Source organism: Pseudomonas sp. GL-B-19, from assembly GCF_019956415.1.
Lineage (GTDB): Bacteria > Pseudomonadota > Gammaproteobacteria > Pseudomonadales > Pseudomonadaceae > Aquipseudomonas.
Genome location: NZ_JAHBDK010000053.1, coordinates 56724 through 246161, shown reverse-complemented (window position 1 = coordinate 246161; position 189438 = coordinate 56724). Strand labels below are relative to the sequence as shown.

General features: G+C 57.9%; 171 protein-coding genes and 2 pseudogenes (1 of these 173 cut by a window edge). 81 read left to right on the top strand and 92 right to left on the bottom strand.

Translation table 11 applies throughout. From position 1 onward, the window contains the following. Positions 1–624: 624 nt before the first annotated feature. Together rhtA and KGB06_RS21550 are read left to right on the top strand one after the other, a co-directional pair. Positions 625–1512 carry a threonine/homoserine exporter RhtA gene (gene rhtA, locus KGB06_RS21555; protein WP_223519349.1) on the top strand — a complete coding sequence of 296 codons (888 nt, stop codon included), beginning with the start codon at positions 625–627 and terminating at the stop codon, positions 1510–1512. Positions 1513–1680: 168 nt separating this feature from the next. Then, complete coding sequence (locus KGB06_RS21550; protein ID WP_223519347.1) at positions 1681–1962, top strand: hypothetical protein; 282 nt, start codon at positions 1681–1683, stop codon at positions 1960–1962. Here the strand turns inward: KGB06_RS21550 and KGB06_RS21545 are convergent. Then, positions 1949–2521 carry a TetR/AcrR family transcriptional regulator gene (locus tag KGB06_RS21545; protein ID WP_223519345.1) on the bottom strand — a complete coding sequence of 191 codons (573 nt, stop codon included), beginning with the start codon at positions 2519–2521 and terminating at the stop codon, positions 1949–1951. The two genes, KGB06_RS21550 and KGB06_RS21545, sit on opposite strands and share 14 nt — an antisense overlap. A gap of 92 nt (positions 2522–2613) precedes the next feature. Here KGB06_RS21545 and KGB06_RS21540 point away from each other — a divergent pair, with 92 nt between their 5' ends. Together KGB06_RS21540 and KGB06_RS21535 are read left to right on the top strand one after the other, a co-directional pair. Beyond that, on the top strand, positions 2614–3342 hold the full coding sequence (locus tag KGB06_RS21540; protein ID WP_223519343.1) for an SDR family oxidoreductase: 729 nt from the start codon (positions 2614–2616) through the stop codon (positions 3340–3342). Between the two features lie 33 nt (positions 3343–3375). Further along, positions 3376–3966, top strand: a complete 591-nt coding sequence (locus tag KGB06_RS21535; protein WP_223519341.1) for a 2-hydroxychromene-2-carboxylate isomerase — start codon at positions 3376–3378, stop codon at positions 3964–3966. On the opposite strand, the gene KGB06_RS21530 is transcribed toward KGB06_RS21535, so the two are convergent. After that, positions 3963–4961, bottom strand: coding sequence for a zinc-dependent alcohol dehydrogenase family protein (locus tag KGB06_RS21530; protein WP_223519339.1), 999 nt, complete (start codon positions 4959–4961; stop codon positions 3963–3965). The genes KGB06_RS21535 and KGB06_RS21530 overlap by 4 nt on opposite strands. Before the next feature lie 104 nt (positions 4962–5065). Between KGB06_RS21530 and KGB06_RS21525 the strand changes: the two genes are divergently transcribed. Beyond that, positions 5066–5986 carry a LysR family transcriptional regulator gene (locus tag KGB06_RS21525; protein ID WP_223519337.1) on the top strand — a complete coding sequence of 307 codons (921 nt, stop codon included), beginning with the start codon at positions 5066–5068 and terminating at the stop codon, positions 5984–5986. On the opposite strand, the gene KGB06_RS21520 is transcribed toward KGB06_RS21525, so the two are convergent. The 4 genes from KGB06_RS21520 to KGB06_RS21505 form a co-directional block, all read right to left on the bottom strand. Next, complete coding sequence (locus tag KGB06_RS21520; RefSeq protein ID WP_223519335.1) at positions 5979–7787, bottom strand: aminopeptidase P family protein; 1809 nt, start codon at positions 7785–7787, stop codon at positions 5979–5981. The genes KGB06_RS21525 and KGB06_RS21520 overlap by 8 nt on opposite strands. Before the next feature lie 65 nt (positions 7788–7852). Then, positions 7853–9010 (bottom strand): cysteine desulfurase family protein, encoded by a 1158-nt coding sequence (locus KGB06_RS21515; protein ID WP_223519334.1) that lies wholly within the window; start codon positions 9008–9010, stop codon positions 7853–7855. Between the two features lie 204 nt (positions 9011–9214). Beyond that, entirely contained in the window at positions 9215–9829 is a 615-nt protein-coding gene (locus KGB06_RS21510) for a LysE family translocator (protein ID WP_223519332.1), read from the bottom strand. Positions 9830–9932: 103 nt separating this feature from the next. Beyond that, the gene (locus tag KGB06_RS21505; RefSeq protein ID WP_223519330.1) at positions 9933–10202 is read right to left on the bottom strand and encodes a YgdI/YgdR family lipoprotein; all 270 of its coding nucleotides are present in this window, start codon (positions 10200–10202) and stop codon (positions 9933–9935) included. 397 nt (positions 10203–10599) lie between these two features. On the opposite strand from KGB06_RS21505, the gene msuE reads away from it, so the two are divergent. The 4 genes from msuE (at position 10600) to KGB06_RS21485 (ending at position 14770) form a co-directional block, all read left to right on the top strand. Beyond that, positions 10600–11163, top strand: coding sequence for an FMN reductase (gene msuE, locus KGB06_RS21500; protein WP_223519328.1), 564 nt, complete (start codon positions 10600–10602; stop codon positions 11161–11163). 10 nt (positions 11164–11173) lie between these two features. Further along, positions 11174–12319, top strand: coding sequence for an FMNH2-dependent alkanesulfonate monooxygenase (ssuD, locus tag KGB06_RS21495; protein ID WP_223519326.1), 1146 nt, complete (start codon positions 11174–11176; stop codon positions 12317–12319). A 135-nt stretch (positions 12320–12454) separates the two neighbouring features. Then, the gene (locus tag KGB06_RS21490; RefSeq protein ID WP_223519324.1) at positions 12455–13642 is read left to right on the top strand and encodes an acyl-CoA dehydrogenase family protein; all 1188 of its coding nucleotides are present in this window, start codon (positions 12455–12457) and stop codon (positions 13640–13642) included. 24 nt (positions 13643–13666) lie between these two features. After that, positions 13667–14770, top strand: coding sequence for a sigma-54 interaction domain-containing protein (locus KGB06_RS21485; protein ID WP_223519322.1), 1104 nt, complete (start codon positions 13667–13669; stop codon positions 14768–14770). Between the two features lie 145 nt (positions 14771–14915). Here the strand turns inward: KGB06_RS21485 and KGB06_RS21480 are convergent, their stop codons facing one another. The 3 genes from KGB06_RS21480 to KGB06_RS21470 all read right to left on the bottom strand — a co-directional run bounded on the left by KGB06_RS21480 (position 14916) and on the right by KGB06_RS21470 (position 17658). Next, a complete protein-coding gene (locus tag KGB06_RS21480) occupies positions 14916–15686 on the bottom strand; it encodes a MetQ/NlpA family ABC transporter substrate-binding protein (protein ID WP_223519320.1) in 771 nt (256 codons plus the stop codon). Between the two features lie 88 nt (positions 15687–15774). Further along, positions 15775–16440, bottom strand: a complete 666-nt coding sequence (locus KGB06_RS21475; protein WP_123432572.1) for a methionine ABC transporter permease — start codon at positions 16438–16440, stop codon at positions 15775–15777. 3 nt (positions 16441–16443) lie between these two features. After that, complete coding sequence (locus tag KGB06_RS21470; protein WP_223519318.1) at positions 16444–17658, bottom strand: SfnB family sulfur acquisition oxidoreductase; 1215 nt, start codon at positions 17656–17658, stop codon at positions 16444–16446. A gap of 264 nt (positions 17659–17922) precedes the next feature. Here KGB06_RS21470 and KGB06_RS21465 point away from each other — a divergent pair, with 264 nt between their 5' ends. The 9 genes from KGB06_RS21465 to KGB06_RS21425 all read left to right on the top strand — a co-directional run bounded on the left by KGB06_RS21465 (position 17923) and on the right by KGB06_RS21425 (position 24898). After that, entirely contained in the window at positions 17923–18381 is a 459-nt protein-coding gene (locus tag KGB06_RS21465; protein WP_223519316.1) for a VOC family protein, read from the top strand. A 316-nt stretch (positions 18382–18697) separates the two neighbouring features. After that, positions 18698–19876 (top strand): PepSY-associated TM helix domain-containing protein, encoded by a 1179-nt coding sequence (locus KGB06_RS21460; RefSeq protein WP_223519315.1) that lies wholly within the window; start codon positions 18698–18700, stop codon positions 19874–19876. Beyond that, a complete protein-coding gene (locus KGB06_RS21455; RefSeq protein WP_223519313.1) occupies positions 19873–20415 on the top strand; it encodes a thiamine pyrophosphate-binding protein in 543 nt (180 codons plus the stop codon). The genes KGB06_RS21460 and KGB06_RS21455 overlap by 4 nt, the downstream gene beginning before the upstream one ends. Further along, a complete protein-coding gene (locus tag KGB06_RS21450; RefSeq protein ID WP_223519311.1) occupies positions 20412–20741 on the top strand; it encodes a hypothetical protein in 330 nt (109 codons plus the stop codon). The genes KGB06_RS21455 and KGB06_RS21450 overlap by 4 nt, the downstream gene beginning before the upstream one ends. Beyond that, complete coding sequence (locus KGB06_RS21445) at positions 20738–21310, top strand: DUF6162 family protein (protein WP_223519309.1); 573 nt, start codon at positions 20738–20740, stop codon at positions 21308–21310. The genes KGB06_RS21450 and KGB06_RS21445 overlap by 4 nt, the downstream gene beginning before the upstream one ends. 35 nt (positions 21311–21345) lie before the next feature. Further along, positions 21346–22263: a metal ABC transporter substrate-binding protein gene (locus KGB06_RS21440; RefSeq protein WP_223519307.1), complete on the top strand. Its 918-nt coding sequence runs from the start codon at positions 21346–21348 to the stop codon at positions 22261–22263. Beyond that, positions 22260–23096 carry a metal ABC transporter ATP-binding protein gene (locus KGB06_RS21435; RefSeq protein ID WP_223519306.1) on the top strand — a complete coding sequence of 279 codons (837 nt, stop codon included), beginning with the start codon at positions 22260–22262 and terminating at the stop codon, positions 23094–23096. The genes KGB06_RS21440 and KGB06_RS21435 overlap by 4 nt, the downstream gene beginning before the upstream one ends. Further along, the gene (locus tag KGB06_RS21430) at positions 23096–23995 is read left to right on the top strand and encodes a metal ABC transporter permease (protein WP_223519304.1); all 900 of its coding nucleotides are present in this window, start codon (positions 23096–23098) and stop codon (positions 23993–23995) included. Before KGB06_RS21435 ends, KGB06_RS21430 begins: the two co-directional genes overlap by 1 nt. Continuing rightward, a complete protein-coding gene (locus tag KGB06_RS21425; RefSeq protein ID WP_223519302.1) occupies positions 23996–24898 on the top strand; it encodes a metal ABC transporter substrate-binding protein in 903 nt (300 codons plus the stop codon). A 185-nt stretch (positions 24899–25083) separates the two neighbouring features. Here KGB06_RS21425 and KGB06_RS21420 read toward each other — a convergent pair whose 3' ends face one another. The 4 genes from KGB06_RS21420 to KGB06_RS21405 form a co-directional block, all read right to left on the bottom strand. Further along, positions 25084–25311: an MbtH family protein gene (locus KGB06_RS21420; protein WP_223519300.1), complete on the bottom strand. Its 228-nt coding sequence runs from the start codon at positions 25309–25311 to the stop codon at positions 25084–25086. 80 nt (positions 25312–25391) lie between these two features. Beyond that, positions 25392–26804 carry an aspartate aminotransferase family protein gene (locus KGB06_RS21415; RefSeq protein WP_223519298.1) on the bottom strand — a complete coding sequence of 471 codons (1413 nt, stop codon included), beginning with the start codon at positions 26802–26804 and terminating at the stop codon, positions 25392–25394. Between the two features lie 130 nt (positions 26805–26934). Beyond that, positions 26935–28260: an ATP-binding protein gene (locus KGB06_RS21410; protein ID WP_223519296.1), complete on the bottom strand. Its 1326-nt coding sequence runs from the start codon at positions 28258–28260 to the stop codon at positions 26935–26937. Then, positions 28257–28937 (bottom strand): response regulator, encoded by a 681-nt coding sequence (locus tag KGB06_RS21405; protein ID WP_223519294.1) that lies wholly within the window; start codon positions 28935–28937, stop codon positions 28257–28259. The genes KGB06_RS21410 and KGB06_RS21405 overlap by 4 nt, the downstream gene beginning before the upstream one ends. A gap of 293 nt (positions 28938–29230) precedes the next feature. Between KGB06_RS21405 and KGB06_RS21400 the strand changes: the two genes are divergently transcribed. The 4 genes from KGB06_RS21400 to dsbG all read left to right on the top strand — a co-directional run bounded on the left by KGB06_RS21400 (position 29231) and on the right by dsbG (position 33357). Continuing rightward, the gene (locus KGB06_RS21400) at positions 29231–29929 is read left to right on the top strand and encodes a hypothetical protein (RefSeq protein WP_223519292.1); all 699 of its coding nucleotides are present in this window, start codon (positions 29231–29233) and stop codon (positions 29927–29929) included. Between the two features lie 82 nt (positions 29930–30011). Beyond that, positions 30012–31745 (top strand): protein-disulfide reductase DsbD, encoded by a 1734-nt coding sequence (dsbD, locus tag KGB06_RS21395; RefSeq protein WP_223519290.1) that lies wholly within the window; start codon positions 30012–30014, stop codon positions 31743–31745. Beyond that, entirely contained in the window at positions 31745–32611 is an 867-nt protein-coding gene (locus KGB06_RS21390; protein ID WP_223519288.1) for a TlpA disulfide reductase family protein, read from the top strand. The genes dsbD and KGB06_RS21390 overlap by 1 nt, the downstream gene beginning before the upstream one ends. Next, the gene (gene dsbG / locus KGB06_RS21385) at positions 32587–33357 is read left to right on the top strand and encodes a thiol:disulfide interchange protein DsbG (RefSeq protein WP_223519286.1); all 771 of its coding nucleotides are present in this window, start codon (positions 32587–32589) and stop codon (positions 33355–33357) included. Before KGB06_RS21390 ends, dsbG begins: the two co-directional genes overlap by 25 nt. A gap of 59 nt (positions 33358–33416) precedes the next feature. Here the strand turns inward: dsbG and KGB06_RS21380 are convergent, their stop codons facing one another. Then, a complete protein-coding gene (locus KGB06_RS21380) occupies positions 33417–46400 on the bottom strand; it encodes a non-ribosomal peptide synthetase (RefSeq protein ID WP_223519284.1) in 12984 nt (4327 codons plus the stop codon). A gap of 381 nt (positions 46401–46781) precedes the next feature. On the opposite strand from KGB06_RS21380, the gene KGB06_RS21375 reads away from it, so the two are divergent. After that, on the top strand, positions 46782–47330 hold the full coding sequence (locus KGB06_RS21375) for an RNA polymerase factor sigma-70 (protein ID WP_223519282.1): 549 nt from the start codon (positions 46782–46784) through the stop codon (positions 47328–47330). A 160-nt stretch (positions 47331–47490) separates the two neighbouring features. Here KGB06_RS21375 and KGB06_RS21370 read toward each other — a convergent pair whose 3' ends face one another. From KGB06_RS21370 to KGB06_RS21360, 3 genes are all read right to left on the bottom strand, one after another. Continuing rightward, a complete protein-coding gene (locus tag KGB06_RS21370; protein ID WP_223519280.1) occupies positions 47491–48504 on the bottom strand; it encodes a GNAT family N-acetyltransferase in 1014 nt (337 codons plus the stop codon). Positions 48505–48604: 100 nt separating this feature from the next. Further along, the gene (locus KGB06_RS21365; protein WP_223519279.1) at positions 48605–49399 is read right to left on the bottom strand and encodes a substrate-binding periplasmic protein; all 795 of its coding nucleotides are present in this window, start codon (positions 49397–49399) and stop codon (positions 48605–48607) included. A 92-nt stretch (positions 49400–49491) separates the two neighbouring features. After that, on the bottom strand, positions 49492–50118 hold the full coding sequence (locus KGB06_RS21360) for a TetR/AcrR family transcriptional regulator (RefSeq protein ID WP_223519277.1): 627 nt from the start codon (positions 50116–50118) through the stop codon (positions 49492–49494). A gap of 190 nt (positions 50119–50308) precedes the next feature. Between KGB06_RS21360 and KGB06_RS21355 the strand changes: the two genes are divergently transcribed. The 8 genes from KGB06_RS21355 to KGB06_RS21320 all read left to right on the top strand — a co-directional run bounded on the left by KGB06_RS21355 (position 50309) and on the right by KGB06_RS21320 (position 59672). After that, positions 50309–52099: an acyclic terpene utilization AtuA family protein gene (locus tag KGB06_RS21355; protein ID WP_223519275.1), complete on the top strand. Its 1791-nt coding sequence runs from the start codon at positions 50309–50311 to the stop codon at positions 52097–52099. A 12-nt stretch (positions 52100–52111) separates the two neighbouring features. Then, entirely contained in the window at positions 52112–52996 is an 885-nt protein-coding gene (locus tag KGB06_RS21350; protein ID WP_223519273.1) for an SDR family oxidoreductase, read from the top strand. 3 nt (positions 52997–52999) lie between these two features. Next, positions 53000–54616 carry a geranyl-CoA carboxylase subunit beta gene (gene atuC, locus KGB06_RS21345; RefSeq protein WP_223519272.1) on the top strand — a complete coding sequence of 539 codons (1617 nt, stop codon included), beginning with the start codon at positions 53000–53002 and terminating at the stop codon, positions 54614–54616. Between the two features lie 66 nt (positions 54617–54682). Further along, a complete protein-coding gene (gene atuD, locus KGB06_RS21340; RefSeq protein WP_223519270.1) occupies positions 54683–55840 on the top strand; it encodes a citronellyl-CoA dehydrogenase in 1158 nt (385 codons plus the stop codon). Continuing rightward, positions 55837–56634: an enoyl-CoA hydratase-related protein gene (locus KGB06_RS21335; protein ID WP_223519268.1), complete on the top strand. Its 798-nt coding sequence runs from the start codon at positions 55837–55839 to the stop codon at positions 56632–56634. Before atuD ends, KGB06_RS21335 begins: the two co-directional genes overlap by 4 nt. 109 nt (positions 56635–56743) lie before the next feature. Beyond that, positions 56744–58705 (top strand): acetyl/propionyl/methylcrotonyl-CoA carboxylase subunit alpha, encoded by a 1962-nt coding sequence (locus KGB06_RS21330; RefSeq protein WP_223519266.1) that lies wholly within the window; start codon positions 56744–56746, stop codon positions 58703–58705. Positions 58706–58776: 71 nt separating this feature from the next. Continuing rightward, positions 58777–59319, top strand: a complete 543-nt coding sequence (locus KGB06_RS21325; protein WP_223519264.1) for an exonuclease domain-containing protein — start codon at positions 58777–58779, stop codon at positions 59317–59319. Between the two features lie 68 nt (positions 59320–59387). After that, a complete protein-coding gene (locus KGB06_RS21320) occupies positions 59388–59672 on the top strand; it encodes a pyrimidine/purine nucleoside phosphorylase (protein ID WP_007940055.1) in 285 nt (94 codons plus the stop codon). Positions 59673–59741: 69 nt separating this feature from the next. On the opposite strand, the gene KGB06_RS21315 is transcribed toward KGB06_RS21320, so the two are convergent. Then, positions 59742–60548, bottom strand: a complete 807-nt coding sequence (locus KGB06_RS21315) for an MOSC domain-containing protein (RefSeq protein WP_223519263.1) — start codon at positions 60546–60548, stop codon at positions 59742–59744. A gap of 92 nt (positions 60549–60640) precedes the next feature. Next, entirely contained in the window at positions 60641–61576 is a 936-nt protein-coding gene (locus KGB06_RS21310) for a chemotaxis protein CheV (RefSeq protein ID WP_223519261.1), read from the bottom strand. A gap of 463 nt (positions 61577–62039) precedes the next feature. On the opposite strand from KGB06_RS21310, the gene KGB06_RS21305 reads away from it, so the two are divergent. The 3 genes from KGB06_RS21305 (at position 62040) to KGB06_RS21295 (ending at position 64471) form a co-directional block, all read left to right on the top strand. Further along, complete coding sequence (locus KGB06_RS21305; protein WP_223519259.1) at positions 62040–62510, top strand: hypothetical protein; 471 nt, start codon at positions 62040–62042, stop codon at positions 62508–62510. A 411-nt stretch (positions 62511–62921) separates the two neighbouring features. After that, entirely contained in the window at positions 62922–63815 is an 894-nt protein-coding gene (locus tag KGB06_RS21300; protein ID WP_223519360.1) for a sensor histidine kinase, read from the top strand. Next, on the top strand, positions 63812–64471 hold the full coding sequence (locus KGB06_RS21295) for a response regulator transcription factor (RefSeq protein WP_223519257.1): 660 nt from the start codon (positions 63812–63814) through the stop codon (positions 64469–64471). The genes KGB06_RS21300 and KGB06_RS21295 overlap by 4 nt, the downstream gene beginning before the upstream one ends. Here the strand turns inward: KGB06_RS21295 and yegS are convergent. Next, on the bottom strand, positions 64455–65372 hold the full coding sequence (gene yegS / locus KGB06_RS21290) for a lipid kinase YegS (RefSeq protein WP_223519255.1): 918 nt from the start codon (positions 65370–65372) through the stop codon (positions 64455–64457). The genes KGB06_RS21295 and yegS overlap by 17 nt on opposite strands. A 322-nt stretch (positions 65373–65694) precedes the next feature. On the opposite strand from yegS, the gene KGB06_RS21285 reads away from it, so the two are divergent. Then, positions 65695–66003, top strand: coding sequence for a hypothetical protein (locus tag KGB06_RS21285; RefSeq protein WP_223519253.1), 309 nt, complete (start codon positions 65695–65697; stop codon positions 66001–66003). Between the two features lie 63 nt (positions 66004–66066). Here KGB06_RS21285 and glp read toward each other — a convergent pair whose 3' ends face one another. Both glp and moaB read right to left on the bottom strand, forming a co-directional pair. After that, on the bottom strand, positions 66067–67293 hold the full coding sequence (glp, locus tag KGB06_RS21280; RefSeq protein WP_223519251.1) for a gephyrin-like molybdotransferase Glp: 1227 nt from the start codon (positions 67291–67293) through the stop codon (positions 66067–66069). Further along, positions 67277–67816, bottom strand: a complete 540-nt coding sequence (moaB, locus tag KGB06_RS21275; RefSeq protein ID WP_223519249.1) for a molybdenum cofactor biosynthesis protein B — start codon at positions 67814–67816, stop codon at positions 67277–67279. Before moaB ends, glp begins: the two co-directional genes overlap by 17 nt. An 81-nt stretch (positions 67817–67897) precedes the next feature. On the opposite strand from moaB, the gene mobA reads away from it, so the two are divergent. Together mobA and KGB06_RS21265 are read left to right on the top strand one after the other, a co-directional pair. Then, positions 67898–68503 (top strand): molybdenum cofactor guanylyltransferase MobA, encoded by a 606-nt coding sequence (gene mobA / locus KGB06_RS21270; RefSeq protein ID WP_223519247.1) that lies wholly within the window; start codon positions 67898–67900, stop codon positions 68501–68503. 71 nt (positions 68504–68574) lie between these two features. After that, positions 68575–68796 carry a YgdI/YgdR family lipoprotein gene (locus KGB06_RS21265; RefSeq protein ID WP_223519245.1) on the top strand — a complete coding sequence of 74 codons (222 nt, stop codon included), beginning with the start codon at positions 68575–68577 and terminating at the stop codon, positions 68794–68796. Positions 68797–68862: 66 nt separating this feature from the next. On the opposite strand, the gene KGB06_RS21260 is transcribed toward KGB06_RS21265, so the two are convergent. From KGB06_RS21260 to KGB06_RS21250, 3 genes are all read right to left on the bottom strand, one after another. After that, on the bottom strand, positions 68863–69753 hold the full coding sequence (locus KGB06_RS21260) for a pseudouridine synthase (RefSeq protein ID WP_223519243.1): 891 nt from the start codon (positions 69751–69753) through the stop codon (positions 68863–68865). Between the two features lie 71 nt (positions 69754–69824). Next, positions 69825–70142: a transcriptional regulator gene (locus tag KGB06_RS21255; protein WP_223519241.1), complete on the bottom strand. Its 318-nt coding sequence runs from the start codon at positions 70140–70142 to the stop codon at positions 69825–69827. A gap of 169 nt (positions 70143–70311) precedes the next feature. Further along, a complete protein-coding gene (locus KGB06_RS21250) occupies positions 70312–70548 on the bottom strand; it encodes a glutaredoxin family protein (RefSeq protein ID WP_223519239.1) in 237 nt (78 codons plus the stop codon). A 208-nt stretch (positions 70549–70756) separates the two neighbouring features. On the opposite strand from KGB06_RS21250, the gene KGB06_RS21245 reads away from it, so the two are divergent. Next, entirely contained in the window at positions 70757–72469 is a 1713-nt protein-coding gene (locus KGB06_RS21245) for a cation:proton antiporter (RefSeq protein WP_223519237.1), read from the top strand. A gap of 1 nt (position 72470) precedes the next feature. Here the strand turns inward: KGB06_RS21245 and KGB06_RS21240 are convergent, their stop codons facing one another. Then, entirely contained in the window at positions 72471–73679 is a 1209-nt protein-coding gene (locus KGB06_RS21240; protein WP_223519235.1) for an ammonium transporter, read from the bottom strand. 303 nt (positions 73680–73982) lie between these two features. Between KGB06_RS21240 and KGB06_RS21235 the strand changes: the two genes are divergently transcribed. The 8 genes from KGB06_RS21235 (at position 73983) to KGB06_RS21200 (ending at position 84670) form a co-directional block, all read left to right on the top strand. Next, positions 73983–74297: a YqjD family protein gene (locus tag KGB06_RS21235; RefSeq protein WP_140670943.1), complete on the top strand. Its 315-nt coding sequence runs from the start codon at positions 73983–73985 to the stop codon at positions 74295–74297. Between the two features lies 1 nt (position 74298). Then, positions 74299–74688, top strand: coding sequence for a phage holin family protein (locus KGB06_RS21230; protein ID WP_223519233.1), 390 nt, complete (start codon positions 74299–74301; stop codon positions 74686–74688). After that, entirely contained in the window at positions 74685–75026 is a 342-nt protein-coding gene (locus KGB06_RS21225; RefSeq protein ID WP_223519231.1) for a hypothetical protein, read from the top strand. Before KGB06_RS21230 ends, KGB06_RS21225 begins: the two co-directional genes overlap by 4 nt. Positions 75027–75249: 223 nt before the next feature. Next, a complete protein-coding gene (locus KGB06_RS21220; protein WP_223519229.1) occupies positions 75250–76581 on the top strand; it encodes a deoxyguanosinetriphosphate triphosphohydrolase in 1332 nt (443 codons plus the stop codon). A gap of 161 nt (positions 76582–76742) precedes the next feature. Next, positions 76743–77147 carry a response regulator gene (locus KGB06_RS21215; RefSeq protein ID WP_223519228.1) on the top strand — a complete coding sequence of 135 codons (405 nt, stop codon included), beginning with the start codon at positions 76743–76745 and terminating at the stop codon, positions 77145–77147. 245 nt (positions 77148–77392) lie between these two features. Then, complete coding sequence (locus KGB06_RS21210) at positions 77393–78019, top strand: response regulator transcription factor (protein ID WP_223519226.1); 627 nt, start codon at positions 77393–77395, stop codon at positions 78017–78019. 8 nt (positions 78020–78027) lie between these two features. Further along, positions 78028–81672, top strand: a complete 3645-nt coding sequence (locus KGB06_RS21205; protein WP_223519224.1) for a transporter substrate-binding domain-containing protein — start codon at positions 78028–78030, stop codon at positions 81670–81672. Between the two features lie 49 nt (positions 81673–81721). Beyond that, a complete protein-coding gene (locus tag KGB06_RS21200; RefSeq protein WP_223519222.1) occupies positions 81722–84670 on the top strand; it encodes an HD domain-containing phosphohydrolase in 2949 nt (982 codons plus the stop codon). Here KGB06_RS21200 and KGB06_RS21195 read toward each other — a convergent pair whose 3' ends face one another. Further along, positions 84671–85153 carry a GAF domain-containing protein gene (locus tag KGB06_RS21195; RefSeq protein WP_223519220.1) on the bottom strand — a complete coding sequence of 161 codons (483 nt, stop codon included), beginning with the start codon at positions 85151–85153 and terminating at the stop codon, positions 84671–84673. Further along, positions 85150–86040, bottom strand: coding sequence for an ATP-binding protein (locus KGB06_RS21190; protein ID WP_223519359.1), 891 nt, complete (start codon positions 86038–86040; stop codon positions 85150–85152). Before KGB06_RS21190 ends, KGB06_RS21195 begins: the two co-directional genes overlap by 4 nt. Before the next feature lie 166 nt (positions 86041–86206). On the opposite strand from KGB06_RS21190, the gene KGB06_RS21185 reads away from it, so the two are divergent. Then, on the top strand, positions 86207–88528 hold the full coding sequence (locus KGB06_RS21185) for a response regulator (protein WP_223519219.1): 2322 nt from the start codon (positions 86207–86209) through the stop codon (positions 88526–88528). Here KGB06_RS21185 and KGB06_RS21180 read toward each other — a convergent pair. The 3 genes from KGB06_RS21180 to msrB form a co-directional block, all read right to left on the bottom strand. Continuing rightward, positions 88512–88973 carry a MarR family winged helix-turn-helix transcriptional regulator gene (locus tag KGB06_RS21180; RefSeq protein WP_223519217.1) on the bottom strand — a complete coding sequence of 154 codons (462 nt, stop codon included), beginning with the start codon at positions 88971–88973 and terminating at the stop codon, positions 88512–88514. The two genes, KGB06_RS21185 and KGB06_RS21180, sit on opposite strands and share 17 nt — an antisense overlap. Further along, positions 88970–89455 (bottom strand): glutathione peroxidase, encoded by a 486-nt coding sequence (locus KGB06_RS21175; RefSeq protein ID WP_223519214.1) that lies wholly within the window; start codon positions 89453–89455, stop codon positions 88970–88972. The genes KGB06_RS21180 and KGB06_RS21175 overlap by 4 nt, the downstream gene beginning before the upstream one ends. A 179-nt stretch (positions 89456–89634) precedes the next feature. Then, positions 89635–90030, bottom strand: coding sequence for a peptide-methionine (R)-S-oxide reductase MsrB (msrB, locus tag KGB06_RS21170; RefSeq protein WP_223519212.1), 396 nt, complete (start codon positions 90028–90030; stop codon positions 89635–89637). A 226-nt stretch (positions 90031–90256) separates the two neighbouring features. On the opposite strand from msrB, the gene KGB06_RS21165 reads away from it, so the two are divergent. Beyond that, positions 90257–91468: a pyridoxal phosphate-dependent aminotransferase gene (locus tag KGB06_RS21165; protein WP_007943708.1), complete on the top strand. Its 1212-nt coding sequence runs from the start codon at positions 90257–90259 to the stop codon at positions 91466–91468. Between the two features lie 318 nt (positions 91469–91786). After that, positions 91787–92677 (top strand): protease HtpX, encoded by an 891-nt coding sequence (gene htpX / locus KGB06_RS21160; RefSeq protein ID WP_027925729.1) that lies wholly within the window; start codon positions 91787–91789, stop codon positions 92675–92677. A 184-nt stretch (positions 92678–92861) separates the two neighbouring features. Here the strand turns inward: htpX and KGB06_RS21155 are convergent, their stop codons facing one another. Then, positions 92862–93518: a thiopurine S-methyltransferase gene (locus tag KGB06_RS21155; protein ID WP_223519210.1), complete on the bottom strand. Its 657-nt coding sequence runs from the start codon at positions 93516–93518 to the stop codon at positions 92862–92864. A gap of 103 nt (positions 93519–93621) precedes the next feature. Here KGB06_RS21155 and KGB06_RS21150 point away from each other — a divergent pair, with 103 nt between their 5' ends. Next, entirely contained in the window at positions 93622–94389 is a 768-nt protein-coding gene (locus KGB06_RS21150; protein ID WP_223519208.1) for a DODA-type extradiol aromatic ring-opening family dioxygenase, read from the top strand. Between the two features lie 187 nt (positions 94390–94576). Here the strand turns inward: KGB06_RS21150 and KGB06_RS21145 are convergent, their stop codons facing one another. After that, complete coding sequence (locus KGB06_RS21145; RefSeq protein ID WP_223519206.1) at positions 94577–96250, bottom strand: DEAD/DEAH box helicase; 1674 nt, start codon at positions 96248–96250, stop codon at positions 94577–94579. Between the two features lie 421 nt (positions 96251–96671). Between KGB06_RS21145 and KGB06_RS21140 the strand changes: the two genes are divergently transcribed. Then, positions 96672–97463, top strand: coding sequence for a crotonase/enoyl-CoA hydratase family protein (locus KGB06_RS21140; protein ID WP_223519204.1), 792 nt, complete (start codon positions 96672–96674; stop codon positions 97461–97463). A gap of 111 nt (positions 97464–97574) precedes the next feature. Here KGB06_RS21140 and KGB06_RS21135 read toward each other — a convergent pair whose 3' ends face one another. Beyond that, on the bottom strand, positions 97575–98330 hold the full coding sequence (locus tag KGB06_RS21135) for a spermidine synthase (RefSeq protein WP_223519202.1): 756 nt from the start codon (positions 98328–98330) through the stop codon (positions 97575–97577). Positions 98331–98496: 166 nt separating this feature from the next. Between KGB06_RS21135 and KGB06_RS21130 the strand changes: the two genes are divergently transcribed. Beyond that, the gene (locus tag KGB06_RS21130; protein ID WP_223519200.1) at positions 98497–99843 is read left to right on the top strand and encodes a class II 3-deoxy-7-phosphoheptulonate synthase; all 1347 of its coding nucleotides are present in this window, start codon (positions 98497–98499) and stop codon (positions 99841–99843) included. A gap of 106 nt (positions 99844–99949) precedes the next feature. Here the strand turns inward: KGB06_RS21130 and KGB06_RS21125 are convergent, their stop codons facing one another. Then, positions 99950–101179, bottom strand: a complete 1230-nt coding sequence (locus tag KGB06_RS21125) for a winged helix-turn-helix domain-containing protein (RefSeq protein WP_223519198.1) — start codon at positions 101177–101179, stop codon at positions 99950–99952. 64 nt (positions 101180–101243) lie between these two features. Next, on the bottom strand, positions 101244–101459 hold the full coding sequence (locus KGB06_RS21120) for a DUF1127 domain-containing protein (protein WP_223519196.1): 216 nt from the start codon (positions 101457–101459) through the stop codon (positions 101244–101246). A gap of 96 nt (positions 101460–101555) precedes the next feature. Here KGB06_RS21120 and KGB06_RS21115 point away from each other — a divergent pair, with 96 nt between their 5' ends. After that, a complete protein-coding gene (locus tag KGB06_RS21115) occupies positions 101556–102410 on the top strand; it encodes a LysR substrate-binding domain-containing protein (protein ID WP_223519194.1) in 855 nt (284 codons plus the stop codon). On the opposite strand, the gene KGB06_RS21110 is transcribed toward KGB06_RS21115, so the two are convergent. After that, entirely contained in the window at positions 102400–103149 is a 750-nt protein-coding gene (locus KGB06_RS21110; protein ID WP_223519192.1) for a sulfite exporter TauE/SafE family protein, read from the bottom strand. The genes KGB06_RS21115 and KGB06_RS21110 overlap by 11 nt on opposite strands. A gap of 61 nt (positions 103150–103210) precedes the next feature. On the opposite strand from KGB06_RS21110, the pseudogene KGB06_RS21105 reads away from it, so the two are divergent. The 3 genes and pseudogenes from KGB06_RS21105 to KGB06_RS21095 all read left to right on the top strand — a co-directional run. Further along, positions 103211–103660: pseudogene (locus KGB06_RS21105) on the top strand (LysR substrate-binding domain-containing protein); the annotation flags it as partial. Between the two features lie 69 nt (positions 103661–103729). Beyond that, on the top strand, positions 103730–104191 hold the full coding sequence (locus KGB06_RS21100; RefSeq protein ID WP_223519190.1) for a MarR family winged helix-turn-helix transcriptional regulator: 462 nt from the start codon (positions 103730–103732) through the stop codon (positions 104189–104191). Positions 104192–104541: 350 nt separating this feature from the next. Next, a complete protein-coding gene (locus tag KGB06_RS21095) occupies positions 104542–104961 on the top strand; it encodes an organic hydroperoxide resistance protein (protein ID WP_223519188.1) in 420 nt (139 codons plus the stop codon). Positions 104962–105084: 123 nt separating this feature from the next. Here KGB06_RS21095 and KGB06_RS21090 read toward each other — a convergent pair whose 3' ends face one another. Then, positions 105085–105654 carry an elongation factor P gene (locus tag KGB06_RS21090; protein WP_007943632.1) on the bottom strand — a complete coding sequence of 190 codons (570 nt, stop codon included), beginning with the start codon at positions 105652–105654 and terminating at the stop codon, positions 105085–105087. 48 nt (positions 105655–105702) lie between these two features. Further along, complete coding sequence (gene earP / locus KGB06_RS21085; protein WP_223519186.1) at positions 105703–106845, bottom strand: elongation factor P maturation arginine rhamnosyltransferase EarP; 1143 nt, start codon at positions 106843–106845, stop codon at positions 105703–105705. A gap of 124 nt (positions 106846–106969) precedes the next feature. On the opposite strand from earP, the gene KGB06_RS21080 reads away from it, so the two are divergent. Both KGB06_RS21080 and KGB06_RS21075 read left to right on the top strand, forming a co-directional pair. Then, the gene (locus KGB06_RS21080; RefSeq protein ID WP_223519184.1) at positions 106970–107383 is read left to right on the top strand and encodes a hypothetical protein; all 414 of its coding nucleotides are present in this window, start codon (positions 106970–106972) and stop codon (positions 107381–107383) included. Positions 107384–107385: 2 nt separating this feature from the next. After that, positions 107386–107868, top strand: a complete 483-nt coding sequence (locus tag KGB06_RS21075) for a transcription elongation factor GreAB (RefSeq protein WP_223519182.1) — start codon at positions 107386–107388, stop codon at positions 107866–107868. Between the two features lie 15 nt (positions 107869–107883). Here KGB06_RS21075 and cysB read toward each other — a convergent pair whose 3' ends face one another. The 5 genes from cysB to KGB06_RS21050 all read right to left on the bottom strand — a co-directional run bounded on the left by cysB (position 107884) and on the right by KGB06_RS21050 (position 111841). Beyond that, positions 107884–108858 carry an HTH-type transcriptional regulator CysB gene (cysB, locus tag KGB06_RS21070; RefSeq protein ID WP_007943628.1) on the bottom strand — a complete coding sequence of 325 codons (975 nt, stop codon included), beginning with the start codon at positions 108856–108858 and terminating at the stop codon, positions 107884–107886. A gap of 113 nt (positions 108859–108971) precedes the next feature. Then, entirely contained in the window at positions 108972–109475 is a 504-nt protein-coding gene (locus tag KGB06_RS21065) for a universal stress protein (RefSeq protein ID WP_223519180.1), read from the bottom strand. A 95-nt stretch (positions 109476–109570) separates the two neighbouring features. Next, positions 109571–110476, bottom strand: coding sequence for a 5'-nucleotidase (locus KGB06_RS21060; RefSeq protein WP_223519178.1), 906 nt, complete (start codon positions 110474–110476; stop codon positions 109571–109573). Between the two features lie 25 nt (positions 110477–110501). Next, positions 110502–111458, bottom strand: a complete 957-nt coding sequence (locus KGB06_RS21055; RefSeq protein WP_223519176.1) for a putative 2-dehydropantoate 2-reductase — start codon at positions 111456–111458, stop codon at positions 110502–110504. Next, positions 111455–111841: a thioredoxin family protein gene (locus KGB06_RS21050; RefSeq protein WP_223519174.1), complete on the bottom strand. Its 387-nt coding sequence runs from the start codon at positions 111839–111841 to the stop codon at positions 111455–111457. The genes KGB06_RS21055 and KGB06_RS21050 overlap by 4 nt, the downstream gene beginning before the upstream one ends. On the opposite strand from KGB06_RS21050, the gene KGB06_RS21045 reads away from it, so the two are divergent. Next, positions 111840–112283, top strand: coding sequence for a PilZ domain-containing protein (locus tag KGB06_RS21045; RefSeq protein WP_223519172.1), 444 nt, complete (start codon positions 111840–111842; stop codon positions 112281–112283). The genes KGB06_RS21050 and KGB06_RS21045 overlap by 2 nt on opposite strands. Positions 112284–112401: 118 nt before the next feature. After that, on the top strand, positions 112402–113478 hold the full coding sequence (locus tag KGB06_RS21040; RefSeq protein WP_223519170.1) for a 3-deoxy-7-phosphoheptulonate synthase: 1077 nt from the start codon (positions 112402–112404) through the stop codon (positions 113476–113478). A 65-nt stretch (positions 113479–113543) separates the two neighbouring features. Here KGB06_RS21040 and KGB06_RS21035 read toward each other — a convergent pair whose 3' ends face one another. After that, positions 113544–113825, bottom strand: a complete 282-nt coding sequence (locus KGB06_RS21035; RefSeq protein WP_223519168.1) for a GNAT family N-acetyltransferase — start codon at positions 113823–113825, stop codon at positions 113544–113546. 641 nt (positions 113826–114466) lie between these two features. Here KGB06_RS21035 and oprI point away from each other — a divergent pair. Continuing rightward, on the top strand, positions 114467–114718 hold the full coding sequence (gene oprI, locus KGB06_RS21030) for an outer membrane lipoprotei OprI (RefSeq protein WP_007943620.1): 252 nt from the start codon (positions 114467–114469) through the stop codon (positions 114716–114718). A gap of 123 nt (positions 114719–114841) precedes the next feature. Here the strand turns inward: oprI and KGB06_RS21025 are convergent, their stop codons facing one another. From KGB06_RS21025 to KGB06_RS21015, 3 genes are all read right to left on the bottom strand, one after another. Then, positions 114842–115813: a L,D-transpeptidase family protein gene (locus KGB06_RS21025; RefSeq protein WP_223519166.1), complete on the bottom strand. Its 972-nt coding sequence runs from the start codon at positions 115811–115813 to the stop codon at positions 114842–114844. Between the two features lie 99 nt (positions 115814–115912). Further along, positions 115913–116206: a hypothetical protein gene (locus KGB06_RS21020; protein ID WP_003226812.1), complete on the bottom strand. Its 294-nt coding sequence runs from the start codon at positions 116204–116206 to the stop codon at positions 115913–115915. A 56-nt stretch (positions 116207–116262) separates the two neighbouring features. After that, entirely contained in the window at positions 116263–116868 is a 606-nt protein-coding gene (locus KGB06_RS21015) for an arylesterase (RefSeq protein WP_223519164.1), read from the bottom strand. 10 nt (positions 116869–116878) lie between these two features. Here KGB06_RS21015 and KGB06_RS21010 point away from each other — a divergent pair, with 10 nt between their 5' ends. From KGB06_RS21010 to greB, 3 genes are read left to right on the top strand one after another with little or no spacing between them, the layout of a single operon-like run. Next, positions 116879–117562 carry an ABC transporter ATP-binding protein gene (locus KGB06_RS21010; RefSeq protein WP_223519162.1) on the top strand — a complete coding sequence of 228 codons (684 nt, stop codon included), beginning with the start codon at positions 116879–116881 and terminating at the stop codon, positions 117560–117562. Continuing rightward, complete coding sequence (locus KGB06_RS21005; protein WP_223519160.1) at positions 117562–120066, top strand: ABC transporter permease; 2505 nt, start codon at positions 117562–117564, stop codon at positions 120064–120066. Before KGB06_RS21010 ends, KGB06_RS21005 begins: the two co-directional genes overlap by 1 nt. Before the next feature lie 34 nt (positions 120067–120100). Next, positions 120101–120598, top strand: coding sequence for a transcription elongation factor GreB (greB, locus tag KGB06_RS21000; RefSeq protein ID WP_033057207.1), 498 nt, complete (start codon positions 120101–120103; stop codon positions 120596–120598). Between the two features lie 3 nt (positions 120599–120601). On the opposite strand, the gene KGB06_RS20995 is transcribed toward greB, so the two are convergent. The 3 genes from KGB06_RS20995 to KGB06_RS20985 all read right to left on the bottom strand — a co-directional run bounded on the left by KGB06_RS20995 (position 120602) and on the right by KGB06_RS20985 (position 123117). Beyond that, complete coding sequence (locus tag KGB06_RS20995; RefSeq protein ID WP_007943613.1) at positions 120602–120910, bottom strand: hypothetical protein; 309 nt, start codon at positions 120908–120910, stop codon at positions 120602–120604. 247 nt (positions 120911–121157) lie between these two features. After that, on the bottom strand, positions 121158–121592 hold the full coding sequence (locus KGB06_RS20990) for a DoxX family protein (RefSeq protein WP_223519158.1): 435 nt from the start codon (positions 121590–121592) through the stop codon (positions 121158–121160). Between the two features lie 103 nt (positions 121593–121695). Further along, entirely contained in the window at positions 121696–123117 is a 1422-nt protein-coding gene (locus tag KGB06_RS20985; RefSeq protein ID WP_223519156.1) for a transglycosylase SLT domain-containing protein, read from the bottom strand. Positions 123118–123351: 234 nt separating this feature from the next. Between KGB06_RS20985 and KGB06_RS20980 the strand changes: the two genes are divergently transcribed. The 3 genes from KGB06_RS20980 to KGB06_RS20970 all read left to right on the top strand — a co-directional run bounded on the left by KGB06_RS20980 (position 123352) and on the right by KGB06_RS20970 (position 126526). Further along, positions 123352–124161, top strand: a complete 810-nt coding sequence (locus KGB06_RS20980) for a TatD family hydrolase (protein WP_223519154.1) — start codon at positions 123352–123354, stop codon at positions 124159–124161. A 205-nt stretch (positions 124162–124366) separates the two neighbouring features. Further along, positions 124367–125848: a methyl-accepting chemotaxis protein gene (locus tag KGB06_RS20975; RefSeq protein ID WP_223519152.1), complete on the top strand. Its 1482-nt coding sequence runs from the start codon at positions 124367–124369 to the stop codon at positions 125846–125848. 312 nt (positions 125849–126160) lie between these two features. Next, on the top strand, positions 126161–126526 hold the full coding sequence (locus KGB06_RS20970) for an Mpo1-like protein (protein WP_223519150.1): 366 nt from the start codon (positions 126161–126163) through the stop codon (positions 126524–126526). Here the strand turns inward: KGB06_RS20970 and KGB06_RS20965 are convergent, their stop codons facing one another. The 3 genes from KGB06_RS20965 to KGB06_RS20955 form a co-directional block, all read right to left on the bottom strand. Further along, positions 126527–127324 carry an acyl-CoA thioesterase gene (locus KGB06_RS20965; RefSeq protein WP_223519148.1) on the bottom strand — a complete coding sequence of 266 codons (798 nt, stop codon included), beginning with the start codon at positions 127322–127324 and terminating at the stop codon, positions 126527–126529. Positions 127325–127573: 249 nt separating this feature from the next. Beyond that, positions 127574–128341, bottom strand: a complete 768-nt coding sequence (locus KGB06_RS20960) for a CHAD domain-containing protein (protein WP_223519146.1) — start codon at positions 128339–128341, stop codon at positions 127574–127576. Between the two features lie 45 nt (positions 128342–128386). Beyond that, positions 128387–128665 (bottom strand): hypothetical protein, encoded by a 279-nt coding sequence (locus KGB06_RS20955; RefSeq protein WP_223519144.1) that lies wholly within the window; start codon positions 128663–128665, stop codon positions 128387–128389. 225 nt (positions 128666–128890) lie between these two features. Between KGB06_RS20955 and KGB06_RS20950 the strand changes: the two genes are divergently transcribed. After that, positions 128891–129931 carry a patatin-like phospholipase family protein gene (locus tag KGB06_RS20950; RefSeq protein ID WP_223519142.1) on the top strand — a complete coding sequence of 347 codons (1041 nt, stop codon included), beginning with the start codon at positions 128891–128893 and terminating at the stop codon, positions 129929–129931. Between the two features lie 121 nt (positions 129932–130052). On the opposite strand, the gene KGB06_RS20945 is transcribed toward KGB06_RS20950, so the two are convergent. From KGB06_RS20945 to kdpF, 6 genes are all read right to left on the bottom strand, one after another. Next, positions 130053–130751: a response regulator gene (locus tag KGB06_RS20945; RefSeq protein ID WP_223519357.1), complete on the bottom strand. Its 699-nt coding sequence runs from the start codon at positions 130749–130751 to the stop codon at positions 130053–130055. 36 nt (positions 130752–130787) lie between these two features. Beyond that, entirely contained in the window at positions 130788–133439 is a 2652-nt protein-coding gene (locus KGB06_RS20940) for a sensor histidine kinase (RefSeq protein ID WP_223519140.1), read from the bottom strand. A 131-nt stretch (positions 133440–133570) separates the two neighbouring features. After that, the gene (gene kdpC, locus KGB06_RS20935) at positions 133571–134116 is read right to left on the bottom strand and encodes a potassium-transporting ATPase subunit KdpC (RefSeq protein ID WP_223519138.1); all 546 of its coding nucleotides are present in this window, start codon (positions 134114–134116) and stop codon (positions 133571–133573) included. Positions 134117–134290: 174 nt separating this feature from the next. Further along, positions 134291–136348 (bottom strand): potassium-transporting ATPase subunit KdpB, encoded by a 2058-nt coding sequence (gene kdpB / locus KGB06_RS20930; protein ID WP_223519136.1) that lies wholly within the window; start codon positions 136346–136348, stop codon positions 134291–134293. A gap of 10 nt (positions 136349–136358) precedes the next feature. After that, entirely contained in the window at positions 136359–138053 is a 1695-nt protein-coding gene (gene kdpA / locus KGB06_RS20925) for a potassium-transporting ATPase subunit KdpA (protein WP_223519134.1), read from the bottom strand. A gap of 8 nt (positions 138054–138061) precedes the next feature. Then, a complete protein-coding gene (gene kdpF / locus KGB06_RS20920; protein WP_007899818.1) occupies positions 138062–138151 on the bottom strand; it encodes a K(+)-transporting ATPase subunit F in 90 nt (29 codons plus the stop codon). A gap of 352 nt (positions 138152–138503) precedes the next feature. On the opposite strand from kdpF, the gene eat reads away from it, so the two are divergent. From eat to KGB06_RS20905, 3 genes are all read left to right on the top strand, one after another. Next, on the top strand, positions 138504–139868 hold the full coding sequence (eat, locus tag KGB06_RS20915) for an ethanolamine permease (RefSeq protein ID WP_223519132.1): 1365 nt from the start codon (positions 138504–138506) through the stop codon (positions 139866–139868). A 124-nt stretch (positions 139869–139992) separates the two neighbouring features. Then, on the top strand, positions 139993–140160 hold the full coding sequence (locus KGB06_RS20910) for a DUF2897 family protein (RefSeq protein ID WP_008017828.1): 168 nt from the start codon (positions 139993–139995) through the stop codon (positions 140158–140160). Positions 140161–140452: 292 nt separating this feature from the next. Beyond that, positions 140453–141025 carry a TetR/AcrR family transcriptional regulator gene (locus KGB06_RS20905; protein ID WP_223519130.1) on the top strand — a complete coding sequence of 191 codons (573 nt, stop codon included), beginning with the start codon at positions 140453–140455 and terminating at the stop codon, positions 141023–141025. Here KGB06_RS20905 and fabF read toward each other — a convergent pair. From fabF to KGB06_RS20890, 3 genes are all read right to left on the bottom strand, one after another. Next, positions 141006–142280, bottom strand: coding sequence for a beta-ketoacyl-ACP synthase II (gene fabF / locus KGB06_RS20900; RefSeq protein WP_223519128.1), 1275 nt, complete (start codon positions 142278–142280; stop codon positions 141006–141008). The two genes, KGB06_RS20905 and fabF, sit on opposite strands and share 20 nt — an antisense overlap. Positions 142281–142312: 32 nt before the next feature. After that, on the bottom strand, positions 142313–143107 hold the full coding sequence (locus KGB06_RS20895) for an SDR family NAD(P)-dependent oxidoreductase (RefSeq protein WP_223519126.1): 795 nt from the start codon (positions 143105–143107) through the stop codon (positions 142313–142315). A 205-nt stretch (positions 143108–143312) separates the two neighbouring features. Then, positions 143313–143648, bottom strand: coding sequence for a ComEA family DNA-binding protein (locus tag KGB06_RS20890; RefSeq protein ID WP_223519124.1), 336 nt, complete (start codon positions 143646–143648; stop codon positions 143313–143315). 181 nt (positions 143649–143829) lie between these two features. Between KGB06_RS20890 and KGB06_RS20885 the strand changes: the two are divergent. From KGB06_RS20885 to KGB06_RS20870, 4 genes and pseudogenes are all read left to right on the top strand, one after another. Continuing rightward, positions 143830–143975 (top strand): annotated as a pseudogene (locus KGB06_RS20885) (transposase); the annotation flags it as partial. 141 nt (positions 143976–144116) lie between these two features. Then, on the top strand, positions 144117–145532 hold the full coding sequence (locus tag KGB06_RS20880) for a lipopolysaccharide biosynthesis protein (RefSeq protein WP_223519122.1): 1416 nt from the start codon (positions 144117–144119) through the stop codon (positions 145530–145532). After that, entirely contained in the window at positions 145522–146433 is a 912-nt protein-coding gene (locus KGB06_RS20875) for a glycosyltransferase (protein ID WP_223519120.1), read from the top strand. Before KGB06_RS20880 ends, KGB06_RS20875 begins: the two co-directional genes overlap by 11 nt. Continuing rightward, entirely contained in the window at positions 146430–148073 is a 1644-nt protein-coding gene (locus KGB06_RS20870) for a hypothetical protein (protein ID WP_223519118.1), read from the top strand. Before KGB06_RS20875 ends, KGB06_RS20870 begins: the two co-directional genes overlap by 4 nt. Here the strand turns inward: KGB06_RS20870 and KGB06_RS20865 are convergent. The 21 genes from KGB06_RS20865 to mtnA form a co-directional block, all read right to left on the bottom strand. After that, positions 148060–149202, bottom strand: a complete 1143-nt coding sequence (locus KGB06_RS20865) for a glycosyltransferase (protein ID WP_223519116.1) — start codon at positions 149200–149202, stop codon at positions 148060–148062. The genes KGB06_RS20870 and KGB06_RS20865 overlap by 14 nt on opposite strands. Then, a complete protein-coding gene (locus KGB06_RS20860) occupies positions 149199–150173 on the bottom strand; it encodes an NAD-dependent epimerase/dehydratase family protein (protein WP_223519114.1) in 975 nt (324 codons plus the stop codon). The genes KGB06_RS20865 and KGB06_RS20860 overlap by 4 nt, the downstream gene beginning before the upstream one ends. Before the next feature lie 2 nt (positions 150174–150175). Further along, positions 150176–151267 (bottom strand): acyltransferase family protein, encoded by a 1092-nt coding sequence (locus KGB06_RS20855; protein ID WP_223519112.1) that lies wholly within the window; start codon positions 151265–151267, stop codon positions 150176–150178. 240 nt (positions 151268–151507) lie between these two features. Then, a complete protein-coding gene (locus KGB06_RS20850) occupies positions 151508–153502 on the bottom strand; it encodes a polysaccharide biosynthesis protein (protein WP_223519110.1) in 1995 nt (664 codons plus the stop codon). A gap of 90 nt (positions 153503–153592) precedes the next feature. Beyond that, positions 153593–154624 (bottom strand): MraY family glycosyltransferase, encoded by a 1032-nt coding sequence (locus KGB06_RS20845; RefSeq protein WP_223519108.1) that lies wholly within the window; start codon positions 154622–154624, stop codon positions 153593–153595. Then, positions 154621–155583, bottom strand: a complete 963-nt coding sequence (locus KGB06_RS20840) for a UDP-glucose 4-epimerase family protein (protein WP_223519106.1) — start codon at positions 155581–155583, stop codon at positions 154621–154623. The genes KGB06_RS20845 and KGB06_RS20840 overlap by 4 nt, the downstream gene beginning before the upstream one ends. Positions 155584–155595: 12 nt before the next feature. Next, positions 155596–156723 (bottom strand): non-hydrolyzing UDP-N-acetylglucosamine 2-epimerase, encoded by a 1128-nt coding sequence (wecB, locus tag KGB06_RS20835; protein ID WP_223519104.1) that lies wholly within the window; start codon positions 156721–156723, stop codon positions 155596–155598. Continuing rightward, a complete protein-coding gene (locus KGB06_RS20830; RefSeq protein ID WP_223519102.1) occupies positions 156716–157726 on the bottom strand; it encodes a nucleoside-diphosphate sugar epimerase/dehydratase in 1011 nt (336 codons plus the stop codon). Before KGB06_RS20830 ends, wecB begins: the two co-directional genes overlap by 8 nt. Before the next feature lie 30 nt (positions 157727–157756). Continuing rightward, positions 157757–158614: a dTDP-4-dehydrorhamnose reductase family protein gene (locus KGB06_RS20825; RefSeq protein ID WP_223519100.1), complete on the bottom strand. Its 858-nt coding sequence runs from the start codon at positions 158612–158614 to the stop codon at positions 157757–157759. A gap of 8 nt (positions 158615–158622) precedes the next feature. Continuing rightward, entirely contained in the window at positions 158623–159852 is a 1230-nt protein-coding gene (locus tag KGB06_RS20820; RefSeq protein ID WP_223519098.1) for a glycosyltransferase family 4 protein, read from the bottom strand. A 635-nt stretch (positions 159853–160487) separates the two neighbouring features. After that, positions 160488–160727 carry a lipopolysaccharide assembly protein LapA domain-containing protein gene (locus KGB06_RS20815; protein WP_223519096.1) on the bottom strand — a complete coding sequence of 80 codons (240 nt, stop codon included), beginning with the start codon at positions 160725–160727 and terminating at the stop codon, positions 160488–160490. 27 nt (positions 160728–160754) lie between these two features. Next, entirely contained in the window at positions 160755–161051 is a 297-nt protein-coding gene (ihfB, locus tag KGB06_RS20810; RefSeq protein ID WP_003369729.1) for an integration host factor subunit beta, read from the bottom strand. 141 nt (positions 161052–161192) lie between these two features. Further along, positions 161193–161471, bottom strand: coding sequence for a hypothetical protein (locus KGB06_RS20805; RefSeq protein ID WP_223519094.1), 279 nt, complete (start codon positions 161469–161471; stop codon positions 161193–161195). Positions 161472–161689: 218 nt separating this feature from the next. Continuing rightward, positions 161690–163381: a 30S ribosomal protein S1 gene (gene rpsA / locus KGB06_RS20800; RefSeq protein ID WP_046031753.1), complete on the bottom strand. Its 1692-nt coding sequence runs from the start codon at positions 163379–163381 to the stop codon at positions 161690–161692. Positions 163382–163502: 121 nt separating this feature from the next. Then, positions 163503–164192 (bottom strand): (d)CMP kinase, encoded by a 690-nt coding sequence (gene cmk / locus KGB06_RS20795; protein ID WP_223519092.1) that lies wholly within the window; start codon positions 164190–164192, stop codon positions 163503–163505. Beyond that, positions 164189–166396, bottom strand: coding sequence for a bifunctional prephenate dehydrogenase/3-phosphoshikimate 1-carboxyvinyltransferase (locus KGB06_RS20790; RefSeq protein WP_263288353.1), 2208 nt, complete (start codon positions 166394–166396; stop codon positions 164189–164191). The genes cmk and KGB06_RS20790 overlap by 4 nt, the downstream gene beginning before the upstream one ends. A 28-nt stretch (positions 166397–166424) precedes the next feature. Then, positions 166425–167537 carry a histidinol-phosphate transaminase gene (hisC, locus tag KGB06_RS20785; protein WP_223519088.1) on the bottom strand — a complete coding sequence of 371 codons (1113 nt, stop codon included), beginning with the start codon at positions 167535–167537 and terminating at the stop codon, positions 166425–166427. A gap of 10 nt (positions 167538–167547) precedes the next feature. Next, positions 167548–168642, bottom strand: a complete 1095-nt coding sequence (gene pheA / locus KGB06_RS20780; RefSeq protein ID WP_033055815.1) for a prephenate dehydratase — start codon at positions 168640–168642, stop codon at positions 167548–167550. Continuing rightward, positions 168642–169727, bottom strand: coding sequence for a 3-phosphoserine/phosphohydroxythreonine transaminase (gene serC / locus KGB06_RS20775; protein WP_223519086.1), 1086 nt, complete (start codon positions 169725–169727; stop codon positions 168642–168644). The genes pheA and serC overlap by 1 nt, the downstream gene beginning before the upstream one ends. Positions 169728–169996: 269 nt before the next feature. After that, complete coding sequence (gene gyrA, locus KGB06_RS20770; protein ID WP_007945812.1) at positions 169997–172651, bottom strand: DNA gyrase subunit A; 2655 nt, start codon at positions 172649–172651, stop codon at positions 169997–169999. A 417-nt stretch (positions 172652–173068) separates the two neighbouring features. Next, positions 173069–174145 carry an S-methyl-5-thioribose-1-phosphate isomerase gene (gene mtnA, locus KGB06_RS20765; RefSeq protein WP_223519084.1) on the bottom strand — a complete coding sequence of 359 codons (1077 nt, stop codon included), beginning with the start codon at positions 174143–174145 and terminating at the stop codon, positions 173069–173071. Positions 174146–174254: 109 nt separating this feature from the next. On the opposite strand from mtnA, the gene KGB06_RS20760 reads away from it, so the two are divergent. The 5 genes from KGB06_RS20760 (at position 174255) to KGB06_RS20740 (ending at position 179162) form a co-directional block, all read left to right on the top strand. Beyond that, complete coding sequence (locus KGB06_RS20760) at positions 174255–175589, top strand: TRZ/ATZ family hydrolase (protein WP_223519082.1); 1335 nt, start codon at positions 174255–174257, stop codon at positions 175587–175589. Between the two features lie 57 nt (positions 175590–175646). Next, a complete protein-coding gene (gene ubiG, locus KGB06_RS20755; RefSeq protein WP_007945809.1) occupies positions 175647–176345 on the top strand; it encodes a bifunctional 2-polyprenyl-6-hydroxyphenol methylase/3-demethylubiquinol 3-O-methyltransferase UbiG in 699 nt (232 codons plus the stop codon). Between the two features lie 4 nt (positions 176346–176349). Then, positions 176350–177021 (top strand): N-acetylmuramic acid 6-phosphate phosphatase MupP, encoded by a 672-nt coding sequence (gene mupP, locus KGB06_RS20750; protein ID WP_223519080.1) that lies wholly within the window; start codon positions 176350–176352, stop codon positions 177019–177021. A gap of 100 nt (positions 177022–177121) precedes the next feature. Continuing rightward, the gene (locus KGB06_RS20745) at positions 177122–177862 is read left to right on the top strand and encodes a YciK family oxidoreductase (RefSeq protein ID WP_223519078.1); all 741 of its coding nucleotides are present in this window, start codon (positions 177122–177124) and stop codon (positions 177860–177862) included. A 373-nt stretch (positions 177863–178235) separates the two neighbouring features. Then, a complete protein-coding gene (locus tag KGB06_RS20740; RefSeq protein ID WP_223519076.1) occupies positions 178236–179162 on the top strand; it encodes a GGDEF domain-containing protein in 927 nt (308 codons plus the stop codon). A gap of 73 nt (positions 179163–179235) precedes the next feature. On the opposite strand, the gene KGB06_RS20735 is transcribed toward KGB06_RS20740, so the two are convergent. From KGB06_RS20735 to KGB06_RS20705, 7 genes are all read right to left on the bottom strand, one after another. Beyond that, on the bottom strand, positions 179236–179997 hold the full coding sequence (locus tag KGB06_RS20735; RefSeq protein WP_263288352.1) for an iron-containing redox enzyme family protein: 762 nt from the start codon (positions 179995–179997) through the stop codon (positions 179236–179238). A 78-nt stretch (positions 179998–180075) separates the two neighbouring features. Further along, the gene (locus KGB06_RS20730; protein ID WP_223519072.1) at positions 180076–182535 is read right to left on the bottom strand and encodes an EAL domain-containing protein; all 2460 of its coding nucleotides are present in this window, start codon (positions 182533–182535) and stop codon (positions 180076–180078) included. 140 nt (positions 182536–182675) lie between these two features. Further along, positions 182676–184493, bottom strand: coding sequence for an ABC transporter ATP-binding protein (locus KGB06_RS20725; protein ID WP_223519070.1), 1818 nt, complete (start codon positions 184491–184493; stop codon positions 182676–182678). Further along, entirely contained in the window at positions 184486–185088 is a 603-nt protein-coding gene (locus KGB06_RS20720; protein ID WP_223519355.1) for a DsbA family protein, read from the bottom strand. The genes KGB06_RS20725 and KGB06_RS20720 overlap by 8 nt, the downstream gene beginning before the upstream one ends. 39 nt (positions 185089–185127) lie before the next feature. Then, the gene (locus KGB06_RS20715; RefSeq protein ID WP_223519068.1) at positions 185128–186069 is read right to left on the bottom strand and encodes a rhodanese-related sulfurtransferase; all 942 of its coding nucleotides are present in this window, start codon (positions 186067–186069) and stop codon (positions 185128–185130) included. Positions 186070–186250: 181 nt separating this feature from the next. Continuing rightward, the gene (locus KGB06_RS20710; protein ID WP_008151216.1) at positions 186251–186550 is read right to left on the bottom strand and encodes a BolA family protein; all 300 of its coding nucleotides are present in this window, start codon (positions 186548–186550) and stop codon (positions 186251–186253) included. A gap of 12 nt (positions 186551–186562) precedes the next feature. Then, complete coding sequence (locus KGB06_RS20705; RefSeq protein WP_223519066.1) at positions 186563–187087, bottom strand: DUF2059 domain-containing protein; 525 nt, start codon at positions 187085–187087, stop codon at positions 186563–186565. A gap of 192 nt (positions 187088–187279) precedes the next feature. On the opposite strand from KGB06_RS20705, the gene KGB06_RS20700 reads away from it, so the two are divergent. Beyond that, positions 187280–188674: a class II fumarate hydratase gene (locus tag KGB06_RS20700; RefSeq protein WP_223519353.1), complete on the top strand. Its 1395-nt coding sequence runs from the start codon at positions 187280–187282 to the stop codon at positions 188672–188674. A 112-nt stretch (positions 188675–188786) separates the two neighbouring features. Here the strand turns inward: KGB06_RS20700 and KGB06_RS20695 are convergent, their stop codons facing one another. Then, positions 188787–189438, bottom strand: partial view of a DMT family transporter gene (locus KGB06_RS20695; RefSeq protein ID WP_223519064.1) — the 3' portion only. Its footprint extends 308 nt past the window's final position; 652 of the gene's 960 nt are visible here — the last part of the coding sequence; its start codon lies off the right edge, out of view — the gene reads right to left on this strand; the stop codon is at positions 188787–188789.

Here is a 189438-nt window from a genome sequence, read left to right as displayed (position 1 = left end):
CTCTTCAGTTCAAACATCTTTGGGTTTTTAAGAAACCCTAAACTTGGCTCAGCAATCGTTGGTTACATCTTTGATTTCTCGCGGAGTAACTTGTGATGCTGATAATCTTGTTGACTATCAGTCTGACTCCACAAGCACCCACACGAATTGCTTGATTCAGTTGTTAAAGAGCGGTTGGTTAAGATCTTTCGTCTCAACCGAGGCGCGCATTCTACAGCAGCCTCTGTTGCTGTCAAGCGGTTATTTTCAGAAGTTTTCAAAGTTTCCTTTGTAACTTCAACCACTTGCGCTTTCGATCTCTCGTCAGCGGGAGGCGAATTCTACAGCGTTACACGCTGCTGTCAACACCTCTTTTTCAACTCCTTTCGGGCTTCGATGAACTGAAACCGCTTGCTGCCGAAAACTGCGTAACTCTTTGTTTACCAAGGAGTTTTCCGTTTCGACTGCGCCGGAAGTGGGGCGAATTATAGACATCCAGAATCTGCCGTCAAGCACTGATTTGGATTTTCTATCAGCTAATTCAAAATCACAGCTATATATAGACGTGCTCGCCACGAATGCGCACTATATTGCTCAAATGCAATGAGCAATACTCTTGCTTCCCACCTCGGACGATGCCTCTCAATGAATGATCAGCCTCGCAGTCTTGCCTCGACCCTGTTCTCGGTAGGCCTGCTACTAATAGCCATGGCGTCGATCCAGTCCGGAGCGTCTTTGGCTAAAAGCATGTTCCCTGTTATTGGTGCTCAAGGAACCACCACCCTACGCCTGATTGTCGCCAGTGTGATCATGCTGCTTCTGCTGCGCCCATGGCGGGCTAAGCTCACTGCAAAATCCCTACGCACCGTGATCATTTACGGTATGGCACTGGGCGGCATGAACCTCCTCTTCTATATGTCTTTACGCACCGTCCCGTTGGGCATTGCCGTAGCCCTGGAGTTCACCGGGCCGTTGGCGGTGGCAATCTATGCCTCGCGCCGCGCGATCGACTTTTTGTGGATAGCACTGGCCGTTGCAGGATTGCTGCTGCTGGTTCCAACAGGAGCCACATCTGCGGGGATTGACCTGACAGGTGCAAGTTATGCTTTAGGCGCCGGCGTCTGCTGGGCGCTGTATATTCTATTCGGCCAGAGGGCTGGCGCCGACAATGGCGTACAAACAGCCGCATTGGGCGTGATGATTGCCGCATTGTTCGTGGCCCCTATCGGCATCGTCCATGCTGGCGCTGCGCTGTTGAGTCCGGCGCTGATCCCCGTGGCCATCGGTGTTGCCATTCTGTCCACCGCCCTGCCCTACACGCTCGAAATGGTAGCGCTCACCCGCATGCCAGCCCGCACATTCGGCACATTAATGAGCATTGAACCTGCGTTCGGCGCATTGTCAGGCCTGTTGTTCCTCAATGAATACCTATCACTGTCACAGTGGATGGCCATCTTGTGCATCATTCTCGCTTCCGTGGGCGCAACCATGACCATGGGCAGTGCTGCCAAGCCAGCGGCTGCGGCAGATTGATACAGGGTTTTACGCGGGTCTGGTAATTACCGTTCAATTAGGCCATGTTTAGACCCGTAACCTAGTGTCAGGCAAGGATTTTTCAGAGCAGGGATATCACGAAGCTTTAAGCGAGTGCGAATGCAGCGAGACCCGGGCACAAGATCCGGGAACGCTATAAGGACAGCAATGAAACGAATTTTGATATTGGTCGCCGTACTTGCAATTGCGGGATGTGCGGCGACCTCGAAAACACAAGTCAAACACGGCAAAAAAGGGCTGCATATCAACTGTTCAGGACTCACATCTTCGTGGGACAAGTGCTACACCAGCGCCGCCAACTCGTGCGCACCCAAGGGGTACAAGGTTCTCGCCAAGTCGGGGGACGCGGTGGAAGAACCTGGAGACTATCCGTTCGGGCTCAATCCTGCCGGCTACACCAGCCGCAGCATGATCGTCATTTGCAAATAGTTTGATTCCGTCCGGCAATCTGGCGGCCAATCTCATCGTAGCTGGACTTCAACACATTACGCTGGATGTCTGGCGTCGCCAGCATCCGGGCGACAACCAAAGCACCGATACATTGCGACAGAATGGCCCAAGCCAGGCTGTCGCTCTCTAGAATGCGCGCCCAATTCTCCTGTAGCTGACAAATCCAGCGTTCCGCCTGTTGGCGAACCAGCACATCCGAACGAGCGATCTCTGCGCCTAACGCTGGCAATGCGCATCCGGACTCTGGATGCTCGACATGCGCCATGCTCAGGTAATGCTTAAGGCAACGCTCAAGCTTTTCACCCCCCTGGTCGGCGCCTAATCGTTCCACGCTTTGACATAACTCACGTTCGACGATTGAAGCGAACAGTTCGTCCTTCGACGAAAAATGACTATAGAAAGCCCCGCCGCTCAAGCCAATCGCCTTCATCAAACCGTCGACACCAACCGTAGAAAAACCTGACTTCTTGGCTGACACCGCGCTGCTTTCCAGCAGCTTCTCTTTGGTTTCCAACTTGTGACTGGCCGAGTAGCGCATTGCCCTTTCCCCAGGATTGATCTTCTTGACGCCTGCCGAATCGTAGCATAACGTTCGTTTAGTTAACGATCGTTTAGCAAAGGGATTAACCGATGAATAACAAGAAGGTCGTACTGGTTGTCGGCGCAGGTGATGCTACCGGCGGCGCCATTGCCAAACGTTTTGCACAGGAAGGCTACGTCGCCTGCGTCACCCGACGTAGCGCAGACAAACTTCAGCCGCTGGTCGACGCCATCAAAGCCAACGGCGGTGACGCCCACGGTTTTGCCTGCGATGCGCGCAAGGAAGAAGAGGTGATTGCATTAGTCGAACAGATCGAAAGCGAGATCGGGCCTATCGAAGCGTTTGTCTTCAACATTGGAGCCAATGTGCCCTGCAGCATTCTTGAAGAAACGGCCCGCAAGTATTTCAAGATTTGGGAAATGGCCTGTTTTTCAGGTTTTCTTAATGCTCGTGAAGTTGCCAAGCGCATGGCCAAGCGTCAACGGGGCACTATCCTTTTCACCGGGGCTACAGCTGGCATGCGCGGTGCCGCAGGATTTGCAGCGTTCGCCGGCGCCAAGCACGGAATTCGTGCGTTGGCCCAAAGCATGGCGCGTGAACTCGGCCCCATGAACATTCACGTTGCACACGTCGTCGTCGACGGGGCTATCGATACCGACTTCATCCGCGAGAGTTTCCCGGAGAAATACGCGACCAAAGATGAAGACGGCATCCTCAATCCCGAGCACATCGCCGAGAACTATTGGTACCTGCACAGCCAGCCACGGGACGCCTGGACTTTCGAACTGGATTTACGGCCCTGGAGCGAACGCTGGTAAGCCCCCTACAACAATAAACAGAGCGCACCGACCATGAGCAAAACCGTGGAGTTCTTTTTCGACCTCGGCAGCCCGGCCACCTACCTGGCCTATACCCAGCTACCAAAAATCTGTGAGCAAACCGGCAGCCAACTGATTTACACGCCAATGCTGCTGGGTGGCGTCTTCAAAGCCACCGGCAACGCTTCGCCGGCGATGATCCCGGCCAAAGGCCGTTACATGTTTCAAGACCTCGACCGCTATGCAAAACGCTATGGCGTGCCACTGAAATTCAATCCACATTTCCCCATCAACACCCTGATGCTCATGCGCGCCGTGACCGGGATTCAGTTGCGTCACCCCGAGCGCTTCCTTGCGTTTATCGACTGCCTGTTCACAGCTCTCTGGGTCGAAGGTCGCAGCCTTGATGACCCCGCCACCGTCGCCGCCGTGTTGACACAAAACGGTTTTGACCCCAATGAAGTACTGGCCTTGACTGCCGATGAGGAAGTCAAAGCCGCACTCAAGGACAATACCGAGAAAGCGGTACAGCGCGGTGTATTCGGGGCGCCGAGCATGTTCGTCGACAATCAGCTGTTCTTCGGCCAGGATCGGTTGGAGTTCGTTGTTGAAGCCCTGAGTTAAATCTCGACTACTAACCGCCCCTGCGAAGATCCCGAAACGAGCAACTCATGAGCGGCCTCGGCAGTTTCCAGCGTGAACTGCCGAGGATTGAGCAACGGTTTCAACTGACCTGCTTCAATCAACCGCGTCGCGTCCTGAAGAATCTGGCCATGATGCTCACGCCCTTTACCGGTCAACAGCGGCAACAGCGTAAACACCCCGGAATAAGTCGCCCCACGAAACGACAGCGGCGCAAGGCTGTGCTGCCCCCAGCCCAGACAGCTCACTACATGCCCTTCATAAACCCGAACTGCCTTGAATGAATCATCCAACACCCCACCGCCCACTGTGTCATAGACGACATCGAAGCCCTCCCCCGAAGTAAACTCAGCTACATAGTCCTCCACCGAAGACGCGCGATAATCGATAAACGTTGCACCGAAGCTTTCAATAATCCCCTTATGACCCGCTGAACCCGTGGCAAACACTTCAGCACCGCAAGACCGGGCAATTTGCACAGCCACGTGCCCGACGCCACCCGCGCCACCGTGAATCAGCACCTTCTGACCGGCTCGTACCCGAGCCCTATCAACCAGTCCTTCCCACGCAGTGATCAATACCAATGGCAACCCTGCGGCCTCGCGCATGCTCAGATTTTTCGGTTTGTGCGCCAGAAGCCGCGAATCAACCACCGCGAACTCCGCAAGAGAGCCCTGCGCACCGCCGATTCCGGTCGCCATCGCGTAGACCTCATCACCCGGCAGCCACTCGCTGACGCCCTCTCCCAACGCCTCAACGGTCCCCGCGAGATCCATGCCCAACACGGCCGGTAGTGGCTGACGTGCATGAGCCGCCTCTCCCGAACGAATCTTCGCATCCAACGGGTTCACCCCGCTGGCCTTGATCCTCACCAACACTTGACCCGCCCTCAGCACCGGCCGCGGCAGGGAAACCAAGCGTAAAGGTCCATTGGCCGAGTCAACAATCAGAGCGCGCATTTCAAGTGAGTCAGACATTTCGCCAAATTCCGTCAGAAGTGAGTGTGGGATTAATCTTCGTCCAGTTCACTCATACCGATAAGACGCTATATAGCTATAGTAATCATGCCCATATGGCATCAATGAGAGACTTCGTGGACACACTCAACGCAATGGCCACCTTCGTCCGGGTCGTCGAACGTGGCAGCTTCTCGGCCGTTGCCCGGGAGATGCAGACCAGCCAGCCGACTATCAGCAAACTATTAAGGGCGCTGGAAACCAGACTGGGCGCAAAGCTGATTAGCCGCAGCACTCGACAACTGTCACTGACCGATGAAGGTCAGCGCTACTACAACGAATGCCGGCAAATCCTGGCCGCCGTGGACGCAGCAGAACAGCGTTTTCGATCGGGACGCGAATCCGTGGCCGGCAACCTGAAAATCGGTTCATCCGTGAGTTTCGGGCGCTTGCAGATTGCACCGCGACTCCCTGAGTTCCTCAAAGCGTACCCTCAGGTTCAGATCGACCTGCAACTCAGCGATCAAAATCAGGACCTGGTCAGTGAAGGGCTCGACGTGACGTTCAGAATCGGTGAGTTGACCGACAGTGGCCTGCTCGCGCGCCGCATCGGTACCACCCACCGGATCACCGTTGCGGCACCGGACTACCTCAAGCAACACGGCCTGCCGCAAACCCCGGAAGAACTCGACGCGCACAATTGCCTGCAATTCAATTTGCTCAACAGTCAGAACCTATGGAATTACGAAAGAGGCAACCAACGCCACGAAGTGCGCATCAGGGGTAATGTGCAAAGCAACAACTCCGAGGCGATTCGCGAGATGGTGCTGGGGGGATTGGGGATTGCGCTGTCGCCGGTGTGGCTTTTCAGCGAGGATCTGAAAGCCGGCCGAGTGCAGGCCATTTTGCAAGACTACACGGCTCAGTCTCTGCCGATTCATGCGGTGTCCCCGGCGAATCGTCGCCAATCCGCCAGGGTCAGAGCTTTTGTCGACTACATGAGTCAGGCGCTCGAACAAGCGCCTGAACTCCAACCCGTCAAATAGCCGCGGTGCGGGTATTCAACCACTCAAGGGCCGCGCCATCGAGCAACGGGCTCAAGCGCTCGCGCACTTCGGCATGGTAGGCGTTGAACCACTGTTTCTCTTCCAGCGTCAGCAGCGACGGCTCCAGACAGCGGGTGTCGATCGGGCACAGCGTCAGGGTTTCGAACTTGAGGAACTCACCAAATTCGCTGGTGCCCGCCTCACGGTTCAGCGCCAGGTTCTCGATCCGCACCCCCCAACGCCCCGGCCGGTAAGTGCCTGGCTCGATGGAGGTGATCATGCCCGGTTGCATCGCAGTCTGCGGAGTAGCAGCGGCCTGATAGGCGATGACCTGCGGACCTTCGTGAACGTTGAGGAAGTAGCCAACGCCATGGCCGGTACCGTGACCGTAGTCGACGCCTTCAGCCCAGATCGGCGCGCGCGCGATGGCATCGAGCAACGGCGACAAAATCCCCCGAGGGAATTGCGCACGGGACAGTGCGATCACGCCTTTGAGGACGCGTGTGCAGTCGCGTTTCTGTTCGTCCGTCGGTGTACCCACCGGCACCATCCGCGTGATGTCGGTGGTGCCACCCAGGTACTGACCGCCGGAGTCGATCAGTAACAAACCGTCCCCCTCGATCACCGCATGCTCTTCTTCGGTCGCGTGGTAGTGCGGCATCGCGCCATTGGCGTTGAACGCGGCAATGGTGTTAAAGCTCAGCGACACGTAGCCAGGACGTCGGGTACGTGCGGCGGTCAGATGTTCGTCGATGGTCAGCTCGGTGATGCGCTCACTACCCAAGGCCGAGTCCAGCCAAGTGAAGAATTCGCACAGCGCAGCGCCGTCCTGCTCCATGGCCTGACGAATGTGCTCGGCATCGGCCAGGCTTTTCTGCGACTTGGCAAGCGTGGTCGGGTTCAGGCCTTCAACCAGTTTTACGCCGCTGCCCAGGTTGTCCAGCAAACCAGCGGTGACGCGCGCCGGGTCAAGCAGCAGACTCGCGCCGCTCGGCACGGCACGCAAGGCAGCGGCCACTTCACTGTAATCGCGCAGGGTCACGCCATCTTGTTCAAGCACCGCACGCAGTTCGGCATCGACTTTGCTCAGGGCCACGAACAGGGTTGCCTGCTCCTGGCTGATCAAGGCGAAGGAAACGAACACCGGGTTGAACGACACGTCGCCGCCGCGCAGATTGAACAGCCAGGCGATGTCATCCAGGGTGGCGACAAAATGCCAGTCAGCGCCACGGTCTTTCAAAACCTCGCGCAGCTTCGCGAGTTTTTCACCACGGCTGACCGTCGCCTGTGGTGGCAGATGCTGATAGATCGGCTCATTCGGCAGTGTCGGGCGGTCGCTCCAGACTTCGCTCAACAGATCGATGTCGGTACGCAGGCGTGCGCCACGTTCTTCGAGCTTGCCACCCAACGTCCGCGCCGAGGCCACTGCCATCACCGCACCGTCCACCGCGACGACGCCCCCTTCAGGGGTTTGCTCGGCCAGCCAGTCCAGCGGGCCGGGTTGACCCGGTTGCAGCTTGACCAGTTCGATACCGCTGCCCTTGAGTTCCTTGGTCGCTTGCTCCCAATAACGGCTATCGGCCCAGACGCCGGCAAAATCCGGCGTAACGATCAGTGTGCCGACCGAGCCATGGAAGCCCGATAACCACTGCCGCCCCTGCCAGTAGCCTGGCAAGTATTCCGACAGGTGCGGATCGGCCGACGGCACCAGCAAGGCATGAATGCCTTCGCGGCTCATCAGTTCGCGGGTTTGCGCCAGGCGCTGGGGCACCGATCCATTGATCGAAGGCTGCGTACTCATCGTGTCTCCTGCTAATCACTTCAGCTTTATTGTTGAGTGCCGATCTGAGTCGGCGCTTTAAGGCGCTACTGCCAGAATGCCGGGGCACTGGCGCAGGCCGCTTTGATCAGGTGCACCGCTTGGTCGATGTCTTGCTCGGTGGTGAACCGGCCGAGACTCAAACGAATAGTACGACTCGCCGAGCGGGCGTCATGCCCCAGGGCCAGCAGCACATGGGATGGAACATTGCTGGCGGAGTTACAGGCCGACGTCGCAGAAAAGGCGATCGAATGGCTCAACGCCGCAGAATTGAACTCACCTTCGCTGAAGGTCAGGCTCAAGGTATGAGGAATGCGTTGGGTCGGGCTGCCATTGAGGCGAACGCCGGGAAGGCTGAGCAATGGCTCCAGCAAACGTTCACGCAAGCGCACGATCGTGGCTTTCTCTTCATCGAACGAAGCAGCGGCCAATGCGAAGGCCACGCCCATGGCTGCAATCTGATGAGTCGCCAGGGTGCCGGAACGCAATCCACCCTCGTGACCACCGCCGTGAATCTGTGCCTGCAAGCGTTGCTGCGCACGCGGACCGACGTACAGCGCACCAATGCCTTTGGGGCCGTAGATCTTGTGCGCGGAGAACGACATCAGGTCCACCGGCAAACGAGCCAGATCGATGGCCACTTTGCCGGCACCTTGAGCGGCGTCGACATGGAACAACGCGTCGCGTGCCCGCACGACTTCGCCGATGACGGCGATATCGTTGACCGTGCCCAGTTCGTTGTTGACCAGCATCAGCGACACCAGAAAGGTGTCGTCGCGCATCGCTTCGCTGACCGCTTGCGCCGTGATCAAACCATCGGCGTCAGGCACCAGATACGTCACCGCAACACCGGCGTCCTGCAATTGTTTCGCCGTGTCGAGAATCGCCTTGTGTTCGATCTGGCTGGTAATGATGTGCCCACCGCCGACACCGCGCGCCTGGGCCACGCCTTTGAGCGCGAGGTTGTTGGATTCAGTGGCGCCGGAGGTCCAGACGATCTGCGCAGCCTGTGCGCCGACCAGTTCGGCGACCTGCTGCCGGGCGTGCTCGACCGACTGTCGGGCCTGCTGGCCAAAGGCATGGGAGCTGGACGCCGGATTGCCGAAATTGCCGGTAAAACCCAGACACTCGACCATGACCTTGATGACCCGCTCATCCACCGGAGTGGTGGCGGCGTAATCGAAATACAACGGACGTTTATTCATAAAAGACTCGCAGAGCGTGTTCCGGGATCAGGAAGCTCGTAACGGAAACGTCAAAGCGCAGCCTTGTGAGCTGCGCCGATATCTCAGTACGTTAGAAATACCTGATCGGAGGCCGTTAAAGAAGAACAACTTCATTTAAAAGTGCGTAGGAACGCTCCTGAAGTCGAGCTTAACAGGCATCGGGCAAGCGGTTGAAGCAATGCGTCAGCTAATGCTTTCAAGAAGTAACGGATACAGCGAAGCCACCAACAGCGCCGCCATGCCCCAATTGAACACACGCAACCAGCGACGATCCTTCAACACATTGCGTAACAGCGTGCCGCAGCCGGCCCAGACACTGACGCTAGGCAAGTTGATCAACGCGAACACCGCCGCAATCACGAGCACGTTAGTGAAGTAGCCCTGCATCGGCGTATAGGTGCTGATGGCACCGATGGCCATGATCCACGCCTTGGGATTGACCCATTGAAACGCCGCTGCGCCCAGGTAGCTGATGGGCTTGCTATCGCCCTTCTCGCTTTCGGAGACCGGACCTGAATGGGCAATTTTCCACGCCAGGTACAGCAAATACGCCGCGCCGACATAGCGCAGCACGGTGTAGAGCAAGGGATAGGTTTTAAACACAGCACCGAGGCCGAACCCGACAGCGACCACCAAGACAAAGAAACCACAGGTGATGCCCAACATGTGCGGGATGGTGCGGTTAAAGCCAAAGTTCACACCCGATGCCAGCAACATGGTGTTGTTGGGGCCGGGAGTGATTGAGGTAACGAGCGCAAACAGGGCGAAGCCCATCAGCAGATCGAGTGAGAGCGTCATGTGCGGCAGTCCATTAGGGTCAGTCGGGTGTTAAGACCCTATCGCACGCCTTGCGGGAAACCCACGGACAGTTACGTAAAACTTCGAGCGGTACAGTTTTCGCTCAGCTTGGACGACCGTGAAGCTGTACAGCACGTTCAGCGTTCATCTCGCCTTGTTTATCGAAACCAAACGATTTTTGCGGTTGACCGAGCAATGCCGCTTTCTTCGCGTGGTACTCCTCGAAGGACAGGCCACGACGGTTCAACTCCTCAAGCGCCAATTCCCTGGATTCTTCGGCGGTGTAGGGCCGTAGTTCCGGTGAAACATGGCTGGCACATCCGGCAAGAACGGCCATCGCTAGCAGCAAGGAAGTGGCGATTAGAGGTTTCATTTTTGGCGTCCTGCAACTGGGTTCGGGGGAATGAACACAGGCTACTCGCGCTACTTCACGGGCAGAAATCAACGCTCTCAATAGTGGCTATCGACTTTGGTAAACACTCTCCCGTTGCATCCACATATATTCCCAAACGATCTATAAATATTTATTTAATGTCTTTTGCGGAATATAAAACAGCCTTTATAACAACCCCATCGCTTCACGAACTGTTGCCTGAACAACTGTTTGCCGGGCAACAGTCATCCAGCAAACAGCTCTGAAAACAGCACAGCGCCCACCGACAAACATGCTCAAAGCCCCATAAACACGGGCCCGAAGGATTGGTACAGCACTTGCTCTAGCCAAGGACTACTCACTGCCCCCTGAGCAACTGTTGAAAAAGGAACTGATCATGTCCCATGCACTGAAAGTCGTTGCCCTCTCCGGCGGAACCTGGCGTCCGTCTCGCACCTTGGTGCTGACTCAGGCGCTTCTGAGCGAACTGTCGGCACAATTGCCAATCGAGAGCAGGCTGATCGAACTCGGCGACATCGCCCGCCCCTTGGGTGCGGCACTCTCGCGACAGGAGTTGAGCGCCGAGATTGAAGCCGAGCTGCAAGCGATCGAGAACGCCGACCTGCTGATCGTCGCCGCGCCGGTTTATCGCGGTTCCTATCCGGGATTGCTCAAGCACCTGTTCGACCTGATTGACCTCAATGCCCTGATCGACACGCCGGTGTTGCTTGCCGCCACCGGTGGCAGCGAACGTCACGCGCTGGTCCTCGATCATCAGTTGCGCCCGCTGCTCAGTTTCTTCCAGGCCCTGACGTTGCCGATTGGTGTCTACGCCACCGAAGCCGATTTCTCCAACTACCAAATAACCAGTGAGCCCTTGAAGGCCCGCATCCGTCTTGCTGCAGAACGCGCCGCGCAGTTGTTCGGCGTGCACCCCAAAAATCTGCTGAAAATCGCTTAAGGAATTCTTCATGGATGTTTTCTGGTTCCTGCCGACCCACGGTGACGGCCATTACCTGGGCACTACTCAGGGCGCACGCCCGGTAACGCTCAACTACCTGAAACAAGTGGCCCAGGCCGCGGACAGCCTTGGCTTTCACGGCGTGCTGATTCCCACCGGGCGTTCTTGCGAGGACTCGTGGGTGATTGCTTCGGCATTGGTGCCACTGACCGAACGCCTGCGCTATCTGGTGGCCATCCGTCCGGGGATCATCTCGCCGACGGTCTCGGCGCGCATGGCGGCCACGCTGGATCGTTTGTCCAATGGCCGTTTGCTTATCAACGTGGTGACCGGCGGTGACCCGGACGAAAACCGAGGCGACGGTATTTTTCTCGATCACAGCGAGCGCTACGAAGTCACCGACGAGTTTCTGCAGATCTGGCGCCGGGTGTTGCAAGGCGAAGCGGTGGATTTCGAAGGCAAACACCTTCAAGTGCAGAACGCCAAGGCGCTATATCCGCCTGTGCAAAAACCCTATCCGCCGCTGTATTTCGGCGGCTCGTCCGAAGCAGCCCATGAACTGGCTGCCGAACAGGTCGATGTCTACCTGACCTGGGGCGAACCACCGGCCGCCGTGGCGCAAAAGCTTGCCGATGTACGTGAGCGCGCGGCGCGAAACGGTCGCACGGTGAAGTTCGGTATTCGTTTGCACGTGATCGTGCGTGAGACCGCCGACGAGGCCTGGAAAGCTGCCGACAAACTCATCGAGCACATCAGCGACGAAACCATCGCGGCGGCGCAGAAGTCGTTTTCGCGCTTCGACTCCGAAGGTCAGCGACGCATGGCGGCGCTGCATGACGGACGTCGGGATAACCTGGAAATTGCCCCCAATCTCTGGGCCGGTGTCGGTCTGGTGCGTGGCGGGGCCGGGACCGCGCTGGTGGGCGATCCACAGCAAGTGGCTGCGCGGATCAAGGAGTACGCGGACCTGGGGATCGAGAGTTTCATCTTTTCCGGTTATCCGCACCTTGAAGAGGCTTATCGCTTTGCCGAGTTGGTGTTTCCGCTGTTGCCGGAGCCCTACGCGAGTCTGGCCGGGCGCGGCGTTACCAACCTCACCGGGCCGTTTGGCGAAATGATTGCCAATGATGTGCTGCCCGCCAAAGCCACGGCCTGACGAACAACCCTTGTGGGAGCGAGCCTCCTCGCGAAGGCGTCCAGACAGTCGACATTGATGTTGAATGTTCCGCCCCCTTCGCGAGCAGGCTCGCTCCCACAGGGGATTTGTGTCGATTTTATGAGGAGCCCCCGCGTGACCGCCAAGCCACACAGCACTCTGTTATCCCCTTTGCAAACCGCCCGCCAACTGGCCGCCGGGTTTGCCCTGACCGCCGTCGAGCGCGACGAGCGCGGCGGTACGCCCAAGGTTGAACGTGACGCCTTGCGCCACAGCGGGCTGCTGGGCTTAAGCATTCCCGTTCAGTACGGCGGCCTCGGCGCCAGCTGGACTGAAACCCTGACCATCGTGCGTGAGTTCGCCAAGGTCGACAGCTCGATTGCGCATGTCTTCGGCTTTCATCACTTGATGCTCGCCACCGTGCGTCTGTTCGCCAAACCTGAACAATGGCAGCCCTGGTTCGAACAGACTGCGCGCAAGAACTGGTTCTGGGGCAACGCCCTCAACCCGCTGGACACCCGCACGGTAGTGAAAAACCTCGGTGGCTGGCGTGAGTTTTCCGGCAAGAAAAGCTTCTGCTCCGGCGCCAGCGATTCGCAGATGCTGATCGCCTCCGCCGTCGATGAAAGCGCCGGCGGCAAGCTGTTGATCGCCGCGATTCCCAGCGGTCGCAGTGGCATCACCTTGCACAACGACTGGAACAACATGGGCCAGCGCCAGACCGACAGCGGCAGCGCCACGTTCGAACGGGTGCGGGTCGAAGAGTCGGAATTGCTGCTCGATCCAGGCCCGTTGAGCACACCATTTGCTTGCCTGCGGCCGTTGATTGCGCAATTGACGTTCACCCACATGTTCCTCGGCATCGCCGAAGGCGCCTTCGAAGAAGCGCGGCAGTACACGCTCACCGAAACCCGGCCATGGCACAAATCCACTGTTCAGGATGTGCGTCAGGACCCTTATTTACTCGGCCATTACGGCGAATTCTGGGTCGCTCTCGAAGGCGTTCGATTGCTGGTGGAACGCGCCGCCGAACTGCTCGACAAGGCTTGGGCGAAAGGCCCGAATCTCAGCGCCGAAGAACGTGGGCATCTGGCCACGGCCATCGCGACCGCGAAGGTCGCCGCCACGCGCAACGGCCTGGATCTGTGTAGCCGGCTGTTCGAAGTGACCGGCGCGCGCTCGACTCACGCCTCCCTGCGACTGGACCGCCACTGGCGGAACTTGCGCACGCAAACCCTGCACGACCCGGTGGATTACAAACTCCATGAACTGGGTGACTGGGCGCTGAACCAGGCCCTGCCGATTCCGACTTTCTATTCATAGCCTTCTCTTCATGGAGCGATTCCCATGCAACTGCTGACCTTACCGCCCTCGCCCGCGCTGGCCACTTCGATCCGCGCCACGGCGCAGGTATTCGAGGACCCGAAATCCCAGGCCTTGCTCGCCCATCTGCAACAAGTCGCGCCCAGTGAAGCCAGCGTGCTGATCATCGGCGAAACCGGCACCGGCAAGGAGTTGGTGGCGCGGCACATCCACAACCTCAGCGGCAGGCGCAATCGGCCGTTCGTAGCAGTGAACTGCGGCGCGTTCTCCGAATCGCTGGTCGAGGCTGAACTGTTCGGCCACGAAAAAGGCGCCTTCACCGGCGCGTTGAGCGCCAAGGCCGGCTGGTTTGAGGAAGCCGATGGCGGCACGCTGTTCCTCGATGAAATCGGTGATCTGCCGATGGCGATTCAGGTCAAGTTACTGCGCGTGTTGCAGGAGCGAGAAGTGGTCCGGCTCGGCTCGCGCAAGAGCATTCCCATCGACGTGCGCGTACTGGCCGCGACCAATGTGCAATTGGAAAAAGCCATCAACGCCGGGCATTTTCGCGAAGACCTTTATTACCGTCTCGACGTGGTCAGCCTGGAGCTGAGCCCCTTGCGCGAGCGTCCCGGCGACATCCTGCCACTGACCCGTCATTTCGTCGAAACCTACAGTCAGCGCCTGGGTTACGGCAGCATCACCATTAGCAAAGACGCCGAACTGAAACTGCGCAGCTACAGTTGGCCGGGCAACATCCGCGAACTGGAAAACGTCATTCACCACACGCTGCTGATCTGCCGTAACGGCGTGATCGAACGCGATGACCTGCGCCTGTCCAACATGCGCATCGAGCGCCAGGACGATTACCACGCCAACATCGACGATTCACCGGAAGCCCTGCTGGATCGAGCCTTTCAGAAACTCTTCGCAGAACAGGCCGGTGCGCTGCATGAAAAAGTCGAAGACGCATTGTTGCGCGCGGCCTATCGCTTCTGCCATTACAACCAGGTCCACACCGCCGCCCTGTTGGGCCTGAGCCGTAACGTGACCCGCACGCGGCTGATCAAAATCGGCGAGCTGGCCGTGAACAAGCGCCGGGTGATGGAAAATGTTCAGGGCGAGCGCGTGATGCATTTGTCGATTTAGCCCACGGCGGGGCGTAGCTGCTGGAATCAAATGCAGATCAGAAATAGCGGTACGACCTTCGCGAGCAGGCTCGCTCCCACAGGTACAGCGGTGACCTTGTGGGAGCGAGCCTGCTCGCGAAAGCGTACTGACAACCAATGAAGTTTTAGAACCCCGGCGCGATCTGCCCCTTATAGCGGGTCAAGATGAACTGCCGAACCTCATCCGAATTCAACGCCTTGGCCAGTTTCTGCAAACCGGGATCATTGATGTTGTCCGGTCGCGCCACCAGAAACTCGATGTACAGGCTCTTGCCCTTCTCGACGATCAATGCGCTGTTGGTGTCGATCCCCGCTTCCAGGGCGTAGTTGGCGAAGACAAACGCCAGGTCGACCTGACTCACCGAGCGCGCCAGTAACGCACCTTCCAGTTCACGAATTTTCAGGTGTTTGGGGTTGTCGATGATGTCCCGTTGAGTCGCCAGGGTGTTGCTCGGGTCCTTGAGTTTGATCAGTCCGGCTTCGTGCAACAGCACCAGCGCGCGGCCGGTGTTCACCGGGTCGTTGGGGATCGACACGGTGGCGCCGTCTTTCAGCTCGGCGATGTTTTTGATCTTGGTCGAGTAGGCTCCAAACGGTTCAATGTGCACGCCGACTACCGGTACCAGGTCGGTGTGGCGGGTTTTGTTGTAGTCCTTGAGGAACGGCCGGTACTGGTAATAGTTGGCGTCGAGGTTCTTCAACGCCAACTGCTGATTGGGCTGGATAAAGTCGGTGAAGACTTTGATGTCCAGGTCCACGCCTTCCTTGGCCAGGGTCGGTTTGACGAATTCGAGGATTTCCGCGTGCGGCACCGGGGTCGCGCCGACGATGAGTTTTTCGTTGGCGTGAACGCTCAACGACACTAAGGCAGCCAGAATGGCCAGGGTCTTTTTCATGTGGTGCTCCTAGGCAGATTGAGTGGCCGTCGTAAGGTGGACGTGAGGCCTGATGGTGTTCTTTTGAATAAAAAACGGGATCGAATTTTTATCGTCGGCTGTAACGCGCCACCAGCCGGTCGCCGGTCATTTGCAGGGCCTGAACCAGGATCAGCAACAGCACCACCGTGACCACCATGACGTCCGTCTGAAAACGCTGGTAGCCGTAGCGGATCGCCAGGTCGCCCAGTCCGCCGCCGCCGATCACACCGGCCATCGCCGTGTAATCGACCAGCACAATCGCGGTCACCGTGACCGCCGCCAACAACCCTCCCCGCGCCTCGGGCAACAAGGTGTGGCGGATGATCTGCCACGTATTCGCGCCCATGGCCTGGGTCGCTTCCACGACCCCGCGATCCACTTCGCGCAACGCGGTTTCCACCAGCCGCGCGAAGAACGGCGTACAGCCAACCACCAGCGGTGGAATGGTCCCCGGCACGCCAAGCGAGGTGCCGACCAGCAGCGTGGTCAGAGGAATCAGCACGATCAGCAAAATGATGAACGGCAGCGAGCGCAGCATGTTTACGATCACCGACAGCACGCGGTAAACGCCGACCGCCTCATGCAACTGGCGCTTGCCGGTGAGGAACAACACCACGCCCAGCGGCAGCCCCAGCAGCACGGTAAACCCCAGTGCAGCGCCGAGCATGCTCAGCGTGTCGAGACAGGCCTGGGCGATGTCGGCCCAATAGATATGTTTCAGCAACTCGGCCATGGATCACGACCAGTCGTGGCGTGGCGGTTTCACGCCGTTGAGCAGCCAGTTGCCGATAACGTGGTATTTCCAGCGCACCGGGTCGTGCAGCGTATGAACCCGGGCGTTGCGCCAGTGGCGGTCGAAGTTGTGCTTCCTCAGGGTTGAGCGGGTGCCGCCGAGTTCGAACAGTTTGTTACTGGCTTCGATCGCAATTTCAGTGGTCAGCACTTTGGCCTTGGCCACTGCGAGGGAGGCTTGGGCGACATTGTCTTCATCGGGTGCCGGACGCGCCGCATCCAGCGCTCGTCCTGCCCGTTCCAGCAAGGCTTCGGCGGCTTCCAGGCGAATCTCCAGGCCACCAATCTGGATGATGGTCAGCGGATCTTCACTGGCCTTTTCCACGCCGGCATCGATCCACGGCCGAGCGAATTGCTGGACGAAGGCGATGGTGTCGCGCAGCGCCGCACGGGCGATGCCGGCGTCGATGGCCGCAGTGGTCAATTGCGCGAAGGGGCCGGCCAGCGTTGGCGTTTCATAGGAACGGTAAGTCGGGAACAGATTGAACGCCGAGACGTGCAAGTCCTCGGCGAGCACGGTGCCACTGGACGTGGTGCGCTGGCCGATGCTGTCCCAGTCGTCGACGATCACCAGCCCTTGGGTCCCGCGCTCAACGAATGCCAATTGGCCCTTTTGTTCCTCATCCAGCGCCAACACCGCGAGCCAGTGGGCGTAGAGCGAACCGGTGCAGTAACCCTTGCGCCCGTTGATCACATGGCCGTCGCCATAGCGGCGAATCGTCGCCTGGATGTCCTGCACATTTTTGCCGCCGGTTTCTGACAAGGCATTGGCAAAGCGATGGCCTTGCAGTGCCAGTTCGAAGAAGTGTGCCTGTTGTTCGGGCGTGCCTTGCAGGCGGATGTCTTCGAGCAGGCAATGGTGGTTTTGCGGGATCTGCCCCAACGACGGATCGGCGGCCGAGATGATCGCGATGACCTGCGCCAGCACGGCGTAAGACACCTGCGCCCCCCCAAGTTCTCGAGGCACGCTAATGCCCCATAACCCACTGTTGGAATACAGATCGACGATCTCGGCGGGCACCTGGCGCGTGCGGTCGCGTTCGGCGTCCTGCTCCAGCAATACAGCAGCGACACGCTCGGCAACGCGCAAGGCTTCGGCTTCGTCGGCAATTCGATGGGCGGCCGGTGGGTTGATCGGATAAACGGCAGATTCAGGCATGTGAGGTTCCGGGCAGCAGTGTTTAGCAGAGCCATTGCAGCTTCTGTGCCGAGGTCCAGCGCTAATGTTTTCGGGCAGTTGAAGGGAGTTTTTCAGGTTCTGGCATGACGCAGCAGAGCAATTTGTTGCTGCGCTGTTGTTGGCTGAACAGCGTTGCAGCTCGTCGGGCGTTCGGTAGCCAACAAAACGCTGACCTATATTTATCCGGCCGGAAATCGGCACAGGACACCTATTCACCCACAACAACAAACAGGGAGATTCATCATGAGCGTCAAACCCATTCCAGAGGGTTATCACAGCATCACCCCGTATCTGGGCATTCAAAAAGCGGCTGAAGCGATCGAGTTCTACAAGAAGGCCTTTGGCGCCATCGAAGTCATGCGCCTGGCCATGCCGGACGGCGGTATCGGGCATGCCGAACTGAGGATCGGCGACTGCCCGATCATGCTCGGCACGCCGTGTGATCAGGGGCCGTTGAGCAATCCTGACAAGTCACCGTCGGTGGGCCTGCATCTGTATGTGACGGATGTGGACAAGTCTTATAAACAAGCGATTGCGGCGGGCGGCACGATAGTGTCCGAGGTCAAGGATCAGTTTTACGGTGATCGTTCCGGAACGTTGAAGGATCCGTATGGGCACTTGTGGTTTCTGGCCACGCGCAAGGAGGATTTGACTCAAGCGCAGATTGAGCAGCGGGCCATGGAGATGTTTCAGCAGGGTTGACATCTTTGTCGCCTGATCGGGCCTCATCGCGAGCAGGCTCACTCCTACAGGGGATCTATGCCACACCAAAGATCCATTGTGGGAGCGAGCCTGCTCGCGAAGGGGCCATCCCCAACACCGCAAATCCCCTCCTGTAACAACTACCCGCCAATAAGAAACATTTACTTTCATCTCCCCCTTCGGGATTTCCGATCCTCATCCGTCTTATAGAGATGCAGTCGGCGTGCGCACGCACAGCCATCGCCGGCCTTTTCATGGACCTCAACGCTGGGAAGCCCGCAGCAGAGGCCCTCTCATCGATACAAGACCTTCAATCATGTCGAAGAAATCCCGCTCAAAACTCTGGTTTCTGGTCCATAGCTGGCTGGCGTTACCGATCTGGTTTTTCGTGCTGATTGTCTGCGTTACCGGCACGCTGGCGGTGATCAGTCAGGAAATCGTCTGGCTGGCCAACCCGCAAATGCGCGCCAGCCAGCCATCGGACGATGCGCCGCTGCTCAGCTATGACCAGATCATCGCGGCGATCAAACAGGCCGAACCCGATACGCTGGTCGAGTCCATCAGCCGCCCCGACGAATCCCACTTCGCCCTCGACGTTAGCGTCAGCTACCCCGACGGTCGCTCGGTGACGGTGTACGTCAACCCGTACAGCGGCGTCATTCAGGGCACCGCCCCGGCCTTCGATTTCAAGGCCTTTACCCGCGCGCTGCACGGCTGGTGGCTGGTGCCGTTCACCAACGGTTACAGCTGGGGCTGGTATTTGGTGTCCTTCCTGAGCCTGCCGTTGCTGGCCTCGTTGGTCACCGGACTGGTGGTCTACAAAAAATTCTGGAAAGGCTTCTTCCGACCGACCCTGCGCATTCGTCACGGCGCACGGATTTTCTGGGGCGACTTTCATCGCCTCAGTGGCATCTGGTCGATCTGGTTCATTGCGGTGATTTCCATCACCAGCACCTGGTTCCTGATACAGGCGTTCATGTTCGATAACCAGGTCTCGATTTCCACCGCGCCGGTGGCACAGGTGGTTCCGCGTGAAAGTGTGCCGGTGACCACCGATGGCTCACCAGCACCGACGATCAGCCTCGAAACCGCGATTGCCCAGGCCAAGGAACGCATTCCCGGCCTGGAAGACAGCTTCGTCAGCCTGCCCGCCAATGCCTACAGCTACCTCTCGGTAGGCGGGCGCAGTTGGTATCCGCTGATGTACCAGACGGCCGACATCAACCCGTACACCGGCGATGTCGCTGCCACGCGCCTGCTGTCGGACCGCTCCGGCCTGGAGCTGGTGACCGAGTCCATGCGTCCATTGCACACCGGTGATTTCGGCGGGATCTGGATCAAGCTGATCTGGTTCTTCTTCGGATTGATCCTGAGCATGATGGTCCTCAGCGGCTTGCTGATCTGGACCAAACGCACCGCCCTCGCCACGGCCAATGCCCTCAAACGCAGCCATAAACAGCCACGGGTGCAAGCCACCACGGAGGTCAGCCAATGAGCCCGCGCGCCAAACAAACACCGGGCTCGACACTGCGCCGCTTCTGGCTCAAATGGCGCTTCCACCTCAACGTGCTGCTGTTGTTGGTGCCGCTGGGGTTCATGCCCAAGTACTTCGCTGATGCGGCGCTGTTTCGCGGCGACACCGGGCTGGGTGAGCGAGAAATCGGAGAGGTTCAGGTCGGTCCGTGGAGCCTGCGTCTGGCCGAGCTGCGCAATGAGGCACCCACGCTCGACGGGCCGGCCGGCCACATGAAGAGCTTCACCGCCGCGCTGTGCGAGCGCTGTCGTGAACAGGTCAAGGCAACTTACCTGCACATCGGTAAACCGCGCAGCCTGCGTGCCGCCGGGGTGATTTTCTTCGGCACGCCGCACCGCATGGGCGCCATGGTGCCGATCCCGGAAAAGACCAAGGCTGACGCTGAACTGTGGATCACCATGGAAGGCTGGGATGGCGCGATGCACCAAGCCTCCCTGCCCCTGAGTCAGGCATCGCCTGCCACCCTCGCGTGGCTGAACCAACAAGGAGGCAAACCATGATCAACGTTTTTCGCCCGCTCCACTCCTTATTGCTGCTGCTCTGCGCCGGCTTCAGCGCCAGCACGCTGGCGCACAACCCGATGTGCGAGTGCAAAGCCATCGATGCCGAACAGATCAAATGCACCGGCGGATTCTCCGACGGCAGCGGTGCGCCGGGCGTGACCCTGGACGTGATCGGTTACGACGAAACCATTCTGGTGCCGGGCAAGCTCGGCGCCGATTCCACACTGATTTTCAAGAAACCCGGCGCTGAGTTTTACGTGCTGTTCGACGCAGGCCCCGGCCACGTTGTCGAGATCGACCAAGCGGACATCGAAACTCCATGAGTACGCCAACCACTCAAATCGTCCGCCCGGCCGGTGCCGGCCATGAAACCCTTTATGTGCTGCTGTTGTGCCTGATGATTCTCGCGGTGGCCGGCTCAGTGGTCGCCTGGCGCCACGAGTCTCAAGCAGTGAGCAACGTGGGCAGCCATCAACTGGATGCCCGCCGCGACTTGAGCGCCTCCGAGCAAGGTATCTACGCCGACCTGCGGGTGACGCTGGACGAGATTCACCTGCTGCGCCAGGAACAGCAAACCCTGCCAACTCCTGCAACCCTCGCCGATGAAGGTTTTGCACCGTTCGCCCAGGACGCCAGCTCCATCAGACGTGGCGCCCATAAATGGCAATTGCTCGACGCCAAGGCGTACTTCGGCCAGAGCCAGACGCCCGCTGTAACCGGTTCTTTTTTGATGCGCCTTACCGCTGGCGACGAGGCACCGGACATCTGGCTCAACCGCGCCGCCGACCTCAAAGCCCCGACTGATCTGGCGGACGCTGCACTCGAAAGCGCCGGCTGGCAGCAGATCGTCGCGCAATTCGATGCCGGCGTGACCCGCCAGCACCCGCACTGAACCCTCGCCTTCACCCGAGAGAAGAACGCTTTCCCATGCCTATTTCATCTTTCTTGCGCCCGCTGTTGGTCGGTTTGTTGGCCTGCCTGCTGACCCCACTGGCCAATGCCGACGACGCCAAGCGCCTGCGCATCGGCATCACCCTCCATCCTTATTACAGCTACGTGGCCAACATCGTCGGCGACAAGGCCGACGTCGTGCCACTGATTCCGGTCGGTTTCAACCCACACGCCTATGAGCCCCGAGCCGAAGACATCAAGCGTATCAGTGGGCTGGATGTGATTGTGCTCAACGGCGTCGGCCACGACGACTTCGCCGACCGTATGATCGCCGCCAGCGAAACGCCGAACATCCCGGTGATCGAAGCCAACAAAAACGTGCCGCTGCTCGCCGCCACCGGGGTTGCCGCACGCGGTGCCGGCAAGGTGGTGAACCCGCATACGTTCCTGTCGATCAGCGCCTCGATTGCCCAGGTCAACAACATCGCCCGGGAACTGGGCAAGCTCGATCCGGCCAACGCCAAGACCTATACGCAGAACGCCCGCGCCTACGGCAAGCGTCTGCGTCAGATGCGCGCCGACGCCCTGGCGAAGCTGACTCAGGCGCCAAACGCCGAACTGCGAGTGGCCACGGTTCATGCGGCTTACGATTATCTGCTGCGCGAATTCGGCCTCGAAGTCACGGCCGTGGTCGAACCGGCCCACGGCATCGAACCGAGCCCGAGCCAGCTGAAAAAAACCATCGACCAACTGCGCGAGCTGGACGTGAGAGTGATTTTCTCAGAGATGGATTTCCCCTCCACCTATGTCGACACCATCCAGCGTGAATCCGGGGTGAAGTTGTATCCGCTGTCGCACATTTCCTACGGCGAATACACCGCCGACAAGTACGAAAAAGAAATGACCGGCAACCTCAACACCGTGGTCCGGGCGATACAGGAGTCGGGCCAATGACCGCCAAAGAAACACTCAGCGAATCCCCTGTGGGAGCGAGCCTGCTCGCGAAGGCGTCCAGTCAGTCAACATCATCGTTAAATGACACACCGCATTCGCGAGCAGGCTCGCTCCCACAAGTATCGGGGCCGACGCTGGATTTCGCCGACGTCAGCCTGACCCTCGGCCGCACAACGATCCTCGACAACGTCACTTTTCAGGTCCAGCCCGGCAGCGTGCATGCGCTGGTCGGCCCCAACGGTGGCGGCAAAAGTTCGCTGATCAAAACCTTGCTGGGACAAATGCCGCATCAGGGTCGCCTGAGCCTGCAATGGCCGGGCGATCCCGGAACCATCGGCTACGTGCCGCAAGCCCTGGAGTTTGATCGCGGCCTGCCAATGACCGTCGACGATTTCATGGCCGCCATGTGTCAGCGACGACCGGCATTTCTCGGTTTGAGCAAGCACTACGCCGCCGCGATAGGCGAAGCGCTGGAACGGGTCGGCATGCAGGACAAACGCAAACGGCGAATGGGGGCGCTGTCCGGCGGCGAGCGTCAACGGGTGTTGCTGGCTCAAGGGCTGATCCCGGCACCGCAACTGCTGGTACTCGACGAACCGATGTCGGCACTGGATGAAGCCGGTATTCAGGTGTTCGAACGGCTGCTCGGCGACTGGCGCCGCAGCGGCATCACGGTGCTGTGGATCGAGCACGATCTGGAAGCCGTGGGGCGTCTGGCGGATCGGGTCACCGGGCTCAATCGCCGGGTGTTGTTCGATGCCACGCCGAAACAGGCGTTGACGCCAGAACGCTTGCTGACCCTGTTCTCCACCCATCCACGGAGCGCTGCGTGATGAGTTACGAAGCCTTTCGTTTGATGGTTCAGGGGTGGGCGTCTTCGGGCTACTTGCCCGAGGCACTGGCCTATGGATTTGTGGTCAACGCGTTGCTCGCCGGCTTGTTGATCGGCCCGGTACTGGGCGGGTTGGGCACGTTGGTGGTGGTCAAGCGCTTCGCGTTTTTCTCCGAAGCGGTGGGTCACGCGGCACTGACCGGCGTGGCCATCGGCATTCTGCTCGGCGAACCCTACACCGGGCCTTACGGCAGCCTGTTCGGTTACTGCCTGTTGTTCGGCATCCTGCTCAATTACCTGCGCAACCGCACCGGCCTGGCGCCGGATACGTTGATCGGCGTGTTCCTGTCGGTGTCCTTGGCATTGGGCGCGAGCCTGCTGCTGATTCTGGCGGGCAAGATCAACGTGCATATTCTGGAAAACGTGTTGTTCGGTTCGGTGTTGACCGTCAACGGCAATGACTTGGCGGTATTGGCCATTGTCGGTTCGCTGGTCATGGCGCTGGCCTTGCCGCTGTACAACCGCATTGTGCTGGCCAGTTTCAACCCGCAACTGGCGGCGGTGCGTGGGGTGGCGGTGAAGACCCTGGATTATCTGTTTGTGATTCTGGTGACGCTGATCACCGTGGCGGCGGTGAAAGTCATCGGTGCGATTCTGGTCGGCGCGCTTTTGGTGATACCAGCGGCAGCCGCGCGGTTGCTCAGTCAGTCACTGAAAGGCTTTTTCTGGTGCTCGGTGCTGATCGCCACGGTCAGCACGCTTTGCGGGATTCTGGCGCCGATTGTCTTTGATCTGCCGATTCCGTCCGGTGCCGCGATCATTCTGGTGGCCGGTATCGCCTTCGCCCTGTCCGCCATCGCGCGCGGTGTCGTCCCCAGCCTGAAAGGGAATCTCGGATAAATGTCTTTTTCTCTGCGTCAACTGACCCTGGCCGTTGCCCTGTGTGGGCTGGTCAACACTTCCTTTGCGGCAGACAACGCCAAACCGCTGCGAGTGCTGGCGTCCTTGCCGATCACTTACGGGCTGGGCGAAGTCTTGCTCAAAGGCACCGACGTCAACCTCGAACGTGCCGCACCGGCGAACCTGCCCGGCAGCCGTCAAACCGCCTACTTCACCGGCCGTGGTGCCCCGGCGCTGGCCAAACTGGCGACCGACGCCGATGCCGTGATCGGCCTGCGTTCGCTGTGGCCGGATGATCCGCTGTACCCGATCTCCCGTCGCAGTAACATTCGCATTATAGAGGTCGACGCCGCCCGCCCGGTGGACGGAGCCCTGCCTGGCATCGCCGTGCAGCCGGATAACAAGGTCGACGGGTTGAACAGTCAGCCGTGGTTCTCCAGCAACAACATGGGGCGGATGGCCGATGTGATGGCCGCTGATCTGGTGCGCTTGGCGCCGGAGGCCAAACCCAAAATCGAGGCCAACCTCGCTGCATTGAAGCAACGACTACTCAAGTTCAGCGCTGACAGCGAAGCGCGACTGGCCAGTGCTGACAACCTCAGTGTGATGAGCCTCAGCGATCACTTTGGCTATTTGATTGGCGGGCTCAATCTGGAGCTGATCGGGATCGACGCGCGCCCGGATGCCGAATGGACGCCCGACGCGCTCAAGCAATTGGGCGCGATGTTGAAGGAGAACGATGTAGCGGTGGTGTTGCATCATCGGCAGCCTTCGGACGCCGTGAAAGCGGTGATTGCCGAGGCAGGTAGCCGGTTGGTGGTGTTGAGTGTGGATGCGGCGGATCCGGTGGAGGAGCTGGAAGGGAATGTGGATTTGGTGATCAAGGGGTTGAGCGGAGCGTAAATCCATTGGACCGCGTTATCGTTCTTCGCTGGCAAGCCAGCTCCTACAGGGGATTTGTGCCACATCCTGAATCCGATGTGGGAGCTGGCTTGCCAGCGAAGGCGACCTGATAGGCAACACAAAGTCTGGACACGAAAAAGCCCGCTGGCCTTCTCGGTCCAGCGGGCTTCTTTTTGCGCGGTCAATCAGTGAGCCAATGCCGCCTGCTCTTCCATCTTGCGACGCAAACTCAGTGGACGCATGTCCGTCCAGGTCTCTTCGATGTATGCCAGGCATTCCTTTTTCAAACCGCTCTTGCCCACCGTGTGCCAGCCGGCCGGTACGGCTTTGTAATCAGGCCAGATCGAGTATTGCTCTTCGTGGTTGACCACGACCTGAAAGAGGATGTCCTCGCGGTCGAATACTGAAGTCATGTATTTCTCCATCGCTGTAGGGTGGGCTGCGCGGCGTGCGCAGCCGTTATGTAGAAAGAACGTTCAGGGGACTAAAAAATTTAGAGAATGGCGGTGGCGGCCGCCATGGCCCGGCCGAAAATCTCGGCCACTTGATCGATTTCCGTAGCAGTGATCACCAGCGGCGGCAGGAACCGCACCACGCCGCCGTGACGCCCGCCCAGCTCAAGAATCAACCCGCGCATGAGGCATTCGCGCTGCACCAGCGGCGCCAGACGCGCAAATATCGGTGGATGGCCCTGAGCGTCCGGCGCGCCGGTCGGGTCGACCAGTTCAACGCCAAGCATCAAGCCGCGCCCCCGGATGTCGCCCAATTGCGGGAAGTCCCGCTGCAGGATGCGCAGGTGTTCGCTCAAGCGTTCGCCCATGGCAGTTGCGTGTTCACACACCTTGTGTTCGACCAGATAACGCATCACCGCGGAACCTGCGGCCATGGCCATCTGATTGCCACGGAAGGTCCCGGCATGCGCGCCCGGCAGCCAAGTGTCGAGCCAGTCGCGGTAAACCACCACCGCCAGCGGCAAGCTGCCACCGATGGCTTTGGACATCACCACCACGTCCGGGATGATGCCGGCGTGCTCGAAGGCGAACATCTTGCCGGTGCGGGCAAACCCGCTCTGGATTTCATCGACGATCAGCGCCACGCCAGCCTTTTCGGTGATACGACGCACGCCACGCAGCCAGTCCAGATCAGCCGGGATCACCCCGCCTTCGCCCTGCACCACTTCAACAATCACAGCGGCAGGCAATTGCACGCCGGCCTCAGGGTCATTCAGCAGGTTTTCCAGATAACTGAGGTTGACCTTCACGCCTTGCGCACCACCAAGGCCGAACGGGCAGCGGTAATCGTAGGGGTACGGCATGAACTGCACGCCGCCGCTGAGCAAGGCGCCCAGCGGCTTTTTCGGCCCCAGGCTGCCCATCAGGCTCAATGCGCCCTGGCTCATGCCGTGATAACCGCCCTGGAACGACAACACGGTGCTGCGTCCGGTGGCGGTGCGCACCAGTTTCAGCGCGGCTTCCACCGCGTCGGTGCCGGTGGGGCCACAGAACTGGATCTTCGCCTCGGCAGCCAAGGCTGCCGGCAGCAAGCCAAACAGGTCCTGCACAAATTGGTCTTTGACCGGCGTGGTCAGGTCGAGGGTGTGCAGCGGCAGTTCATCGCTCAACACTTGCTGGATCGCTTCGATCACCACCGGGTGGTTATGCCCTAGCGCCAGCGTGCCGGCACCGGCCAGGCAATCGATGAAATGGCGACCTTCGACGTCTTCGACATAAATGCCCTTGGCGCGTTTCAGTGCCAGGGGAATGCGCCGCGGGTAGCTGCGGGCATTGGATTCCTGCTGGTTTTGACGGGCCAGCAGCGGCGATTCGTTGAATTGATAAAGCGACTCGGCAGGCGCCGGGACAATCCGGGCCGGCTGATCTTCGATAAGGCTGGTAGCGACTGACATCTCTCGACCCCTCAATAAGGTTTCCTGTTCTGGAAACGCATCAGGGGCTCAAGGATTTACACTTTCGACAACGCTTTGTGCATGGGAAAGGCATGAAGCCCCGCCACTGCATAGCTCCTACAGGTGCGGGTCAGAGGGTTTGCAATGGCATGGTCAGCTCAACCCGCAACCCGTCTGGCTGACTGTCAAAACGCAACGTGCAGCCGCAACGCTGGACAATCGCCTGAACAATCGCCAGTCCCAACCCGCAACCGGTGCTCTGGCCATTGCGCCAGAAGCGTTGGGTCAGGTTTTGCAAATCTTCTTCGGCAATCCCCGGCCCATGGTCGCGCACCAGAAAACGCGCACGATTGCCGGTGGTTTCCAGGCTCAATTCCACGGCCCCATCGCCCGGCGTGTGGCGCAGGGCGTTGTCGAGCAGGTTGCGTAATGCTGCAATCGACAACACGGCGGGCATTTGCACCGGCGCATTGGAGAATTTGCTCGGCATTTGCAGTTTGATTCGCTGTCGATCCCCGCTGGCGGCGTCCTGAATTGCCAGTTTCGCCACTTGCTCAGCGCTGCACTGTACGCCGTCATCGAACGACAGGCTGCCCTCGACCCGCGCCAGCAACAGCAGTTGTTCAAGGGTCCGGTGCATACGGTCGGCGCCCTCTTCGGCCCGGGCCAGGGACTGATCCCGTGCCGCGCCGTCGGTCATTCGCGCCACTTGCAGGTGGGTCTTGATCGCGGTCAGCGGGCTGCGCAGTTCGTGCGCCGCATCACCGGTCAGACGCCGCTCACGCTCGATGGTCTTGCCGATCCGCTGGAGCAGCTGGTTCTGGGTGTCCAGCAACGGTTGCAGCTCGCTGGGCAGCGGCTGGATCTGCAACGGTTCGAGGGAATCGGCGCTGCGCCGCATCAGCGCATCGCGCATTCGGTTGAGTGGTGCCAAGCCTTGGCCGATGCCCAGCCACAGCAGGCACAGGCAACCGAGCAACGCCACGCCGACCGGCACCGACGCCGCCAGCAGGATCGACATGTTCAGCGCCTCGCGCTCGATTTGCCGGTCGGCGGTGGTGATGCGTAGATCGCCCCGCGCCAGCGTAAAGCTGCGCCATGGCGCGCCGTCGATCATCTGATCGTGGAAGCCCATTTTCTCGGCTTCCAGTTTTTGCTCGGGGTCACTGTGACTGCGGGCGAGAATTTCCCCACGCAACGAACTGACCTGACAGGCCATGCCGCCGGGAATGTTCAATTGCTCCGCGCTGAAATGCGTGCCCTCGCCTTTGCTCGGCAGTGCCGGCAATTGCTCCAGCAATCCGGCGACCATCCGCGCTGACGCCACCAGCCGCTGGTCGAGGGAAAACATCATTTGATTACGCAGGTCGCTGAGCATCCAGGCCGCCGCCAGAGCCCAGATCAAGGCAAAAGCGGCGCCCAGGGTCAGGCTCAGGCGCAAACGCAGGCTCATCACTTTGAGTGTTCTCCGCCATCAGCAGGGCCCAGGCGATAGCCCAGGCCGCGCACGGTTTCGACGATGCCGTTACCGAGTTTACGCCGCAGGTGATGGATGTGAACGTTGAGGGCGTTGCTTTCCAGTTCGTCGTTGAAACCGTAGACGCTGTCCTTGAGTTGTTCGGTGGAGAGCACGCGACCGCGGTTATGCAGCAACGCCTGCAACAACGCCTGCTCACGCCGCGACAGGTCCACCGGTTGTCCACCGAGCAGGGTTTCGCGGCTGCTTGGGTCGTACGTCAGGGCACCATGTTCGATCAGGTTGACGCTGCGCCCGGCTACCCGGCGCAGCAACGTGTGCAGGCGTGCGGCAAGCTCACGCAGATCGAACGGTTTGAGCAGGTAATCATCCGCGCCGGCTTGCAAGCCATCGACGCGATCCGTCACGGAATCGCGCGCGGTGAGAATCAACACCGGAATCTCCAGACCGTTGTGACGCAGCTGCTGCAACAGCTTCAGGCCGTCCTCGTCAGGAAGGCCGAGGTCGAGCACCATGACGTCAAATTCAGCGACCTTAAGCATCGCTCGTGCCGACGACGCGGTCGCGACGTGCTCGACCGTCAGACCCTGGGCGGTGAGGCCGGCAACAATGCCGCTGGCGATCAGCTCATCGTCTTCACAAACCAGTACGTGCATGGGAGCTCCATGAGCAAAAACGCGATTCAAGCAGGTGAGGATTAAGGCGCAATTATGGCAAGCGTAACGACTGACGAACAGTATTGATTTCTCATATCGACTTCCTTGAAAGTATTTTTAATATCGCTTAGTTGCAAAGCGAAACAAACGACTTGAAAAAAACATACTAACAAATACTCGTTAAACGATAAGCTTCATCCCGCAACAAACCTTCAACAACCAAAACTTTAAACAATGAAGACTTTCCATTTAGAAAATCAAAAAGTCTTCCACCCACTGAAAGGAATCAGCACATGCCAACTTTAAAAAACTTCGTCACAGTCGACTGGCGCTCCGGAGCAGACGCAATCCACTTCTTTTTTAAAGATACCAATCAATACTCTCGATTTAACACCGGCGATAATGAGGTCCCGGAAGGATATCCTCGCGAAATAACGATAGACCAATGGGATAGCTTTCACCGCTACGCAAAAAAACTGTGCTTTGGCTTCACCACGACCAACATGCCCGGTGAAATCACAGGATTCGACTCGGACGTTTCGTGGTTGTTCTTTTATGAAGACGATATGCCTGCCGTCTGCAAATATGATCAGGATGCCGATGAAGCCAGTTATACAAAATTTGTAAAAGACACCGTATGGGCGCCATTACTTCCTTACTTCGATCGTATCGTCGCCGGGACATGGCTGGACTTGACTGGCAAGTCGTTCGTATTTAAATTCATCATGAGCGACGGAAACCACTTTATCTTTGATTACAAAAAGAGTCTTCTAAACTACCCAGCGATCTCCCCCACCTCCTGGAATGGCCTGGAACGTTTCAACAATCGAGTTATTACAGGTGTACAAAAAGACCGAACCTTTGCCGACAACTACTTTTATATCTTTTTGACTGACAACCAATACCTCATCTATAACCTGCAACTTAACAGCGTGCAGTCCGGTCCGCACGCGGTCAATGATGTGAATTGGCCGGGATTGCTAAACGGCTGAGAATCCGCCGGCGCGCGGTTAATCATCGGTTAATCGCCGCCTCCCATTGTGCACCTCACCTGCACAGGGATAAGGCTCACCCATGCGTCGTCTGTTTCTATTTTTTGTCCTCTTGATCTCGGGTCTGGCCCAGGCAGGGACCAATCCGTTCGATACCAAACCTGAATTTTTGCCGGTGGAAAAGGCGTTCGTGTTTACCTCTGAACGCCTTGAATCCGGTGAAACACAGCTCTATTGGCAGATTACCGACGGTTATTACCTTTATCAGAAGCGCCTGAAATTCGATGGATTGCCTGCTGAACAGCATCCCGCCTTGCCAGAAGGCGAAGCACACAGCGACGAGTTTTTCGGCGAACAACAGGTTTACCGCCAGGGCCTGGAACTGAAGATCCCGGCGGGTGCGACCGGTCAGATAAAGGTGGGTTTCCAGGGCTGCGCCGATGCCGGCTTGTGCTACCCGCCGCAAACGCAGGTGGTGGATTTGGGCGGCGACGTCACGGTCGCCGCCAACGAAGCACCGGATCAAACCCTGGCCAGCGACCTGCAACAACGGGCGCTGGGCTGGAGTTTGCTGGTGTTTTTCGGTTTGGGTCTGCTGCTGGCGTTCACGCCTTGTTCGTTGCCAATGCTGCCAATTCTGGCCGGCTTGGTTGTTGGCAGCGGCGCCACGCCTAAACGTGGGTTTGCCCTGGCGGGCAGCTACGTGGTGAGCATGGCGCTGGTGTATGCGGCGATGGGCGTGTTGGCCGCGTTGCTGGGTGCGAACCTGCAAGCGCTGCTGCAAAACCCGTGGCTGCTAGGCAGTTTCGCGGCAGTGTTTGTGCTGTTGGCGTTGCCGATGTTCGGTTTCTTCGAGCTGCAATTGCCGGTGGCCGTGCGCGACCGCCTGGAAAACGTGTCGCGCAATCAGCGTGGCGGCAGCCTGGTTGGCGCTGGTGCGCTGGGCGCATTGTCCGGTTTGCTGGTGGGTCCGTGCATGACCGCGCCGTTGGCCGGTGCCCTGCTCTACATCGCGCAAAGCGGTAATGCGCTGCATGGCGGGTTGATTCTGTTCGCCATGGGCATCGGCATCGGTGTGCCGTTGTTGCTGCTGGTAACCATCGGCAACCGCTTCTTGCCCAAACCCGGTGCGTGGATGAATCTGCTCAAAGGAATCTTCGGTTTCCTGTTCCTCGCCACGGCGTTACTGATGTTGCGCCCGGTGTTTAATGAATCGCTGTGGATCGGTTTGTGCGGCGCATTGCTGTTGATGGCGGCTTACAGCGCCTGGCTGCAGTCCAGCGGTTTTGGTCGTACGGCGCACGTGTTCGGCGCCAGCTCATGGCTGTTGGGTTTGTGGGGCAGTCTGTTGGTAATCGGTGCAGCGGGCGGTAGCGACGATTTGTTTCAACCACTGCAGGTCTATCGCGGTACAAACACGGCCAGTGCCGCCGCACCTGTCGGCCACGAAGCCTTCACCACGATCAAAGACCCGCAAGCGCTACAACGGGAACTGGACGCGGCCAAGGCTCAGGGCCAGTGGGTGCTGCTGGATTACTACGCCGACTGGTGCGTCTCGTGCAAAGTCATGGAAAAACAGGTCTTCGGCAAAGCCAACGTGATGCAAGCGTTGAGCGATGTGCGCTTGCTCCGGCTGGATGTCACCGCCGACAATGCCGCCAGCCGCGACCTGCTCGGCCGTTATAAAGTGCCGGGGCCACCGAGTTTTCTGTGGATCGGCGCCGACGGCGAAGAGCGTCGCAGCCAGCGCATCACCGGCGAGGTCGATGCCGACACCTTCCTGCAACGCTGGACCACTACCCGAGACGCCCGTTAATGCTGACTTTCACCCTCGGCACCTTTGCCATCGCGCTTAACCATCTGCTGCTGATCAGCGCCCTGGCGCTGGCGACGTTTGTCGGCTGGCGGGTGGCCAAGCGGGGTGGCGAGAACCCCGAGTCGGTGCTGTTCAGCCTGTTCCTGATGGGCATGCTGGCAGCCCGGGTCAGTTTCGTCGCCGTTTACTGGGCGCACTATCGCAACGATCCGTGGCAAATCATCGACCTGCGCGACGGTGGCTTTCTCGCCTGGCCGGGGGTGATCGTGTTGCTGCTCGCGGCGTTGTATCGCGGCTGGCGTCGTCCGGGTTTGCGCCGGCCACTAGGATTCGGCGTGGGCAGCGGTCTGGCGTTCTGGCTACTGGCGACCGTCTCCCTGGGCATTTACGAACAAGGCACGCGCCTGCCGGAAATCACCTTGCGCAATGCCGCCGGTGAAACCGTGCAACTGGCCGATTACCAGGGCGGTCCGCTGGTGATCAATCTCTGGGCCACCTGGTGCCCGCCGTGCCGTCGAGAAATGCCGGTACTGGAAAATGCCCAGCAACACCGGCCAGACCTGACGTTCCTGTTCGTCAATCAGGCCGAAAGCATGCAAAGCGTTGCCACCTTTCTCGAAACCCAGGGCCTGAGCCTGACCAACGTGCTGTTCGATGGCGGCGGTCGTTTGAGTCAGGCCGTGGGTTCGATGGCGTTGCCGACTACGCTGTTCTATAGCAATGACGGTCGCCTGCTGGGCAGCCATTTGGGCGAACTCTCGCAAGCCAGCCTGGCCCGCGCCCTGGAAAACTTCGACACCCCTACTTCTGCCACACCGTCCCCCTCTTCAAGGAAACTGCCATGCCCCGCCTCCGCCACCTGCTGACGCTGCCCCTGTGCGCAGCCCTGCTGCACCTGCCGTCGGTACAGGCCGCTGAAGAACTGCCTGAAGCGATCAAGAAGATCGAAGCCAAGGGCGCGAAAATCGTCGGCCAGTTCGATGCACCCGACGGCTTGCGCGGTTATGCAGCGCAATACCAGAACCGTGGCATGGCGCTGTACCTGACCCCGGATGGCAAACATGTGTTGCTCGGCAACCTCTACGATGCCGACGGCAAAGACCTGACCACCGCACCGTTGCAGAAACTGGTTTACGCGCCAATGTCCAAGGAAGTCTGGGGCAAGATGGAAGCCAGCAACTGGATCGGTGATGGCAAAAAAGATGCCCCGCGTGTGGTGTATCTGTTCAGCGATCCGAACTGCCCTTATTGCAACGTGTTCTGGGAACAGGCGCGGCCGTGGGTGAAGGCCGGCAAGGTGCAATTGCGGCACATCATGGTCGGGATCATTCGCGAAGACAGTCCAGGCAAATCGGCTGCGTTGCTGGCGGCCAAAGACCCGGGCAAAGCGCTGGAAGAACACGAAAAGGCTGGCAAGGAGAGTTCGCTCAAGGCCCTCAAGGAGGTGCCGCCGGCGATTCAGATGAAACTGGCGGCGAACATGCAGTTGATGGAAGACCTGGAGTTGCAGGCAACCCCGGCGATTTTCTACATGGATGACAAGGGCGAGCTGCAACAGCAGCAAGGCGCGCCTTCGCCGGACAAGTTGGCGAAGATTCTCGGGCCGAAGTAGGCCTTACCGGCCCCTTCGTCGGAACGCCGCCCGGAGGGGCCAGTACAGACGCTAGATATTTAGAGCCCCTCCAAAGCTGCCATCAGGTCATTCAGCCGATCCACCTTCTCCTCGGTGATGTCACTCGCCACCAACCCTTCGATGTACTCAGCCAGCTCCGCCACCGTGCTGCATTCAAACATCGCCCGCAGCGGCACATCACGTTGCAGCGCTTTCTGCACCCGCGATGCAATCTGCGTCGCCAGCAATGAATGCCCGCCCAGTTCGAAGAAATTGTCGCGCACACCGACCTTCTCGACCTTCAGAACCTGCGCCCAGATATCCGCCAACGTCTGCTCCAGCTCATTGCGTGGCGCCAGATAATCCTGACTTTGCAACTGGCCTATCCCCAGCGCTGGCAACGCCTTGCGATCGAGTTTGCCGTTGGCGTTGAGCGGCAGGCGATCCAGCCACAACCAGTGCAACGGCACCATGTATTCCGGCAGCTCGGCGCGCAGTTGTTGCTTGATCCGCTCCAGGCGTTCGGTCGGATTGAGCGCAGAATTGGCCGCTACCAAATAGCCGACCAGGTGCTTGCCGTTCACCCCGTCCTGCACACCCACCGCCGCTTCGCGGACTTCCGGCTGTTCGTGCAGGCGCGCTTCGATTTCCCCCAGTTCGATGCGGTAACCGCGAATCTTCACTTGATGGTCGATACGCCCGACGTATTCCAATACACCATCACTGCGCCGACGGGCCAGGTCGCCGGTGCGATACAGTCGATCCCCCGGCGCGCCAAACGGGTTCGGCACAAACACTTGCGCCGTGCGCAGCGGATCGCTGACATACCCGCGTCCGACCCCGGTGCCTGCCACGCACAACTCGCCCACCACGCCCAACGGCACCAGTTCCAGCGCGCCATCGAGCAGGTACAAACGGTTGTTGTCGGTCGGCGTACCAATCGGCAAATAGCTGCCGCGCGTCGAGGCCAGATCGACGCGGAAGAACGCCACATCATCCGAACATTCCGCCGGGCCATAGGCATTCACCAAGCCGATTTCCGGGTAACGCAGCAGCCATTGATGCGCGACTTCCGGCGGCATCGCTTCGCCAGTCGGCAGCATCCAGCACAGGCCGTCCAGACTCATGCGCTCCTGGGCGAGCATGCCTTGAATCAACGATGGCACGCTCTCCAGCACAGTAATGCCCTGCGCCGAAACGTGCGCCAACAGGCCTTGTGGATCATGGGCGATGGCGTTCGGCACGATGTCTACCCGCGCACCGAACAACGGCGCGGCAAGGAACTGCCAGACCGATATATCGAAGCTTTGCGAAGCCGTCTGAGCGATCACATCGTTATCACTCAGATTCAGGTACGGCACCTTGCTCAACTGGTTATTGAGCATGCCGCGCTGCTCGACCATCACGCCCTTGGGCAAACCGGTGGAGCCCGAGGTGTAGATCACGTAGGCGAGATTATCCGGCCCGCTGTAGATGCCTGGATTAGCCACCGAAACGGCGCTAGCCTGCACCTCTTCCCAGACCAATAACCTGGGCCGCTGGGCGCAAGCGAACTCGTCCAGCAACGCCAGCGCTTGTTCGCGGCAGGCCTGAGTGCACACCAGCAACGGCGTGCGGCTCAATTCGATGATCCGGCTCAGGCGCTGGCTCGGCAGGCCTGGGTCCAGCGGCAAATAACCCGCCCCCGCCTTGAAGCTGCCGATGATCATGCCCAGCAAATCGAGATTACGTTCGGCCAGCAACGCCACCGGTTGATCCAGCCCGACACCGGCGGCGATCAGGGCGTGACCAAGGCGGTTACTGCGCTGGTTCAGCTCAACGTAGCTGTATTGCTGATCCAGGCAACTAGCGGCTATCCGCTGCGGATGCTCAGTCACCTGAGCTTCAAACAACGCAACGTAGCTTTGCTCCAGCGGGTATTCGTGTTCGCTCTGATTGCAGTCATGGACCAGGAAGTCCTGCTCCTCGGCACCCAGCAGCGGCAAATCGGCCATGTCGCCATGGAACCCTTCGACCAGCGCCAGCAGCAAACGCTTGAACTCACCGAGCATTCGTTCGATGGTCGACTCATCGAAGTAGCGCTGGTCGTAAGACAGGTGCAAGCCGAGGTCATCGCCCGGATAGCACACCGCCGTTAGCGGGAAGTTGGTGTGGGTGCGGCCCGAATCAGAGGTCGCGTTGAGGCTTTGTGCCCGGTCCAGCACCGACACTTCCACCGGGGCGTTTTCAAAGACAAAGAGGCTGTCGAACAGCGGCAGCCCTTTAGGCAGTTCGCTGTTTTCCTGAATGCTCACCAGCGGCAGGTATTCGTACTCGCGCAGCTGCATGTTGCTGTCGAGCAAAGCGCTGAGCCATTGGCGGACGCTGCAACGCTGACCGTCCTCGGGCATTTTCACCCGCAGCGCAATGCTGTTGATGAACAGCCCGACCGTGCGCTGCATCTGCGGCATGTCCACCGGACGCCCGGCCACGGTGACGCCGAACAGCACGTCGCGATCACCGCTCAAGCGCCGCAGCACCAGCGCCCACGCCGCTTGGGCGAAGGTGTTGATGGTCAGTTGATGTGCCTGCGCCAGTTCACGCAGCTGCGCACCGTCACGGGCATCAAGCCTGGTGTAGCGGTCGCCGACGATCATGCCGCCGCTTTCGCCGGCGTGTTCGCGCAGGAACGGTCGATCGCTCGGAATCGGCGTGGTCCGTTCGAAGCCTTGCAGGTTGGTTTTCCACCACTGCCGTGCTTCGGCCAGGATCTGGCGTTGCAGCCAGCCGATGTAGTCGCGGTAACGCGGTGGCACGGCCAATTGCGCTTCGCGTCCCTCGCCGAGGGCAGTGTAGATGTCGAAGAAATCGTTCATCAGCAACGAGCGGCACCAGGCATCGATCAGGATGTGGTGGTTGCTCATCATGAACCAGTAACGCGCCGCGCCGACCTTAATCAGGCGCAAGTGGAACGGTGCTTGATTGAGCAGATCAAAGCCGGTTTCGCGTTCACTTTTCAGCAAGTCCTGCAAGGTCGGTTCTTGCTCGGATTCGGCCATCGCGCTCCAGTCGAGGTACTCGATTGGCGTGCTGCCCGGTTTGTGGATCACTTGCAGCATGTCTTCGCCGACGTTCCAGCAGAACGACGCGCGCAGGGCTTCGTGACGGGCGATCACTGCTTGCCAGGCCTGGGCGAAGCGCTGCGGATCGAGTTCGCTGTTGATGCGGTAACGGTCCTGCATGTAATAGAGCCCGGTGCCCGGCTCCAGCAAGGTGTGCAGCAGCATCCCTTCCTGCATCGGTGTCAGCGGGTAGATGTCTTCGATCACGGCTGCCGGAACCGGCAATGCATCGAGTTGCGCCTGGGTCAGGTTCGCCAGCGGGAAGTCCGACGGCGTCGGGCCGCCCGTATCGTCTTGCAGGCAATGCTCGATCAGGCCTTGCAGTTCGCACAGATAAGCATCGACCAAATCAGCGATGGCTTGCGGGGCGTGGCGTTCGGCGCTGAAGGTCCAGCGCAGCACCAGTTCACCGCCATAGACCTGACTGTCGATGCTCAGCTCATTGGGTAGCGGCGCGTGCGGATCGTGGGCCGCGCCGACCGGCTCATCGAGCGGTCGGAACAAGGCCTGCGCACCGAAGCTCTGGTCGAACTGACCGAGGTAGTTGAAGGTGATCGGTGCGACCGGCAACGCCGCCATGGTCTGGCGGCACAAGTCGTCGGCCAGATAACGCAGCACGCCATAACCCAAGCCTTTATGCGGCACGGCGCGCAGTTGTTCCTTGATCGCCTTGATCGAGGCGCCCTGCCCGTCCAACGGGGTCAGCCGCAGCGGGTAGGCGCTGGTGAACCAGCCCACGGTGCGGGTCAGGTCGATCTCGTCGAACAGGGCTTCGCGGCCGTGACCTTCCAGTTGAATCAGTGCCGATTCATCGCCGCTCCAGCGACACACCACGCGGGCCAGCGCCGTCAGCAACAGGTCGTTGACCTGCGTGCGGTAAGCACTCGGGGCCTGTTGCAGCAATTGCCGTGTGCGCTCTGCATCGAGGCGCACACTGACGGTTTGTGCATGGCGATTCTGCCGGCCGCCATCGGGACAATCGCACGGCAGCGCGACATCAGGCCCGGCCAGTTGCGACTGCCACCCGTTCAATTCTTCACGCAGGGACTCGCTGCCGGCGTACGCCTGCAAACGTGCCGCCCAGTCCTTGAAGGCACTGGTTTTGGCCGGCAGATTGACCGCTTGCCTGGCCTCCAGTTGACGGTAAACCGTTTGCAGATCGTCCAGCAGTACCCGCCACGAAACACCGTCGACCACCAAGTGGTGAATGGCGATCAACAGCCGTTGTTGCCCCTCGGGGCCATCGACCAGCAACGCACGCAGCAACGGCCCCGTTTCGAGGTCGAGGCTGCGCTGGGCATCGGCAAACAACGCTTCGCACTGGTCCATGGCCGGCACGCGCACTTGCCACAACAACTCGGTGTCGGACACCGGTTGGTGTTCGGCCCGCCATTGCCCGGCTACTTCGGTGAAACGCAGGCGCAAGGCGTCATGCTGCTCGATCACCGCCAGCAACGCTTGCTCCAGGCGATGGGGCTCCAGCGCCACGGTCGGTTCCAGCAGCAACGCCTGGTTCCAGTGTTGGCGCTCGGGGATGTCGGTATCGAAGAACCAATGCTGAATCGGCGTCAAACGCGACTCGCCGGCGAGCAAGCCTTGCTCGGCGCTGACCTGTTCAGTACGCGTCGCGACAGCGGCCAGGGTCTGCACGGTCTGGTGCTGGAACAAGTCACGCGGGCTGAAATGGATGCCCTGCTGCCGCGCCCGGCTAACCACCTGGATCGACAGAATCGAATCGCCGCCCAGCTCGAAGAAGTTGTCGTTAAGGCCGACCTGCGCGACGTTCAGCACTTCGCACCAGATCGCGGCCAGGGTCAGTTCAAGCGCATTGCTTGGCGCCACATAGTGCTGACGGTTCAGCTCCGGATCCGGCGCCGGCAATGCACGGCGGTCCAGTTTTCCGTTGGCGGTCAGCGGCATGCTGGCCAGCAGGATCAGGTGCGTCGGCACCATGTAATCCGGCAGTTGTGATTTGAGGTGCGTCTTGAGGGCTTCGCGCAGTGTGGCTTGTTGCGCTTCGTCCTGTTCCGCCACCTCGGTAACCAGATAGCCCACCAGTTGTTTGCCGCTCGGCGCATCAAGCGCCAGCACCACTGCTTCACGGATCGATGCATGTTCCAGCAGGCGGGTTTCGATCTCGCCCAATTCGATGCGGAAACCGCGAATCTTCACTTGATGGTCGATGCGTCCGAGGTATTCCACCAGCCCATCGGCCCGTTGGCGCACCAGGTCGCCGGTGCAGTAAATACGCCCGCCATCCACGGCGAAAGGGTCGGCGATGAAACGCTCGGCCGTCATGCCCGGACGCTGGTGATAACCTTGCGCCAGACCGGCGCCGCCGACGTACAACTCGCCGATCGCCCCTTGCGGTACGAGGGCCAGATCCGCATCGAGAATGTACGCCACCCGCGCGCCAATCACGCTGCCAATCGGCACGCTGCCCAAGCCTTCTTCCAGCTGTTCGGGCGCGAGACTGGCCAGTGGCATGACCACGGTTTCCGTCGGACCGTAAGCGTTGAAAAACAGGCCCGGCTTGAACGCGGCGCGGATGCGCGCCAGGTGTTCGCCGGTCAGGGCCTCGCCGCCGGTGATACACATGCGCACCGGCAGGGTTTCGCCCTGGGTCGCCAGCCATTGCGCCAATTGGCTGCCGTAGCTTGGGGTGAAGCCGAGGATGTTGATGTTGTGTCGACGAATCAAACCGCAGATTTCTTGCGCATCCCACTGCCCTTGCGCCCGCAAAACCACTTGCGCGCCGCTCAACAGGGGCACCAGCAAACGCTCGGTCGCGGCGTCGAAGTTGATCGAATAAAAATGCAGCTCGCAGTCGTCCGGGCGCATGCCGAAGCGTTGAATGACCGCTTGGCAATGCATGGCGATCTCGCCGTGAGACACCACCACACCTTTCGGTTTGCCGGTGGAGCCGGAGGTGTAAATCAGATAGGCCTGATGCTGCGGCAGGCTGATAAACGGCAGCTCGGTGGTCGGGTAATTGGCCAGCCCGACAGTGTCCTCTTCCAGGCACCAACGAGCGACCGTTGTCGGCAACTCACCAAGGGCTTCGAACATCGTCGCATCGCTGAGCAACACACCGATGCCGCTGTCTTCGATCATGTAATGCAAACGGTCCAGCGGATATTCCGGGTCCAGCGGCACATAGGCGCCGCCGGCCTTGAGGATTGCCAGCAGGCCGATGACCATTTCCAGCGACCGCTCAAGCGCCAGACCAACGCGCACCTGCGGACCGACGCCGCGCTCGCGGAGCATCCAGGCCAGTTGATTGGCGCGGCTGTCGAGTTCGGCGTAGCTCAGGGTTTGCCCGGTAAAGGTCAGGGCTGGCGCGTCTTTGCGCGCCAGCGCCTGCTCGCTGAACAGGTGATGAATGCACTGGTCGAGGCGATGCTCACCCGGCTCGATGCCGAGGCTATCGAGCAGTGTTTGCTGTTCGCTGGTGTCCAGCAAAGGCAGTTCACTGAGGCGCTGTTGCGGGTCGGCCAGCAGCGCTTCCAGCAAATTGCGCCAGTGCCCGGCCATACGCGCAATGCGTGGTTCATCGAACAGATCAGTGCTGTAGGTCAGGCAGCAACCGAGGCGATGATCGAGATCGGTGACTTCCAGATTGAGGTCAAACTTGGTTGCTCGCGCATCATTGGCCAGATACTCGACGGTCATGCCAGCCAGGGTGCGGCTCTGCTGAAACTCCCAGCGCTGCACATTGCACATCACCTGGAACAACGGGTTGTAAGCCGCGCTACGCGGTGGCTGCAACGCTTCCACCAGATGATCAAACGGCAGGTCCTGATGGGACTGGCCTTCGATCACCGTGTGGCGCACCTGCGCGAACAATTCACCGACGGACATCTGCCCGTCGAGCCGGCAACGCAGTACTTGGGTGTTGAGGAAGGCACCGATCAACCCTTCGCTTTCCGGGCGAATCCGGTTGGCCACTGGAGCACCGATGCGCAGGTCAGTCTGGCCGCTGTAGCGGTAAAGCAGCACGGCCAGCGCGGCAGTCATGGTCATGAACAGGGTCAGACCGTTTTGCGCATTGAAGGCGCGGATTCGTACAGCGAGGTCATCGCTCAGGTCAAAACGGAACAGTTCGCCCTGATGACTTTGCACGGGTGGACGCGGACGGTCCGCCGGCAATTCCAGTAGCGGGTGTTCACGGCCCAGTTGCGCGGTCCAGTAGTCAAGCTGGCGCTGACGTTCGCCGGACTCCAGCCATTGACGCTGCCAGACGCTGTAATCCAGATACTGCACTGGCAGCGGCGCCAGCGGTGATTCGCGGTCATCGACAAAGGCTTCGTAGAGCGCGCTCAGTTCGCGGGCGAAAATGTCCATCGCCCAGCCTTCGGTGACGATGTGGTGCAGGGTCAGCACCAGGTAATGTTCGTGCCCGGAGGTCTTGACCAGGCAGGCGCGCAGCAAAGGGCCGGTTTCCAGATCGAAAGGTGTATGCGCCTCGTCGTCAGCCAGTTGCTGGACTCGTTGCTCGCGGACTTCGCCAGCCAGTGCCGAAAAATCCTTCCACTCCATGCGCAGGCCTGTTTGCGCATGGACCTGTTGCCGGGCTACGCCATCGACGCTCGGGAACGTGGTGCGCAGGGTTTCGTGACGCATGATCAGCGCTTGCAACGCGGCCTCAAAACGCCCGACATCGAGCACCCCGCGCAGCCGCGCCATGCCTCCCACGTTGTACGCGGGGCTGTCCGGCTCCATCTGCCAGAGGAACCACATGCGCTGCTGGGAATAGGACAGCGGCACCGGCTGGCTGCGGTCGACTTTGTCTATCGGTGGCAGTTGGTTGGTCTTGCCGCTGACTTGAATCAGCCGAACCTGCTCGGCGAAGGCGCCCAGCTCACTGTTTTCGAACAGCGCACGCAGCGACAACTCGACGTCGCAGGCCTGGCGGGTGCGGGAGATGATTTGCGTGGCCAGCAACGAATGGCCGCCGAGGGCGAAGAAGTCATCGCGTAGACCGATTTGAGCCTGGCCCAACACTTCGCGCCAGATGCTGGCGATCTGTTGCTCCAGTGCAGTAACCGGTTCGACGTGTTCACGTACTTGCCATTGTGGCTCGGGCAACGCGCGGCGGTCGAGCTTGCCGCTCGGGCTCAGGGGCATTTGGGCCAATCGCATCAACTGCACCGGCACCATGTATTCGGGCAGCTCAGCCGCCAGCGTGGTGTTCAGGCGTGCGGTTTGAGCGTCCTCGGTTTCGCTGGTTTCAGTGGCGGTGTAGTAGCCGATCAACTGCCTGCCCACCACCGTCTCGTGCACCAGCACCACGGCTTGCGCGACGCCATGCTGCGCCAGCAACCGCGCTTCGATTTCTTGTGGCTCAACACGGAAACCGCGCAGTTTGACCTGCTGATCGAGGCGACCGAGGTATTCGATCACGCCATCAGCGGTCCAGCGCGCGCGGTCGCCGGTGCGGTACAGACGCGCGCCCTGCTCGCCCAGCGGATCGACGACAAAACGTTCGGCGGTCAGGCCCGGACGGCCCAGATAGCCGCGCGCCAAGCCGATACCGCTGATGCACAGCTCGCCGGGTACGCCCGCAGGTACAGGATTGAGGTCGCTGTCGAGAACGTGACAAATGACATTTCCCAACGGACGGCCAATTGGCGAGCGCTCGCCATCGGCCGTGGTGCAATGCCAATGGGTGACGTTGATCGCGGTTTCGGTCGGGCCATAACGGTTGTGCAGTTGCACAGCGGGCAACTGTTCCAGCACGCGGTTGCGCAGTTCCGCCGGTAAGGCTTCGCCACCGGAGAACACACGGCGCAGGCTGGTGCATTGCGCGGTGAGCGGTTCGTCGGTGAACAACGAAAGCAGCGGCGGTACAAAGTGCAGCGTGGTGACGCCGTGCTCTTGAACAAGCTGCGCAATGCGATGCGGATCACGGTGTTCGCCGGGGCCGGCAATCAGCAAACGTGCGCCGGTGATCAACGGCCAGAAGCATTCCCACACCGATACGTCGAAACTGATCGGCGCCTTTTGCATCAGCACATCGGTGTCGTTCAGGCGATAGGTGTTCTGCATCCATTGCAGCCGCTCGGCAAGCGCCGCGTGGGTGTTGCCGACACCCTTGGGTTGGCCGGTGGAGCCCGAGGTGTAAATCACGTAGGCGAGGTTGTCACCGTGCACATGCAGTCCCGGCGCATGGCTTGGCCAACGGTCGAGATTGAGCGCGTCCATGGCAATTACGCTGACGCCATTGGCGGCCGGCCAACGCTCGAGCAGTGCGGTTTGGGTCAGCAGCAATTCGACACCGCTATCGCTGAGCATGTAGGCCAGGCGGTCGGCCGGGTAGTCCGGGTCCAGCGGCACGTACGCGCCACCGGCCTTGATGATCGCCAGCAGGCCGATCAACAGTTGCGGCGAACGCTCGGCCGCGATGGCCACGCACACGTCCGGGCCGACGCCTTTGTCGCGCAGGTAATGAGCGAGGCGGTTGGCCTGGGTGTGCAGGTCGGCGAAGTCCATGGAGCCACCGTCCCACATCAGGGCGGTGCGTTCAGGCAACAGGCGTGCCTGTTCGTTGAGCAGTTGCGGCAGCCATTGGCCGGCTGGCATGCAAGGCGCCTCGCTCCAGGCTGTTTGCTGGTCGAGTTCCTTCGGGGTCAGCAGTGGCAGGTCACCGATGGCGGTGTCGGGTTGTTCGCAAATGGCGCGCAACAGGTTGCTGAAGTGTTCGGCCAGACGCTCGATGGTCGCCGCGTCAAACAGTTCGCTGGCGTAGTCGAAGGACAGGCTGAGGCGCCCAATCTGATCTTCTTCGCTGTGCAGTTGCAGGTCGAACTTGGCTTCGCGGCTGTGCCACGGCAGCTCTTCGGCAAGTAATCCCGGCAGACGGCGCAATGCGCTCAAATCCCGTTGCTGGTGGTTGAACATGACCTGGAACAGGCCTTGTTCACGGGCTTGCGGGAACGCTTCGACCAGTTGTTCAAAGGGCAGGTCTTGATGCGCCTGGGCGCCCAATGCGCTCTGACGGGCTTGCGCCAACAACTCAGCGAAAGGCTGCCGCGAATCCACCTCGGTGCGCATCACCTGAGTGTTGATGAAGAAACCGATCAACCCTTGTGTGTCCAGACGTGGACGGTTGGCATTCGGCACACCGATGCGGATGTCGCGCTGGCCACTGTAGCGGTGCAACAGACTCTGGAACGCGGCAAGCAACAGCATGAACGGTGTCGATTCATGAGCCTGCGCGGTCTGGCGAATGGCATCGCTCAAGGTCGCGTCCAGCTTGACGGAATGACGGGCAGCGCCATGCGTGTGCTGCGCCGAACGCGGATGGTCGGTGGCCAGGCTTAGGGTCGGGTGCTCATCGCCCAACCGGGCTTTCCAGTAAGCCAACTGACGCTCGCCCTCGCCTTGCGCCAGCCATTGGCGCTGCCAACTGCCGTAGTCGGCGTACCGGATCGGCAATGCCGCAGGCGCTGCTGTTTGTCCTTGGGATGCGGCGGAGTAGAAGCGCGAGAACTCATCGATCAGCACGTTCAACGACCAACCGTCGGCGATGATGTGGTGCATCGTTACCAGCAATTGATGCTCCTCGTCAGCGAGGCGCACCAGGGTCACCCACAGCAGCGGGCCTTTCTCCAGATCGAACTGAGTACGGGCTTCATCTTCACGGATTTGCTCTGCGCGGGTTTCACGCTCGGTAGCGGGCAGGTCGCTGATGTCGATCACTTGCAGGATGAACTCAGCGGCGGCATCCACCTGTTGCAGCGCCACGCCGTCGCGCTCGAAGAACCGCGTGCGCAGGGATTCGTGGCGCTCGATCAGCTGCTGGAAGCTGGCGCGCAGCGCGTGTTCATCCAGCTCGCCGCGCAAACGCAACGCACCCGGTATGTTGTAGGCGCTGCTGTGCGGGTCGAGTTGCCAGGTGATCCACAGGCGGTTTTGCGCCAGCGATTGCGGCATGGCTTCGGTGCGCGACAACGGGGTGATCGCCCCTTGGGCCACGCCGCCATCCTGTTGCTGCTGAGCCACAGCGACAGCAAATGCGCCCAGGGTCGGCGCTTCGAACAGCAGGCGCAGGTTCAGCTCCAGACCGAGGGCTTCGCGCAGACGCGCGACCACTTGGGTGGCGGCGATGGAGTTGCCGCCGAGCAGGAAGAAGTGGTCGTCTGCATTGATCTGCTTGACCTGCAATTGTTCGCACCAGATCTGGCCGATCAGTGTTTGCAATTCAGACGCCGACTCGGACTTTCCTTCACGTTCGGTGAGCGCTGACGGAAACAGTGCATAGCTGTCGAGACTACCGTCCGCCAGGCGATTGCGGCACGCCGAGCGTTGCAACTTGCCGCTGGAGGTCTTGGGCAACGCGCCTGGATTGAGCAGTACCACCACGCTCGGCGCTTCCTGAAAGGCCTCGGCCACAGCTTGGCGGATGGCGTTGATCAGCGCTTCGGGGGGCAGGATTTTCTGTACGCTGCGGCTGATTTCGGCGGCGATGCCAATGCCTTCCTGGCCGTCGTTGTGCACCGCGAAGACGGCGACACGACCTTTGCGCACCACGTCCACTTCACGCTCGATGGTCTGTTCGATGTCCTGCGGATAAAGGTTGTGTCCGCGAACGATCAGCATGTCTTTCAGGCGTCCGGTGATGAACAGTTCACCGTCGCGCATAAAGCCCAGGTCTCCGGTGCGCAGCCAGGTCTGGCCGTCGTGCTGCACGAAAGTCTTGGCGCTGGCCTCGGGGTTACGCCAATAGCCGAGGGCAATGCTCGGCCCGCTGGCCCAGACTTCACCGACGGCATTGTCGGCCCGTTCAGTGAGCGCGACAGGATCGACAATCAGCACCGCGTGGTCCGGCTGGCTAATGCCACAACTCATGACCGCGCGGCCCTCGCCCGACTCCGCCAGGTTTTGTGCCAAGGCTTGATCGTCCACGCGCAGGTTGCCAATGCCTTGCCCGCGAGGACTACCGGCAACGAACAACGTCGCTTCGGCCAGCCCGTAAGACGCCATGAAACTGTCCGGAGTAAAACCACACGGCGCGAATTTCTCGACGAAGCCTTCCAGGGTGTCGAGGCGAATCGGTTCGGAACCGGAATACGCCACACGCCAGCCTCTCAGGTCGAGCCGCTCCAGGGCCGACTCGCTGACGCGTTCGCTGCACAGACGATAGGCAAAATCCGGCCCGCCACTGATGGTGCCGCCGTACTCGCTGATCGCTTCCAGCCAGCGCAATGGCCGACCGAGGAAGTACGCTGGCGACATCAACACACATGGCACACCGCTGAAAATCGGTTGCAACAGACCACCGATCAGCCCCATGTCGTGGTACAGCGGCAGCCAGCTGACGATCACGTCATCGGGGTTCAGATCGATGCCAAAGCCGTGGCGAATCAACAGTTCATTGGCCACCAGGTTGCCGTGGCTGACTTGCACGCCTTTGGGCAGCGCGGTGGAACCGGAGGTGTATTGCAGGAAGGCAATGTGGTCGTCTTCGAGGTTCGGCTCGATCCAGCGATTCGCCCACTGCGCATCGAGGGTGTCGACGCAGAGCAGCAACGGCGCGTCTTCAATCTGCTTCAATGCGTCGCGCAGATCAACGCTGGTCAGCAGCACGCACGGCGCGGCATCGCTGATGATCGACAGCAGACGCTTCTGGTGGTGACGTTTGGCCGACTCCGGCGGATAGGCCGGCACTGCGATCACCCCCGCATACAAACAGCCAAAAAACGCGGCAACATAATCCGGGCCACTGGGAAACAGCAGCACCGCGCGATCGCCAAATTCCGCCTGGGCCTGCAACGCACCGGCAATGATTCGCGCGCGCTGATCCAGCTCGCGATAGCTGAGTACAACAGCCTGATCCGGGGTGTCGGCGAGAAAACGCAAGGCGACCCGATCCGGCGTCAGGGCCGCGCGGCGCTGGAGGGCTTGGACCAGAGTGCTTGGGAGTTCGAACGCGTCGGTCATGAGGTTTCCTGCCTGATTTCGGCTTGCAAGTGGAATCGGTTTTCTAACGTCACGCCCATGGGTAGGCGTGCAGGACGCGGTTTTCGCCGACCGCGCAAGGCAATGGGAATGCGGGTGTGGCCGGGATTTAGCCTGCGCCTTTCACCAATGAGAACGGATGACATCTTGAAATAATTAGTCGGCAGGCCCGATAGCCAGCGGGGATGGGTGCTGCATGCAAGGGCATCGACGTGCGGTAGTTCGCACTTTGCACCACGGAGGCGTATTGGTTCTGTTTCTCAATTGACAATAATTATCATTCGGAATAATTTGTCGCTCGACGCGCAGGGCGACTCAGGTTGCGAGTCGTCCCGCCAACCTTATTGCAGCAGGGTGATTTCCATGATGGAACCAGTATCCACAAGCAGGTGCGATTCACCGCTACTTCAAGCGTTCGTCGACAATCGACTGATTCTGGTCAAGATTGCAGCCCGCATCACCGGGTGCAGGTCACGTGCTGAAGACGTGGTACAGGATGCGTTTTTCCGGTTGCAATCCGCACCGCCGATCACGTCCTCGTTCAAGGCACAGCTCAGCTATCTGTTCCAAATCGTGCGCAACCTGGCAATCGACCACTACCGCAAGCAGGCGCTGGAGCAAAAGTATTCCGGCCCTGAAGAGGAAGGCTTGAACGTGGTGATTCAAGGTGCCTCTCCCGAAACCTCGCACATCAATTTCTCGACTCTTGAGCATATTGCCGATGCGCTGACAGAGCTGCCGAGCCGTACCCGCTACGCCTTCGAGATGTATCGCCTGCACGGGGTGCCGCAAAAGGACATTGCCAAGGAACTCGGTGTTTCGCCGACCCTGGTGAATTTCATGATTCGCGATGCGCTGGTGCACTGCCGCAAGGTATCGGGGAGTCGTGCGGATACTTTTGCTCGTCGTTAAGATCTGGATTCTGTGGTGCCCCCATCGCGAGCAGGCTCACTCCTACATTGGATCTCCAGTGTTCACAAATAGTGTGCTCACAGCAGATCCACTGTGGGAGCGAGACCGGCTTGCCGGCGATGGCTGACTCAAGACCGGTACAGGTCTTGAGCCTTAAACATCAAGCCAACCGGCACCGATCAAAAAACCGCTCCCGCCCCAACACCATCAACGCCGCGCGTTTATGCGGGAAGTCGAACTCTTTCTCGCAGTAAAAGCCCTGGCCCTGCATGTGCCCGATCATCCTGGCGTTGTCGGCGCGAGGTTCGGCCACCACCCGTTGCGTGCGCGGATCGTCGAGAAACAGGTAATGCACCAGCGCCGATAACCAGCTCGCCACTTTGTGTGGACCACGGTGGTTTTCTTCACCCACCAGCATGTGAATGCCACGGTCATAATCGCCGGCGTCATAGAACGGTGCGATGCGATCTTCCTTGGCCCAATACGCTTCAAAATAGGCAAACGGCTGATCATCGAAACAGCCGATCAGGGTCACCGTGTGCGGGCCCGCCGCCAGTTTGTTCAGGTAGTCGCGATGCTGTTCGAGACTGCCCTCCTCCTGCCAGAAACTCGCTACGCGCGGGTTGTTCTGCCAGCGATTGAAACGCTCCAGGTCCTGTTCAATGTCCACCGTGCGCAGGGAAATCCAGGCACCGAGACGCGCATCAAAACGTCGATAGACTTCACCGCACGGTTTGAGCGGGCGCAACGGATGGCGTTTGCCACCGCTGATGACCTTGTGTTGTGGATAAATGGAAGGAAGCAACTCGCCCAGCCATGGCTGAGGCAATTGCCAGAACAGTGTGCGTAAGCAGTCATACTGGCCGACGACTTCGCCGGGAATCAGCAAGCCGCTGAGCAGGGCCTGTGTGGGAATTTCATCGAGTTGCCAGGTCAGGCGCTGGCAGGCTGGATCACGGGCAAACAGCCAATAACAGGCCATCCGGATGGCCTGTTCGACGGGATGGCCAAAGTATTCTTCTACTTGCACCTGCAACTCGGGCTCACGGGTCAGGCGCAGCTGGATCAATGGCTGCCCTTCCAGATGCAAGTGCAGGCGACTTTCGGTTTCATCCGCGACAAGCATCCCTTCGGATGGCAAGGCCAGGTCAGTCAGAACATTCAAATCGGGCATGGGTCGGGCTCACGATAATCGTCGACAGTTCAACGAAGTGACGTGTGCAGGGGCAGGAAATTTAAGGAAAGTCGCTCAATACGCGACTTGTGGTGCGATTTCAGCTACCGGGCACCGGCACCACGGCAATTTTGTACGGATCGAAAATCTTCAGCAGCTGTCCGTTATCCCGCAACTCTTGCAGCAACTTGCCGAACGCCACACCACCGATGGGCGCAGCGGGACGAAGGATTGCGTAGTGGTGATAGACCTGATCGATACGCTGGGACACCAGCAGCTGATCGGCGACTTTGTCGTTGTGCAGCAAGTAATCACTAAAATACGAGCGTGTTACCAAGGCAATGTCCGCTCGACCGCGCAGCACCATCAGCAAGTTGCTGTCGTGGGAATAGGTCAGTGTAGCGTTGTAGTTTTGCGCGAGGAATTTCGAGTCGGCATTGAAGTTGGCGAATTCGTAGTGATAGCCGCTGAACAGGGCCAGCCGCTTGCCGCCAAGCTCGACAAAGTAGTTTTGCTGGCGGTCCGGCAGGCGTTGCGCGACAAAGATCTCGGCGTCTTCCAGGCCCATGTCGACAGTGGTATGCGGGATATCTTGCCAGCCCCAGTTCGGGTTCTCGAAAATCGCCATGTCGACCCGGCCCTGCTTCAAATCACCGAAGCGCCGGGGAATGGAAGTGGGCACCAGGACAAACTGATAATCGCTTTGCAGGCGATTCAAAGCCTCGACCAATTGCGGCAGCAGCCCCGTGGCGACACCGGATTCCGGGCGGATGGCATAGGGCGGAAAATGGGCGGCGCCCACCCGAACCGTTTGCGCAGCGTGGGACGGCAATACCCATAGCGTCGTAAGCGATGCCAGCAGTAACCGTGAAGCAGTCCGGATTGGCGAAGACATCAAAACAACGCACTCCCTGAAATAATACGCATCAATGCATTCAAGCTAGGCGGTTTCGGCCACTTAGCCAGTTCCCTTAGGCGGGCACAACCTTATTGCTTTTCTTCCAGTACGAGAATCAAGGCTTCATCGGCCAATTGATCGAGGCTCATGCTGCCGCCTGCGCGAAACCAGGTGGTGGTCCAGGACAACGCGCCCGTCAGGAAGCGACGCGTGATGAACACATCGCCGCGAATAAAACCCGCCTCCTTGGCTTCACCCAACACCTGCAGCCAAATGTCTTCATAAATGTCACGCAATGCCAACACCTGCGCCTGCCCGTCTTCGGACAACGAGCGCCATTCATAGACCAGCACCGCCATGGCTTCGCCGCGCCCCCCCATGATCGACTGCAATTCGCAGCGAATCAGCGCCAGCACACGTTCGCGCACAGTGTTGGCCTCATCGAGGGCTGCACGCATCAATGCCATGTTGTAGCGGATGGTCTCTTCCATCACGGCGCGCAAGATTTCGTCCTTGCTTTTGAAGTGATGAAAAATGCTGCCTGACTGAATGCCTACCGCACCCGCCAAATCGCGTACGGTGGTGCGTTCATAACCTTTATTGCGGAACAGGTGAGCCGCCACTTGCAGCAGTTTGCCGCGGGCGCTGTCCGGGTCGGTCAATTGGCCGTTGTCGACCAATTCACGCATGACCCTCAGGGCTTTTTGCTCGTCCACCCGTTCTCTCCTACAGTCGATCAATCAAATACACCGCTTGCCGCTAAAACTGCGGGGTTGCGCGGGCAATTTAAGCTGGCGACGACAACCTAGCAAGCGCTCGGGCAGAAGATATCTCAGGCATTTACAAACCAAGCGCTTGCTTGGTAGTCTCGATTCACTTCAGTGGGAGGTGGCTATGGAGTTGACTGTGCCTAAAACGATTCGCATCGGCTGCGCCAGCGCCTTTTGGGGCGACACCTCGACTGCCGCTGCGCAACTGGTGGGAGGTGGGCGTCTGGATTATCTGGTCTTCGACTATCTGGCCGAAATCACCATGTCGATCATGGCCGGCGCGAGGATGAAAGACCCACAGGCCGGCTATGCGGGCGACTTCATTGAGGTCCTCAGCCCGTTGTTGGGGCAACTCGCTGAACAGAAGATCCGCGTCATCAGCAACGCCGGAGGCGTCAACCCTTTGGCCTGCGCCGCCGCGCTGCAATCGGCCTGCGACAAGGCCGGGGTGGCGCTGAAAATCGCAGTGTTGCTGGGTGATGACCTGCAACCGCAGTTCAAACAGCTGAGCAGCCTTGGCCTCCATGAAATGTTCAGCGGCGCACCCTTACCGCCTATGTGCGTCTCGACCAACGCCTACCTAGGTGCGCCAGGCATCGTCGAAGCGTTGCGCCTGGGCGCGGACATCATCATCACCGGGCGCGTGGTCGACAGCGCCGTGGTCAGCGCTGCGCTGGTGCACGAATTCGGCTGGTCCTGGCACGACTACGACAAACTTGCACAGGCCGCGCTCGCCGGCCATATCATCGAATGCGGCGCTCAATGCACCGGCGGCAATTTCACCGACTGGCGCGAGGTGCCCGATTACGAACACATCGGTTTCCCCATCGTTGAGGTCAGCGCCGACAGCCAGTTCATCGTCAGTAAACCTGAAGGCTCCGGCGGCCTGGTCACGCCACTGACCGTCGGCGAGCAAATGCTGTATGAAATCGGCGATCCGCGAGCTTACTTGCTGCCCGATGTGGTCTGCGATTTCACTCAGGTCAAACTTCAGCAACAGGGCAAAAACGCAGTTCAGGTGCACGGCGCCAAAGGCCTGCCGCCGACCGATCAGTACAAGGTCAGCGCGACGTATCTGGACGGTTTTCGCTGCACCGCCAGTTGCCTGATCGCGGGCATCGATGCTGTCGACAAGGCGCGGCGGGTCAGCGAAGCGATCATCAACAAGACCTCGGAGATCTTCAGCCAGCGCGGCTGGGCGCCGTACAGCGAAGTGAACATTGAACTGCTGGGCAGCGAGGCCACGTATGGCCCCCATGGCCAGCGTCAGGACAGCCGCGAAGTGGTGATCAAACTTGCCGTGCGCCACCCGAGCAAACAAGCTTTGATCGTGTTCTCCCGGGAAATCGCCCAGGCCGCAACGGGCATGGCGCCAGGGCTGACCGGGATCGTCGGCGGGCGGCCAACGGTGTATCCGCTGATCCGGCTGTTCTCCTTCCTTATCGACAAAACCGCCTGCACGCTGGACATTAATTTCAACGGCCAGCGTCACGCTTGCGCCCTGCCCGCCGTCGATGTGCTCGACCCGGATGACTTGCCTGTCCCGTTCGACCCATCGCAGCCCACAGACCGCGCCGACGCCAGCGTGGCGCTGATCAAACTCGCGGTCGCCCGCTCTGGCGACAAGGGCAATCACAGCAACATCGGGGTCATGGCTCGCGAACCCGAATACCTGCCGTGGATCGCCGAAGCGCTGACGCCGGAGGTCATTGTCGACTGGATGAGTCACGTCCTCGATCCCGTTCACGGACGTGTCGGACGCTGGTATCTGCCCGGCACCCACAGCCTTAATTTTCTACTGGAAAACGCCCTCGGCGGCGGTGGCGTGGCCAGCCTGCGGATCGACCCGCAAGGCAAAGCCTTCGCCCAGCAGCTGCTGGAGATCCAGATTCCGGTGCCTCAGCGCATCGCCGACCAAGTCAACTAGAGGACTGTCGCCATGGCTTACGATTCGATTTTCAAAACCGATTTGTTTGCGGGCCAAACCATCATTGTCACCGGTGGCGGCAGCGGCATCGGCCGATGCACCGCCCATGAACTGGCGGCGCTCGGCGCGCATGTGCTGTTGGTTGGGCGCAAGGCCGACAAGTTGAAAAGCGTCGCTGTCGAGATTGCCGAAGACGGTGGCAAAGCTGATTGGGCGGTCTGCGATATTCGCGAGGAAGAAGCGGTCAAGCACCTGATCAGCGAGCTGATTCGCAAACACGGGCCGATACACGGGCTGGTCAACAACGCCGGCGGGCAATTTCCTGCGCCGCTGGCCTCTATCAATCAGAAAGGTTTCGAAACCGTGGTGCGCACCAATCTGGTGGGCGGTTTCCTGATGGCCCGGGAAGTGTTCAACCAATCCATGAGCAAGCATGGCGGCGCCATCGTCAACATGCTCGCGGACATGTGGGGTGGCATGCCCGGCATGGGGCATTCGGGCGCGGCGCGCTCGGGCATGGATAACCTGACCAAGACCGCTGCCTTTGAATGGGGTTACGCCGGAGTGCGGGTCAATGCGGTGGCGCCAGGTTGGGTCGCGTCCAGTGGCATGGACACTTATGAAGGCGCCTTCAAAGCGGTGATTCCAACCTTGCGCGAACACGTACCGCTCAAACGCATCGGTACCGAATCGGAAATCAGTGCGGCGATTGTGTTCCTGCTCAGCCCGGCAGCGGCGTTTGTCAGCGGCAGTACCTTGCGCATCGACGGCGCCGCCAGCCTTGGCGGACGCGCCTGGCCGATCCACAAGGCGCAGAACAGCGAATCGTATAACGGTTTTCACCGCGCGTACTTACCAGAAGTGCTCGGGCCAGACGTGCTTCAGGACAAGGAATAAGCCATGCCGGTGATTCAGTCGCAAGTGGACCCGTTCAGCGCGCAGTTCGCCCAGAACCGCGCAGCGATGCTGGCCGTGATCGAACACGTTCGCCAGCTCGAACAAAACCTGTTGAACAAGGCGGCCGAAGCCAAGCCAAAATTCGACAAGCGCGGGCAACTGCTGCCGCGCGAGCGCCTCAACCTGCTGCTTGACCCCGGCGCGCCGTTCCTCGAACTGGCGAGTCTGGCCGGCTACAAGCTGCACGACGATAAGGACGGCAGCGCGGCCGGTGGTGGTTTGATCGCCGGGATCGGTTACGTGTCCGGTGTACGGGTGCTGGTGGTGGCGAACAACAGCGCGATCAAGGGCGGCACCATTTCCCCCAGCGGGTTGAAAAAGTCCCTGCGCCTGCAACAGATCGCCATGGAAAACAAACTGCCGGTGATCACCCTCGCCGAAAGCGGCGGCGCCAACTTGAATTACGCCGCGGACATCTTCGTCGAAGGCGCGCGCAGTTTTGCCAATCAGGCGCGGATGTCGGCCATGGGCCTGCCGCAGATTACCGTGGTGCATGGCTCGGCCACTGCGGGCGGCGCTTATCAGCCAGGTTTATCGGATTACGTGGTGGTCGTGCGCGGCAAGGCCAAGCTGTTTCTCGCCGGCCCGCCACTGCTGAAAGCGGCGACCGGTGAAGTCGCGACCGACGAAGAACTCGGCGGCGCCGAGATGCACGCACAAACTGCCGGCACCGCCGAGTACCTGGCCGAGAACGATGCCGACGGCGTACGCAAGGTGCGCGAAATCGTCAGCCTGCTGCCGTGGAACGATCAGTTGCCCTGGCGCCCGGAACATCGCTGGGAAGAACCGCTCTACCCCATTGACGAGCTGCTGGGCCTGATCCCCGATGACCCGAAAAAACCCTATGACGTACGCGACATCATTGCCCGTATCGCCGACGGTTCGAACTTCCTCGAATTCAAAGGCGAGTTCGATCAGCAGACCGTTTGCGGCCAACTGAAAATTCAGGGACGTGCCTGCGGCTTCATCGGCAACAACGGCCCGATCACGCCCAAGGGCGCCAGCAAGGCCGCGCAGTTCATCCAGCTCTGCGACCAGAGCCAGACGCCGCTGCTGTTTTTCCACAACACCACCGGGTTCATGGTCGGCACCGAGTCGGAACAACAAGGCGTGATCAAGCACGGCGCGAAGATGATTCAAGCGGTGGCGAACGCGCGGGTGCCGAAACTGACGATTGTCGTCGGCGGTTCCTATGGCGCCGGCAACTACGCCATGTGCGGCCGCGGCCTAGACCCGCGTTTCATCTTCGCCTGGCCCAACAGTCGCACCGCTGTGATGGGCGGCGCTCAGGCCGGCAAGGTGCTGCGAATCGTCACCGAAGCCAAACAGCTCAAGGACGGTCTGGTGCCGGACCCGAAAATGCTCGACATGCTCGAACAGGTCACCGCGCAGAAACTCGACAGTCAGTCCACCGCCCTCTATGGCAGTGCCAATTTGTGGGACGACGGGCTGATCGATCCGCGGGACACCCGGACATTGCTCGGCTACTTGCTGGATATATGCCACGAGGCCGACGTGCGGCCGCTGCAAACCAACAGTTTTGGCGTCGCTAGATTTTGACGACGCAGAGCGTCTAAGACTGCATTCCCACGCAGAGCGTGGGAACGATCAAGGAGAACAATAAAAATGATCTTCACCCAGGAACACGAAGCACTGCGTCGCACCATCCGCCAATTCGTCGATCACGAGATCAACCCTCACGTCGAGGAGTGGGAAAAGGCCGGACGTTTTCCGATCCATGACATCTTCCGCAAGGCCGGTGATCTCGGTTTATTAGGAATCTCCAAACCGGAAAAATTCGGCGGCATGGGGCTCGACTACAGCTATTCGATCGTCGCGGCCGAAGAGTTCGGCACCATCCATTGCGGCGGCATTCCGATGTCCATCGGCGTGCAGACCGACATGTGCACCCCGGCGCTGGCGCGGTTCGGCTCCGATGAGTTGCGCGATGAGTTTCTGCGCCCGGCCATTACCGGTGAACAGGTCGGCTGCATTGGCGTCTCTGAAGTCGGTGCCGGCTCCGATGTCGCCGGGCTGAAAACCATCGCCCGCAAGGACGGCGACGACTATGTGATCAACGGCAGCAAGATGTGGATCACCAACTCGCCCAGCGCCGATTTCATCTGCCTGCTGGCCAACACGTCGGACGACAAACCGCACATCAACAAGTCACTGATCATGGTGCCGATGAACACGCCAGGCATCAGCCTCAGTTCGCACCTGGACAAGCTCGGCATGCGCAGCTCGGAAACCGCCCAGGTGTTTTTCGACAATGTGCGCGTGCCGCAGCGCAACCGCATTGGCCATGAAGGCGCCGGGTTCATGATGCAAATGCTGCAATTCCAGGAGGAACGCCTGTTCGGCGCGGCGAACATGATCAAGGGCCTGGAGTACTGCGTCGACAGCACCATTGAGTACTGCAAGGAACGCAAGACCTTCGGCAATGCGCTGATCGACAACCAGGTCATTCACTTCCGCCTGGCAGAGCTACAAACCGAAATCGAATGCCTGCGGGCGCTGGTCTATCAGGCCACCGAGCAATACATCAAAGGCCAGGACGTCACCCGCCTGGCCTCCATGGCCAAACTCAAGGCCGGGCGTCTGGGCCGTGAAGTCAGCGACAGCTGCCTGCAATATTGGGGTGGCATGGGTTTCATGTGGGACAACCCGGTCGCCCGTGCATATCGCGACGTGCGGCTGGTGTCGATTGGCGGCGGCGCCGACGAAATCATGCTGGGGATCATCTGCAAACTCATGGGCATCCTGCCGGGGAAAAAGAAATGAGCACCCTGCCTGATTGCCAGACGTTGCTGCTGGAGTCGCATAACGGCGTGTTGCACATCACCCTCAATCGCCCGGAAAGTCGCAATGCCATGAGCCTGCAAATGGTCGCCGAACTGCGTGCGGTATTCGCGGCGGTGCGCGATGATCGAGCGGTTCGGGCATTGGTGATCGGCGGTGCTGGCGGGCATTTCTGTGCCGGCGGCGACATCAAGGACATGGCCAGCGCACGCGCTCAAGGCCCCAGCGCCTATCGCGAGTTGAACCGGGCATTCGGCGCGCTGCTGCAAGAGGTGCAACACGCGCCCCAAGTCGTGATCACGGTGCTGCAAGGCGCAGTGTTGGGCGGCGGTCTGGGATTGGCCTGCGTCAGCGACGTCGCCTTGGCCGATCACTTGGCACAGTTCGGGTTGCCGGAAACCAGCCTCGGATTGCTGCCCGCGCAAATAGCGCCGTTTGTGGTCCAGCGCATTGGCCTGACCCAAGCCCGGCGCCTGGCGCTGACCGCCGCGCGTTTTGACGGTACACAGGCGCGGCGGATGGGCCTGGTGCATTTTGTCGAGCATGACGCGCAAGCGCTGGCCGAGCGCCTCGATGAAATCCTCGCCCATGTGCTGTGTTGCGCACCGGGTGCTAATGCGACGACCAAAAAACTCCTGCTGGCGAGTGCCGGACAACCGTCGGATGCGTTGCTGGATGACGCGGCGCAGTGGTTTAGCGAAGCGGTGACTGGGGCTGAAGGAGTCGAAGGGACTATGGCTTTTGTGCAAAAGCGTAAACCGGGGTGGGCTCTTTAAAAGCTTCGCGAGCAGGCTCGCTCCCACAAGGGATTGCATTCCAAATGTGGGAGCGAGCCTGCTCGCGATGAGGCCATCACATTCACCGCAAATCTCAAGGGAAGAACCCATGCCCGGACTCAGAAAAATCCTGATCGCCAACCGCGGTGAAATCGCCTGCCGCATCCAGCGCACCGCCCAGGCGCTGGGTTATCGCACCGTCGCCATTTTCAGCGATGCCGACGCCGACGCCCTTCACGTGCAAATGGCCGACGAAGCCGTCAACATCGGCCCGGCCCCGGTGCAGCAGTCTTATCTGAACATCCCGGCGATCATCGAAGCCGCCCGACGCACTGGTGCTGATGCGATCCACCCCGGCTACGGCTTCCTCTCGGAAAACGCCCGCTTCGCCCTTGCCTGCCGTGACGCTGGCATTACCTTCATCGGCCCCAGCCCCGAAGCCATTGAGCTGATGGGCAGCAAGCGTCTGTCGAAAATCGCCATGATCGACGCTGGCGTGCCCTGTGTTAAAGGCTATCAAGGCGCGGAACAGGACGACACAACCCTGAGCCGCGAAGCCGAACGTATCGGTTATCCATTGATGATCAAGGCCAGCGCTGGCGGGGGCGGACGTGGCATGCGCCTGGTGCGGGACGCCAGCGGGTTGTGTGAACAACTGCGCACCGCACGTTCCGAAGCGCAGCATGGTTTTGGTAGCGATGAACTGATCCTCGAACAAGCTTTGATCGACCCTCGCCATGTCGAAATTCAGCTGTTTGGCGATCAGCACGGCAACCTGATCTACCTCGGCGAACGCGACTGTTCGATCCAGCGGCGCCATCAAAAGGTCATCGAAGAAGCGCCCTGCCCGGTGATGACCCGCGAGCTGCGTCAGGCCATGGGCGAGGCCGCGCTCAAGGCGGGTCGGGCAGTGAATTACGTCGGCGCGGGCACGGTGGAGTTTCTGCTGGACGCGCGCGGACAGTTCTACTTTCTGGAGATGAACACCCGGCTGCAAGTGGAACACCCGGTGACCGAACTGATCACCGGGCTGGACCTGGTGGCCTGGCAATTACTCGTCGCCGAAGGACAACCGCTGCCATTACGACAGGAGCAGGTACAGCTCAACGGCCATGCCATGGAAGTGCGCCTGTATGCCGAAGACCCGACTCGCGACTTTCTGCCCCAGACCGGTCGAGTCACGGCGTGGGAACCGACATTACTGAGCGGCGTACGGATCGATCACGGCCTGATTGAAGGCCAGGACATCAGCCCGTTCTATGACCCGATGCTGGGCAAGATCATTGCCCACGGTGCAACCCGTGAAGAAGCCCGGCGCAAGTTGCTGCGGGCGGTGCAGGACAGCGTACTGCTGGGCGTGCAGAGCAATCAGCGCTTGCTCGCCAGTCTGTTGCAACATCCGCAGTTCATCAGCGGCGAGTTCAGCACCGGGTTCATCCCGACCTGCTTCGCTGACGATCCTTGCTTGCAGGCCCATGTCCCAAGTGCCGCCGAACTGGCCATCGCTGCGGCGCTGTTCTATCAAGTGTCGGCACAGACTCACCCGGCACCACTGGCCGGGTGGCGCAACAATGCCAGCGTGCCCTTGCACTATCGCATCGGTTTGAATGATCAGGATTGGCCGGTGGAACTGAACGCTACGCCGGACGGGTTATTTCGGATTCAGGTCGCCGGGCAAAGTCTTGAATTGAAGATCATCCGCTGCGACGGGCGCTGGGCAACACTGGACATCGACGGCATCCGCCAGCGTCATGCCTATCGCCTTGAGTCCGGGCAGCTGTGGTTGTTCGCCCGCCCCGGCAGCCTGCAACTGATCGACCGGACCCAGGCGCTGGTCAGCGGTCAGGCCAGCGTCAGTACCGGCACACTCAAGGCGCCAATGGACGGAGCCATCGTCGATGTGCTGGTCACCGAGGGCAGCCCGGTCAGCAAAGGCCAACTGTTGGTGGTGCTCGAAGCGATGAAAATGGAGCACCCGCTCAAGTCGGGCATCGACGGGGTGCTTAAACGGTTGCAGGTGCGGGTCGGTGATCAGGTTAAAAATCGTCAGATTTTGTTGGAGGTCGAATAAGCCGCTAGGCGGATCCGTCGGGTTTGGCTACGCTCAAGCCCTATCAGGACGCGGATACCAGGAACCCTGCAATGCATCACTGGCTGGTGATAGATCTGGAAGCCACCACCGATGAGGGTGGCTGGCCAGTAACGGAAATGGAAATCATCGAAATCGGTGCCACCCTGGTGGACCGCAAAGGTCGCGAACTGGACTATTTCCAGCGTTTCGTGCGGCCGTTGCGTCGGCCTTTGCTGACACCGTTTTGCCGGGAGCTGACTCACATCACCCAAGGCAATATCGATGCTGCGCAACCCCTGACCGAGGTTTGGCCGTCATTCGAGCGTTGGCTGGGCCACCATCATTCACGACTGGAAGGTTGGGCGAGTTGGGGGGACTACGACCGCAAACAGTTGGTTCAGGAATGGGAGCGCCTGCAACTCGACAGTGCCCTGAGCCGGGTGCCGCACATGAACCTCAAGCAGCGCTTTGCCAAGGCCAGACGACTGGAACGTCCGCTGGGGCTCAATGGCGCCTTGCAACTGGCGGGCATGCAGTTCACCGGTCAGCAACACCGGGCGCTGGAAGATGCGCGCAATACCGCGCGCTTGTTGCCACTGACTCTCCCCGTCTAGAGAGGTGACGGCGCACAAGGCCTTGTGCATACTGGCCGGCCTTTTTAGCCCTTTTCGAGGAATCGCCCATGTTTAAAGTCAACGAGTACTTCGACGGCACCGTCAAGTCGATCGCCTTTGGCACCGCTGAAGGTCCTGCGACCATCGGCGTCATGGCTCCGGGCGAATACGAATTCGGTACCAGCCAGCGTGAAATCATGCACGTGGTCAGCGGCGCCCTGACCGTCAAACTGCCTGACAGCAGCGACTGGGAAACCTTCGCGGCCGGTAGCCAGTTCAACGTGCCTGCCAACAGCAAGTTTCAGCTGAAAGTGGCCGTCGACACCGCTTACCTGTGTGAATACCGCGGCTAAAACCCTGGGTTCACCGCGACAAAAAAATGCCCGCGTCTTTGGACACGGGCATTTTTCATTCAGAGGCCTTCATTCGAGGATCGTCACCGCCATCCCGACTTCGAGACGACCGTTGCTGTCGTTGACCAGATTCTGGCCGAACATCGCGCCGTCGGCCTCGGCACGGTACTTCTGCAACGTGGCCAGCGGTTCCCGGTCATCGCTGCGCTCACCGGTTTGCGGATCGATGGTGGTCAGAATGCAACGTGAGCAGGACTTGACCACCCGGAACTCGACATCACCAATGCGGATACGCTTCCAGCCATCCTCGGCATAGGCTTCGCTGCCCTCAATCACCAGGTTCGGTCGAAAGCGCAGCATGTCCAATGAACGCCCGACCTTTTGCGACAAGTCCTCCAGGGATGCCTGGCCGATCAGCAACAACGGATAGCCATCGGCAAATGCCACCTGATCGTCGTCCTTGCCGTAACCCGCCTCCGTCATGCGCGCACGATCAAGGGGAACTTGCACCAGGCGCGTCGGCTTGCCAATGAACTCACTGACCCAGGCAGCCGCCTCGTCACCGGCATCCGGCACGCGCAAAGTGTCACGCCAGATGGTCACGCCACGGAGTTCAGCGTTGCTTGAGGGCAAGTCTATGTTGATCGGCGAGCGGCCCGGGGCACTCAGGGTCAAGCCGCCCTTGGCATTCCACAACGCCGACAGCTGGCTCATGGACGCCTCCGCGCGCTGGGTCAGAAAGCGCCCGCTGGCCTCGTCCACCAGCATCCAGCGTCGATCACCGTCCAGCCCCAGCTTGTCGAGCCCGACTTGCTGCAAGGTCTCGCCCTTGCCGGATTTCAACGGATAACGATAAAGCGCGCTCAGACGCAGCATGGCCAGCTCCCTGGTAGGCAAAAAAGGCCACCCTATACGAGCTTGATCACCGAATCAAAGGCTGACATGACTGCCAGCCTGCCGCCCCGTGATCAGGCTGGCACTTCGTCGAGCATCAGGCGCTGGCGCACCACGTCGACGAGTTTGTCCGGCTGGAATTTGGAGAGGAAGTTGTCGCAGCCGACTTTCTTCACCATCGAGTCGTTGAAGCTGCCCGACAGCGAGGTGTGCAGCACCACGTAAAGACCACGCAGACGCGGGTCATTACGGATTTCGGTGGTCAGTCGATAGCCGTCCATTTCCGGCATTTCTGCGTCGGTGAACACCATCAGCAGTTTGTCGGTCATGGACACGCCCGTATCCGCCCAGGCCTTGAGCATGTTCAGCGCCTTCAGGCCGTCGCTGGCAATGTGCATTTTCACGCCCAGTTGACCCAGGGTGTCACGCAGTTGCGACAAGGCTACGTTGGAGTCGTCGACCAGCAGCACTTCCCGGCCCCGGGCGCGTTCCAGTATGGGGTCGTCGAGTTTTTCGCGGGAGACCTTGGCACTGTACGGCACGATTTCGGCCAGGACTTTCTCGACGTCGATGATTTCCACCAACTGGTCATCGACCTTGCTGATCGCCGTGAGGTAATGCTGGCGACCGGCGCTGGTCGGTGGCGGCAGAATGGCTTCCCAGTTCATGTTGACGATGCGGTCCACACCCCCGACCAGAAACGCCTGCACCGAACGGTTGTACTCAGTGACGATGATCGTGCTGGTCGGACTCGGCACCAGCGGGCGCATGCCGATGGCCTGGGACAGGTCAATCACAGGCAACGTCTGGCCACGCAGATTGACCACGCCACAGACGAACGGATGGCGCTGGGGCATCAGCGTCAGCTTGGGCAGTTGCAGCACTTCCTGCACTTTAAAGACGTTGATCGCGAACAATTGCCGGCCGGCCAGGCGAAACATGAGAATTTCCAGGCGATTCTCACCCACCAGTTGCGTGCGTTGGTCTACCGTATCGAGAATGCCGGCCATTTTAATGACTCCTGAGCTTGTTCTGATGAATTCACTAAAGGGAGTTATCGGCTGTTATGACCAGATCTTGACCCTGAGACAAAATGCCACGACCGAGCATTGATGTCACATTAGCATCATGCTTTACTGCATCCGTGATTCATCTGCTTCACTCCTTGCGGCGCGACCACGATTCGCACGTTAGGTTCCCCTGTGTAAGGGATTCCCCTAGTAACAATCAGGCCCAACCTGATATTCGCGATATCCAATAGCCATTAATGTGACGCCATTCTCATTGCATGAACGGAGTCAGGTTTTTGTGTGCGATCGCAGGAAAGTGGTCTTCCACCCTATCAAGCTCCCCAGCCTGGGCTCAGTCCTGCTGGAGCGCGATCTCACGCCGGCATGACAGCGTCGGGACGTTGAACGTCCTCGTCGACATACGTGATATCCCCTCATTTGACATGACGTTGTGGAGGTAAGCATGCCGAACAAACCCAAGCAGTGGGCTCAGCGTTTACCGGAGTTTCTTGTCGAGGCAGAAACCCTTCTAGCCAAATCGGAGGAGTGCCTGAGCCACCTGCAATTGATCAGCAATGACAAAGACGCAATCGATTGCATGCTCAGCAGTCTGCTCAAATTGGCGAGCCGGGCCGATGCCTTGGCGCTGGAAGCCATGTCCGAGTTTTCTCTGCATATTCATGGTTTGCTGAACCACACCCACAACCAAATCGACCTGCACGATCAAGCACTGGGGGCGCTGAAAGAATGCTTCACGCTGATGGCCTGGCAACTTGAACTCATCGATCAAACCACCGGTCAACTCAGCCTGGATGACACTGAGCAGACTTCCTTGATCGAAGCCTTTGCGTTCCAGGTCGGACTCAGTCCATTTCAGTTACCGGTTAACTCCAAACCGTTTACGCTCGTTTCCTATTCGGAACGGCAGGCTTAAATAAGTTAGACAACTACGCTGTGCAAAGTCTTATTGCCATGACGGCGCTCTATAACTGAGCGCGTTCATGTCGCAATTGAACACCTCATATCTGTCAACGACAGTTCGATGCTAATCATTTCCCTCCGTAATGCTTTTCCATCATGGACTAGCGTCCAACCGCTTTATTTCCTGACTGCATGGTCCTATATACCAAACGCGACCAACGGTATCTTAAGTGGTATTATGCCGCCCATTAGTTGACGCCAATTATTGGCCAAGTGTGATCGGATGAAAGCAGACAGACAATGGCTGTAGTTTCACCACTGCACCGTACTCTGCTCAAGACGAGCCACTATAGATTTTCAGACAGAGACCCGTCAGCCCTATGGCCGGTCTGCCCGCAGCGAACATTCATTGGCTCCATCCGCTATGTACGCCAGCCTCAAGTCAGTCATCCTATGGCCACCTTCCCAGAAAAACGCGCGACGTTTCACGTTGTTGCTGTGCACCGTTTCAGCCCTTGGCAGCCTACTGGTCTTCTGTCTGTCCGCTCCCCTTCCGCTGAGCGTGCTGGTGCTCAATATCGCGGCGTTGGCCTGCGTCTGGGTGCAACATCGTCTCTCGAGTACGTCAATAAGATTTGAGCCGCAGGAGCTGGCGGACCGACTGTTGGAAGTTCAGGAAAATGAACGCCATCGGCTCAGTAGAGAATTGCACGACGATATTGGCCAGTTGCTGACAGCCGCAAAACTTCAAAGTGAATGGCTCAAACGGCGGATGCCTGAAGAAATGCAAGGCCAGTGCTCAGTGCTCTGCGACACACTGGAAGAAACCCTGACCAAGGTTCGTGACGTCTCGGCCATCCTTAATCCCAGGCAATTGGCGAGCCTCGGACTGGAAGCCAGTCTGCGTGCGCATCTGCTCAAGACCCTGGCCAATACATCAATGCACTGGAGCCTGGAATGCCATCAACGCTTGACCGGCATACCGGAGGAAATGGCGGTGGCAGCGTTTCGAATTACCCAGGAAGCAGTGACCAACATTCTGCGTCACGCCGAAGCGAAAAATCTGCTGGTCCGCCTGCAACGTACACCCCAAGGCCTGGAACTATCGATCAGCGACGACGGCCTGGGTTTCGCACCCGCGGCTGACCCCGGTCGAGAAGGACAGCGGGGGATGGCCGGGATGCGGGAACGGATCGATCAGTTGGGCGGGACCTTGGCCGTGACCAGCGAACCGGGCAAAGGCACTCAAATCGAAGCACTCTTCCCCTGGGCGCCCCGTGCGCTTGAGCGGGCCAGTACGAATAAGGTTTTACATTGACTTGTAACTTACTTCTGGTGGATGACCACTCACTGATTAGGGCAGGCGTGCGCGCTTTGGTGCTGGATATTCCCGGCTACGCGGTCATTGGCGAGGCCGATGACGGCTCGCATTTACTCGAGATGGTCGAGAAGCTTTCGCCTGACATTATTTTGCTGGATATCTCCATGAAGGTGACCGGCGGCCTTGAAGCCATGCAGCGACTCAAGCGGGTGCGCCCGCAAAGCAAGGTGCTGATCCTGTCGATGCACACCGATCCAGCACTCATCATGCAAGCGCTTGAGTCCGGCGCCCATGGTTATTTGCTCAAAGACACCACGGCCACCGAGCTGGAACATGCCCTGGATGCCTTGCGCAATAACGAACGCTACTTGAGCCCTGCCATCGCCCACACAGTCATCAATCAGGCATTGATCCGCAACCAGAAACAGCAACCGGAAACGTCCGACTCACATAACCTGACGGCACGGCAACTGGAAATCCTGCGACTGATTGTTCGTGGAAAATCCACCCGGGAAATCGCCAATGGCCTGGGCCTTAGCATCAAGACCGTTGAAACCCACCGCTCGCAGATCATGAAACGCCTGCAGATCTACGACGTGGCCGGTCTGGTCCTGTTTGCCGTACGCGAACAAATCATCAGTCTGGACGATTAACTGACAGCGCTGCACTCAACAGCGGTGAGTTCTCCGGCAAATGCACACGCAATGCCGCGGCACGCGCAGAAAAACGCAGGCTATCGCCCTCCAGAGGCTCGCCATCAAGGTTGATGTGCAGACCTTCCGAAACCTTGATTTCGACCCAGGGCAAACGGGCGCGCACAAACATGTTGTCGATGCCAAAACCATCGGCAAGCAGGGTTTTCAAGGTTCCGACCACTTCCTGAGGGGCCGGTAAAATACTGATGTCCAGCAGACCATCGTCAATCAGCGCCTCCGGGCATAGCACATGCCCACCTCCCGCCTGCCGACCATTGCCGATACCCAGTGCCAATAGCTCTCCGCGCCAATAAAAGTCCGGCCCATGCAACTCGCCATATGCCGCGTGCAACTCGCTGAAACGTGACAGACCAGTAAACAGATACGCGGCACCACCAAGGATTTTTTTCAAGTCTTCCGACGTATTGGCTGTGACCTGACTGCCGAAACCGCCAGTGGCCATATTCAGAAAGACCTGCCCTCCAACGTCCCCCAGATCGATAGCGTGCGGCGCAGCCTCCAGAAGGTCCAGGGCCAGAGCCGGTATTAGAGGCACACCCGCTGCGCGAGCAAAATCATTGGCAGTGCCCAATGGCATCAAGACCAGGCTGGCCTGATTCGGGTGCGCGGCTATGGCCTCGGCAACATCGCGTAATGTGCCATCACCGCCGCCGGCAATCAGTTGCGTATAGCCTGCGCTCAACGCTTCTTCCACCCACCGCTGCGCGTCCCCCGCCTCCCAAGTCAGTCGGACCGCCAGATCCCAACCCTGCTTGCGCTTACCTTCGATGGCCGCGCGGACCTCCTCGTTGAGTGCCTGCTTGCCATGCAGAATCAACAGCGCCTTGCGCTCACTCATTGTCGTAGCTCCTGATTGAAATTCATTCAGGAGATGTTGACCTCACTGCCCCCTATAAAGGTCGCAAGGCGTTGAGATTTTTCGAGGCGTGCAGGTTTGCGGTCCTACAGGGCGGGAAGTTTTCTTACGATATGTGAGGAATCGGCTCAATTGACCAACCGGGGCGATTGGTACACCTTGATGTCAGCGGTTATCTGTCATCAACAGCAAAGACACAGGGATGTGCAAGCAATGAGTAAACCCCGTTCAAGGGCTACAAAAAACGCACGCAATACGGGTTTCGGCTACCCAAACGGCATTGACGCAAGGAGCGGTTTTCTCCATGCAAACTCATGACATCAAGTTGCCGCTCAGCCCGGTAACGCCGTTCGCAGAAAGTCGCGCCAATCATCAGGCTGAATTCAACAACAACGCAAAACCCGCTTCAGGAGTTGATATGGAACCTCGCGTCATTGAACTGGAGACCCATCTGAAATACATCCGAAGAGACATGGATGAAGTGCGCAATGACGTCAAGTCCATCAAGCACAGACTGGCTTACTCGGCGGGCGGAACCGCTGTAGTCCTCGGGCTGTTGGGCTGGGTTGCCAATAGCCGCTTCGACCAGGTCGTGACACTTCTGCTTCGTTAGCGTTAGTCATACACGCAAGACCCGGCAAATTTACCGGGCTTGCGGCAAAGAGACATCGCGAGATCAGCTCAAGACTTCGCTCAGAGGAATGAAAACTACATATTCACCCTCGATCAACGTGCGATCTTCCAACACCTCAACCAGGCCATCAGCCCAGGCGGCACTGCGAAGTACACCTGAGCTCTGATTCTTGTAAATGATCGCCCGGCCATTCTCCAGACGACCACGCAAGTACTCTCGTCGGTTACCAGCCTTAGGCCAGACGAACCCGGCCGGCACCTGAAACTTCAGCGGCTCAACCTCTTTTACACCTTGACGGCGCAGGAGATAGGGCTTTGCCAACAAAGCAAAAGTGACCAGTGTCGACGCCGGGTTGCCGGGCAATCCAATCACAGGTACGCCACGAAAATGCCCGAATGTCAGCGGCTTGCCCGGTTTGATGGCGAGTTTCCACAGCGTGAGCTCGCCCTCTTCGCGCAAGGCCATGCCCAGGAAATCGGCTTCTCCTACAGACACCCCACCCGTGGAGAGGATCAGATCAACATCCTTCAACTCGCCGAGGCGGGCACGGGTGGTCACCAAATCATCAGGAAGAATACCGGCATCGATGACTTCACAGCCCAGGCGTTGCAACCAACTGCACAGCAATACGCGATTGCTGTTGTAGATCTGTCCTGGGCCGAGGGCCTGGCCCGGTTCAACCAATTCATCTCCGGTTGAGAGAACCGCAACACGAACCTTGCGAATCACGTCCAGCTCAGCGCATCCCAGCGATGCCGCCAAGCCCTGCTCGATAGGCCCAAGCCGTGTGCCGGCCGACAAGACAAGCTCGCCAACCGTGGTTTCCTGACCTTGTGGCCGGATGTTTTGACCCGGATTCATGGATTCGAGGAACCGTACTCGCTCATCCGCCTGAACCTCGGCATTTTCCTGCATCTCGACACAGTCGGCGCCTGCTGGCACAGGCGCACCGGTAAAGATTCGGGCGCAGGTACCGGGCTTTAACGGTTCGGGCGCCTGACCGGCAAATATCTTCTGACTGACCACCAACGGTTCTCCCGTCCAGTCAGCGACACGCAAGGCGTAGCCGTCCATGGCACTGTTCGGCCAAGGTGGCAGATCAAGGTTCGAAACCAAGTCATCGGCGAGCACGCGCCCCTGAACCTGCGCCACCGGCAAGCGTTCACGCTCGCGGATGGGCGAGGCTTCTGCCATGTCCAGCAGACGCGCCAGCGCCACCTCGACAGGCATCAGGCTTCCGGTTTTACCCGGCTTACCCGCGGGATTCACAGGGTGCCGCCTGCTTCAGATGAGCCACGAAATTGCAGGGGCGATGGCGCGCATCCAGCTGTTCGGCAAGAATGCCATCCCAGCCGGTGCGCACGGCGTTGGTCGAACCCGGCAAGCAACAGACCAGCGTACCGTTGGCCAAACCGGCCAGCGCCCGGGACTGCACGGTCGAAGTGCCGATATCGGCAACAGAAATCTGCCGGAACAACTCACCAAAACCATCAACTTGTTTGTCCAGCAGGCAACTTACCGCCTCTGGCGTGCTGTCCCGTCCGGTGAACCCGGTACCGCCAGTGATCAGCACCACCTGCACCACCTCATCGGCAATCCAGTTGGCGACTTGCGCGCGAATTTTGTAGAGATCATCTTTAAGCAAAACCCGAGCGGCCAGGTTATGACCGGCGGCGCTCAAACCGTCGACAAAAACCTGTCCTGACGTATCGGTTTCCAGGGTTCGGGTATCGCTGACCGTCAGCACCGCGATATTAAGCGGCGCGAAAGGTACATCAGCCTTGGCTTTCATAGGCTCGTCCAGTTGTAGGAAAAACAGCTCGGTGTTATATCACAGCGCTTCACTTTTTCAGCGCCCCCATGGAGACCTGCCATGCCCCCTGACTCACCATTGCCGCCTTGCTCCATTTTGCTCCTGGCTGGCGGTCGTGGCCAACGCATGGGCGGTCAGGACAAGGGTTTGCTGGAATGGCACGGCGAGCCGCTGATCGCGCACCTGTATCGCAAGACCCGCGATCTGAGCGATGACCTGATTATTTCGTGCAACAGGAACCTGGACAAATACGCGCCTTACGCCGATCAAATGGTCCATGACGACGAAGGCGATTTCCCTGGACCCTTGGCGGGTATTCGCGCCGGCCTCAAGGCGGCCCGCCATCCTCTTCTGCTGGTGCTGCCCTGCGACGTACCTCGCATCAATGCCGCCCTGCTCCACAGCATGCGCGAAACCGCCCGCCAGCATCCGGACAAACCGTTGATGCTGCGCCAGGGCGCACACTGGGAACCGTTGCTGTGCATTATCCCTGTCGCACTCTGCTCGGCGTTCGACACGGCATGGAATGAAGGTGAACGCAGCCCGGGACGCCTCATGCGCAAACTGGAGGCCACCGCACTACAATGTGTAGACAACGACCCGCGACTGGCCAACCTCAATACCCCGGAACTGTTAAGCGCACACTCCGAGTCAGAACGACACTAGGCAAGGAACTTGCGTGCGTTGTATACGTCTCAAGCCCAGCAACCAAAGAATTCTTATTCGGAGACACGCTCATGACTCAACGGACCCTCGCCACTTTTATGCTCGCAGTGGGCCTAGCGACCTTGGCGGGCTGTGCATCGCCGTCAGTGATCACCTTGAATGACGGTCGCGAAATCCAGGCCATCGACACGCCATCGTATGATGAAAAGTCGGGCTTCTACGAATTCGAACAGCTGGATGGCAAGGAAACTCGCATCAACAAGGATCAGGTTCGCACCGTTAAAGAGTTGTAATTGTTACTGCACCTGCCAGATGCGACAAAGCCCGCTTGATGCGGGCTTTTTCGTGACCGGGATTTTTCACCACTGCAAGGTGATGGTGCTTTCAAACACCCTTTCCTGGCCGGTGACCGGATCCACAAACCGCAAGCCCTGAGCGAGCAGTTTCAGCGGGTTGGCGTAGTCATCTTCAACGTCCTTGAGCACCTGCGGGTAGAACGGATCATTGCAAATACTCGCGCCCAGCGCTGTCATGTGCACGCGCAATTGATGTTTCTTGCCCGTCACCGGGTAAAGCGCATATCGCCAGAGGTCTCCGTTCTTTTCCCGAACCTCGACTGCTGTCTCGGTATTGCTGACACCCGGACCTTCCTGCATGCGGAAAAACGGTTCGCCATCGATGAGTCGGCTTTTATGTACCAAAGGAAAGGCCCGTTCAGGCAATGCAGCGGCAATTGCCTCGTAGCGCTTTTCAATCTGTCGTGTCGGAAATAACGACTGATACGCTGAACGGCTCTGCGGGTTGGCGGAAAACAGAACCAACCCTGCCGTATGCCGGTCAATGCGATGCAGCGGCACCAGATGTGGGTTATCCAGTCGACGGATCAACCTTCGCAGCAGCGTTTGTTCCACATACTCGCCTGCCGGCGTCACCGGCAGAAAATGCGGCTTGTCTGCAACCACCAGATGCTCGTCGGCATAGAGGATCGACTCGACTACCGGAATCGGCTTTTCGTCCGGCACCTCACGGAAATAATGAATCCGCAGGCCTTCCTTGTAAGGCAGATCGACCGCGATCGGCATTCCGTGCCCGTCGAGCACCCGACCGCGAGCCACTCTGTCCAGCCATTGTTCACGACCAATAGCGCTGAAGTGTTCACACAGGCAATCGATAACGGTCTGCCACGAACCTGGCGGCAAGTAGAGCGTGCTGGCCTGGTTGTGTGCAGCGGAAAAAGATGAAGTCGACATACGAAAGTTCTGACCCTCAATACAGGTCGGCATTATCCAACAGTGGCCGAGTCGAACCTAGCAGAGAATCCTCATGCCGGAATCTGTGTGCGCGCCGCCGCGTCAGTGAACTCCTTGAGCCAGCGCAGTACATCGACGGCTTCCCAGCGAGCGGGATCGTAAAGCGCGTACAACAACCCCTGATAGCCCACGACATCGAGTTGCCGGTGGTAACCCGCCCGCTGGAACAACGCTTCGATTTCGGCGAAACAGGTATTGAAATGCAGTTTGTTGAAGGGTGTTTTTCCCTCCGTCACCAGACCGTCCAGACGTAACTCGAGGACAGCCTCGCGCACAACATCGATCGACATCCGGTTCACGCTGTTTTTCAATTGTTCGACATTGACCACGATTCATCCCTCTCACGCCCGGAACTGCCTGCGCAAACCCGAAAACCCGGGATAACGAGGCAGCACCACGATAGCTGTATGCGCATACAGTATCCGAAGAGCATAGATTAAGCCAAGGGCATCAATCGCAAAGTTTGACAGGCGGGGTCATCGCCAGCACGAAAACCGCTTAACGCAAGAACGCCACAACCTGCTCGGCACTGAATGGCCAACCCAGTTCAGCGCCGGTGTCGACTCGTCGCAAGACAGGAATGCGCAGACTGTAGGCTGCGAACCAGGTTTCATCGTCAGCGATATCTACCAGTTCGACCAGCAGACCGTGTTCGACAAAGGGCATCAGCATGGCTTCGGCCACTTCACAGAGATGGCACCCCAGGGTGCCGAACAGCTGACATTCAGGAAGCATGAGCGCTCAACCGAAAAAATTAAGTGACTATTCTAGGCCTGCCCCGAAAAACCGTCGAGCCATTGAATCTTCTGCCCTGGAGGATGAATCGCAAGGGCGGGCGGTATAACCCTGATGCAAATCAGTCGCCGCTTGTGCCATTTAAGCAATGCTCACGTTTTTTTTGCTTCTACGCTTGAGTAGCCAGCGTCTATCAGCGGAGTGTTTTGTGTTTGCCAATCTCTTGATTATTCTCGTTTCTTCGCTGGTGGTCATCGCGCTGTTCCAGCGTCTGCGATTGCCCCCGGTCCTGGGTTATCTGTGCGTGGGGCTAATGGTTGGCCCGACCGCCTTCAACTGGGTAAAACAAAGCGAAGGGCTGCCCTACCTTGCCGAGTTAGGCGTGGTGTTCCTGCTGTTCTCGCTCGGTCTTGAGTTCTCCCTGACGAAAATGATCGCACTACGCCGGGTAGTGTTTGGTCTTGGCAGTTTGCAAGTGCTTGCAAGCGGACTGCTGCTGGGTGCTTTGCTGATGATGTTCGGGATGCCGGTGACCGCCGCGCTGTTACTGGGTGCGGGACTGGCGCTGTCATCCACCGCCATTGTCAGCAAGGAGCTGACCAGCCTTGGCGAGATTTTCAGCAGTCATGGCCAGAATGCCATCGCCGTATTGCTGTTTCAGGACGTAGTGGCTGTATTGCTGTTGACCCTGGTGCCCGTATTCGCCGGCAACAGTGATCAGGCCTGGTATTGGGCGCTGCCTCTGACACTGGTGAAGACCGTGGTGTTGTTCGTCGGTCTGCTGCTGGTCAGCCGCTGGCTATTACCAAGATTGTTCCATGAAGTCGCCGCCGCCCGCTCTGCCGAACTGTTCGTACTGCTGGCGCTGGTGATTGTTTTGCTGACGGCCTGGCTGACTCACCTACTGGGTCTTTCCCCCGCCTTGGGCGCGTTTCTCGCCGGCATGCTCTTGGGCGAAAGTCATTACCGGCATCAGGTCGAGGCCGATATCCGCCCGTTTCGCGACATTCTGCTCGGGGTGTTCTTCGTCAGCATCGGCATGCTGATCGACTTGAATTTGTTCGCCAGCCACGCCCTGCTGATCCTTGGCCTGACACTGGGATTGCTACTGATCAAGGGCACCGTGGTGGCGCTGCTGGTCAAATGGCGTGGCAGCGATGGCGAAACCGCCTGGCGCAGCGGCCTCGCACTGGCCCAGGGGGGTGAGTTCTGCTTTGCACTGATAGCGCAGATGCAACAAAGCGATCTGATACCCGCGCAACTCGGCAGCCTGCTGCTGGCCGCTACGTTCTGTTCGATGCTGGTCACGCCACTGATGCTGCGCGCAGCCCCGTCTATCGCAAAGCACCTGCATCGCAAGTCCAACAAGGAAGCACAACTCGAAGAAATCAGCGCGCTTAACGCCGATCTCGACAAGCATGTCGTCATCTGTGGTTACGGGCGCGTTGGTCAGTCGATCGGGCGCTGTCTACGCCAACAGCAGCAACCTTACATTGCACTGGACCACGATTCGGTAAGGGTCGAGGAAGCGGCCGTCAGCGAAAGCTGCGTACATTACGGAGACTCGCGTCGAGGTGAATTACTGGTTGCCGTAGGACTGGCCCGCGCCAAACTGTTGGTGATCGCGGTGGACCAGACCGACATCGCGCTGGAGATACTCAAGGAGGCACGCAGGGTCAATTCGAGTGTGCCGATTCTGGTCCGTACCCGGGACGACAGCCAGTTAACCGAATTGAAAGAGGCCGGCGCCAGCGAAGTCGTACCGGAACTGCTGGAGTCCAGCCTGATGCTCGCCTCCCATGCACTGATCATGCTGGGACTGCCCGCCCATCAGGTACAGGAGCGGGCTGATCAGATACGACATGATCGCTACCGGATGTTGCACGATTTTTATCCCGGGGCCGAAGATGCAGAGAAGTGATTCAGTCCTGACTGACGGCGCCGATCTTGTGTACCGACAAGTCCGCGCCGTAATACTCCTCTTCCTGACTCAGGCGCAGCCCATGGAACGCCTTGATCGCTCCATACACCGCAAAACCACCGGCCAGCGCCACAACCACACCCAGAGAAGTGCCGATCAACTGACTGACCAAACTCACCCCACCCAAGCCGCCCAAGGCCGTCTGGCCAAAAATCCCGCAGGCAATTCCGCCCCACACGCCACACAGACCGTGCAAAGGCCACACACCCAGCACATCGTCGATATGCCATTTGCCCTGCGCCGCGGTAAAGCACCAGACGAAAAGTGCCCCGGCAATGGCGCCGGTCAGCAGAGCGCCCACGGGGTGCATCAGGTCGGAACCGGCGCAGATGGCCACAAGTCCGGCCAGTGGGCCGTTGTGCAAAAAGCCTGGGTCATTGCGCCCGACGATAAGCGCCGCCATGGTTCCACCGACCATGGCCATCAGCGAGTTCACCGCCACCAACCCGCTCACGCCTTGCAAGGTCTGGGCACTCATGACGTTGAAGCCAAACCAGCCCACTATCAGAATCCACGAGCCCAACGCGAGAAAGGGAATGCTCGATGGTGCAAACGCCACCAGGCGACCGTCGCGATAGCGCCCTTGTCGTGGCCCGAGCAACAATACCGCCGCGAGTGCCAACCAGCCGCCCATGGCATGGACCACTACCGAGCCTGCAAAATCATGGAAGCTGGCACCGAATCGCGCCAGCAACCACGCTTGCAAACCATAATTGCCGTTCCAGATCATCCCTTCGAAAAAGGGATAGATGAACGCCACAATCAGCGCGGTCGCGCACAACTGCGGGACAAATCTGGCGCGCTCGGCGATGCCGCCGGAAATGATCGCCGGAATGGCCGCTGCAAAGGTCAGCAGAAAGAAGAACTTCACCAGCCCGTAACCATGGTCGGCGTTGATCACCGCCGCCGGTTGCAGAAAGGTGACCCCATAGGAAATCCAATAGCCTATAAAGAAGTAGGCCAAAGTCGAAATGGCGAAGTCGCTGAGAATCTTCGACAAGGCGTTAACCTGGTTCTTTTGCCGAACCGTGCCGACCTCAAGAAAAGCGAAACCGGCGTGCATGGCCAACACCATGACTGCACCAATAAGGATGAACAGTGTGTTGGAGCTGTGGACCAGACTGTCCACAGCACTTTGCAGATTTTCCATGGATTGGCAGACCTTAAGGCTGAAAAAGCACCAAAGCGGTTCGCGCGGGCGATGTACGCACCAAGTTGCGGCTTATCCGGATCGAACCGTTGATCCCCGTGAACCGCTTTGGCGCAAAAGATCGAAACCTTCGCGCGAGTTTTAATTGTTTGAGTAGCGGTTTTCCTGATTTCATGCCCGGCAACAGCGCAGCGGCGCCGGGAACGCACCACGACATAGCAAAAGTTGTACCAGTCATTTGTACTGAACCTTCACGCAAGGCTCATACTCGAACCCATCAGAAGCCACTACGGAGATCCACCCATGGCCAGCATCAAGGCAAAGACTGCTCAAGAAATCCTGATGAACGATTTTCAAACACTGGTCAGCGACACCGAACGGTTGCTGGAACACACTGCCACCCTGGCCGGCGATCAGGCTGATGAGCTGCGCAACCAGATCCACGACAGCCTGTTGCGTGCCCGGGAAACCTTGAAGCTGACCGAAGACTCGTTACGCGAGCGCGGTCAGGCCGCCGTTACCGCTACCGAGGATTACGTTCAGGCCAACCCATGGCAATCAGTCGGGATTGCCGCCGGGGTGGGTTTCCTCATTGGCCTGTTAGCTTCTCGGCGCTGATATGTCTATCGGCGAATCCAGCTCGTCTGCGACGGGCACAAGCGCTTCATCGCGGCGCCTGGGGGCCGCTTTTCTCGGACTGTTGCACAGCCATGTCGAACTGTTTGGCATCGAGTTGCAGGAGCAAAAGGCTCGCACCGTAAGCCTGCTGTTGTTTGCAGGCCTGGCGCTGGTCTTTGCATTGCTGCTATTGGTGGGGTTGTCGGCTCTGGTGATGATTGTGTTTTGGGACACCTATCGCCTGCCCGCCATCATCGGGCTCTGTGTGTTCTATGCCCTTGCCTCCATATTCTGTGCGTTCCGTTTGAAAGCGGCGATCTTCGATGAGTCTTCGCCCTTCCATGGCACCCTGGAAGAATTGGCCAATGATCGGGAGCGCCTGCTGCCATGAGCCTGCCTGAACTGCCGCACAACAGCTCGCGTACGGAAATGCGCAAGGCGCTGATTCGCCTGCGCATGGAAATGCACCGTCAGGAAATTCGCCACGAATCCAGGGAACTGCTGCTGCCCTTGCAGCGGATACGCGGGATGTCGCAAGACTTCCAGAGCAGCTTTGGCATCAAGCACGCCCCGCTCTGGGGCGTGGCGGCGGTTACCCTGTTGGGATTTTTGACCGGAAAAAGTACCAGAAACGGCGGCGTCAGCAGCCTCACTCGCCTGGTTCGTCTGGGCACCAGCCTCGGGCCCCTGATCAAGCTGGTCCTGCAAAGCAATTCGCGTAAAGACTAAATAGCCACTCTCTGGCTGCATTCTAGCCACACCACCGGGATGAACCTCTTTTATCGAGGGGTTCAATCCTGTGTGCCTACCCGGTGACCATGCGAATCCAAAAACAAGAACTTTGCCTCACCACCGGGCAGTTTTTCGACAATGGTGAGCGACTGCTGCTCATCGACATCGACGCCGCCGGGCTCTAGGCTAAGGGATCAGTCACCTGACGGAGAGACCCGCCTTGGATTGGCAAACCCTGCTTACCCGCGAACGCCTCGGAAAACCTCTGCACAGCCCGGAAGAACTCGGTCGCAGTCCTTTCCATAAAGACCATGACCGCATTATTTTCTCAGGCGCTTTTCGCCGGCTGGGACGCAAGACCCAAGTCCATCCGGTCACCAGCAACGATCACATCCACACGCGCCTGACCCACTCGCTGGAAGTCAGCTGTGTCGGCCGCTCGTTGGGCATGCGTGTCGGTGAAACCATTCGCAGCGCCTTGCCCGAATGGTGCGATCCGAGTGATCTGGGGATGGTGGTGCAGTCGGCCTGCCTGGCCCATGACATCGGCAATCCACCCTTCGGTCACTCCGGCGAAGACGCCATCCGTCACTGGTTCCAGCAGGCCGCGGGCCGTGGCTGGCTGGATGACATGAGCGAAGTCGAACGTAATGACTTTTTGAACTTCGAAGGCAACGCCCAAGGTTTCCGCGTCCTCACTCAATTGGAGTATCACCAGTTCGACGGTGGTACGCGGTTGACGTACGCCACACTGGGTACGTATCTGAAGTATCCCTGGACGGCAAAACACGCTGACTCACTGGGCTACAAGAAGCACAAGTTCGGCTGTTATCAGAGCGAACTGCCGTTGCTGGAGCAGATCGCCCATAAACTCGGCCTGCCACAACTGGAGGAGGAGCGCTGGGCACGCCATCCATTGGTGTATCTGATGGAAGCCGCCGATGACATCTGCTACGCGCTGATCGACCTGGAAGACGGCCTGGAAATGGAGTTGCTGGAGTACGCCGAAGTCGAGTCTTTGCTGCTCAACCTTGTGGGCGACGATCTTCCGCAAACCTATCGCCAACTGGGCCCATTGGATTCGCGTCGACGCAAGCTGGCAATTCTGCGAGGAAAAGCCATCGAGCATCTGACCAATGCCGCTGCTCGCGCCTTCGTCGAACAACAGGATGCCTTGCTGGCCGGCACGCTACCCGGCGATTTGGTGGAGCACATGCATGGCCCGGCCAAGCGCTGCGTCTTGAACGCCAAAGACATGGCCAGAAAAAAAATCTTCCAGGACAAACGCAAGACGCTGCATGAAATCGGCGCCTACACCACGCTGGAGATTCTTCTGAACGCTTTCTGCGGGGCGGCACTGGAACAACACAACGGTCGAACGCCGTCGTTCAAAAATCGCCGCATCCTCGACCTGCTGGGCAACAATGCGCCCGATCCTCGCGGTCCTTTGCACACTTCATTCCTGCGCATGATCGACTTCATCGCCGGCATGACTGACAGCTACGCCAGTGAAATGGCCCTGGAAATGACCGGTCGTTCAAACCGCGGATAAATGCCCATCGACCCGCTGTTCAGATCGTCTGAGGAGCGGTTCGATATTCATTCGCACTTCAGCACCAACAGAATCGCCCTACACCTTGTGCAGAGCCGACTGATCGATTGCTCTCCCTGCTCGCGCAATAATCACCTTCCACTCTGATCGACAGATCAAGCATGAAAAATGTCAGGTCCAAACACAATTGGCGCATCTTGCTGGTGGAAGATCATCCCTTTCAGCTTAAAGCGACCCAATACCTGCTTGAGAGTTATGGCTTCACCCAACTCACCGCTACGGACAGTGCAGAGAGCGCTTTGCACCAGATGCTTGAGTCTTCGCACCCCTTCGACATTCTCCTGTGTGATCAATGTCTGCCTGACCTCACAGGCCTCGACTTGATCGAACTCGCCAGCCGCCGGGGAATGATCAAGCAGGCGATACTCCTGAGTAGCCTGACACCCGGCGAACTGGACAAACTTAAAAAAACGGCCGATGAATACAATCTACCTTTGCTGGGCTACTTGATAAAACCATTGAAACAATCAGACTTTAGAAACCTGTTGACTCGGGCTTCGCTATAAAAACCCACTATTAAAAATACATTTAGTACACATACAACCAAATTAAAATAAACACCACAATCACCCCACCACTTAATACAATACTTTTATTGATCCTCATTCAAAACCTAGTTAGACCGTAGTCCGATTCCTCTTCGACTGTAGGACTTTTCCTATATCACTGCTATCTGCCTGTCGGTTCATGCGCCCCCTCAACTATCTGAGCTATGGTGCGCGCTTTATTTGAGCTCGCATGGGATCTGATTATGAACTCCGTTTTTATTGTCGACGATCACCCCGTTATCCGTCTTGCCGTCCGAATGTTGCTCGAACATGAGGGTTATAAAGTCGTCGGCGAAACTGATAATGGGGTCGACGCCATGCAGATGGTTCGAGAATGCATGCCGGACCTGGTCATTCTCGACATCAGCATTCCCAAACTGGACGGACTGGAAGTTCTCTCCCGTTTCAACGCCATGTGTACCCCGTTAAAAACCCTGGTATTAACGGCTCAGTGCCCGACATTGTTCGGCATTCGCTGCATGCAGTCCGGCGCGTCGGGCTATGTATGCAAACAGGAAGACCTCAGTGAACTGGTGAGTGCCATCAAGGCGGTGCTCTCAGGCTACAACTACTTCCCCAGTCAGGCGTTGAATCCTGTCCGTAGCGATGACACGCGATACGCCGACCTGGAGCTCTTCAAAGCAGTCAACGACCGGGAGTTGATGGTATTGCAACTGTTTGCACAAGGCCGTACCAACAAGGAAATTGCCAAGGGCATGTTCCTCAGCAACAAGACAGTCAGCACCTATAAAAAGCGCTTGATGCAAAAACTCAAAGCCAAATCACTGGTTGAACTCATCGATATGGCAAAACGTAACGCCTTAGTGTGAGAGCCCGGATGCCCAGTCGTATAAAGGATTATCTAATACTGATAACTGCAGGCTTATGTCTGAGCACCTCAGTGTCTGCGACACACTCCGCCAGCGAGCATTACACCCTGCTCAGTCGCTCAATGGCCGGTCACATGGAAGTCCAACTGGATAAATCACAACGGCAATGGCTCAACAACAAACGTGAACTGACTCTGGGCACTTCAGCCCCCGATTACCCGCCTTTCGACCTGACCAACAGCGGCAGCGACTATGAAGGTTTCACTGCCGATTACGCGGGCATCCTTGGCAAGGTCACCGGCCTGCCCATCAAGGTTCAGCGCTACGCGTCCCGAGAAAACGCGATCGAAGCGCTGGAAAACGGTGAGGTCGATATGCTTGGCAGTGCCAATGGGTTTGAGGCACGCAACGCCGACATTGTGCTTTCCACACCTTACGCTGCGGACCAACCGGTTCTGGTGACACGAGAAGGAGAAACCCGATCCCTGAACGATGGCCTGGCCGGGTTGCGGTTGAGCATGGTGTACCACTACTTGCCGATGGAAGAAGTCCAATCCCTGTATCCAAAGGCAATTATCTCAACCTTCCCCTCTTACCAGAATGCAATCAACGCTGTCGCGTTCGACCAGGCTGATGTCTTTCTCGGTGACACCATTTCAACCCATTACCTGATTAACAAGGGTTACCTGAACAACGTCCGGATGGCCAACTTCGGTAAACACGAAGTCCACGGATTCAGTTTTGCCGTGCACCAGAACAACCCGGAACTACTTGGGATCATCAACGCGACTCTGAATGCCACTCCCACCAGCGAGCGAGAAAACATCGCCAAACGCTGGAGTGCAGGCAGTGACATCCTGCTCACCGATCACAAGCTGCAACTTACCGGTCGCGAAGAACGCTGGCTGGCGCAACATCCAGTGGTTCGCGTGGTGGTCAATGAGGCGTTTGCGCCGCTGACGTTTTTCGACGATGAAGGCAACTTTCGAGGTGTTACCGCCGACCTGCTCGAGTTGATCAGGTTGCGCACCGGCTTGCGCTTCGAGATCCATCGCAGCCGAAGCGATGACGAGATGATCGAGCGAATCAGTCATCATCAGGCCGACTTGATTGCCGCCCTGCTGCCCAGCGCACAACGTGAAACGCTGCTGAACTTCAGCCGCCCCTACCTGGAAAACTCCTTTGTCCTGCTGACACGCAAAGTGGCCGACACCCCGACCGACCTCACGCAATTTTCGGGCAAGCGCCTGACGATTGCCCAAGGCAATCCGATGGTGGATTACCTGCGTCGCGAGTTCCCGCACGTCAATCTGATCGAAACCCCAGACACCTTCAGTGCCGTGCAGTCAGTTGCAGAGGGGCAGGCTGAAGGCGCCGTAAACTCGCTGGTGATCGCCAACTACTTCATCTCATCCAGAATCTTCGAGCAGCCCCTTCAGATCAGTTCCACCCTTGGCACGCAGCAGGCTGCGTTCTCCCTGGCAACAGGACGTGATGCCAAAGAACTGAGCGCCATCCTCGACAAGGCATTGCTGAGCATTACCCCGCAGGAGCTGGGCATTATCAACAGCCGCTGGCGGGGATACTCGTCGACTACGCAAAACACCTGGCGCAGCTATCACCGGGTGTTCTATCAAGTGGTGATTGGTGTTGGTGTGCTACTGCTGATTTCTGTTGCCTGGAACGCTTACATGCGTCGCCAGATAAAACAGCGTCAGGCGGCCGAGCTCGCGCTGAATGATCAACTTGAGTTCATGAGATCACTGGTCAATGGCACACCTCATCCAATCTACGTGCGTGATCGACAGGGATTGCTGCAAAGCTGCAACGACAGTTACCTGGAAGCCTTCAGTACGAAATACGAAGACGTCATCGGCAAAAGTGTCATTCAGGGCAGTATGAGCAATGCGTTCGAGGCTCAGGAATATCAGGCTGACTATCAGCGCGTCGTGAGTGAAGGTACACCGTTGATTCTCGACCGCACCCTGCAAATCGGCAGTCGCAAGCTGACGATTTATCACTGGGTTCTACCTTACCGGGACTCGAGCGGTGAAGTGCAGGGCATCATTGGCGGCTGGATCGACATCAGCGAGCGGCGACAACTGTTCGAAGATCTTCGAGCGGCCAAGGAACGCGCCGATGAAGCGAACAGAGCCAAAAGCACTTTTCTGGCGACCATGAGCCATGAGATCCGCACCCCGATGAATGCAATCATCGGCATGCTGGAACTGACCCTCAAACGTATCGAGCCGGCTCATCCGGACCGCCCCGCCATTGACGTCGCATACAACTCGGCGAAAGACCTGCTGGAACTGATCGGGGACATTCTCGATATTGCGCGCATCGAATCCGGGCATCTGAGTCTGAATCCGGAGCGCGTCAACCTGGGTGAAACGGTGGCATCGGTGGTCAGGATCTTCGACGGGCTCGCCCGGCAGAAAAACCTGCGCCTGTTGCTGGACTTCAGTCCTGCCCATCCGCCAACCGATGTCCTGTTAGACCCGATGCGCTTCAAGCAGGTGTTGTCCAATCTGGTCAGCAACGCCATCAAGTTTACCGAACAGGGTCAGGTCCTGATTGTGGTTGAGTTACAGGCCTCTGACGAGCCCGAGCGGGTCTTGCTGCGCGTGCAGGTCAAGGACAGCGGAATGGGGATCAGCGAGCAGGATCAACAGCGTTTGTTTGAGCCATTCGCTCAGGCGACCCATAGTGCGCAGTCGACCCGAGGGGGCGCTGGGCTGGGTCTGGTGATCAGTCGCACGCTGTGCGAGATGATGGGCGGCAGCCTGCAATTGCGTAGCCAGCCCGGTGCCGGCACTCAAGTCGAAATATCGTTGCATCTGGCGACATTGCCACCAGAGCTGTTGCCGAAAACCGTCGAAGCGTCTATTCAGCCTACCTCAACCCCGTTGAACGTCCTGGTGGTCGACGATCATCCGGCCAATCGCTTGCTCATGTGTCAGCAACTGGAGTTTTTGGGGCATCGCTATAGCGCAGCAGCAGAGGGCGAGGCCGGATTCGCGGCATGGAAGCACGGACAGTTCGATCTGGTCATTGTTGATTGCAACATGCCGATCATGAACGGCTACGAATTGGCCCGGCTAATTCGTCAATACGAACAGCAACAGCCGCGCGCGGTCTGCACCCTGTTGGGTTTTACCGCCAATGCACAGCCGGAAGAAATACAACGCTGCAAACAGGCAGGGATGGACGACTGCCTGTTCAAACCCCTCAGTTTGACGGCCTTGAGGCAGTGGATTGAACGTATCAAGCCGATCGCCCGCGACCCGGCGTTCAGCCTCGAAGGGCTGCAACTGCTGACCGGCGGTAATCCGAAGCTGGATCACCGCTTGTTGTCCGAACTGCTGAAAAGCAATCGTCTGGACCGTGAGCAATTGCGGGCGCTGTCCCAGTGCAAGGACCGCCAGTCTTTCCTCGACTTCGCTCACAAAATCAAGGGGGCGGCCCGAATCGTCCACGCGTGTCGATTGATCGACAGCTGTGAAGCGCTCGAAATCGCCTGCCATGAAGTGTTCCACCCCGAAACCGTAGCCAACTGCACTAAAGCCATCGAGCGCGCCATGCTCGAACTGGAGCAAGCCTTGCAACAACAAATAGGGCATAACGACAAAAGCAGAACGATGGAGCATTAACTATGCTTGAGCGTTGAGCAGTGTGTTCACCCTCATGGAGAGACCCGTAATGCCAAGCTCACTGCGCTCCGATCAACGCCGATTTCCGTTACACGTCCATATCAGCGTGATGTTTACCTTCTTGCTGCTGCTAACGGGCGTGGTGTTGGGCATTTTCAATTACCGGCAAACCACGCAGATCATCCTGTCCAGCAGCGAAAAACTCTTCAACCGGATCGAGCAGGATGTCCGGCTGGATCTGCAAGCCACCTATGTACCGATCCGCCACCTGTTGAGCTTGCTAGTGGACAACCCGGCGACCGAAGCGTCGGCGCTGGAGCAACGGCTCGCGCTGCTGAAACCCTTTAGCCAGTCGCTCAAAGACAATCCCAACCTGGCCTCGCTGTATCTGGGTTACAGCAATGGCGACTTTTTCATGGTGCGTCCTCTGCGCATCCCGGCCGTGAAAGCTCTCACCAATGCCCCGGACACGGCGGCCTATCAAGTCTGGAGCATCGAACACCCGGCCGGCGGTGGAAAGGTGCGGTCCCAGTCTTTGTTTTTTGATCAGAACCTGGCCCTCATCGACCGCCAGGATACCCCCGACGAAACCTTCGATCCGCGCACACGCGCCTGGTTTAGCAGCGCTCGCAGCGATGAGGACCAGATCACCACCGAACCCTATGTATTTTTCTCCACTCACGATGTTGGCACCACCCTGGCCCGGCGCAGCGGCGCGAACGCAGTGATGGGCGCCGACCTCACCCTCGCCGAACTGTCGGCGACGCTGGCCAAACATGTGGTGACCCCGCACACAGAAATCGTGCTGTTCGATGGCGAAGGCAATGCCGTTGCCTATCCCGACAGCAACAGGCTGATCGTCGACGACCAGACCGTACGCTTGATCAAGGCAGCCGATTTGAATCCGGCACTCGGTGCCCTGCTCACCCGTCCGCCAGAAGGTAATCGCCTGGACACCGCGGGTCGCCAATGGATTGTGGCCCGCAGCAGCATGAAGGAAGGCGGGCCTGAAGGATTACAGCTGGCGCTGTTGGTGCCGGAAGATGAATTGCTCGTCGATGCCTATCGCATGCGCTGGCAAGGCGCAGTGATCACTCTGGCAACGTTGCTGCTGTGCCTGCCGCTGGGGTGGCTCACCTCCAGAGTTCTGGTCAAGCCTCTGCGTTCACTGGTGCAGGAAGCCGACGCGATCCGCAGTTTCAATTTCAACTTTCCTGTCAGCCAACGCTCACCCGTGCTGGAAGTCGACCAACTGAGCGTGTCGATGGCGCGCATGAAGGACACCCTGGCGAGCTTTTTCCAGATCACCGACAGCCTGAGTGCCGAGACCCGTTTCGCCCCGTTACTGCAACGGGTGTTGTTCGAAACCGTGAAAATCGGGCAGGCTCAGGCGGGTCTGATTTACCTGCGCGAACAGGATAGCGACCGCATGGAGCCTCACGGCCTGGTTATCAACGAGACCGCCCAGGCATTACCTGCATTCGGGATTCACGGCCACGAACTCCAGAACCCGCAGAGCCCTCAGTGGATGCAGCAGTTGTCGAACGCCGACAATGTCGTCACCAGCCTGAACTTCGAAAACGCCGCCGACCTGCAAAAGGTGGTGCTTGCGCTGGAAAGCCCACGGGTTCATTTGATCGGTATCCGGTTACACAACCGGCATAACGAAACCGTCGGCCTGCTGATCCTCTTGCTGGCCGACAGCGGCACACAACACGACCTGGAAAAGCTTCGCCCGGACCGCATTGCGTTTCTCCAGGCGGTGTCAGGCGCGGCGGCGGTGAGTATTGAAAGCCAGCGCCTGCAAGCCAGACAGAAACAGTTGCTGGACTCTTTCATACAACTGCTGGCTGGGGCGATCGATGCCAAAAGTCCTTACACCGGCGGGCATTGTCAGCGGGTGCCGGCGTTGACGCTGATGCTCGCTCAGGCTGCTGCCGCCAGTCAGGAGCCGGCCTTCAGCGGCTATCAGCCTACGGAAGATGAGTGGGAAGCCCTGCACATCGCGGCATGGCTGCACGACTGTGGCAAGGTCACCACCCCTGAGTATGTGGTCGACAAGGCCACCAAACTTGAAACCCTGAACGACCGCATCCACGAAATCCGCATGCGTTTCGAAGTGCTCAAGCGCGATGCCTGGATCAATTATTGGCAGGCCATTGCCCAAGGGGGTGACGAGCATCACCTGGCCGAATTGCGCAATGCCATTCTGGCGGGACTGGACGATGATTTCGTGTTCATCGCCCACTGCAATCTGGGCGGTGAAGCCATGGCCGAAGCCGACCTGCAACGTTTGCGCGGCATTGCTCAACGTACCTGGACCCGAACCCTGGATGATCGGCTCGGGGTTTCATGGGAGGAGAACCGCCGCCAGGAACGAACGCCGGCGCCGACGCTGCCCGTCAGCGAGCCGTTGCTCGCGGACAAACCCGAGCACCTGTTCGAACGTGCCGAAAGCGAACTGATCCCGGATGGCAATCCGTGGGGATTCAAGCTCGAAGTACCGCACTACAAGTACAACCGTGGCGAACTCTACAACCTGAGCATTACCCGAGGCACGCTGACTCGCGAAGAGCGTTACATCATCAATCACCACATGGTGCAGACGATCCTGATGCTCAGCCGCCTGCCCTTTCCCGAGCACCTCAACAACGTCGCGGAAATCGCCGGCGGCCATCACGAGAAAATGGACGGCACCGGTTATCCCAAACAGTTGAAGCGTGAAGAAATGAGCCTGCCGGCACGCATGATGGCGATTGCCGATATTTTCGAAGCGCTGACCGCTGCCGATCGCCCCTACAAGAAGGCCAAAACCTTGAGCGAGGCCTTGGGCATCATGGCCAACATGTGCCGTGACGCCCACATCGACCCGGAGTTGTTCGGGCTGTTCATCAACGCACACATATATTTGCAGTACGCAGAACGATTCCTCGATCCTCAGCAGATTGACGTTGTTGACCGGTCAAGCCTGTTGGTCAGGGCAGGCTTGAGTGCATGATCAGCAATCGGTCAGGCGCAGAAAAATCACCGCCAGCTGCTCGATACCGGCCTGATCTTCAGCGCTAAAACGCGCCAGTCTTGGGCTGTCGAGGTCCAGCACACCGACCAATCGACCGTCCTTGACCAACGGAACAACCAGTTCGCTGTTCGATGCGCTGTCGCAGGCGATATGCCCGGGAAATACATGCACGTCTTCAACCAATTGAGTCTGCAAGGTCGACGCAGCCGTCCCGCACACGCCGCGACCAAATGGAATCCGCACGCAGGCGATTTGCCCCTGGAAAGGACCGAGCACCAGTTCTTCGTTACGATTGAGGTAGAAACCGGCCCAGTTCAGGTCATCGAGCTGGTTGAACAGGAATGCCGAGAACTGTGCAGCATTGGCGATAAAATCACGCTCGTCCGCCAGCAACGATTCCAGCTGCGCCCACAACATGCCGTAACCATCCAGGCCTTGGCCGCTCTTCTGTAAATCAATCATGCTTTGTGCTCCAACAGCTTGAGCCCGACCCAATAGCGGGCAAATTGATAGGCGCAACGACCATTGCGATTGCCTCGGCCCGTGGCCCAACGCACCGCGAGGATGTCCAACTCTTCGTTACGCTGCCACTCAAGCCCGGCTTTATCGGCCAGTTGACCGATCCAGTGTTCGACTACGTTGAGGAAATGTTCCTGAGTAAACGGATAAAACGACAGCCACAAACCGAAGCGGTCCGAAAGCGCGATCTTGTCTTCCACCGCCTCGCTGGGGTGCAGTTCGCCGTCGACTCTTTTCCAGTTTTCGTTATCGCTTTCCTTTTCCGGCACCAGGTGACGACGGTTGGAGGTGGCGTAAAGCAGAACGTTATCCGGTGCCTGTTCAAGGGAGCCATCGAGTACGCTCTTGAGTACGCGATAATCGCCCTCGCCCGACTCGAACGACAGGTCATCGCAGAACAACACGAAGCGCTGCGGCAACTTGCCGATTTGCTCGACCACTCGCGGCAGGTCCGCCAGGTGATCGCGCTCGATCTCAATCAGGCGCAAACCGGCGTGGGCATGTTCGGCGAGCAAGGCACGCACCAGCGACGATTTACCGGTACCGCGCGAGCCCCAGAGCAAAGCGTGGTTGGCCGGCATGCCGTCGATGAACTGTTGGGTATTGCGCCCCAACTGCTCCAGTTGCCGGTCGACACCGATCAGGTCGGACAGACGCATGTCGAGGCTGACGTGCAGGGGCAACAGAAAACCGCTGCGCCCCTCGCGCTGCCAGCGCGCGGCCAGGCATTGGTTCCAGTCGATGGTTTGTCGAGGTGCGGGCAGCAGCGGCTCGATACGGGCCAAAACAGCATCGGCGCGTTCAAGAAAAGCATTCAATCGAGCGTCCACGTCTTCTCCTCGGGCACGTTCACAGTGATGATGGCGATACAGCGACGAATACACAGCGTTCGGTGCCCGGCTCAACCCTTGCTCAAGGGTTCGCGAGAACATCGGTATCCCTGCATGATCGACTATGCTTGAGCAGCGAAAAAAAACGGAAGTGGTTCAACACCCCATGGATATCAAATTCACCCACCGGCTGTCATACAAGCAAGCCAAGCTGACTGTGCTGGTCGGTTTCATTCTGGGCACGCTGCTCAGCCTGCTGCAAATAAGCATCGATTATGCCAGCGAAGACGCCTCCATCAACCGCGAAATACGGTCTTTGCTGGAAATCAGCCATAATCCCGCCTCGCGCATCGCCTACAACATCGACGCCGAACTCGCCCAGGAACTGACCCTGGGCCTGCTGCGCTCACCGGCGATCATCAGCGCGAAACTGACCGATAACCGTAATACCGTGCTGGCCAGCGTCAAGCGTTCAGGTACGCAAAGCGGTTATCGAGTGATCAGCGACTTCCTGTTCGGCGCCCATCGGCACTTCGAAGACCGCCTCTTTCTCGATCACCTGCCAAACGAATCCCTCGGGACCTTGCAACTGGAAGTCGATACCTACGCCTTCGGTAGCCGCTTCCTGCGCCGGGCCGAAGTGACGCTGCTCAACGGCTTCGCTCGAAGCCTGATCCTGACAGGCATTCTGCTCGCGCTGTTCTACGTGATGCTGACCAAACCCTTGGTGCAGGTCATTCGCGAACTCAGTGGCCGCGATCCGCGTAGCGTGGAGCCACCCCGGGTTGAATGCCCGCCGGGGCATGAAAACGATGAAATCGGCGTGCTGGTCAAAGCCGCCAACGAACAATTCGAAAACACCGCCACCGAAATCCATCAACGACGCAACGCAGAAAACCGCCTGACCGACTACCTCAGTCAACTGGAAAGCATCGTTTCGACGCGTACCGCTGAGCTCAAGGCAACCAATGTCAGGCTCAGCCAATCCAATCGGGAGCTGGAAATCGCACGCACCACCGCCATCGATATGGCCGAAGCACGCTCAGTGTTTGTGGCCAACATGAGCCATGAAATACGCACGCCCCTCAACGGCCTGTTAGGGATGATCGCGCTGTCACTGGACGGCCCGCTCACTGCCGAGCAGCAGCAACAGCTGTCGATCGCTCATGACTCAGGCAAAGTGCTGGTCGAACTGCTCAACGATATTCTCGACCTGTCGAAATTCGATGCCGGTCAGCTTGAACTCGAGCACATTCCCTTCGACCTTGGCTCGTTGGTCGAAGACACCGCCAACCTGTTGTCCCAGAATGCGGCGCCGAGCGTGGAGCTGACGTGCCTGATCGATCCGCAATTTCCGGCGCTGGTGCTGGGGGACCCGACCCGAGTGCGGCAGATCGTCAGTAATCTGTTGTCCAATGCGCTCAAATTCACCCGCTTCGGTCGGGTCGACTTACGTCTGTCTACGTTCGCAGAGGGCGTCAGAATCGAGGTCTGCGATACCGGTATCGGGATCGCTCAGGATGCCCAGGTCAAGATCTTCCAGCCGTTTACCCAGGCCGGTGCCGGTATTACCCGGCAGTTTGGCGGTACGGGGCTGGGCCTGGCCCTCACCTATAACCTCTGCGAAGCCATGCAGGGACGTCTGACGATCAGCTCGCAAGCCGGTTTCGGCAGCCAGTTCTGCGCCGACCTGCCGCTGCCCGCCCACACCAGCGCCATGTCCCCGGCACCGCTGTCCGGCAAGGTCGTTGCGATTACCGCCGCCAGTAGCGGGCTTGCAGAACTGTTGAAAACCCTGTTACCCGCGTGGGGGCTCGACTATCAACAGCGCTCCATGGATGACTCGTTGATTGGCCTTGAGCCTGATGTCTTGATCACCGACTGCCCCGAATGCCTGTTTGGTCTGCGCCCCACCCTCGCTGCACCGATTCTGCTGGTAACCGCTTATGGCAACTTCATGCCCAGCGAACAGGCGAGCGCCCTCGCGCCCTTGCAGCAACAGGCACGACCGCTGGCGCGCAATGCGCTGTACCAGAACTTGCGGCGAGTCTTGCAGCCGGAAACCACAATGATCAACGGAGCGCGGGTCGAAGTCGTGCCTCACCAACGGCGTGGCCGCGTATTGCTGGTCGAGGACAACCCGGTCAATCAAATGGTGGCCAAGGGCATGCTGGGAAAACTCGGCTGTGACGTCATCGTCGCCGCCCACGGTGCCGAAGCGCTGGATCAGCTTGAGCACACTGACTTCGATCTGGTGTTGATGGACTGCAACATGCCGGTAATGGACGGCTACGAAGCGAGTCGGCAAATTCGTCGCAGCGGGCGCTGGCCGCAGCTACCCATCGTCGCGCTGACCGCCAACGCGATGTCCGAGGAACGCGAACGCTGCCGCGCGGCGGGCATGAACGACTACTTGGTCAAGCCCTTGCGCCGCGAAGAACTGGCCGCCTTGCTTGACGTGTGGGTTGCGACTACGACAGCGCTTTGATCTGCCCTAACAACTGATCAAGCCCATCGCGCAGATCATTCAGACGATCCAGATCCACCCCGCTGTCGCACAACAGCCGAGTCTTGAGCGGGCCGACCTGATCACGCAACGCCTTACCGGACGGTGATAGGCTAAGGTGCACTTCACGCTCATCGCGAGCCGAACGCTGACGCTGCACCAACTGCAATTGCTCAAGTCGCTTGAGCAATGGCGTCAAGGTGCCGGAATCCAGCGCCAGGCGTTCGCCCAACGCCTTGACCGTTGGCTGCTCGGGGGCCGCCTCCTGCCATTCCCACAACACCAGCATGGCAAGGTATTGCGGGTAGGTCAGGCCGAGTTGGTCGAGCATCGGTTTGTAGGCACGAATCACTGCCCGGGAAGCGGCGTACAGCTTGAAGCAGAGCTGACTGTCAAGCTTCAGGGAATCGACGGACATGGTGTTCATTTGAGCAGGGCTTCGATCTCGCGGCTCAGGTCCTGAGGCTTGGTCGCCGGGGCGAAGCGCTTGACCAACTGACCGTCCTTGCCAATCAGGAACTTGGTGAAGTTCCACTTGATGCCCTGCGAACCCAGTACACCCGGTGCGCGTTTTTTTAACTGAACGAACAATGGATGGGCGTCGGCACCGTTGACTTCGATCTTCTTGAACAGCGGGAAGCTGACACCGAAGTTCAATTCGCAGAATTCGGAAATGGCGTCTTCGTTGCCGGGTTCCTGTTTGCCGAACTGATTGCACGGAAAGCCGAGGACCACCAGCCCTTGGTCCTTGTAGGTTTGCCACAACTCTTCCAGACCCTTGTATTGCGGGGTGAAGCCGCACTCGCTCGCGGTATTGACCACCAGCACGGCTTTGCCGGCGAAATCAGCCAGGGTCTTTTGTTCACCCTTGATGGTGGTGCACGGGATGCTCAGCAGGTTGTCGCTCATGACTTGGACTCTTAATGAAAGGAGATAGGCCAAACATAGCGAGCAATTGAATTGTGTGCAATTTAATAAATCAATCTGACTGATTGGGGGCACGACAATCCCTGTAGGAGCACGGCTTGCCGGCGATGGCGTCCTTGAGATCGACATCGCCGGCAAGCCGTGCTCCTACAGGGCTCACATTATTCGCGCGGCACCAGGTCCAGACACACCGAGTTGATGCAATAACGCAGACCGGTGGGTGGCGGGCCATCCGGGAACACGTGCCCAAGGTGTGCATCACATTTGGCGCAGACCACTTCAGTGCGGATCATGCCGTGGCTGACGTCACGGATCTCGACCATCGCACTGTCGCCGATCGGTGCGTAGAAGCTCGGCCAGCCGCAGCCGGAGTCAAATTTGGTTTTTGAATCGAACAGCGGTTCGTTGCAGCAGATGCAATGGTAAACACCGTCAGTCTTGGTGCCGTTGTATTTACCGGAAAACGGTCGCTCGGTGCCTTTGAGGCGGCACACGTTGTACTGCTCCGGGTCGAGCATCGCCTTCCATTCTTCCAGGGTTTTTTCCAACTTTTCCATCATCACACCTCAGCAGCTGAAAAAGCCCGATCTGTACCTTTTCCACGGATCGGGCGGCACGTATGATTGCGCCTCGTCAAACGCCAGTCTGGCAGCCAGACCACGCGCATTCAAACGGATTTATGGGTGCTGCATTTCAAGGCGTCAGGCCTGTGTGAATACGCAGGATTCCCAGTACGGTAGTTCATACACCGCCTGGATCGTTCATTTTCGGGATCACATCGCCATGCAGGTCAGCAAATCGAACAAGCTCGCCAACGTCTGCTACGACATTCGCGGCCCAGTGCTCAAGCACGCCAAACGCCTGGAAGAGGAAGGCCATCGCATCCTCAAGCTGAACATCGGCAACCCGGCGCCTTTTGGTTTCGAAGCGCCGGACGAAATCCTCCAGGACGTGATCCGCAATTTGCCGACCGCCCAGGGCTATAGCGATTCCAAAGGCCTGTTCAGCGCGCGCAAGGCCGTGATGCAGTACTACCAGCAGAAGCAGGTTGAAGGCGTCGGCATCGAAGACATCTACCTGGGTAACGGCGTTTCCGAGCTGATCGTGATGTCGATGCAGGCCCTGCTCAACAACGGCGACGAAGTGCTGGTGCCGGCCCCGGACTATCCGCTGTGGACGGCCGCAGTCAGCCTGTCGGGCGGCAACCCGGTGCATTACCTGTGCGATGAGCAAGCCAACTGGTGGCCGGACCTGGCCGACATCAAGGCCAAGATCACCCCGAACACCAAGGCCCTGGTGATCATCAACCCGAACAACCCGACCGGCGCGGTGTATTCGAAGGAAGTGTTGCTGGGAATGCTGGAACTGGCCCGTCAGCACAACCTGGTGGTGTTCTCCGACGAGATCTACGACAAGATCCTGTACGACGACGCCGTGCACATCTGCACCGCTTCCCTGGCCCCGGACCTGCTGTGCCTGACCTTCAACGGTCTGTCCAAGTCCTATCGCGTGGCGGGCTTCCGTTCTGGCTGGATCGCCATCTCCGGCCCGAAACATCACGCGCAGAGCTACATCGAAGGCATCGACATGCTGGCCAACATGCGCCTGTGTGCCAACGTGCCGAGCCAGCACGCGATCCAGACCGCACTGGGCGGCTATCAGAGCATCAATGACCTGGTCCTGCCCCAAGGTCGCTTGCTGGAACAGCGCAATCGCACCTGGGAACTGCTCAACGACATTCCGGGCGTGAGCTGCGTCAAGCCGATGGGCGCACTGTATGCGTTCCCGCGAATCGACCCGAAAGTCTGCCCGATCCACAACGATGAAAAGTTCGTGCTCGACCTGCTGCTCTCCGAGAAGCTGCTGGTTGTTCAGGGCACCGCCTTCAACTGGCCTTGGCCGGACCACTTCCGCGTGGTGACCCTGCCGCGCGTGGATGATCTGGAAATGGCCGTTGGCCGGATCGGCAACTTCCTCAAGTCCTACCGCCAGTAAGGGGTATCTCACCGTGCGACTTTTTGAAAAAGTCGCACGGCGATTAATTCAGCAACATATCTTTGCGCCCTGCCGTACACCCTTGTTTCACGCCATGTCTGATCACTTATTGGGTGCTCGCGCCTAACAACCACGGGGGCTTGCCCAGCGCTGTGCCTGTCAAACCCGTCCCATGTCAGCGTCGGAAATGCCCTGCAAGCGACTACACTGTTGCCGTAGGAAACAGTTTGAAATAGTCACCCGGTTGAATAGCCCGATACATCACCTTATATACCCCGCAGTACGCTACATCTTTAGCAAAAGGAGATTTCTACAACCATGATGCGCATCCTGCTGTTTTTGGCCACTAACCTGGCGGTCGTGCTGATTGCCAGCATCACCTTGAGCCTTTTCGGCTTCAACGGGTTCATGGCGGCCAATGGGGTTGATCTGAACCTCAATCAGCTGCTGATTTTCTGTGCGGTCTTTGGTTTTGCCGGTTCGCTGTTCTCGCTGTTCATCTCCAAGTGGATGGCGAAGATGAGCACCAGCACCCAGATCATCACCCAGCCGCGTACCCGTCACGAGCAATGGCTGCTGCAAACCGTCGAGCAATTGTCCCGGGAAGCAGGGATCAAGATGCCTGAAGTCGGGATCTTCCCGGCCTACGAGGCGAACGCGTTCGCCACAGGCTGGAACAAGAACGACGCACTGGTCGCGGTCAGCCAAGGCTTGTTGGAGCGTTTCTCGCCAGATGAAGTGAAAGCCGTTTTGGCTCACGAAATTGGCCACGTGGCCAATGGCGACATGGTCACCCTGGCGTTGATTCAAGGCGTGGTGAACACCTTTGTGATGTTCTTCGCACGGATCATCGGCAACTTTGTCGACAAGGTAATCTTCAAGAACGAAGAAGGCCAGGGTATTGCCTACTACGTGGCAACCATCTTCGCCGAACTGGTCCTGGGCATTCTGGCCAGCTCCATCGTCATGTGGTTCTCGCGCAAGCGTGAATTCCGTGCCGACGAAGCCGGTGCACGCCTGGCCGGTACTGCCGCGATGATCGGCGCATTGCAACGCCTGCGTGCCGAACAGGGCCTGCCGGTGCACATGCCGGACACCCTGAACGCCTTTGGCATCAACGGTGGCATCAAGCAAGGGTTCGCCCGGATGTTCATGAGCCACCCACCGCTGGAAGAGCGTATCAACGCGCTGCATCGACTTCAGCGCTGATTGTTCAGCAATAAAAAAGAAGGCCCGCAGTGATGCGGGCCTTTTTTTATTTACTGCATTGATTCAGTGTTCTTCCGGCCCTCATCGTCGGAACGCCGCCCGGAGCCGGCTCGCTCCCACAGGGGAATGCATTCCAATGTGGGAGCGAGCCTGCTCGCGAAGGGGCCAGCAAACTCAGCGAAATTTAACTGCTGGAAACCCGATACACCCGCTCCTCAAGCCGAGTGACACCCGCCTCCAGGAATTTCCCGCTCGCACTCAGAACATCCTGATCTTCCAGAATCTTCAGTGCCCACGATCCACCGAACAACCGCTTTACTTCGTCATCCAGCACAGCAAACGGCGGGCCGTCCATTTGCGTCTGGTCGTAGTCCAGGGTAATCAACAACCCCAGCGACTCCTTCGGCAAAATCCGCGTCAGGTGCGCGGCGTACTGCTCACGCATTTTCGGTGGCAAGGCAATCAACGCGGCGCGGTCGTACAGTGCGCTGCAGTCGGCGACATCACCGGCCGTCAATTCGAAAAAATCACCACACCACAACTCGATAGAACCCGCGCGGTAAACCTTGAAAGGCCCTTGCTCACTGACGTCAGGATCAAACTGATGCTCATTGAAGAAATCCTCAATGGCCTTTTCTGAGAGCTCAACGCCCAATACCTCATGGCCTTCGCGTGCAAGCCACAACAAATCCAGACTCTTTCCACACAGCGGCACCAGTACGCGCGCGCCGTCTTCCAGACCCAATTGTGGCCAGAAACGCTGCAGATGAGGATTCACCTCCGGCAGATGAAAGCCGATCTGATTCGACGCCCATCGTTTGTGCCAAAACTCCGGCTGCATAATTAATCCCGAAAATTCGATCAAAAGACCCTAAAACTTATATTAGATTTAGATCAATGATCTGACTGAAGATGACGCCATCTTACCCCTCAGGAGCTCTTTCATGTTCCCCAGCCTGTACATATCCCATGGCTCCCCCATGCTGGCACTGGAACCGGGGGCCAGCGGGCCGGCTCTCGCTCGATTGGCCGCCGAACTGCCGAAACCAAAAGCCATCGTGATTGTATCTGCGCATTGGGAAAGCAATGAGCTGCTGGTCAGCGGCAATCCCCAGCCGGAAACCTGGCACGACTTCGGTGGCTTTCCACAGGCGCTGTTCGACGTTCAATACCCGGCACCCGGCAATCCCCAATTGGCGGCGGAGGTTGTCGAATTACTGAAGGCCGCCGATCTGCCAGCACGCATCGATGCCAAGCGCCCGTTCGACCACGGTGTCTGGGTGCCTTTGACGTTGATGTATCCGCAAGCCGATATCCCCGTTGTGCAAGTCTCGCTGCCCACGCGTGGCGGCCCTGCCCTGCAAACCCGCGTCGGCCATGCCTTGGCCAGCCTGCGTGAGCACGGCGTGCTGTTGATCGGCTCTGGCAGCATCACGCACAACCTGCGTGAACTGGATTGGCACGCGGGCCCGGAAAGCGTCGAGCCGTGGGCCAAATCTTTCCGCGACTGGATGATCGAGAAACTCGCGGCCAACGACGGAGCGGCGCTGCACGATTATCGTCAGCAAGCGCCGAATGCCGTGCGCAATCACCCAAGTGATGAGCATTTGTTGCCGTTGTACTTTGCTCGCGGGGCTGGGGGTGAGTTCAGCATTGCCCACCAGGGTTTCACCATGGGTGCGCTGGGTATGGACATTTATCGCTTTGGCTGACCGGTAGGCCGAGTTGCCCCCTTCGCGAGCAGGCTCGCTCCCACAGGGAAACGCACTTCAAGGTGGGAGCGAGCCTGCTCGCGATGGGCGCGACTCCGCTCGAAAGCCCAGCACCTATAAGCAGGCAAAAAAAATCCCCGAACCAGTCGGGGATTTTTTATGCGCAATCAATCAGCTCAAGAGCGGATTAATCTTCGCGATAGCGACGCAGCTTCAACTGCTTACCGGCAACGCGAGTGTCCTTCAGTTTGGTCAGGAGCTTCTCCAGACCATCTTCCGGCAACTCGACGAGGCTGAAGCTGTCGCGCACCTGGATGCGACCGATGGCTTCACGAGCCAGACCACCTTCGTTCAGGATGGCGCCCAGCAGGTTCTTGGCAGCGATACCATCACGCGCACCCAGCGCGGTACGGCAACGAGCACGACCTTCGGCCAATGGAACCGGAGCACGACGCTCACGATCACCACGGTCCGGACGATCACCGGTACGCTCTGGACGATCGCCACGCGGTGCGTTGTTCGGCACCAATGGACGTTCTTTCTCGATCGCGGCCAGGGTCAGCGCCTGAGCGTTGGTTGCCTTGCGCAGCAGAGCAGCGGCCAGTGCACGCGGGGTGCAACCGATATCGGCAGTCAGACGATCCAGCAGATCACCGTGAGTCGATTCGGCATCGGCAACCAGCGGCGACAAGCTGTTGGTCAGTTTCTTGATGCGGGCATCGAGAACAGCCTGAGCGTCCGGCAGGCGAACTTCGGCAACTTTTTGACCAGTTACACGCTCGATCACTTGCAGCATGCGGCGCTCACGCGGAGTCACCAGCAGCAATGCACGACCTTCGCGACCGGCACGGCCGGTACGGCCGATACGGTGAACGTAGGATTCCGGATCGTACGGCATGTCAACGTTGAACACGTGAGTGATGCGCGGAACGTCCAGGCCACGAGCGGCAACGTCGGTCGCCACAACGATGTCCAGACGGCCATCCTTGAGGGAGTCGATAACGCGCTCACGCTGGTTCTGAGCAATGTCACCGTTCAGCGCAGCAGCTTTGTAGCCTTTGGCTTCCAGGGCACTGGCCAGGTCCAGGGTCGCTTGCTTGGTGCGCACGAACATGATCAGGGCGTCGAAATCTTCCACTTCCAGCAGGCTCAATACAGCCGAGGTCTTCTGGTCAGCGTGAACCAACAGGTGAGCCTGTTCGATCGCGGTAACGGTCTGAGTCTTGGTCTGGATCTTCACGTGTTGCGGATCGCGCAGATGGCGTTCGGCAATGGCACGGATCGACTGCGGCAGGGTGGCCGAGAACAATACGGTCTGACGGGTTGCAGGCAAGGCCTTGAAGATAACTTCGAGGTCGTCCATGAAACCCAGTTTGAGCATTTCGTCCGCTTCGTCGAGAACCAGGTGGTTCACGGTCGACAGGACTTTTTCGTCACGACGCAGGTGGTCGCACAGACGGCCCGGAGTGGCGACAACGATCTGTGCGCCATTACGGATTGCTTTCAGTTGTGGACCCATAGGGGCGCCGCCGTAAACGGCCACAACGGTAACGCCCGGCATTTGCTTGGCGTAGGTTTCGAAAGCGGTTGCTACTTGCAGCGCCAACTCACGGGTTGGCGCCAGGATCAGGGCTTGCGGCTCGCGCTTGGCAGGATCGATGCAATGCAGGATAGGCAAGGCGAACGCGGCGGTTTTACCGGTACCGGTTTGCGCCTGGCCAATCATGTCTTGGCCGGCCATGATGATCGGGATCGATTGCTGCTGAATAGCCGAAGGCTCTTCGTAGCCAGTCGCAATGACGGCTGCAAGAATATTCGGATTAAGATTAAAAGCGGCGAAGCCGCCGGTTTCCTGGGTCATGGGTCTGCCTCTAAGTGCATCCGCAAAGACCCATGCTCCAAAGCTGCGCATGCCGTGTAAGACTCAAGAGTCGCCCTGGCTGCTTTGTCGGCGGGGATTTGCGAAAACGAATGAATGAAAAAGATTCGTCAAGGGAGAGTCCGCTGTGCGGACGTGCAGCCGAAGCTGACTTCGGGGAATTGCGCTACCTAAACGCGGCCCGGTTAAAGGCCGGCGCGCACTATACCGGAATTCGCCCAAAAAGGGAGCATTATTTGTCGGAAAACTGACGGATACACCGTTGTGTCACAGGCTTTGCGGATAATCGTGCAACGGTCTATTTTTCAAAGGCCCGGCCCTGCTGGCGATGGCGCTAAAACGGTTCATCGTTATCAGGTAGTCCTGCGGTCTGACACCCCCTTCCCGCCCGAGGATTTGCTCCATGAATCAGCCCGCTTGCAGTCGTGTCACCCGCGAACGACACGGTCATGTCCTGATGATCGGCCTGGACCGGGTGGCCAAGCGCAATGCCTTCGACCTTGAGCTGCTCAACGAACTGAGTCTGGCCTATGGCGAGTTCGAGGCTGACATCGACGCGCGGGTCGCAGTGGTGTTCGGCCATGGCGAACATTTCACCGCTGGGCTCGACCTGGTCAGCGCCAGCGCGGCATTGGCCGAAGGCTGGCAAGCACCGCCGGGGGGCTGCGATCCATGGGGCGTTTTTGCCGGCCCCCGAGTCAGTAAACCGGTGATTATTGCCGCGCAGGGCTACTGCCTGACCATCGGCATCGAATTGATGCTGGCCGCCGACATCAACCTGTGCGCCAGCAACACCCGATTCGCCCAGAAAGAAGTGCAGCGCGGTATTTTCCCGTTTGGCGGCGCAACATTGCGTCTGCACCAGGTGGCTGGCTGGGGCAATGCGATGCGCTGGCTGCTGACCGGCGACGAGTTCGATGCGCATGATGCGTTGCATCTGGGATTGGTGCAGGAAGTCATGGCCAGCGAGGATCTGCTGCCACGGGCAATTGAATTGGCCGAACGGATTGCCAGCCAGGCGCCGCTTGGCGTGCAGGCGACGCTGATGTCTGCGCGTCAGGCACGTTATGAAGGGGAAACCGCAGCGGCGCAGGGATTGCCACCGCTGGTGAAGAAGTTGATGGCGAGTGAGGATGCCAAGGAGGGGGTGCGGTCGATGGTCGAAAAACGGCCGGGCATCTTCAAAGGGCTTTAGTTTTGTGTTGGTTTTTCGGACCTTATCGCGGGCAAGCCTTGCTCCTACAGGTTGTGGGTAACCCTTGTAGGTGCATGGCTTGCCCGCGATGAGGTCATTAAAGACAACACATCAAGTCGCCGGCCGAATCGCCTTGATCAACGACTGCAACGAATACCCCAATCGCGACGCCAGCCCTTCAGCCCGAGCGATCAAACCGTCCATGTCCAGCTCTTGATCCAGCTCCGACGGCACGATCAGAATCACATTGCCCTCCTTCACCGGCAACTCCCAGTAATGCCGGTGATAAAGCCCACGCAACAACGCGGCACCCAATGGTTTGCCATCATCGGTGGCCCATTGGTTGATCACCAGCCAGCCACCCGGATTCAGGCGTTTCTGACAGTTTTCCAGAAAGCTCCAGGCCAGATGCCCGACACCCGGCCCGACATCGGTATAAAGGTCGACGAAGATCAGGTCCGCCGGCTCAGCGGTATCGAGTAGCTCCAGCGCATCACCGACGCGGATGTACAGCCGGGGATCGTCATCCAGCCCGAGGTATTCAATGGCCAGACGCGGTACGTCGGGGCGCAATTCAATCGCTTCGACGTCTTCCAGCGGCAGGAATTTAAGGCAAGCCTGGGTCAGCGTTCCCGCGCCAAGCCCCAGAAACAGCGCGCTTTCCGGCTGCTCGTGACACAGCGCACCGATCAGCATCGCCCGGGTATAGTCGTACTCGAGCCAGCTCGGATCAGCGGTAAAGACGCAGCTTTGCTCGATGGCATCGCCGAACTCCAGAAAACGGTAATCGGCCACTTCCAGCACGCGTATCACGCCGAACTCATCCTGTACCTCGGCGAGCAGATGCTCGACGCGCTCCTCAGTCATTTCGTCTCCTGATCGTTGCCGCGCCGGCATGTGATAAATAAACAGCAGCGCAATAAAACCGCGAGCGGGCGCGGCAAAGGCGCGATTGTCCGCGAAGCGACGGGAACAGGTCACGCACTAATTGCTGATAACATAACCGTCCGAGCGTAAAACACTAGAGAACGTGATGAGCCAACCCTGGAGCCCTGACAGCTGGCGCGCCCTGCCGATCCAGCAACAACCCCACTACCCCGACGCCGCGCATTTGCAGCAGGTCGAGCAAACCCTGGCCAGTTATCCGCCGTTGGTGTTTGCCGGTGAGGCCCGGGAGTTGCGCCGTCAGTTTGCCGAAGTGACCCAAGGGCGCGCGTTTCTGTTGCAAGGTGGCGATTGCGCCGAGAGCTTTGCCGAGTTCTCCGCCGCGAAAATTCGTGACACGTTTAAAGTCCTGCTGCAAATGGCCATCGTCATGACATTCGCCGCCGGTTGCCCGGTGGTCAAGGTCGGGCGCATGGCCGGTCAGTTCGCCAAACCGCGCTCAGCCAATGACGAAACCATCGACGGCGTGACCCTGCCCGCCTACCGTGGCGACATCGTCAACGGCATCGGTTTCGACGAAAAAAGCCGCGTGCCGGACCCGGAACGCCTGCTGCAGTCCTACCACCAGTCCACCGCGACCCTGAACTTACTGCGCGCATTCGCTCAAGGCGGGTTTGCCGACCTGCATCAGGTGCACAAGTGGAACCTGGACTTCATCGCCAACTCGGCACTGGCAGAAAAATACAGCCACTTGGCCAACCGCATCGATGAAACCCTGGCGTTCATGCGCGCCTGCGGCATGGACAGCTCACCGCAACTGCGCGAGACCAGCTTCTTCACCGCCCACGAAGCACTGCTGCTGAACTACGAAGAAGCCTTCGTGCGGCGCGACAGCCTGACCAACGATTACTACGATTGCTCGGCGCACATGCTGTGGATCGGCGACCGCACCCGTCAACTCGATGGCGCACACGTCGAATTCCTGCGCGGGGTGAATAACCCGATCGGGGTCAAGGTCGGACCGAGCATGAACCCTGAAGACCTGATTCGTCTGATCGACGTGCTGAACCCGGACAACGATCCGGGTCGCCTGAACCTGATTGCGCGCATGGGCGCCAACAAGGTCGGCGATCACCTGCCGGCATTGATTCGCGCCGTACAAAGCGAAGGCAAGCAAGTGCTCTGGAGTTCCGACCCGATGCACGGCAACACCATCAAGGCCAGCAGCGGCTACAAGACCCGCGACTTCGCGCAGATCCTTGGCGAGGTGAAGCAGTTCTTCCAGGTTCACCAGGCGGAAGGCAGTTATGCCGGCGGTATCCATATCGAGATGACCGGGCAGAATGTGACCGAATGCATTGGTGGGGCGCGTCCGATTACCGAGGATGGTTTGTCGGACCGGTATCACACCCATTGCGATCCGCGGATGAATGCTGATCAGTCGCTGGAATTGGCGTTTTTGATTGCTGAAACCCTGAAGCAGGTTCGGCGCTAAATCGCGTTGAGCCCATCGCGGGCAAGCCTTGCTCCTACAGGTTGTGTGTTGTTCGCCTGAACGACCTCAATCCGTAGGAGCAAAGCTTGCTCGCGATGGCGTCATCTTAAACACCACTGAACTGCCCCAACGCCACCCGCAATCTCGCCGCACTCGCTCTCGGGCAATTCAACTGCACCTGCTCAAGCCCCAACCAATCCGCCATCCGCCGCAAATTGACCGCCAAAGCCTGCATCCCTTCGTCATCCAGCCCCGGCTCTTCCTCATGTACCGCGTGCACCGCCAACCGCCCCAACGCCCGCTCCGCCCGCAGATCCACCCGCGCGGCAATCCGTTCATTGTGTAAAAACGGCAACACGTAATAGCCGAAAACCCGCTTGTCCTGCGGTGTGTAAATCTCCAGCCGATAGCGGAAATCGAACAGGCGCTCGGTACGACTGCGTTCCCACACCAGCGAATCAAACGGTGAAAGCAACGCACTGGCCTCGACCTTGCGCGGTACTTTCGGCTCGGGCAGGCAATACGCCGGTTGCCGCCAGCATTGCACTTCGCAGGTCAGCAACTCCCCCGCCTCGACCAGTTCAGCCAGACGCGGACGACTGTCTGCCGGGCTCAAGCGAAAATAGTCCCGCAAATCCTTTTCCGTGCCGACACCCAACGCCATCGCCGCGTGCAATAACAGCCCGCGTTGTGCCTCGGCCTCACTGAGCAAGGGTTGCTGCAAAATGGCCGAAGGAATTACCCGCTCCGGCAAATCATAAAGTCGTTCGAACCCCCTGCGCCCCGCCACCGTCACTTCACCGGCGGCAAACAACCATTCCAAAGCATGCTTTTCCGCGCTCCAGTCCCACCACGGCCCGGCCCGCTCCTCACGGGTCGACAGACTCCCGGCACCCAGCGCGCCGAGTTCTTCGACCGACGCCAGCACCCGGCGAATCGTGTCCTGCTGTTCGCGTCCGAAACGCGCCAGTTGCTGATAGATGTCTTCGCCGCGACTCGCGCGCTGCATGCGCCAGCGCATCAGGGGATACATCGACAACGGCAGCAACGACGCTTCGTGCCCCCAATATTCAAACAGAGTGCGACGCCGGCCCTGACTCCAGGCGGCCTGGTCGAGCAAATCAGAGGAGTAGTTACCGAGGCGGGAAAACAAGGGAAGGTAGTGCGAACGCACCAACGCATTGACCGAATCGATCTGCAAAATGCCCAGCCGTTCGATCAGCCGGTTGAGTTGAACCGGTTTGATCGCCGCTGGCGACTGGCGCCCGTTGAACCCTTGGGCAGCCAGTGCCAGACGTCGAGCCTGTTTATTGGAAAAGGACAACGTTGCGGGCATGAATACCTCCGTGTCTGCTCGCAACCTACCTCACCAAAGAGGGGTTTGTGTAGCAATGGCCTCATCATTTATGCATCGGATCATCCCAGAACGGTCTGACCGATTCATGTTCAACATCGGCGCGACTCATGCCGATGTCCTTCAGTGCTTCATCGCTCAAACTCGCCAGCAGCTCGCGCTCACGATGAAGTTCGTACCAGCGACTAAACTTGTGCAGCAGATCAGATACCACGTGGGTTGAAAATTTTTGTTCCGTTACATGCTCGTTATGACCTTTCATCTTGTTGTCCTCCGTTGGGGATGGCCCAAGTCTCGCCCCAGCGATAAGATCAATCCAACGAATGTTTCTGATGGTAACCATCTCGGAGATTGATGGATGTCGGCTTTCCCCAGTATCGATACGGATGTGCTGCGTACCTTTGTCGCCATCGCCGACCAGGGCGGTTTTACTCGTGCCGGTGAATTGGTCAACCGCACGCAGTCGGCGGTGAGCATGCAGATGAAACGTCTGGAAGAAGACGTGTTGCAGCGCCAACTGTTCGAACGCGATGGGCGACAGGTCAAACTGACCGCCGAAGGCCAGGTTTTGCTGGGGTATGCGCGGCGCATCCTCAAACTCCACAGCGAAGTTTTCAACACGCTGCGTGAGCCGCACATGGTCGGCACCGTGCGCATCGGTACGCCGGACGATTACGTGATGCGTTTTCTGCCGGGGATTTTGTCGCGCTTCGCCAAGAGCTATCCACTGATCCAGATCGAAGTTCACTGCGAATCATCAAAACAATTGCTGCAACGTCAGGATCTCGACCTGTCCATCGTCACCCGCGAGCCCGGCACCGAGATTGGCCAGTTGCTGCGCAAGGAACGTTTTGTCTGGGCCGAGGCGCAATGCTACAGCGCCCATGAGCAGACGCCGTTGCCTCTGGCGATGTTCAACAGTGATTGTTTCTGCCGGTTGTGGGCGTGCAATGCGCTGGATGCGCTGGGCCGCGACTACCGCATTGCCTACAACAGTTCGAGCCTGTCGGCGTTGATGGCCGTGGTCAGCGCCGGGTTGGCGGTGACCGCGCAACTGGAAAGCCTGATCACCCCGGACATGCGCATCCTCGGTGACGCCGAAGGCCTGCCGCAGTTGCCGGAAGCCTGCATCATGCTCGTGCGCAACCTGCACAACCCGTCACCGATCACCGAGTGCCTGGCCGAGCACATCGTCGAAGGCTTCAAGCTTTAAACGCGAGCATCACCGCGCAGAACACCAGAAAGCCGCAGAACAACCCGCGCAGCAGTCGCTCCGGCAGGGCGTGGGCGATCTTCACCCCCCAACTGATGCTCATCAATCCGCCAATGGCCAATGGCACTCCAATCAGCCAGTCCACCTGATGGTGCACCGCGTAAGTCACCAGGGTGACGCCCGTGCTGGGTAACGCCAGCGCCAGCGACAACCCTTGGGCCACCACTTGGCTGGTGCCAAACACACTGGTCAACACCGGTGTCGCCACCACGGCCCCGCCCACACCAAACAAACCGCCCATGGTCCCGGAGGCCGCTCCGAGCACACCCAGCCATGGCCATGCGTAATGCATCTGCGCAGAGGCCGGTGTGTTGGCGATAAACATGCGCACCAGGTTGTAGGCCGACAGGGCCACCAGAAACGCGACAAAGCCGATTCGCATGGTTTGCGCGTCGATGCCGACCGCCCAGATCGATCCGATCCAGGCAAAGCAGAAGCCCATCGACGCCAAGGGCAACGCGTGGCGCAACTCAATGCGATTGCGCTGGTGATAGCGCCACAGCGCCAGCATAACGTTAGGCACCACCATCACCAGCGCCGTACCTTGGGCGATTTGCTGATCGAGCCCGAACAGTACGCCCAGCAGTGGAATCGCGATCAAGCCGCCGCCGATGCCGAACAACCCGCCCAGGGTGCCCAGAGCCACGCCAAATACCAGGTACATCACGAACTCGATCACAGGCGATTTCCCTTTTGTCAGGGTGTTAATCCTACGCAGGCGGCGATGGCGCGGAAACGCACTTGCCTGCGCCATCCCGGACTATTTGCAACGCCGCGGCGTACCGACCGAGCCGGCGCAGCTAGTCGATCACGACGGCCTCGATTGGGATGGCCTGGCCCCGCCCTTCGCCTGGCGCTTCGAACGCGATGGCCAGATGCATTTGCACCGCCCGGCGCGGATCCGCATGAGCGCCAACAATGCCGAAGCGCTGGTTTGTGGCGCTTTGGCCGGGCTGGGTATCGCCCACCTGCCGACCTGGCTGGCGAGCGAATACCTTCTGCGAGGAGAACTGCTGCCGCTGTTTTGCGAAAACGGCCTGCCAACACCGGAAACCGCCGGCATCTATGCCTTGCGACTGGCGCAACAGCCCAACTCGCGCAGCCGCTTGTTGCTGGAATACCTGAAGACACGCTTCAGCCCTGTCCCGCCGTGGGATCTGGCGCTGCAAAACACCCTGGATCGCCACTAGTCCAGAATTATCTGGCGCATTAAAGATTCGCCCGCTAGATTCTGAGGATTACCGATCAAGGCTTTTGAAATGACCACCGAACGCGACACCCTGGATAACTGCGAACACCTGCTGCTGGATAATCAGGCCTGCTTCGCCCTGCACTCGACTTCGCTGCTGATGACCAAGGTCTATAAACCGCTGCTGCAAGCGCTGGGCCTGACCTATCCGCAATACCTGGCGATGATGGTGCTGTGGGAGCGCGATGGTCTGACCGTCGGTGAAATCAGCACGCGACTGCTGACCGATCCCGGCTCACTGACCCCGCTGCTCAAACGCCTGGAAGTCGAAGGTCTGCTCAGCCGCACCCGCAGCCGCGAAGACGAACGAGTGGTGATCGTCGAACTCACCGAACAGGGCCGCGCCTTGCGGGACAAGGCCCGCAACATTCCGCAGTGCATCCTCGGTGCCAGCGGGATGACGGTGGAGCGATTGAACAAACTGCAAGCGGAACTGCAAGTGCTGCGTAGCAATCTGCAAGATAGTCTCTGATCTTCAAATCAACCTAGATCACCTGTGGGAGCGAGCCTGCTCGCGATAGCGTTGTGACAGTCTGAAAAATGGTTGACTGACACACCGCTATCGCGAGCAGGCTCACTCCCACATTGGTTTTGTGCTGCCCCTTCCAGCCTCGTTCGCCCCTCCCGCGAAAAATTTTCACTATTGAAAATCCCGCCTCGACAGCTCTAGCTCAGCCCTTCACCTCGCTCACCACAATTCGAGGCAAAATTTTTCAAAAATTTATCTTGCGAGCTAAATACTTGCACGATACATTCATCTCGCACTTACTTAGCGCGCAAACATTTAGCGCAAAAAATCAAAACCCGAACGAGGCTCACACCATGCAAACTCTCTACACCGCAATCGCAACCTCCACTGGCGGCCGTGATGGTCGTGCTGTTTCCAGTGACAACATCCTCGACGTCAAACTCGCCACCCCGAAAGAACTCGGTGGTGCGGGCGGTGCAGCGACCAACCCTGAGCAGCTGTTCGCAGCCGGCTACTCTGCCTGCTTCATCGGCGCCCTGAAATTCGTCGCCAGCCAGACCAAACGCACCATTCCCAACGACGCCTCGATCACTGCTCATGTCGGCATCGGCCAAATCCCTGGCGGTTTTGGTCTGGACATCGACCTGCACATCAGCCTGCCAGGCCTTGAACAAGCCGATGCGCAAACCCTGGTCGACGCCGCCCACCAGGTCTGCCCGTACTCCAACGCCACCCGTGGCAACGTCGATGTGCGCCTGCACGTCACAGTCTGACGGCCAGCGGTGCAAAGAGCTCAAGCAACACCTGAAGTAACTCCTACAGAGTTCGTGTAGATTTTTTGCAGGCACAAAAAAGCCCGACTCAATGGTCGGGCTTTTTCATTACTCAGGCGGTGCTTATTTAGCACGGCCTTTGTAGGAACCGCCTTCACGGGTATCGATCTCGATCATGTCGCCGATTTCGATGAAGTCAGCTACCGACAGTTCGGTACCGTTCTTCAGTTTGGCAGGCTTCATCACCTTGCCGGAAGTGTCGCCGCGAGCGGAACCTTCGGTGTAGTCAACCTGACGCACGATGGTGGTCGGCAGTTCTACGGATACCAGACGCTCTTCGAAGAAGATCGCTTCGCAAACATCGGTCATGCCTTCTTCAACGAAAGGCAGAACAGCTTCGATGTCTTCAGCGTTCAGCTCGTACATGGTGTAGTCAGTGGTGTCCATGAACGTGTAGGTGTCGCCGCTGATGAAGGACAGGGTCGCTTCTTTGCGGTCGAGGATTACGTCGTCCAGTTTGTCGTCGGCGCTGTAAACGATCTCGGTCTTGTAACCGGTCAGCAGGTTTTTCAGCTTGGTCTTCATGATCGCGCTGTTACGACCCGACTTGGTGAATTCAGCTTTCTGAACCAGCCAAGGATCGTTTTCGAGACGGATCACGGTACCGGGTTTCAGTTCTTTACCAGTTTTCATTGCGAATATCCGAATTTGGATGGGATTTACAAAAATCTAGGCCGCGTATCATATCCAATTTACATAAAACTGTACCAGCGCCGCGGCAAGATCGGCCTGCAAGGCTTGTTCCAGACACCACGCCTCGGCGTGTTTTTGCAGCTCTGGCCAGTGTTTGCGGGCCGTGCGCCAGTGGTCAGACATATCATGACCCGCATTCCACGCGCGCCAAAGACCGTTGATCGCCTGGCTGGCAGGCTCGGACAGGCCTTTTGTGTACAGCGCGAGGAACGCATCGAGCTTGTCCAGATGGATGTCTTCCTCCTGCTGATAGATGTGCCAGAGCATTGGCCGGCCCGCCCATTGGGCACGAACAAATGAATCTTCACCGCGCACGGCGTTGAAATCGCAGCACCAGAGCAACTGATCGTATTGATCCTGTCTGACGAACGGCAGCACCTGGACGGTCAAGCCGTCACAGACATGCAGCGCCCCCCCGGCTAATCCTTCAACGCCGAGCCAGCGTTCGACATCGCCGAGAATCCGCCCTTCGGGCACCAGTAAATGCGTAGGCGTTGAATCGGCGGCCAGCACATCCAGCCAACTCGACAACCCGGCATTCTCATAGGCAAACAGCGAGATCAATTGCGCATTCGCGGCACGATCAATGCCCAATCCTTGAAGGAACGCTCGTTGTACCTCGGGACTTTGCTGAAACTGCCGACGGCGTTCAAGCAGTCCACTTTCACGCATCAGACCTCCGGTGCCCGGCTGGAATCCCGGGAAGAAGAAATACTTCTGCACCGTTTTGTATTTGACCGACGGCAAACCGTGGCAACCGATTACCCAGTCTTCGGCGCTCAGGTAATCGAGGTTCATCCACAGCGGCGGCTTTACCCGCCCGGCCATGGCGTCCATGTAGGCACTCGGCAACTGACAGGCGAACGCGGCAATGACCACATCCGCCGCGTCGGTAGCCAACCACTCGGCTGGCCATTGGCGCACTTCAACACCGGCATGCCATTGCTGCGCGGCATGGATATCGATCTCGGGACACAGACGCTCGAAGGCGCGCAGGTCATCGACCCACAAACGTACTTCGATGGGGTGCTCGGCCACCAGTTGTCGAGCCAGGCGCCAGGTCACGCCGATGTCGCCAAAGTTGTCGACCACGGTGCAAAAAATATCCCAGCGGGTTTTCAGTTCAGGCATTCCAGGTTCCCGTTGGCAAAGGCGCCGATTGTCCGCATAAATTACCTCGTGCAGAAGAGCCGACGGCGATTAATCTTCGTGCGACAATCGCCATTCGCCCGTGACCATCCGCCAGGAGGCAGCCATGCCCTACCGTCCCAAGCCGCGCCGCTCGTTGCCGATCCAGCTCAATGCCCTGCAACTGACCGGCAGCATTGCCCTCGGTTTATGGCTGGGATTTCTCGTTATCGCGCTGACCTGCTGGCTCGCCTCTGCGCTGCTTTTCAAAGAGCAATTGGCACCGCTGGCGGCTGCCGTGGAGCAACTGGCCAAGCCGCCGGTGGTGGTTGAACAGCCGCAGCCGGATATTCCAGCGCAGAGCCCGATATTCGGACAGTACGAAGAGAACCTGCGCAAGAACGAGCAGCAGGTACGAATGGATCAAGCCCGTAGCAGCAGCCGCAATCTGTCCAATCCAAAATGCCAGTTCTGGTTGCAGCAGGACCAAACGGCACCGAGCGAAAAAAGCCGCGCCAATGTCCTGCAATTCTGCGATTGATCATGAACAAACAGACGGTCCACCAACTGATTCTCGACAAGCTGCGGGTCGATCTCGACATCGCCGAGCGTGCCGCGCAAACCGCTTACGAAACCGCGACCCACGAAGAGAACATCGCCGAAAACAAGTACGACACCCTGGGGCTGGAGGCCTCCTATCTGGCGGCCGGACAGGCCAGGCGAGTGGAAGAGATCAGGCAGTCACTGACGCTGTGCCAGAATCTGACTTTGCGTCCTTATGACGATCAGCGCGGCATTGAAGTCGGTGCATTGCTCGGCCTGGAAGACGAAAAGGGCCGCGAGCAATGGCTGTTTCTGGCCCCCGATGCAGCCGGCCTGAAGGTCGATCTGGTGGGGCAATGGATTACTGTCATCACCCCCCGCTCGCCGCTGGGCAAAAGCCTGCTGGGCAAGTTCGAAGGGGATGAAGTGGAGATTCTGGTGGCGGGCGCTCGGCAACAGTTTTCTGTTACCGAGGTGGTCTAGAACAAGGACACCTGATTAATGGACCGGCAGTTCGACGCCGTCGAACAGCTCTTCCAGTTCCTGCTTGTTGTGGCACTGAATGGCTTTGGCCATGACTTCGCGGGTCAGGTGCGGGGCAAACTTCTCGATGAAGTCGCACATGAAACCACGCAGGAAGGTGCCGCGACGGAAACCGATTTTGGTAATGCTGGACTCGAACAGCTCGCTGGCATCGAGCACCACCAGATCGCTATCGAGTTTGGCGTCGACCGCCATTTTCGCCACGATGCCCACGCCCAGGCCCAGACGAACGTAGGTTTTGATCACGTCGGCGTCGGCGGCGGTGAACACCACTTTGGGCGTCAGACCGCGATGGCTGAACGCTTCGTCGAGCTTCGAACGGCCGGTGAAACCGAACACATAAGTCACGATCGGGTATTCGGCCAGGGCTTCGAGGGTCAGCGTCGACAGTTTGGTCAGCGGGTGGCCTTGAGGCACGACTACGCAGCGGTTCCAGCGGTAGCACGGCATCATCACCAGGTCGCCGAACAACTCCAGCGCTTCAGTGGCAATGGCGAAATCCACGGTGCCGTCAGCGGCCATTTCAGCGATCTGCATCGGCGAGCCTTGGTGCATGTGCAGGGCAACGTCCGGATATTGCTTGATGAAATTGCTGATCACCGGTGGCAACGCATAACGCGCCTGAGTGTGAGTGGTGGCGATCGACAGGGTGCCCTTTTTCTCGTTGGAGAATTCCTGGGCGATCTGCTTGATGCTTTCAACCTTGCGCAGAATCTCGCCGGCGGTGGTGATGATGCGCTCGCCGGCCGGGGTGACGCGGGTCAGGTGCTTGCCGCTGCGGGCGAAAACCTCGACCCCCAATTCGTCTTCCAGCAGACGGATCTGCTTACTGATACCCGGTTGCGAGGTGTAAAGGCTTTGTGCAGTAGCGGAAACGTTGAGGTCGTGGTGCGCCACTTCCCAGATGTAGCGCAATTGTTGAAGCTTCATATGAATCCCTCAAAGCAGGTAGACGCCACGGGCATCAGCGACGGTATATAACTATATTAATGGTTTGAAGAATAAATCTAGAACTTTTTTGTCGAATTGCCAGTATTCGTTTTCTAGCGATCACCCTGCCGGCGCCGCTCCACCAGCGGCACCAGATAGACCGGCACCCGAGACAGCTGCAACACGCGTGCTGCGGTCCTGCCCAGAGGCGTTTCCGCGCCGGCACCGTGGCTATGACTCCCTACGATCAGCAAATCGACAGAGAGTTTCTCCGCCTGGTCGAGAATCACCTGCGACGGATCGCCCTGAAGCACCCTCACCGCTTGAATCCGCGCCAGGTCCTGCTCCCCTTCATCCCCCAACTCTTCACGAAAGCTGTCGAGCACCCGCTGCTCGATATTGGCAATCACAGTACTCAGGCCCTGACTGTGAAACTCGTTCAACGCCTGCTCATCCAGGTAGCTCTGAAGCACCGATTCGGCAAACAACCCCATGGGCTCAACCGCGTGCACCACATACAAGTCTGCATTGAATGTCCGCGCCAGGGCCAAGGCGTGCTGCATCACCAACGGTGCATATAGGCCAAGGTCAGTGGCATACAGCATCGACTGAATCATAGGATCTCCTCGCAAGCCAACATGGCGGAGATTTGATTCAGCTTAGCAGTGCCTTGGCGAGTACGACGCTTTGCGTAACGTATTGAACCGCTGGCTTAAACCTTTTGCTCGTTGCTTATGCCGTGCGGTACGTGGCCGGTGGCGACGACTTCGCGGGCCAACTCGCAATGGCCGGCCTGATCGTCGAAAAACACGTCGGCGGCAAACGCTTCGAGAAATGCGGATTTGGTCAGGCCACCGAGAAACAGCGATTCGTCCAGACGAATATCCCATTCGCGCAACGTACGAATCACTCGCTCATGGGCCGGTGCTGAACGCGCCGTCACCAACGCCGTGCGGATAGGGCAGTCGTCGTCGGGAAATTCACGCTGCAACAGGTTGAGGGCGGCCAGGAAGCCCTTGAACGGCCCTCCGCGCAGCGGTTCGCGGGCGGACTCACGCTCGCTGGCCTGAAACGCTTCCAGGCCACCGGATTGGTAGACCCGCTCCGATTCGTCGGAAAACAGCACCGCATCACCGTCGAAGGCAATCCGCAATTCATCACTGGCTGCGCGGCTCGCACCGCCCGACAAAATGGTCGCCGCCGCGAAACCGGCGTCCAGTGCACTGCGCACATCTTCGGCATGCGTCGACAGAAACAGGTCACAGCCAAAGGCCTTGAGATACGGATAGGGGCTGCGTCCGCCGACAAACGCCGCGCGGGAAATCGCCAGCCCATAGTGGTGAATCGAGTTAAACACCCGCAGGCCGGTGTCGGCGCTGTTGCGCGACACCAGGATCACCTCGACCCGCGCTCGACCGAGGCGGGTGTTGAGGTTCAGGAGTTTCTCCACCAGAGGGAAAGCGTCACCGGGTTCGAGGATTTCGTCTTCGTGCTCGATCTGATATTGCCGGTAGGCTTCGACGCCGCTCGACAGATAAACCTTGTGGCTTTCGCTCAGGTCGAACAGTGCTCGCGAAGAAATCGCCAGCACCAGTTTGTCGTCGATAGTCTTTGCCATGCCCTTCCCCCTCAGGTAGATCGGCTCACCTGTTGCGTCGATCGATGAACCCCAAACTGCGATACAACGCTTCAATCAGCGGCAATTCGCACCCCGCCGCTTTGGCCGCCGCCAAGGGCCGCGCATAAATCGCGGCCAGTTCCAGCGGTCGCTTGTGCAGGAAATCGTGATACATGCTCGGCCAGTAGTCCGGCATTCTTTCGGTCACCATGAACAGATGATCGGCATAACCGGCCGGTATGTCGTGACCACAGGCGATCGCCCCCTGAACCACTTCGGCCATCAAGGCCTTGATCAGTTCCCGACTGTCGGCATCGGCCATCAATGGCGTGGTGCTTGCTCCCAGCAGAACCGACAGGCCGTTGTACGGGACATTCCAGACCAGTTTTTGCCAACGTGCCTGGTGCAGATCCGGCATGGCCTGCGAATCGATACCGGCGCTGTGAAATAACCCGGCGCCCTCCTCGACAATTGCCATGCGCGCCTGCTCATCAGCAGCGGGGCCACTGTGGTAGCCGATGTTGACTGCACCGAGCGCCTGATGGGTAATTTCCCCGGGACCGGTGCGATGGACGCAAATAAAACACAGCCCGCCCAGCAGATGCAGCGAGCCGGGGAGCAACTCGCGCAGACTGTCTTCAACGTCCAGGCCATTTTGCAGTACCAGCACCTTGGCATTCGGTGCGGCCGCCTGAATGATGGCGGGCGCCAGATCCGCGTTACTGGTGGTTTTGGCGCCCACCAACAACCAGTCGCAGGGCGGCATGTCTTCGGCCGACGAATAGGCCTGAACCGGATTCAACGTCAGCGCACCATGCACCGCGCTGTCGAGTTGCAACCCGCGCTCGGCCACCGCTGAAAACTCACTGCGCAGCAAGAAGTGCACATCGAAGCCGGCACGCGCCAGCATCATCCCGTAGAACCCGCCGATAGCGCCGGTTCCAATTACACCGATTGTCGGCTTGGTGACTGCCCCCATCATGGCAACTCCTCTGCTGTTCTCATCAGCGCCCGACCGACCGCATCATTGAGTTCGGTGCCGGTCAGACGCGATTGTAGTACCCCGAAAAACTCACCGTCGCGCACCACAAACAGCGCCGGCAAATGAAAAACCTGATATCGCTCGACCACCCCGCCATTGCTCCCGGCATCGATCCAGCACAGTCGATCAACCGTCAGATCGAGCCTGGGCAACTGTTCACGGGCAAATCGGCAACTGGCACAGCCGACACTGGTGAAAATCACCAGGGATACGCCGCTCATTGCCAGTAGCCGTTGGTCGGCATCGAAGTCGGTCAGTTCCAATTCGACCACTATACTTCGGGAAACAATGTCAGATGGCCGACACAGGGAGTACGTGTTCATGGGACGTTTTATTCCTCATCCTGATGATGTGCCCGTCGAAATGACGTTACTCAAACATGAGTGCATTTCGCGCCAGCGCTTGCACACTATCAGCCTCGGGGGCATGGCTTGCAATTATCACCGGGCCTGGCGCCATGGTACGGCGCTGGAAGTGCGCATGCCGACCTTGAACCCCGACATGCGTTATCTGGGCTATGTGGCGTGGTGCCTGCGGCGCAAACGCGGCTATCTGGTGGGCATTGCCTTTGTGGACGAGCAGATGCTGTTCAGTGCCCGGATGGGCGAGCAGGTGTGCCAGATCGAACGCTACTGTCGCCTGCATGACGCGCACGAAGACTTGCAGGATATTCAGGCACTGGCCCTCGAATGGGTCCAGGAGCATGCCGACGAGTTCTCTCACGACACCGTTCATAAGGCATTTGCACAGCCGGTGCTGGATTAAACCCATTGTCGAGCAGGCGGATAACGCGCTAAGGTTCGGCTCCCCGACGCGCTTAATTTGCTGTGCTCCGCCGCGCGGGTTCGCTGGCGGCCGGCACCCGTGACCTGACGAGTAAACGATGGCTGATTTACCGATCAACGACCTAAACGTCGCCTCCAACGAGACACTGATCACTCCTGATCAGCTCAAGCGTGATATCCCTCTGAGCGACGCCGCCCTGCGCACCGTCACCAAAGGCCGCGAAGTCATTCGCAATATCCTGGATGGCACCGACCACCGCCTGTTCGTCGTCATCGGGCCTTGCTCGATCCACGACATCAAGGCTGCCCACGAATACGCCGATCGCCTGAAGGCACTCGCCGCCGAAGTGTCCGATACCCTGTATCTGGTCATGCGCGTGTATTTCGAGAAGCCACGCACCACCGTCGGCTGGAAAGGCTTGATCAACGACCCGTACCTGGACGACTCGTTCAAGATCCAGGATGGTCTGCACATTGGTCGTCAATTGTTGCTCGACCTGGCCGAAATGGGCCTGCCGACCGCGACCGAAGCCCTCGACCCGATCTCCCCGCAGTATCTGCAGGACCTGATCAGCTGGTCGGCCATCGGTGCGCGTACCACAGAGTCCCAGACTCACCGCGAAATGGCTTCTGGCCTGTCCTCGGCAGTCGGCTTCAAGAACGGCACCGATGGCGGTCTGACAGTGGCGATCAACGCCCTGCAATCGGTTTCCAGCCCGCACCGTTTCCTGGGCATCAATCAGGAAGGTGGCGTGTCGATCGTCACCACCAAGGGCAACGCCTACGGCCACGTGGTACTGCGCGGTGGCAACGGCAAGCCGAACTATGACTCGGTCAGCGTCGCGCTTTGCGAGCAAGCGCTGAACAAGGCGAAAATCAAGCCAAACATCATGGTCGATTGCAGCCACGCCAACTCCAACAAGGACCCGGCCCTGCAACCGCTAGTGATGGAGAATGTGGCCAACCAAATTCTCGAAGGCAACCAGTCGATCATCGGCTTGATGGTCGAGAGTCACCTGAACTGGGGCTGCCAGGCCATCCCGAAAGACCTCGCCGACTTGCAATACGGCGTGTCGATCACCGACGCCTGCATCGATTGGTCCGCCACCGAAAACACCTTGCGCAGCATGCATGCCAAGCTCAAGGACGTGCTGCCTAAACGCGATCGCACTTGATCACCGTTTAGCGCACACAAAAACGCCAGGCTTAAACCTGGCGTTTTTTTATGCGTTCGTTTTGGTCACAGCTTGGCGGCGTGCCGCTGGTGACGTTCCATGTAGCGCTCGACGTAAGAGCACGATGGGATCACGGTGTAACCCATTTCATCTGCGTACGAAAGCGCCTTCTCGGTCAAGGCTGCGGCAATGCCGCGACCACGCAATGCGTTGGGCACAAAGGTGCGATAGATATCCAGGGTCTGTTTCCCCAGATCCATATAGGTCAGGTAGGCACGATGACCGTCCACAGTGGTCTCGAACTGATGACCAGCCTGGTCATGGTGGATGGACAACGCCTCGCTCATCACTACTCCTCGCGGGTCTTGAAATCTGACCCCTACCTTACCGATGTTTTTCCGGCGAAGGAACATCTACGCCACCCCGTGCCTGAATGGACACCGAGAAGAACTGCACCGATCTCGCGCAACCGAACACGTAACAAATAGTAGGCACCATTGGCAGAAATGCTCAAGGTGCGCTCGTCATCGTGCTTAGCCAGCGGGTGCTGCTCCAGGGTACGCAGGGACGGCTCGACCGACGGTCTTTGCGGGTCGACAGCCTGAACATTGCCGGATGTTGAGACATAAGACGAACCCGTTCTCTTAAAGTCACCTCTACATGGATAAAGATTATGAGAGCCGCTGTGCAAAATTCGAACAAAAGTATGGACGAATTCATCTAGCCAGACTTTAGCCAAGACTGAAAAAAAACGCCGTGAGTGCGCGGAACTTTTCCTTGGCGGCTCGCTCATCTCGGGCCTCGCAGCTGGATATTTTTTAAACAATGCAGTTAAAAGTTGCTCGAAAAAGAATCAACGCCTACAATTTTTTTTGCTTCTTGCTTTACGTCAGTTTACTTACGAGTAGTAATGGGTAGTATGTACGCCGGCTATTTCCTCACTCTGAGGAGACAGCTACTTAATAGAAAGTCCTTGAAGGGGAACACGATGAACAACGTTCTGAAATTCTCTGCTCTGGCTCTGGCCGCAGTTCTGGCCACTGGTTGCAGCAGCACATCGAAAGAAACCGAAGCACGTCTGACCGCTACTGAAGACGCAGCTGCTCGCTCCCAGGCTCGTGCAGACGAAGCTTACCGTAAAGCTGATGAAGCTCTGGCTGCTGCTCAAAAAGCACAACAGACTGCTGACGAAGCTAACGAGCGTGCTCTGCGCATGCTGGACAAAGCTAGCCGCAAGTAATAGTCCCTCGGGATTATTATCAAGCCGACCCATTTTATGGGTCGGCTTTTTATTGCCTGATGCTTCTTTCAGGCAACAAAAAACCCGCCGACGCAGCCTGCGTCGGCGGGTTTTTTTCAAGCCTTACTGCAATGGATCGAGCGGCGCACTCGACATCATCGGCGCGGCATTGTTCGGCACGGCGATTTCCACTGGTAAGCCATCTTCAGCGGCGACCACGTCGCGCACCACATCCCAATTCATGCGCAGGTTGTTGGTGATGTCCTCACGCTTGAGCATCGCATTGATAACCGCGGTGTGCTTGTCGACCACCGAAGGGTTGCCCTTGTCATCCAGCGGCGTGTGCGCTTCCAGGTAAACCTTGCCGGCACTTATACCGAACTTGTACGGGTCGTTGATAATGCGCACCGACGTTCCGACCGGCACCATGCCGGCCATTTCCAGTACGTTGTTGTTGAACATGCGGAAGCAACCGTGACTGGTGCGCATGCCAATGCCGAACTTCTTGTTGGAACCGTGGATCAGGTAGCCCGGTGTGCCCAATGTGAACTTGAACGGCCCCAGCGGGTTGTCAGGGCCTGCCGGCACCACGTTAGGCAGCGGATCACCGTCGGCGGCGTGCTCGGCCTTGATCGACGCTGGAGGGGTCCAGGTCGGGTTCGGCGTCTTCGCGGTGATGTTGGTGTGGGCAATTGGCGAGCCCCAGCCTTCACGACCGATACCCAGCGGGAATGTGTAAACCACATTCTTGCCTTTGGGGTAGTAGTAGAGGCGGTACTCGGCCAGGTTGATCACGATGCCTTCACGCGGTCCCGGCGGCAGGATGAAACGTGTCGGCAGAATGATTTCGGTACCGGCGCCCGGCAACCATGCATCGACTCCCGGGTTGGCCGCGAGCATTTCTGTGTAGCCCAAGTCGTAAGCGGTACCAATGTCAGCGAAGGTATCTTCGTACTTGGCCTTGATCACCTGCACCTGACCGATGATGTCTTCACCGGGAGGTGGCAGGGGAAACTCCAATGCTGCAACTGGACCAGCCACACAAAGGGCGGCAAGAGACAAGAAGCGGGTGACGGCAGGAAAACGCGGCAACATCCGGAAAGTCCTTCGCAGATCGACAAGGGTAAGAGCGGGATTGTACACCGGCGCCCTTGAATTCGGGGAGTCGGCCGATAGCACGCTACCTTTTATGCGCTAGAGCTCGAACCGTAGCTCTGGCCAGATCGGCGAGGTACCGCGTTTTTGCGATTCCAGAATGGCCCGGCACAGCGAGCATAGACGCTGGTCCTGGAACACCCGACGATCGACACTCGACCAACGCGGCTGTGCCGGCAACAGGCTGCCGCACAAGGTTCGGTCCGCCGAGCCGCCCAGCTCCAGCTGACGGGTTACCAGATGTACCCGCACTTCCTGGCAGGCGAACAGATCCAGCTGTTCGTCAGGCTCGATCAGTTGATAGGCAAAAAGTGACCAGGCAGGACGCGGCATCGGGGGCTCCAAATCGGGGGCGCCACCTTAGCCGAAAGCCCGCGCCTAGAAAAGCGTCATAACAGCGGTTTTAGCGTAGGCCAGACATTTTCCAGCAACTTGTCCTGAGCCCCGGCCGCCGGGTGTATGCCGTCCGCCTGCATCAAGTCCGGATGGCCGCCGACGCCATCGAGAAAAAACGGCACCAGCGGGATTTTTTTCTCGGTGGCCAGCGTGCTGTAGACCTTGGCAAAGGCCTCGGTGTAACGAACGCCATAATTGGGTGGCAATTGCATGCCCAGCAGGAGGACCTTGGCACCGCTGTCGCGGGAGCTATCGATCATCGAAGCAAGGTTTTGTTGCAAATTAGCCGGGGGCATTCCACGCAGTCCGTCATTGCCGCCCAACTCGAGGATGACCAGCTCCGGCTTATGCTCTGCAAGCAGCGCAGGCAGGCGCGCCTGGCCTCCGGCGCTGGTGTCGCCGCTGATGGATGCGTTGACCACCTTATCGTCGAAACCTTCGTGTTTGAGCCGTTGTTCGAGCAGCGAGACCCACCCCAAGCGGGTATCCAGTCCGAAACCCGCGCTGATACTATCGCCAACGATCAGGACAGTACCCGCCGCTGCGTTCTGGGCCATGCACATCAAGGCCAGGCCAGCACTCAAAAACCACACACGCATCGGATTCTCCATGGGCGCAAGCATTCTCACCGCGAAGAACCTCAGCAAAGTGGTTCCCAGCGCGGAAGGTGAACTGACTATCCTGCACGAACTCAGCCTGGAACTGAACAAGGGCGACAGCCTGGCCATCGTCGGCGCCTCCGGTTCCGGCAAGTCCACCCTCCTCGGTCTGCTTGCCGGGCTCGACCTGCCCAGCAGCGGCGAAGTCACGCTGGCCGGGCAAGGGCTGAGCACGCTCGATGAAGATCAACGCGCACGCATTCGGGCCGAGCATGTCGGTTTTGTGTTCCAGTCCTTTCAGTTGCTCGACAGCCTCAATGCCCTGGAAAACGTCATGCTGCCCCTGGAACTCGATGGCCGCAAAGACGCCCGCGAACGCGCCACCGAATTGCTACAACGGGTCGGCCTGGGCCAGCGCCTGACGCACTCGCCGCGCCAGCTCTCCGGTGGAGAACAGCAGCGCGTGGCAATTGCCCGGGCGTTTGCCGCCGAACCCGATGTGCTGTTCGCCGATGAACCCACCGGCAACCTCGACAGCCACACCGGCGAGCGCATCAGCGATCTGTTGTTCGAACTCAACCAGGAACGCGGCACAACGCTGGTGCTGGTGACTCACGACGAACGCCTGGCACATCGTTGCCGGCGCCTGATCCGCCTTGAAGCCGGCCTGCTGGTCGGCCCTCTGGAGCCTTGATGGCACGCCTGCCGCTGCTGCGCCTGTTCAGTCTTGCCATCCGCCAACTGCTGCGCGATGCCCGCGCGGGTGAGTTGCGCGTGTTGTTCTTCGCCTTGCTGGTCGCTGTGGCGGCGAGTACTGCCATCGGCTATTTCGGCGCCCGTTTGAACGGCGCCATGATGTTGCGCGCCACCGAGTTTCTGGGTGCCGACCTGTTGCTCGAAGGCAGCTCACCGGCACGGCCCGAACAGATCAAAAGCGGTGTGGAACTGGGGCTCCAGCATGCTCAAGTGGTGGAGTTCTCCAGCGTCATCGCCACTGACAACGGCATTCAGCTGTCCAGCATCAAAGCTGCTGATGACGTCTACCCACTGCGCGGCGAACTGAAAAGTGCCCCGGCGCCCTTCGCCCCGCAAGTACCCGGAGGCGGACCGAAACCCGGTGAGGCCTGGGTTGAGGCGCGACTGCTGACGGCGCTGGATTTGAAGATCGGCGACAGCATCGACGTCGGCATGAAAACCCTGAAACTGGCACGCGTGCTGACCTACGAACCCGACCGGGCCGGCAATTTCTACAGCCTCACGCCACGCGTGCTGATCAATCTCAACGACCTTACCGCCACCGGTGTGGTGCAACCCGGAAGTAGAGTCAGTTACCGCGAGCTCTGGCGCGGCAAAGCCGAGGCGCTGGAAACCTATCGCCAACTGATCAAGCCTGGTCTGGCTGCCAACCAGCGCCTGCAGGATGCCCGCGACGGCAACCGACAAATTGGCGGTGCGTTGGGCAAGGCCGAGCGTTACCTCAACATGGCGAGCCTGGTGGCGGTTCTGCTGTCCGGTGTGGCGGTGGCGCTGTCTGCCACTCGCTTCGCCACGCGCCGCTTCGATGCCAGTGCATTGCTGCGTTGCCTGGGCCTGTCACGCAGGGAAACCATGGTGCTGTTCAGTTTGCAGCTGACGGTACTCGGCCTGCTCGCCAGCCTCAGCGGCGCCCTTATCGGCTGGCTGGCACAGCTTGGGCTGTTTGCGTTGCTGCATGATTTGTTGCCGACCGATGTACCGCCGGGTGGTTTGCTGCCGGCCATAGCAGGGATCGGCACCGGGCTGGTTGCACTGGCTGGATTCGCCCTGCCACCGCTGGCCGCACTCGGTCGCGTGCCGCCGCTGCGGGTGTTGCGTCGGGACATGCTGCCGATTCCGTCCAGCACCTGGATGGTCTATGGCGCCGCCTTGGGCGCCCTTGGCCTGATCATGTGGCGTCTGAGCCTCGACCTGGTGCTGACCTTCGCCCTGCTCGTCGGTGGCGTGATCGCCGCGCTGGTACTCGGCGGCTTGCTCTTGCTGCTGCTGAAAAGCCTGCGTCGGATGCTGGCCCGCGCTTCGCTGCCCTGGCGCCTCGGGTTGGGCCAGCTGCTGCGTCATCCGTTGGCGGCAGCGGGACAAGCCTTGGCCTTCGGGCTGATTCTTCTGTCCATGGCGCTGATCGCGCTGCTGAGGGGTGAGCTGCTGGACACCTGGCAGAACCAGCTACCGAAAAACGCCCCGAATTACTTTGCGCTGAACATCCTGCCGGCGGACAAACAGGCCTTTACGGATCGCCTGATCCAACTGTCAGCGCAGTCCGCACCACTTTACCCGGTGGTGCCGGGTCGACTGATCAGCATCAACGGCGAGCCGGTGCAGGACATCGTCAGCAAGGATTCGGCAGGTGATCGAGCGATCCAGCGCGACCTGAGCCTGACCTGGGCGGCAGACTTGCCGACGGGCAACAAGATCACGGCGGGTAACTGGTGGACCGAACAGACACCCGAGGAGGTTCCCGGTGTTTCGGTTGAAGGCAAAGTGGCCGAAAGCCTGAAGCTCAAGCTGGGCGATCACATGGTGTTTACCGTGGGCGGGGTCAATCGTGAAGCGAAAGTCACCAGCTTGCGAGAGATCAACTGGGACAACTTCCAGCCGAACTTCTTCATGATCTTCCAGCCTGGCACCTTGAAGGATTTGCCAGCGACTTACCTGACCAGTTTCTATTTGGCGGCCGGTCATGATCAGCAGATTGTCGACCTGTCGCGAAGCTTCCCGGCGGTGACCATTCTGCAAGTCGAAGCCTTGCTGGAGCAGCTGCGCAGCATCCTCGCCCAGGTCACGCTGGCGGTGGAGTATGTGTTGTTGTTTGTACTCGCGGCGGGGATGGCGGTATTGTTTTCCGGCTTGCAGGCGACGCTCGATGAGCGCATCCGACAAGGCGCCCTGTTGCGAGCGCTGGGGGCCGAACGGCAATTGCTGGTGAAGGCCCGAAGGATCGAGTTCGGTTTACTCGGCGCGGTCAGCGGCTTGTTGGCGGCACTGGGCTCGGAACTGGTGAGCCTGGTGCTCTACCGCTACGCATTTGACCTGCCGTGGCATCCGCATCCGTGGTTACTGGTCTTGCCATTGATCGGCGCAGTACTGATTGGCGGTGCCGGAGTGTTCGGTACCCGTCGTGCGTTGAACGCCAGCCCCCTGACAGTGTTGCGCGAGGGTTGATAGACTCGAACCTTCTCCCTCACAAGAAGTTGCCATGAGCCGTTATCGCCCTCCCCGCACCGCTGGCACCGCGCTGATCACCCCCGAAGGTGAAGCGCGGATGCGGGCCGAGTTTCATGAGCTTTGGCATGTACGGCGACCGCAAGTGACGCAGTCGGTGAGTGAGGCCGCGGCTCAGGGTGATCGTTCCGAGAACGCGGAATACACGTACGGCAAAAAGATGCTGCGCGAGATCGACAGCCGCGTGCGCTTTCTTACCAAGCGGCTGGAAGCGCTCAAGGTGGTCAGCGAAAAACCCAGCGATCCGAACAAGGTCTATTTTGGCGCCTGGGTCACGATCGAAGACGAGGACGGCAAAGAGTCGCGCTACCGCATTGTCGGGCCGGATGAGCTGGACCTGAAACTGGGGCTGATCAGCATCGACTCACCGCTCGCCCGCGCGCTGATCGGCAAGGCGCTGGACGCCGAAGTTCGTGTCCAGACACCGACCGGTGAGCAATGCGTGTATATCGTGGCGATTGAGTACCTTTGAACCTCAGCGGCGGGTGATCAGGCCTTGTCGGGCAACGCGGGTCAACTGCCGGATCATTTCCGGGGCGTCTTCAAGGCTGGGTGATTGAATCACCGCCAAGTCAAAACTGTCGCTGGCAAATCGAGCCAGCGATTCGCCGTCTTCGACAAACTGGATCAGGAACGCAGCAGGCCCGCCGGTACGACGTGGCCAGCCATCGAGATAACGCAGAAGTGTCGGCTGATGTTGACCGCCAAGCAGGATCTTTGGATTGCGCTGGGTGAGATGTGCCGTGATCGGCGCGGGACGTACTGTAGGGCTAAGTGCGTTCATCGAGTCGTGTCTCTGCCTCAAAAGTCTGCATGGCAGGTGAGAGGCAACACCGAACCAGCGCTTTAGCGGTATTTCGAAGCCTGTTTCAAGCTTCTATCGGCAACTGATTGAGTCACCTGGCGCCCCGCAAGTAGCTGTTTAAATCGGCGCATGGGCAACATCCTAGAGAAGCTGACCGGACAGTGTCAAGAATGACGCACACAAAAAAGGCCTGCGCAATGCAGGCCTTTTCGTTGAGTCAGAGCGGTCAGTCGCTGATGACGCGGTCTGCCGACAGCTTGCCGGCACCTTCGATCAATACCGCGACGCTGCCACCGAGCAGGGCCAGGGCGAATTCATAACCGTTGTTGGTCATGAACAGGCCGTTATGAATATGCACCGAGAAAATCGCGACCAGCGAGAGGAATGTCAGCCCCAGTGCTGCCGGACGTGTCAGCAGACCGATGATCAGGGCCAGGCCGCCGAAGAACTCGGTACCACCGGCCAGGATCGCCATCAGATGACCGGGCGCCAGGCCCAGGCTTTCCATGTACTGGGCAGTGCCGGCAATGCCGTATCCCCCAAACATGCCGAAGAGTTTCTGCGAGCCGTGAGCTGCGAAAATGATCCCGACGACGATCCGTACCGCGGTCAGACCGAAACCGGCGCGGGTAAACAGTACCTTGTTGATCAGTGAGCTCATGCTGTGTCATCCATTGTGAGAGTGTGTTCGTTGGGCGCCATGTTAATCGATAAGACAAATGTTAAAAGCGCAATAATTGCGACATAACGATCAAATTAGCTGATCATTTAAGAGAGACAACTTTTTGTCCCTGCGGCTCCAGCGACTCCCTCTCACGATCGAATGCCAGGTAATACTTGTTCACGCTATTAACATAGCTGACGGGGCCCATGCCCACCTGCTCCATGGCAATGCGCTCGACCTGGAAGAACCACTGATTGGGGTTCAGGCCACGCCGCCGGGCTTCGGCGCGCATGCCTTGAACCCGCTCCGGGCCAATGTTGTAGGCGGCCAGCACAAACGCCATGCGCTCACGCTCGTTGAGTTTGGGGCTGGCGAAGAACTTGCGGCGGATCATGGCCAGGTACTTGGCCCCGGCCTGGACATTGGCGTCGAGGTCCTGAATGTTGTTGACCCCCACTCGCTGGGCGGCAGACGGGGTGATTTGCATCAAGCCCGTGGGGCCGCCACTGTTGCGGGCATTGGGTTGCAGTCCCGACTCCTTGAACGCCAGCGCCGCCAGGTTCAACCAGTCCATGCCTTGGGCATCGGCATGCTTTTGCAGCACCGGACGCAGTTTCTCCAGGCGCTGGCGGTCGGCCTTGGCCAGTGGATTGTGCACTTGGTACAGTCGCCGATAGATCCGCAGAAACGCCACGTCCTGGTCCGATGGTTTCTTGTACGTCGTCAAAAAACGATCGATGCTCGCCCGTAGCATCGACGCATCGCGGCGCACAAACCAGAACTCTTCGCCCGGCTCGCTGATCTGCACCTGCTTGTCGAAACGCAATTTGGGCAAAATCTTGCCCCAGCGCTCGGCAATCGGTTGCTCGACAATGGTCAGGTGAAAGATCCCGCCCTGAACCATTTCCAGCACGTCTTCGACGGCGAGGCTGGGATCAACCCACTCGATCGTTATCGGTGCCAACTTGTGCAGCGCCAGTTTGGAATTGATCTGGCTCACCGCGTCCCCGGCTGCACTGCCGTTGGGCAGCGCCAGGGTTTTGCCCGAGAGTTGTTCAACACGGGTGTAACGACGCTCGCCTTTGATCCCCACCAGCACCAACGGGATATTGCTGGCGAGCGGTTCACTGCTGCTGACCGCGAAGCCTGGCTGCAAATCGAGCAACTCCCCGGGTGCGACCAGATCACCCTCCCCGCGTTGCAAGGCGCCAAGCAGTTGATCCTTGGCTTTGGGGATGATCTTGAGGTTGATTTCCTGACCGTCACGGGCGTGGCCATTGAGGTATTGCTCGAAGGCGTGCAAGCGGTGGTATTCGACACCGATGGCCTGGCCCTGGACTTCGCCGGAACTGTTGCGGCTCTGGTTGACCAGCACCCGCAATACCCGGCTGCTGCGAATCTCCGCCAGGTCGCGCACCTTGGCTGCCGGCACGGCTTGCAGCGGCCCGGCCAGACGTGCAACCGCCGGCATCGGCAGCAGCAACGAACAGCACAGCAGTAGCAATATCGAGGGACGTATCATCCACTCTCCGGAAAGATTACTGGCCGATTTCCAAAAAAATCATGAAATCGAACGACAGAAACAGAGCGCCATGAGCGCTGGCAAAGTGCGAAAGACTGGCACAGTGATGGCACCTTGACCACCCTGCCCTGTCTTGCGGCATCAAGAGACAGCTTTAACTCGTTGTAGTTCTTGGCTTTTCTTATAAATCTACAGCTCTGATATGCTTTCCGGCCTTTGGTCCGAGGTAGCACCATGCAACTCATCGATATCGGCGTCAACCTGACCAACCCCAGTTTTGCCGACAAACACCAGGCCGTACTCGACCGCGCGTATGCCGCGGGGGTCTGCCAATTGGTCCTGACCGGCACGAATGTCGAGGGCAGTGAACAGGCTCTTGAACTGTGCCAGCAACTGGACGAAACAGCTCAACGGCTGTTTGCCACGGCCGGCATTCACCCGCATGCGGCGACCGACTGGAACGCTGACAGCGCGCAGCGTTTGCGCAGTTTGCTCAGGGAGCCAAACGTGGTGGCCGTGGGCGAATGCGGGCTGGATTTCAATCGCGACTTCTCGCCGCGCCCACAGCAGGAAAAGGTCCTCGAAGAGCATCTGGCGATGGCGGTCGAGTTGCAGTTGCCGGTGTTCCTGCATGAACGCGATGCCAGTCAGCGACTGCTGGAAATCCTGCGTGATTACCGAGATCAATTGCCGGCCGCCGTCGTGCATTGCTTCACCGGCGAAAAGAAAGCCCTGTTCAGCTACCTCGATCTGGATCTGCACATCGGCATTACCGGCTGGATTTGCGACGAGCGCCGGGGCACGCACCTGCATCCGTTGGTGAAGGAAATCAAACGGGGCCGGTTGATGCTGGAAAGCGATGCGCCGTATCTGCTGCCACGCAGCTTGCGGCCCAAGCCGAAAAACGGTCGCAACGAGCCGGCGTATTTGACTGAAGTGTTGCGGGAGGTGGCGTTGCATCGTGGCGAGACGTTGGAGGATGTGGCTGATCACACCACTGCCTGTGCACGAGCGTTCTTCGGTTTGCCTTCAATCCCCCGATAATCACAATCCTCTGTGGGAGCGAGCCTGCTCGCGATAGCGGACTGTCTGACACATTAATGCTGAATGTGCCGACCCTATCGCGAGCAGGCTCGCTCCCACAGGGGGACGGTGATACATGTTGATCCACATCAAACACTGGGCTCCTGAGTAGCGGCACAATGCTGGCACCTTGCCAATACTGTTTCCGCTATCAGAGAAGACCTCCATGGGTGCCTGGCTTAGCAACATCTCGCTGAAATACAAATTCTGGGCGGTCAATGCGGTCGCCTTCTTCACGACGCTGTTGCTGGTGTTGTACGCCGTACAGCTCGAACAACAGGCTCGCAGTCATGCCGCGCAGGCAAGCGCTCAGGCGCAGGCGCGATTGCTCGGCGCGTGGCCACCCGGCCAACCGCTGCCCAAGGCCGACAACCTGCTGACCTTCGGTCGCGGGCAAGCGCCGTTGCTGAACGATCAGCCGCTACTGGAACTGACGGATAGCCACGGCTGGGTCGAGATCAACTCAATGCCGCTGTTCGGCGATAACCCGTTAATGGGTGCCGAGGTGTTCACGCGTCCTGACGGCCAGCACGTCGCGGTGATCGCCTTTGGCCCGAGCCTGAGCCAAATCTTCAATGAGCGCTTCGCCGCCTACGCAGTGGCCGTTTTTCTTCTGATGCTGGCAATGCTGGGCGCTTCGCAATTGTTGATCCGCTTCCTGCTGAGTCAGCTCAACACCTTGAAAGACGTGATGCTCCACGTCGAGAAAACCGGCGACCTGTCCGCCCGTGTACCGCTGGCCTGCAAGGATGAAGTCGGGCAGATGGCCAACGCCTTCAACGCGATGCAGGCCGGCTACCAGCGGGTGGTCAACACTGTCGCCAACACTGCGCGGCAACTGGATATCGGCGCCGCACGCCTGGCTTCGAGCATGAACGAAGTGCGCCAGGGCATGCTCGGCCAGCAAAGCGAAACCGATCAGGCGGCCACGGCGATCAATGAAATGACCGCCACCGTTTATCACATCGCCCAACACGCTGGCGCCACCCGCGACCTCTCGCAAACGGCAGACACGCTGGCGGGCAGTGGGCAGCAGGTGGTCAGTCGGGTGCAGAAGTCGATTGCCGGGTTGTCCAGCGGTGTGCAGCAGACGGCCGAAATGATTCAGCGCCTGGCCGAGGACAGTCAGAAAATCAACGGCGTGGTCAGCGTGATTCACAGCATTGCCGAGCAAACCAATTTGCTGGCCCTGAATGCGGCCATCGAAGCGGCACGTGCCGGTGAAATGGGTCGAGGCTTTGCGGTCGTCGCCGATGAAGTGCGCAATCTGGCCAAACGTGTACAGACCTCCACCGACGAGATCACCCTGATGGTGTCCGCCTTGCAGGCTGGGACTCGAGACGCGGTGGACTTCATGCAGGACAGCTCATTCAAGGCCGACGACTGCGTAAAACAGGCTCAAGAGGCCGGTACCGCGCTGGCAGAGATTACCGGCGCCGTGGCGCAGATGCGTGAAAGCAATACGCAAATTGCGGTGGCTGCCGAAGAGCAAAGCCAGGTGGCGGAAGAGATGAATCGGGCGGTGGTGAGTATTCGCGATGTGACAGAAAATACCGTGCAGCAAACCATCAACTCAGCGACGACCAGTCATGAGCTGGCTACGCTGGCCGGGGAGTTGAGTAAGGCAATCGGGCAGCTCAAGCTCTGAGGGCCCCATCGCGAGCAAGTCGAATCGTCGCACCGCCGCTCCCACATTTAATCGCATTCACCTGTAAGAACTAGGTCCACCTATAGGAGCTGACTTGCCAGCGAAGGCGGCCTGTCAGCCGACCAATCTCCCTCAGATGTACACCGTCCAATTGTGGGAGCGAGCCGGCTCCGGGCGGCGTTCCGACGAAGGCGTCAGCCCGGTCAACATCAATCCCGACCTATCACTCCAATAGCCAACCTCGATTCGCCGCCCGCCCTCACCCCGCCTATTCTTCAATCATAAGATCAACCCGGATTGAGGAGTTTCAACATGGGCAAACGTCACCCCAACCTACCCGCCTGGCAATGGCGAGCGTACCCGAGCAATCATCAGCACCCGACCAACCTGGTGCTGCACCTGATAGCCGTGCCGCTGTTCATCGTCGCGTTTCTGCTGATTGTTTCCGGGGTGTTCAGCCTGAGCCTGGTGAACATCGCCATCGGTGTGGTCGGCCTGCTCGCTGCGCTGGGTCTGCAACGTCACGGTCACAGCCTGGAGGTGCAAGCCTCCGAGCCGTTCAGTGATCGCAAAGATGCGGTGTCACGCTTGCTGGTCGAGCAGTTCCTGACGTTCCCACGGTTTTTCCTGAGCGGCGGCTGGTGGCGCGCCTGGCGTGAGCGCCACCGTCGGCACTGATCAGGCGAAAATCGTTACCGTCTGCCGGCTGATGGCGATCAGCTGTCCGTCCGCGCTCCACAATTTCGCGGCCGCATGACCGTAGCCGTCTGCCGCATGCTCGGTTTCCACCCGGTATTTGCACCAGTCCAGCGTGCTTAACTCCAGCAACGGCTGGACGAATTCGATAGTCCAGGTCAGCGTGCTGCCCATCGCCGTTTTTTTCAGGTGCGGTAACAAGGACGGCGGCCAGGCGTCCACCAGCGCGAGGATATGCGACTCGGTGACGACCTCTTCCTTCACGTCCCCGCGCAAACGCACCCAACCGCCCATCTCGCGAGAGTTGTTGCCGGTAAACGGCATGCCACCGACAGCCCAACGCATCGCCAGATGCTGCATGAATTCCGGAATCACACCCGGGATGAAGGGCAACTCCTGGCACTCGTCCCAGTGCTTCATGTCGGGTGCTGGCTCGGCCATCACCGACACCTCAGAGGGGCGTGACGCACCGAAGCTTCCCTGGATCAACGTCACCACTTGTCCTTTCTGCATTGCCCGGCCCAGCACCTGGCTGACGGCTTTGCCTTCGCGCAACACATCGACTTCAAAGCTGACAGGTACTTCAGGCTCGACCGGTCCGACAAAGGTGATCGCCAGCGAACGCACCGGCCGGTCTGCCGGGACTTTTGCGCGCATGGCTTCGTATTGCAACGCCGCCACCAGGCCACCGAAACTGGCACGTCCCTGCGCCCATCCCGCCGGAATAGACAGCTCCAGCGGTTGCCGGCGGACGGCGTCGAGCAAATCGCAAAAACGCATGAAAACCTCAGAGACGGGAAAAAGTAGAGGGAGATCTTAACCAGCCAGCGACGTCGACACAGCACTTATTCCGGCCAAAAGCACTGACAGAAGAGCCGCGTCTGGTCGTGGAATACGAATCTTCATCCAACACCAACCCCATGTGGGAGCGAGCCTGCTCGCGAATGCGATGTGCCAGCCTACAGAGATGTCGACTGATACGACGCCTTCGCGAGCAGGCTCGCTCCCACAATTTGATCTGTGGTGATTTCAGGATTTGAAGCAAGTGGCGCTGAGTTTGTCGAGAACGCGGTCAGCGCGGCTTTCGGCATCGGCCAACGTGGTTTTCCAGACGGCGACACAAGGCAATAAATCTGGCTCTTCAACAGCTCTGGCCAGCCATTGCCAACTGTCGTGCCAATCACCCAAAGCGCCCTGAGCCGCTTTCAATCGGGCCAGGGCCGCCTTCGGCAAACGGTCCAGTTCGGGATAGGCTTCGATGCCATAGCGCACACGCTTGATCAACAGGCGCAAACGGTGACGGTCGTGGGCCGGATCGTGCAGTGCAACATCCAGTTTCTTCCACTGTTTGCCCAGGCGTTTTTCAATACGCTTTCGCAAGCCCTTGAGCAACCCCTGACGTTGGGAGGCGCGCAAGAAACGCGGAAAGGCATCGAAGATCATCATCAACTGCGCCAGCTCAGGACTCGCCGCCACCGCCGGATACGCCTGCGCCATCTGCGCCATGCGCCAATGTGCGGCTTCGGGCTGACCGTGCTCAAGCAAATACGCCGCCAGCACTTCGCGATCACGCAACGGCGTGGTCAGCTCGCCGACCCGGGCCGCCGCCACTTCGACCTGCTCGACGCCGGGCAGGCCGCGCAAGGGTCGCAACAGACTGCGCAAACGGCGAACCGTGGTGCGCAGCTCGTGCAATGCTTCAGGGTCAGTGCGGGCACTCAAACGTGCCTGACAGGCCAACAAGCGGACTTCAAGGCCCAGAACATGAGCCACCAACCGATCAACCAAATCAGACATTGCTTGCTCCCAGAATCGAGTGTCCCCTATTGATTACATCCTGCTTCAACGGCCGGCACGAGACTCACGAATATAGAAGCGCGCTTTCTCGGCCTTGCTGGTACAGCCTTCGTAAGCTTCGAATTGTTGCTGGGTCTTGGCGCCGGTCAGCAACGACAAGGCCTTGGAGTAGCTGACAGTCCCGGCGAAACCTTCGGCCTTGGCCAAGTCTAGCTCACGCCACGCGGCGTCAATCTGGCTACCGCAGCTCTCGCGGTAGGCCGTTTTGCCGGCACAACCGGCGAGCGCCAGAGCAATCAAAGGTACGCAAATCCAGGCTTTCATCAATACCACCTCAAGTTAGGTCAACAGTTGTGCAGGTAAGACGGCCCGGTAGGTGAAAAGTGCCTTGGCCGCACTAAGCAAAATCACTATAGCGTGCGCAAGAATAGCCATCTGCCGCCATGGAGTGTCGAAAAAACGACGCACCCGGCCCATCGAGCGAACTTGGCGATTGAAGCACGCCCCTCGATGGGTGCATTGTTGAACCTTGTCAGACGAGGGCGATTCATGAAAAAGCGTGTCGCACTGGTACTGGGCTCAGGTGGAGCCCGAGGTTATGCCCATATCGGTGTCATTGAAGAGCTCGAACGGCGTGGCTACGACATCGCCTGCATCGCCGGCTGTTCCATGGGGGCGGTGGTCGGCGGGATTTATGCCGCCGGCAAACTCGACGAGTATCGCGATTGGATCGAGAGCCTGGATTACCTCGATGTGTTGCGTCTGGTGGACGTCAGCTTTCGGCTTGGCGCCATTCGCGGTGAAAAGGTTTTCGGGCAGATCCGCAAGATCGTCGGCGAGATCAATATTGAAGACCTGCGCATTCCCTACACGGCCGTGGCCACGGACCTGACCAACCAGCAGGAAATCTGGTTCCAGGAAGGTTGCCTGCACCAGGCCATGCGCGCCTCGGCGGCGATCCCCAGCCTCTTCACTCCGGTGATGCAAGGCAACCGGATGTTGGTGGATGGCGGCATCCTCAACCCTTTGCCGATCGTGCCGGTGGTGTCGAGTCACTGCGACCTGATCATCGCGGTCAACCTTAACTCTACCAACCAGCGCCACTATCAAATGCCGGTTATCCAGCGCCCGGCGGCCTTCAAGAGCCGTTTCGACAACTTGATCAATTCACTGGGTTCGAAGATGCCGTTCCGACGCAATCAGGCGGAAAAATTGCTACTGCTGGAAAAGGAAGCATTGATGGCGGAAGCGGCCGAAATCAACCCTTGGGTCGAATCTGCCGACCCCGAAGCCCAGCAACCGGCCGCCGCCCCTGAACGTGATGGAGCGCCGAAGTCGGCCACGGGATCATTCATCATCGATAACGTTGGGCCGGCGTCTTTGCTGGACCTGATCAACCAGAGTTTCGAGGTGATGCAAACCTCGTTGGCGCAGTACAAGATCGCCGGGTATCCACCGGATATTTTGATCAACGTGCCAAAGCGGGTGTGCCGGTTTTTCGAGTTCTACAAGGCACCTGAGTTGATCGCGCTGGGTCGGGAGATTGCGCGGGATACGTTGGATCGGTATGAGAATGAGCGGGAGTCCTGAAGTTCTCGAGTGAATCGAAAGGCCTCTTCGCGAGCAGGCTCGCTCCCACAATGGATTTGTGTACGCCGTCCACTGTGGGAGTGAGCCTGCTCGCGATGAGGCCGGAACAGTCAGCAAAAAACTAAAGGCTTACTTCACTCAACAACCGATACCCAACCCCCGCCTCGGTCACGATAAACCGAGGCTGAGTCGGATCATCCGCCAGTTTCTGACGCAAATGCCCCACCACAATCCGCAGGTAATGACTGTCCTCGGTATGGGTCGGCCCCCAGATATCCTTGAGCAGTTGCTGCTGGGTAATGACCCGCCCCGGATGCCGCGCCAGTTGCGCCAGCACCGCGTACTCCTTGCGCGTCAGAGCCACTTCGACGCCATCGAGCAGCACCCGCCGATACGCCAGGTCCACGGTCAACGGGCCGAACGTCAGCGCCGCCTGCTGAGCTTCCCCCATTGGCGCCTGCCGCAACAAGGCGCGCACCCGCGCCAGAAACTCCTGAATGCCAAAGGGCTTGGTCACGTAGTCATTGGCGCCGCCATCCAGTGCTTCGACTTTCTGCCCTTCGCTCGCGCGCACCGACAGCACCAGCACCGGCACCGTCGACCATTCGCGAAACTCGCGCAGCACTTGCTGGCCGTCCATGTCGGGTAAACCGAGGTCGAGCACCAGCAAATCCGGTTTGTTCAGCGCTGCTTGCGCGAGGCCTTCGGTGCCGGTGCCGGCCTCCAGCACTTTGTAGCCTTGGGAGACCAGGCTGATGCGCAGGAATTTGCGGATTTGCGGTTCGTCGTCGATGACCAAAACGGTCGCGGTCTGGCTCATGATTTCTGATCGCGGCATGGAAAGATCCAAAGGGTATCAGGCTTCACTTTCAAAGACAGGTTGCTCCTGCAGGGGTAAGTGAAGAGTGATGCAGGTCCCATGCCCTTCAATGCCGTCGGCGACGCTGATCCGCCCGCCGTGCGCACCGACCATGCCCTGGCAAATCGCCAACCCCAGTCCGGTGCCCTGCCCGCCCCGATCACCGCGCGCGGCGGTGTAGAACATGTCGAAAATCTTCGCCCGCTCCTCCTGCGGAATGCCTGGCCCTTCATCGCTCACCGAAAAAAACAGCTCGCGGTCATCGGCCCCGGCGCACAATTGCAGCCGCCCATGAGCCGGTGAAAATCGCGCGGCGTTTTCCAGCACGTTGACCAGCGCCTGTTCGATCAGCGCCGCGTGGACAAACAGCAGCGGTAACTCCGACGGCACATCAGTGCTGACCTGCAACGGCGCCAACACGGCGCGCAGTCGGTTGAGTGAACTGCCAACAATGTCGGCCGGCGACACCCAATCACGCGCCAGCTTCAACGCGCCGTGGCCCAGGCGGGTCATGTCCAACAGGTTCTGGATGTAGCGATCCAGGCGCTCGGCTTCGTCACGAGTACCTTCGAGCAACTCGCGGCGATCCTCCAGCGGGATGGCTTCACCGAGGGCCAACAGGCTGTCGATGCTGCCGCGCATCGACGTCAGCGGTGTGCGCAAGTCATGGGACACCGAGGCTAACAGCGCGCTGCGCAGTTGCTCGGTTTCACCGTGCAGTCGCGCCGCTTCAAGGTCTTCGGCCAGTTGTGCACGGGCCAGCGCCTGGGCCAGCGGCTGGCTCAACGCGGTCAACAGACGCCGACGCTGGCCGCTTAACGTCTGGCCTTCTTTAGCGCACACGCCGAGCAATGCCAGTGGCCCGTCTTCCACCGATAACGGCCACCACCACCAACGCCCCAACGGCAGCGTATCGGTGCCCGCGCCGGCGGGTTGATCGTGTTGCCAGGCCCAATCGGCGGCCGCACGTTCGGCTTCGGAAAACTCCAGCGGGCCGCCGGTTTCGACCTTCCAGCCACCCTGCCCGTCTTGATTGAGCAGGCACAGTTGCAAGTCACTCCAGCCATTGAGGTGCTGGGCGGCGGCACTGACCACGGCTTGACGGTCGGTGGCTGCTGTCAGTTTGCGCGACAGGTCGAGCAGTTCGCTGGTCTCTTCCTGAGTGTCACGTAGCGCCTGTAACTGCCGCCTTTGCCGGGCCGCGAGGTTGCCGGTGAGTGCCGCCATCAGCAGGAAGAACAGCAGGGTCAGCACGTCTTCTTCGCGCTGGATGGCGAAGGAAAAATTCGGCGGAATGAACAGGAAGTCATAGGTCAGAAACGACAGCGCCGCACAGGCCAGTGCCGGGCCAAGACTGCTGCGTACCGCCACCAGCAACACGGCGGCGAGGAACACCAACGAGATGTTGGGCAGCGGCAAAATACTCGCCACGCCCCAGGCCAAGGCACTGGCCAACACCGTCGCCACTGCCGCCAGCGCGTAATCGAACCACACCAGCGACTGTGTCGAACGCTGGCGCGGTTGATGCGGCAGGTGATCGCTGTCGAGGACGTTGATTTCCAGCCCGCGCGCATCACGCAGCAGGCGTGATGCCAAGCCACCGCCGAACAAGCGCCGACGCAGACGCTGCCGGGACTGGCCAACCAGCACAAGACTGGCGCGGCGTTCGGCGGCGTGCTGGATCAGTGTTTTCGCCACTTCGCCAGCGCGCAACAACACCACTTCGCCACCGAGGCGTTCGGCCAATTGTTGGGCACTTTGCAGGCGCAGGCGCGATTGCTCGTCACGCACGCTGCCGTTATCGACATGCACCAGGCTCCAGGGCAAATGCCGACGCTGGGCGACGCGACTGGCGTGACGCACCAGACGCTCGGCATGAGCATCGCCATCGACACCGACCAGCAGGCGACCGCGCACCGCTGGCGCCGCTTGACCGAGTTGGCGATAACCCTGGGCCAGGTCATTGTCGACTTGAGCGGCGGCGGTTTGCATCGCCATCTCGCGCAGGGCGGTCAGATTGGTCTGGGTGAAAAACGCGTCGATGGCCGCCCGCGCCTGCTCCGGCACGTAGACCTTGCCGTCGCGTAAACGCTCTAGCAGTTCGCGCGGTGGCAGGTCGATCAGCAGCAGTTCGTAGGCTTCTTGCAGCACCCAGTCCGGCAGGGTTTCCCGAACCTGCACACCGGTGATGCCGCGCACTTGATCATTGAGACTTTCCAGGTGCTGGACGTTGACCGTGGTGAAGACGTCGATGCCGGCGGCGAGCAATTCCTGGATGTCTTGCCAGCGCTTGGCGTGGCGACTGCCGGGGGCGTTGCTGTGGGCCAGTTCGTCCACCAGCACCAGTTTCGGTTTGGCTGCCAGCAAGCCGTCGAGGTCCATTTCTTCGAGCATCACGCCACGGTATTCCGAGCGCACCAATGGCTGTTGCGGCAAGCCACCGAGCAGCGCTTCGGTTTCGGCGCGGCCATGGGTTTCGACCACACCGGCGATGACTTTCACGCCCTGGCGCAGTTGAGTGTGAGCGGCTTGCAACATGGCGTAGGTTTTACCGACACCGGGCGCTGCGCCGAGGAAAACCTTGAGCCGGCCACGACCATCGCGGGGCAGGTCTGCTAACAGCGCGTCGGCGCGGCCGGAGTCACTCATGCTGAAGCTCTCTTTTTTCAGGTGTTGATGTGGTGTCTGTGAGGCCGTCTTCGCGAGCAGGCTCGCTCCCACATTTTGGAATACATTCTCCTGTGGGAGCGAGCCTGCTCGCGATTGGTGGCACCATCGATCTACAGGTGTTCCAGCGCGATATTCAGCGCCAGCACATTCACCACCGGCGGTCCCACCAACGGCTGCTCAATGTGTGCATCCAGCAATTGCTGAAGGGTCGCCACCGGCAGATTGCGCGCGGCGGCCACTCGCGCCAGTTGATAGGCAATCGCCGCCGGTGGCAAGTGCGGATCGAGCCCGCTGCCCGAGGTGGTCACCAGGGCAAGTGGCACTGGCCCTTGCCCCGGCACCAGCAATTTGTTGGCATCGTCGATTACCCGAGTGGCCAGCGCCGGGTTGCTCGGCGACAGGTTGCTCGCGCTGCTCGACACGGTGGCAAAAGCACCGGCCGATGGTCGTGGATGGAACCAGGCGTCACCGACGAAATCCTGGGCAATCAGCGACGAACCACGGACCTTGCCGTCGGCATCGCGCACCAGACTGCCATTGGCTTGATCCGGGAACGCGATCTGGGCGACACCGGTGACGACCAAGGGGTAGGCGACACCGGTGATCAGGGTCATCAGGACCAGCAGGCTCAAGGCCGGACGTATCATTGTGGACATTTCAAAATCCTCGAATTCAGTGAACAAGTCAGCGTTTACTCAGCTACGCCTTGGTGCATTCATCGCGAGCAAGCTTTGCTCCTACGGGTTGGCGTCGTACAAAGGCCTGGGGAGCACCTCAAACCCTGTAGGAGCAAGGCTTGCCCGCGATCGAGCGCGAAGCGCTCGCCAGGGTCAAACCAGATGCAGCGCCGTCAGCAGCATGTCGATCGCCTTGATGCCCACGAACGGCACCACAATCCCGCCCAATCCATAGATCAACAGATTGCGTCGCAGCAACGCCGCCGCGCTCGCGGCCTGTACTCGCACGCCGCGCAAGGCCAGTGGAATCAGCACCACGATAATCAAGGCGTTGAAGACGATGGCCGACAGAATCGCGCTCTGCGGACTGGTCAGGTGCATGACGTTCAGCACGCCCAGTTGCGGGTAGATCGAAGCGAAAAGCGCCGGCAAAATCGCGAAGTATTTGGCCACGTCGTTGGCGATGGAAAAGGTCGTCAACGCACCTCGCGTCACCAGCAATTCCTTGCCGATCTGCACCACGTCCAGCAGCTTGGTCGGGTCGCTGTCGAGGTCGACCATGTTCGCCGCTTCGCGCGCCGCTTGAGTTCCGTCGTTCATCGCCATGCCGACGTCCGCCTGGGCCAACGCCGGGGCGTCGTTGGCGCCGTCGCCGCACATGGCGACCAGGCGCCCGTCGTTTTGCTCGTGACGGATGCGCGCCAGTTTTTTCTCCGGTGTGGCTTCGGCCAGCACGTCATCGACGCCCGCTTCGGCGGCAATCGCGGCGGCGGTCAGCGGGTTGTCGCCGGTCACCATGACCGTGCGAATCCCCAGTTTGCGCAGCTCGGCGAAACGTTCACGGATGCCGGGTTTGACCACGTCCTTGAGGTGAATCACGCCGAGCAATTTGCCGTCGGCGCAGACCAGTAACGGGGTGCCGCCACTCTGAGCAATTTTGTCGATTTCCCGGGACAGCGGCGCGGCCAGGTCGGCGCGTTTCAGGCCGACGAAGGCCAGCAATGAATCCACCGCACCTTTGCGATACACGCGACCCTGGTAGTCGACACCGGACAGACGGGTTTCAGCGCTGAACGGTACCGCCGTCAGCAACTCGGTGGCGGGCTCAGGTTGTGGTTGAGTCCCACGCAGGTACTCGACGATGGATTTACCTTCAGCCGTGTCATCAGCCAGCGAGGCGAACAAGGCACCCTCGGCCAGTTCTCTGGCGGTGACGCCCGGTGCCGCATGAACTGCGGTGCAACGACGGTTACCGAAGGTGATGGTGCCAGTCTTGTCCAGCAGCAGAACATGCACGTCCCCCGCCGCTTCCACGGCTCGACCGGACTTGGCGATCACGTTCAACCGCACCAGACGGTCCATCCCGGCGATCCCGATGGCGGACAACAAACCGCCAATGGTGGTCGGAATCAACGTGACCAGTAACGCCACCAGGAACACCAGTGGCAGGCTGCCGTTGGCGAAGTGAGCGAACGGTTGCAAGGTGACGACCACCAGCAAAAAGATCAGGGTCAAGCCGATCAGCAGGATGTCGAGCGCGACTTCGTTCGGGGTTTTCTGGCGCTTGGCGCCTTCGACCAAGGCGATCATGCGGTCCAGTGTCGACTCGCCTGGGTTGGCAGTGATCTTCACCAGCAGCCAGTCGGAGACCAATCGCGTGTTGCCGGTGACGGCCGAACGGTCGCCCCCGGATTCACGAATCACCGGCGCGGATTCACCGGTAATCGCTGCTTCGTTGACTGCGGCGATCCCTTCAATCACCTCGCCATCACCGGGAATCATTTCCCCCGCTTCAACGCGAACCACATCGCCCTTACGCAGGGTGGTGGCCGGCACCAACTGGAAGGTGCCGCTGGTGGTTTGGCGACGGGCGCTCAAGCCTTCACTGCCAGCCTTGAGGCTGTCGGCGCGAGCCTTGCCGCGACCTTCGGCCAAGGCTTCGGCGAAGTTGGCGAACAGCACGGTGAACCACAGCCACAAAGCGATTTGCGCGGCGACAAAAGTCGGCACGGCGCTGTCGGGAATGAAGCACAGCACGGTGGTCAGGATGGCGGTCAGTTCGACCACCAGCATCACCGGCGCACGCTGCAATTGCCGAGGGTCGAGCTTGACGAAGGCTTGCACCAGCGCCGGGCGCCAGAGGGCCGAGATCGCGGTTTTCGGTTGTTCCGGCGCCTTGACGACGGCGGTTTTGGTTACGGGCATATTCATCATTGATTCCTCAGAAGCCCATGCTCAAGTGTTCAGCGATCGGACCCAGCGCCAGGGTTGGCAGGAAGGTCAAACCACCCACGAGCAAAATGGTCACGGTCAGCAAAGTCACAAACAGCGGGCCATGGGTCGGGAAACTGTTCTGGCCGATCGGTGCGGTTTTCTTCATCGCCAGGCTGCCGGCCAACGCCAGTACCGGGAGGATGTAACCGAAGCGACCGATCAACATGCCAAGCCCCAGCATCAGGTTGTGGAACGGCGTGTTTGCACTGAAGCCACCGAACGCAGAACCGTTGTTGGCACTGGCCGAGGTATAGGCGTAGAGCAGTTGGCTGAAGCCATGTGGTCCAGGGTTGCTGACTGACGCCACCGGCCCGGGCAGGACCGAAGCAATCGCGCCGAGCACCAGCACACCGACCGGCATCACCAGCAAGGTCATCACCAGCAATTGCACTTCTTTGGCTTGCAGCTTTTTGCCGAGGTATTCCGGCGTGCGGCCGATCATCAGGCCGGCGAGGAACACCGCGATCAACACGTTCAGCAGCATGCCGTAGAGCCCGGCACCGACGCCGCCGAAGATCACTTCGCCGACCATCATGTTGACCAGCGCGACCATGCCGCTCAGCGGGTTGAGGCTGTCATGCATGCCGTTGACCGAACCGTTGGACGCGGCCGTGGTGGTCACCGACCAGAGCACCGTGGCGGTGGTGCCGAAACGCGTTTCCTTGCCTTCCAGCGGCGCGGTCTGTTCAACAGCGATGTTGTTCAGCGCCGGGTTAGGTTGGTACTCGGCCCATAGCGACGTCGCGCCGCCAATCAGGAACAAGGCCAGCATGCAGGCGATGATCGCGCGGCTCTGACGCAGGTCTTTGACGTAGTGGCCGAAGGTGAACACCAGCGCGACCGGGATCAGGATGATCGAGCCTACTTCGAACAGGTTGCTCCACGCCGTCGGGTTCTCGAACGGGTGCGCCGAGTTGACGCCGAAGAAGCCGCCACCGTTGGTGCCCAGTTGCTTGATCGCAATCTGGCTGGCGGCCGGGCCGAGCGGGATCACCTGATCGACGCCCTGCATGGTCACGGCATTCACGTATTGGGCGAAGGTTTGTGGCACGCCCTGCCAGACCAGATACAGCGCCAGTAGCAGGCACAGCGGCAGCAAACCGTAGAGGGTGGCGCGGGTCATATCGACCCAGAAATTACCGAGGGTCTTGGTCGACTTGCGACCGATACCGCGACACAACGCAACCAATACCGCCAGGCCGGTGGCGGCGCTGACGAAGTTTTGCACGGTGAGGCCAGCCATCTGACTCAAGTAGCTCAGCGACGCCTCACCGCTATACGCCTGCCAGTTGGTGTTAGTCATGAAACTGATGGCGGTGTTGAATGCCAGTGTCCACTCCTGACCCGGCAGGTTTTGCGGGTTCAGCGGCAGGTGATCCTGGAACAACAGGATCGCGAACAACAGCAAGAAGCCCGCGAGGTTGAAGGCGAGCAAGGCCAGGGTGTATTTCTGCCAGCTCTGTTCGGCCAGCGGATCAACGCCGGCCACGCGATAACAGCCGCGTTCCACCGGCCCGAGGATCGGCGAAAGCCAAGTGCGCTGACCTTCCATCACCTTGTAGTAGAAACGACCCAGAAACGGTGCCGGAATCAGCACCAGGGCGAAGAAGGCGAGGATCAGCCAATAGTCATAACTGTGCATAGCCGCTCCTAGTTCCGGTCCGCGCGCAACAGCGCAACCAACAGATAAATGAACAGCCCCACTGCCAGTAGCAGCGACACTCCGTCCAGAACGCTCATGGAAGTTCTCCGTGTTACGGCGTATTGCCGCGTGTGGAGTCATTGTCGGCAGGGAGGCTGTAAAGGAACGAGACCGAGGGTGCGGGCGGGGCATAAAGAAAGCGTAAAGAGTGGGTTTATGGCGGCGTTACAGCTTGGTTTTTGTGTCGTCCTGGCGGGCCTCTTCGACTTGCCCGCGAAGGCGGCAGTACAGGCACCCATGCCCCCAACTGATGCACAAAATGCGGGCATCCCGCAGCGAACATCCCCGATACGACGTGTTTTTACGCTTTACGACTGCTATCACAACACTGGCACGCCCACTGCACACGCCCTCCTCCCGAGCATTCCAAACCGTTCAGGGAGCAACTGCATGAACACACAACTCAAACCCACACTTGGCACGTTGCACCTGTGGGGCATTGCCGTTGGGTTAGTGATTTCCGGTGAGTATTTCGGCTGGAGTTACGGCTGGGGCGTCGCGGGCACATTGGGCTTTCTGGTGACCTCGTTTATGGTCGCCACCATGTACACCTGCTTCATCTTCAGCTTCACCGAACTGACCACGGCGATTCCCCATGCCGGCGGTCCCTTTGCCTACAGTCGCCGCGCGTTTGGCGAAAAAGGCGGGCTGATCGCCGGGTTGGCGACACTGATCGAATTCGTCTTCGCGCCGCCAGCGATTGCCCTGGCGATTGGTGCCTACCTGAACGTGCAGTTTCCCGCTCTCGATCCAAAACACGCGGCGGTCGGTGCCTACATCGTGTTCATGGGCCTGAACATTCTCGGGGTGAAACTCGCAGCGACGTTCGAATTGGTAGTTTGCGTACTGGCCGTGGCCGAACTGTTGGTGTTCATGGGCGTGGTTGCACCAGCGTTCAGCTTCAGCAACTTCGCATTGAATGGCTGGGCCGGTTCCGATGTATTCGGTGCCCCGGCGATCGCCGGGATGTTCGCGGCCATTCCATTCGCCATCTGGTTCTTCCTCGCCATCGAAGGGGCCGCCATGGCCGCCGAAGAAGCCAAGGACCCGAAACGGACGATTCCCAAAGCGTACATCAGCGGGATTCTGACTCTGGTATTGCTGGCTATGGGCGTGATGTTCTTTGCTGGCGGCGTGGGCGACTGGCGCACCCTGTCGAACATCAACGACCCACTGCCCCAAGCGATGAAAACCGTGGTCGGCGAAAGCTCCGGGTGGCTGCACATGCTGGTGTGGATCGGCCTGTTCGGCCTGGTGGCGAGTTTCCACGGAATTATTCTCGGCTACTCGCGGCAGTTCTTCGCGCTGGCCCGGGCCGGTTATCTGCCGGCCTCCCTGGCCAAACTGTCGCGCTTCCAGACGCCGCACCGGGCAATCATTGTTGGCGGTGTGATCGGTATCGCGGCGATTTACAGTGACGGCTTGATCAACCTCGGCGGTATGACGTTGACAGCGGCAATGATCACCATGGCGGTGTTCGGCGCGATCGTGATGTACATCATGAGCATGCTCAGCCTGTTCAAACTGCGTAAAACCGAACCGAACCTGGAGCGCACTTTCCGTGCGCCGTGCTATCCGCTGGTGCCGATGATCGCGCTGGTACTGGCGGTGGTGTGCCTCGTGGCGATGGCCTGGTTCAACACCTTGATCGGGCTGATCTTTCTCGGCTTTATGGCGGTGGGTTTCGTGTACTTCCTGCTGACCGCGCAGTTGCGCGCCGATGCACCGGCGGACGCGATGTTGACCGGGCTATAAACAGCTCAGGTGCGTTTGGCCTATCAGGCATAGAATGGAACCACTGCGAAAACCCATCGCTCAAAGTGGTATGCACGATCGATTGGCGAACTCCGTCAATCGGCCTGCCCTCAAGGAGAGCCCTATGCCCTGGTATGCCTGGTTGATTCTGGTCGTTGCAATCGGCTCGATTGTTGGCGGTTTGATGATGTTGCGCGACACCGCCAACAAGGTCGAACTGACCGATGAGCAACGTAAACGCGTCGCTGAACGCAATGCGGAAATGGATGCCAAGGAAGCGAAGGACCGCTAACCCAATAACCCTGTCATTCTCAGTGAATGACAGGGTTTTGTTTATCTAGCGTTGTAGGCAAACACCTGATTTTTCTCCACCAGCGTCATGTCGGCCAAGGACTTTCCCTTGCTGATGTACTTCGCCTCATGATTGCTCAATAAACTTTGGTAAAGGAGTAGTCATTATTTTTGACAAGTCATTGACGCTTTTAGAGCACCGTTAGACGCATCTGCATGCTTTTTAGAAGTAGAAGTACAATCACCATCCCATTTTCATTGGTTAAGATGGCGCATTGTTGCGGAGATTTCAGATGCGTTACTCGCAGGACCATAAAGCCCAGACCCACAAGCGCATCATCAAGGAAGCTTCAGCGCGATTCCGTCGGGACGGTATTGGGGCGACTGGCTTGCAACCGTTGATGAAAGCGCTGGGGCTGACCCACGGAGGCTTTTACTCGCACTTCAAGTCCAAAGACGAACTGGTTGAAAAGGCGTTGCAAGCGGCTGGCGATCAGGTCGAAGCGTTGTGTGCCGAGCTGTTCGCCCAGGATCGCCCACTGGATGCCTTCATCGACGCTTATTTGTCCGAATGGCACCAGACCTCACCTCATGAAGGTTGCCCGTTGCCAACCATGTCATCAGAACTTGGTTTGCGCGGGCAGCCAAGCCCGACCTCGGACGCAGTGTTGAACGCACGGCTCCAACAAATAGAAGACACCCTTGCAGACGAGGATGCCGCGGACCAGAGCATCGTCATCATGTCCGCACTGGTCGGCGCATTGCTGCTCTCGCGCAGTGTCGAGAATCCTGAACTGGCCCAGCGGATTCTCGACGTGACACGCGCGTTTCTTAAACAACCCCGGACTAATCCTGCCAGCGCTTGAACAGCACGCTGGCATTGACACCGCCAAACCCAAAGCCGTTGGACAGCGCATACTCGATAGCCATTGGCCGCGCTTGACCGTGGACGATGTCCACGCCTTGTGCCGCTGGGTCCGGATTATCGAAATTCAGAGTGGCCGGCACAATCTGATCGCGAATCGCCAACAGCGTGAAGATCGCCTCAATCCCGCCGGCCGCACCGAGCAAATGCCCTGTCGCCGATTTGGTCGACGTCACCGCCACCTTGTTGTCTGTACCGAACAACGACTTGATAGCGGCTAACTCGCCGAGGTCGCCAACCGGCGTCGACGTAGCGTGCGCATTGAGATGTTGTACCTGAGCCGCTGAAATACCAGCCTGCGCCAATGCCAACGACATCGCCCGGCGCGCACCGCTGCCATCTTCGGGGCCCGCGGTCAGGTGAAAGGCGTCAGCACTGGTGCCATAGCCGACCAGTTCGGCTAAAGGATGAGCCCCGCGCGCCAAGGCATGCTCCAGTGATTCAATCACCAGAATCCCCGCACCCTCCCCCATCACAAAGCCGTCGCGATCACTGTCAAACGGCCGAGAAGCCCGCTCAGGGGTTTCGTTGTAACCACTGGACAAGGCACGCGCAGCCGCGAACCCGGCCAGGCTGACCCGATCGATCGCTGCCTCAGCGCCGCCACACACGGCAATATCCGCTTCGCCGCAACGAATCAGCCGCGCCGCATCACCAATTGCTTGCACCCCGGCCGCACACGCCGTAACCGGAGCGCCCAACGGACCCTTGAATCCGTACTGGATCGACACATGACCCGCCGCGAGATTGACCAGGAACGACGGAATAGTGAAGGGCGACAGTCGCCGAGGTCCACGGCTGTCGGTGGTGCGCACCGCATCGGCAATCGCGCCGAACCCACCGACCCCAGAACCGATAATGGTTGCCGTGCGTTCCTGGGCTTGCGGGTCCAGTGCTTGCCAACCGGCCTGCTCCAACGCCTGTCGCGCGGCCTCCATGGCAAACAGAATGAAGCGGTCCATCTTCTTCTGCTCTTTGGGTGGCGTTGCTCGATCCGGGTCAAAACCCGCCTCGGGATCTTCCGCCACGGAGAGTACAGCGCCGCCAACCTTGGCCGGCAGATCCGCGACCACCTCTTCAGGTAAATTACGCAACCCGGAACGCCCGGCCAGCAAACGCTCCCAGACAGCTTCAACACCGCTACCCAGCGGAGACACCAGGCCCATGCCGGTGACAACTACTCGACGATCACTCATGTCGCAAATACCTCAAGCCGATGGATGGCGCCTCATTTGTAACGTGCGGCGGCCGTACTCTTGGAAAGATTCGGCGCCATTACCAGGCGGGCTTTTACAAAGTCGTCCCACTCGGAGGCGTTTGGCAACGATGGAATGGTGATCAGCTCACCTTGGTCCAGACCGGATAACGCAGCATCAACCATTTCACCTGCTTCCATGACCATGTCCGCCGGAATCTGGCTAGCGTCGATACCTGAGCGCTCCCAGATTTCGGTGCGCGTCACGCCTGGCAACACGGCTTGAACCTTGACCCCAGTGCCGTCCAGTTCGGCATTCAAGGACTGCGTCAGGCTTAACACATACGCTTTACTAGCGCTGTAAGTCGCATTGAAGCGCTCGGGAAACAACGCCACCACCGACGCTATATTGATGATAGAACCCCGGCCTGCCTTGGCAAAACTGGCGGCTGCCGCCGATGCCAGGCGTGTGACCGTGGTGACGTTCAGTTGAATCAACTTTTCCAGCTGCTCCATGTCGGCATTCGCCAGCAGGCCATCTGCCGCGACGCCAGCGTTGTTCAGCAGCAGACTGATACTCGAATCGCTGCGAACACGCTGTTCGATCTTCAGTACATCATCCTTTTGTGTCAGGTCTGCCTTGAATACTTCCACCTGAACACCGTGCTCGGCGCGCAACTTGCTCGCAGCAGCCTCAAGCCGCTGCTCGTCACGAGCAACCAACAACAAATCAAAACCACGCGCTGCCAACCGCTCAGCGTAAATCGCACCGATACCGGAAGATGCACCGGTAACGAGGGCTGTACCTTGGGACTGGGTGGAAGTCATGACTGTGCTCCTGGGAGATGTTTAGGGGAAGCGAGCGCCTGAATGCCAGTACGCGTCAGCGAACGACAAATGAATTATAGACATAATTTAAGCCGTATATGATAGCCATAATTTTTTATTGACCGATGAAAGGCGCAGCACCGACCCTTTCGCCAGAAAGCAAAAAGGCCGGTCAATGACCGGCCCCTGGCGTTGAGCTAAAAGCTTAGTTCACGTGGAGCTTCTCGCGATTCTTGTCCAGAATCGCTTTACCAATCCCCTTCACTTCCAGCAGTTCGTCTACGGATGAAAATGGCCCATTACTCTCACGATAGGCAACAATCGCCTTGGCTTTGGCCTCTCCGATACCGGTCAACTCGCGCTGCAGTGTCGGGGCATCGGCTGCATTGAGGTCGACTTTGCCAGACTGCGTCTTAGGGGAAACCTCCAGCACCAGAGGTGCGCTGCCTGATTCGGGTTTCGCCGCAGGTGCGGCAATTGTGGCAACAGAAGCGCTGGTGAGCAGGGCAAAAACCAAAGAGTAGAAATAGCCAGTACGCATAATTGAAGCTCCATGACATCGATTTAGAAAGCAGCTTTCCGAAGCTGCCTTCCAAACTTAGGCCATGGGATGGAACTGTCAAAAGTGTGTCCGTTACAGGATATGAATTAATAAAGGCAGGGATGGATGCGATCGACAGCCTCATTGGGCGTAGTCATAAATTTTGTGCTCGGGCATGAACACACCGCAGACCTGCATCGTCCATCTGATCCGTAACAACATTGACTACGCCACTTGGGAAAAGCGGCGCGAGCTGAGCAAAGCGCTGAAGCCGATCTATCAGACACTCATGCCGAGCAAGCGCTCGCCACCTATGAAGCCGGACCTGGTGCAAGCAATATCGCTGCAATTCGCTATCAGCACGTCCTAAAAACGGAAAGCCTTGGCACCATCAGAAAAAAATCAGGATCTGTTGTACATACCTGTGCCCTGAGCTACGGTGAGCGATAGACAGAGCATTGAAAAACCGTGAAAATCGCCGACCGCCTTCTGTCTTCCCTGCGAACTCATCACATGGCTGCAAAGAAATCTATCAGCGCGCTATCCTCTCCATTAGCGGCAAGTGCTGCAGCAATTATCGGCCGGTTTCTCTTGCTTGGCACAGGGGCCCTGACCGGAATTTTATTACCGCTCACCATGAAACAAGAGTCGGTTGGTTTGTTTTTTCTTTGCCAATCCATAATAGCGGCGCTTGCAACATTGGGTCAGTTGGGTTTGAGTATTACGTCCCCAGCCATTATTTCGAGAGCGATGGGTGTTAAAGATAATGGCCGAATAAAGCAAACATTACTTCGGACCTTGTTAATTGGTGGTTTAGCCGCTTGCACTTTCGCCTTTAGCTTCTGGCTAACCCTTCACTTGCTGAATAATTTATTAGATTCAGAATTAGTGGGAGCACTTCAAACACTCGCACCTCTGATTTCAATCAGTATGGTACTGGCTGCCCTGGTAACCTTGCTATCTGAACAGCATCGAGTATTAGGACACTTCGTCCAAGCCAGTTTCCTGGTTGTGGGGGCAGGTGTCGCGAGCGCCGCTACCGTAATCATTGCCTGGCAGTCGAAATTGACGTTGCCGCTTGACGTATTGCTTCTGGCAGGAATATCCGGTGTTTTATGTACCGCATTGCTTGGTGGTTACTCCTTGTGGCGCTGGTATAGAGCACATACTGGAGAAATCATCCAGCCTATCAGCTATACAGAGATACTCCGACAAACTTTACCTAACGTTACGACAACAAGTGTGCTGTTCATAGTTGCTCAAGCCGACTTGTGGATCATTGCGTATTTTGGCAGTACTGCAGACGTCGCAATTTACGGCTTAGCGTCACGACTTGCTGCATTGGTTTTGATACCGCTGGCCGTCATCAACACCGTCATCGCACCGTCAATCGGTCGTATATGGGTGCGCAACAAAAGACTCTACCTTCAAAAGGTAATGGGGATAGGCGCCGGAGCAGCGACAGGAATGGCGATCTTCGGCTACATACTATTCGCCGCTGCTGGCAAGTTCATCATTTCGAAAGCGTGGCCCGAAGAATACTCACAGGCTTACTATATATTCATTATTCTCGGTATCGCGCAAGTGGTTCAGACATACGCTGGTACCGCTGGCATGGCATTGGTCATGCTACAAAAACAAAATATCGCGATGAAAATTTCTGTCGTAAGTGGTGTCCTGATGATTGTCGGCGGAAGTGTAGCAATCATTTTTTATGGAATTATAGGGCTGGCTATCGTCTATAGCGTTGGCAGCATCATCCAATCCACTCTGATGATTTACTACGTACGTCGGATATTCGGCCTGAAAACAACTGCCAACTACAAATCACTCACGCAATTCGCTCGCGTCTACTTTCGCAAAGAGATTTCGCATGAAAGATAAAACCCTGAACCTGCCAAAGGTCAGCATCGTCATACCGACATACAATACCGGCCGGTATGTATTGGATGCTATTGACAGCGTCAAAAAGCAGACCTATCAAAATGTCGAGCTGATTGTTGTGGATGATGGATCGACAGATGACACGTCCGACTTGCTGAAAAGTCTTCCGGACGAGTTTTTGCATTTTCGACAAGAGAATGCCGGTCAGAGCGCCGCGATGAACTTCGGATGGAAGCAAAGTACCGGAGATTTATTGGGTTACCTTAGCGCCGACGATAGATTGCACCCGACGGCCATCGAAAAAATCGTTTCGCTCATGCAGTCGTCGCCAGAAACAGTGTTGGCGTACCCTGACTTTTGCGTAATCGACGAACATTCGTCCTATGTCCGAACCATTAATGCTCCTGACTTTTCCAGCGAACTCCTTGTCGCAAATTTTCAGTGCTTACCTGGCCCAGGCGCATTGTTCAAACGATCGACATGGGAACAAGTGGGTGATTGGAACACCGCATTAAGGAGCATTCCGGATATGGATTTTTTCTTACGCCTTTGCCAGCGCGGCCCATTCATCAGGGTCCCTGAAGCTCTGGCAGACTTCCGTATTCATTCTGGCTCGACCACCTATAATCGATCCACGGCCCAGAGATCAGACGAGCCGGTCCAGGTGATTGAGAGCTTCTTTAACAGTGCTGATTTGCCGAAACCCTACTTGCACTGGAAGAAAAGAGCCACGGCGAACGCACTCATGCTCTCTGGATTCATGCACGGTTTTTCTGGTCGATACGCAGTCTCTTTTAAAAGAATGGCTCGCGCTGCTGCGCTGCACCCCTCATCGCTTTTTTCTCGCAAGATGATCAGCTACGTCATTGGAATCTATAAATCCAGATCGGTGAAAAAATGAAAGTAATCCCGGAAAGTTTTATGGTGCATAAACCAATCACATTATCGATCCTCGCCATGGTACTCATGGTCAGTATCAGCGCAACTTTTTATTATCCGGGAACAAAAATATTATTTATAGCGTATAGCGCTCTATCTATTGCGATAGTACATGCCACGCTTATCAATCGTGCAAAGAGTTATTTCAGTTTCTTTCTATTTTCTTTTCTGACACTCGGCTGCTGGGCAAAAATTGTCTTGCACTTATTCCTGGGTAACGACTTCAACGAACCGATTGGTGATTTCGATGAGTCCCCGGCAGCTTGGGACAAGGCTGTTACGGTACTGATCACGGCGTTCGGTGCCCTGCTCATTTGCTACTACTCTGTAGCATTCAAAGCCAAAGACCGAGTCGAACTCAAAAACAACATAGTAAACTCCAGGCTTTTACCTCCACTACTGGCATTAATGGTCCTATTCACCATAGGGCTTTTGACATTCAATTACTATTTTTCAATTTTGAAAATTGGTTACGAGCCAACTTTAAAATTAAATAGTTACATCTACGTGGTGGTGGCGTTCATGGTGGCCTGGGGCAATGTCATTGCTCTTTCAACGCTAGCCTACTGGATGGTCGCAAACGGCACATTTGCCCCACGCACACTTTTTTATATTGTTATTATTGAAGGTGCACTGACCGCTATTTCCATGGGTAGTCGGGCACAGATGATTCTTCATGTTGCGGTTCCATTCGTAATTTACCTGCTTCAAGGCAAACGCCTAGGCTGGCAGCTGTCGAAACGAGACTGGATAAAAGTAGTTTGTGCCACGGCACTTTTGTTCGTATTTTCGCTTCTTGCTGTTTCAACGGACCGATTGGCATCCTTTGCCAAAGCGGTACCCGTTACGGATGCAACGTTAATGAAGCAACAAGCAAATGTAGATAATGCAGAGAATGCAGATAACGCAGGCAATGCAGGTAATGCTGGTAATGCTGGTAATGCTGGTAATGCTGGTAATGCAGGTGACGCAGGTTTTGCAGGTAATGCAGATACCGCTTCCAAGGACACACTCAAACCTTCCGAAAAAGAATTGAAGCCTAGCGAGGCGGAAATACCATATGTCGCTCCGCCCCTAACCCCCGAACAGAAGATCAATCGGATAGCTAAGGAAATAAGCAAGTTAATAGTTGATCGCTGGGTCGGCATCGAAGGCGTGCTAGCAGTGACGAGCGACCAAAGTCTAAGCATCCAGCTATTAACGGAAGGGCTAAAGGAAGATCCGGCAAAGGGTACTAAGGCAATCTTCCAGCGTATATCCGATGCGAAGTATGCAGACTATGAGAATTTCACTTTTATGACAATTCCAGGCCCTATCGCGGTCCTATTTTATAGCGGTAGCCACCTTGTACTTTTTGCCGGAATTATGTTTCTTTTCTTCCTCGGTTACAGCATCGAACTTGCCACAAGAAAGTTGCTAAACAATGCCATGACCAATGCAACAGTAGGCATTGCGTTAGCTTACCTCATCGTTCAGATGAATTTTCCGATCGCTTTCTGGTTCTTTATTTTAGAACTTTCAGCATTCCTGGTTGGTTTACTCGTGCTTAAATTGATACTTGACAAGACAACCATGAGAACCTCTAAGGCTACGACTTCGTAGTTCGCACTTTTTCCACTCCTATACGGCCCTCAAAATACTCGATCATTCCAGTGGCAATAACCTGCCAACTGTAGTGATCGATGATGTACGTTTTGAGACGATTGCCTTTATTAGCCAGATCGTCAACATCAGAAAGCATGAGTTCGAGCCCCTGACTGATTCCGACGACAGTGGGCTCGACCACGTATCCCCCATCAATCGCTTGTACCTCGTCGAACCCGCAGGTATCAGTCAGCAGCAACGGCAAGCCAACAATACCCGCCTCGAGGGCAACGAGGGACATTGCTTCTGATCTGGACGGGATAACCAACATCAACGCGTGTTGATAAGCTTCGTTACGCTGCGCCTCATTCAGGAAACCAATAAAATGAATCTTATTCGCGAGCGCGCTATCTGCGAGTAATAACTGTAATTCACTCTGCATGCCGAAATCAGGTCCAGCGAGAACTAATGGATAAGCTTGCGCAGCAGGAGTAGCGAGATAGGCTTGAAGCAGAAGATCAGGTCCTTTTACAGGCGCTAGTCTTCCCATGAATAGGATGTAGGGCTCAAGAGGGAGACTTGCTTGGGTACGATTCGGAAGCAACGCCGGCTCCGATACTGCATTTGAAAATACGGGTATACCGTCTTCTGGCAGGCGGGAGATTTCCGCAATGAGCGTCCGTTCAAGTTGAGTAATCGCAATAAAGCCCGCAGCGCCTTTGATCAATGACTTGCCAAGGAGAGCATGAAAAATCCTCATGATCGGTCGTGGCTTTCCGACAGACGCAAACTCACCAGCCGGGCACAATACGTAAGGCGTTTTTGCCAGCCTGGCCAAGAATCCGATAAACACGCTGAGCAAATTCCAGTAACCCATGATATGTATAACGTCAGCGGACTTAATTGCCTTCCACGCCCGCAATGGATTGACCAATGGGACTGGTAAACGGTGGCCAATCCTTCCCGTGATGTATGTCTCTATACCATTGGCATCGAACTCTGACTGCCAAGAGTCGCCGGCCATAGCAATGACTTCACAAGGAGAGCCTGTCATCTCGGACAAAGCCTTGGCCAAATGCCGAGTACGCTCAGCCGTACCTCCTCCTCGCTGAGCATCCAGCGAAATGTTAACCAATAGGATCTTCATGCATTCGCCCTCAAATATTTAACGTAACTATCAAGGCGAGTCGTAAATTGCGCACAATCCAAAAAACCCAGTTCGGACAAACGAGTATCACGAAAACGTCGCATTGGATCAGAATTACTAACCTTGCGCACATCCAAAACGTAACGAAGGATACTGGGAGGAAGACAAGGTATACGAGAAAAAACCGATCGACCGAATGCTTTCATCAGGCAGTCCTGAAGGTAAGCAAAATTATTATCGGGCGCAGAATCTTCGGTGACGACAATGATTTCACCCTGGACAATTGTTTCTACGGTAGTGATAAAAAGTAATACTTCGACTACTTTTTCAACGCTAACGAGATGCATACGACGGGCACCATACAACGATCGACGTAGTGCGAGCTTCCAATGGGGAGCACTCGAAACCTCTTTTACGAACGATACGATATTCAGCCCTCCCACACCAAACACCGCTCCCAACCGTAAAACCAACACCTCAAAATGTTCGGCCGCTTCAGCACGTACGAGCGCTTCCGCAGCTGCATGCTCTCGTTCATAAGGTGTCATGGGGACTATCGGAGAAGCAGATGTACAGACACTGTCCTGACTTGCTCCAAATACATCGATACTTGAAACATGGATGTAGCGCTTAACGCAAGCGGTGCGGCAAGCCCGCAGCACGCTCTCAATCGCCGGCAAGAACCAACCAGATCCGTCTGGGCGGAGTAAATTCAATACAATACAGCCTGGGGTCAATATCACCGCCAGCGAAGCGCTACTCTCTACATCGAAGCGCTGAACGTGTATCGATGAGTCAGCCAACCAAGCCGGTTCGTTCCGATGCACCGCAAAAATAATCTCGAAAGCGTTGCTGGTATCCGACAATGCCTTGAGAAGATGATGGCCTACGAAACCAGTACCGCCAATCACCACAAGACGCTGCATTACGCCGTTCACCCCGGGGCCACTGTCATTCTTTACACTGTTCAAGACTATTCCTCCCTATAACTGGCGACTAGATTACGTCCGTACAATCGACAAGGTTGCTCTACCAACCGGTACGAAAATTCTACCATCAACCCCAATAGAACTGCGGCGACTATAAGCATCAAAGCGATGTGTACCTGCGTAGGTTCACCTCCCGCCCCTAGCCTGATAAATATTTCGCGCGTCAGATAATACGCGATAGTATGGATCAAGTAGATAGAGTAAGATCGCGCGCCAAAAAAGCATGAAACCCGGCGCCCTCGTTCCGAACTCACGATATAGTTTTTGTTGAAGGAAGCGAGTACAACTAGAGCAAATGCTGCCAGAACAACATAACTGTGAAATAAAGAAAACCAGTCTCGTCGAGCGAGCAACACTGTCGCCGCCAACAACGACACGACACAGGCAACTCTAATTACATTATTATTGTCGAACAAACGGATATTTTTTAAATAGACGTTTTGTTTCAATACAGCAAGAAGCACTCCGAGCAATAGCGCATCAGTGCGAAAAAACCATAGCGGTGTCCCCCACGGCCTGACGATGGCGAGTTGCAAAAGCACCATTATTAGTAACGCAGGGACCAAGTATCGCATTCGAACAAAAAACAACAGAAACGGGAATACAAAATAAAACTGTTCTTCTAGCGACAACGACCAATAGACCCAATAGTTTGGACTGATCGCGCAAGGTAACCATTGAAAATACACGCAACCTACAAGATAGCCGTTCTCAAACTGCAACATACTAAAAAGCGCATTAGTCAGGCTGTCATTAAAGGAACCAAAAACTCCATCTTTGAAAAAAAAGGCACACCAGAGCGAGAACACGCTCCAGAACATCGCGGCAGGCCATAGCCTGGATACTCGCTTGACCCAAAATACTTTTGCGACATCACCAAACGTTGAATCACGTTGTTGAAGAAGAATCTGGCAGATTAGAAATCCAGAGATGCAGAAGAATAGATCTACACCACTACCCAACCAAAATACCGATAAAGATGACGTCCAAGCGGGTATCAACTCACCTAAATGGGCGATCACCGTCATACCGACCGCGTAAGTTCTTAGGGCTTCGATATCGATATTTTTTTGCATTCTGATCGTCGCTTGGAGTAATGGCACTGTTAGCCTACTACCTCACTCCGGTGAGCTAATGGCACTTCACTAAGCGTTACGAGGCGCGCCCCCATTTATGGCACACCTACTGCCAGACATGCCTCACGTTTCCGCGTAATGTCTGGCGAGCAGTTGCGAATATGGGATTCACGACGCAGTTTCTCAGCACCTACGTAGAAGCCCTTCCGATGCTGACTATCCTACTCCCCTATGATGTGATCAGGGCTCAAGTCGACGTTGCTGGTAGATCCAGTCAACAATTTCGCCATCCGGCGTATAACCCTGGACAGTCTCACGCAGCAATTGACGGACACGGGAGTAGTCATCCTGCTCGACCGCAGCCAACAGTTCGGTAAGCCTGGCCTTGAGCACATCCCAATCCAGATGATCCTCGTTTGCAGTCATGATCATCGGATGCTGAGTTGCAGCTACGTTATCCCCAATCAGCAACTCTTCGTAAAGCTTCTCTCCTGGCCGCAGACCAGTGAACTCAATAGCGATATCGCCATGGGCATTTTTGTCTGAGCGGACACTTAAACCGGACAGATGAATCATTTTTTCCGCCAGTTCGACGATTTTTACTGGCTCGCCCATGTCTAACACGAATACGTCGCCGCCCTGCCCCATAGAGCCGGCTTGAATGACCAATTGTGCGGCCTCGGGAATAGTCATGAAGTAACGAGTGATCTTCGGGTGCGTAACTGTTAGCGGACCACCCGACTTGATTTGCTTATGGAATAAAGGGATAACCGAACCTGAGGACCCCAGAACATTACCAAACCGGACCATCGTAAATCGAGTTTTATTAACCGTAGAGATACTAGTCCTATCGCCAAATAACACCGGCCCGGCCTCTTTACTTAATGCCTGAAGAGTCAGTTCAGCGAGCCGCTTGGTACTGCCCATTACGTTGGTGGGCCGAACCGCCTTGTCGGTGGAGATCAGCACAAAGTTCGAGACGCCCGCCTGCAAAGCAGCTTGGGCTGTATTAAGAGTGCCAATCACGTTATTTAGCACACCCTCAGCAATATTGTGTTCAACCATAGGGACATGTTTATAAGCCGCGGCATGATAAACAGTGTCTACATGCCAAGATTTCATCACATCCAGAAGTTGATGCTGGTTTCGAACCGACCCTAAAATTGGCAGCAGTTTTACCGACAAGGATTCACGATTAATTCGCTGTTCAAGCTCAGAAAGAATACTGTAGAGATTAAATTCGCTATGTTCGAACAACAAAAGGGCAGTCGGACGAAGAGCCAGAATTTGTCGGCACAGTTCGGAGCCTATGGAGCCGCCTGCACCGGTGACAAGGACCACCTGCTCCTTGATGCAATGCTCAAGCAGCTCCTCTTGAGCAGGCACTGCATCGCGCCCCAACAAATCGGCAATATCCACCTCTTGAATATCATCGACCTTAACCCGCCCGCTTGCCAAGTCCATGAACCCAGGCACACTACGGACATGAAGCGGGTAACTCTCAAGCAAACCGAGGATCTCACGACGACGACCACGAGATGATGAAGGAATCGCCAGTAGAATTTCTTGCGCGCCAGTCACGTCAATCATCTGCTGAATATGCTTGGGTTTGTAGACCTGCAGTCCGGAGATAATACGACTGGCAATACTGCTATCGTCATCGATAAAGGCAACAGGACGCATGATACGCCCCATTCGCAACGCTGCGACGAGCTGATTTCCGGCAGCTCCAGCCCCGTAGATAGCTACTTTCGGCAAACCGTCATCACGATTGGTGAAAGGGACATGTTGAGCCGCAGAAAACCAATCTCCAAGGAAAAACTGACGCATTGCCAGCCGCAAACCACCAATCATGATCAAATTCAACCACCAGTAGTTGAAAATGATTGACCGAGGTACGACATTTTGATGATTACTGTACCAATAGACGACAACGCCGAGAATTAAGGATGACAGGCTGACTGCCTTAATGATTGCGATAAGAGCGTCATTCCCGAAGTAGCGCATAACAGCGCGATACATGCCAAAGCGGATAAAGAGCGGAATGGCTACCACTGGGGCACTTAGGAAGAGCCAAAGGTGTTGAGTAAAAGGATTGATCAAATCATCAACCCCCAAGCGAACAACAAATGCCATCCAGAGGGCTAGCCAGACAAGGACGATGTCTACCGTCACCTGAATAAGTCGTTTACTTCGGCGCGGAAGACCTAATAGCAAAGCTCGGAACTTATCCATACCCCTACGAACACCTCTCACCACACTTTTATTAGTCAGACACTTTGAGTGCCACATTCGCATACAATCAATACTTTACAACATCAAGCCTCAAACACCTGAGGATGGCGTCTTTTCTAACTCCCCTGCGTGAAACATTATCGCCAGGACGATTAGAGGCAAGTAGGCGATCATCAGCCCGAGCGCGCCATCAAGCCCAAACTTTGTTACGCAGATTCCGATAGGTAACAACCAAAACAGGTTGATGCCTCCCACCGCAAGCGTGATTGGCAAGTGCTTTCCAGCCATTCGCGAAGCGTACTGATAAGCATGGCTTCGGTGAGCTTCGTAAACCTTGTCTCCTCGAACCAACCGACGTAGCAGTGTAAATGTCGCATCGACAATAAACACGCCCAAGAGGATTAGCCATCCCCAGAGTAGCTGCGATGAAACCCAAGCAGCCTGTAACGAAATCATTCCCAGGGCGATACCCAAAAATCCGCTTCCTGCGTCCCCCATAAAAATACGTGCAGGAGGAAAATTCCAATAGAGAAACCCGGCAACGGCCATTGCCAGTATCAAAGGAGTCCATAAAAGCTCAGTAAACCCGCCAAGCCAGTAAAGTAAACAGGCCCCGAGGCAAGCACACAAAGCCTCAATACTAGCAATACCGTCAATTCCATCCATGAAATTGTAAAGATTTAGCATCCAGACCAAGTAAATGACCCCAAGAAGGTGTCCGACCCAACCGAGATCAACTGTCCAACCAATAACAGTGACAGAAGGAAGCCCACCAAACCAGAACAACGCCCAAGCACCAGCACTAAAATGGCCAAGTAGGCGCCATCGAGCGGCTATATGGCCGTGATCATCCATAAAACCGATGACCGCAACCAATCCTCCAGCACCGCCTAAAGCCACCAGGGCTTCCCAGGGAACTAAATTTGCCCAACCCAATAATGGTAGTGAGAGCAGGAAAGCTACAACGATTGCAACCCCTCCACCCCGAGGAGTAGGAACCGAATGGGAACTACGAGCGTTGGGAATATCAATAATACTTAACGCAAGCGCATAGCGACGTAATCCCGCAGTAAGACATAACGAAGCAATGGCCACAGCAGGAATTAACCACCAGTAAATCATTGTTTGCGACTCTCTTGAAAGTGTATAGCCGCCTCCTTCAAGGCGGAATCCACCGAAACTAATGGTTTCCAGCCTAAAACTTCGCGAGTCTTGCTTATATCTACCTGCAGCGACCCACATAGCCGTTGCGACAGATCTGACTTCCCAAGAAGGCGAGCGCCTAAGCGAAGTATCCATACTGGCACAGGAAGTAGGCGCGCGGGCTTGTCCAACGCACGCGCCATTCTCCGCAATAGTTCAGAAGTCGACAGGTCTTCACCGTCACTTACCATGAAGGTTTGATTGGCAGCCGCAGGGTGTTCCATACATAAAACAATAAGGTCAACCAAGTTATCTAACGCAACAAGGCTTCGACTATTTCGAATCGCGCCAAATGGTAAAGGAACGCCTTTATCAAGCCACTGCATCATCTTCAGAAAATTCGCCTTAACACCAGGCCCATAAACCAATACAGGTCTGATTATTACAACCTCCATCCCTGTCTTTTCTGCAATAGCTTTCAGCCCTAATTCTGCTTCCATTTTGGAAACACCATACGGATCTAAAGGTGCAGGTGCTGTCTCAGGTGAGTAAGCATCACTCTTTGTCGTGCTCTCTCCATTGACCTTTATAGAGCTTATAAAAACGAAACGACGAACACCAGCTGAGGCCGCCTGCTCAGCAAGCTTTAGCGTCCCTTTAACATTAACTGCTCTAAACGCCTCGAGAGGATCTAATGCTTGATCGTTCATAACATGAACTCGAGCCGCCGTATGGACGATAACGTCCATACCAATCAAATTTGGCGTCCAATCCACAGAAGAGGAAAGTTCAAAATTTTTTAGCATGCGCACCGTATCAGGACAATCGATAGACTCACGACGCGCGGCTGCAAAAACCTCAACATTTTTTTTGTTTGCTAAAACCTTAAGCAGCCTACTGCCAACAAATCCAGACGATCCCGTCACCAATACGCGCATGCGTCCACCCTTTTATGCCTTAGACCATACGGTACGATTAATATAGTCCGTATAACTATAAATAACTCGTGCTATCTGTTTTGAGACTGGGCCGCCAAGATAGTCCTTTACAACAGGAATGACACGAGCCCCACGGTGATGCTGACTTGTCACAACCCGCACGGCATCCAGCACCCGGTCAACTTTAAGCCCACACATGATGAGCGTTCCCTCATCCATTCCTTCGGGGCGCTCATGAGCATTACGAATTGTAACCGCCGGGAGGTTCAACAAAGAGGCCTCCTCGGTAATGGTTCCGCTGTCAGACAGGACACAAAACGAACCCATCTGCAGCTTGATATAATCTAGCAAACCAAAAGGCTTGACAAACCGAATCAATGGGTGCTCAAGGGACTCACCCAATGCTTCAAGACGTTTACGCGTGCGTGGATGCGTAGAGACAATAACTGGAAATCCATAATTATCGGCCAATGCACGAAGCGACCCTAGGAGATCGATCAAGTTTTCAGGTGTATCGACATTTTCCTCGCGGTGAGCACTAACTACAAAAAATTTGCCATCCTCAAGTTGCTCTCGCTCCAAGATATTAGACGCCAAAATTTTCGGCATATAATGATCAAGAACTTCCTCCATGTGCGACCCGGTTTTAATGATCGTTTCAGGCCTAATGCCTTCATCTAAGAGATACCGACGAGCATGCTCAGTCAAAACCAGGTTAATATCACTCAGATGGTCAAGAACCTTACGATTCAATTCTTCGGGCACTCGCTGATCAAAACAACGATTGCCTGCTTCCATATGAAAAACCGGAATTTTTCGACGCTTAGCCGCGATCACGGCCAAGCAGGTGTTGGTATCTCCATACAACAAAAGCGCGTCAGGCTTTTCCAGTTCGAATATCGCGTCTGACTTCGAGATAACTTCAGCAATAGTCTGTGCTGCTGTCTCACCCACAGCACCAAGAAAATGGTCGGGCTTTCGAATTTCAAGATCATCAAAAAAAACCTGATTCAACTCATAGTCATAGTTTTGACCAGAGTGAACGAGAACATGATCAGTCTGCTTATCCAATTCTGCAATAACACGACTCATCTTAATAAGTTCGGGCCGTGTTCCCACCAGCGTCATTACCTTAAGCATCTAATTGCTCCTTAATGAAGTCCAACTTCAATAAAAGTTCTTTAATGCCAGGAACATCCAAACGCTCGGTATTATGCGAAGTATAGTCATCCAATTCGGAAATATTTTGCTCGCCTTCGACAAAGTATTTCTTGTAATTAAGATCCCTATTATCGGCAGGAATACGATAGTACCGCCCCATATCCTCGGCTTTAGCCATTTCTTCACGTGAAATTAGTGATTCGTACAATTTTTCGCCGTGACGAGTACCGATGACTTTGATTGCGTTATCGCCCAAGAAAAGCTCTTTAAGCGCCTGAGCCAAATCAGCAACAGTGGATGCCGGTGCTTTTTGAACAAAAATGTCGCCTTGCTCGGCATGCTCAAATGCGTGAAGAACCAAATCTACAGAGTCATCAAGTGACATCAGGAAACGCGTCATACTTGGATCTGTAACAGTCAGTTCATCACCGTCCTTAAGCTGTTTGACAAAAAGAGGAATTACCGACCCTCGAGATGCCATAACATTTCCGTAACGGGTAGAACAGATGACAGGTCCGGTTTCGGGAATGATCCGGGACTTGGCAACTACAAGCTTCTCAGCCATAGCCTTGGAGATACCCATTGCGTTAATGGGGTATACGGCTTTGTCAGTACTAAGTACAACGACTCGACTGACATTATTGGCAATAGCCGCATTGAGTACGTTTTCAGTACCAATTACGTTGGTTTTAACGGCCTCCATCGGGTAAAACTCACAAGATGGAACTTGTTTAAGCGCCGCGGCGTGAAATATGTAGTCCACACCGACCATCGCTTGGGAAACACTAGCGTAGTCCCTGACATCGCCGATATAAAATTTGACTTTGTCATTACCTAACGCTATACGCATGTCTTCCTGTTTTTTTTCATCACGACTAAAAACACGAATCTCCTTGACGTTTGTATCGAGAAAACGCTTGAGAACAGTGTTTCCAAACGAACCAGTACCGCCCGTTATCATCAGAATCTTATCGTCGAACATATTGATCACCAAAATTTAAAAAATGGAAGTCTAACGGTTAGCGCGCATAGCTTCAATTAGATCAGGCCACTGTGGAGGCGCATACCCTGTAGCCGTTCGGAACCGAGACGAATCTAATGACCGATCAATTTGTAGCTGCTCATCCGGGACAATGCTGATTTCTTTTTGATAAGTCTTGGCGACATGGCGCAACAACGTCAGCTTATCGATTGGCTCTGCAGAGACATGGTATAACCCTTGGAGGGCGGGCTGCGGGATTACAAAATCTAGAATGACGCGAGCCAGTTCAACTGTTGGTAACCCGGAAAAAACAGCTTTTGAAAACCCTTTGACAGAGCCGGATTGCGAAAGAAACCAGTCAATGAGCGATGATTGACTATTCAGCTCATGTCCGATAATTGAAGTACGAAGAGTAACAACATGCGATTGGTCAACAATTTCTCCGATATACTTAGATTTTCCATACAAATCTTCAGCATCAGAAACATCGTTTTCTTTATACATACCCTTTCGACCGGAAAAAACACAATCAGTACTAATATGTACTAAGCGGCTCCCGACCAAAGCACACAGTTTGGCCAGCCGATGGGGCAACATTGCGTTAATGGGTAATACAGACAAAGGATCTTTAGCAGAGCTTAATTGCTTAATCAGCCCAATACAGTTAATTACAACATCAGGCTTAGAGCGCTCAAAGACATCGACTAAAGAGTCTTGATCAAGAACATCAACGCCCGAGATCAAATTACCTTTAACTTTGCTATCAAAACTATCAATTGCTTTAGCATTACGAACTGTCCCAATAACACTCAATGCAGACGAACTGCTGAGCACTTTGAAAACAGCATTACCCAGCATACCTGTTGCACCCAAGACCAATACACGCATTCCAGCACCTATTTTCTGTTGAGACGCGCAGTCAAGATATCAATCAATCGACCGCTTTGAAAATCCATATCAAAATTTTCATTAAAATATTTCAATCCTGCCAGCCCCATTTTATCACGCTCAACGCTTGAGCTCTCTTTCAATGCTAAAATGGTTGCAGCCAACAGCTGACCACTTGCAGGGGGGCACACCAATCCGGCGCCTGACTCACTGATCACCCGAGCCCCCTCCCCCCTTAAGGCCGCAATAATCGGGCGACCAGCGGCAAGATAAGCCTGAATTTTGCTAGGAATAGTATAAGAGAAAATTTCCTCATCATTCAGAGAAACCAACAACGCAGCAGCACATTCAAATAATTCAGGCATGGCATCCGCCGGAAAGCGACCAGGCAACACCAGGTTATCCAGATGAAGTGATTTTTTTTGGCTTGCCACCCATTCGAGCATGCTGCCACTGCCGACAATGAATATCCTCACCCCTGCTTCTTGCTTTAATAACGACGCGGCCTCAACAATACTTTCCACTGACTGAGCCGTACCAATGTTACCCGCAAACACCACGCTGAAATGGCTTTCGAGCTCACTTTTCAGAGTTTCGGGAATGACATTCCCTATAACTGAAAAATTTTTGCCATCTATTGAATTTGGAAAATAAACCAATTTTTCCGAACTAGCATACTTTTTTGTCGGCTCAAAAAAAGCCCGAGACTGCAGCAACAGAGTATCACAACACTTATAAATACCACGAACCATATACCCCACTGACTTGAGCACCCACGACTTCTTAACAAACCCGGTCGCAGAAAGACTTTCCGGCCATAAGTCCTGCACCCAGACAGCTAAGTGTGCGCGCTTGGCCCACTTTAAGAGTATCGCGGGTATTACCTGGACAATAGGCGAAGGGGCAAAAACTATAATCGCATCGAATTTTTTCCCCTTAAGGAGTTTAGGGAAATACCAAAGCCCCATCACAACAAATGACAAGTAATTCAATACCAGTTTTTTAGCCCCTCCCTTGCCACGAGGATAAACTGGCACACGAACCACATCGATCAGCGAGGAATAGCGCTCGCACTGCACCCCCTTGGCACTGTAACCGTCATAAATATCCCCATCGGGATAATTGGGCTTCCCTGTGGCAACGGTAACTTCATGCCCCTTACTGGCAAGCTTGATCGCCAAATCATTTATTACAAATGATTCCGGCCAAAAATACTGGGACATCAGCAAAATACGCATATACGCTAATCAAACCTGTTAAATAAGCGCGCTATTAGTAATAACTTCATTCCGCGAAAACCTTCGAAAATTAAAAAAATAGCCAACTAGTAAACATAAAAAAACACTGCATAAGTAGCAGAGCTATACCTCTGCAAAACTCCAACAACTCTCGACAAATCGACACGTAAACACCCAATCAGCGAGAATTGGAGACCCAAGGGAAATAACTGACGAATAGACGCCACAAGACAATAAAGCCCATCCAAAACATAACGAGGCTTCTGGCTAACGTCGACCGGCGCTTCAAGACTGCCTGCGAAAGCAAGCTTATCGGCGTTAACTACCGAGTCGCTCTTACTGGGGATGATATGACGAATGAATACCGAACTGATAAATCCAGCGACGCAGGTTACGAGCGTTTTCATGCAAAACTATACCCTTGAGTTCCCGACAGCCATCGATCTACCACTGCCCAATCCATGAATGCAAAGCCATCCGTGCTAACTGAGGCCTCTGACAGAGCTAACCTCAACTGGAGTGGCCATATACCACCACTCGGAAAAACACACTATTTTACAGCTTAGTGCTGGTTTTACTAATAGTTACAGACAATCTGCGACGCAAATACGACGTGCTCCTCGTGCCCGTCTCAATCAGACAAGGCGCTTGCGAGAAGCCCTAGACGTACGCCCCAGCAGCCAACCGAGAATCGGGCCTATAACCATGCCGATTAGCAAAGCAAGAATAATCACCAGCGATACCGGCAGTTGCGGCCCCGCCCAACCAAGAAACAACAAGGAAACCGATTGCTGATTCTCGAGAATAAAAGCCAGAATCGCCAAAATCATCAACAAAGCGAACAATGCCATTAGTACGCGCTTGAGATTATGCATGAGCGCCTCCCAGGATTTCGGCCACTGTCAAAGCCCTTCCTCCTCGTCCTCGTTCACACGATCACGCAGTTCTTTCCCCGGCTTGAAATGCGGGACAAACTTTCCATCCAGGCTAACCGACTGACCGGTTTTCGGATTACGCCCAACCCGCGGCGCCCGATAGTGCAAAGAGAAACTGCCAAACCCACGGATCTCAATACGATCCCCTGTGGCCAGGCATTGTGACATTTGCTCAAGCATGGTCTTGATGGCCAACTCCACATCCTTGGACGAGAGCAGCCCTTGATGGGTGACAATTCGTTCTATCAACTCCGACTTCGTCATATTTTTCCCTTCTTTTTCAAGCAGCTAGGAAAAGCGCTTCAAAGGTTTTAGCATGCCAGGAAGAATTTGAACAGCCTGAGCGCTGACATATCTTTACCAAGGAAGCCAGCCAATCTCAAACAGCTACAACACAGATCAACCTCAACGACAGACCACCAGCAAGGTCCGTGTCAGATATCCTGCAGGATTGAAACCAAAAGGAAATACATCTTCTTCCTTCACATCATCGGACCTTGCCAGGATTTTATACCCCGACGCCTTACACTCCTTTTCCGCACGCTTGCGGCATTTTTCCCACCCGGAGCCCAGCCCCGAACAATCAATCTCGATTCCACTGACCCCACGTACGACGTGAGTCTTGGCATTAGTAGTACAACCCGCCAATGTCAGTACTGCTATTGCGACAATGAGCTTGTTCATTCACTTCCTTATGCCAGAAACCCCACCCGACTGCCGCTCACTTCAGGCCAAAGGTTAGCTGCAAACAAACGATTGATCTGGTTAAAGAAAGAGACAGCGCATCGCAGATATTGGCTTCACAAACAACGATTGCAGCCGCAAGCACCAACGATGCCCATCAAATCGCAGGCACAAAAAAGGGCGACCGAAGTCGCCCTTTTTCTATGGTCTGACAGAACTTAGTTCTGTTTTTCCATTTGTGCACGCAACAGGTCGCCCAGAGTGGTAGGACCAGCAGCGACGTCAGCAGCAGGCTTGTCTTTCAAGCTCTGGATTGCTTCTTTCTCGTCTTCAACGTCTTTCGACTTGATCGACAGCTGGATTACACGGCTCTTGCGGTCAACGCTGATGATCTTGGCTTCTACTTCTTCGCCTTCTTTCAGAACGTTACGCGCGTCTTCAACGCGGTCACGGCTGATTTCGGAGGCTTTCAGAGTCGCTTCGATATCGTCGGCCAGAGTGATGATGGCGCCTTTAGCGTCAACTTCTTTCACGATGCCTTTAACGATTGCGCCTTTGTCGTTCTCTTGAACGTACTCGGAGAACGGATCGCTTTCCAGTTGCTTGATACCCAGGGAGATGCGCTCGCGCTCTGGGTCAACCGACAGGATAACGGTGTCCAGTTCGTCGCCCTTCTTGAAGCGGCGAACGGCTTCTTCGCCCACTTCGTTCCAGGAGATGTCGGACAGGTGAACCAGACCGTCGATGCCGCCGTCCAGACCAATGAAGATACCGAAATCGGTGATCGACTTGATGGTGCCGGAGATTTTATCGCCCTTGTTGAACTGGCCAGAGAAATCTTCCCATGGGTTAGATTTGCACTGCTTGATGCCAAGGGAGATACGACGACGTTCTTCGTCGATATCCAGAACCATAACTTCCACTTCGTCGCCGACTTGTACGACTTTCGAAGGGTGGATGTTCTTGTTGGTCCAGTCCATTTCGGAAACGTGTACCAGACCTTCAACGCCTTCTTCCAGCTCAGCGAAGCAGCCGTAGTCGGTCAGGTTGGTTACACGAGCGGTAACGCGAGTGCTTTCTGGGTAACGGGCTTTGATAGCAACCCATGGATCTTCGCCCAGTTGCTTGAGGCCCAGGGAAACACGATTGCGTTCGCGATCGTACTTCAGAACCTTGACATCGATCTCGTCGCCAACGTTGACGATTTCGGAAGGATGCTTGATACGCTTCCAAGCCATGTCGGTAATGTGCAGCAGGCCATCGACGCCACCCAGATCGACGAATGCGCCGTAATCGGTGAGGTTTTTGACGATACCTTTGACTTGCTGACCTTCCTGCAGGGATTCCAGCAGAGCTTCACGCTCGGCGGAGTTCTCGGCTTCGAGGACGCTGCGACGGGAAACGACAACGTTGTTGCGTTTCTGGTCGAGTTTGATGACCTTGAATTCCAGCTCTTTGCCTTCCAGGTGCGTAGTATCGCGCACAGGACGGACGTCAACCAGAGAACCTGGCAGGAACGCACGGATGCCGTTAACGTCGACAGTGAAGCCGCCTTTAACCTTACCGTTGATAACGCCCTTGACCACTTCTTCGGCTGCGAAGGCTGCTTCCAGAACAATCCAGCATTCAGCGCGCTTGGCTTTTTCACGGGACAGCTTGGTTTCACCAAAGCCATCTTCAACCGAGTCCAGAGCAACGTGAACTTCGTCACCGACGTTGATGTTCAGTTCGCCAGCGTCGTTGTAGAACTGCTCAAGCGGGATGAGTGCTTCAGACTTCAGGCCAGCGTGAACGGTTACCCAGCGAGCTTGGTAATCGATATCAACGATAACACCGGTGATGATGGAGCCTGCCTGAAGGTTCAGGGTTTTTAGGCTTTCTTCAAAGAGTTCCGCAAAGCTTTCGCTCATTTTAATTCCTGTTGAATAAGGGCGAAGGATACGCCCATCTCCACATCCCAGACGACGTGGGTTATGTTCATTAGAAGAAGCACCCGCAAGACTATGACTGGTCCCCTGCGAGGCTTCTTGGTCACCCGGCGATATCGCGAATGGCGATCTCGCTCATGATGCGTTCCAGCACCTGATCGATGGATAATTCCGTGGAATCCAGCTGTATGGCGTCAGCCGCCGGTTTGAGCGGGGCTACCGCTCGCTGGGTGTCACGCTCATCGCGGACACGTATCTCATCTAGCAGACTCGACAGACTAACACCATCGACTTTGCCCTTCAACTGCAAGTATCGACGGCGCGCACGCTCCTCGGCACTGGCAGTGAGGAAAATCTTCAACGGCGCGTCCGGAAAAACCACTGTGCCCATATCTCGGCCATCGGCTACCAGTCCCGGCATTTCCTGAAAAGCACGCTGACGCTGCAGTAGCGCCTCGCGTACTGCGGGCAATGCAGCGATTTGGGACGCGCCAGCACCAACACTTTCCGTACGAATCACATCGCTGACTTCGTCGCCTTCTAGAATGATTCGCTGCAGCTGACCGTCCGTCGCACCGATGAATTGCACGTCCAAATGCGCTGCAAGCGCCTTCAGCAACTCTTCATTGGTCAGATCAACACCATGATTGTGCGCGGCGAACGCCAGCAAACGGTACAGCGCACCGGAATCCAGAAGGTTCCAGCCCAGACGCTTCGCCAGTATCCCGGCGATCGTACCTTTACCGGAACCGCTCGGGCCATCAATGGTAATGACTGGCGACTTGTTGATCACGACTGAGCCTCTTCAGCTACCCGGATACCGACCTGCGCGCACAGCGCGAGGAAGTTCGGGAACGACGTCGCGACGTTGGCGCAATCATGGATGCGGATCGGTGCAGTAGCGCGCAGCGATGCAACGCTGAATGCCATGGCAATCCGGTGGTCGCCATGACCATGCACTTCGCCGCCGCCGATCTGGCCGCCGTCGATAATGATGCCATCCGGGGTCGGTTCGCATTTGACGCCCAGCGCCAGCAAGCCATCAGCCATGACCTGAATCCGGTCCGACTCTTTGACCCGCAACTCTTCAGCACCACGTAGTACCGTGCGCCCTTCGGCACAGGCCGCAGCCACGAACAGCACCGGGAATTCGTCGATGGCCAGTGGAACCAGCGCCTCGGGAATCTCGATACCTTTGAGTTTAGCTGCACGTACGCGCAAGTCCGCGACAGGCTCGCCACCGACTTCACGCTGGTTTTCCAGGGTGATATCGCCGCCCATCAGACGCAGGATGTCGATCACGCCGGTACGGGTCGGATTGATGCCGACGTGTTCCAGCACCAGCTCCGAACCTTCGGCGATCGATGCGGCCACCAGGAAGAACGCAGAAGACGAGATATCGCCCGGCACTTCAATATGGGTCGCAGTCAGTTTGTGCCCGGACTCGACCGACGCAGTCGCGCCATTGACGGTGACCGGGTAGCCAAAGCCTTGCAGCATGCGTTCGGTATGGTCGCGCGTCGGTGCAGGCTCGGTAACGGTGGTCTTGCCTTCGGCGTACAAACCGGCCAGCAACAGACAGGATTTCACCTGAGCACTGGCCATCGGCATGGTGTAGGTCAGGCCTTTGAGCGTGCTGCCGCCGCGAATGGTCATTGGCGGACGACCTTCAGCGGCAGTCTCGATCACGGCGCCCATTTCACGCAGCGGATTGGCCACGCGATTCATCGGACGCTTGGACAGCGAAGCGTCGCCGGTCAGGGTGCTGTCGAAGTTCTGCGCAGCCAGCAGGCCAGACAGCAGGCGCATCGAGGTGCCGGAGTTGCCCAGATAGATTGGGCCCGGCGCTGGCTTCAGGCCATGCAGGCCGACACCGTGAATGGTCACGCGACCATGGTGCGGACCCTCGATCACAACACCCATGTCACGGAAGGCTTGCAGGGTCGCCAGAGCGTCTTCGCCCTCCAGGAAGCCTTCGACTTCGGTGACGCCTTCGGCCAGGGAACCGAGCATGATCGAACGGTGGGAAATCGATTTATCGCCCGGTACACGAATCCGCCCAGTCAGGCGGCCACCAGGTTGTGCCAGGAAAATCAGGTCGTTGGAGTTCATAGCGTCCACATAGGCCCGGCGGGCCAGGATTTTACTGAAATGCTCGCGGGCAACCCGGGCGCGAGTGAACACGCCCAACAATTGGTGCCCATCCCCTGCATCGACCGCGTCGCGCAAGGCGTCGAGGTCGCTGCGAAATGTATCAAGTGTGCGCAGGACAGCTTCGCGGTTGGCGAGGAAGATGTCGTGCCACATGACCGGGTCGCTTCCCGCGATTCTTGTGAAATCGCGAAAACCGCCGGCAGCGTAACGGAAGATCTCTAGGTTTTCATTGCGCTTGGCCAACGAATCGACCAAACCGAACGCCAACAGGTGCGGCAAATGGCTGGTCGCCGCCAACACTTCATCGTGGCGCTCGACCTGCATGTGCTCGACATCGGCGCCCAATTCGCGCCACAAACGGTCGACCACCGCCAGCGCGGCCGGATCGGTTTGATCCAGCGGCGTCAGAATCACTTTATGACGACGGAACAGCTCGGCGTTGGAGGCTTCCACCCCGCTCTGCTCGGAACCGGCTATCGGATGCCCTGGCACAAAACGCGACGGAATCTCGCCAAAGGCTTCGGTCGCCGCACGGACGACATTACCTTTGGCGCTGCCGACGTCGGTCAGAATGGCCGAACCGAGATCCATTGCAGCCAGGCGCACCAACATTTTTTCCATGGCAAGGATCGGCACGGCCAACTGGATCACGTCGGCGCCCTGACAAGCTATCACCAGGTCTTCTTCGCAGCGATCCACCACGCCCAACTCGACTGCCAGCTTGCGCGACTGCGGATCGAGATCGACCCCAACCACTTCGCGGCACACGCCACTTTCACGCAAGCCCTTGGCGAACGAACCACCGATCAATCCCAGACCGACCACCACCAGGCGACCGATCATAGGTGCAGCAGATTGCAGTGCAGTGACATCAACCACGAGCCAGAACCTTGGTCAGTGCCTCAAGGAAGCGGCTGTTTTCAGCCGGCAAACCAATGGTGATGCGCAGGTGGTTCGGCATGCCGTAGTTGGCCACCGGACGCACGATCACGCCTTCGCGCAACAAGCCCTGAAACACCGGCGCAGCAACGCGACCGAGGTCGACGCAAATGAAGTTGCCTTTGGACGGAATCCAGCTCAAACCCAACTCACGGAAACCGGCTTCCAGTTGCAGCATGCCGGACTCGTTCACGCGACGGCTTTCAGCCAGGTATTCGCTGTCTTGCAGCGCAGCGCAGGCAGCGGCCAGTGCCAGACTATTAACGTTGAACGGCTGACGCACGCGATTCAGCACGTCCGCGACCACGGCGGTGGACAAACCATAACCGACTCGCAACGCCGCCAGACCGTAAGCCTTGGAGAACGTGCGTGAAACCAGCAGATTCGGATAAGCCGCCAGATAGTCCAGACCGTCCGGCAAATCGCTGCCCTCGGCGTATTCGATGTAGGCCTCGTCCAGCACCACCAGCACATGCGCCGGAACATCCTGGAGGAATTCATCCAGCGCCTCGGCATCGAACCAGGTCCCGGTCGGGTTGTTCGGGTTGGCAATGAAGACTACGCGAGTGTCAGCATCGATTGCCACCAGCATGGCCGACAGGTCATGCCCCCAGTCTTTGGCGGGAATCACTTTGGCCTGAGCACCAACGGCCTGGGTCACAATCGGGTAGACCGCAAATGCGTGCTCGCTGAACACAGCGTTGAGGCCCGGCGCCAGATAGGCACGTGCGACCAGCTCCAGAATGTCGTTGGAGCCATTGCCCAGCGTCACTTGATTCAGTTCGACGCGGCACTGCTCGGCCAACAGGGTCTTGAGTGCAAAACCATTGCCGTCCGGATACCGGGTCAGCTCGGCCAGCGCATTCTGAATCGCCGTCAGCGCTTTGGGACTCGCGCCCAACGGGTTTTCATTGCTGGCCAGTTTGACGATGCTTGCCGGATCAAGGTCCAGCTCGCGCGCCAGTTCATCCACAGGCTTGCCTGGGACGTAAGGCGAAAGTTGTTGCACGCCCGGCTGTGCCAGAGCGAGGAAGTCATCACTCATTTGCTACCCCTTAGAGAACTGCTTTCGGGTAGGAACCCAGCACTTTGAGTGCCACTGCTTCCTGACTGATCTTTTCCAGCACACCTTTGATCAATGGATCGCGATGGTGACCGACGAAGTCGATGAAGAACACGTAGGTCCATTTACCGCTGCGCGATGGACGCGTCTCGATTCGCGTCAAGTCGATGCCATTGTCGTGGAACGGCACCAGCAATTCGTGAAGCGCGCCGGGCTTGTTGCTCATGGAGACGATGATCGAGGTTTTATCGTCGCCCGTTGGCGGAACTTCCTGACTACCGATCATCAGGAATCGCGTGGAGTTATCCGGACGATCCTCGATTTTCTCGGCCAGTCGGGTCAGCCCGTACAGACCTGCGGCCATGTCGCCGGCAATTGCCGCCGAGTTCCACTCACCCTTAACCCGCTTGGCCGCTTCGGCATTGCTGGACACCGCCACGCGCTCGACATTCGGGTAATGGGCGTCCAGCCACTTGCGGCACTGGGCCAGCGACTGGGCATGGGAATAGATGCGGCTGATGCTGTCAGTCTTGGTGTTTTCACCGACCAACAGGTGGTGGTGAATCCGCAACTCGACTTCGCCACAGATGACCATGTCGTGTTCGAGGAAGCTATCGAGGGTGTGGTTGACCGCGCCTTCGGTGGAGTTTTCCACCGGAACCACGCCAAAGTTCACCGCACCGGCCGCCACTTCGCGGAACACTTCGTCGATCGCCGCCATCGGCTTGCTGATAACAGCGTGGCCGAAGTGTTTCATGGCCGCCGCCTGCGTGAACGTGCCTTCAGGACCGAGGTAAGCCACTTTCAACGGCTGCTCGAGCGCCAGGCACGAGGACATGATTTCGCGGAACAACCGCGCCATCTCTTCGTTACCCAGCGGCCCTTTATTACGCTCCATCACACGCTTGAGCACCTGAGCTTCGCGCTCAGGACGATAGAACACCGGCACTTCGCCTTCGGCCAGCGAGGCCATCTTTACTCGCGCAACTTCCTGGGCGCAGCGTGCGCGCTCACTGATCAGCTCCAGGACTTTCTCGTCCAGGGCATCAATGCGCAGGCGCAGTGCCTTGAGTTCTTGCTCAGACATTAGCCGTGTTCCTTCTCGAACTCTGCCATGTACGAAATCAAAGCGTTGACCGCAACGATGTCGACGGCGTTATAGATGGAGGCGCGCATGCCGCCCACGGAACGGTGACCTTTGAGGTTCAACAGGCCACGCTCGTCGGCACCGACCAAAAATGGCTTGTCCAGACGGTCGTCAGCCAGACGGAACGGCACGTTCATCCACGAGCGATCCGATTTGTTGATCGGGTTGCTGTACAAGCCACTGGCGTCGATGAAGTCATACAGCGTGCGCTGCTTCACTTCATTGAGCTTGCCGATGGCTTCAACACCACCCTGCTCTTTCAGCCACTCGAACACCAGTCCGGACAAATACCAGGCCAGGGTCGGCGGGGTGTTGTACATCGAACCATTATCGGCCGCGACCTTGTAATTGAGCATGGTCGGGCACATGGAACGGGCGTGACCCAGCAGGTCTTCGCGAACGATGTTGACCACGACGCCGCTCGGGCCGATGTTTTTCTGGGCGCCGGCGTAGATCATGCCAAAGCGCGAAACATCGATCGGGCGCGACAGAATGTCCGAAGACATGTCGGCCACCAGCGGAACATCACCGGTTTCGGGGATCCACTGGAATTCCAGACCACCGATGGTTTCGTTCGGCGCGTAGTGAACGTAGGCCGCGTCTTTCGACAGGTTCCATTCGTTCTGACCGGGAATAGCGAAATAGTCGTAAGGCTTGGCGGTCGCGGCGACATTTACGTTGCCGTAGCGCGAAGCTTCTTCGATGGCTTTCTGCGACCAGATACCGGTATCGATATAGTCGGCAGTGCCGTTTTCCGGCAACAGGTTCAGAGGAATCTGAGCAAATTGCTGGCTGGCGCCGCCTTGCAGAAACAGCACTTTATAGTTCGAGGGGATATTCAGCAGATCACGCAGATCCTGCTCGGCCTTGGTGGCGATGGACACGAACTCATCACTGCGATGGCTCATTTCCATGACCGACAGGCCCTTGCCGTGCCAATCAAGGAGTTCACCCTGGGCGCGCTGCAGGACAGCTTCGGGAAGTGCCGCAGGACCGGCACAGAAGTTATAGGCTCTCTTGCTCACATCCAATCTCGCTCTGATTTGGTGGTAATCACGCAATACATCACAACATCAATCGACACAGAGTCCCTGCCGAAGCAGAAAACCTGTGGGAGCGAGCCTGCTCGCGAATGCATCACCGCGGTACTGGAGGTGCACTGCGGCGCCTGCAATCGCGGGCAAGCCCAGCTCCTACAAAAAGCCCCTTCACACAGGACCCTCGTGGGTGTCGATATTTTCATACAGGACAAACAACAAGGGGGCGAATTCTCATCCGCCCCCTGTTTGTTCGCTTACTCTTGTGGCTCTTCGTCGGCGGCGGCATCGAGTTGCTGATCGTCAACAACGTCGTCGATCACGACTTCGCCAACGAACTCTGCACCCTCTTCACCTTCCAGCTCTTCACCTTCGACTTCCGACGGTTCCTGAACCCGCTCCAGACCGACCAGTGTTTCATCACTGGCCAGCTTGATCAGGGTCACGCCCTGAGTGTTACGACCCAGGCTGGAAACTTCGTCGACACGGGTACGAACCAACGTGCCCTGGTCAGAAATCAGCATGATTTCCTCGCCATCGAGCACCTGGACCGCGCCGACCAGACGGCCGTTACGGTCGTTGCTGACCATGGCGATAACGCCTTGACCGCCACGCTTGTACTCAGGGAACTCGGTGATCGCCGTGCGCTTGCCGAAACCACGCGCCGAAGCGGTGAGGATCTGGCTGCCTTCTTCCGGGATCAGCATGGAAATCAGCTTCTGGCCTTCCGGCAGACGCATGCCGCGAACACCGCGAGCGGTACGACCCATGGCGCGAACGTCGGTTTCCTTGAAGCGAGTGACCTTGCCGCCGTCGGAGAACAGCATGACTTCGCGCTCGCCATCGGTAATGGCGGCAGAGATCAGTACGTCACCTTCGTCCAGCTCCAGCGCGATCAGACCGACGCTGCGTTGACGGCTGAAGGATTCCAGCGGGGTCTTCTTCACAGTGCCTTTAGCAGTCGCCATGAAGATGAAGTGACCTTCGGTGTATTCCTCGACCGGCAGCATGGTGGTGATGTATTCATCACTGTCCAGCGGCAGCAGGTTGACCAGCGGACGACCACGGGCAGCGCGGGACGCTTCCGGAATTTCGTAGGTTTTCAGCCAGTACACTTTGCCTTTGCTGGAGAACAGCAGCAGCGTGGTGTGGCTGTTGGCAACCAGCAGGTGAGCAATGTAATCCTCATCCTTGACGCCAGTCGCCGATTTACCTTTACCGCCACGACGTTGAGCCTGGTACGCAGCCAATGGCTGGGTCTTGGCGTAGCCACCGTGGGAAATGGTCACGACGCGCTCTTCTTCCGGGATCATGTCACCCAGGGTCAGGTCGAGACGGGCATCGAGGATCTCGGTGCGACGCACATCGCCGTACTCGGCGCGGATCACTTCCAGCTCTTCGCGGATCACTTCCATCAGGCGCGTGGCGCTGCTGAGGATGCGGATCAGTTCGCCGATCTGGTTGAGGATCTCTTGATACTCGGCCAGCAGTTTTTCGTGTTCCAGACCGGTCAAACGGTGCAAACGCAGTTCCAGAATGGCTTGAGCCTGTTCTGGCGACAGGAAGTACTTGCCGTCGCGCAGGCCGTATTGCGGGTCCAGAGTCTCTGGACGGCAAGAATCGGCACCGGCGCGCTCGACCATGGCCACCACGGCAGAGGATTCCCAGGCGGTGCTGATCAGCGCTTCCTTGGCTTCCGACGGCGTTGGCGAGGCCTTGATCAGGGCGATGACCGGGTCGATGTTCGACAGGGCAACCGCTTGACCTTCCAGAATGTGGCCACGTTCGCGGGCTTTACGCAGCTCGAACACGGTACGGCGCGTAACGACTTCGCGACGGTGACGAACGAAGGCTTCCAGCAGGTCTTTGAGGTTCAGGATCCGTGGACGGCCGTCGATCAGCGCAACGATGTTGATACCGAACACCGCTTGCAGCTGGGTCTGGGCGTAGAGGTTGTTGAGGATCACCTCAGGCACTTCGCCGCGACGCAGTTCGATCACGACGCGCATACCGTCCTTGTCGGACTCGTCGCGCAACTCGGTGATGCCTTCAAGCTTCTTCTCTTTAACCAGCTCGGCGATCTTCTCGATCAGACGGGCCTTGTTGAGCTGGTAAGGGAGTTCGGTAATGACGATCTGCTGACGGCCACCGACCTTGTCGATGTCTTCGATCGTCGAGCGGGCGCGCATGTAAATGCGGCCACGACCGGTACGGTAGGCTTCGATGATGCCGGCACGACCGTTGATGATCGCGGCGGTCGGGAAGTCCGGACCGGGGATGTATTGCATCAGCTCATCGATGGTCAACTCTGGGTTGTCGATGAGGGCCAGGCAACCGTCGATGACTTCACCGAGGTTGTGCGGCGGAATGTTGGTCGCCATGCCCACGGCGATACCGCTGGAGCCGTTGACGAGCAAGTTGGGAATACGGGTCGGCATGACCGCCGGGATCATTTCGGTGCCGTCGTAGTTCGGCACCCAGTCCACGGTTTCTTTGTGCAGGTCAGCCAGCAGTTCGTGCGCCAGCTTGGTCATGCGTACTTCGGTGTATCGCATGGCCGCGGCGTTGTCGCCGTCCACCGAACCGAAGTTGCCTTGACCGTCTACCAGCAGGTAGCGCAGCGAAAACGGCTGCGCCATGCGGACGATGGTGTCGTACACCGCCGTATCACCGTGCGGGTGATACTTACCGATTACGTCACCGACAACACGGGCAGATTTCTTGTACGGCTTGTTGAAGTCGTTGCCCAGCTCGCTCATCGCGAACAGCACACGCCGGTGCACGGGCTTCAAGCCATCGCGCGCATCCGGCAGGGCCCGCCCGACAATTACGCTCATTGCGTAGTCGAGGTAGGACTGCTTCAGCTCGTCTTCGATATTGACCGGGAGGATTTCTTTGGCCAGTTCGCCCATGAGAAGCTCGATTCCTTTTTCTGGTGAAACTTCGTCACATCCATATGGGACGAACGAAGCTCGCCGCTGCAGGCTGAGTGCCATACACCGACTTACGACAAATCAACAAATGAACCATGGATTTGCGCAGTAAAGACAACCCCGTGGGGCTGCCTCGGAAAACGCCGGATGTTATCACAAGAGCCGCCACGCACCTATCCCCCAGACGCGCATGGAGCATAGTTAGTTGACCGATGACAGGCTTGAGGGAGACGAGAGAGGCTTAGAGGAAAATTTCAGAGGTGAATGAAGCGTATTTGTTGGCTGTCAGGGCCTCATCGCGAGCAGGCTCACTCCCACACAGGATCTGCATCGTTCACAAATCCCTTGTGGGAGCGAGCCTGCTCGCGATGGCAATCTTTCAGGCGCCAGAAATTATTAATGCAGACGCTTGCGGCACATCAACTGCGCCATTTTCGCGGTATCCGGCCGCTCGACGATGCCTTTTTCGGTGACGATCACATCGATCAGGTCCGCGGGCGTCACATCGAATACCGGGTTGAACGCATCGACATCCGCCCCGACCCGCTTGCCGCCGATCTCTAGCAACTCACGGCCGTCACGCTCTTCGATAGGAATTTCGTCGCCACTGGCCATGTTCAGATCGATGGTCGAACTTGGTGCGACCACCATGAAGCGCACGCCATGGTGCATGGCGTTGACCGCCAGTTGATAGGTGCCAATCTTGTTCGCCACATCGCCATTGGCGGTGATTCGGTCCGCACCGACGATCACCCAGGTCACGCCTTTGGTTTTCATGATGTGCGCGGCGGCGGAGTCGGCATTCAGGGTCACGGGAATGCCTTCATTGGCCAGTTCCCATGCAGTCAATCGCGAACCTTGCAGCCACGGCCGGGTTTCGTTGGCGTAAACGCGCTCAACCATGCCTTCGATAAAGGCCCCGCGAATCACGCCCAGCGCCGTGCCGAAGCCACCCGTAGCCAGCGCGCCGGTGTTGCAGTGGGTCAGGATCGCCTGGGCGTTACCCTGGTGCTTGCGGATCAAGTCCACACCCAGCTGGGCCATGGTCAGGTTGGCTTCGCGATCACTTTCATGAATGGCGATGGCCTCTGCCTCCAGCGCCACCAGAGGGTCTGCGTCTCCCTTGAGACGATCCAGGCGGTCACGCATGCGACTCAAGGCCCAGAACAGATTCACCGCTGTCGGACGGGAATCGGCCAGTAACGCGTAATCCTCTTCCCACGCTGCCTGCCAGTCACCGCCCTCGGCAATTCGGGCGCGGGCTGACAGCACCATTCCATACGCCGCACTGATGCCGATCGCTGGCGCACCGCGCACCACCATCGAACGAATAGCCTCGGCCACACCGGCTGCACTTGTGTAGGCAATCCAGGTTTCTTCGAAGGGCAAAATACGCTGATCCAGCAGGTACAGGGCGCCATCACGCCAATCGATGGCCTTCACCTTCTCCGCAGCCAACAGTCGATCGCGCATCCCTCACCCCGCACTCAAGCACAAAAGCCGCCGATTATAGCGAGCCCCCCGCGAAGACGCTCGGGTATACTTCGCCATCCTTTACAAAAGCACTGGAACCCCACCCTCGATGCCGAACACTGCCGCTGCGCTCGACCTGTTGTTGCTGCCGACCTGGCTGGTACCCGTCGAACCCGCTGGTGTTGTCCTCAAAGAGCATGGCTTGGGCATCCGTGACGGACGCATCGTGTTTATCGGCCCACGCTCGGCTGCGTTGAAGCTTAACGCAACTGAAGTCCGTGAATTGCCGGACATGTTACTCAGCCCCGGGCTGATCAACGCTCACGGGCACGCCGCCATGACGCTGTTTCGTGGCCTGGCCGATGATCTGCCACTCATGACCTGGCTGGAAAACCATATCTGGCCGGCAGAAGCCAAGTGGGTCGATGAAGCCTTTGTACGAGATGGTACGGACCTGGCCATCGCCGAACAGATCAAAGGTGGCATCACCTGCTTCTCTGACATGTATTTCTTCCCAAAGGTTGCCAGCGAGCGCGTGCATAACAGCGGTATTCGCGCGCAAATCGCGATTCCGATCCTCGATTTCCCGATCCCGGGCGCCAGTACGGCGGACGAAGCCATTCGTCAGGGCGTGGAATTGTTTGGCGATCTCAAACACCACGAGCGCATCAAAATCACCTTCGGCCCCCATGCGCCCTATACCGTGGGCGACGAAAACCTGGAAAAAATCCGCATGATCGCCGAAGAGCTGGACGCTTCGATCCACATGCACGTCCATGAAACGGCCTTCGAAGTGCAGCAATCGGTCGAGCAGCGCGGTGAACGCCCACTGGCTCGCCTCGGCCGCCTGGGCCTGCTCGGGCCGAGGTTCCAGGCGGTTCACATGACCCAGATCAGCGATGAAGACCTGGTGATGCTGGTAGAAAGCAACACCAATGTGATTCATTGCCCGGAATCCAACCTCAAGCTGGCCAGCGGATTTTGCCCGGTCGAGCGCTTGTGGCAGGCAGGCGTCAATGTGGCCGTCGGCACCGACGGTGCCGCCAGTAACAACGATCTCGACCTGCTCGGCGAAACCCGCACCGCTGCGTTGCTGGCCAAGACCGTCGCCGGCTCGGCCACCGCGCTGGGTGCTCATCGCGCCTTGCGCATGGCCACGCTCAATGGCGCCCGCGCCTTGGGGATCGAGGCTGAAACGGGTTCGCTGGAAGTCGGCAAGGCGGCCGACATTGTGGCGTTTGACCTGTCCGGCCTGGCGCAGCAACCGGTCTATGACCCGGTTTCGCAACTGATCTACGCCACCGGCCGGGACTGCGTGAAACACCTGTGGGTCGCCGGCAAGCAACTGCTCGACGACCGGCGCCTGACCCGCCTGGATGAAGAACAGTTATGTGCCACCGCCAAGGCCTGGGGCCAGCGCATCAGTGGCCACACCGAATCGTAAGATCCCCGGACCAAACACCGGGGCAACAGGATTTTTCAAGTTTTAGAGGACTGAACCATGAGCAACGTCGACTACGCCGAGATCGCCAAATTCGAAGCCCTGGCCCATCGCTGGTGGGACCGTGAAAGCGAGTTCAAGCCGCTTCACGACATCAACCCGCTGCGGGTCAACTGGATTGATGAACGCGTCAATCTGGCCGGCAAAAAGGTGCTGGACGTCGGTTGCGGCGGCGGGATTCTCAGCGAGGCCATGGCCCAGCGCGGCGCTACCGTCATGGGCATCGACATGGGTGAAGCGCCGCTCGCAGTCGCGCAGTTGCATCAGCTGGAATCGGGCGTGAACGTCGAGTACCGCCAGATCACCGCTGAAGGCCTCGCCGAGGAAATGCCCGAGCAATTCGACGTCGTCACGTGCCTGGAAATGCTTGAGCACGTACCGGATCCGTCTTCGGTCATCCGCGCCTGCTTTCGCATGGTCAAGCCCGGCGGCCAAGTGTTCTTCTCCACCATCAACCGCAATCCGAAGGCGTACCTGTTCGCTATCGTCGGCGCCGAATACATCATGAAGCTGCTGCCGCGCGGCACGCACGATTTCAAGAAATTCATCCGCCCTTCCGAGCTTGGCGCCTGGAGTCGCATGGCTGGCCTGACCGTCAAAGACATCATCGGCCTGACCTACAACCCGTTGACCAAGCACTACAAACTGGCGGCCGATGTGGACGTCAACTACATGATCCAGACCCTGCGCGAGGAGTAAGCCGATGCGTATCAGAGCAGTCCTTTTTGACATGGACGGCACGCTGCTCGACACCGCGCCGGACTTTATCGCCATCTGTCAGGCTATGCGCGCCGATCGTGGCTTGCCACCCATGAATGACAAGCACATTCGTGACGAGATCTCCGGCGGCGCCAAGGCAATGGTCGCCGTAACCTTTTCGATGGACCCCGAATCGCCGGGCTTTGAAGAGCTGCGACTCGAGTTCCTGGAACGCTATCTCGCCGGTTGCGCGGTTCACAGCAAGCTCTTCGATGGCATGGGCGAACTCCTGGCCGACATCGAGAAGTCCAACCTGATCTGGGGCGTGGTCACCAACAAGCCTCTGCGTTTTGCCGAGCCGATCATGCAGCAACTGGGGCTGGCCGAGCGTTCCGCACTGCTGATCTGCCCCGATCACGTGAAGAACAGCAAGCCAGACCCGGAGCCGCTGATTCTGGCGTGCAAGATGCTCGACCTGGACCCGGCCAGTGTGTTGTTTGTGGGCGATGATCTGCGAGATATCGAATCCGGTCGCGATGCCGGCACCAAGACGGCTGCGGTGACCTACGGCTACATTCACCCTGACGACAACCCGCGACACTGGGGCGCGGACGTGGTGGTGGATCATCCGCTGGAATTGCGCAAGGTGCTCGATAGCGCTTTGTGCAGTTGCTGATTGTAGGAGCACGGCTTGCCGGCGATTGCGATTCTGAAAACGCCATCGCTGGCAAGCCATGCTCCTACAGGGTCTGCTTTCTTTTTTGTTGAGGTTTCTTATGTTTGATTACTCCGCCCGCCCTGAATTACTCAAAGACCGGGTCATTCTGGTCACCGGTGCTGGTCGCGGCATCGGCGCGGCGGCTGCGAAAACCTACGCAGCCCATGGCGCCACCGTATTGCTGCTGGGCAAGACCGAAGCCAACCTGACTCAGGTTTATGACGAAATCGAAGCGGCCGGGCATCCACAGCCGGCGGTGATTCCGTTCAACCTGGAAACCGCCCTGCCCCACCAGTACGACGAACTGGCCGCCATGATCGAAACCGAATTCGGCCATCTCGACGGTTTGCTGCATAACGCGTCGATTATTGGTCCGCGCACGCCGATCGAACAGCTGTCCGGCGAAAACTTCATGCGCGTCATGCATGTCAACGTCAACGCCATGTTCATGCTCACCAGCACCCTGCTGCCTCTGCTAAAGCTGTCGCAGGACGCCTCGGTGGTGTTTACCTCCAGCAGCGTCGGCCGCAAGGGGCGTGCCTATTGGGGCGCGTATGGCGTGTCCAAATTTGCCACTGAAGGCCTGATGCAAACCCTGGCCGACGAAGTGGACACCGTGGCTCCGGTACGCTCCAACAGCATCAACCCGGGCGCCACGCGCACCAGCATGCGGGCCCAGGCTTACCCAGCGGAAAATCCGCTCAACAACCCGACCCCGGAAGAGATCATGCCGGTCTATCTCTACCTGATGGGCCCGGACAGTACCGGCATCAATGGCCAGGCGTTCAACGCCCAGTAACACCGTGCGTCGCTTTTGTGCCGTGCCGATTTCCCGGCGCGGCACACAAAGTGCGCCACAACCATACCCCCTTGCCAGTCAAACAACTGTCACACATTTCATCACCCGCCCTCACCATCGAATTCAACCTAATGATTTATATAGATTTTTATCTGAATGAACCGAATGGCACGACTTTCGCTCTAAAGCTGCTCAGACAGCAGTGTGAAAGCAGACGGGCGGACGCTTGGGTCGATAGTTCATTAATCATCGGCGAAGCGGACTAAACTTGCGGCATATGTCCTACGGGACTGATGGACCAGTATGTCGCGCAGCCCAAAGCCGCTCTCACCCAGCCTGTAAGACAGCTTTACTGCTTAGGGGCGCACGCCATATGAAATCACCTTCCCAGACCAACGCAATTGACTTCGACAGTGCCAAATTGCAACGCCTGGGATTTGGACAGCAGCCTCCCCTTCTGGAGCGGCCCGTCAGCCTTGCGCAATTGCGCCAGCAACTGGGTCAGCAGCTGCAAACCAGTCTTGAGCCACAACGCATTCTCGGACTTTTCTTCCGCGAAATTCAGCGCCTGGTGCCACTGGATGCCTTGACCTATCAGCATCAAGCCAGCGACTTGCGCCTGGAGTTTGGTCAGCGTGGTCATCACTCGGTCAGTTACAGCCTCAGCCATGAAGGCGAACAGCTCGGTGAACTGGTGTTCCGGCGCAATGAGCGATTCAGCGAGCTGGATCAAGGCAATCTGGAGTCGTTGCTGTCCGCACTGCTCTTCCCGATGCGCAATGCGCTTCTTTACCGAGCCGCTACCCAAATCGCATTGCGCGATCCGCTGACCGATACCGGTAACCGCATTGCCATGGATCAGACCCTGGAACGCGAAATCGAGATGTCGCGACGCCACTTGATGCCTTTGTCATTGCTGATGCTGGACATCGATCACTTCAAAAACGTCAACGACAGTTATGGCCACAATGCGGGCGACGATGTGCTCAAGGCTGTCGCCACCGCGATCAAAAACCAGTTGCGCAATGTCGACATGGTGTTCCGGTTTGGTGGCGAAGAGTTCCTGATCCTGCTGTCCAACACCACGCGGGAAGCAGCAGCCATGGTCGGTGAGCGACTACGGGTGGCAGCTCAGGCCCAGGATTATCAGGCCGATGGCAATGCCATAGAGCTGACCGTCAGCCTCGGATGCTCGACCCTGCTGCCTGGCGAATCTGCCGAAAGCTTGTTGCGGCGGGCCGACAGTGCGCTGTATGTCGCCAAGCGCGAAGGACGTAACCGGCTGACGATGGCCGGTTGAGTTTTCGCAACACCGCATAACCAATGTGGGAGCGAGCAAGCCCGCTCCCACATTGGTTTGTGTTGCCTATGGATCAGCTTTCAGCCAGCGCCAGGCGCTCACGCACCACCGGTGCTTTTTCCGAATGCTCCAGCTGCATGCAGCGCTCCAGAAACAGGTGCATGTAGTCGTAGCTCTTGCACACTGCCTGTCGCAATTCCACTTGCAGGGATTTGCTCGGGTTCATGCCCGCCAGGGTACAGATGATCTCCAGTGCTTCCCATGGATGGGCATCGTCATATTGGGCATGCATCTTTAACCACTTCATGGCTCGCTTGCGATCTTCTTCCGGGAATGCCGCGGCGTAGACGCCACTGGAGCAGACCAGGGCCGACCACTCTCCAGTCGCGCCTTCAATGGCGTAGTTGGTCGCAGCGATGGCCACGATCAACGAATCGGCCGAACTGGTGTGCCAGCACCAATGGCTCAAGGCGTGAAGTTCGGGGGCAACCTGTTGCGCTTGCAGGTCTTCCAGGCTGACCCCATGAGCCCGACTCCAGTGCACCCAATAATCGGCATGGTTCAACTCCACGCGAATATTGCGCATCAGCCAACGACGTGCCATGTCTTCGCCGGGATGACGGGCAAAGCGAGTCTTGGTCAGGTTCTGTGCCATGTATAACGCGAACTGCTCAACAACCGGCCAGCCACCAATAAGGTACTGGCGCATGGTTTTTGCGCTGAGTTTGTTGTCTCGCATGCGCTGATACAGTTCGTGTTCAACAACCCGGCGCTTACTCTCGCTGCAATCCTTGATGAGCTGCTGAGCCCAGGCGGGATAACTTGCCGCTTCCATGAGTGGTCCGGTTCGGTTGAATGTGTCGATCACTGTCGAGCTCCTTTTGATTGTGATTGTTCGGATCAGCAAGAGATTTCAACGGAACGTGCCAGGGGCCTTGAATAACAAAGGCTGAGGCCTGGCAGGACGACTTTGCAAACTATCGCAGGTAAACGGATTCGGGCGTTCAATCACATACCCTTGAGCGAAATCGACCCCGATTTCCAGCAATGCCTGCTCAATCTGGGGTGATTCTACAAACTCGGCAATAGTGCGCTTACCCATGACATGCCCGATGTGGTTAATCACTTCGACCATGGCGCGGTTAATCGGGTCGTCCAACATATCCTTTACGAAACTCCCGTCGATCTTCAGGAAGTCTACAGGTAAATGTTTCAAGTAAGCGAACGAGGACATTCCGGCACAGAAATCATCTAATGAAAAGTGACAACCTAAACCTTTGAGTTCATTGATAAATCTAGTTGCACTGCCCAAATTGGAAATTGCACTGGTTTCTGTGATTTCAAAACAAATCATTTCAGGTGGAATTGAATAGTTAACGAATTGTTCACGCAGGAAGTCCAGAAACGCCTCATCTCCGATAGTTGTGCCTGACAGATTAATCGCACACATGGCTAATGGACCTTGGCGCTCTTCAGCCCTGCATTGGGCAATGATCTTGAAGACGTTCTCCACCACCCAGCGATCCAGTGCAGTCATCAACCCATAACGCTCGGCGGCCGGAATAAAACTGTTCGGCAAGATCATGCGGCCGGCTTCGTCATGCAGACGCAACAGGATTTCGATATGACCGCCGCCGCGCTCGGTATGCCCCAACGGCGCGATTTCCTGGGAATACAGGCAAAAGCGATTCTCTTCCAGCGCTATGTGCAGGCGCTGCACCCAGGCCATTTCGCCAAAACGCAATGTCAGTTCCGAGTCATCGGCGTGATAGACCTGAACCCGATTTCGTCCTTTTTCCTTGGCCATGTAACACGCCATATCAGCGGCGCGCAGTGATGCTTCCAGCGTCGTAGGAGGTTGCGCGACATGCACCAGCCCTATGCTTACCGTGGTGACAAAGGGTCGGCCTTTCCAGACAAAGTGCAGGTTTTGTACGGTCAGGCGCAAACTTTCGGCAATCTTCTCGGCAGCGTCCGATGCACAGTTTTCCAGCAAGATGCCGAACTCATCGCCACCCAGCCGAGCCAAGGTGTCACCTTCGCGCAACCCGGATTGCAACAACGCACAGATATGCCGCAGCAGCTCATCTCCCGCCGCATGACCGCACGTGTCATTGACCAGTTTGAATTGATCCAGATCGAGAAACATCAGGGCATGGCGCCCGGTATGCCGCGCCAGATTTTGCAGTGCCTGCTCCAGTCGAAACTCGAACTCGCGTCGGTTGGCGAGCCCGGTCAAGGCGTCATGAGTCGCCTGCCAGGACAGATTGGCAATGTACTGGCGCTCCTGCGTCATGTCATGCAACACCAGCACGGTGCCACTGACCTTGCCCACATTGCGAATCGGCGAACCCACCAACGTTACCGAAACCGTACTGCCATCCAGACGCTGAATCAGTTTGGAATGTTCGCTGCCACCACTGAGTTGACCGCTCAAAATATGTTCGATCAATGTGAACCCGTCAGCCTGAGCGTTTTCATCCAGCAAATTGAACAGCGCCGCCAGCGGCAAACCCGTCGCCCGTTCGGCTTTCCAGTGGGTCAGCGCCTCGGCGGCGGGATTCATGTAGGTGATAGCGCCTTCGACATCCGTGGTGATCACGCCGTCGCCAATGGATTGCAAAGTGATCTGCGCCCGGTCTTTCTCCAGTTGCAGCGCTTCGGCGAATTCATGCCGCTGCTTGAGCAACTTGTGGGTACGCAGCAACGCAAGCGCGATCAAGCCCAGCGCCGTGGCGAGGTTGGTCACCAGCAGCAACTGGAGGATCAAGCGCGAGCCCTCGCCCAATGCATCACTGAACGCTTTGGCGGCGGGTGTCACTGCATCGTTGATGACGAGTATCTGGTCTTTCCAGCGCAAGATATCAGCGGGTGAGACCTGTTTGTCGGCAACGCGCTGGTGCATCTCTTGCGCAACATCATCGAGTTGCAGCAAGTACGCGTCACCCACCGTCCAGCGGTCGATGGCTTTTTCAAGGTAAGAGAAATGCCGGAAGTTGAGGTAGAGCCAGATCAGACTGGAAACGTCGTCAGGGTGATTGCCCCCTTTGAGGATCGCCTCTCGCGCGGTTTCGATTTCAGGTGGCTGGTGATCCAGCGCCAGGCGTAACTCGTGCCCCCCCTGAGGTATGGCAATGGCGTTCTGGTATTTGAGGAAAATCGCCTCGTCGCGACTGTCCGCGTAGAGGTTTAGGTAATAGATGGCGTCTTTTTGCCCCTTCGACCATAGACTCTCACCGGCAACATAGCCGCGCACTGCCGACAGAACGTACAGGCTGACGCCCCCCAACAGGGCCTGAAACAGCACGACGGCAATAAATGGCCAGACAATGCCCAACAACCGTGGCGTTCCGAGAGTCCGGGTTTGATTCATGAGGTCCCTTTTTAGCACTGCCAGATCATCATCCCAACGTGATCGCTACCGCTAGACTAGGGTGCGATCTCGATCCCGGCAAGCAAACCGTCCAACTTCAAGACTTGCACTGACAAAGACGCACTGAATTACTACCGGCGTTATAGCTGTTGTAAATGCCCGTAAAGCTTGGCGTACAAACCACCATCAGCTATCAATTGCTGGTGGTCGCCATCCTCGGCAATCTGTCCGCCATCGAACACCAGCACCCGGTCGGCCTGCTTCACCGCCGACAATCGGTGGGCAATGATCAGCGTGGTGCGGTGGCTGAGGAACCGCGCCAGCGCCTGATGCAGGTTGTATTCCGTGGCGGCGTCCAGCGCTGAAGTGGCCTCGTCGAGAATCACCACTTTGGGTTCGGCCAGGACCATCCGCGCAATCGCCAGGCGTTGGCGCTGGCCTCCGGACAAACGCACACCGGAGCGTCCGACGATGCTGTCCAGACCGTTTGGCAGCGCTTGAACCGTCTGGTGCAGCTGCGCAATTTCCAGCGCTTGCCAGCAGGCTTCGTCGCTGCGCACTCGGCCCATCGTCAGGTTGGCGCGGATGGTGTCGTTGAACAGCGCAGGATGTTGCAGAACCACCGCGACATTTTCGCGCACGGTTTCCAGGCCGATCTCCTGTTGGGTCGAGCCACCGAAGCGGATGGTCCCGGCCTGTGGCGTGTACAAGCCCAACAACAGTTGCACCAACGTGCTTTTGCCGCCACCACTGGCGCCGACAATCGCGACTTTTTCACCGGGGGCGATGGACAGGTCCATTTTGTTCAGAACCCACTCATCGCCGTAACCGAAACTCAGGCCCTGGACTTCAATGCCCACGGTGTCACGGCCCTGGAACGGATCGACGCCGCCGGGGTATTGCGGCTCATCGGCCCGGGCCAGTAGCTCGTTGATCCGCGACAGCGCACCACTGGCGGCGTAATAGGCGTACTGCAGATTGAGCAGCTGTTCCACCGGACCGATCATGAACCACAGGTAGCTGAACACCGCCAGCATCTGGCCGATGGACAGGTCGGAGAACAGCACGGTGAGCATGGCTGCCGCGCGAAAAATATCGATGCCGAACTGGAACAGCAAGCCGCTGGCCCGGTTCGAGGCATCGGTTTTCCATTGCGAGTTGACCGCGTAGTCGCGCACTTCCCGGGCCCGCAGGCCAAGGCGACCGAGAAAGAATCCCTGGCGGTTGCCGGCGCGCACCTCCTGGATCGAGTCGAGGGTTTCGGTCAGTGCCTGGGTGAAGCGCGAGGTGCTGTCATTCTCGAGTTTCTTCAGGTGTTTGACCCGTTTGCCCAACAGCACCGTGGCGTAAATCACCAACGGATTGAACAACATGATCAGCAGCGCCAGCTTCCAGTGCATCCAGATCAGAATGCTCGCGGTGCCGACCAGGGTCAGCATCGCCACAAGGAAACGACTGAGGGTTTCACCGACAAATTTGTCCAGCGTGTCCAGGTCGGTGACCATGTGCGTGGTCACCGTGCCGCTGCCCAGGCTTTCGTATTCGCCCAGGGAAATGCGCTTGAGCCGCTCGATCAGCCGGGTGCGAATGCGATACACGATGTCCTTGGCCAGCGCCGCGAACAATTTGGCCTGCACCACGTTGAACAACAAGGCGCCGCAGCGCAGCAACAAGGTCACGAGCAACATCAGGCCAATGTAGCCCGCCGCTTTCTGCCAGCCATCGGGTAGGAAGTGGTTCATGACCTTCAGCGCAGTGTCGCCGTGCCCCAACAACACTTCGTCCACCAGCAACGGCAGCAGCAACGGTATCGGTACGCTGCACAAGGTAGCCAGCACCGCGACGCCATTGGCAATCCACAGGGATTTTTTATGGTGCAGGGCCAATCGGCGGATTTCGGCCCAGCTCAGTCGATCGACACGCTTGGGAACCGGGGCGTCATCGGGCACATCATGCACAGGCAGCGCGCTCCAGCCAGCGGCCGAGCAACGGGGACAATTCACTCAGGGGTTGATAGCCATTGGTCAGCAACGCCAATTGACCATTACGCTCAGCCAGCAACGTAGGGAACCCGGCGATGCCCAGGTCCTGGACCCAAGTGAAATCGGCCGCCGTGGCGGTGTGCATATCCGCACGGTCGAACGCAGCAGCGAATTCAATGCGCGGCAGACCAGCCTGCTCGGCCAGCTCCACCAGCACGCTGGCGTGGGTGACGTCGCGACCTTCGACGTAGAACGCGTGCTGAATCAGGCCCAGCAGCTTCCACGCGCAATCCGGCGCCAGGCTGCGCGCGGTCACCAACGCCCGACACGCAGGCTCCGTGTCGTAGACAAAGCCGTCGGGCAGAGCGCCTTCGGTTTTGAACGGTTGGCCGGTGGCCTCGGTAACCGCTTGCCAATGCTCAAGAATGTAGCGTCGGGTGGTCGGCTCCAGCGCCGCACCACTGCCGGTGCGCAAACCACCGACGATCAGATGCACCTCTACGCCCGCTGCGTGCGCCTGTTCGACCAAGGCGTTAGCCACTGGCGCAAAGCCCCAGCACCAGGAACACATCGGATCCATCACATAGAGCAGGCGGCGCGCAGACATGATTCAAGCCTCGGAAGGGGTTTGCTTATAGTTGTAACCGATCGGGTGCGGCAAGTTGCGAGCCTTGGCCAGTTCGATCTGCTTCTGCCGATCAATGGCACTGCGGCGGGTTTTCTCGCTCAGCGTGTTCCAGCAATGCGGGCAGCTGATACCGGCCACGTAATGCTCGCAGGCGCGGTCTTCGACGCTGATCGGCGTACGGCAGGCATGACATTGATCGTAGTCGCCTTCACTGAGGTCATGACGCACGGTCACTCGGTTGTCGAACACAAAGCAGTCGCCCTGCCATTTGGTTTCTTCCTGCGGCACCTCTTCGAGGTACTTCAGAATGCCACCTTTGAGGTGATAGACCTCATCGAAGCCTTCGCTGAGCATGAAGCTCGACGCCTTCTCGCAGCGGATGCCGCCGGTGCAGAACATCGCGACTTTCTTGTGCACGGCTGGGTCGAAGTTGGCTTTGATGTAGTCGGGAAATTCGCGAAAACTGGTGGTTTTCGGGTCGATGGCGCCTTCGAAGGTGCCGATCGAGACTTCGTAATCGTTACGGGTGTCGATCAGCAACACTTGCGGATCGCTGATCAGCGCATTCCAGTCCTGTGGATCAACGTAGGTGCCGACCTTTTTGTTCGGGTCCACGCCTTCAACGCCGAGGGTGACGATTTCTTTCTTGAGTTTGACCTTGGTGCGATAGAACGGCTGATCGTCGCAGTACGACTCTTTGTGATCGATGTCGTCCATGCGTGGGTCGTTCTTGAGCCAGGCCATCAGCCCGTCAATGCCTTCGCGACTGCCGGACACGGTGCCGTTGATGCCTTCTTCGGCGATCAGCAGCGTGCCTTTGATGCCGTTGTCGACCATTGCTTGCAGCAGTGGCTCGCGCAGAGCGACGTAATCTTCCAGGGTGACGAACTTATACAGTGCCGCCACGACAATCTGTTGTGTCATGGGTGTTTCTCCAGGTGGCTACCCTCGCAAAGGGTGAACCGGATTCAAAAAAAACGCGCCGGGTGAGCGGCGCGTTGTGCAGTCTAACAAAAATACCCCCCCCTGTAGGAGCACGACTTGCCGGCGATGGCGTATTCAAGATCGCCATCGCCGGCAAGCCGTACTCCTACAGGTGGTGAATTCAGTGTTTGCTGCCGCCAGCACAGGTCGGTGAGGCCGGGGCCGCGTCGATCTGTGCCCATTCCTCAGGCGTGTAGGTATGCAGCGCCAACGCATGAAACTCGCCCATCAGCTCGCCGAGCGTGCCGTAGACTTTTTGATGACGCTTGACCCGATTCAGCCCTTCGAACTGCTGGCTGACCACCACGGCCTTGAAGTGGGTCTGCAACCCACGGCTGTGCATGTGGCTCTCATCCAGCACTTGCAGATGCTGTGGCTGTAACAGGCCCAGCGTCGATTCAATGCGTTGTTGCATGGTCATACCGAACTCCGCTTAAGGCTTTTTCTTGGCTGGAGCGGCGGCGCCTTTAGGCTCCAGCTCGGCGGTCATGTCAGCCAGCAGCTTGTTGACCACAGGCACCGCGCTTTCCAGCTTGGCTTGAGTCATCTGGGCCGATTGCTGAGTCAGCTGTGGCATTTTTTCCAGGACTTTCTTGCCCAGTGGCGACTGGTAGAACGCAACCAGGTCTTTAAGCTCCGATTCGCTGAAGTTGGTGGTGTAGAGCTTGACCATGTCCGGCTTCAGCTTATTCCAGCCAATGGCTTGGTCCAGCGCGGCGTTGGCTTTGGCCTGATACGTTTCCAGCACGGCTTTTTTCGATTCAGGAGCTTTGGTCTGTTCAAAGCGCTGAGCGAACATTTGCTGCACTTGCATGTACACCGGAGTGCCCAATTTGTCAGCGTGCGCCAGGGTCAGGAAAGCTTCGGCACTGGCGTTGTGGCTGGCGGTATCGGCAAAAACTGGGCCGCTGGCGCAGACCAGTGCAACCGCGGTACAGATGGCACGAAGACGAGTCATCGAGTTTCCTTTTCTAGCAGGCGAGGTAAAACCCCAAGGGCGTCCATTCTGCGCCTAAAAAAGTGTGTCGCTCAACCCCAAGCCTTGTCGGGACTGAATTAGAGGGGTTGAAGGGGCAAAAACCGATCAGATGGAACCACAGCCGCCGATCACAGCCTAAACTGCGCTATCAGACCTACAGGAGTGTGCATGATGAGCCGTATCGAAACCGACAGCCTTGGCCAGGTGGAAGTCCCGAATGAAGCTTACTGGGGCGCTCAGACGCAACGCTCGCTGATTAACTTCGCCATCGGCAGCGAGAAAATGCCGCTTGCGGTGCTGCATGCCCTGGCGCTCATCAAGAAAGCCGCAGCGCGGGTCAATGACCGTAACGGCGACGTGCCCGCCGATGTCGCCCGGCTGATCGAACAGGCTGCCGACGAAGTGCTCGATGGCGACCACGACGACCAGTTCCCTCTGGTGGTCTGGCAGACCGGCAGCGGCACCCAAAGCAACATGAACGTCAACGAAGTGATCGCCGGTCGCGCCAACGAGCTGGCAGGCAACCCCCGCGGCGGCAAGTCGCCGGTGCACCCCAACGATCACGTCAATCGCTCACAAAGCTCCAACGACTGCTTCCCCACCGCCATGCACATCGCGGCAGCCCAAGCGGTGCAGCAAGACTTGCTGCCGGCCATCAGTGAATTGTCGGGCGGGTTGTCCGAGCTGGCGGTGCGACACATGAAACTGGTCAAGACCGGTCGAACACACATGATGGACGCCACGCCGATTACCTTCGGCCAGGAAATCTCGGCGTTTATCGCGCAACTGGATTACGCCGAACGGGCAATCCGTAGCGCGCTGCCTTCCGTGTGTGAACTGGCCCAGGGCGGCACTGCTGTCGGCACGGGCCTGAATTCACCTCACGGTTTTGGCGAAGCGATTGCTGCCGAACTGGCCGCCCTCTCCGGTCTGCCCTTCATCACCGCGCCGAACAAATTCGCCGCGCTGGCCGGTCATGAACCGTTGACGACCCTGTCGGGTGCGCTGAAGACCCTGGCGGTGACGCTGATGAAAATCGCCAACGACCTGCGCCTGCTGGGCTCTGGTCCCCGGGCCGGTTTCGCCGAGGTGAAATTACCAGCCAACGAGCCGGGCAGCTCGATCATGCCGGGCAAGGTCAATCCGACACAGTGCGAGGCGCTGTCGATGCTGGCATGTCAGGTCATGGGGAATGACGTCGCGATCGGGTTCGCGGCAAGTCAGGGTCATCTGCAATTGAACGTGTTCAAACCGGTGATCATTCACAACCTGCTGCAATCGATCCGACTGCTGGGGGATGGCTGCAGCAACTTCCAACAGCATTGCATTGCCGGACTTGAGCCGGACGCAGAGAAAATGGCTGAACATCTGGAGCAGGGGTTGATGCTGGTGACCGCGCTGAATCCGCATATTGGCTACGACAAATCGGCGGAGATTGCCAAGAAGGCTTACGCCGAAGGGCTGACGTTGCGGGAGGCGGCGTTGCAGCTGGGGTATCTGACGGATGAAGAGTTTGATGCCTGGGTGCGGCCGGAGAATATGCTGGAGGCAGGGGCCAAGGGCTGAGATTTGTAGTGTCAGTTAGATTGCCATCGCCGGCAAGCCGGTCTCGCTCCCACAGGGAATCGCATTTTCCTGTGGGAGCGAGCCTGCTCGCGATTGGCAGCGATGAAGATGTTCAGCCTAGCGCCATTTTGGCTTTTCGCGCCTTGAGCCCTGCAATGAGCGAAGGCCCCAACGCCACCAGCGCCGACCCCAACACCACCAGCACCGCCCCGCCATAACCCAAACCATTGATCGTTTCGGCCTGTACGAAGTCAGGCCACAACCACGCGGCCACGGCCACCGCGACAAACGTCACCAATGGCGTGATCGCCAGCGTCGCACTCACCCGCGACGCTTCCCAATGGGCCAGCGCTTCGGCAAACGCGCCATAGGCGATCAGCGTATTCATGCAGCACGCCAGCAGCAGCCAGCCTTGCAGCGGGCTTAATTGCAACGCCTCAAGTGGATGCACCCACGGTGTCAGCAACAGCGCGCAGAACAGGTAGATCACCATCATGACCTGCAGCGAATTCCACACCGTCAGCAATTGCTTCTGCCCCAAGGCGTAGAAGGTCCAGACCGTGGACGCCAACAACACCAACAGCACGCCGGTGGTGTATTCGGTCAACGAAGTGAGCAGCTCGGCCAGGCGCTGATTGAAAAACAGGGCGAAACCGATCAGCAGCACCAACAGGCCAATCCCCTGACCCATGCTGAAACGTTCCTTGAACACAAACAGACTGGCGATCAGCAACATGATCGGGCCCATCTGCACCACCAATTGC

Coding starts and splice junctions, on each gene's coding strand:
- rhtA (WP_223519349.1), top strand. CDS start 625: ATGAATGATCAGCCTCGCAGTCTTGCCTCGACCCTGTTCTCGGTAGGC.
- KGB06_RS21550 (WP_223519347.1), top strand. CDS start 1,681: ATGAAACGAATTTTGATATTGGTCGCCGTACTTGCAATTGCGGGATGT.
- KGB06_RS21545 (WP_223519345.1), bottom strand. CDS start 2,521: ATGCGCTACTCGGCCAGTCACAAGTTGGAAACCAAAGAGAAGCTGCTG.
- KGB06_RS21540 (WP_223519343.1), top strand. CDS start 2,614: ATGAATAACAAGAAGGTCGTACTGGTTGTCGGCGCAGGTGATGCTACC.
- KGB06_RS21535 (WP_223519341.1), top strand. CDS start 3,376: ATGAGCAAAACCGTGGAGTTCTTTTTCGACCTCGGCAGCCCGGCCACC.
- KGB06_RS21530 (WP_223519339.1), bottom strand. CDS start 4,961: ATGTCTGACTCACTTGAAATGCGCGCTCTGATTGTTGACTCGGCCAAT.
- KGB06_RS21525 (WP_223519337.1), top strand. CDS start 5,066: ATGAGAGACTTCGTGGACACACTCAACGCAATGGCCACCTTCGTCCGG.
- KGB06_RS21520 (WP_223519335.1), bottom strand. CDS start 7,787: ATGAGTACGCAGCCTTCGATCAATGGATCGGTGCCCCAGCGCCTGGCG.
- KGB06_RS21515 (WP_223519334.1), bottom strand. CDS start 9,010: ATGAATAAACGTCCGTTGTATTTCGATTACGCCGCCACCACTCCGGTG.
- KGB06_RS21510 (WP_223519332.1), bottom strand. CDS start 9,829: ATGACGCTCTCACTCGATCTGCTGATGGGCTTCGCCCTGTTTGCGCTC.
- KGB06_RS21505 (WP_223519330.1), bottom strand. CDS start 10,202: ATGAAACCTCTAATCGCCACTTCCTTGCTGCTAGCGATGGCCGTTCTT.
- msuE (WP_223519328.1), top strand. CDS start 10,600: ATGTCCCATGCACTGAAAGTCGTTGCCCTCTCCGGCGGAACCTGGCGT.
- ssuD (WP_223519326.1), top strand. CDS start 11,174: ATGGATGTTTTCTGGTTCCTGCCGACCCACGGTGACGGCCATTACCTG.
- KGB06_RS21485 (WP_223519322.1), top strand. CDS start 13,667: ATGCAACTGCTGACCTTACCGCCCTCGCCCGCGCTGGCCACTTCGATC.
- KGB06_RS21480 (WP_223519320.1), bottom strand. CDS start 15,686: ATGAAAAAGACCCTGGCCATTCTGGCTGCCTTAGTGTCGTTGAGCGTT.
- KGB06_RS21475 (WP_123432572.1), bottom strand. CDS start 16,440: ATGGCCGAGTTGCTGAAACATATCTATTGGGCCGACATCGCCCAGGCC.
- KGB06_RS21470 (WP_223519318.1), bottom strand. CDS start 17,658: ATGCCTGAATCTGCCGTTTATCCGATCAACCCACCGGCCGCCCATCGA.
- KGB06_RS21465 (WP_223519316.1), top strand. CDS start 17,923: ATGAGCGTCAAACCCATTCCAGAGGGTTATCACAGCATCACCCCGTAT.
- KGB06_RS21460 (WP_223519315.1), top strand. CDS start 18,698: ATGTCGAAGAAATCCCGCTCAAAACTCTGGTTTCTGGTCCATAGCTGG.
- KGB06_RS21455 (WP_223519313.1), top strand. CDS start 19,873: ATGAGCCCGCGCGCCAAACAAACACCGGGCTCGACACTGCGCCGCTTC.
- KGB06_RS21450 (WP_223519311.1), top strand. CDS start 20,412: ATGATCAACGTTTTTCGCCCGCTCCACTCCTTATTGCTGCTGCTCTGC.
- KGB06_RS21445 (WP_223519309.1), top strand. CDS start 20,738: ATGAGTACGCCAACCACTCAAATCGTCCGCCCGGCCGGTGCCGGCCAT.
- KGB06_RS21440 (WP_223519307.1), top strand. CDS start 21,346: ATGCCTATTTCATCTTTCTTGCGCCCGCTGTTGGTCGGTTTGTTGGCC.
- KGB06_RS21435 (WP_223519306.1), top strand. CDS start 22,260: ATGACCGCCAAAGAAACACTCAGCGAATCCCCTGTGGGAGCGAGCCTG.
- KGB06_RS21430 (WP_223519304.1), top strand. CDS start 23,096: ATGAGTTACGAAGCCTTTCGTTTGATGGTTCAGGGGTGGGCGTCTTCG.
- KGB06_RS21425 (WP_223519302.1), top strand. CDS start 23,996: ATGTCTTTTTCTCTGCGTCAACTGACCCTGGCCGTTGCCCTGTGTGGG.
- KGB06_RS21420 (WP_223519300.1), bottom strand. CDS start 25,311: ATGACTTCAGTATTCGACCGCGAGGACATCCTCTTTCAGGTCGTGGTC.
- KGB06_RS21415 (WP_223519298.1), bottom strand. CDS start 26,804: ATGTCAGTCGCTACCAGCCTTATCGAAGATCAGCCGGCCCGGATTGTC.
- KGB06_RS21405 (WP_223519294.1), bottom strand. CDS start 28,937: ATGCACGTACTGGTTTGTGAAGACGATGAGCTGATCGCCAGCGGCATT.
- KGB06_RS21400 (WP_223519292.1), top strand. CDS start 29,231: ATGCCAACTTTAAAAAACTTCGTCACAGTCGACTGGCGCTCCGGAGCA.
- dsbD (WP_223519290.1), top strand. CDS start 30,012: ATGCGTCGTCTGTTTCTATTTTTTGTCCTCTTGATCTCGGGTCTGGCC.
- KGB06_RS21390 (WP_223519288.1), top strand. CDS start 31,745: ATGCTGACTTTCACCCTCGGCACCTTTGCCATCGCGCTTAACCATCTG.
- dsbG (WP_223519286.1), top strand. CDS start 32,587: ATGCCCCGCCTCCGCCACCTGCTGACGCTGCCCCTGTGCGCAGCCCTG.
- KGB06_RS21380 (WP_223519284.1), bottom strand. CDS start 46,400: ATGACCGACGCGTTCGAACTCCCAAGCACTCTGGTCCAAGCCCTCCAG.
- KGB06_RS21375 (WP_223519282.1), top strand. CDS start 46,782: ATGATGGAACCAGTATCCACAAGCAGGTGCGATTCACCGCTACTTCAA.
- KGB06_RS21370 (WP_223519280.1), bottom strand. CDS start 48,504: ATGCCCGATTTGAATGTTCTGACTGACCTGGCCTTGCCATCCGAAGGG.
- KGB06_RS21365 (WP_223519279.1), bottom strand. CDS start 49,399: ATGTCTTCGCCAATCCGGACTGCTTCACGGTTACTGCTGGCATCGCTT.
- KGB06_RS21350 (WP_223519273.1), top strand. CDS start 52,112: ATGGCTTACGATTCGATTTTCAAAACCGATTTGTTTGCGGGCCAAACC.
- atuC (WP_223519272.1), top strand. CDS start 53,000: ATGCCGGTGATTCAGTCGCAAGTGGACCCGTTCAGCGCGCAGTTCGCC.
- atuD (WP_223519270.1), top strand. CDS start 54,683: ATGATCTTCACCCAGGAACACGAAGCACTGCGTCGCACCATCCGCCAA.
- KGB06_RS21335 (WP_223519268.1), top strand. CDS start 55,837: ATGAGCACCCTGCCTGATTGCCAGACGTTGCTGCTGGAGTCGCATAAC.
- KGB06_RS21330 (WP_223519266.1), top strand. CDS start 56,744: ATGCCCGGACTCAGAAAAATCCTGATCGCCAACCGCGGTGAAATCGCC.
- KGB06_RS21325 (WP_223519264.1), top strand. CDS start 58,777: ATGCATCACTGGCTGGTGATAGATCTGGAAGCCACCACCGATGAGGGT.
- KGB06_RS21320 (WP_007940055.1), top strand. CDS start 59,388: ATGTTTAAAGTCAACGAGTACTTCGACGGCACCGTCAAGTCGATCGCC.
- KGB06_RS21315 (WP_223519263.1), bottom strand. CDS start 60,548: ATGCTGCGTCTGAGCGCGCTTTATCGTTATCCGTTGAAATCCGGCAAG.
- KGB06_RS21310 (WP_223519261.1), bottom strand. CDS start 61,576: ATGGCCGGCATTCTCGATACGGTAGACCAACGCACGCAACTGGTGGGT.
- KGB06_RS21305 (WP_223519259.1), top strand. CDS start 62,040: ATGCCGAACAAACCCAAGCAGTGGGCTCAGCGTTTACCGGAGTTTCTT.
- KGB06_RS21300 (WP_223519360.1), top strand. CDS start 62,922: ATGTACGCCAGCCTCAAGTCAGTCATCCTATGGCCACCTTCCCAGAAA.
- yegS (WP_223519255.1), bottom strand. CDS start 65,372: ATGAGTGAGCGCAAGGCGCTGTTGATTCTGCATGGCAAGCAGGCACTC.
- KGB06_RS21285 (WP_223519253.1), top strand. CDS start 65,695: ATGCAAACTCATGACATCAAGTTGCCGCTCAGCCCGGTAACGCCGTTC.
- moaB (WP_223519249.1), bottom strand. CDS start 67,816: ATGAAAGCCAAGGCTGATGTACCTTTCGCGCCGCTTAATATCGCGGTG.
- mobA (WP_223519247.1), top strand. CDS start 67,898: ATGCCCCCTGACTCACCATTGCCGCCTTGCTCCATTTTGCTCCTGGCT.
- KGB06_RS21265 (WP_223519245.1), top strand. CDS start 68,575: ATGACTCAACGGACCCTCGCCACTTTTATGCTCGCAGTGGGCCTAGCG.
- KGB06_RS21260 (WP_223519243.1), bottom strand. CDS start 69,753: ATGTCGACTTCATCTTTTTCCGCTGCACACAACCAGGCCAGCACGCTC.
- KGB06_RS21250 (WP_223519239.1), bottom strand. CDS start 70,548: ATGCTTCCTGAATGTCAGCTGTTCGGCACCCTGGGGTGCCATCTCTGT.
- KGB06_RS21240 (WP_223519235.1), bottom strand. CDS start 73,679: ATGGAAAATCTGCAAAGTGCTGTGGACAGTCTGGTCCACAGCTCCAAC.
- KGB06_RS21235 (WP_140670943.1), top strand. CDS start 73,983: ATGGCCAGCATCAAGGCAAAGACTGCTCAAGAAATCCTGATGAACGAT.
- KGB06_RS21230 (WP_223519233.1), top strand. CDS start 74,299: ATGTCTATCGGCGAATCCAGCTCGTCTGCGACGGGCACAAGCGCTTCA.
- KGB06_RS21225 (WP_223519231.1), top strand. CDS start 74,685: ATGAGCCTGCCTGAACTGCCGCACAACAGCTCGCGTACGGAAATGCGC.
- KGB06_RS21215 (WP_223519228.1), top strand. CDS start 76,743: ATGAAAAATGTCAGGTCCAAACACAATTGGCGCATCTTGCTGGTGGAA.
- KGB06_RS21210 (WP_223519226.1), top strand. CDS start 77,393: ATGAACTCCGTTTTTATTGTCGACGATCACCCCGTTATCCGTCTTGCC.
- KGB06_RS21205 (WP_223519224.1), top strand. CDS start 78,028: ATGCCCAGTCGTATAAAGGATTATCTAATACTGATAACTGCAGGCTTA.
- KGB06_RS21200 (WP_223519222.1), top strand. CDS start 81,722: ATGCCAAGCTCACTGCGCTCCGATCAACGCCGATTTCCGTTACACGTC.
- KGB06_RS21195 (WP_223519220.1), bottom strand. CDS start 85,153: ATGATTGATTTACAGAAGAGCGGCCAAGGCCTGGATGGTTACGGCATG.
- KGB06_RS21185 (WP_223519219.1), top strand. CDS start 86,207: ATGGATATCAAATTCACCCACCGGCTGTCATACAAGCAAGCCAAGCTG.
- KGB06_RS21180 (WP_223519217.1), bottom strand. CDS start 88,973: ATGAACACCATGTCCGTCGATTCCCTGAAGCTTGACAGTCAGCTCTGC.
- KGB06_RS21175 (WP_223519214.1), bottom strand. CDS start 89,455: ATGAGCGACAACCTGCTGAGCATCCCGTGCACCACCATCAAGGGTGAA.
- msrB (WP_223519212.1), bottom strand. CDS start 90,030: ATGGAAAAGTTGGAAAAAACCCTGGAAGAATGGAAGGCGATGCTCGAC.
- KGB06_RS21165 (WP_007943708.1), top strand. CDS start 90,257: ATGCAGGTCAGCAAATCGAACAAGCTCGCCAACGTCTGCTACGACATT.
- htpX (WP_027925729.1), top strand. CDS start 91,787: ATGATGCGCATCCTGCTGTTTTTGGCCACTAACCTGGCGGTCGTGCTG.
- KGB06_RS21155 (WP_223519210.1), bottom strand. CDS start 93,518: ATGCAGCCGGAGTTTTGGCACAAACGATGGGCGTCGAATCAGATCGGC.
- KGB06_RS21150 (WP_223519208.1), top strand. CDS start 93,622: ATGTTCCCCAGCCTGTACATATCCCATGGCTCCCCCATGCTGGCACTG.
- KGB06_RS21145 (WP_223519206.1), bottom strand. CDS start 96,250: ATGACCCAGGAAACCGGCGGCTTCGCCGCTTTTAATCTTAATCCGAAT.
- KGB06_RS21140 (WP_223519204.1), top strand. CDS start 96,672: ATGAATCAGCCCGCTTGCAGTCGTGTCACCCGCGAACGACACGGTCAT.
- KGB06_RS21135 (WP_223519202.1), bottom strand. CDS start 98,330: ATGACTGAGGAGCGCGTCGAGCATCTGCTCGCCGAGGTACAGGATGAG.
- KGB06_RS21130 (WP_223519200.1), top strand. CDS start 98,497: ATGAGCCAACCCTGGAGCCCTGACAGCTGGCGCGCCCTGCCGATCCAG.
- KGB06_RS21125 (WP_223519198.1), bottom strand. CDS start 101,179: ATGCCCGCAACGTTGTCCTTTTCCAATAAACAGGCTCGACGTCTGGCA.
- KGB06_RS21120 (WP_223519196.1), bottom strand. CDS start 101,459: ATGAAAGGTCATAACGAGCATGTAACGGAACAAAAATTTTCAACCCAC.
- KGB06_RS21115 (WP_223519194.1), top strand. CDS start 101,556: ATGTCGGCTTTCCCCAGTATCGATACGGATGTGCTGCGTACCTTTGTC.
- KGB06_RS21100 (WP_223519190.1), top strand. CDS start 103,730: ATGACCACCGAACGCGACACCCTGGATAACTGCGAACACCTGCTGCTG.
- KGB06_RS21095 (WP_223519188.1), top strand. CDS start 104,542: ATGCAAACTCTCTACACCGCAATCGCAACCTCCACTGGCGGCCGTGAT.
- KGB06_RS21090 (WP_007943632.1), bottom strand. CDS start 105,654: ATGAAAACTGGTAAAGAACTGAAACCCGGTACCGTGATCCGTCTCGAA.
- earP (WP_223519186.1), bottom strand. CDS start 106,845: ATGCCTGAACTGAAAACCCGCTGGGATATTTTTTGCACCGTGGTCGAC.
- KGB06_RS21080 (WP_223519184.1), top strand. CDS start 106,970: ATGCCCTACCGTCCCAAGCCGCGCCGCTCGTTGCCGATCCAGCTCAAT.
- KGB06_RS21075 (WP_223519182.1), top strand. CDS start 107,386: ATGAACAAACAGACGGTCCACCAACTGATTCTCGACAAGCTGCGGGTC.
- cysB (WP_007943628.1), bottom strand. CDS start 108,858: ATGAAGCTTCAACAATTGCGCTACATCTGGGAAGTGGCGCACCACGAC.
- KGB06_RS21065 (WP_223519180.1), bottom strand. CDS start 109,475: ATGATTCAGTCGATGCTGTATGCCACTGACCTTGGCCTATATGCACCG.
- KGB06_RS21060 (WP_223519178.1), bottom strand. CDS start 110,476: ATGGCAAAGACTATCGACGACAAACTGGTGCTGGCGATTTCTTCGCGA.
- KGB06_RS21055 (WP_223519176.1), bottom strand. CDS start 111,458: ATGATGGGGGCAGTCACCAAGCCGACAATCGGTGTAATTGGAACCGGC.
- KGB06_RS21045 (WP_223519172.1), top strand. CDS start 111,840: ATGGGACGTTTTATTCCTCATCCTGATGATGTGCCCGTCGAAATGACG.
- KGB06_RS21050 (WP_223519174.1), bottom strand. CDS start 111,841: ATGAACACGTACTCCCTGTGTCGGCCATCTGACATTGTTTCCCGAAGT.
- KGB06_RS21040 (WP_223519170.1), top strand. CDS start 112,402: ATGGCTGATTTACCGATCAACGACCTAAACGTCGCCTCCAACGAGACA.
- KGB06_RS21035 (WP_223519168.1), bottom strand. CDS start 113,825: ATGAGCGAGGCGTTGTCCATCCACCATGACCAGGCTGGTCATCAGTTC.
- oprI (WP_007943620.1), top strand. CDS start 114,467: ATGAACAACGTTCTGAAATTCTCTGCTCTGGCTCTGGCCGCAGTTCTG.
- KGB06_RS21025 (WP_223519166.1), bottom strand. CDS start 115,813: ATGTTGCCGCGTTTTCCTGCCGTCACCCGCTTCTTGTCTCTTGCCGCC.
- KGB06_RS21020 (WP_003226812.1), bottom strand. CDS start 116,206: ATGCCGCGTCCTGCCTGGTCACTTTTTGCCTATCAACTGATCGAGCCT.
- KGB06_RS21015 (WP_223519164.1), bottom strand. CDS start 116,868: ATGCGTGTGTGGTTTTTGAGTGCTGGCCTGGCCTTGATGTGCATGGCC.
- KGB06_RS21010 (WP_223519162.1), top strand. CDS start 116,879: ATGGGCGCAAGCATTCTCACCGCGAAGAACCTCAGCAAAGTGGTTCCC.
- KGB06_RS21005 (WP_223519160.1), top strand. CDS start 117,562: ATGGCACGCCTGCCGCTGCTGCGCCTGTTCAGTCTTGCCATCCGCCAA.
- greB (WP_033057207.1), top strand. CDS start 120,101: ATGAGCCGTTATCGCCCTCCCCGCACCGCTGGCACCGCGCTGATCACC.
- KGB06_RS20995 (WP_007943613.1), bottom strand. CDS start 120,910: ATGAACGCACTTAGCCCTACAGTACGTCCCGCGCCGATCACGGCACAT.
- KGB06_RS20990 (WP_223519158.1), bottom strand. CDS start 121,592: ATGAGCTCACTGATCAACAAGGTACTGTTTACCCGCGCCGGTTTCGGT.
- KGB06_RS20985 (WP_223519156.1), bottom strand. CDS start 123,117: ATGATACGTCCCTCGATATTGCTACTGCTGTGCTGTTCGTTGCTGCTG.
- KGB06_RS20980 (WP_223519154.1), top strand. CDS start 123,352: ATGCAACTCATCGATATCGGCGTCAACCTGACCAACCCCAGTTTTGCC.
- KGB06_RS20975 (WP_223519152.1), top strand. CDS start 124,367: ATGGGTGCCTGGCTTAGCAACATCTCGCTGAAATACAAATTCTGGGCG.
- KGB06_RS20970 (WP_223519150.1), top strand. CDS start 126,161: ATGGGCAAACGTCACCCCAACCTACCCGCCTGGCAATGGCGAGCGTAC.
- KGB06_RS20965 (WP_223519148.1), bottom strand. CDS start 127,324: ATGCGTTTTTGCGATTTGCTCGACGCCGTCCGCCGGCAACCGCTGGAG.
- KGB06_RS20960 (WP_223519146.1), bottom strand. CDS start 128,341: ATGTCTGATTTGGTTGATCGGTTGGTGGCTCATGTTCTGGGCCTTGAA.
- KGB06_RS20955 (WP_223519144.1), bottom strand. CDS start 128,665: ATGAAAGCCTGGATTTGCGTACCTTTGATTGCTCTGGCGCTCGCCGGT.
- KGB06_RS20950 (WP_223519142.1), top strand. CDS start 128,891: ATGAAAAAGCGTGTCGCACTGGTACTGGGCTCAGGTGGAGCCCGAGGT.
- KGB06_RS20945 (WP_223519357.1), bottom strand. CDS start 130,751: ATGAGCCAGACCGCGACCGTTTTGGTCATCGACGACGAACCGCAAATC.
- KGB06_RS20940 (WP_223519140.1), bottom strand. CDS start 133,439: ATGAGTGACTCCGGCCGCGCCGACGCGCTGTTAGCAGACCTGCCCCGC.
- kdpC (WP_223519138.1), bottom strand. CDS start 134,116: ATGTCCACAATGATACGTCCGGCCTTGAGCCTGCTGGTCCTGATGACC.
- kdpB (WP_223519136.1), bottom strand. CDS start 136,348: ATGAATATGCCCGTAACCAAAACCGCCGTCGTCAAGGCGCCGGAACAA.
- kdpA (WP_223519134.1), bottom strand. CDS start 138,053: ATGCACAGTTATGACTATTGGCTGATCCTCGCCTTCTTCGCCCTGGTG.
- kdpF (WP_007899818.1), bottom strand. CDS start 138,151: ATGAGCGTTCTGGACGGAGTGTCGCTGCTACTGGCAGTGGGGCTGTTC.
- eat (WP_223519132.1), top strand. CDS start 138,504: ATGAACACACAACTCAAACCCACACTTGGCACGTTGCACCTGTGGGGC.
- KGB06_RS20910 (WP_008017828.1), top strand. CDS start 139,993: ATGCCCTGGTATGCCTGGTTGATTCTGGTCGTTGCAATCGGCTCGATT.
- KGB06_RS20905 (WP_223519130.1), top strand. CDS start 140,453: ATGCGTTACTCGCAGGACCATAAAGCCCAGACCCACAAGCGCATCATC.
- fabF (WP_223519128.1), bottom strand. CDS start 142,280: ATGAGTGATCGTCGAGTAGTTGTCACCGGCATGGGCCTGGTGTCTCCG.
- KGB06_RS20895 (WP_223519126.1), bottom strand. CDS start 143,107: ATGACTTCCACCCAGTCCCAAGGTACAGCCCTCGTTACCGGTGCATCT.
- KGB06_RS20890 (WP_223519124.1), bottom strand. CDS start 143,648: ATGCGTACTGGCTATTTCTACTCTTTGGTTTTTGCCCTGCTCACCAGC.
- KGB06_RS20875 (WP_223519120.1), top strand. CDS start 145,522: ATGAAAGATAAAACCCTGAACCTGCCAAAGGTCAGCATCGTCATACCG.
- KGB06_RS20870 (WP_223519118.1), top strand. CDS start 146,430: ATGAAAGTAATCCCGGAAAGTTTTATGGTGCATAAACCAATCACATTA.
- KGB06_RS20865 (WP_223519116.1), bottom strand. CDS start 149,202: ATGAAGATCCTATTGGTTAACATTTCGCTGGATGCTCAGCGAGGAGGA.
- KGB06_RS20855 (WP_223519112.1), bottom strand. CDS start 151,267: ATGCAAAAAAATATCGATATCGAAGCCCTAAGAACTTACGCGGTCGGT.
- KGB06_RS20850 (WP_223519110.1), bottom strand. CDS start 153,502: ATGGATAAGTTCCGAGCTTTGCTATTAGGTCTTCCGCGCCGAAGTAAA.
- KGB06_RS20845 (WP_223519108.1), bottom strand. CDS start 154,624: ATGATTTACTGGTGGTTAATTCCTGCTGTGGCCATTGCTTCGTTATGT.
- KGB06_RS20840 (WP_223519106.1), bottom strand. CDS start 155,583: ATGCGCGTATTGGTGACGGGATCGTCTGGATTTGTTGGCAGTAGGCTG.
- wecB (WP_223519104.1), bottom strand. CDS start 156,723: ATGCTTAAGGTAATGACGCTGGTGGGAACACGGCCCGAACTTATTAAG.
- KGB06_RS20830 (WP_223519102.1), bottom strand. CDS start 157,726: ATGTTCGACGATAAGATTCTGATGATAACGGGCGGTACTGGTTCGTTT.
- KGB06_RS20825 (WP_223519100.1), bottom strand. CDS start 158,614: ATGCGTGTATTGGTCTTGGGTGCAACAGGTATGCTGGGTAATGCTGTT.
- KGB06_RS20820 (WP_223519098.1), bottom strand. CDS start 159,852: ATGCGTATTTTGCTGATGTCCCAGTATTTTTGGCCGGAATCATTTGTA.
- KGB06_RS20815 (WP_223519096.1), bottom strand. CDS start 160,727: ATGCATAATCTCAAGCGCGTACTAATGGCATTGTTCGCTTTGTTGATG.
- ihfB (WP_003369729.1), bottom strand. CDS start 161,051: ATGACGAAGTCGGAGTTGATAGAACGAATTGTCACCCATCAAGGGCTG.
- KGB06_RS20805 (WP_223519094.1), bottom strand. CDS start 161,471: ATGAACAAGCTCATTGTCGCAATAGCAGTACTGACATTGGCGGGTTGT.
- rpsA (WP_046031753.1), bottom strand. CDS start 163,381: ATGAGCGAAAGCTTTGCGGAACTCTTTGAAGAAAGCCTAAAAACCCTG.
- KGB06_RS20790 (WP_263288353.1), bottom strand. CDS start 166,396: ATGATCGGTCGCCTGGTGGTGGTCGGTCTGGGATTGATCGGTGGTTCG.
- hisC (WP_223519088.1), bottom strand. CDS start 167,537: ATGAGTGATGACTTCCTCGCTCTGGCACAGCCGGGCGTGCAACAACTT.
- pheA (WP_033055815.1), bottom strand. CDS start 168,642: ATGTCTGAGCAAGAACTCAAGGCACTGCGCCTGCGCATTGATGCCCTG.
- gyrA (WP_007945812.1), bottom strand. CDS start 172,651: ATGGGCGAACTGGCCAAAGAAATCCTCCCGGTCAATATCGAAGACGAG.
- mtnA (WP_223519084.1), bottom strand. CDS start 174,145: ATGCGCGATCGACTGTTGGCTGCGGAGAAGGTGAAGGCCATCGATTGG.
- KGB06_RS20760 (WP_223519082.1), top strand. CDS start 174,255: ATGCCGAACACTGCCGCTGCGCTCGACCTGTTGTTGCTGCCGACCTGG.
- ubiG (WP_007945809.1), top strand. CDS start 175,647: ATGAGCAACGTCGACTACGCCGAGATCGCCAAATTCGAAGCCCTGGCC.
- mupP (WP_223519080.1), top strand. CDS start 176,350: ATGCGTATCAGAGCAGTCCTTTTTGACATGGACGGCACGCTGCTCGAC.
- KGB06_RS20745 (WP_223519078.1), top strand. CDS start 177,122: ATGTTTGATTACTCCGCCCGCCCTGAATTACTCAAAGACCGGGTCATT.
- KGB06_RS20740 (WP_223519076.1), top strand. CDS start 178,236: ATGAAATCACCTTCCCAGACCAACGCAATTGACTTCGACAGTGCCAAA.
- KGB06_RS20735 (WP_263288352.1), bottom strand. CDS start 179,997: ATGGAAGCGGCAAGTTATCCCGCCTGGGCTCAGCAGCTCATCAAGGAT.
- KGB06_RS20730 (WP_223519072.1), bottom strand. CDS start 182,535: ATGAATCAAACCCGGACTCTCGGAACGCCACGGTTGTTGGGCATTGTC.
- KGB06_RS20720 (WP_223519355.1), bottom strand. CDS start 185,088: ATGTGTTCCTGGTGCTGGGGCTTTGCGCCAGTGGCTAACGCCTTGGTC.
- KGB06_RS20715 (WP_223519068.1), bottom strand. CDS start 186,069: ATGACACAACAGATTGTCGTGGCGGCACTGTATAAGTTCGTCACCCTG.
- KGB06_RS20710 (WP_008151216.1), bottom strand. CDS start 186,550: ATGACCATGCAACAACGCATTGAATCGACGCTGGGCCTGTTACAGCCA.
- KGB06_RS20705 (WP_223519066.1), bottom strand. CDS start 187,087: ATGACTCGTCTTCGTGCCATCTGTACCGCGGTTGCACTGGTCTGCGCC.
- KGB06_RS20700 (WP_223519353.1), top strand. CDS start 187,280: ATGAGCCGTATCGAAACCGACAGCCTTGGCCAGGTGGAAGTCCCGAAT.